Source organism: Bacillus sp. PK5-006, from assembly GCF_054161415.1.
The window spans coordinates 1,324,964-1,553,616 of record NZ_CP096414.1 but is presented as its reverse complement, the minus strand read 5'-3'; the positions used below and the strand labels follow the sequence as shown (position 1 = coordinate 1,553,616).

At 41.6% G+C, this 228,653-nt stretch carries 253 protein-coding genes, 1 tRNA gene, 1 pseudogene, 2 riboswitches and 1 other annotated feature (1 of these 258 cut by a window edge); of the genes and pseudogenes, 52 read left to right on the top strand and 203 right to left on the bottom strand.

From position 1 onward, the window contains the following. Positions 1-76: the 5' portion of a GNAT family N-acetyltransferase gene (locus tag M1D84_RS08060; RefSeq protein WP_024428048.1), read on the bottom strand. It extends 404 nt beyond the left edge of the window; only the first 76 of its 480 coding nucleotides appear in the window; it begins with the start codon at positions 74-76; its stop codon lies off the left edge, out of view. 279 nt (positions 77-355) lie between these two features. Here M1D84_RS08060 and M1D84_RS08055 point away from each other — a divergent pair, with 279 nt between their 5' ends. From M1D84_RS08055 to M1D84_RS08040, 4 genes are all read left to right on the top strand, one after another. Then, a complete protein-coding gene (locus M1D84_RS08055; RefSeq protein WP_024422888.1) occupies positions 356-805 on the top strand; it encodes a YfmQ family protein in 450 nt (149 codons plus the stop codon). 152 nt (positions 806-957) lie between these two features. Beyond that, a complete protein-coding gene (locus M1D84_RS08050; RefSeq protein WP_171464494.1) occupies positions 958-2,190 on the top strand; it encodes a DNA polymerase IV in 1,233 nt (410 codons plus the stop codon). Positions 2,191-2,205: 15 nt separating this feature from the next. After that, positions 2,206-2,550: a YolD-like family protein gene (locus tag M1D84_RS08045; protein WP_041117889.1), complete on the top strand. Its 345-nt coding sequence runs from the start codon at positions 2,206-2,208 to the stop codon at positions 2,548-2,550. A 199-nt stretch (positions 2,551-2,749) separates the two neighbouring features. Next, on the top strand, positions 2,750-3,985 hold the full coding sequence (locus tag M1D84_RS08040; RefSeq protein ID WP_073206209.1) for an MDR family MFS transporter: 1,236 nt from the start codon (positions 2,750-2,752) through the stop codon (positions 3,983-3,985). A 33-nt stretch (positions 3,986-4,018) separates the two neighbouring features. Here the strand turns inward: M1D84_RS08040 and coaA are convergent, their stop codons facing one another. After that, complete coding sequence (coaA, locus tag M1D84_RS08035) at positions 4,019-4,978, bottom strand: type I pantothenate kinase (protein WP_024428044.1); 960 nt, start codon at positions 4,976-4,978, stop codon at positions 4,019-4,021. A 188-nt stretch (positions 4,979-5,166) separates the two neighbouring features. On the opposite strand from coaA, the gene M1D84_RS08030 reads away from it, so the two are divergent. After that, positions 5,167-6,495 carry a CoA-disulfide reductase gene (locus M1D84_RS08030; protein WP_458106433.1) on the top strand — a complete coding sequence of 443 codons (1,329 nt, stop codon included), beginning with the start codon at positions 5,167-5,169 and terminating at the stop codon, positions 6,493-6,495. A 63-nt stretch (positions 6,496-6,558) separates the two neighbouring features. On the opposite strand, the gene M1D84_RS08025 is transcribed toward M1D84_RS08030, so the two are convergent. Both M1D84_RS08025 and M1D84_RS08020 read right to left on the bottom strand, forming a co-directional pair. Beyond that, on the bottom strand, positions 6,559-7,335 hold the full coding sequence (locus M1D84_RS08025) for an SDR family NAD(P)-dependent oxidoreductase (protein WP_213404658.1): 777 nt from the start codon (positions 7,333-7,335) through the stop codon (positions 6,559-6,561). 12 nt (positions 7,336-7,347) lie between these two features. Beyond that, positions 7,348-8,298 carry an MBL fold metallo-hydrolase gene (locus M1D84_RS08020; RefSeq protein ID WP_073206215.1) on the bottom strand — a complete coding sequence of 317 codons (951 nt, stop codon included), beginning with the start codon at positions 8,296-8,298 and terminating at the stop codon, positions 7,348-7,350. Between the two features lie 169 nt (positions 8,299-8,467). Then, positions 8,468-8,679, top strand: a binding site (T-box leader). 41 nt (positions 8,680-8,720) lie between these two features. Here M1D84_RS08020 and proC point away from each other — a divergent pair. Further along, on the top strand, positions 8,721-9,548 hold the full coding sequence (gene proC / locus M1D84_RS08015) for a pyrroline-5-carboxylate reductase (protein ID WP_024428040.1): 828 nt from the start codon (positions 8,721-8,723) through the stop codon (positions 9,546-9,548). A 35-nt stretch (positions 9,549-9,583) separates the two neighbouring features. Here the strand turns inward: proC and M1D84_RS08010 are convergent, their stop codons facing one another. After that, positions 9,584-10,063, bottom strand: coding sequence for a DinB family protein (locus M1D84_RS08010; protein ID WP_073206218.1), 480 nt, complete (start codon positions 10,061-10,063; stop codon positions 9,584-9,586). Between the two features lie 107 nt (positions 10,064-10,170). Further along, positions 10,171-11,784, bottom strand: a complete 1,614-nt coding sequence (locus M1D84_RS08005; protein WP_073206220.1) for a M20/M25/M40 family metallo-hydrolase — start codon at positions 11,782-11,784, stop codon at positions 10,171-10,173. 140 nt (positions 11,785-11,924) lie between these two features. On the opposite strand from M1D84_RS08005, the gene namA reads away from it, so the two are divergent. After that, positions 11,925-12,941: an NADPH dehydrogenase NamA gene (gene namA / locus M1D84_RS08000; protein ID WP_080780811.1), complete on the top strand. Its 1,017-nt coding sequence runs from the start codon at positions 11,925-11,927 to the stop codon at positions 12,939-12,941. A 120-nt stretch (positions 12,942-13,061) separates the two neighbouring features. Further along, complete coding sequence (locus tag M1D84_RS07995) at positions 13,062-13,826, top strand: alpha/beta fold hydrolase (protein WP_024422899.1); 765 nt, start codon at positions 13,062-13,064, stop codon at positions 13,824-13,826. A 46-nt stretch (positions 13,827-13,872) separates the two neighbouring features. On the opposite strand, the gene M1D84_RS07990 is transcribed toward M1D84_RS07995, so the two are convergent. Continuing rightward, entirely contained in the window at positions 13,873-15,180 is a 1,308-nt protein-coding gene (locus M1D84_RS07990; protein WP_044332755.1) for an aminotransferase class I/II-fold pyridoxal phosphate-dependent enzyme, read from the bottom strand. 138 nt (positions 15,181-15,318) lie between these two features. After that, positions 15,319-16,248, bottom strand: a complete 930-nt coding sequence (gene rnz, locus M1D84_RS07985) for a ribonuclease Z (protein WP_332284167.1) — start codon at positions 16,246-16,248, stop codon at positions 15,319-15,321. 221 nt (positions 16,249-16,469) lie between these two features. Here rnz and zwf point away from each other — a divergent pair, with 221 nt between their 5' ends. Continuing rightward, a complete protein-coding gene (gene zwf / locus M1D84_RS07980) occupies positions 16,470-17,945 on the top strand; it encodes a glucose-6-phosphate dehydrogenase (RefSeq protein WP_024422901.1) in 1,476 nt (491 codons plus the stop codon). Positions 17,946-17,992: 47 nt separating this feature from the next. Here zwf and M1D84_RS07975 read toward each other — a convergent pair whose 3' ends face one another. The 10 genes from M1D84_RS07975 to M1D84_RS07930 form a co-directional block, all read right to left on the bottom strand. Continuing rightward, on the bottom strand, positions 17,993-18,715 hold the full coding sequence (locus M1D84_RS07975; RefSeq protein WP_024422902.1) for a GntR family transcriptional regulator: 723 nt from the start codon (positions 18,713-18,715) through the stop codon (positions 17,993-17,995). Between the two features lie 189 nt (positions 18,716-18,904). Next, positions 18,905-20,311, bottom strand: a complete 1,407-nt coding sequence (locus tag M1D84_RS07970; protein WP_458106432.1) for a glycoside hydrolase family 1 protein — start codon at positions 20,309-20,311, stop codon at positions 18,905-18,907. Further along, positions 20,295-21,641, bottom strand: a complete 1,347-nt coding sequence (gene celB, locus M1D84_RS07965; RefSeq protein WP_034622356.1) for a PTS cellobiose transporter subunit IIC — start codon at positions 21,639-21,641, stop codon at positions 20,295-20,297. The genes M1D84_RS07970 and celB overlap by 17 nt, the downstream gene beginning before the upstream one ends. A 25-nt stretch (positions 21,642-21,666) precedes the next feature. Next, complete coding sequence (locus M1D84_RS07960; RefSeq protein WP_024422904.1) at positions 21,667-21,999, bottom strand: PTS lactose/cellobiose transporter subunit IIA; 333 nt, start codon at positions 21,997-21,999, stop codon at positions 21,667-21,669. A 3-nt stretch (positions 22,000-22,002) separates the two neighbouring features. Next, on the bottom strand, positions 22,003-22,314 hold the full coding sequence (locus M1D84_RS07955; protein ID WP_024422905.1) for a PTS sugar transporter subunit IIB: 312 nt from the start codon (positions 22,312-22,314) through the stop codon (positions 22,003-22,005). Between the two features lie 286 nt (positions 22,315-22,600). Next, positions 22,601-23,386 (bottom strand): SDR family oxidoreductase, encoded by a 786-nt coding sequence (locus M1D84_RS07950; protein ID WP_262090202.1) that lies wholly within the window; start codon positions 23,384-23,386, stop codon positions 22,601-22,603. 12 nt (positions 23,387-23,398) lie between these two features. Next, positions 23,399-24,247 carry a GRP family sugar transporter gene (locus M1D84_RS07945; protein ID WP_025093008.1) on the bottom strand — a complete coding sequence of 283 codons (849 nt, stop codon included), beginning with the start codon at positions 24,245-24,247 and terminating at the stop codon, positions 23,399-23,401. Between the two features lie 116 nt (positions 24,248-24,363). Next, positions 24,364-25,773: an NADP-dependent phosphogluconate dehydrogenase gene (gene gndA / locus M1D84_RS07940; RefSeq protein ID WP_024428028.1), complete on the bottom strand. Its 1,410-nt coding sequence runs from the start codon at positions 25,771-25,773 to the stop codon at positions 24,364-24,366. A 98-nt stretch (positions 25,774-25,871) separates the two neighbouring features. After that, the gene (locus M1D84_RS07935) at positions 25,872-27,116 is read right to left on the bottom strand and encodes a DNA polymerase IV (RefSeq protein ID WP_024422908.1); all 1,245 of its coding nucleotides are present in this window, start codon (positions 27,114-27,116) and stop codon (positions 25,872-25,874) included. Positions 27,117-27,411: 295 nt separating this feature from the next. Continuing rightward, the gene (locus tag M1D84_RS07930) at positions 27,412-28,404 is read right to left on the bottom strand and encodes a carbon-nitrogen hydrolase family protein (RefSeq protein ID WP_277721866.1); all 993 of its coding nucleotides are present in this window, start codon (positions 28,402-28,404) and stop codon (positions 27,412-27,414) included. A 179-nt stretch (positions 28,405-28,583) separates the two neighbouring features. Here M1D84_RS07930 and M1D84_RS07925 point away from each other — a divergent pair, with 179 nt between their 5' ends. Together M1D84_RS07925 and M1D84_RS07920 are read left to right on the top strand one after the other, a co-directional pair. Continuing rightward, positions 28,584-28,865 (top strand): hypothetical protein, encoded by a 282-nt coding sequence (locus tag M1D84_RS07925; protein ID WP_024422910.1) that lies wholly within the window; start codon positions 28,584-28,586, stop codon positions 28,863-28,865. 28 nt (positions 28,866-28,893) lie between these two features. Continuing rightward, positions 28,894-29,712 carry a membrane protein insertase YidC gene (locus M1D84_RS07920; RefSeq protein ID WP_025093006.1) on the top strand — a complete coding sequence of 273 codons (819 nt, stop codon included), beginning with the start codon at positions 28,894-28,896 and terminating at the stop codon, positions 29,710-29,712. A gap of 36 nt (positions 29,713-29,748) precedes the next feature. Here the strand turns inward: M1D84_RS07920 and M1D84_RS07915 are convergent, their stop codons facing one another. Genes M1D84_RS07915 through mce form a run of 4 tightly spaced genes read right to left on the bottom strand, consistent with a single transcriptional unit; the run spans position 29,749 to position 33,244 of the window. After that, positions 29,749-30,213, bottom strand: coding sequence for a chemotaxis protein CheW (locus M1D84_RS07915; RefSeq protein ID WP_024422912.1), 465 nt, complete (start codon positions 30,211-30,213; stop codon positions 29,749-29,751). Positions 30,214-30,227: 14 nt separating this feature from the next. Beyond that, positions 30,228-31,349, bottom strand: coding sequence for a tripeptidase T (locus M1D84_RS07910; RefSeq protein WP_025093005.1), 1,122 nt, complete (start codon positions 31,347-31,349; stop codon positions 30,228-30,230). 16 nt (positions 31,350-31,365) lie between these two features. After that, positions 31,366-32,829, bottom strand: coding sequence for an acyl-CoA carboxylase subunit beta (locus tag M1D84_RS07905; protein ID WP_103131966.1), 1,464 nt, complete (start codon positions 32,827-32,829; stop codon positions 31,366-31,368). After that, complete coding sequence (gene mce / locus M1D84_RS07900; protein WP_044332745.1) at positions 32,822-33,244, bottom strand: methylmalonyl-CoA epimerase; 423 nt, start codon at positions 33,242-33,244, stop codon at positions 32,822-32,824. Before mce ends, M1D84_RS07905 begins: the two co-directional genes overlap by 8 nt. 101 nt (positions 33,245-33,345) lie before the next feature. Here mce and prli42 point away from each other — a divergent pair, with 101 nt between their 5' ends. Next, positions 33,346-33,438: a stressosome-associated protein Prli42 gene (prli42, locus tag M1D84_RS07895; RefSeq protein WP_149126490.1), complete on the top strand. Its 93-nt coding sequence runs from the start codon at positions 33,346-33,348 to the stop codon at positions 33,436-33,438. A 38-nt stretch (positions 33,439-33,476) separates the two neighbouring features. Here the strand turns inward: prli42 and M1D84_RS07890 are convergent, their stop codons facing one another. The 6 genes from M1D84_RS07890 to M1D84_RS07865 form a co-directional block, all read right to left on the bottom strand. Further along, positions 33,477-33,986, bottom strand: a complete 510-nt coding sequence (locus tag M1D84_RS07890) for a L,D-transpeptidase (RefSeq protein WP_044332743.1) — start codon at positions 33,984-33,986, stop codon at positions 33,477-33,479. A gap of 52 nt (positions 33,987-34,038) precedes the next feature. Next, on the bottom strand, positions 34,039-34,992 hold the full coding sequence (locus tag M1D84_RS07885) for an aromatic acid exporter family protein (RefSeq protein WP_024422917.1): 954 nt from the start codon (positions 34,990-34,992) through the stop codon (positions 34,039-34,041). A 120-nt stretch (positions 34,993-35,112) separates the two neighbouring features. Then, complete coding sequence (locus M1D84_RS07880) at positions 35,113-35,835, bottom strand: amino acid ABC transporter ATP-binding protein (protein WP_024422918.1); 723 nt, start codon at positions 35,833-35,835, stop codon at positions 35,113-35,115. After that, positions 35,828-36,484 carry an amino acid ABC transporter permease gene (locus M1D84_RS07875; protein ID WP_024422919.1) on the bottom strand — a complete coding sequence of 219 codons (657 nt, stop codon included), beginning with the start codon at positions 36,482-36,484 and terminating at the stop codon, positions 35,828-35,830. Before M1D84_RS07875 ends, M1D84_RS07880 begins: the two co-directional genes overlap by 8 nt. A gap of 114 nt (positions 36,485-36,598) precedes the next feature. Beyond that, entirely contained in the window at positions 36,599-37,363 is a 765-nt protein-coding gene (locus M1D84_RS07870; RefSeq protein WP_024422920.1) for a transporter substrate-binding domain-containing protein, read from the bottom strand. A gap of 195 nt (positions 37,364-37,558) precedes the next feature. Beyond that, positions 37,559-37,996, bottom strand: a complete 438-nt coding sequence (locus M1D84_RS07865; RefSeq protein WP_024428021.1) for a BrxA/BrxB family bacilliredoxin — start codon at positions 37,994-37,996, stop codon at positions 37,559-37,561. 170 nt (positions 37,997-38,166) lie between these two features. Between M1D84_RS07865 and M1D84_RS07860 the strand changes: the two genes are divergently transcribed. Beyond that, entirely contained in the window at positions 38,167-39,060 is an 894-nt protein-coding gene (locus M1D84_RS07860) for a YegS/Rv2252/BmrU family lipid kinase (protein ID WP_332284161.1), read from the top strand. 13 nt (positions 39,061-39,073) lie between these two features. Here the strand turns inward: M1D84_RS07860 and M1D84_RS07855 are convergent, their stop codons facing one another. The 9 genes from M1D84_RS07855 to M1D84_RS07815 form a co-directional block, all read right to left on the bottom strand. Then, a complete protein-coding gene (locus tag M1D84_RS07855; protein WP_024428019.1) occupies positions 39,074-39,367 on the bottom strand; it encodes a YesK family protein in 294 nt (97 codons plus the stop codon). A 66-nt stretch (positions 39,368-39,433) separates the two neighbouring features. After that, positions 39,434-40,690, bottom strand: a complete 1,257-nt coding sequence (locus M1D84_RS07850) for a dihydrolipoamide acetyltransferase family protein (protein WP_122631083.1) — start codon at positions 40,688-40,690, stop codon at positions 39,434-39,436. Between the two features lie 19 nt (positions 40,691-40,709). Continuing rightward, a complete protein-coding gene (locus M1D84_RS07845; RefSeq protein ID WP_024422925.1) occupies positions 40,710-41,693 on the bottom strand; it encodes an alpha-ketoacid dehydrogenase subunit beta in 984 nt (327 codons plus the stop codon). 12 nt (positions 41,694-41,705) lie between these two features. After that, positions 41,706-42,698, bottom strand: a complete 993-nt coding sequence (locus M1D84_RS07840; RefSeq protein ID WP_056767291.1) for a thiamine pyrophosphate-dependent dehydrogenase E1 component subunit alpha — start codon at positions 42,696-42,698, stop codon at positions 41,706-41,708. Positions 42,699-42,715: 17 nt separating this feature from the next. Then, positions 42,716-44,140, bottom strand: coding sequence for a dihydrolipoyl dehydrogenase (gene lpdA / locus M1D84_RS07835; RefSeq protein ID WP_332284160.1), 1,425 nt, complete (start codon positions 44,138-44,140; stop codon positions 42,716-42,718). Then, positions 44,130-45,251: a butyrate kinase gene (buk, locus tag M1D84_RS07830; RefSeq protein WP_034622326.1), complete on the bottom strand. Its 1,122-nt coding sequence runs from the start codon at positions 45,249-45,251 to the stop codon at positions 44,130-44,132. The genes lpdA and buk overlap by 11 nt, the downstream gene beginning before the upstream one ends. A gap of 33 nt (positions 45,252-45,284) precedes the next feature. Further along, complete coding sequence (bcd, locus tag M1D84_RS07825; RefSeq protein WP_003215658.1) at positions 45,285-46,379, bottom strand: branched-chain amino acid dehydrogenase; 1,095 nt, start codon at positions 46,377-46,379, stop codon at positions 45,285-45,287. A 26-nt stretch (positions 46,380-46,405) separates the two neighbouring features. Continuing rightward, positions 46,406-47,299, bottom strand: coding sequence for a phosphate butyryltransferase (yqiS, locus tag M1D84_RS07820; protein ID WP_024422929.1), 894 nt, complete (start codon positions 47,297-47,299; stop codon positions 46,406-46,408). Positions 47,300-47,423: 124 nt separating this feature from the next. Next, complete coding sequence (locus tag M1D84_RS07815) at positions 47,424-49,496, bottom strand: sigma-54 interaction domain-containing protein (protein WP_024428014.1); 2,073 nt, start codon at positions 49,494-49,496, stop codon at positions 47,424-47,426. Positions 49,497-49,645: 149 nt separating this feature from the next. Here M1D84_RS07815 and M1D84_RS07810 point away from each other — a divergent pair, with 149 nt between their 5' ends. Further along, complete coding sequence (locus tag M1D84_RS07810) at positions 49,646-49,882, top strand: DUF2627 domain-containing protein (protein ID WP_024422931.1); 237 nt, start codon at positions 49,646-49,648, stop codon at positions 49,880-49,882. A gap of 36 nt (positions 49,883-49,918) precedes the next feature. On the opposite strand, the gene M1D84_RS07805 is transcribed toward M1D84_RS07810, so the two are convergent. The 29 genes from M1D84_RS07805 to M1D84_RS07665 form a co-directional block, all read right to left on the bottom strand. Further along, positions 49,919-50,656: a glycerophosphodiester phosphodiesterase gene (locus tag M1D84_RS07805; protein ID WP_024422932.1), complete on the bottom strand. Its 738-nt coding sequence runs from the start codon at positions 50,654-50,656 to the stop codon at positions 49,919-49,921. A gap of 228 nt (positions 50,657-50,884) precedes the next feature. Continuing rightward, positions 50,885-51,985, bottom strand: a complete 1,101-nt coding sequence (locus M1D84_RS07800; protein WP_332284156.1) for a Rap family tetratricopeptide repeat protein — start codon at positions 51,983-51,985, stop codon at positions 50,885-50,887. Positions 51,986-52,441: 456 nt separating this feature from the next. Beyond that, on the bottom strand, positions 52,442-53,245 hold the full coding sequence (gene spo0A / locus M1D84_RS07795) for a sporulation transcription factor Spo0A (protein ID WP_024422935.1): 804 nt from the start codon (positions 53,243-53,245) through the stop codon (positions 52,442-52,444). Positions 53,246-53,530: 285 nt separating this feature from the next. Beyond that, positions 53,531-54,808, bottom strand: a complete 1,278-nt coding sequence (gene spoIVB / locus M1D84_RS07790) for a SpoIVB peptidase (protein ID WP_103131961.1) — start codon at positions 54,806-54,808, stop codon at positions 53,531-53,533. A gap of 200 nt (positions 54,809-55,008) precedes the next feature. Next, entirely contained in the window at positions 55,009-56,742 is a 1,734-nt protein-coding gene (gene recN / locus M1D84_RS07785) for a DNA repair protein RecN (RefSeq protein ID WP_103131960.1), read from the bottom strand. A gap of 33 nt (positions 56,743-56,775) precedes the next feature. Beyond that, the gene (ahrC, locus tag M1D84_RS07780; protein ID WP_024422938.1) at positions 56,776-57,225 is read right to left on the bottom strand and encodes a transcriptional regulator AhrC/ArgR; all 450 of its coding nucleotides are present in this window, start codon (positions 57,223-57,225) and stop codon (positions 56,776-56,778) included. Between the two features lie 163 nt (positions 57,226-57,388). Further along, positions 57,389-58,243 (bottom strand): TlyA family RNA methyltransferase, encoded by an 855-nt coding sequence (locus tag M1D84_RS07775; RefSeq protein WP_025092991.1) that lies wholly within the window; start codon positions 58,241-58,243, stop codon positions 57,389-57,391. Further along, complete coding sequence (dxs, locus tag M1D84_RS07770; protein WP_034621623.1) at positions 58,240-60,141, bottom strand: 1-deoxy-D-xylulose-5-phosphate synthase; 1,902 nt, start codon at positions 60,139-60,141, stop codon at positions 58,240-58,242. The genes M1D84_RS07775 and dxs overlap by 4 nt, the downstream gene beginning before the upstream one ends. 150 nt (positions 60,142-60,291) lie before the next feature. Then, entirely contained in the window at positions 60,292-61,188 is an 897-nt protein-coding gene (locus M1D84_RS07765; protein ID WP_411263509.1) for a polyprenyl synthetase family protein, read from the bottom strand. Further along, entirely contained in the window at positions 61,172-61,432 is a 261-nt protein-coding gene (locus tag M1D84_RS07760) for an exodeoxyribonuclease VII small subunit (RefSeq protein ID WP_003215880.1), read from the bottom strand. Before M1D84_RS07760 ends, M1D84_RS07765 begins: the two co-directional genes overlap by 17 nt. Beyond that, complete coding sequence (xseA, locus tag M1D84_RS07755) at positions 61,429-62,775, bottom strand: exodeoxyribonuclease VII large subunit (RefSeq protein ID WP_056767306.1); 1,347 nt, start codon at positions 62,773-62,775, stop codon at positions 61,429-61,431. The genes M1D84_RS07760 and xseA overlap by 4 nt, the downstream gene beginning before the upstream one ends. Positions 62,776-62,845: 70 nt before the next feature. Continuing rightward, complete coding sequence (gene folD / locus M1D84_RS07750; RefSeq protein ID WP_024422943.1) at positions 62,846-63,697, bottom strand: bifunctional methylenetetrahydrofolate dehydrogenase/methenyltetrahydrofolate cyclohydrolase FolD; 852 nt, start codon at positions 63,695-63,697, stop codon at positions 62,846-62,848. 11 nt (positions 63,698-63,708) lie between these two features. Next, on the bottom strand, positions 63,709-64,104 hold the full coding sequence (gene nusB, locus M1D84_RS07745; RefSeq protein WP_012010530.1) for a transcription antitermination factor NusB: 396 nt from the start codon (positions 64,102-64,104) through the stop codon (positions 63,709-63,711). Positions 64,105-64,314: 210 nt separating this feature from the next. Then, positions 64,315-64,722, bottom strand: a complete 408-nt coding sequence (locus tag M1D84_RS07740; RefSeq protein WP_024422944.1) for an Asp23/Gls24 family envelope stress response protein — start codon at positions 64,720-64,722, stop codon at positions 64,315-64,317. A gap of 25 nt (positions 64,723-64,747) precedes the next feature. Further along, positions 64,748-66,097, bottom strand: coding sequence for an acetyl-CoA carboxylase biotin carboxylase subunit (gene accC / locus M1D84_RS07735; RefSeq protein ID WP_024422945.1), 1,350 nt, complete (start codon positions 66,095-66,097; stop codon positions 64,748-64,750). 11 nt (positions 66,098-66,108) lie between these two features. Then, on the bottom strand, positions 66,109-66,591 hold the full coding sequence (accB, locus tag M1D84_RS07730; RefSeq protein ID WP_025092986.1) for an acetyl-CoA carboxylase biotin carboxyl carrier protein: 483 nt from the start codon (positions 66,589-66,591) through the stop codon (positions 66,109-66,111). Positions 66,592-66,785: 194 nt separating this feature from the next. Beyond that, positions 66,786-67,418 (bottom strand): SpoIIIAH-like family protein, encoded by a 633-nt coding sequence (locus M1D84_RS07725; protein ID WP_458106465.1) that lies wholly within the window; start codon positions 67,416-67,418, stop codon positions 66,786-66,788. Next, the gene (spoIIIAG, locus tag M1D84_RS07720) at positions 67,418-68,089 is read right to left on the bottom strand and encodes a stage III sporulation protein AG (RefSeq protein WP_024428005.1); all 672 of its coding nucleotides are present in this window, start codon (positions 68,087-68,089) and stop codon (positions 67,418-67,420) included. The genes M1D84_RS07725 and spoIIIAG overlap by 1 nt, the downstream gene beginning before the upstream one ends. After that, positions 68,082-68,714: a stage III sporulation protein AF gene (spoIIIAF, locus tag M1D84_RS07715; RefSeq protein ID WP_024422949.1), complete on the bottom strand. Its 633-nt coding sequence runs from the start codon at positions 68,712-68,714 to the stop codon at positions 68,082-68,084. The genes spoIIIAG and spoIIIAF overlap by 8 nt, the downstream gene beginning before the upstream one ends. Before the next feature lie 14 nt (positions 68,715-68,728). After that, positions 68,729-69,922, bottom strand: coding sequence for a stage III sporulation protein AE (gene spoIIIAE, locus M1D84_RS07710; RefSeq protein ID WP_151862665.1), 1,194 nt, complete (start codon positions 69,920-69,922; stop codon positions 68,729-68,731). Positions 69,923-69,941: 19 nt separating this feature from the next. Beyond that, on the bottom strand, positions 69,942-70,355 hold the full coding sequence (gene spoIIIAD, locus M1D84_RS07705; protein WP_087978339.1) for a stage III sporulation protein AD: 414 nt from the start codon (positions 70,353-70,355) through the stop codon (positions 69,942-69,944). After that, a complete protein-coding gene (gene spoIIIAC, locus M1D84_RS07700; RefSeq protein ID WP_003153142.1) occupies positions 70,352-70,558 on the bottom strand; it encodes a stage III sporulation protein AC in 207 nt (68 codons plus the stop codon). Before spoIIIAC ends, spoIIIAD begins: the two co-directional genes overlap by 4 nt. Positions 70,559-70,577: 19 nt before the next feature. Next, positions 70,578-71,093, bottom strand: coding sequence for a stage III sporulation protein SpoIIIAB (spoIIIAB, locus tag M1D84_RS07695; protein ID WP_024428003.1), 516 nt, complete (start codon positions 71,091-71,093; stop codon positions 70,578-70,580). Beyond that, on the bottom strand, positions 71,087-72,010 hold the full coding sequence (spoIIIAA, locus tag M1D84_RS07690) for a stage III sporulation protein AA (protein WP_025092985.1): 924 nt from the start codon (positions 72,008-72,010) through the stop codon (positions 71,087-71,089). The genes spoIIIAB and spoIIIAA overlap by 7 nt, the downstream gene beginning before the upstream one ends. Before the next feature lie 66 nt (positions 72,011-72,076). After that, positions 72,077-72,358: a YqhV family protein gene (locus tag M1D84_RS07685; RefSeq protein WP_024422953.1), complete on the bottom strand. Its 282-nt coding sequence runs from the start codon at positions 72,356-72,358 to the stop codon at positions 72,077-72,079. A 170-nt stretch (positions 72,359-72,528) separates the two neighbouring features. After that, positions 72,529-73,086 (bottom strand): elongation factor P, encoded by a 558-nt coding sequence (efp, locus tag M1D84_RS07680; RefSeq protein WP_024422954.1) that lies wholly within the window; start codon positions 73,084-73,086, stop codon positions 72,529-72,531. 25 nt (positions 73,087-73,111) lie between these two features. Then, complete coding sequence (locus M1D84_RS07675) at positions 73,112-74,173, bottom strand: M24 family metallopeptidase (RefSeq protein ID WP_103131955.1); 1,062 nt, start codon at positions 74,171-74,173, stop codon at positions 73,112-73,114. Continuing rightward, positions 74,170-74,613, bottom strand: a complete 444-nt coding sequence (gene aroQ, locus M1D84_RS07670) for a type II 3-dehydroquinate dehydratase (RefSeq protein ID WP_332284150.1) — start codon at positions 74,611-74,613, stop codon at positions 74,170-74,172. Before aroQ ends, M1D84_RS07675 begins: the two co-directional genes overlap by 4 nt. A gap of 108 nt (positions 74,614-74,721) precedes the next feature. Next, on the bottom strand, positions 74,722-75,249 hold the full coding sequence (locus M1D84_RS07665; protein WP_034621617.1) for a YqhR family membrane protein: 528 nt from the start codon (positions 75,247-75,249) through the stop codon (positions 74,722-74,724). A gap of 223 nt (positions 75,250-75,472) precedes the next feature. On the opposite strand from M1D84_RS07665, the gene M1D84_RS07660 reads away from it, so the two are divergent. Continuing rightward, entirely contained in the window at positions 75,473-76,429 is a 957-nt protein-coding gene (locus tag M1D84_RS07660; RefSeq protein ID WP_151862662.1) for a DUF1385 domain-containing protein, read from the top strand. Positions 76,430-76,467: 38 nt separating this feature from the next. Further along, positions 76,468-76,863 (top strand): SA1362 family protein, encoded by a 396-nt coding sequence (locus tag M1D84_RS07655; RefSeq protein ID WP_024422959.1) that lies wholly within the window; start codon positions 76,468-76,470, stop codon positions 76,861-76,863. Here the strand turns inward: M1D84_RS07655 and M1D84_RS07650 are convergent. From M1D84_RS07650 to M1D84_RS07640, 3 genes are all read right to left on the bottom strand, one after another. After that, a complete protein-coding gene (locus M1D84_RS07650) occupies positions 76,860-77,735 on the bottom strand; it encodes a patatin-like phospholipase family protein (protein WP_024422960.1) in 876 nt (291 codons plus the stop codon). The two genes, M1D84_RS07655 and M1D84_RS07650, sit on opposite strands and share 4 nt — an antisense overlap. Before the next feature lie 104 nt (positions 77,736-77,839). Beyond that, complete coding sequence (mntR, locus tag M1D84_RS07645; RefSeq protein ID WP_024422961.1) at positions 77,840-78,274, bottom strand: transcriptional regulator MntR; 435 nt, start codon at positions 78,272-78,274, stop codon at positions 77,840-77,842. 85 nt (positions 78,275-78,359) lie between these two features. Continuing rightward, on the bottom strand, positions 78,360-79,196 hold the full coding sequence (locus M1D84_RS07640) for a lipoate--protein ligase family protein (RefSeq protein WP_024422962.1): 837 nt from the start codon (positions 79,194-79,196) through the stop codon (positions 78,360-78,362). 219 nt (positions 79,197-79,415) lie between these two features. Here M1D84_RS07640 and M1D84_RS07635 point away from each other — a divergent pair, with 219 nt between their 5' ends. Then, positions 79,416-79,796, top strand: a complete 381-nt coding sequence (locus M1D84_RS07635) for a rhodanese-like domain-containing protein (RefSeq protein WP_087978357.1) — start codon at positions 79,416-79,418, stop codon at positions 79,794-79,796. Positions 79,797-79,840: 44 nt separating this feature from the next. Here M1D84_RS07635 and gcvPB read toward each other — a convergent pair whose 3' ends face one another. From gcvPB to gcvT, 3 genes are read right to left on the bottom strand one after another with little or no spacing between them, the layout of a single operon-like run. Next, a complete protein-coding gene (gene gcvPB, locus M1D84_RS07630) occupies positions 79,841-81,301 on the bottom strand; it encodes an aminomethyl-transferring glycine dehydrogenase subunit GcvPB (RefSeq protein ID WP_212048528.1) in 1,461 nt (486 codons plus the stop codon). Then, positions 81,294-82,640: an aminomethyl-transferring glycine dehydrogenase subunit GcvPA gene (gene gcvPA, locus M1D84_RS07625; protein WP_024427996.1), complete on the bottom strand. Its 1,347-nt coding sequence runs from the start codon at positions 82,638-82,640 to the stop codon at positions 81,294-81,296. The genes gcvPB and gcvPA overlap by 8 nt, the downstream gene beginning before the upstream one ends. 16 nt (positions 82,641-82,656) lie before the next feature. Then, positions 82,657-83,754: a glycine cleavage system aminomethyltransferase GcvT gene (gene gcvT / locus M1D84_RS07620; protein WP_041117963.1), complete on the bottom strand. Its 1,098-nt coding sequence runs from the start codon at positions 83,752-83,754 to the stop codon at positions 82,657-82,659. Positions 83,755-83,857: 103 nt separating this feature from the next. Continuing rightward, a riboswitch (glycine riboswitch) is annotated at positions 83,858-83,952 on the bottom strand. A 3-nt stretch (positions 83,953-83,955) separates the two neighbouring features. After that, positions 83,956-84,062, bottom strand: a riboswitch (glycine riboswitch). Positions 84,063-84,315: 253 nt separating this feature from the next. Here gcvT and M1D84_RS07615 point away from each other — a divergent pair. The 4 genes from M1D84_RS07615 (at position 84,316) to sinR (ending at position 87,513) form a co-directional block, all read left to right on the top strand. Continuing rightward, positions 84,316-85,986: a DEAD/DEAH box helicase gene (locus M1D84_RS07615; RefSeq protein ID WP_024422967.1), complete on the top strand. Its 1,671-nt coding sequence runs from the start codon at positions 84,316-84,318 to the stop codon at positions 85,984-85,986. Between the two features lie 14 nt (positions 85,987-86,000). Beyond that, the gene (locus M1D84_RS07610) at positions 86,001-86,798 is read left to right on the top strand and encodes a YqhG family protein (protein WP_024422968.1); all 798 of its coding nucleotides are present in this window, start codon (positions 86,001-86,003) and stop codon (positions 86,796-86,798) included. A 181-nt stretch (positions 86,799-86,979) separates the two neighbouring features. Further along, positions 86,980-87,144: an anti-repressor SinI family protein gene (locus M1D84_RS07605; protein ID WP_073206269.1), complete on the top strand. Its 165-nt coding sequence runs from the start codon at positions 86,980-86,982 to the stop codon at positions 87,142-87,144. A gap of 33 nt (positions 87,145-87,177) precedes the next feature. Then, positions 87,178-87,513, top strand: a complete 336-nt coding sequence (gene sinR / locus M1D84_RS07600; protein WP_024422969.1) for a transcriptional regulator SinR — start codon at positions 87,178-87,180, stop codon at positions 87,511-87,513. A gap of 67 nt (positions 87,514-87,580) precedes the next feature. Here sinR and tasA read toward each other — a convergent pair whose 3' ends face one another. Genes tasA through tapA form a run of 3 tightly spaced genes read right to left on the bottom strand, consistent with a single transcriptional unit; the run spans position 87,581 to position 89,588 of the window. Beyond that, the gene (gene tasA / locus M1D84_RS07595) at positions 87,581-88,381 is read right to left on the bottom strand and encodes a biofilm matrix protein TasA (RefSeq protein ID WP_024422970.1); all 801 of its coding nucleotides are present in this window, start codon (positions 88,379-88,381) and stop codon (positions 87,581-87,583) included. A 54-nt stretch (positions 88,382-88,435) separates the two neighbouring features. After that, positions 88,436-89,008, bottom strand: coding sequence for a signal peptidase I SipW (gene sipW / locus M1D84_RS07590; protein WP_024422971.1), 573 nt, complete (start codon positions 89,006-89,008; stop codon positions 88,436-88,438). 52 nt (positions 89,009-89,060) lie between these two features. Beyond that, on the bottom strand, positions 89,061-89,588 hold the full coding sequence (tapA, locus tag M1D84_RS07585) for an amyloid fiber anchoring/assembly protein TapA (RefSeq protein WP_024422972.1): 528 nt from the start codon (positions 89,586-89,588) through the stop codon (positions 89,061-89,063). Positions 89,589-89,887: 299 nt separating this feature from the next. On the opposite strand from tapA, the gene M1D84_RS07580 reads away from it, so the two are divergent. After that, positions 89,888-90,166 carry a DUF3889 domain-containing protein gene (locus M1D84_RS07580; protein ID WP_171464609.1) on the top strand — a complete coding sequence of 93 codons (279 nt, stop codon included), beginning with the start codon at positions 89,888-89,890 and terminating at the stop codon, positions 90,164-90,166. A 34-nt stretch (positions 90,167-90,200) separates the two neighbouring features. On the opposite strand, the gene M1D84_RS07575 is transcribed toward M1D84_RS07580, so the two are convergent. The 9 genes from M1D84_RS07575 to M1D84_RS07535 form a co-directional block, all read right to left on the bottom strand. Next, complete coding sequence (locus M1D84_RS07575) at positions 90,201-90,395, bottom strand: YqzE family protein (RefSeq protein WP_024422974.1); 195 nt, start codon at positions 90,393-90,395, stop codon at positions 90,201-90,203. A gap of 66 nt (positions 90,396-90,461) precedes the next feature. Then, complete coding sequence (locus M1D84_RS07570) at positions 90,462-90,845, bottom strand: competence type IV pilus minor pilin ComGG (RefSeq protein ID WP_151862661.1); 384 nt, start codon at positions 90,843-90,845, stop codon at positions 90,462-90,464. Next, positions 90,842-91,294 (bottom strand): competence type IV pilus minor pilin ComGF, encoded by a 453-nt coding sequence (comGF, locus tag M1D84_RS07565; RefSeq protein WP_024422975.1) that lies wholly within the window; start codon positions 91,292-91,294, stop codon positions 90,842-90,844. The genes M1D84_RS07570 and comGF overlap by 4 nt, the downstream gene beginning before the upstream one ends. Continuing rightward, positions 91,281-91,595: a competence type IV pilus minor pilin ComGE gene (comGE, locus tag M1D84_RS07560; protein WP_283859498.1), complete on the bottom strand. Its 315-nt coding sequence runs from the start codon at positions 91,593-91,595 to the stop codon at positions 91,281-91,283. Before comGE ends, comGF begins: the two co-directional genes overlap by 14 nt. Continuing rightward, the gene (comGD, locus tag M1D84_RS07555; RefSeq protein WP_024422976.1) at positions 91,579-92,025 is read right to left on the bottom strand and encodes a competence type IV pilus minor pilin ComGD; all 447 of its coding nucleotides are present in this window, start codon (positions 92,023-92,025) and stop codon (positions 91,579-91,581) included. Before comGD ends, comGE begins: the two co-directional genes overlap by 17 nt. Continuing rightward, on the bottom strand, positions 92,018-92,311 hold the full coding sequence (gene comGC, locus M1D84_RS07550) for a competence type IV pilus major pilin ComGC (RefSeq protein WP_024422977.1): 294 nt from the start codon (positions 92,309-92,311) through the stop codon (positions 92,018-92,020). The genes comGD and comGC overlap by 8 nt, the downstream gene beginning before the upstream one ends. 16 nt (positions 92,312-92,327) lie before the next feature. Beyond that, positions 92,328-93,368 carry a competence type IV pilus assembly protein ComGB gene (comGB, locus tag M1D84_RS07545; RefSeq protein ID WP_213404647.1) on the bottom strand — a complete coding sequence of 347 codons (1,041 nt, stop codon included), beginning with the start codon at positions 93,366-93,368 and terminating at the stop codon, positions 92,328-92,330. Further along, positions 93,349-94,419, bottom strand: coding sequence for a competence type IV pilus ATPase ComGA (comGA, locus tag M1D84_RS07540; protein ID WP_025092972.1), 1,071 nt, complete (start codon positions 94,417-94,419; stop codon positions 93,349-93,351). Before comGA ends, comGB begins: the two co-directional genes overlap by 20 nt. Positions 94,420-94,596: 177 nt before the next feature. Continuing rightward, positions 94,597-95,472 (bottom strand): STAS domain-containing protein, encoded by an 876-nt coding sequence (locus tag M1D84_RS07535; protein WP_024422979.1) that lies wholly within the window; start codon positions 95,470-95,472, stop codon positions 94,597-94,599. 97 nt (positions 95,473-95,569) lie between these two features. Between M1D84_RS07535 and M1D84_RS07530 the strand changes: the two genes are divergently transcribed. Beyond that, positions 95,570-95,640: transfer RNA gene (locus M1D84_RS07530), tRNA-Gln, on the top strand. Positions 95,641-95,695: 55 nt separating this feature from the next. On the opposite strand, the gene M1D84_RS07525 is transcribed toward M1D84_RS07530, so the two are convergent. Beyond that, positions 95,696-96,076, bottom strand: a complete 381-nt coding sequence (locus M1D84_RS07525) for a Spx/MgsR family RNA polymerase-binding regulatory protein (protein WP_007501232.1) — start codon at positions 96,074-96,076, stop codon at positions 95,696-95,698. Between the two features lie 212 nt (positions 96,077-96,288). On the opposite strand from M1D84_RS07525, the gene M1D84_RS07520 reads away from it, so the two are divergent. Further along, the gene (locus M1D84_RS07520; RefSeq protein ID WP_003217440.1) at positions 96,289-96,531 is read left to right on the top strand and encodes a DUF2626 domain-containing protein; all 243 of its coding nucleotides are present in this window, start codon (positions 96,289-96,291) and stop codon (positions 96,529-96,531) included. 47 nt (positions 96,532-96,578) lie between these two features. On the opposite strand, the gene M1D84_RS07515 is transcribed toward M1D84_RS07520, so the two are convergent. Continuing rightward, a complete protein-coding gene (locus tag M1D84_RS07515) occupies positions 96,579-97,217 on the bottom strand; it encodes an MBL fold metallo-hydrolase (protein ID WP_024422981.1) in 639 nt (212 codons plus the stop codon). Positions 97,218-97,374: 157 nt separating this feature from the next. Between M1D84_RS07515 and M1D84_RS07510 the strand changes: the two genes are divergently transcribed. Then, a complete protein-coding gene (locus tag M1D84_RS07510) occupies positions 97,375-97,548 on the top strand; it encodes a DUF2759 domain-containing protein (RefSeq protein ID WP_003217333.1) in 174 nt (57 codons plus the stop codon). 24 nt (positions 97,549-97,572) lie between these two features. Here the strand turns inward: M1D84_RS07510 and M1D84_RS07505 are convergent, their stop codons facing one another. The 11 genes from M1D84_RS07505 to rpmG form a co-directional block, all read right to left on the bottom strand. Then, positions 97,573-97,887, bottom strand: a complete 315-nt coding sequence (locus M1D84_RS07505; RefSeq protein ID WP_024422982.1) for an MTH1187 family thiamine-binding protein — start codon at positions 97,885-97,887, stop codon at positions 97,573-97,575. Positions 97,888-97,963: 76 nt separating this feature from the next. Next, positions 97,964-99,217, bottom strand: a complete 1,254-nt coding sequence (locus M1D84_RS07500) for an MFS transporter (protein WP_024422983.1) — start codon at positions 99,215-99,217, stop codon at positions 97,964-97,966. 154 nt (positions 99,218-99,371) lie between these two features. Next, the gene (locus M1D84_RS07495; RefSeq protein WP_024422984.1) at positions 99,372-100,496 is read right to left on the bottom strand and encodes a M14 family metallopeptidase; all 1,125 of its coding nucleotides are present in this window, start codon (positions 100,494-100,496) and stop codon (positions 99,372-99,374) included. A gap of 85 nt (positions 100,497-100,581) precedes the next feature. Then, complete coding sequence (locus tag M1D84_RS07490; RefSeq protein WP_024427981.1) at positions 100,582-102,501, bottom strand: LTA synthase family protein; 1,920 nt, start codon at positions 102,499-102,501, stop codon at positions 100,582-100,584. 213 nt (positions 102,502-102,714) lie between these two features. Continuing rightward, the gene (locus tag M1D84_RS07485; RefSeq protein WP_024422986.1) at positions 102,715-103,668 is read right to left on the bottom strand and encodes an ROK family glucokinase; all 954 of its coding nucleotides are present in this window, start codon (positions 103,666-103,668) and stop codon (positions 102,715-102,717) included. 13 nt (positions 103,669-103,681) lie between these two features. Then, a complete protein-coding gene (locus tag M1D84_RS07480) occupies positions 103,682-103,885 on the bottom strand; it encodes a YqgQ family protein (RefSeq protein ID WP_008342322.1) in 204 nt (67 codons plus the stop codon). A gap of 70 nt (positions 103,886-103,955) precedes the next feature. Next, complete coding sequence (locus M1D84_RS07475; RefSeq protein WP_024422987.1) at positions 103,956-105,494, bottom strand: rhomboid family intramembrane serine protease; 1,539 nt, start codon at positions 105,492-105,494, stop codon at positions 103,956-103,958. An 86-nt stretch (positions 105,495-105,580) separates the two neighbouring features. Then, positions 105,581-105,754 carry a hypothetical protein gene (locus M1D84_RS07470; protein WP_193743926.1) on the bottom strand — a complete coding sequence of 58 codons (174 nt, stop codon included), beginning with the start codon at positions 105,752-105,754 and terminating at the stop codon, positions 105,581-105,583. Between the two features lie 419 nt (positions 105,755-106,173). Then, on the bottom strand, positions 106,174-106,386 hold the full coding sequence (locus M1D84_RS07465; RefSeq protein WP_332284135.1) for a hypothetical protein: 213 nt from the start codon (positions 106,384-106,386) through the stop codon (positions 106,174-106,176). 56 nt (positions 106,387-106,442) lie between these two features. Beyond that, positions 106,443-107,003: a 5-formyltetrahydrofolate cyclo-ligase gene (locus M1D84_RS07460; protein WP_024422988.1), complete on the bottom strand. Its 561-nt coding sequence runs from the start codon at positions 107,001-107,003 to the stop codon at positions 106,443-106,445. A 48-nt stretch (positions 107,004-107,051) separates the two neighbouring features. Continuing rightward, positions 107,052-107,201, bottom strand: coding sequence for a 50S ribosomal protein L33 (gene rpmG / locus M1D84_RS07455; protein ID WP_008360061.1), 150 nt, complete (start codon positions 107,199-107,201; stop codon positions 107,052-107,054). Between the two features lie 413 nt (positions 107,202-107,614). On the opposite strand from rpmG, the gene M1D84_RS07450 reads away from it, so the two are divergent. Together M1D84_RS07450 and M1D84_RS07445 are read left to right on the top strand one after the other, a co-directional pair. Then, entirely contained in the window at positions 107,615-107,962 is a 348-nt protein-coding gene (locus M1D84_RS07450) for a hypothetical protein (RefSeq protein ID WP_024422989.1), read from the top strand. Continuing rightward, entirely contained in the window at positions 107,959-108,459 is a 501-nt protein-coding gene (locus M1D84_RS07445; protein WP_024422990.1) for an endolytic transglycosylase MltG, read from the top strand. Before M1D84_RS07450 ends, M1D84_RS07445 begins: the two co-directional genes overlap by 4 nt. 41 nt (positions 108,460-108,500) lie before the next feature. Here M1D84_RS07445 and pstB (M1D84_RS07440) read toward each other — a convergent pair whose 3' ends face one another. The 9 genes from pstB (M1D84_RS07440) to M1D84_RS07400 all read right to left on the bottom strand — a co-directional run bounded on the left by pstB (M1D84_RS07440) (position 108,501) and on the right by M1D84_RS07400 (position 118,098). Continuing rightward, positions 108,501-109,283 (bottom strand): phosphate ABC transporter ATP-binding protein PstB, encoded by a 783-nt coding sequence (gene pstB, locus M1D84_RS07440; protein WP_024422991.1) that lies wholly within the window; start codon positions 109,281-109,283, stop codon positions 108,501-108,503. A 15-nt stretch (positions 109,284-109,298) separates the two neighbouring features. Continuing rightward, a complete protein-coding gene (gene pstB / locus M1D84_RS07435; RefSeq protein ID WP_024422992.1) occupies positions 109,299-110,111 on the bottom strand; it encodes a phosphate ABC transporter ATP-binding protein PstB in 813 nt (270 codons plus the stop codon). Positions 110,112-110,134: 23 nt separating this feature from the next. After that, complete coding sequence (gene pstA / locus M1D84_RS07430) at positions 110,135-111,019, bottom strand: phosphate ABC transporter permease PstA (RefSeq protein WP_024422993.1); 885 nt, start codon at positions 111,017-111,019, stop codon at positions 110,135-110,137. After that, complete coding sequence (pstC, locus tag M1D84_RS07425; RefSeq protein ID WP_024422994.1) at positions 111,019-111,945, bottom strand: phosphate ABC transporter permease subunit PstC; 927 nt, start codon at positions 111,943-111,945, stop codon at positions 111,019-111,021. Before pstC ends, pstA begins: the two co-directional genes overlap by 1 nt. Before the next feature lie 79 nt (positions 111,946-112,024). After that, on the bottom strand, positions 112,025-112,942 hold the full coding sequence (locus M1D84_RS07420) for a phosphate ABC transporter substrate-binding protein (protein ID WP_024422995.1): 918 nt from the start codon (positions 112,940-112,942) through the stop codon (positions 112,025-112,027). A 214-nt stretch (positions 112,943-113,156) separates the two neighbouring features. After that, on the bottom strand, positions 113,157-115,292 hold the full coding sequence (locus tag M1D84_RS07415) for a peptidoglycan D,D-transpeptidase FtsI family protein (protein WP_041106887.1): 2,136 nt from the start codon (positions 115,290-115,292) through the stop codon (positions 113,157-113,159). Between the two features lie 122 nt (positions 115,293-115,414). Beyond that, the gene (locus M1D84_RS07410) at positions 115,415-116,701 is read right to left on the bottom strand and encodes an MFS transporter (protein ID WP_024422996.1); all 1,287 of its coding nucleotides are present in this window, start codon (positions 116,699-116,701) and stop codon (positions 115,415-115,417) included. A gap of 121 nt (positions 116,702-116,822) precedes the next feature. Then, positions 116,823-117,431, bottom strand: a complete 609-nt coding sequence (gene sodA / locus M1D84_RS07405) for a superoxide dismutase SodA (protein WP_007501264.1) — start codon at positions 117,429-117,431, stop codon at positions 116,823-116,825. A gap of 181 nt (positions 117,432-117,612) precedes the next feature. Further along, on the bottom strand, positions 117,613-118,098 hold the full coding sequence (locus M1D84_RS07400) for a DUF456 domain-containing protein (protein ID WP_024422998.1): 486 nt from the start codon (positions 118,096-118,098) through the stop codon (positions 117,613-117,615). A 145-nt stretch (positions 118,099-118,243) separates the two neighbouring features. Between M1D84_RS07400 and M1D84_RS07395 the strand changes: the two genes are divergently transcribed. Next, positions 118,244-119,002, top strand: coding sequence for a DUF1189 domain-containing protein (locus M1D84_RS07395; protein WP_024422999.1), 759 nt, complete (start codon positions 118,244-118,246; stop codon positions 119,000-119,002). A 67-nt stretch (positions 119,003-119,069) separates the two neighbouring features. On the opposite strand, the pseudogene M1D84_RS07390 reads toward M1D84_RS07395, so the two are convergent. Further along, a pseudogene (locus M1D84_RS07390) lies at positions 119,070-119,604 on the bottom strand (GNAT family N-acetyltransferase). Between the two features lie 197 nt (positions 119,605-119,801). Between M1D84_RS07390 and M1D84_RS07385 the strand changes: the two are divergent. Both M1D84_RS07385 and ispG read left to right on the top strand, forming a co-directional pair. After that, entirely contained in the window at positions 119,802-120,104 is a 303-nt protein-coding gene (locus M1D84_RS07385; RefSeq protein ID WP_024423000.1) for a hypothetical protein, read from the top strand. A gap of 105 nt (positions 120,105-120,209) precedes the next feature. Continuing rightward, positions 120,210-121,325, top strand: coding sequence for a flavodoxin-dependent (E)-4-hydroxy-3-methylbut-2-enyl-diphosphate synthase (gene ispG, locus M1D84_RS07380; RefSeq protein WP_024423001.1), 1,116 nt, complete (start codon positions 120,210-120,212; stop codon positions 121,323-121,325). 43 nt (positions 121,326-121,368) lie between these two features. Here the strand turns inward: ispG and M1D84_RS07375 are convergent, their stop codons facing one another. Further along, positions 121,369-121,731, bottom strand: a complete 363-nt coding sequence (locus tag M1D84_RS07375) for a DUF308 domain-containing protein (protein WP_024423002.1) — start codon at positions 121,729-121,731, stop codon at positions 121,369-121,371. A gap of 139 nt (positions 121,732-121,870) precedes the next feature. Between M1D84_RS07375 and M1D84_RS07370 the strand changes: the two genes are divergently transcribed. Next, complete coding sequence (locus tag M1D84_RS07370; protein ID WP_208946428.1) at positions 121,871-122,449, top strand: 5' nucleotidase, NT5C type; 579 nt, start codon at positions 121,871-121,873, stop codon at positions 122,447-122,449. Positions 122,450-122,515: 66 nt separating this feature from the next. On the opposite strand, the gene M1D84_RS07365 is transcribed toward M1D84_RS07370, so the two are convergent. The 5 genes from M1D84_RS07365 to M1D84_RS07345 all read right to left on the bottom strand — a co-directional run bounded on the left by M1D84_RS07365 (position 122,516) and on the right by M1D84_RS07345 (position 126,612). After that, positions 122,516-123,433, bottom strand: a complete 918-nt coding sequence (locus M1D84_RS07365) for an ROK family protein (protein ID WP_257802623.1) — start codon at positions 123,431-123,433, stop codon at positions 122,516-122,518. A gap of 119 nt (positions 123,434-123,552) precedes the next feature. Beyond that, positions 123,553-123,981: a Fur family transcriptional regulator gene (locus M1D84_RS07360; RefSeq protein WP_003217433.1), complete on the bottom strand. Its 429-nt coding sequence runs from the start codon at positions 123,979-123,981 to the stop codon at positions 123,553-123,555. Continuing rightward, positions 123,959-124,819 carry a metal ABC transporter permease gene (locus M1D84_RS07355; RefSeq protein WP_024423005.1) on the bottom strand — a complete coding sequence of 287 codons (861 nt, stop codon included), beginning with the start codon at positions 124,817-124,819 and terminating at the stop codon, positions 123,959-123,961. The genes M1D84_RS07360 and M1D84_RS07355 overlap by 23 nt, the downstream gene beginning before the upstream one ends. Further along, positions 124,819-125,595 carry a metal ABC transporter ATP-binding protein gene (locus M1D84_RS07350; protein ID WP_024423006.1) on the bottom strand — a complete coding sequence of 259 codons (777 nt, stop codon included), beginning with the start codon at positions 125,593-125,595 and terminating at the stop codon, positions 124,819-124,821. Before M1D84_RS07350 ends, M1D84_RS07355 begins: the two co-directional genes overlap by 1 nt. A 135-nt stretch (positions 125,596-125,730) precedes the next feature. Further along, complete coding sequence (locus M1D84_RS07345; protein ID WP_024423007.1) at positions 125,731-126,612, bottom strand: YitT family protein; 882 nt, start codon at positions 126,610-126,612, stop codon at positions 125,731-125,733. 140 nt (positions 126,613-126,752) lie between these two features. On the opposite strand from M1D84_RS07345, the gene M1D84_RS07340 reads away from it, so the two are divergent. Further along, complete coding sequence (locus tag M1D84_RS07340) at positions 126,753-127,007, top strand: DUF2624 domain-containing protein (RefSeq protein ID WP_024423008.1); 255 nt, start codon at positions 126,753-126,755, stop codon at positions 127,005-127,007. A 48-nt stretch (positions 127,008-127,055) separates the two neighbouring features. Here the strand turns inward: M1D84_RS07340 and M1D84_RS07335 are convergent, their stop codons facing one another. Together M1D84_RS07335 and M1D84_RS07330 are read right to left on the bottom strand one after the other, a co-directional pair. Beyond that, complete coding sequence (locus M1D84_RS07335; protein ID WP_024427965.1) at positions 127,056-127,949, bottom strand: deoxyribonuclease IV; 894 nt, start codon at positions 127,947-127,949, stop codon at positions 127,056-127,058. A gap of 9 nt (positions 127,950-127,958) precedes the next feature. Beyond that, positions 127,959-129,278, bottom strand: coding sequence for a DEAD/DEAH box helicase (locus M1D84_RS07330; RefSeq protein WP_024423009.1), 1,320 nt, complete (start codon positions 129,276-129,278; stop codon positions 127,959-127,961). A 155-nt stretch (positions 129,279-129,433) separates the two neighbouring features. Between M1D84_RS07330 and vrrA the strand changes: the two genes are divergently transcribed. Further along, complete coding sequence (gene vrrA, locus M1D84_RS07325) at positions 129,434-130,138, top strand: VrrA/YqfQ family protein (protein ID WP_024423010.1); 705 nt, start codon at positions 129,434-129,436, stop codon at positions 130,136-130,138. Between the two features lie 157 nt (positions 130,139-130,295). Continuing rightward, positions 130,296-131,240 (top strand): 4-hydroxy-3-methylbut-2-enyl diphosphate reductase, encoded by a 945-nt coding sequence (locus tag M1D84_RS07320; RefSeq protein WP_024423011.1) that lies wholly within the window; start codon positions 130,296-130,298, stop codon positions 131,238-131,240. A 37-nt stretch (positions 131,241-131,277) separates the two neighbouring features. On the opposite strand, the gene M1D84_RS07315 is transcribed toward M1D84_RS07320, so the two are convergent. From M1D84_RS07315 to rpsU, 25 genes are all read right to left on the bottom strand, one after another. Continuing rightward, complete coding sequence (locus M1D84_RS07315) at positions 131,278-132,399, bottom strand: Nif3-like dinuclear metal center hexameric protein (protein ID WP_125586593.1); 1,122 nt, start codon at positions 132,397-132,399, stop codon at positions 131,278-131,280. Continuing rightward, a complete protein-coding gene (locus M1D84_RS07310; RefSeq protein ID WP_025092952.1) occupies positions 132,392-133,108 on the bottom strand; it encodes a tRNA (adenine(22)-N(1))-methyltransferase in 717 nt (238 codons plus the stop codon). The genes M1D84_RS07315 and M1D84_RS07310 overlap by 8 nt, the downstream gene beginning before the upstream one ends. Before the next feature lie 120 nt (positions 133,109-133,228). After that, positions 133,229-133,588, bottom strand: coding sequence for a cytochrome c550 (cccA, locus tag M1D84_RS07305; RefSeq protein ID WP_024423014.1), 360 nt, complete (start codon positions 133,586-133,588; stop codon positions 133,229-133,231). Positions 133,589-133,889: 301 nt separating this feature from the next. Next, positions 133,890-135,011, bottom strand: coding sequence for an RNA polymerase sigma factor RpoD (gene rpoD / locus M1D84_RS07300; protein WP_008342392.1), 1,122 nt, complete (start codon positions 135,009-135,011; stop codon positions 133,890-133,892). 206 nt (positions 135,012-135,217) lie between these two features. Then, the gene (dnaG, locus tag M1D84_RS07295) at positions 135,218-137,047 is read right to left on the bottom strand and encodes a DNA primase (protein ID WP_024423015.1); all 1,830 of its coding nucleotides are present in this window, start codon (positions 137,045-137,047) and stop codon (positions 135,218-135,220) included. A gap of 33 nt (positions 137,048-137,080) precedes the next feature. After that, the gene (locus M1D84_RS07290; protein ID WP_024423016.1) at positions 137,081-137,581 is read right to left on the bottom strand and encodes a YaiI/YqxD family protein; all 501 of its coding nucleotides are present in this window, start codon (positions 137,579-137,581) and stop codon (positions 137,081-137,083) included. Between the two features lie 261 nt (positions 137,582-137,842). Next, on the bottom strand, positions 137,843-138,664 hold the full coding sequence (locus tag M1D84_RS07285; RefSeq protein ID WP_008342399.1) for a pyruvate, water dikinase regulatory protein: 822 nt from the start codon (positions 138,662-138,664) through the stop codon (positions 137,843-137,845). A gap of 25 nt (positions 138,665-138,689) precedes the next feature. Next, positions 138,690-139,328 (bottom strand): helix-turn-helix transcriptional regulator, encoded by a 639-nt coding sequence (locus tag M1D84_RS07280; protein ID WP_024423017.1) that lies wholly within the window; start codon positions 139,326-139,328, stop codon positions 138,690-138,692. 167 nt (positions 139,329-139,495) lie between these two features. Next, on the bottom strand, positions 139,496-141,541 hold the full coding sequence (glyS, locus tag M1D84_RS07275) for a glycine--tRNA ligase subunit beta (protein WP_024423018.1): 2,046 nt from the start codon (positions 141,539-141,541) through the stop codon (positions 139,496-139,498). Further along, positions 141,534-142,421: a glycine--tRNA ligase subunit alpha gene (gene glyQ / locus M1D84_RS07270; RefSeq protein WP_012010611.1), complete on the bottom strand. Its 888-nt coding sequence runs from the start codon at positions 142,419-142,421 to the stop codon at positions 141,534-141,536. Before glyQ ends, glyS begins: the two co-directional genes overlap by 8 nt. 329 nt (positions 142,422-142,750) lie before the next feature. Further along, positions 142,751-143,521 (bottom strand): DNA repair protein RecO, encoded by a 771-nt coding sequence (gene recO / locus M1D84_RS07265; protein ID WP_332284127.1) that lies wholly within the window; start codon positions 143,519-143,521, stop codon positions 142,751-142,753. 35 nt (positions 143,522-143,556) lie between these two features. Continuing rightward, the gene (locus M1D84_RS07260; protein ID WP_003217288.1) at positions 143,557-143,700 is read right to left on the bottom strand and encodes a YqzL family protein; all 144 of its coding nucleotides are present in this window, start codon (positions 143,698-143,700) and stop codon (positions 143,557-143,559) included. Between the two features lie 148 nt (positions 143,701-143,848). Continuing rightward, on the bottom strand, positions 143,849-144,754 hold the full coding sequence (era, locus tag M1D84_RS07255) for a GTPase Era (protein ID WP_007501305.1): 906 nt from the start codon (positions 144,752-144,754) through the stop codon (positions 143,849-143,851). Beyond that, positions 144,747-145,145: a cytidine deaminase gene (locus tag M1D84_RS07250; protein WP_008356263.1), complete on the bottom strand. Its 399-nt coding sequence runs from the start codon at positions 145,143-145,145 to the stop codon at positions 144,747-144,749. Before M1D84_RS07250 ends, era begins: the two co-directional genes overlap by 8 nt. 113 nt (positions 145,146-145,258) lie before the next feature. Further along, a complete protein-coding gene (locus M1D84_RS07245) occupies positions 145,259-145,645 on the bottom strand; it encodes a diacylglycerol kinase family protein (protein ID WP_024423020.1) in 387 nt (128 codons plus the stop codon). Then, positions 145,623-146,102, bottom strand: a complete 480-nt coding sequence (gene ybeY, locus M1D84_RS07240) for an rRNA maturation RNase YbeY (protein WP_024423021.1) — start codon at positions 146,100-146,102, stop codon at positions 145,623-145,625. The genes M1D84_RS07245 and ybeY overlap by 23 nt, the downstream gene beginning before the upstream one ends. Beyond that, positions 146,103-148,214, bottom strand: a complete 2,112-nt coding sequence (locus tag M1D84_RS07235) for an HD family phosphohydrolase (RefSeq protein WP_370880885.1) — start codon at positions 148,212-148,214, stop codon at positions 146,103-146,105. A gap of 114 nt (positions 148,215-148,328) precedes the next feature. Beyond that, complete coding sequence (locus M1D84_RS07230) at positions 148,329-149,288, bottom strand: PhoH family protein (protein ID WP_024423023.1); 960 nt, start codon at positions 149,286-149,288, stop codon at positions 148,329-148,331. A 3-nt stretch (positions 149,289-149,291) separates the two neighbouring features. Further along, entirely contained in the window at positions 149,292-150,482 is a 1,191-nt protein-coding gene (gene yqfD / locus M1D84_RS07225) for a sporulation protein YqfD (protein WP_024427959.1), read from the bottom strand. Between the two features lie 18 nt (positions 150,483-150,500). Next, positions 150,501-150,782 carry a sporulation protein YqfC gene (yqfC, locus tag M1D84_RS07220; protein ID WP_012010618.1) on the bottom strand — a complete coding sequence of 94 codons (282 nt, stop codon included), beginning with the start codon at positions 150,780-150,782 and terminating at the stop codon, positions 150,501-150,503. 205 nt (positions 150,783-150,987) lie between these two features. Further along, positions 150,988-151,476: a hypothetical protein gene (locus M1D84_RS07215; protein WP_122631104.1), complete on the bottom strand. Its 489-nt coding sequence runs from the start codon at positions 151,474-151,476 to the stop codon at positions 150,988-150,990. 31 nt (positions 151,477-151,507) lie between these two features. After that, positions 151,508-152,500 carry a flotillin-like protein FloA gene (gene floA, locus M1D84_RS07210; protein ID WP_024423026.1) on the bottom strand — a complete coding sequence of 331 codons (993 nt, stop codon included), beginning with the start codon at positions 152,498-152,500 and terminating at the stop codon, positions 151,508-151,510. Between the two features lie 27 nt (positions 152,501-152,527). Beyond that, positions 152,528-153,841, bottom strand: coding sequence for an NfeD family protein (locus M1D84_RS07205; protein ID WP_039180060.1), 1,314 nt, complete (start codon positions 153,839-153,841; stop codon positions 152,528-152,530). A gap of 141 nt (positions 153,842-153,982) precedes the next feature. Continuing rightward, positions 153,983-154,432 (bottom strand): GatB/YqeY domain-containing protein, encoded by a 450-nt coding sequence (locus M1D84_RS07200; RefSeq protein WP_024423028.1) that lies wholly within the window; start codon positions 154,430-154,432, stop codon positions 153,983-153,985. A 14-nt stretch (positions 154,433-154,446) separates the two neighbouring features. Next, positions 154,447-154,620, bottom strand: coding sequence for a 30S ribosomal protein S21 (gene rpsU, locus M1D84_RS07195; RefSeq protein WP_003152957.1), 174 nt, complete (start codon positions 154,618-154,620; stop codon positions 154,447-154,449). Positions 154,621-154,802: 182 nt separating this feature from the next. Between rpsU and M1D84_RS07190 the strand changes: the two genes are divergently transcribed. Beyond that, the gene (locus M1D84_RS07190; RefSeq protein WP_076840451.1) at positions 154,803-155,732 is read left to right on the top strand and encodes a Na/Pi symporter; all 930 of its coding nucleotides are present in this window, start codon (positions 154,803-154,805) and stop codon (positions 155,730-155,732) included. A 41-nt stretch (positions 155,733-155,773) separates the two neighbouring features. On the opposite strand, the gene mtaB is transcribed toward M1D84_RS07190, so the two are convergent. The 12 genes from mtaB to gpr form a co-directional block, all read right to left on the bottom strand. Continuing rightward, positions 155,774-157,132, bottom strand: a complete 1,359-nt coding sequence (gene mtaB, locus M1D84_RS07185; protein WP_024423030.1) for a tRNA (N(6)-L-threonylcarbamoyladenosine(37)-C(2))-methylthiotransferase MtaB — start codon at positions 157,130-157,132, stop codon at positions 155,774-155,776. Continuing rightward, complete coding sequence (locus tag M1D84_RS07180) at positions 157,132-157,902, bottom strand: 16S rRNA (uracil(1498)-N(3))-methyltransferase (RefSeq protein WP_280149429.1); 771 nt, start codon at positions 157,900-157,902, stop codon at positions 157,132-157,134. Before M1D84_RS07180 ends, mtaB begins: the two co-directional genes overlap by 1 nt. Before the next feature lie 23 nt (positions 157,903-157,925). Then, entirely contained in the window at positions 157,926-158,861 is a 936-nt protein-coding gene (gene prmA, locus M1D84_RS07175) for a 50S ribosomal protein L11 methyltransferase (protein ID WP_247721558.1), read from the bottom strand. Between the two features lie 22 nt (positions 158,862-158,883). Next, on the bottom strand, positions 158,884-160,017 hold the full coding sequence (gene dnaJ, locus M1D84_RS07170) for a molecular chaperone DnaJ (RefSeq protein ID WP_024423033.1): 1,134 nt from the start codon (positions 160,015-160,017) through the stop codon (positions 158,884-158,886). Between the two features lie 165 nt (positions 160,018-160,182). Next, positions 160,183-162,021 carry a molecular chaperone DnaK gene (gene dnaK, locus M1D84_RS07165; RefSeq protein WP_024423034.1) on the bottom strand — a complete coding sequence of 613 codons (1,839 nt, stop codon included), beginning with the start codon at positions 162,019-162,021 and terminating at the stop codon, positions 160,183-160,185. 24 nt (positions 162,022-162,045) lie between these two features. Continuing rightward, positions 162,046-162,603, bottom strand: a complete 558-nt coding sequence (gene grpE, locus M1D84_RS07160; protein WP_024423035.1) for a nucleotide exchange factor GrpE — start codon at positions 162,601-162,603, stop codon at positions 162,046-162,048. Between the two features lie 63 nt (positions 162,604-162,666). After that, positions 162,667-163,698: a heat-inducible transcriptional repressor HrcA gene (hrcA, locus tag M1D84_RS07155; RefSeq protein WP_003217350.1), complete on the bottom strand. Its 1,032-nt coding sequence runs from the start codon at positions 163,696-163,698 to the stop codon at positions 162,667-162,669. A gap of 81 nt (positions 163,699-163,779) precedes the next feature. Then, complete coding sequence (gene hemW, locus M1D84_RS07150; protein WP_024423037.1) at positions 163,780-164,919, bottom strand: radical SAM family heme chaperone HemW; 1,140 nt, start codon at positions 164,917-164,919, stop codon at positions 163,780-163,782. A 114-nt stretch (positions 164,920-165,033) separates the two neighbouring features. Continuing rightward, positions 165,034-166,872 (bottom strand): translation elongation factor 4, encoded by a 1,839-nt coding sequence (gene lepA, locus M1D84_RS07145; RefSeq protein WP_024423038.1) that lies wholly within the window; start codon positions 166,870-166,872, stop codon positions 165,034-165,036. A 141-nt stretch (positions 166,873-167,013) separates the two neighbouring features. Continuing rightward, positions 167,014-167,346, bottom strand: coding sequence for a YqxA family protein (locus M1D84_RS07140; RefSeq protein ID WP_332284123.1), 333 nt, complete (start codon positions 167,344-167,346; stop codon positions 167,014-167,016). 13 nt (positions 167,347-167,359) lie between these two features. Continuing rightward, a complete protein-coding gene (locus M1D84_RS07135; protein WP_024427950.1) occupies positions 167,360-168,568 on the bottom strand; it encodes a stage II sporulation protein P in 1,209 nt (402 codons plus the stop codon). A gap of 66 nt (positions 168,569-168,634) precedes the next feature. After that, the gene (gene gpr, locus M1D84_RS07130) at positions 168,635-169,750 is read right to left on the bottom strand and encodes a GPR endopeptidase (protein ID WP_326483973.1); all 1,116 of its coding nucleotides are present in this window, start codon (positions 169,748-169,750) and stop codon (positions 168,635-168,637) included. A 198-nt stretch (positions 169,751-169,948) separates the two neighbouring features. Between gpr and rpsT the strand changes: the two genes are divergently transcribed. After that, complete coding sequence (rpsT, locus tag M1D84_RS07125; protein ID WP_024423042.1) at positions 169,949-170,215, top strand: 30S ribosomal protein S20; 267 nt, start codon at positions 169,949-169,951, stop codon at positions 170,213-170,215. 134 nt (positions 170,216-170,349) lie between these two features. On the opposite strand, the gene holA is transcribed toward rpsT, so the two are convergent. Beyond that, on the bottom strand, positions 170,350-171,369 hold the full coding sequence (gene holA, locus M1D84_RS07120; RefSeq protein ID WP_024423043.1) for a DNA polymerase III subunit delta: 1,020 nt from the start codon (positions 171,367-171,369) through the stop codon (positions 170,350-170,352). 236 nt (positions 171,370-171,605) lie between these two features. Here holA and M1D84_RS07115 point away from each other — a divergent pair, with 236 nt between their 5' ends. Further along, complete coding sequence (locus M1D84_RS07115) at positions 171,606-171,740, top strand: YqzM family protein (protein WP_012010638.1); 135 nt, start codon at positions 171,606-171,608, stop codon at positions 171,738-171,740. 39 nt (positions 171,741-171,779) lie between these two features. Here the strand turns inward: M1D84_RS07115 and M1D84_RS07110 are convergent, their stop codons facing one another. The 3 genes from M1D84_RS07110 to M1D84_RS07100 form a co-directional block, all read right to left on the bottom strand. Next, on the bottom strand, positions 171,780-174,107 hold the full coding sequence (locus M1D84_RS07110; protein ID WP_332284717.1) for a DNA internalization-related competence protein ComEC/Rec2: 2,328 nt from the start codon (positions 174,105-174,107) through the stop codon (positions 171,780-171,782). Then, complete coding sequence (locus tag M1D84_RS07105; protein WP_024423045.1) at positions 174,100-174,669, bottom strand: ComE operon protein 2; 570 nt, start codon at positions 174,667-174,669, stop codon at positions 174,100-174,102. Before M1D84_RS07105 ends, M1D84_RS07110 begins: the two co-directional genes overlap by 8 nt. A gap of 65 nt (positions 174,670-174,734) precedes the next feature. Next, positions 174,735-175,364 (bottom strand): helix-hairpin-helix domain-containing protein, encoded by a 630-nt coding sequence (locus M1D84_RS07100; protein WP_025092941.1) that lies wholly within the window; start codon positions 175,362-175,364, stop codon positions 174,735-174,737. Positions 175,365-175,454: 90 nt separating this feature from the next. Between M1D84_RS07100 and comER the strand changes: the two genes are divergently transcribed. Further along, positions 175,455-176,303 carry a late competence protein ComER gene (gene comER, locus M1D84_RS07095; protein ID WP_024423047.1) on the top strand — a complete coding sequence of 283 codons (849 nt, stop codon included), beginning with the start codon at positions 175,455-175,457 and terminating at the stop codon, positions 176,301-176,303. Between the two features lie 48 nt (positions 176,304-176,351). On the opposite strand, the gene M1D84_RS07090 is transcribed toward comER, so the two are convergent. Genes M1D84_RS07090 through M1D84_RS07055 form a run of 8 tightly spaced genes read right to left on the bottom strand, consistent with a single transcriptional unit; the run spans position 176,352 to position 181,370 of the window. Further along, the gene (locus tag M1D84_RS07090; protein ID WP_234107234.1) at positions 176,352-177,095 is read right to left on the bottom strand and encodes a class I SAM-dependent DNA methyltransferase; all 744 of its coding nucleotides are present in this window, start codon (positions 177,093-177,095) and stop codon (positions 176,352-176,354) included. Continuing rightward, positions 177,092-177,448: a ribosome silencing factor gene (rsfS, locus tag M1D84_RS07085; RefSeq protein ID WP_003217467.1), complete on the bottom strand. Its 357-nt coding sequence runs from the start codon at positions 177,446-177,448 to the stop codon at positions 177,092-177,094. Before rsfS ends, M1D84_RS07090 begins: the two co-directional genes overlap by 4 nt. A gap of 13 nt (positions 177,449-177,461) precedes the next feature. Further along, positions 177,462-178,025 (bottom strand): bis(5'-nucleosyl)-tetraphosphatase (symmetrical) YqeK, encoded by a 564-nt coding sequence (gene yqeK / locus M1D84_RS07080; protein WP_087975784.1) that lies wholly within the window; start codon positions 178,023-178,025, stop codon positions 177,462-177,464. Then, positions 178,015-178,584, bottom strand: a complete 570-nt coding sequence (locus M1D84_RS07075; RefSeq protein WP_213404634.1) for a nicotinate-nucleotide adenylyltransferase — start codon at positions 178,582-178,584, stop codon at positions 178,015-178,017. The genes yqeK and M1D84_RS07075 overlap by 11 nt, the downstream gene beginning before the upstream one ends. Before the next feature lie 13 nt (positions 178,585-178,597). Continuing rightward, entirely contained in the window at positions 178,598-178,888 is a 291-nt protein-coding gene (gene yhbY / locus M1D84_RS07070; RefSeq protein ID WP_008342507.1) for a ribosome assembly RNA-binding protein YhbY, read from the bottom strand. Beyond that, positions 178,882-179,724, bottom strand: a complete 843-nt coding sequence (gene aroE, locus M1D84_RS07065; protein ID WP_206534439.1) for a shikimate dehydrogenase — start codon at positions 179,722-179,724, stop codon at positions 178,882-178,884. The genes yhbY and aroE overlap by 7 nt, the downstream gene beginning before the upstream one ends. A gap of 21 nt (positions 179,725-179,745) precedes the next feature. Continuing rightward, complete coding sequence (yqeH, locus tag M1D84_RS07060) at positions 179,746-180,846, bottom strand: ribosome biogenesis GTPase YqeH (RefSeq protein ID WP_034661381.1); 1,101 nt, start codon at positions 180,844-180,846, stop codon at positions 179,746-179,748. A 2-nt stretch (positions 180,847-180,848) separates the two neighbouring features. Next, a complete protein-coding gene (locus M1D84_RS07055; RefSeq protein ID WP_008356191.1) occupies positions 180,849-181,370 on the bottom strand; it encodes a YqeG family HAD IIIA-type phosphatase in 522 nt (173 codons plus the stop codon). Positions 181,371-181,731: 361 nt separating this feature from the next. Here M1D84_RS07055 and M1D84_RS07050 point away from each other — a divergent pair, with 361 nt between their 5' ends. After that, positions 181,732-181,872, top strand: coding sequence for a sporulation histidine kinase inhibitor Sda (locus tag M1D84_RS07050; RefSeq protein ID WP_003217327.1), 141 nt, complete (start codon positions 181,732-181,734; stop codon positions 181,870-181,872). A gap of 135 nt (positions 181,873-182,007) precedes the next feature. On the opposite strand, the gene M1D84_RS07045 is transcribed toward M1D84_RS07050, so the two are convergent. The 4 genes from M1D84_RS07045 to M1D84_RS07030 all read right to left on the bottom strand — a co-directional run bounded on the left by M1D84_RS07045 (position 182,008) and on the right by M1D84_RS07030 (position 185,079). Continuing rightward, a complete protein-coding gene (locus M1D84_RS07045) occupies positions 182,008-182,157 on the bottom strand; it encodes a hypothetical protein (RefSeq protein ID WP_162842499.1) in 150 nt (49 codons plus the stop codon). 78 nt (positions 182,158-182,235) lie between these two features. After that, the gene (locus M1D84_RS07040; RefSeq protein ID WP_024423053.1) at positions 182,236-182,964 is read right to left on the bottom strand and encodes an SGNH/GDSL hydrolase family protein; all 729 of its coding nucleotides are present in this window, start codon (positions 182,962-182,964) and stop codon (positions 182,236-182,238) included. Between the two features lie 84 nt (positions 182,965-183,048). Beyond that, positions 183,049-183,789, bottom strand: a complete 741-nt coding sequence (locus M1D84_RS07035; RefSeq protein WP_024423054.1) for a polysaccharide deacetylase family protein — start codon at positions 183,787-183,789, stop codon at positions 183,049-183,051. A 168-nt stretch (positions 183,790-183,957) separates the two neighbouring features. Then, on the bottom strand, positions 183,958-185,079 hold the full coding sequence (locus tag M1D84_RS07030; protein WP_024427938.1) for a response regulator aspartate phosphatase: 1,122 nt from the start codon (positions 185,077-185,079) through the stop codon (positions 183,958-183,960). A 218-nt stretch (positions 185,080-185,297) separates the two neighbouring features. On the opposite strand from M1D84_RS07030, the gene sigK reads away from it, so the two are divergent. Next, positions 185,298-186,026: an RNA polymerase sporulation sigma factor SigK gene (gene sigK / locus M1D84_RS07025; RefSeq protein ID WP_034738387.1), complete on the top strand. Its 729-nt coding sequence runs from the start codon at positions 185,298-185,300 to the stop codon at positions 186,024-186,026. Positions 186,027-186,160: 134 nt separating this feature from the next. Next, positions 186,161-186,862, top strand: a complete 702-nt coding sequence (locus M1D84_RS07020; RefSeq protein ID WP_024423055.1) for a FadR/GntR family transcriptional regulator — start codon at positions 186,161-186,163, stop codon at positions 186,860-186,862. Between the two features lie 100 nt (positions 186,863-186,962). On the opposite strand, the gene M1D84_RS07015 is transcribed toward M1D84_RS07020, so the two are convergent. The 12 genes from M1D84_RS07015 to M1D84_RS06960 all read right to left on the bottom strand — a co-directional run bounded on the left by M1D84_RS07015 (position 186,963) and on the right by M1D84_RS06960 (position 195,840). Further along, positions 186,963-187,103, bottom strand: a complete 141-nt coding sequence (locus M1D84_RS07015; RefSeq protein WP_117590472.1) for a GapA-binding peptide SR1P — start codon at positions 187,101-187,103, stop codon at positions 186,963-186,965. Between the two features lie 38 nt (positions 187,104-187,141). Further along, positions 187,142-188,509 carry an MFS transporter gene (locus tag M1D84_RS07010; RefSeq protein ID WP_024423056.1) on the bottom strand — a complete coding sequence of 456 codons (1,368 nt, stop codon included), beginning with the start codon at positions 188,507-188,509 and terminating at the stop codon, positions 187,142-187,144. Positions 188,510-188,636: 127 nt separating this feature from the next. Next, the gene (locus tag M1D84_RS07005) at positions 188,637-189,395 is read right to left on the bottom strand and encodes an SDR family NAD(P)-dependent oxidoreductase (RefSeq protein ID WP_044332162.1); all 759 of its coding nucleotides are present in this window, start codon (positions 189,393-189,395) and stop codon (positions 188,637-188,639) included. Positions 189,396-189,404: 9 nt separating this feature from the next. Continuing rightward, complete coding sequence (locus M1D84_RS07000; RefSeq protein ID WP_024423057.1) at positions 189,405-190,370, bottom strand: transketolase family protein; 966 nt, start codon at positions 190,368-190,370, stop codon at positions 189,405-189,407. Beyond that, positions 190,367-191,203: a transketolase gene (locus M1D84_RS06995; RefSeq protein WP_024423058.1), complete on the bottom strand. Its 837-nt coding sequence runs from the start codon at positions 191,201-191,203 to the stop codon at positions 190,367-190,369. Before M1D84_RS06995 ends, M1D84_RS07000 begins: the two co-directional genes overlap by 4 nt. Positions 191,204-191,419: 216 nt before the next feature. Further along, on the bottom strand, positions 191,420-191,713 hold the full coding sequence (locus tag M1D84_RS06990) for a DUF3986 family protein (protein WP_238549978.1): 294 nt from the start codon (positions 191,711-191,713) through the stop codon (positions 191,420-191,422). Positions 191,714-191,727: 14 nt separating this feature from the next. Next, the gene (locus M1D84_RS06985) at positions 191,728-192,144 is read right to left on the bottom strand and encodes a hypothetical protein (protein ID WP_024423060.1); all 417 of its coding nucleotides are present in this window, start codon (positions 192,142-192,144) and stop codon (positions 191,728-191,730) included. A 35-nt stretch (positions 192,145-192,179) separates the two neighbouring features. Further along, complete coding sequence (locus M1D84_RS06980) at positions 192,180-192,605, bottom strand: NUDIX hydrolase (protein WP_024423061.1); 426 nt, start codon at positions 192,603-192,605, stop codon at positions 192,180-192,182. 244 nt (positions 192,606-192,849) lie between these two features. Continuing rightward, positions 192,850-193,032, bottom strand: coding sequence for a hypothetical protein (locus tag M1D84_RS06975; protein WP_073206386.1), 183 nt, complete (start codon positions 193,030-193,032; stop codon positions 192,850-192,852). 107 nt (positions 193,033-193,139) lie between these two features. Next, complete coding sequence (locus M1D84_RS06970) at positions 193,140-194,543, bottom strand: polysaccharide deacetylase family protein (protein ID WP_024423063.1); 1,404 nt, start codon at positions 194,541-194,543, stop codon at positions 193,140-193,142. Between the two features lie 159 nt (positions 194,544-194,702). Further along, positions 194,703-195,257, bottom strand: a complete 555-nt coding sequence (locus tag M1D84_RS06965; RefSeq protein WP_024423064.1) for a hypothetical protein — start codon at positions 195,255-195,257, stop codon at positions 194,703-194,705. Positions 195,258-195,273: 16 nt separating this feature from the next. After that, a complete protein-coding gene (locus M1D84_RS06960) occupies positions 195,274-195,840 on the bottom strand; it encodes a GNAT family N-acetyltransferase (protein WP_332284117.1) in 567 nt (188 codons plus the stop codon). Positions 195,841-196,101: 261 nt separating this feature from the next. Here M1D84_RS06960 and M1D84_RS06955 point away from each other — a divergent pair, with 261 nt between their 5' ends. The 5 genes from M1D84_RS06955 to M1D84_RS06935 all read left to right on the top strand — a co-directional run bounded on the left by M1D84_RS06955 (position 196,102) and on the right by M1D84_RS06935 (position 199,997). Continuing rightward, complete coding sequence (locus M1D84_RS06955) at positions 196,102-196,428, top strand: uberolysin/carnocyclin family circular bacteriocin (protein WP_024423066.1); 327 nt, start codon at positions 196,102-196,104, stop codon at positions 196,426-196,428. 918 nt (positions 196,429-197,346) lie between these two features. Next, positions 197,347-198,267 (top strand): hypothetical protein, encoded by a 921-nt coding sequence (locus M1D84_RS06950; RefSeq protein ID WP_247721560.1) that lies wholly within the window; start codon positions 197,347-197,349, stop codon positions 198,265-198,267. After that, positions 198,230-198,769 (top strand): stage II sporulation protein M, encoded by a 540-nt coding sequence (locus tag M1D84_RS06945; protein WP_226014623.1) that lies wholly within the window; start codon positions 198,230-198,232, stop codon positions 198,767-198,769. Before M1D84_RS06950 ends, M1D84_RS06945 begins: the two co-directional genes overlap by 38 nt. Before the next feature lie 21 nt (positions 198,770-198,790). Then, the gene (locus M1D84_RS06940; protein ID WP_024423069.1) at positions 198,791-199,336 is read left to right on the top strand and encodes a hypothetical protein; all 546 of its coding nucleotides are present in this window, start codon (positions 198,791-198,793) and stop codon (positions 199,334-199,336) included. After that, entirely contained in the window at positions 199,329-199,997 is a 669-nt protein-coding gene (locus M1D84_RS06935; protein ID WP_024423070.1) for an ATP-binding cassette domain-containing protein, read from the top strand. The genes M1D84_RS06940 and M1D84_RS06935 overlap by 8 nt, the downstream gene beginning before the upstream one ends. 38 nt (positions 199,998-200,035) lie before the next feature. On the opposite strand, the gene M1D84_RS06930 is transcribed toward M1D84_RS06935, so the two are convergent. Then, positions 200,036-200,329, bottom strand: coding sequence for a spore coat protein (locus M1D84_RS06930; RefSeq protein WP_024423071.1), 294 nt, complete (start codon positions 200,327-200,329; stop codon positions 200,036-200,038). Between the two features lie 251 nt (positions 200,330-200,580). Between M1D84_RS06930 and M1D84_RS06925 the strand changes: the two genes are divergently transcribed. Beyond that, the gene (locus tag M1D84_RS06925) at positions 200,581-200,793 is read left to right on the top strand and encodes a hypothetical protein (RefSeq protein WP_024423072.1); all 213 of its coding nucleotides are present in this window, start codon (positions 200,581-200,583) and stop codon (positions 200,791-200,793) included. 39 nt (positions 200,794-200,832) lie between these two features. Here the strand turns inward: M1D84_RS06925 and M1D84_RS06920 are convergent, their stop codons facing one another. The 4 genes from M1D84_RS06920 to M1D84_RS06905 all read right to left on the bottom strand — a co-directional run bounded on the left by M1D84_RS06920 (position 200,833) and on the right by M1D84_RS06905 (position 206,017). After that, the gene (locus tag M1D84_RS06920; RefSeq protein WP_024423073.1) at positions 200,833-202,173 is read right to left on the bottom strand and encodes a sugar porter family MFS transporter; all 1,341 of its coding nucleotides are present in this window, start codon (positions 202,171-202,173) and stop codon (positions 200,833-200,835) included. Between the two features lie 81 nt (positions 202,174-202,254). Next, complete coding sequence (araA, locus tag M1D84_RS06915; RefSeq protein ID WP_024423074.1) at positions 202,255-203,676, bottom strand: L-arabinose isomerase; 1,422 nt, start codon at positions 203,674-203,676, stop codon at positions 202,255-202,257. A gap of 17 nt (positions 203,677-203,693) precedes the next feature. Further along, positions 203,694-204,398, bottom strand: coding sequence for an L-ribulose-5-phosphate 4-epimerase (locus tag M1D84_RS06910; protein ID WP_024423075.1), 705 nt, complete (start codon positions 204,396-204,398; stop codon positions 203,694-203,696). Beyond that, entirely contained in the window at positions 204,392-206,017 is a 1,626-nt protein-coding gene (locus M1D84_RS06905; RefSeq protein ID WP_024423076.1) for a xylulokinase, read from the bottom strand. Before M1D84_RS06905 ends, M1D84_RS06910 begins: the two co-directional genes overlap by 7 nt. 273 nt (positions 206,018-206,290) lie before the next feature. On the opposite strand from M1D84_RS06905, the gene M1D84_RS06900 reads away from it, so the two are divergent. Then, on the top strand, positions 206,291-207,379 hold the full coding sequence (locus tag M1D84_RS06900) for a GntR family transcriptional regulator (RefSeq protein ID WP_024423077.1): 1,089 nt from the start codon (positions 206,291-206,293) through the stop codon (positions 207,377-207,379). A gap of 144 nt (positions 207,380-207,523) precedes the next feature. On the opposite strand, the gene M1D84_RS06895 is transcribed toward M1D84_RS06900, so the two are convergent. The 9 genes from M1D84_RS06895 to M1D84_RS06855 form a co-directional block, all read right to left on the bottom strand. Then, positions 207,524-208,249 (bottom strand): DsbA family oxidoreductase, encoded by a 726-nt coding sequence (locus M1D84_RS06895; protein WP_024423078.1) that lies wholly within the window; start codon positions 208,247-208,249, stop codon positions 207,524-207,526. 138 nt (positions 208,250-208,387) lie between these two features. Next, positions 208,388-208,945 (bottom strand): 6-phospho-3-hexuloisomerase, encoded by a 558-nt coding sequence (hxlB, locus tag M1D84_RS06890; protein ID WP_024423079.1) that lies wholly within the window; start codon positions 208,943-208,945, stop codon positions 208,388-208,390. Beyond that, positions 208,942-209,574, bottom strand: coding sequence for a 3-hexulose-6-phosphate synthase (gene hxlA, locus M1D84_RS06885; RefSeq protein ID WP_024423080.1), 633 nt, complete (start codon positions 209,572-209,574; stop codon positions 208,942-208,944). Before hxlA ends, hxlB begins: the two co-directional genes overlap by 4 nt. A 239-nt stretch (positions 209,575-209,813) precedes the next feature. Further along, on the bottom strand, positions 209,814-210,170 hold the full coding sequence (locus M1D84_RS06880) for a winged helix-turn-helix transcriptional regulator (RefSeq protein WP_029706158.1): 357 nt from the start codon (positions 210,168-210,170) through the stop codon (positions 209,814-209,816). A 72-nt stretch (positions 210,171-210,242) separates the two neighbouring features. Then, a complete protein-coding gene (locus M1D84_RS06875) occupies positions 210,243-211,112 on the bottom strand; it encodes an alpha/beta hydrolase (protein WP_029706160.1) in 870 nt (289 codons plus the stop codon). Positions 211,113-211,358: 246 nt separating this feature from the next. Next, positions 211,359-211,706: a YxiJ family protein gene (locus M1D84_RS06870; protein ID WP_024423083.1), complete on the bottom strand. Its 348-nt coding sequence runs from the start codon at positions 211,704-211,706 to the stop codon at positions 211,359-211,361. Between the two features lie 175 nt (positions 211,707-211,881). Further along, positions 211,882-212,415: a hypothetical protein gene (locus tag M1D84_RS06865; protein WP_238549980.1), complete on the bottom strand. Its 534-nt coding sequence runs from the start codon at positions 212,413-212,415 to the stop codon at positions 211,882-211,884. 112 nt (positions 212,416-212,527) lie between these two features. Then, on the bottom strand, positions 212,528-213,271 hold the full coding sequence (blaBPU, locus tag M1D84_RS06860; RefSeq protein WP_458106464.1) for a BPU family class D beta-lactamase: 744 nt from the start codon (positions 213,269-213,271) through the stop codon (positions 212,528-212,530). Positions 213,272-213,441: 170 nt separating this feature from the next. Then, entirely contained in the window at positions 213,442-214,605 is a 1,164-nt protein-coding gene (locus tag M1D84_RS06855) for an acyl-CoA dehydrogenase family protein (RefSeq protein WP_024423085.1), read from the bottom strand. 144 nt (positions 214,606-214,749) lie between these two features. Between M1D84_RS06855 and M1D84_RS06850 the strand changes: the two genes are divergently transcribed. From M1D84_RS06850 to M1D84_RS06835, 4 genes are read left to right on the top strand one after another with little or no spacing between them, the layout of a single operon-like run. Next, complete coding sequence (locus M1D84_RS06850) at positions 214,750-215,514, top strand: amino acid ABC transporter ATP-binding protein (protein ID WP_024423086.1); 765 nt, start codon at positions 214,750-214,752, stop codon at positions 215,512-215,514. After that, a complete protein-coding gene (locus tag M1D84_RS06845; protein WP_122631832.1) occupies positions 215,511-216,371 on the top strand; it encodes an amino acid ABC transporter substrate-binding protein in 861 nt (286 codons plus the stop codon). The genes M1D84_RS06850 and M1D84_RS06845 overlap by 4 nt, the downstream gene beginning before the upstream one ends. Continuing rightward, the gene (locus M1D84_RS06840; protein WP_122631831.1) at positions 216,368-217,066 is read left to right on the top strand and encodes an amino acid ABC transporter permease; all 699 of its coding nucleotides are present in this window, start codon (positions 216,368-216,370) and stop codon (positions 217,064-217,066) included. The genes M1D84_RS06845 and M1D84_RS06840 overlap by 4 nt, the downstream gene beginning before the upstream one ends. A 12-nt stretch (positions 217,067-217,078) precedes the next feature. Beyond that, complete coding sequence (locus tag M1D84_RS06835) at positions 217,079-217,792, top strand: amino acid ABC transporter permease (RefSeq protein ID WP_122631830.1); 714 nt, start codon at positions 217,079-217,081, stop codon at positions 217,790-217,792. A 35-nt stretch (positions 217,793-217,827) separates the two neighbouring features. Here M1D84_RS06835 and M1D84_RS06830 read toward each other — a convergent pair whose 3' ends face one another. From M1D84_RS06830 to M1D84_RS06790, 9 genes are all read right to left on the bottom strand, one after another. Further along, a complete protein-coding gene (locus tag M1D84_RS06830) occupies positions 217,828-218,658 on the bottom strand; it encodes a manganese catalase (protein ID WP_122631829.1) in 831 nt (276 codons plus the stop codon). 125 nt (positions 218,659-218,783) lie between these two features. Continuing rightward, entirely contained in the window at positions 218,784-219,824 is a 1,041-nt protein-coding gene (locus M1D84_RS06825) for a 2,3-butanediol dehydrogenase (protein WP_025092841.1), read from the bottom strand. A gap of 70 nt (positions 219,825-219,894) precedes the next feature. Then, on the bottom strand, positions 219,895-221,115 hold the full coding sequence (locus tag M1D84_RS06820; RefSeq protein ID WP_122631828.1) for an MFS transporter: 1,221 nt from the start codon (positions 221,113-221,115) through the stop codon (positions 219,895-219,897). 371 nt (positions 221,116-221,486) lie between these two features. Then, positions 221,487-222,236, bottom strand: a complete 750-nt coding sequence (locus tag M1D84_RS06815; RefSeq protein ID WP_332284110.1) for an SDR family oxidoreductase — start codon at positions 222,234-222,236, stop codon at positions 221,487-221,489. A gap of 316 nt (positions 222,237-222,552) precedes the next feature. Further along, entirely contained in the window at positions 222,553-224,271 is a 1,719-nt protein-coding gene (locus M1D84_RS06810) for an ABC transporter ATP-binding protein (RefSeq protein ID WP_197172647.1), read from the bottom strand. Then, positions 224,271-224,834: a GNAT family N-acetyltransferase gene (locus M1D84_RS06805; protein ID WP_332284107.1), complete on the bottom strand. Its 564-nt coding sequence runs from the start codon at positions 224,832-224,834 to the stop codon at positions 224,271-224,273. The genes M1D84_RS06810 and M1D84_RS06805 overlap by 1 nt, the downstream gene beginning before the upstream one ends. Positions 224,835-225,558: 724 nt before the next feature. Further along, a complete protein-coding gene (locus tag M1D84_RS06800) occupies positions 225,559-226,332 on the bottom strand; it encodes a class I SAM-dependent methyltransferase (RefSeq protein WP_458106431.1) in 774 nt (257 codons plus the stop codon). 98 nt (positions 226,333-226,430) lie between these two features. After that, the gene (fdhA, locus tag M1D84_RS06795) at positions 226,431-227,645 is read right to left on the bottom strand and encodes a formaldehyde dehydrogenase, glutathione-independent (RefSeq protein ID WP_024423097.1); all 1,215 of its coding nucleotides are present in this window, start codon (positions 227,643-227,645) and stop codon (positions 226,431-226,433) included. A gap of 401 nt (positions 227,646-228,046) precedes the next feature. Next, a complete protein-coding gene (locus M1D84_RS06790) occupies positions 228,047-228,649 on the bottom strand; it encodes a class I SAM-dependent methyltransferase (protein ID WP_216100496.1) in 603 nt (200 codons plus the stop codon). Positions 228,650-228,653: the final 4 nt, after the last annotated feature.

Here is a 228,653-nt window from a genome sequence, read left to right as displayed (position 1 = left end):
AATCTCTGCCTCCCCACCAGCTTTGAATGACGGATGTGACCGCATAAAAATCTGACGGCTTCACTTGACGTATCATGATGGCCTCGCCCCTTTTCATTTTTAGCTGTACCGCTCTTTTTTCACAAAAAATCAACTGTTTCAATAGTCTACCTGTCTGATCAATTGTTTGTAAAGGTGATGTATCAGCCTTTTTTCCTTTCAGCTTTGTTGGTTCTTCGTTCTTTTGCTATCATCTCCTTTTAAATCTTCACACTTATTTCAAAAAGTTCACTTTTTATGCGAAAGATCCATTCTTTTGTTATGTTAAGATGGTTCATATAGGAAATGGAACAAACGTTTATTGGAGATGATGATATTGGTTTGGATTGTTACTTCACTTGTTGTGTTTAGTCTTTTAAAGCTGCTTGTCACTTCGCTGCCTTCGGGTGTTGTTGAACGCCTTTTTAGTCGTTATGCGGTGCATGCAAAAGTAACAAGTGATCAAACAACGATGACGTTTCAAGGACGTCCACTCGATGATCAGCAAACATCCGAAATTATTCAACATTTTAATGATGCGATCTTTATTGAACGCTATTATATTTATCCTGGTGACGAAGAGCGTTTTCTTCATCCGCAGGAAGGGCCGGCGCCGCTTACCATGCAAACAAAGCTTGGCAAGCATGATGTAACCCTTTATCTGTATCATTACGATGACCATGTGGATGTGGTGCGGCAGTTTACCCATAAGCCTAAGAAAAAACTAACGGCCTATCGTTTGCGTTCTGAGCCGCTCCAAACATCAAATAACTTAGCACATGCTTAAAATGACTCATTTTACCCAGATGAGACGAAGTGGAGACACTTCGTCTTTTTTGTATGGATTTACACTCTTCTCTTTGAATGATTTACCAGTATCAATTTCACCTTCTGGCGGTTAAAATGTATACAGAACATACGTTCTAAGAGGTGAAAATCATGAATGAACGAGCCATTCTGCTTGTGGATATGCAGTCGTTTTATGCGTCAGTCGAAAAAGTGGAGGCTCCCCATTTGAAGGATGTGCCGCTCATCGTCTCAGGAGATCCCGAGCGGCGGAGCGGGGTCGTACTTGCGGCCTGCCCGCTCGCTAAAAAACGGGGCGTACAAAATGCATCAAGATTATGGGAAGCAAAGGAGAAATGCCCTGAAGCCGTCGTCGTACGTCCACGTATGCAGCGCTACCTTGATGTCTCTGTCATGATGACAGAACTGCTTGAACAATACACAGATCTTGTCGAACCCTATTCAATTGATGAACAGTTTCTCGATATTACGGGAAGTGTGACACTACTCGGTTCGCCGCGCGAGATCGCTCAAAATATACAAACGACCATTATGAACCAGACAGGCATTTACGCACGTGTTGGCATTGGCCCTAATAAAGTGCTCGCTAAAATGGCCTGTGACCATTTTGCTAAAAAAAACAAATCTGGCATCTATGAACTTCGTGCAGACCGGGTTGCGGCTGATTTATGGCCGCTTCCGATTGGAAAATTATTTGGCGTCGGCAAACGGATGGAGCACCATTTAAAACGAATGGGCATCAGTACCATCGGGACGCTTGCTGCTTATCCGTTAGACCGGCTAAAAAAACGCTGGGGAATCAACGGGGAGCTTCTGCAGCGAACTGCTTTAGGACACGACCCTTCCCCGGTCACTCTTCACACACATGATCAGCAAAAAGCGGTTGGGCATCATATGACCCTTCCCCATGATTATGCGTCCTTTGAGGACATCAAAGTCGCCCTTCTTGAATTGAGTGAAGAAGTGGCAAGACGTGCGCGCTTTAAGCATTATGTTGGGCAAACGGTGTCTGTTGGCGTAAGAGGCGCTGATTTTTCTCATCCGACTGGATTTCATAGACAAATCAAGCTCCATTCACCCACACAATACGGAACAGATATTGCAGAAGCAGCTATTCAGCTATGTCAGCAGCACTGGGACGGCCAGCCCATTCGCAGTGTAGGTATTACTCTCTCGCAGCTGCAGCCTGACAGCCAATATCAGCTGAGTTTATTTGATCACCATTTCAAAAAAGACAGACTCAGCAAAGTATTTGATGCGATCCATATGAAGTATGGACCTGCTGCACTCTTGCACGCTTCGTCACTAACAAGCGCAGGGCAGGCGTATCACCGCGCCGAAAAAATTGGTGGACATTACAAATAACGGAGGCGAACAGCCATGAATCCCAATAAATTAACACCTGGATACAACATCATGTGGGAATCAAGCCGAATGATGCTCCCAGAGCACCGTGAACAGCTGCTTGCTCAAAAACGGAAAAAAAAAGAATACACACCTCCTTCGCTGAGTACTGATCAGCTAGAGGAAATGAATTTTTTGATCACACAGTCGATTACAGAGGACCAAGCGATTTGCGTGACATATGCTGCAGCAGGTATGAAACAGCAGTTTTGGGGCTGGGTGAAAACCATTCATTATGAAACGCAGCGCATAAAAATCGTCAATGATGAAGATGTTCTCCACCTGTCCTTGCAGCAAATTGTCGCGATTGATCTTGATTAAATTGTCTTTAAGTGATCGTACGAATCAGCATACTAAAAGACATAGAAGCACCGGGAGAAAAAAACAAGACTTCGAATTTGCGGGGCCATTAAAGGCTCCTCTGCCATATGACGGATGTCTCCTCCATCAAATTGTGTATTTAATTTGCACAATTTTTCATGTATGATTGGAACATCTTAACACTCAGGGGAGAAACAGCATGAAAAATAACTTACGTACTTTACATCCACTTAGTTGGACAATCATCATCGGTACCATATTCGGCCGAATGGCGACGTCTATGAGCATTCCTTTTTTAGCCGTTTATTTGACACAAGTCAAAGGGGCCTCAGCTTCTTCAGCTGGGTTAATCATTGCCGTCAGCTCCCTTATTGGGATCGTGGCGAGTTTTTACGGCGGCTATGTTTCTGACCGAATCGGCAGAAAAAAAGTCATGCTTCTATCCATCTTCGGCTGGTCATTTGTCTTTGTTGGCTTTGCGTTTGCAGATGCCATTTGGGTCTTCTTTCTCATGAACGCTTTAAACGGACTGTGCCGGGCACTGTTTGAACCAACGTCTAAGGCGCTCTTATCTGATGTCACCCCATCAAGTATTCGGTTGTTTGTTTTTAATTTACGGTATACGGCCATTAACATCGGTGTAATCTTCGGCCCGCTGCTTGGCTTATATCTTGGATCATCGAAAACAACATTTCCATTTCTTGTCGCTGCCTTCATTTATTTGTTATACGGATTAACGCTGGCTTGGCAATTTCAGAAGCATCCAGTTGCTGCTCCAGAAAACACGAAACAAATCAGCGTCAAAAAAGCCCTTTCCATTATCCAAAAAGATACAGTCTTTAGCATCATCCTCATCGGCGTTACCTTATGTTCGTTCGGGTATTCGCATTTAAGCTCAACGCTGCCTCAATACTTATCAGCGTCACCTATGATTGAGGATGGTCCTAAACTGTTTGGATATCTTTTATCTTTAAATGCAGTGGTTGTCATTGTCATACAATACCCGCTCATCATGATTGCAAAGCGCTACTCCACCATTTTGTCGCTGACCACCGGGAATATTCTTCTTGCCGGCAGTTTGTTTGCCATTGCTTTTTCACAAAGTCTCGGCATGCTTGCTTTCATCATTGTCGTGTTTACAATTGGGGAGGTTCTGCTGTTTGCGATGATGGATCTTTTTGTAGACAATATTGCAAAGCCTGAAGTGAAGGGATCGTACTTTGGGGCGATGGGATTTTCTCAGCTCGGCAGTGTCATCGGACCATTTGTCGGCGGACTGTGCATTGACTATTTTGGCGCAGCCCATCCCCTCTCCATTTTTACGGTCTTGTCAATGATCACCATCGCAGGCGTTCCATTCTTACTCATTGGATATTACCGTCTAAAAAAGCGATCGGCAGCAGCCATAGCTGTTAAAGTAAGTGGAGATCATTAAAAAAACCGCTCTCTCGTTTGAGCGGTTTTTTCTTTATACCCGGCGGATGGCGATCTCTTCCACCTTATGCTGATCCCCTTTTTTCAAAATGAGATCAGCCCGATATTTTGTCGGTAAAATATTTTGATATAAATTAGGGCGGTTCACGGTATTCCAAATGGTGCTTGCCATTTGATCTGCCTCTTCATCCGTCAAATCTTTATATTGATGAAAGAAGGATTCAGGGTCTTGGAAGGCTGTTTCTCTTAGCAAACGAAATCGTTCTTTATACCATGACTGAATTTGCGTTTCAGCGGCGTCTACATAAATCGAAAAATCAAAGAAATCGGATACAAACACACGCGGTTCATCCTTCAGATCATCCAGCGCTGGTGATTGGAGCACATTGATTCCTTCAATGATGACAATATCCGCATCCTCTACTGTTTCATACACCCCTTCTAGCCGGTCATAGGTCAGATGCGAATATACCGGGGCATGCACAGTTTGTTTACCTGATTTTAATTCATTCAAAAAAGACAGCAGGGCTTTGACATCATAGCTTTCCGGGAAGCCTTTCTTTTCCATCAGCCCTCGATCCTTTAATTCTTTTTGAGGATATAAAAAGCCATCTGTTGTCACAAGACTCACCTTCAGCCCATCTCCAAGCCTAGATAAAAGCGTTTCAATGATACGAGCCGTTGTGCTTTTCCCGACAGCTACACTTCCAGCAATCCCAATTAAAAAGGGAATTTTGGCATGATGCGGGTAGTTTAAAAAGGCATTCACATGCTGGTTTTTTTGTTTTTCTGCAAAGACATGTAATGTCAGAAAACGAATAAGCGGTATGTAAATATCTCGAACTTCTTCAAGCGATAAATAGTCATTTAACCCTTGCAGCGCTCTTGCTTCCTCTTCTGAAACAGATACCGGCATATATTCTCCAAGAGCTGCCCAGGCCTCTCTCGTATGGCGCGTGTATAGCGTATTAAAATCTAGTCGCGTGTCACTCAAAGTCTTTCCCACCAATCTTCACTAAACTCGTAACCCAAAAAGACGATAATCCGATTGTAGCTTAAAATGAAGGCGCTGTCTTTATTTTTCAACGAAAGTTTGTTTGTTTTGCGAAAAAAAGCATTAAAAAAAGGAATATGAGGGTAAATAAGAGTATTCAGTACGATAGATAGAAGGGAGCACACTAAATGAAATATGTGATGATTGGCGGAGATGCGGCTGGAATGAGCTGCGCTATGCAAATATATAGAGAGGATCCAAATGCATACATTGTTGCTTTTGAAAAAGGAGAGATTTTCTCATATGGACAGTGCGGACTCCCCTACTTGATCGGCGGACTCATTGATGATCACAGAAAGCTGATCGCACGCAGTGCTGAAACCTTTCGTGAGAAATATGGAATTGACGCCAGATGCTTACACGAAGTGACCTCCATTGACCCAGAGCAAAAAACAGTGGCGGGTCATCATACGAAAACAAAAGAACCCTTTACAGAAAGCTACGACCGCCTCTTAATTGCGACAGGAGCAAGCCCTGTCACACTGGATTTAGACAGCCAGCCATTAGAAGGCGTACACGTATTAAAAACCATCCCGCATGCGCTGTCCATTTTAGAACATTTAGAAAAGGATATCACACATGTCACGATCATTGGCGGTGGATATATCGGCCTTGAAATGGCTGAAAATTTAAAAGCGCTCGGAAAAAACGTACATATCATTCAGCGGGGAGCAGCACTCGGCCCGGGCTTTGACTCCGATATGGCAAAATATCTTAAAGAAGAGGCTGACGCCAAGGGCATTCACGTATCGCTTGGAGAAACGGTACAGCAATTAGAAGGCAAGTCACATGTCACAGCTGTTATCACAGACAAACAAACCATACAAACAGATATGGTCATCATGGCCATCGGTGTCACTCCGCAAACCTCCTTTTTACATCATACCGGAATCAAGCGTCTTCAAAATGGCGCTATTGCAGTAAATCAATACATGCAAACCAATATAAAAGACATTTATGCTGCCGGTGATTGCGCGGCAACCTATCACCGCATCAAAAAATCACTGGATTATATTCCGCTCGGCACAACTGCGAATAAACAAGGGAGAATCGCAGGATTTCATATGACAGGGACAAACCGGGCGTTTCAAGGCGTGACTGGAACAGCCGTCATGAAATTTATGGACGTGACAGCGGGACGAACAGGCTTATCAGAAAAAGAAGCAAAAGAGGCGGATATTCCTTTCTCCGTCATCACCATTGATAGTACAGATCACGCGAAGTATTACCCAGAACCGCAGAAAATGAAAGTGAAACTGATTTACAGAAGCGATGACCATACTTTGCTTGGTGCCCAAATCATCGGCAGAAACGGTGTAGATAAACGGATCGATATCGTGGCGGCTGCCCTTTACCAAGAGCTGACCATAACAGATCTTGAAGATTTAGATATTAGCTATGCACCGCCGTTTAACAGTGTATGGGACCCGCTTCAGCAAGCGGCAAGACGGATATAGAAAGTGTCACAATGAAGCCATACTTCAAAAAAAGAAACCAGTTCAAAACCGGTTTCTTTTTTATTATTTTTTCATCATCGCTTTGCGTGCTGCTTTTTCAAATAAAAATGGGAATAACTGATACAATTTGCTGCCAGCGTTCATCCAGCCGGGCAGATTAATCTCTCTCTTTTTCGTCATCATGGCAGATACGACCTTCCCTGCCACCTTGTCCGCACTCAGCATCATAAAATCAACGTTCTTCACATATTCACCGCTGCGGTCAGCGATGGTAAAGAAGTCTGTGGCAATTGGTCCTGGGTTGACCGTCGTCACGTGAATGCCTGAGTCTGCCAGCTCCATTCTGAGGCTGTTTGAAAATCCAAGAACGGCATGCTTTGATGCGGAATAAATAGCTGATTTGGGAGTCGCAATCTTTCCTGCCTGGGATGCGATATTGATAATATGTCCCTGCCCTCTTTGTTTCATCTCAGGGATGACCTTTTTCGTGCAGGCGATTAAGCCAAACACATTCACCTCAAACATCGACACCATTTCCTCTATGGAGGCATCTTCGACGAGATCGAATACGCCAAAGCCGGCATTGTTGACCAAAATATCGACCGGCCCCACTTCTTCATACGCGCGATCAATGTCCTCAAGCTGGCTGACATCAAGCTGAGTGATGTGACACACCCCGCCAGCACTCATAATTTTTTCTTTCACACTAGTAAGCTTTTCCACTCGTCTTGCTGAAATAATGATCTCTGCGCCTTCTTCTGCTGCCAAGTACGCCATTTTTTCACCAATGCCCCCAGATGCGCCAGTAATCCAAATCCTTTTTCCTGTCAATCGCCCCATGTGTCTCACTCCTTAGTTTGCTCTGTAATAGACGATTCCGTCTTTTTGCATTTCTTCAATTCGCCCAGCCTCTAAGAGCACATCCAGCTGCCCGACTGTCTCAGACATCGTTAAAAACAAGGCCTCTTCATACATCACAGGAAATAGCTTGCGGCAAAGATGAAAGGCCGTCATTTCTTTTTGTTTAAGCAGCTGATACATCGTATTTGCTCGTTTCTCTTGTTTCTTAAATCTTTCTTCAATCAATTCATGGTGGGACGTGATGAGCTGACCGTGTCCTGGATAAATCGTCTTGATTGGCAGACGCAATAACCGATTGAGTGATGCTTTATATTGAAGCAGTGATTTTTGACGTTCCTCGCCCTCATCCGGTGCTTCCATTAACGGATTTGAAGAAATGGTCGTCAAAAGCAGGTCGCCGCCAATAAAATTCCCCGTTCTTTCATCTAAAAAGGAAAGATGAGACTGTGCGTGTCCGGGTGTTTCCATCACAAAGAAGTGTTCATGCCCGCTTAAACGATCACCTTCTTTTATGATCTCATCTACATGTGAAGTACAAGAATATGTATAAGATTGCTTCACCATTTTTTCACACTCATTTTGCCGAAGCGGGACACCTAACTGCTGAAAAAAAGGAATCATAAAGTCCACTTGGCGCTGCTTAAACACTGGATCCTGACTAATATACGGCTCATTTAGCTGGTGTCCGATCACACGGACATGAGGTTTCATCAGATTTAACAGACCGACATGATCTGCATGATGATGGGTCAGCACCACCTGATCAATATCGTCTATCGATAAACGATGTTCCTTTAATTGCGTGACAAAAGCATGCTCTGCCTCTTCTGTCATCGGCCCGCAATCAACTAAGGTTACGGCCTCTCCTTTTAATACATATGCATACACATCCCCAACAGCAAACGGCGTCGGGATGGATAATTGAATGATCTCTTCTTTCACTTTTATACGTCATCTCCTGCTTTTTGACTCATGATTGTGGGTACTTAAGCCTTCTTACTTCATTGTATCTTGCAAAAGGCAGACTGTCATGCGGTTTAGACGGGCAATTTTTTTAACTGCCCCTATTGACATAAACTTGTCCATCGTTGCATAATGAACAACAAATATATGATGCGCGATGACAAGGATTAGTAAGCAAAATAATGATGCAAGAGAGTGAGGTCCGCCGGCTGAAAGACTTCACCATCCTCTTATTTGCTGAACCTGCCCTTTGAGCTGTTAGGCAAACCTAAACGTTTCCCGCGTTAAGGGACTAGAGCTGAGTATGCATGTTTGCATGCTAATTGAGGGTGGTACCGCGAAAAACCTTTCGTCCTTTTCAGGCGAGAGGTTTTTTTATTTTCTACAAGGAGGAGCAGCTCATGAGTAAAATTGGATTTATCGGTGCAGGCTCAATGGCAGAGTCTATGATCAAAGGTTTATTAAAAAGCGGCATGATGTCGAATGAAGATATCATTGTGACAAACAAAACGAATGAAAAACGATTAGAGGAATTACAGGCGCGTTATGGGGTCAAAACGGATTTCGCTCGGTCCTTTATTTATGAAGAAGCGGATATTCTCGTTTTTGCCTTAAAACCGAAGGATGCAGAAAGCGGAATTTCTGAAGTCCGTCCTCATTTACATGGACAGCTGATCATTTCTATTTTAGCGGGTATTTCTATTGAAACGATTCAACACTATGCTGGCGGAAAGAGTGCAGTCGTTCGTGCGATGCCAAATACATCAGCGGCGATTCAGCAGTCAGCAACTGGTATTGCCGTAAGTCATGAAGTGACAGAGGAGCAAAAGAAAAAGGCCGTCGAGCTGTTTGAAACGATCGGGCATGTCACAGTATTAGATGAATCGCAGCTAAATGCTGTGACAGCCATCGCAGGCAGCGGCCCTGCCTTCATTTATCATTTGATTGAAGGAATGGAGCGAGGTGCTTCAGAACTTGGAATGGACCAAGCAACTGCGAAATTACTCATTTGCCAAATGATTGCGGGCGCCGCTAATATGCTTCAAGACAGCGGAAAAGAGCCGGCCGAACTGCGCAAAGAAATCACAAGTGAAGGCGGAACAACAGAAGCCGGCCTGAACACACTGGCTGCCTATCAATTTGAAGAGGCCGTTGTCGATTGTGTCAAAACAGCCACTAAACGCGCAGCAGAATTAAATGAAATGTTTTCAGCAAGTACGTATAAATGAAATTGAAAAGCACCTGTTTTGATGACAGGTGCTTTTCACTGCCTCATTGACATGATGGCTTTGATTTGATCCAGATGATGTTGTTCATGTAAAGCGATGGTTTCAGCTAATACTTGGACGGTCATCACTCCTTCTTCCGGATGCAGACCGGATTGTTCCCATATATCTTTTTCTAATAGCCGAAGCGTGTTGTTTCTTCTCTCTTTCATCCGTTTGATCAATGCTTTGATCTCCTCTGCGTTATACCATTCATACGCTCTTTCTTTCACATACATTTCAGGATCATATGATTGAAAAGGCGTGTGATGATCTGATATCGCCTGCTCTATCCGCTCTGACCAGACTTCTTCTGTGTCATACAAATGCCCGGTGAGCTGCTTAATTGACCATTTATCCTCCCCTAAAGATCGATCCAGTGTATAATCATCACAAGCCTCCACTAGCTTCTCTAGTTCACTCATACTTTCCTGAAGCGATGTGATGATGTCTGTTTTTGTTAATTTCCCAGTTTCCATTTAATTTTCTTCCCCCCCTTCAAATAAATGTAAGTCTTCTTTAATATCATCTTCTATTTATTAAATAGAAGCCCTATCATCAAGATAGAGCTCTTCATTACATCTACTTATTTTTTCTCTAATAAAGCATGAATCGTTGATTCTAGCAATTCTGGCAAAATGCCAAAAGAGAACGAGACGTGCAGCCGCTCTGTCCATTTGTGCGGGTCCTTTCCTAGTGGACCTACGTTGATGACTGGAACGTAAAGGGCTTCCTTTTCTCCTTGCGGTAAAGAATAGCCTTTTTGGTAAAGCGGCATATTGGTTGTATAATGACCTACTTCCTGCTTTTCGAGCTGTAAGTAACTTAAATCAGACAATCCCGGGAAATATTTCACTTCCTCTACTTCAAGTCCATATACCTCTTTTGCCTCTTTTTGAATCTTCTTGAATGTCTTCTGAATATGCGGATCTTCTGTTGAGGACACCGAAGGGTAAAATGGCGGACTATAAAATAGAACAATCAGCGGTCCTTCTTCCTTACATAGCGTCGTCAGCTCCGAGACAATTTTCGTTGAAAAATCACGATCTCCAAGTTCACCTCGGTTGGCGAATGCATAGTTGACAATGCGCTCGACTTCCTGTTCACCAGAGCGTTCTGCGGCTTTTTGATACAGCTCGTGATACGTAAGAACCGTCACCTGAGTGTCAATTGGAGTAAAGTGTTTAAAGCGCTGAAAGTCCGCTGTTTTTTGCTGAAGATTGGCCTCGATTTGGTCTGCTGCTTGTTTCGCAGTTTCATAGAGAAGTCCGTGCAGTTCTTCACTTGAACGTTTCATCATGAGCACATTAAATAAAGATACGGCTGTGTGAGGTGTTTGAACGGAATAGGCTTCTTTCAAGTCCTTTTGCATTAAGTTCGTTGGAGGCGGTGTTACTTCACCATCTACTTCCTCACAATAATCACTATTGAGCTCTAACAGCCTGTTTAGTTCAGATACCATAAAATTCGCATTTAAGCCTGAGAAAGGCTCTCCTACATGTGTTTCAATCCCTTTACAGAAAAATCCAGCTAATACCTTTCCTATGCTGCCTGTATACATATAATGATGTTCATCCCCTGGATACTTTTCAAACATCGGCTCACTGTTTAAACACGCGGTATAGTCAAGATCATGTTTTTCTTTAAGCTCTTTTAATTTCGGCACAGCCTCAAGCATTCCTTGTGAATTCACTTCTTCATCAGGAACTGTGACGAGCAGGATATTTCCATCAAATGTTCCTGTCATCGCCCTTTCCAGCATAGAAAGCTGTACGGTGAGACCTGCTTTCATATCCATGGCCCCTCTTCCAAACAGCCAGTCGCCTGAAGCAAGGTCCTCTCTTGCCCTCTTTGGAAGAAGCTCACTTTTTTGCGAAAAGGAAGCCATTAACTCTTCAGGCTTGCATGCCATGTTTTGAAATTCGCCGTAATCTTCTGTATCGACTACATCAAAGTGACTAAGAAGCAGCACGGTACGCCGCAGCGTACTGCGCTTCACAAGTGCCGTTAAATAATACCGGCCATCTTTCATCGGATGCAAAGCCAAATGATCAGGGTTCTGCTCAAAATAAGGCCGCTCCCTTAACAAATAATATAAATATTCCGCTAACGCGACTTCTCCTGTTGTACCTGATATGCTTTCATACTGCATAAGAGCTGTCAGGAGCTCCCTTAGTTCACTCTCTGTTTGCCATTTCATCCGTTCTCCCCCTTTGATGTCTCTATCTCTCCATTATACAAAAACGTGTATAAAAGCTATATTCTTTGAGCACCTTTTATGACGAAAGTTTGAATGGCTGTTATAATCGGCTATACAATTCCATGAGGAGGCGAAGGTATTTGGAAACAAAACTCTTTTCACCTTGGACATTAAAAGGTGTTACACTGAAAAACCGCATCGTGATGTCCCCGATGTGTATGTATTCATCCTATGACCGTGATGGGAAATTACAGCCTTTCCACTTCACACATTATATTTCCCGTGCACAAGGTCAGGCTGGTCTCATCATGGTGGAAGCAAGTGCTGTATCTCCTGAGGGAAGAATTAGTGATCAAGACCTCGGTATTTGGAGCGATGAGCACATTGAAGGATTCGCTTCATTAAACGAACAAATCAAAGCATACGGAACGAAGACAGCCATCCAGCTAGCCCATGCAGGACGTAAAGCTGAACTTGATGGAGACATTCTTGCACCATCAAGCATCCCATTTGATGAAACATCTAAAACCCCTGTCGAGATGTCTGTTGATCAAATCAAAGATACCATTCAGGCGTTTCAGGATGCAGCTGTACGGGCAAAAAAAGCGGGTTTTGACATCATTGAAATTCATGGTGCACATGGCTATTTGATCAATGAATTTCTTTCACCGCTGGCGAACCACCGAACAGACGACTATGGCGGTTCACCAGAGAACCGTTATCGTTTCTTAAGAGAAGTCGTAGACGCAGTCAACGCCGTATGGGACGGACCTTTATTTGTCCGTGTGTCGGCTTCTGATTACACGACAAAAGGACTTGATATTGCAGATTATATTGGGATTGCCACTTGGCTCAAAGAGCAAGGTGTCGACTTAATTGATGTCAGCTCAGGTGCTGTCGTGCAGGCGAAAATCAACACATTCCCCGGTTACCAAGTAACATTCGCAGAGAAAATAAAAGAAGGAGCCGGCATTCAAACAGCAGCTGTCGGTCTGATTACATCTGGTATACAGGCAGAGGAGATTTTACAAAATCATCGTGCGGATTTGATCTTTATTGGCAGAGAATTTTTACGGGATCCATACTTCCCGAAAACAGCTGCTCAAGAGCTCCGTACATCCATCGAAAGCCCGCGTCAATATGATCGCGCTTGGTAAAAGCTCTTAGGAAAAAAGGTGTCTATTTTTCGAAATAGGCATCTTTTTTGTTTTTAAGAGAAACATATCTGCCTTTTGTGCCGTCTTTTAGCTAAAGAACCACTTAGAGGAGATGGAAGAATGAATTCGGCAATGATTGAAAAAATGTATCATATAGATGGACACCACTTTTATACAAAACATCGTCAAGGCAAAAGGCAAGCCACGATTATCTTTGAAGCAGGCTATGGCATTTCTAGTGATACGTGGTCGAATATGGCACGTGATATTGACCCAGAGCTTGGGGTTTTCTTATACGACCGTTTAGGAAATGGAAAGAGCAGTGAGAGCGGTGAAGGAAGAACCTTGCATGACCTCGCTGATGATTTAGATGCACTGCTGAAAGAAGCCAATATTCAGCCGCCATTTCTTATTGTCGCTCACTCATTTGGCTCTCTTGTCAGCCGGTTATGGGCAAGCCGCAGAGGAGATGATGTCATTGGTATGGTGCTGTTAGACCCGGCAAGTGAGGAGCAAGAGCAGGTGATCCTGCCGCTTTTATCAAAGGAAGAACGCACTTCATATATGGCGCAGTTTACAGCAGAATGTACGCATGAGGACTTTCAGCAAATGCTAAGCACGATCAAAGAGGAGCAAACCCATTATGGAATGATGCCGCTTCTTGTCATTTCATCAGGTAAGAGCCGATTGTTTCATCCAGCTCATGAAGCTTGGCTCAGACTTCATAAACGTATGCTGTCTTTGTCATCCCAAAGCGGATGGATTCAGGCGCAAAACAGCTCGCACTATATTCATCATGATGAACCGCATATTGTACAGCTTGCTATCTATGATGTATGGTGCGCAGCCAAGCAACCTGTCTCCTATTATCAAACGGCTAATTAAAATAAAAAACTCCTTGACCCGTTATGAGTCGAGGAGTTTCTTTTATTTATACCGTTGGAGCAGATTGACTTTTTTTAGAAAGCAGCTTTTCAATGCTGACAAGCTGAACACATAATGTAAAGATGTCAATCGCTTGCTCTAGTTCTTCAAGAGCCGGGAATGTTGGTGCAATGCGAATGTTACGATCAAGCGGATCTTTTCCATATGGGTATGTTGCACCTGCACCTGTCATTGTGACACCTGCTTCTTTTGCTTTTTGTACAACAGCTTTTGCACAATGATCAAGTGTATTTAAACTAATGAAATATCCACCATTTGGCTTGTGCCATTCAGCAATGTCTTTCCCTCCAAGTTTTTCGTCAAGAATGGAAAGAACGAGATCAAATTTTGGCTTAATGATCGCTGCATGCTTTTTCATATGTTCCTTCAAACCTTCTGGATTTTGGAAGAAACGAAGATGTCTTAGTTGATTAATTTTGTCTGGTCCGATCGTTTGAATCGATAATTGCTTTTGAGTGAAGCTTACATTGTCAGGGCTAGACGCCATCAGTGCAACACCTGAGCCTGGGAATGTAATTTTAGACGTAGACGCAAACATAAACACACGGTTCGGGTATCCTGCCTTTTCAATTGCTTGAAAAATATCTTTTAACGTATCAGGTGTATCCGTTAGATGGTGGACTGCATATGCATCATCCCAAAAAATGCGGAAGTCGTCTGCTTTTGTTTTCATTGAAGCTAGGCGGTCAACGACTTCATCTGAATACGTAATACCGTCTGGATTGCTATATTTAGGTACACACCAAATGCCTTTAATCGCTTCATCTTCTGCGACCAATTTTTCTACCTGATCCATATCAGGTCCATCAGCCTTCATATCGACCGTGATCATCTCTATGTTAAATAGCTCACAAATGGCAAAATGACGATCATACCCTGGGCTTGGTGCAAGGAATTTTACCTTTGGCAGCTCTCCCCAAGGTGTTTTGCTGTCACATACGCCGTGAGTCATCGCACGTGCAATGGTATCATGCATCATATTCAGGCTTGAATTACCGCCGATGATGATTTGTTCTGGCTTTAAATTGAGTACATCTGCAAAAAATTTCTTCGTTTCAGGAAGGCCTGTCAAGCCGCCATAGTTTCGCACATCTGTGCCATCTTCAGCTGTCATTGCATCCTTTGATGTCACAACATCGAGCATACCCATAGACAAATCGAGCTGTTTTGGTGAAGGCTTCCCTCTAGACATGTCTAAGTGCAAGTTTTTACTTTTGTAAGTTTCATACTCATTTTGTAGTGCCACATATAGGTCATTCAATTCTGCTTCACTTAATGCTGTAAAACCGCTCATCTTTGATTGTGCCTCCCGTATTCTTCATAGTTTAATTCGTCATTTGTTTTTCTTCACCATTTTACCACTACCTGAAAAAGAGCGTCATCATAAATATCAAAAAAATCACACAACTTTTTTTGACGATTCATCCAATTTTTACAGGGTGCGTTCAATGGGGAAAGAAAAGAAATCATGTGCAGCTTCTGTCAGCGGGAATATATCGCGGGCTTCTTTCAACAGTTGTTTCAGTGCCTCTTCTCCTTGGTACCGTGCACTTATATGGGTCAAAATGAGCCTTTTTGCGCCTGCTTCCTGTGCTGTTTTCGCTGCTTGTTCTGTTGTACTGTGATAATAATTGTAGGCTAAATCTGCATCTTCTTTACCGAATGTTGCTTCATGGACTAACACATCCGCATTTTTGGCAAGCCTTGTTATATTCTCGCACAAACGGGTATCTCCTGAAAATGCAACGATTCTCCCTTTTTTAGGGGGTTCCAAATAATCGGTTCCATCAATGGTTCTTCCATCTTCGAGTGTCACGGTTTCCCCATTTTTCAACTTCTGATACAAAGGTCCAGGTTTTACACCGATTTCTTTTAGGTCTTCGGCTTTTAATGAACCAGGCATATCTTTTTCCACAACCCGGTAGCCGTAAGCTGGAATTCCGTGAGAGACTCTTCTTGCTTCTACTTGAAAGGTATCGTCTTCAAACACGACCCCTTCATCTATTTCTATGATATGCAGCGGATATGTCAAATGCGTTTGAGTAGCTGAAAGTGCTGCGTTCACAAAGGCCTTAATGCCCTTTGGTCCATAGATCGTCAATTCATCCTCCCCGCCTTGAAAGGATCTGCTGCCAAGGAGTCCTGGTAGGCCATATACATGATCACCGTGCATATGTGTGATAAATATTTTCTCGATCTTTCTCGGTTTAATCGTTGTATGTAAGATTTGGTGCTGCGTTGCTTCTCCGCAATCAAAAAGCCACACTGCATTTCTTTCTTCTAAAAGCTTTAGCGCTGTGCAAGTGACGTTTCTTGTTTTTGCAGGAATGCCTGCACCTGTTCCTAAAAAGAGCAGTTCCATTACTTTTCCTCCTAAAGCCGATATACAATATCTTCATTCATATAGAATACATGAAGACAAGGTAAATGTGAATTCAGCGGAATTTTTGAAAAAAGTGAAACGAGAGCAGAAAAAGTCGAATCAAATGTTTGCTTTACGAACAATGAAGCTTTAAAATAAAGAAAATGTACATACATTCTCGGTTTTTACAACAATGCTACGAATAAAGTGAGGTACTTCTCGTGAATACAGAAACTAACAACCCTAAAGCAGTCATTGTCATTTTTGGCGCAACAGGAGACCTTGCCAAACGCAAGCTCTACCCTTCTATACATAGACTTTATCATAGCGGTAAGCTAGGTGATCAATTCGCTGTTGTCGGAGTTGGACGCCGCCCATGGTCTCATGAGGACCTCAGAGCTGTGGTAAAGGAATCTGTTTCTTCTGATGATGCAGAAGCGAAAACAGAGGAATTTATTTCACATTTCTATTATCATGATTTTGACGTATCAAGCCCTGCTTCCTATCAAGCGCTTAACACGCTTCTAACAGGTCTTGAAGATACGTACAGTATTCCAAATAACCGCATGTTCTATTTAGCTATGGCACCGGAATTCTTCGGAACGATTGCGAAGTTCCTAAAGAGTGAGGGCGTATCAGAAACAACCGGCTGGTCACGACTTGTCATTGAAAAGCCATTTGGGCATGATCTGCCAAGTGCCAAAACATTAAATGAAGAAATTCGTGATGCATTCACAGAAGATCAAATTTATCGTATTGACCACTACCTTGGTAAACAAATGGTTCAAAACATTGAGGTCATCCGCTTTGCGAATGCTATCTTTGAACCGCTTTGGACAAACCGCTATATCTCAAACATTCAAATTACATCCAGTGAATCCTTAGGGGTTGAAGACCGGGCTCGATATTATGAAAATTCTGGTGCACTAAGAGATATGGTCCAAAACCATATGCTTCAAATGGTTGCCCTTTTAGCAATGGAGCCGCCAATTAAACTCAATACAGAGGAAATCCGCAGCGAAAAACGGAAAGTATTGCGCGCTCTTCGTCCTTTTTCTAAAGATGAGGTCGATCAATTCTTTGTCCGCGGACAGTATGATACTGGTACGATTGATGGCAGCGAGGTTCCTTCTTATCTGAAAGAGCAAAATGTTGACCCGAACTCAAACACAGAAACGTTTGTGGCAGGGAAACTGCTGATTGATAACTTTAGATGGGCCGGGGTGCCATTTTACATTCGGACAGGAAAACGGTTAGAAAAGAAATCTACTCAAATCGTAGTTCAATTTAAAGACATTCCAATGAACCTGTACTATGGAAACGGAAATGCCATGCATCCAAACTTACTTGTCATTCACATTCAGCCAGATGAAGGCATCACCCTTCACCTGAATGCCCGCAAGCTGGATGGCGGCACGTATGCGAAACCGATTAAGCTTGACTACCAAACAAACTATAACGACATCATGAATACACCAGAAGCATATGAAAAGCTGATTCATGACTGCTTGCTAGGCGATGCAACTAACTTTGCTCACTGGGACGAGGTGGCACTTTCTTGGAACTTCGTTGATCCGATTTCTGAGAAATGGGCAGAAAGCAAAACATTAAAACCAAACTATCCTGCTGGTTCTATGGGGCCGAAAGAAGCTGATGAGCTTCTAGAAAAAGATGGATACCATTGGTGGAATATATAAAATCATATGAAAAAAGAGCAGTCTCCCTTGGGGGTTCTGCTCTTTTTTTAACGTCCTGTTTTCGTGATTTCAACCGTTGAAAAGTCAAATTTATCATAGCGATGATGGCTAAATGAATATTCAAACGGCTGCCCTGCGTTTAAATAAGCAACCTGCTCGACTTCAAGCACAGGATCTGTTGGGTCACACCCTAAATACTGCTGATCCAGCTGATCTGATTTAGCCGCTCTAATTTTCTTGTGCGCACCTGCTATTTTTAAATGAAGCTGATTTGAAATGTAGCCATAGATAGAACCCAGTAGAACTTCTTCATCTATGCCCTTAATGAGATTGACAGGCATAAACGTTTTTTCTAATACGTAAGGCTCTTCATCCACAAGACGGAGCCGGATGATATCATAAACAGGTGTGGTTGAGTCAATAGATAGATGGGCTGCCACCTCTTCGCTTGGAAAATGGACATCAAAATGAATGATTTGAGTCGTGACGTTTTTATCCGCCATGACTTTTGTGAACCCTTTATTTTCATGGCCCGATACATTGATTGCCCCTTGATTGAGCGCTGCCTTTACAATAAATGTACCATGGCCTCTTTTTCTAAAGAGCAGACCTTCTGCAACGAGAAGATCAAGCGCACGTTTCATTGTCATTCTGCTGCATTGAAATTCGGCGGCAAGCGAGTTTTCATCTGGAATGGGTTGATCTTCTGGATAATAGGCTGTTCCTATTCGTTTTCTGATTTCTTCTGAAATGAGTTCGTACTTCTTCATCTCACACCACCAACTGACTTGTTTTTTCATAGCGCTTTATTCTAGAAGGAAATATGGCGTTTTTTAGCCTTCCTCTCATTTTACACTAAGGGATGTGAGCTTAAAAGGTGCCAGCCATTTTTGTTTCATCCACTTACCGTCACATAAGAAAAATACTTGCTCTTTTCAAGGAAAGAGCAAGTATTTTGATTAAAAACCGTTATTCTTTGAAACGGATTGAAACCAGTATCCGCTTTTCTTAATCGTTCGTTTCCCGTCTTTTTGAAGATCAACTGAGACAAATCCATAACGATTTTTATATGCATTCGACCAGGACCAGTTGTCCATAAAGGTCCATAGATGATAGCCTTTCACATTGCTTCCTTCTTGAATGGCTTGATGCACCCATTTGAGATGCTCAGAAATAAAGTCAATGCGGTAATCGTCATGAATCATTCCTTCTTCATCCTTAAACCGCTCTTCTCCTTCGACGCCCATTCCATTTTCAGAAATAAAGCATTCAATATTATCATAGTCTGTTTGGACTTTTTTCAATATGTCGTAAATGCCCTTTTCATAGATTTCCCAGCCTCGGTACACATTCATTTTTCTTCCCGGCATCTCAAAAGAATCAAAATAATGGTTCGGCATAAATGGTGCTTGAGGATGCGGCATATGCTCTTTCGCTTTCACTCTTCTTGGCTGATAATAGTTGATGCCTAGAAGATCAATCGTATTCTCTCGAATGAGCTCAAGGTCCCCTTCTTCCATACTTGGCATAAAGCCTTCTTTCTTTAAGACTTCTACTAGCTTTTCCGGGAAATGCCCCTTCACCGCAGGATCTAAGAAGGAACGGTTAAAGAAAGCATCGGCCATCTCTGCTGCTTCTACATCGCGCGGATGCTGGCTTCGCGGGTACGAAGGAGTCAGGTTTAGGATGATGCCAATCTTACCGCCTTGCTGCAGCTTTTTATAAGCCGCAATCGCCTTCGCATTTGATAAAAGTTCATGAAAACCGACCTGTACAGCCTTTTGGAAATCGACTTCGTTTGGATAATGAAAGCTATACATATATCCGCCTTCTACAGGAACAATCGGTTCGTTATGGGTAAACCATTTTTTCACCCGGTCGCCAAATAATTGGAAGCATAATGTTGCATAGCTCACATAATCATCGACCACCTGTCTGTTCACCCAGCCGCCTTTCTCCTGCAGTGCCATTGGCATATCGAAATGGTACAGGTTCACAAATGGCTCGATATCATGTGCAATCAGTTCATTGATCACATCATTATAAAAAGACACCGCTTCTTCATTCACAGCACCTGTTCCTTCTGGTAAAAGGCGTGACCATGAAATCGACAGCCGAAATGAATTGTGGCCAATTTCTTTCATGAGACGGATATCCTCTTTATATTTTCGATAAAATTGAGATGTCACGTCCGGTCCTACGCCATCAAAAAAACGAGTCGGCTCTTGTTCAAACAAATGATCCCAAATGTTCGGTCCCTTTCCATCGCCGGGGACGCTCCCTTCTGTTTGCGTCGCAGAAGCAGATGATCCCCACCAGAAACCTTCTGGAAATGTATATGATTGCTTGTTAGTTTCCATCGACATGTATTGAGTCTCCTTCACCTTTGATGTTTGCTGCCTTCGTTTTTTCTGTTGTCGTTATTTTTTCATTTTTCACATTCATACGGTCAATAAATTTCAGGAACGGGAACCAAATGACAAACACAATCATCAGGTTAAACAACTGAAGCAGACCGCCCGCTAGTGAATTTGTTGCCATCATTCCGCTAATAAAGATCGGCACTGTCCATGGGATATTCACGCCTGTCGGCGGCGGTACAATCCCTGATGCCATCGCAAAATAAGTAATACATGTAATGACCATTGGCGCCAAAATCCACGGAATGAGAATAAGCGGATTCATGACAATCGGTAAACCAAAGATAATCGGTTCATTGACGTTAAATAATCCTGGTCCTAAGCCAAGCTTGGCTACTTGTTTTAATTGCTTACTTTTCAGGAAAATTAAAATCGTAAACACAACAGCAAGCGTCATACCGGTTCCACCCATTCCAACCGTATAGATTTCAATAAACTGCTTGCTGATGATATTAGGAACCTCACCTGTTTTTGTGTAGCTCTCTAGGTTTTGAATGGACAATGTATTCCAAATCGGATCCATGACAGAGTTGATAATAATTTGGCCATGAAGCCCAAAGAACCAAAGAATTTGTATAAAGAAAACAGCGATCAACGTCGGAATAATACCGCTTCCAAGACCGACAAGCGGCGCCTGAATGGCATGATAAATCAAATCATGCATATTTGTTTTGAAGCCTTGTGTAATGATGATATTAATGAGCAAAAAGGTTGTAAGTGTCAAAGTAGCCGGGATCAGTGCAGCAAAAGACTTGGAAACAGCTGGCGGAACCCCTTGCGGCATATTGATCACAAATTTCTTTTGGACAAAATAACGATAAATTTCAGCAGACAAAAAGCCTGTGATCATTCCTAGGAACATCCCCTTTGCACCTAAACGATCAACTGGGATAACGCCTGCAATCGTTGCACCGCCTTCTTGTTCTAGTAAAAACGGAGTTAGAAGCAAGAAAGAGGCTAAAGCAATCACGCCGCCAAAGACAGCTTCTACATCATAGCTTTTTGATAAATAGTAGCCAATCCCAAATACAACAAACACACTCATAATGCTGATGGTCGCACTTGGTGCGATATTCAGTGCAGACTGGACGCCCTCCAGTACGGTTTTACTCATGATTTTATCTAAAAATGGCAAATTCATCAGCACAACCATAATGGAACCAAAGATGGTGAGCGGGAACGCAAGCATAAAGGCATCACGTAATACGCCTAAATATCGGTTGTTGTTCAATCTCCCAGCAATCGGAACCAAAATGGCACTTATTTTATCAAACATTGGTTTCCCCCCTTGTTTACACCCTTTATTGTTTAAGCGATTGGAATATCGGCAGAAGCTCTCCCACAAGCTCCTTGATGGTAATGGTCGACATTAAATGATCTTCAGCGTGCATGAGCAATAAGGAAAAGGATGTTGTTTCTCCTCCTGCCTCTTTCTGCACGAGTTGAAAATGGATGTCATGTGCAAGCCGTAAATCTTCTTCCGCTTCTTTCATATGACTAAAAGCTTCTTCTTCTAGACCTTCTCGATATTGTTTCAGAGCCTGAAGCAATTTGCTGCGTGCATTCCCGCTGTGTAAGATCAATTGAAAGCTCACTTGTTCCTCCGTGAGCCCTTCGAGTGTTTTCTTTTCCATCCTTTAAGATTCCCCCATCAATGTAAGTGCCTGTTCATACGCTTTTTGTCCATCGGCAAGCCCGTATGCCTGCATATCAATGACCTCTACCTCAATCCCGTATTTTGTTGCTTCTTTTTGGAGGTCTCCTTTTAAAAAGCTCATTTGCGGTCCGATTAACACAACATCTGCATTCGCCATTTCTTTTTTTGCTTGATCTTGACCAACTGCCCAAATTTCTGCTTCGTCCCCAATTGAATCGGCATGTGCTTTCATCTTTGTCACTAGTAAACTCGTAGACATTCCCGAACTGCATGCTAATAAAATACGTTTCATTTCTCTCACCCCATTGTTGTAATAAAAGCGCTTCCAATTAATATTATATATTTTTATTTTTAAATGTCTAGACATTTAATTTCATTTGTATGTATTTAATATAAAAAAAGAGCGTATTTTACGCTCGTTCAAATTGTTGACAAAGGGCTAAAATGCTTGATTTTAACCCTTTGTCTTCTTTTCAGCCTGATAGAAAACCTTTGCAGTCTAGGAAGGACGAGCACCGGAGCGCAAACCTGACACCGAATGCGAGGGTTTGTCTACACGCTGATTTGTCTTCATTGTCTTATCCTTTTCCTGCCTGGAACCCAGGATACTTTGTCATGCCGCCGTCTACATATAACGTCAGGCCTGTGACATAGCTCGCCTCTTTTGATGCCAGCCAGACAGCGCATGCTGCCACTTCTTCTGGCTTTCCAATATAGCCGATTGGAATCAGCTCAATCACGCCTTTTTTCAATGCTGGATCATTGAATTTCTCCGCATTAATCGGGGTATCAATAGCGCCTGGTGCAATGCTGTTTACACGGATTTTTTTAGGGGCATATTCAAGCGCCAATGTTTCTGTCAAAAGCTTTGCGCCTCCTTTACTAGCTGCATAATGCACGAAATGAGGCCAAGGAATTTGCTGATGAACCGACGACATATTAATGATCGAGCCTTCTATTCCATGATCCGTCATATACTTCAGTGCATCACGGCACCCTAGAAACATGCCTGTTAAATTGGTAGACATTACTTTGTTCCAATTATCCAGCGTCATTTCTGTAGAGGGTACTTCATTTTCAATGCCTGCGTTATTGATCATTACATCAAGACTGCCGAATGTATCAACGGCTTTATCAATCATCGCCTGCATATCCTCTTCCTTTGATACGTCTCCCTTGATTTTCACAGCCTGTCCGCCATGTTTTTGAATTTCTGCAATGGTATCATCCGGATTTTCTTTATCAGAGAAGTAATTAATCACCACATTGGCTTTTTCTTGTCCAAATCGGCGGGCCATCGCTTGACCAATCCCTGTACCTGCACCTGTAATCAGAACTGTTTTTCCTTCTAAATCTGGATACATTCGTGTAACCTCCTATTTTGTAAAGCCTAGCAGCACACCGCCTGCAATAATCATCAAGCAGCCTGCAATGACAAAGCTTGTTCTAGATGCTTTCTCTTTTAATAAGTAAATGCCGCCTAGTGTTGAGATGACAATCCCTGTTTGTGACATCGAAAAGCTGACGGCTACGCCGATTAATGGAATGGCCAAAAGCAGACCAAGATTTCCTGTTGACCAAACAAGACCGGCAATGATATTTCTAAACGTATATTTACTAAATGGGTCCTGCTTTAAACTAATCGCTAAGGATGAAAGCAGCATGCCGACGGATTGCGGGACAAGTGCAGACCAGCCATCAATATCAAACCATCTTAAAATGACGACATATCCGACGTAGCCAACGGTTGAGATGAGCAGAATAATGATCCCTTTTTTAAAATTGCCTCTGCCATTCCCGCCGCCATTCTTTTTTTGGCCGAGCGATGTCATCACAACACCTGCAATGATCAGTAAAATGGCGCAAGAACCAATGAGTATGACCGTCATCGTCTGCCATTCTTTGAAGACCATGACGCCAAATAGCGTTGTGCTCACAAGCTGCATGCCTGTTGATAAAGGAACCGCTTTAGACACACCGAGAAAAGCAACACTTGAAAGCTGATTCATTTGTCCAATACTCCAGAAGATGCCTGAAATGACGGAAACTGCAAAAATAAGCGGTGTCAGCTCTGGCATTTTGATGAAAAAGGCAGCAATCGAAAATAAAAACGCGCCGAGCGTAATGCCAAGGGTTTGCTGATACGCATTCCCGCCTAGTTTGACACTGATGAGAACAATACTTCCCCAAAATATCGCTGGGAGAAGTGCATATAAGATGCCCACTTCTATCCCTACTTTCTTGTCTTTTATACATAGCATCCCTCTTTTTCACATTTTTAGCCGAAAAGATGCAAACAAAAAAACCTTACCAAAGGTAAGGTTTTTCAGTCGTTCTCTATTTATTTCATCCATTCAGTATGGAATACGCCTTCTTTATCTGTACGCTCATACGTATGTGCACCGAAATAGTCACGCTGTGCTTGAATTAAATTCGCTGGAAGGACAGCTGTGCGATAGCTATCAAAGTAAGCAAGTGCACTTGAGAATGAAGGAACAGGAACTCCTTGTTCCACTGCAAGTGAAATGACTTTACGAAGTGATGATTGATAGTTTTGAGCAATATCCTTAAAGTATGGATCAAGCAATAGGTTTTTCAGTTCAGGATTACGGTCATACGCTTCTTTAATTTGTTGTAAGAAGGCTGCACGAATGATACATCCACCGCGGAAGATCATCGCAATTTCACCGTATTTCAAATCCCAGTTATATTCATCAGACGCTGCTTTCATTTGCGCAAAGCCTTGTGCGTAAGAGCAGATTTTACTCATGAATAGGGCTTTTCTAACTGCTTCGATCAGCTCTTGTTTATTCTCAGCTGATTGCGCTGGCTCTGGACCTTCGATCAATTGACTTGCTTCCACACGCTCATCTTTCATTGCTGAAATGTAGCGCGCAAAAACAGACTCAGTAATGATTGGAAGCGGGACACCTAGATCAAGTGAGCTTTTGCTTGTCCATTTTCCAGTTCCTTTTTGACCAGCTTTATCTAAGATCACATCCACAAGCGGCTGGTTTGTTTCCTCATCCACTTTTGTGAAAATGTCAGCTGTAATTTCGATTAAATAGCTGTCAAGCTCGCCTTTATTCCACTCTGAGAATACTTCATGAAGCTCCCCTGCTGACAATCCAGCAACATGCTTCAAGATAAAGTATGATTCAGAGATCAATTGCATATCTCCGTACTCGATACCGTTATGAACCATTTTGACATAATGTCCTGCTCCATCTGGGCCGATATACGTTGTACAAGGCTCGCCATCTACTTTCGCAGAGATCGCTTCTAAAATTGGTTTCACTAGCTCATGCGCTTCTTTTTGACCGCCTGGCATGATGGAAGGACCTTTTAGCGCGCCTTCTTCACCGCCGGAAACACCTGTACCAATGAAGTGAATACCACTTTCTGCAAGCTCTTGGTTACGTCTTTGTGTATCCTTGTAATATGTATTTCCACCATCAATTAAAATGTCACCTTTCTCTAGGTGAGGAAGTAATGATTGAATGGTTGCATCTGTTGCTGCACCAGCTTTTACCATTAAAAGAATTTTACGCGGTGTTTCAAGCGACTGAACAAATTCTTCGATGCTGTATGTGCCAACAACGTTTTTTCCTTCTGCTTCTTGAAGAAACTCTTCTGTTTTGCTGCTAGATCTGTTATAAACGGATACGGAGAAACCGCGGCTTTCAATATTGAGGGCAAGGTTTTTCCCCATAACGGCTAGTCCAACCACACCGATTTGTTGTTTTGACATAATTCTGACGTCCCTTCTAACACACTATATTGATTACTGCTGAAATGATGTACCCTTTGAAATTACCACAACATCACCTCTTTTATCAAGTTTTCAGGCTAGTCATTTCCTCTTTCGTCCTGAAAAAAATCTTTATTAAAACTTGTCCCGCTTGTTTTGCTCTCTTTTTCCTTAATGGTGATCCCTCTTTGCACCAATGATTTTCCATATTTTTCCTTCAGTCCATCTAAAATGGTTTGGAGAGGCTCTTCTTTTGCATCTTCTGTATATGAAAATAAATCAAGCTGTTTAACAGCTGCTTTTCGTTCGACAAGGTCTGTCCCCGTCACACCTAAGAGCCTCACTGGCTGGTCATTCCAATGTTTAAGGAATAACTGCTTTGCCGCTTCAAATATGTCTTCTTTTCGATCCGTTGGATTTGTGAGCATGACACTTCGCGTGATATTTTTCCAGCTTGCATACCGAATCATGATGAGCAGCCGGTTCGCCATCACTTCTTTTCTCCTTAACCTTGCACTCACAGATTGTGACAGCTTATCAATTAACGTGACAAGTTCATCTGAATCATCAGAATCATGAGGCAGAGTAGATGAATTGCCGACGGATTTAAATTCGTATATTCTTTCTGGGTCTACGATGCCGTCATGTTCACCATTCGCCTTTTGCTTTAATCTCGGTCCATTAATGCCAAGCAATTCTTTTAGCGTATACTCATTCGCTTTCGCTAAGTCTTCAATGGTATGAATTCCGATTTTTTTTAATTTCTCTGCCGTTTTTTGTCCAACCCCGTGCATATCACCAGCAGGGAGCGGCCAGAGCATGTTCGGAACATCTCGTTTACGCAATATGGTGATGCCCATCGGCTTTTTCCAATTTGACGCCATTTTCGCTAAAAATTTATTCGGTGCAATGCCGATACTTGAAGGAAGCATCAGTTCCTCTACAAGCCTTGTTTGAATATCATGAGCCGTTTTTACCGCATGCTCGGCATATGGCGTATGCGTTAAATCAATATAGCCCTCATCAATCGATACAGGTTCGACTAAATCACTGTATTCTCTTAGTATTGTAAACATCTCTTGTGAGGAGCTGCGGTACCGGTCAAAGTTCGGTGTGCGGACAATGAGTCCCGGACATAGCCGCTTCGCCTCCCACAAAGGCATCGGGGGCTTCACGCCTAGTGCTCTTGCCTCGTAGCTGCACGTCACAACAATCCCTTTACGCTCTTTTGCATTTCCGCTGATGGCTAAAGGTTTCCCTCGCAAAGAAGGATCATACGCCATTTCTACATTGGCATAAAAAGCATTCATGTCTATATGAAAAATAATATTTGACATTGGCATAACCCCATTTTCTTGTCTACCTGTATTTTGATCAGCTGTTTCCTAATATATCAAACATGATTGCTCTCTTTTATGTTCAATTATACATTGATTTATTTCATCTTTCCTTAAAAAAACCTTCTCTAAAAAAGAGAAGGCCAGACTGTTAACAAAGGGCTAAAATGATCTTGATTTTAGCCTTAGTCTTCTTTTCAGCGTGATCAAAAACCTATGCAGCCCTAGGAAGGACGAGCACCGGAGCGCAGGACTGACACCGAATGCGAGGGTTTGTCTGCGCGCTGGGTTTCACGTTCATTTACACTTTTTCTTCAAGTATACCATGTTGATATTGAATGTCCTCATATGTGAATACTTCATTTTTTTGATGATGTAAATGTTTTACCACCGGATTGGGCTGTTGATGAAAATTCATACTCAAACTTTGATTGGAGTAGTGTCCAGCCGGATCAATATAATACTTGTAATCAATGACTCTTTCTACATCAATTTCAGCGTAAGCAATTCCTTCCGTTTCAGCAGGAACCATATCACTGATCGGTTCCCCGTCCGGCCCGTAAATGCACGTATGCCCGCTCTTAAATGTTTCAAAGTAATCTCTTTGCTCCTGCGTTAAACAAATCATTTCTTTCATTTCTTCCGTATATATAGATGATGTCATCAGCACAAATGTCTGTGTTGCGATGGCATAATATCTGCTTGAAATTTCATCGTCAAAATAACCTGGCCAAGAGGCTACATGTACCTGCTCATTTTGAGCATTCATCGCCATAAGATCAAGCGGGACTTGATGCTCCCAGCACATCAATCCGCCAAGGTTTCCAATGTCAGTTTGAAAGACTGGCATCATACTTCCACTTCCATCCCCCCAAATGAGTCTTTCTGCTACAGAAGCTCTCATTTTCCGGTGTTTTCCTATTAAATCCCCATTTGGATTAAACCAAAGCTGAGCTAAATAGAGAGAGCCGCCATCTTTTTCACTGCATGATATACAAACGTACGTTTCATTTCTTTTTGCTGCCTCACTTATTTTTTGAATGGCTAAGCTAGGGATTTCAACGGCATTTTTATATAATTCATGATAGAACTTTCTCGTATATTCTGGATGACCAATAAAAGCAAACCAAGGATAACCAGGTAAAAATGCTTCTGGGAATGCCACAAGCTTTGCACCATTTGAAGCTGCCTCGTCGATCAGTTCACATGATTTCTCAACGCTTGCTTCCAAATTTAAGTAGACAGGTGCTGCTTGCACGGCAGCTGCTCGAAACTTTGGGTAAATACTTGTCATATTCAAAACCTCCATTTCTTTTATCCCCCTCATTATAGGATAGGAAATATGAAGTTTGGATGAAATTTACCATTTTATACAAAATAAGGAATTTTATTTAATAGAGAAAACACGTGGTTGTGTTAGACATTTAACCATGTGTATAGTACACTGTGAGTAATGAAATGGATGTGATAATCATGATTATTGATACATTCAATGAAGTCTTTTTCCTTGTTGAATTCTTTACGATTATTCTTCCAGCGCTGACGGCCATCGGCATTGCGTTTTTACTAAAAGACTGCCGTATGAACGAACACCTTGGTGGACATCGTTTGGAAGAGTTGGACGCATCTTGCTTGAATCGAACAGACTTTCTGTTTATCATATACGATCGCATTACAACTTGGATTAGTAAAGTCATTCGAATGAAAAGATCATCAAATGATGATGAAGACCATTCGCTTCCTCTCACTAATTAAATTTTTTTAATCATGAGGAGGAAACGAATTGAAACGTTTATTGACTGTTTTTACGACTTTATGTTTGATGATGATTGCGTCACCTGCATTTGCAGCGAGTGCGCAAACGAATACGAGCTCTGATGGGTTTTTCCATCATTATTTTGTTCAGCCTTTTTCTGAGCTGATCATTTGGCTTGCGAACTTTTTCCATGATGATTATGGTTTATCCATTATGTTCGTCACCTTGATTGTCCGCCTGCTGATTTTCCCGCTTTTTGCGAACCAATTTAAGAAGCAACGAGTCATGCAGGAAAAAATGGCACTGGTGAAACCTCAGATTGACCAAATACAAAGCAAACTGAAGAAAACAAAAGATCCTGAAAAACAAAAAGAACTGCAAATGGAAATGATGAAAGTATATAAAGAGAACAATGTGAACCCGCTGGCAATGGGCTGTCTGCCTATGCTGATTCAAATTCCAATTGTTCTTGGCTTTTACTCAGCGATCCGCTCAACACCTGAGATCGCAACTCATACGTTCTTATGGTTTAACTTGGGACAAACCGATTTATTGGTGGCAGTCTTTGCAGGGGCTATGTATTTCTTGCAATTTTATGTCACACAAAAATATGCGAAGCAATCAGGCACTCAGACAGAGGCTGCGCTGAAGCAAGCGAAAGTAATGGGCATGATTTTCCCAATCATGATGCTGTTTCTTTCAATCAATGCACCCGCTGCTCTTCCTTTATACTGGATGACAAGCGGACTATTACTCACGATTCAAACGATTATTTTAAATGTCATGTACCAAAAATCAAAAACGAAAGCTGCGGCTAACGAACAAGCCAAACCAGCTGCTGAATAAAAATAAACCCCTTATCTTTAGATAAGGGGCTTTTCATTATGCCAATTCTTCTTTCAACCGGTCTGGCAATTGATCAAGGTCCTCAATTTTCCCAAGGAACTTATTTGGGTCCACTTGTAAAATCATTTTGTTTTCTCTCTCCACAACGCCGAAGAAATATTCAGAGGCCTTCGTGTTCATATGAAATGGCTTGATCTCACTTTGCTCGATATCGATGATATCTTTTGCATCTGAGACAAGACAGCCAATCATTTGATCGTTTACTTCAAATAGCAGCACCTTGGACTGCTCGTTCACATCAAGAGGCTTTCCGTGAAGCATCACGCCTGTATCACTGACAGGAATGACCTCTCCTCTTAATGACATCAGCCCTTTAATTTCTTTTGGTAGGTTCGATACTTCTTGTAAGTAAGGGACCTTCTCAATCGAACGAATATGCTCTACACTGATGCCAAACTCCTCTTGCCCCACCTGAAAAATAATAATCTTTTGCGTGCTCACAGAGTCTCCTGCCTTTACGATGGATTTGTCGTTTCTTCGATAATGGCGAGAACCATTTCAGCTGTTTTGACTAATTCTTCAATCGGCATTTTCTCATTTTTCGTATGAATATCTTCATATCCAACAGCTAGGTTGACAGTTGGAACGCCGTTGCCTGCAATGACGTTTGCATCACTGCCTCCGCCGCTCGTCTGCAGTTCTGAAGGACGGCCAATTTTTGCTGCCGCTTTTTTCGCCACTTCTACGACTTGATCGCCGTGTGAGAATTTGAAGCCTGGATACATGATGTCAATTTGTACATCGGCACTTCCGCCCATTTCTTTAGCGGTTTTTTCAAAGGCTTCTTTCATCTTCGCTACTTGAGCTTCCATTTTTGCTGGTTCTAAAGAGCGTGCTTCCGCCAAAATATCGACTTGATCGCACACAATATTCGTTTGTGTTCCGCCTTCAAAACGGCCGATATTCGCCGTTGTTTCTTCATCAATCCGGCCAAGCGGCATGCTGGCAATTGCTTTTGATGCAATGGTAATCGCAGACACACCTTTTTCTGGCGCGACACCTGCGTGAGCGGTTTTTCCGTAAATCGTTGCGCGTACTTTTGCCTGTGTTGGTGCAGCTACAATAATCGTGCCAACCTTGCCATCTGAATCAAGGGCATAGCCGTATTTCGCTGTCATCAAATTCGGATCTAACGCTTTTGCTCCAACAAGTCCTGATTCCTCGCCTGCTGTGATCACAAATTCAATTGTTCCATGCGGTAAATTTTTCTCTTTCAGCACGCGGATCGCCTCAAACATAGCAGCAAGTCCTGTTTTATCGTCAGCACCAAGAATCGTTGTTCCATCTGTTTTCACATAGCCGTCCTCAATGACTGGTTTTACGCCATTCCCTGGTACAACTGTATCCATATGAGAAGTGAAATAAATTGTATCTGCCTCTTGATTTCCTTCTAATGTGCAGACAAGGTTGCCTGCGCCGTGGCCTGTTACCGCTTTTGAATCGTCTTCAATCACTTTTAGACCAAGCTGCGAGAATTTTTCTTTTAATACTTCAACAATTTTCTCTTCGTGTTTTGTTTCTGAATCAATCTGAACTAATTCTAAAAATTCGTCTAGTAAGCGTTTTTCATTGATCATGATGATGCTCCTCCTCTTATAGCGGCATGTTGCCATGCTTTTTTAACGGTCTATCTTCTTCCTTACTGCGAAGCACATCAAATGAGCGGATCAATCGCTCTCTCGTTTCAGCTGGCATAAAAATATCGTCTATCAGACCTGCCTGAGCCGCTTTCCATACACTTGGTTTGTTTTCAGACTTGCGCGAAGCAGGATGAACGATTTCGTCTGCGAACGTTTTCCCCATGACATCAATTTCGGCTTCTGGCCATGCATAAACAAAGTCAGCGCCTAAGCCCTTGCTATTCATCGCGACATATGCACCGCCAAACGCCTTTCTTAAAATGACAGTGATTTTTGGAACAGTTGCTTCAGCGTACGCATATAAAAGCTTTGCCCCATGGCGGATAATTCCCGCATGCTCGGCTTTTTCTCCTGGTAAAAAACCAGGAACGTCCACAAGGGTTAAGATCGGAATATGAAACGCATCGCAAAATCGAATAAACCTGGCCGCTTTATCGGCAGCGTCAAGATCAAGGCTGCCTGCCAGCACCTTTGGCTGATTGGCAACAACACCAATGGAGGCTCCTTGTAATCTGGCAAAACCTGTGACAATATTTTTTGAGAAACAAGGCTGCGTTTCAAAGAATGAGTCTGGATCGGTTATCGCTGTCACCACTTGTTTGACATCATAAGTTCGTGATGGATCCTTTGGCAAGATGCTGCCTGGATCGGCGGTATCATGTTTTCGCGTCCCAGCGCGTGTGACAGCCTGCTGTTTCGTTTGTATGTACGTTAAAAGAGTTCGAACCGCTTCTAACACGTCCTTCTCATCTTTCCCAGTATAGTGCACATTCCCGCTCGTCTGATGCTGAACACTTGCACCGCCAAGACGGTCAGGACAGACCGTTTCTCCTGTTGCCTTTTCTATTACTTTCGGACCAGTTAAAAACATATGAGCTGTTTGCTCTGTCATAAAGACAAAATCAGTCAATGCAGGAGAATAAACTGCACCTCCAGCACATGAACCTAAAATAACTGATATTTGCGGGATTCGACCAGAGTACAGCACATTCCGTTTAAAAATCTGTCCGTATCCTTCTAATGATACCACACCCTCTTGAATTCTCGCACCACCTGAGTCTTTTAGACCGATGACCGGCATCTGATTTTTAGCTGCCAGATCCATCAAAGAGGCAATTTTTTTCGCATGCATTTCGCCTAATGAGCCCCCATATACAGTTGCATCTTGTGCATAAACACAGACAGGCTTACCGTGAATGAGTCCCGTTCCAATGACGACGCCGTCACCAACATGCTCTGACAGACCGCCTGTTGCAAATGACTGAATTTCCATCAAGCTGCCCTCGTCAAGAAGTTCATGCAGCCGCTCTCGAACCGTCAGCTTTCCTTTGTTTCTGTGAGCCGCTGCTCGTTTTTCGCCGCCGCCCATTAACGCTTTATTCCGCCATTCAGACAAGTCATTGAACGATTCATTCATCGCAATATTTCTCTCCTTTCAAGGACCCGCACAATTCAAATAACACACCTGACGTTTCTTTAGGTGAAATAAAGGCAATCTGCTTTCCGCTGGCGCCCATCTGTGCTTTTTTTTGGAGAAGCTGCACGCCAAGGTGATCGAGACGGCTAAGATCAGCCTGAATGTCATCTGACTTTAACGCTATATGATGAAGGCCCTCTCCTCTTTTTGTTAAAAAGGTATGTAGTTTACTGCGGGCTGAGATGGGCTCAATTAATTCAATGTGCAGATCATCAAGTGAAGCGAAGGACGCTTTAATCTCCTGCTCAGGAATCTCTTGTATGTCTGAAAAATGCCAGTTAAATAGCTGATGAAGCGTTTGAGATGTTTCTTTAATAGAATAGACGGCAATGGCAATATGATCGATTTGGTTCATCCGTTCACTTCCTTTGCTGATCACTTGTCGCATATGAAAAAACCAGATAAAATAAAGACAAGTGCGCTTGTCGCAAAAATCTTCGGTTATAGGGGTGCGATATGTCTCAAAAATTCATGAAATTTATGGTATTGCTTATGATTAGCCTGCTGTTAGTTTCTTCACTTTTAGCAGGAGCAGCAGCCTTTTTATAAGGTTTTAATAAAGGCAGACAAGCAGGTGATTCGCGATATCAACGAATGGCCTGTTTGTCTTTGGCAAGCTTTTCAAAGGAAGCACTTGTTTTTGTAATCCATACCTTGGTGCCAATTGGAAGCTGATCAAACAAAAGCTCTACATCTTGATTATGAAGCCTTACACAGCCTGCTGTGATAAATTTCCCAATCGATGTTTCGTCACTCGTTCCGTGAATTCCGTAGGTTCTGCCATCTGTTCCTCGTGCATCAAATCCAATCCATCTTCGCCCAAGAGGGTTATTCTTTGCACCCCCTTCAATATTCTTTCTTCTGTAATAGGGATCTTTCGCTTTGATCATAATCGTAAATTCACCTTCTGGCGTTAAATCCGCTGTTTTTCCTGTTGAAGCAGGATATACTTTTTGGATTTTCCCTTGATCAATGAAGGCAAGTTCATTCGTTTGTTTATTAATGATGACAAACGGGTCACCTGGAAGCGGGTTTTGTCCAAGCGGCCAGATAGGTGAAAGGGACATGGTCAGTACGGTATAAAATAAAAGACGCATAGGCTCCTCCTTTTTCATTAGATTGACCAATGAAGGAGGAACTCATGCGTCTCTATTCTTTCATCCCTTTAAAATAGCTTTTCAGTACTAAATATTGTTCCATTTCACCGAGGAAATGAAAGAGTGCCGCTCTTGCCTCAAATTCTTCTCTTGTTTGCGGGAGCGGAAGTGCATCGAACTCTTCTTTCATATCAATGAGACGTCTTAAAAACTTATGCGCTGTGTTCCCCGGGTGAATATGTTCGCGTAAGTCTCTAATGTATTCTGCAATGATTTGTCCATGCTCCGTTGTGACAGAGATCGAAGTAATTTTGGGCAGCACACGCTCAATGATTTCAAATTGCTTTTGTCTCATGTTGAAATAATGGTAATACAGGTTTTCATGTCTTAATACATGGTTTTCAACATCACGATATGCAAGAGCTTTCGCTTCTTTGATCAATTGATGTGTCTCTGGTATTTCTTTTCCTGTCCAGTCTTGTTTCCCTGTCATTAAGTATTGCTCGATTTCCTCAAAGATTTTAGCAAAGTTGGCTTCAATCTGTTCGCTGTAGCGTTTAAGTTTTTTATCAACACTTGGCATATAGAGGTTCATAATCAGCGCTACCCCAACACCAATGGTAATCAGCAGCAGCTCGTTCCAGATGAGGTGCAGGGTAATCCCGCCAGACATGTATAAATGGAGAATGATGACTGAACTTGTGACAATCCCTTCTTTAATTCGAAGCAAAACCGTTGTCGGAATAAAGACAAGCAGCATCAAACCGATCACAAAAGGATGATACCCAATCAGATCGAAAAATAAATAAGAAAATAAAATAGCAAGACTGCATGCTGCAAAGCGAGCTCCCGATGCTAAGAGGGATCTTTTCTTTGTCACCTGAATACACAGGATCGTAATAATCCCGGCAGCTGAATAATTTTGCAAGCCAAGCAATTGTGCAATATAAATAGCGATCGCTGTTCCTAATGCTGTTTTCAGCGTTCGGTAGCCGATTTTAAACATGATGTGATTCACTCTTTTCTGTCTTGTTTCCATTCACTTTTGTGAAATGATGAACTTTTTTTACTTTCCCCATTATAATCAAAAAAAGAAGGAGATGTTAAGTCTCCTTCTCTTATTTCTTTATAATATTTTTTGTAAAAAGTCTTTTGCGCGCTGTGAAGACGGTGATTCAAAAAATTGCACAGGGTTTGCATCCTCTACAATTTTCCCATCATCCATAAAGATCACGCGGTCAGCCACTTCTTTTGCAAAGCCCATTTCATGTGTGACGATAACGAGTGTCATTCCAGATTGAGCCAGCTCTTTCATGACCTCTAATACTTCCTTGACCATTTCTGGATCTAGAGCAGACGTTGGTTCGTCAAACAGCATAATGTCTGGTGTCATCGCAAGCGCACGCGCAATCGCTACACGCTGCTTTTGACCGCCTGACAGACGGTTCGGGAAATCATCTTTTTTCTCTAAAAGCCCTACCTTTTTGAGCAGGTCTTCAGCTTGCTTGATGCTGTCTTCCTTCGATTGATTCTTCACATTCATTGGCGCATACGTGATATTTTCCAGCACCGTTTTATGCGGGAACAGATGGAAATGCTGAAACACCATTCCGATGTTCTCACGCACTTTTAGTGCATTCGTTTTTGGATTGGTGATTTCGGTGTCCTTAATCGTAATGACACCAGAAGTCGGCTTTTCAAGTAAATTCATGCAGCGGAGGAACGTCGATTTTCCTGAACCAGATGGTCCAATAACCGCAACAACTTCCCCTTCTTTAATGGTGGTGTCGATCCCCTTTAAAACTTCGTTTTTACCAAAAGATTTTGTGAGTTTCTCTATTTTAATCATTTGATTTTAACTTCCTTTCCACCGATTTGCCGACAAAGGTGAGAACAAGCACGATGACATAATAGATAAGACCCGCAAAAATAAGCGGTTCAAGATAATTATACGTGACGGCCCCTGCTTGATAGGCTCGTCTCATGACATCACCCAGTCCGATGACTGTTACAATCGCTGATTCTTTTGTCAGTGTAATCGTCTCATTCACAAGTGCAGGTGAAATATTTTTAAACGCCTGCGGAAGCAATAGGTCCTTCATCATTTTAGCATAAGGGATGCCTAAAGCAACGGCTGCTTCTTTTTGACCTTTATCAATGGCATTAATACCCGCACGAATAATTTCAGATACGTATGCCGCCGAGTTGAGTGAAAATGCCGCTACAGCAGCCCAGTATTGGTCGATTTGAAACCCAAGAAGCTGAGGCAGACCAAAATAAATAATGAGCAATTGAAGCACAAGCGGTGTGCCTCGGAAAATTGACGTATAAAAATCTGCAAGCCAAATGAGCGGTTTAAACACACTAATTTTACAAAGCGTTAATAAAATTCCTAAGATAAATCCAAGTAAAAGGGATACCACTACTATAGAAAGCGTGACCTTAAGTCCTTCTAGAATAAAGGGCATCTGAGGTATTACATCTTTAAAATCAAACATGACATTCTCCTTTTTTCTGCCTTTATACAAAACAGGAAAAAAGTTCAACATGAGTTGAACTTTTCAGCGCTTTTCTACTTGATTTTCTGGAATGACGCTGATCCTTTTCCTGACTTACTTTTCATCAGCAAACCATTTTTTAATTAATTTATCAAGTTCGCCATTATCTTTCATTTCTTTTAATGATTTATTAAATTTCGCTGTTAAGTCGCTGTTTTTCTTGAATGCAATGGCTGAACCTTCGTTTGAGCTGTTCAATCCAAATGCTTGGAAGTCTTTTTCCTTTTTCAAGTAACCAGCAGCTACTTTATCTTCAATAATTGCTGCATCAAAACGGCCTGCTTTAATCTCTTGAATGATATCAGAAATTTTATTACGGTCTTCAACTGTTAGGTTATATTTCTTTTGCAGTCCATTTGCTTCATCCTGTTGAATGGAACCTAATTGAACGCCGACTGTTTTGTCTTTTAAATCTTTCTCTGCCTTAATACCGCTAGATTTCTTTGATACAACCAAGTTTTTAGCATTGTAATAAACATCAGAGAAATCAACTTGCTTTTTACGTTTTTCTGTAGGTGTCATTCCTGCAAGGACAATATCAGCTTTGTTTGTTTTGAGGGCTGATACAAGGCTAGCAAAGTCCATATCTTGAATTTCTAGCTTGTAGCCGTTCTTTTTCGCTAGTGCTGTTGCAAGATCTACATCAAAACCGACAATTTTATCTCCGTCTTTTGATTCAAATGGCGGATAATCTGCTGATGTCGCCATAACGAGTGTCTTGTCATCTCCTGATGCGTTTGAATTATTAGAAGAAGTTCCGCATGCTGCGAGTGCAGCTGCAAGACCAGCTGTCATAAGTAATAATAACCACTTTTTCATATGATGATGCCTCCCAGTATTTAAAATCATGTATTGATTTGAATATTTATTCACTATAATGTATTTTAAACACTTTCTTTTTAAGATGCAATAGTATTTTGCTAAAATTATTTTGATTCTATTGTCTTATAAAACAAAAAGCAGACCGATCTAAAGACCGGACTGCTTTATATTTATTCATTCAAACGTCACATGTTAGATTTCTTCGCAATGCTCATCGAAAGCGGCTTGTAGTTTTGACACGACTTCCATTGGCTCATGCCCTTCAATTTCATGACGCTCGACCATTTTGATGATTTTTCCATCTTTTAATAAGGCAAAAGATGGTGAAGATGGCGGGAAGCCTTCAAAGTATTCACGGGCTCTTGCTGTTGCCTCTTTGTCCTGCCCAGCAAACACTGTCAGCAATTGATCTGGACGCTTATCGTAATGAACAGAATAGCCGGCAGCTGGTCTTGCAATACCACCTGCACAACCGCATACTGAATTCACCATGACAAGTGCCGTTCCTTTTTTAGTCAGTGCTTCGTCCACTTCTTCAGCTGACGTGAGCTCAGTGTAGCCTGCCTGCTTAATTTCTTCTCTCGCTTGTTTCACAATATCATTCATAAATAAATTAAAATCAATATTCATGTCCGTCCACTCCTTTTGCGTACCATAACCATTTTAACTCCATCATATCAAGGAAAACGCCTGCGGGCAAATGTGTTGTCTTTTCCTCCCGCCTCTTTTTCCGAACATCGTTTATGAGCTGTCAAATTGGGGAAAAGTGATGATAAAGAGATGAAAGGGAGAACTGCGTGATGGCACAATTCAAAAAAGCGATGCTCATTTATAATGGAAATGCTGGACAAAAAAACATGGAAAAAACACTCGGTCAAACAGTGCCTCTTCTTTCTATACATATTGATGAACTCATTTTGAAACCAACAAAGCAGCCAAATGATGCTTATAATTTCTGCCGTCAAATTGATGAGACGGTGGAATTGCTCATTATATTAGGCGGAGATGGTACCGTGCATGAATGCATGAACGGCATTGGCGGTTTAGAAAAAAGGCCCACTGTAGCGATATTACCAGGCGGGACATGCAATGATTTTTCTAGAACACTAGGTATTCCTCAACAAATGCAGAAAGCCGCTCAAATGATTGTAGACGGCAAAGAGAAAAAGGTCGACTTAATCAAAGCAGAAGATCGATACGTGTTAAACTTTTGGGGAATTGGGCTGATCGCAGATACGTCCAACAATATTAACGACAAGGAAAAAGCCGTACTCGGCAAAATCAGCTACTTCACAAGTGCGCTGCGCACCTTGCAGCAAACAGATCCTTTTCACGTACGTATTGAGACAGAAGAGGAAAGCTGGGAAGAGGAAGCCGTCATCGTTCTTGTCATGAATGGACATTTTATCGGTACAAATAAAATTGATTTGCCTCATTCAGCCATTGATGATGGAAAAGCAGAAATCTTAATTTGCAGAAATACGAGTTTCTCTGCTTTAAAAGAAATCTTCTCAATGAACCGGGAGGAGCTGGAGGATTTCACCGGCGATCTGTCTCTCATTCAAGCGTCCAGTATTCATATCCACACAAAAGAGGAAATGGATGCTGATACAGATGGTGAAGTTTATATGACGGCCCCCTCTTCTTTAGAAGTGTTAAAACAACATTTGACCTTTATTGTTCCAGCAGAATAAAAAATGCCCGACATCATTTTGATTCGGGCGTTTTTTTGATATAGCGTCTGTATAAATATTCAAGTGCATATCCGAGAAGCGTCCCGGCGAGAAGTGATATTCCTAAAAAGCTATTGGCTGCTCCTTTAAACCCGCCGACAATCAGCAGACAGTACACGATTTGAATGATTGAAACGATCGATATGATAAGCAGTAATCGTTCAGGATGATTGCGTGATTTAGAAATGTACCGCAGAAAAGCGAAGGCAATCGCTGTGATAAACATGAGACCAATCGTGAGAAAAGCAAAAAAATCTAGTCCAGACATATCATCGCTCCTTTCTCCTAGATGTGGAAATCCCCCTCTCATACCGGGAGGGGGGAAAATATTGTTTTAATAAACAGATGTCTGCTCGTCGATGCCTTCAAGGATTTGTTTAATTCGCTGAAGGAATCTGCCGCATACAAGACCATCTAGTACTCTGTGATCTAATGAAAGACAAAGATTGACCATGTCTCTTGCCGCAATCATTCCGTTTACAATCATTGGACGCTTCACGATCGATTCTACTTGTAAAATCGCCGCTTGCGGATAATTAATGATTCCCATTGATTGTACCGAACCAAATGATCCCGTGTTGTTGACAGTGAAGGTACCGCCTTCCATATCACTTTGCTTAAGCGTCCCTTGTCTCACCTTAGACGCCAGCTCATGAATTTCTTTGGCAATGCCCTTAATGGTCTTTTCATCCGCATCCTTAATGACTGGAACAAAAAGCGCGTCATCTGTAGCGACAGCAATCGAAACATTGATTGCTTTCTTTTGCACAATTTTATCTCCGGCCCACATGCTGTTCATTTCAGGGAATTCCTTTAAGGCCTGAGCCACTGCTTTGACAAAGAACGCAAAGAACGTCAAGTTAAAGCCTTCTTTTGCTTTAAACTGATCCTTCAGCTGATTTCTTCTTGTCACTAGATTTGTCACATCGACTTCCATCATCGTCCAAGCATGCGGAATTTCATGTTTGCTTCTCAGCATATTGGCCGCAATTGCCTGACGGATCGGCGTGACTGGCAGCTCAACATCACCAGGCATAGAAGGGACGGCAGGTGCTGCTTTTGCTTGAGAAGACTGCGCAGGCTCCGGTTGAACGGCACGTTCATTGACAGGTGCTGTCTTCTCTTTGACGCCGCCGTTTTCAATGAGCTGCAGCAAATCTTTTCTAGTGATTCGGCCGCCTGCTCCCGTACCTTGAACAGCCGCTAAATCAATGCCATGCTCATCTGCTAAACGAAGAACGGCTGGAGAATAACGTTTCTTTTGACTTTGATTCTCATTTGTTTGATCTGCTTCAGGCGCTTCGCTTTGCTCAGGTGCTGCTTCTTCTTTCTCGCTCTGCTGCTCGCTTCCTTCAACTTCAATTTCACAGAACACTTCTCCTACTTGCAGCGTTTCGCCTTCCTCAGCCGATAGCTTTGTAATCGTTCCTGTAAAAGATGACGGAACTTCTGCGTTCACTTTATCTGTCATGACTTCCGCAATCGGATCGTATTTATTCACATGATCGCCAGGTGAAACGAGCCATTTGCTAATGGTTCCTTCTGTTACACTTTCACCTAGCTGAGGCATTTTCATTTGTTCAATTGCCACTTTGAAACCCTCCTCTTTCTTAAAACGCCGCCAGCTCTCTCATTTCAGCTTCTACCTTATCCGGGTTGACCATGAAGAATTTCTCCATTGTCGGCGCATAAGGCATTGCCGGAATATCTGGTCCTGCCAGGCGTTTGATTGGTGCGTCTAAATCAAATAAGCAATGCTCCGAAATGATCGCCGCAACCTCACTCATGATGCTGCCTTCTTTTGTATCTTCTGTTAACAGAAGCACTTTACCTGTTTTAGAAGCCGCTTCTATAATCGCTTCCTGATCAAGCGGGTACACTGTTCTCAAATCGAGAATATGAGCGGAAATGCCGTCTTTTGCAAGGCGGTCTGCTGCTTGCAGCGCAAAATGGACACAAAGGCCATATGTAATGACCGTGATATCATCGCCTTCACGCTTCACATCTGCTTTTCCAATCGGAAGAGTGTAATCCTCTTCAGGCACTTCTCCTTTAATCAGACGGTATGCACGTTTATGTTCAAAGAACAATACAGGATCTGGATCACGCACTGCAGCCTTTAAAAGACCTTTGACATCATAAGGTGTAGAAGGCATCACAATCTTCAAACCAGGCTGGTTAGCAAAAATAGCTTCGACCGATTGTGAATGATAAAGTGCCCCGTGTACTCCACCCCCGTAAGGTGCGCGGATGACCATTGGACAGCTCCAATCATTATTTGAACGGTATCTAATTTTTGCAGCCTCTGAAATGATTTGGTTGATTGCAGGCATAATGAAATCCGCAAATTGCATTTCTGCAATTGGGCGCATTCCATACATCGCTGCCCCAATACCTACACCCGCAATGGCTGATTCTGCAAGAGGTGTATCCATGACGCGCGCTTCTCCGAATTGCTCGTAAAGACCCGCTGTCGCTTTAAATACGCCGCCTTTTTTCCCGACATCCTCTCCGAGCACAAACACTTTCGGATCTCGCTCCATTTCTTCTTTCATCGCCAGTGTAATAGCGTCTATATATGACATAACAGGCATTTTTCTTCCCCCTTACTCCGCATACACGTAACGAAGTGCGCTTTCTGCATCAGCATAAGCCGCGTTTTCCGCTTCATCAGTAGCTTCGTTTACGATTTGCATGATTTCTTTTGTCATCTCTTCTTTCATTTCAGAAGTCATGACGTTTCCTTCGATTAAATACGTTTCATATTGGATGAGCGGATCTTTCTTTCTTGCTTCAAGCACTTCTTCTTTTTCTCGATAGCTTGAATCATCGTCATCACTTGAATGCGCAGTTAAACGGTAAGAGATTGTTTCAATCAATGTCGGGCCTTCACCTCTAGCCGCACGGTCTCTTGCTTCTTTGACAGCGGCATATACTTCAAGCGGATCATTTCCATCTACAGTGACACCAGGCATCCCATATCCAACCGCACGATCTGAAATGCGTTCACAGGCTACTTGTTTGTCATATGGCACGGAAATCGCATACTTATTGTTTTCACACATGAAAATAACAGGCAGTTTATGAACAGCAGCAAAGTTTGCGCCTTCGTGGAAATCACCTTGGTTTGATGAGCCTTCACCGAACGTGACAAAGCTGACAAAGTTTTTCTGCTCTAATCGTCCAGCAAGGGCAATTCCTACCGCGTGAGGAACCTGCGTTGTTACAGGTGACGACCCAGTCACAATTCGATTTGCTCTTTGCCCAAAATGCCCCGGCATTTGTCTTCCGCCTGAGTTTGGATCGTCTTGTTTTGCGAAACCAGACATCATTAAATCTTTTGCTGTCATCCCAAAAGCAAGGACAACCCCCATATCACGATAGTAAGGTAAGACGTAATCTTCTTCTCTATTAAGAGCAAATGCAGCGCCGACTTGCTGCGCTTCCTGCCCTTGACAAGAAATAACGAATGGAATTTTCCCGGAACGGTTTAAAAGCCACATCCGTTCATCGATTTTTCTTGCTAGAAGCATTGTTCTGTATATCTCAATTGCTTGTTCATCTGATAATCCTAATTCCTGATGACGCATGTTACTCATCATGTTTCCCTCCTTGATTAAAAATGGATCGCCTTCCCGTCAACAGCAAGGGCTGCCTCGCCAATCGCCTCTGATAAGGTCGGATGCGGGTGTATCGTCTGCCCCACTTCCCACGGGGTTGCATCAAGTACTTTGGCTAATCCAGCTTCAGATATCATATCTGTTACATGAGGACCAATCATATGAATTCCTAAAATATCATCTGTCTTTTGATCGGCAATGATTTTGACGAATCCATCAGACTCACCGTACACAAGTGCTTTTCCAATCGCCATAAATGGTAATTTCCCTATTTTGACTTCAAAGCCCTGCTCTTTTGCCGCCTGTTCAGTGAGTCCAACACTAGCGGTTTCTGGGTGAGAGTAAACACATTTAGATACGAGCGTTTCATCGAGCGGCTTTGGATCTTTCCCAGCCATATGTTCTACAGCAATCATCCCTTCGTGAGAAGCGACATGTGCCAGCTGAAGCCCGCCGATGACATCTCCTATTGCGTAAATATGCGATTCTTTCGTTTGATAATGTTCATTCACGACAATGCCTTGTTTTTCGGTTTGGATGTCCGTGTTTTCAAGACCTATGCCTTCGATATTAGGTACTCTGCCCACTGAAAGAAGGAGTTTTTCCGCTTCAAACGTCTGAATGTCTCCATCCTTTTCCGCTTGAATTGTCACGAGATTTTCCTGCTTTTCTACGCTATCTGGCAGTACCTTCGCATTAGTCACAAAAGTGATGCCTTTTTTAGATAATAGCTTTTCCATTTCTTTAGAAATGTCATGATCCTCTGTTGGCAAAATGCGGTCTGCAAACTCAAGCACAGTGACGTTCACACCAAAATCATTAAGCATGGAAGCCCACTCGATTCCGATCACTCCGCCCCCCACAATCAGCATTGACTGCGGAAGCTCTGGCAGTTCAAGTGCATCATCTGAAGTGAGGATGTGTGTTCCATCTGCTTCAAGCCCTGGCAGCACACGCGGTCTTGATCCTGTCGCGATGATGACCTGCTTTGGAATGAGCATTTCATTTTCCTCTCCATTTGCCATTTCTACGGAGATCGTTCCTGGCATTGGCGAAAAGATAGATGGACCAAGAATACGGCCGATCCCTTCATATACATCAATTCTTCCTTGTTTCATTAAATGTTTGACGCCGCCTGCTAGTTTTTCGACGATCTCTGTTTTTCTTTTCTGCACATTGGCAAATTGCAAGGCAACGCCTCCTGCCTCAACACCAAAATCAGCTGCGCGTTTGACGGTTTGATAAACTTCTGCACTTCTGAGCAGCGCTTTAGACGGGATGCAGCCTTTATGAAGACATGTTCCGCCGAGCTTTTCTTTTTCTACAACTGCTGTTTTCAATCCAAGCTGTGAGGCACGGATGGCCGCTACATAGCCGCCTGTGCCTCCACCAAGAATGACGAGGTCATATTCAGTTGCCATGACTTGTCACTCCTTTCTTTTCCTGTTGATCATTTGGGTATTCTTTCGGTGATTCTTCTTCTTTTAAAATACGAAGCGCACCTTCTGCTAACGATTGCAGCTCATTTTCACCTGGAAACACAACAACATCTGAAATCCAGTCAATATAGCCGCGAATACTTGACGTAATTTGTTTGCTGTATGCAAGTCCGCCTGTTAATACAATGACGTCAACTGCTCCTTTTAAGACAGCGCTAGCCGCACCAATTTCCTTGGCAATCTGATAGCACATCGCTTCATAAATGAGCGCCGCCCGCTCATCACCCGCTTCAATCATGCGTTCCACTTTCACAGCGTCTGTCGTGCCAAGATAGCCCGCAAGCCCGCCTTCACCAATAATGCGTTTGAGCATTTCTTCTTGGGTATACTCCCCCGAAAAACAAAGATTCACAAGATCACCTGTCGGCAGGGTTCCCGCACGCTCTGGGCTGAAAGGACCTTCGCCATGCAGACCGTTATTCACATCGATGACTTTTCCTTTTTCATGAACACCAATGGTAATACCGCCGCCCATATGAGTAATAATCATGTTCAAATCTTCATAACTTTTTCCAAAAGAAGCCGCTGTTTTTCTTGCGACCGCTTTTTGATTTAATGCATGAAAAATGCTTTTTCTTTCGATCGTTGGCAGCCCTGAAATACGAGCAATTGGTTTTAGTTCATCCACTACAACTGGATCGACAATAAAAGCTGGGATATTCAGGCCAAGTGCAATTTCTCTCGCGATGATTCCACCGAGATTGGATGCGTGCTGGCCGGCATATCCTTCTTTTAGGTCTTTCACCATTTGCTCATTGACTTCATATGTGCCTCCTTCAATCGGACGAAGGAGACCGCCGCGTGCGCAAACTGCATCAAACTTTGAGATGTTCATCCCCTGTTCATGCAGTGTTTTCAATATGGTTTCTTTACGGAATGAAAATTGATCAATGATATGAGGAAACTGCTTTAATTCCTCATCTGTATGTCTAAGTGTCGTTTCAAAAATAGACCGTTCATTATGAAACACACCGATTTTTGTTGAAGTAGAGCCAGGATTAATCGTGAGAATACGCCATTCTTTTGTCAGCAAAAACAAAACCTCCGTTTCAACTCATTCTTCAAATTAGCGACGGCTTAAAATATGTTGACCATTTTGCAAGAATTGACTTCTTGATTTGCGCATTCTTTCAATTCGCTCTTCAGCCAATCGGTCTGCCGCTTTATAAGTTGGAATGGCATCACGGTTTGAAATTTCAATTACACGTTCAATATTTTGATAAATGCCTTCGACTTTTTTCATCGCACGATCTGCATTATAGCCATAAAGCTCATCAGCCACGTTAATCACACCGCCTGCATTGATCACATAGTCAGGAGCATATACAATTCCCATCTCATGGATAAGGTCTCCGTGATGCGTTTCTCTTAGCTGGTTATTTGCAGCACCTGCAATCACCTTTGCTTTTAACTTAGGAATGGTCACATCGTTAATGGTTGCACCAAGTGCGCACGGTGCATAAATATCACATGCTTGATCGTAAATATCGTCAGGGTCGACTGCTTTTGCGCCAAAGTCTTCAACAGCACGTTTGACAGAGTCTTTGTTGATATCTGTGACAATGAGCTGCGCGCCTTCTTCATGCAGATGTTTACACAAGTTGTAAGCGACATTTCCTACGCCTTGGACGGCAATTGTTTTTCCTTCTAATGAATCGGTTCCAAATGCAGCTTTGGCAGCGGCTTTCATCCCTTTGTATACACCGTAAGCTGTGACGGGAGACGGATTTCCAGAAGAACCAAATGCAGGAGAGATCCCTGTGACAAAATCGGTTTCTTCATGAATGAGATCCATGTCTTCTACCGTTGTACCGACATCTTCTGCTGTAATATAGCGGCCATTCAGCCCTTGAATATAACGTCCAAATGCACGGAACATTTCTTCATTTTTGTCTTTTCTCGGATCACCGATGATGACCGTTTTTCCGCCGCCAAGATTAAGTCCTGCTGCCGCGTTTTTATAAGTCATTCCTCTAGCTAGACGCAGTGCATCCTCAATGGCTGCTTCTTCGTTTTCATACGTCCACATTCTCGTTCCGCCTAGTGCCGGCCCAAGTGTTGTATCATGAATCGCAATAATGGCTTTTAAGCCAGACTGCTCATCCTGACAAAATACAAGCTGTTCATAATCGTATCGTTCCATATATTTAAAAAGTTCCATCGTGTTATTCCTCCTATTACTTCCGCTTAATTTGATGTACAGATGGCAAGCGCAATTGAATAAAGCTTACTTTCGGCTGAATCAGACCGGCTTGTTAAAGCAATCGGCGCCTTCGCTCCTGCCACCACAGCTCCCACCTTCGCATGTGCAAAGTAGATGAGAGATTTATAAAGAATGTTTCCTGCCTCAATTGTTGGCACAAGCAAAATATCTGCATGGCCGGCTACATCACTTGTAATATTTTTATGAGAAGCTGCCGTTTGAGAAATGGCATTATCTAAAGCAAGTGGCCCATCAATCAGGCAGCCAGAAATTTGCCCGCGCCGATTCATTTGCGCAAGACTTGCAGCAGTCAAAGTTGAATCCATTGCCGGATTCACGACCTCCACCGCAGAGAGCACTGCAACCTTCGGCATGTCGTTTCCGACAGCTTGCGCTACTTGAACAGAGTTGATCGTAATCTCTTTCAGCATATTTAAATCGGGCGCGATGTTCATCGCAGAATCCGTGACATAAATAAAGCGGTCAAAGCCCGGTACTTCAAATGCCGCAACATGTGATAGGACACTGGTCGTCCTGAGCCCATATTCTTTATTCAATACCGCTTTTAAAAGAACGGCTGTCGGGACATGCCCCTTCATCAAAATATCTGCATGCTTCTCGCTCACTGCCTGAACGGCAATTTTGGCAGATTCTTCGGGAGAATCTGAATGAATAATATCGATCCAGTCCTCATTGATTTCATGCTGCTTCACTAGCTCCTTCAGGTTGCGTTTGTTCCCAACCAGGAGAAAGCGAGCGACCTTTCGCTTAATTGCCATCTTGATGGCATGAAGCACTTCTTCGTCTTCTGCATGAGCCACAGCCGCCGTTTTGTTCTGCAGCTGGGCGGCTTTCATAATCAGATCGTCAAGCTTCATATATGCCCACCTTTCCTTGTGCTCGGTTCATGTTTTATATGCAAGTTCCGTGCCAGTTTGAAATGCAGTGAATATGAGGCAATTCGCATGACATTCGTGCAATCTTTTGCAGGTTACATGCATTTTATTGCATGCTATCTTTTGCAAGTTGATATTTGTCCATTTTATAGTAAAGGTTCCGAATGCTGATCCCTAACGTTTTCGCTGTTTTCGTGCGATTGAATTGATGCTTTTCAAGGGTTTGTTTAATCAGCTGCGCTTCAAATGCCTCAACAGCATCCGAAAGCGTCTCTCCCTCAAATTGACTGACAGTCAGTTCCTGCTGCTCTTTTTCTTCCTGATCTTCTGACTCCATGAAAGAAATATGCCCTTCATCAATCCATTCTTCTTGCGGGTTCAAAAAGATCATGGCTCGTCCAAGTACATTTTCAAGCTCTCTTACGTTTCCTGGCCACTTATATGATCGCAGTCTATTAAGTGCCTGTTCCGTTAACCCGCTCACGTTCCGTCCATAGTCTAAATTGATCTTTTGGATGAGACGTTTGCTTAACGAGTCAATATCCTCAAGGCGCTGCCTTAGCGGCGGGATGGAGATCGGGTATCTGTTCATTCGATAATATAAATCTTCTCTGAACTTTCCTTCCGCCATCGCTTTTTCAATATTGACATTTGTCGCCGTGATCACACGAACATCGACCGGTATAGCCTTTGTTCCGCCTACCCTTACTATTTCTTTCTCCTGCATCACACGAAGCAGCTTCGCCTGTGTACTTGGCGTCATTTCGCCAATTTCATCTAAAAAAATGCTGCCTTGATTCGCCTCTTCAAACAGCCCTTTTTTCCCGCCTCGCCTTGCACCAGAAAATGCTCCTTCTTCATAGCCAAAAAGCTCTGACTCTAAAAGGGTCTCAGATAAGGCTGCACAGTTGACCCGTACAAAGCGATTATATTTTCGGTCACTTTCATTATGAATGGCGTGCGCAAACAGCTCTTTTCCAGTACCTGATTCTCCCCGGAGTAAAATGGTGGCTGGCGTTTTCGCGCCTAGCTTCGCCTGCTCTAGCGCCACAAGCATTTGCTCACTCTCTCCAATGATGTCTTCAAATGTGTACTTTGCTTCAAGTGTACGGATGAGCTGCCTTGCTTTATTTAATTCATTTGTGAGTGATTGAATTTCTGATACGTCATGAATGACCCCGACACTGCCTTTTAAAATGCCATCAACAATGACTGGCGCTACGTTGACAATCACATCTTTTTTATTCGGTCCGACTTTCATTCTGACGCCTCGAACGGGTCTTCTTGTTTCAAGTACCTTCAAATGCATGCTTTCTCCTTCAGAAATATCTGCACCTGCTGGTTTCCCCACAACTTCTTTATCTGTTAATCCAGTCATTTTCGTATAAGCCCGGTTGATTAAGATCCCTTTTCCCTGCTCATCAACAACTGATATGGCTTCATCCGACGATTGAATGATCGCCTCCAGCATCGTTCGCACTTCTTTAAGATTGGTTACTTCCTCCGCAAGCTCAACGGCATCTGTAATATCTTTAAAGATGGATAAAGCACCTAGCATTCTCCCCGCGTCATCAATAATCGGCAAACGCGTTGTAACAATTTGTATTTGCTGATTCAAAAATTGTTTTTGATTAAATTCTGGCTCTCTCGATCTTAAAATGTCGGGAAGCTTTGTATTTGGGATCACTTCTCGTATATGACGGCCAATCGCATCTTTTTGCGAACATCCAACCATTTTGGCCGCTGATCGATTAAACAGGACGACTTCTTCATTCATGTTTATAAAAATCATCCCGTCGTTCGTTGCATTAAAAATGCGGTCATGCTTATAGGTTTGTTCCTTTAATATTTGGATCAGCTGCTGTTTTTCTGACATTAATTCTGATATCACGTAAGCCATTGAACTTGGAACAATGACTGCGTGCTCTGGCTTTTTTTCAATTAGTTCTTTCAGCACTGCTGAACTGCCTGTTGTTTCAATGATGATATCAATGTCATCTTTTATGTATTCTTTCCAATCCGTTGTCGTATCAATTCCATTCTTTTTCGCTTCTACCATCCCCGGTGCCTCAAGATCAAGGTCGGCGATCGCAATGATTTGAATCATATTTGTTTTCAGCAATGTTTCAAGCAATGCTGATCCACCCTGTCCTGCACCGACAATCAAGACTCTCTGCATCCCGTTACCCCTTTATATGAAAAAATTTGCACACCATATTTTTCCGTTGCAAAAAATTGCACAACTCTTATATTACCACGTTTTCCTTTCTTGACAAAATATTTTTTGAATTAGACAATGGAAGTAAATGACGTTTAAGGGGACATTTGATGGGGAGAATACTTGCACTAGTGATTATTTTAATACCTGGCGCGCTTGCAGCACTTGGGATTAAGCTGCTGCGTGACACTGTTTTCGGCATCATCATTGCACCATTTCCATATTTATGGCTGCAAGGAATTGCAGGGTTGTTATTTTTAGGGGGAGGTCTTTATGTAGTGGCTGGCTTTATTTTATATAGAGACCGTAAACGAAATAAAGTGACTGCCCGCTTTAAGCAGAGATAAAACGTGAAAAAAGACCCGCTGATTTAGAGCAGGTCTTTATTTCATTTCTTCTCTTATTTTCACGGCTCGGTCAGGAAAATCAGTAAAAATGCCATCGACACCTAAGGAAAACATGTTTTTCATTTGCTTTTCACTATTTACTGTAAACGGCCTGATCACTTGCTGAGATGCATGGAGAGCTGCCACAACCTCTTTGGTCACGCCGGCACCCTTGATATTTGGATGGTAGCCCCTTGCTGGTACTGTTTTTATATACATCTCCGGCTGATGAATCACATCCATTGTGAGAACCGCAAGTTCAACATGCGGCATCAGTTTGTGAAAAAGAGCTAAACTGCCGTGATGAAACGATGAAACAAGTACACGGTCTTCTATTTGAAAATGCTCGATTTGTTTTTTTACTTTCTCTTCGATACCCGGATATCGATAAATGGAGTTTTTTAGTTCAATATTGATGATCAATGATGATTGCTGCGTCACTAGCTCTAATACTTCCTCCAAAAGAGGAATGGATACAGCACCGGTTTCTTCGTAGAAAGAATGACTCGCATCTCCCGCTTTTAATTCTTCATATGTATGGTCTTTTACTAAACCTTTCATGTTCGTTGTTCTGTTCAGTTTCTCATCGTGAATGACAGCAAGTCTACCGTCTTTCGTCAGCTGAACATCCAGCTCAATTCCGTCAGCTCCCGAATGGAGTGCATGCTCGAAGGCTATCATGGTGTTTTCAGGATAAATGCCTTTAAAGCCTCTGTGTGCAAAAATTTTCGTCATAGGTCACCTCTAAATATGATGCTTCCTTACATTATGACGTGTCTTTTTTCGTTTTTCCAGTTTTGAGCGCATAAAAAAAACCTCTTCTGATTCATACGAAGAGGTTGACAGATAAATTCGATCACGTAATCGCTCTGATGGCTTGCTCTGTCGTCTCTGCGTCAAGAGCAAAAAGGGAAGAAACAACTGCGACTGCTGTAACAACGGTTACACCTAACAACAACTTTTTCATAAGATAACCTCCACTTTCTTTTGAAGTATTTGTGCATCGAATTTCTTTTCAAGAAAACGAATGGCATTTTGATAATCATTTCGTTCCTTGAAGTATTTCGATATTTGTTCAGACAAATCCTCAAGCTCCACATATAATCTATTTTTTTCTATGTAGTCTAATTTTTCTGAGAATACGTCTGCTGCCCCACTATTCTCGCACATCAAATCCAAAATTTCAAATTTTACTATATATTCATTATTTTGGATATCGCGACTATACAAAATACCCTCTTTAATATATTCCCTCGCCTCTTGATCTCCTAAATGAACCAAGGCATTGGCCAGAACATATAAAGATTGGATGTAATAATGGCTATTGTCACGATGAATTTGAATGCCCATTCCTTTTTTGGCATAATGTGCGCTTTTTTCATAATCATGCTTTGCATAATAAAGAACCGCTAAATTGTGATAGCATTTCCCAATCAGCACTTCATTGTTAATGCGCTTACTTTTCTCAAGAGCTTCTTTATACTTTTTCTCTGCTTCATCGAATTGGAACAAATCAATGCAATTACTTGCATGTAAAATTAAGCTGTCAATCGCCTGCGCTGTGTACTCTTCATGCGCTTTGAATGTATCGATGGCTTTTTTAATATGATTAATGGATATGAAATTTTGTTTCAGTTCGTAATAGATCGAAGCAACCTTATGGTGAAAAGTTCCTACTTCCAGGTCTTCATTCACACGTTTTAGCCGCTGTTCTGCAATTTTATAAAAGCTAATGGCTTCATCATACTTTTTCACATATGCAGCATATTGGCCTTTGTAAAAGTAAAAATAAAAATTAATAATGTCATCTGCCTTCTCATCGAGCGTTCCGACACTTTTCATAATTTGATTGGCTTTTTCGATATTTCCAAGTAACATTTCATGTCTGCCGTCAACAAGCTGATAATAAAGGAGAACTTCACGGTCTTCATCTGTATTTTTTAGCAAATTCTGAATTTTCTCTTTATAGACAGCAGATTTTTCTAAGTCATTCTGAGAAATGACCCTCGTCCACTTGCTAATTTCGTTCGCAACCTCAGCAGAGTGGATTTTCAGCTTTCCCATAACCTCACCCTCTTCTTTTCATTATTATAGCATAGTAAAAGAATGTGAAAATTATTAAATTCGACAATGGGAATATTCAGTTCAAATGGCACAATCTCTAAGAAGCCAGTGACTTTAAAACGCCAACCAATCAGGTCAATAGAAATAGAACTTTCGATCTCGTTTACTTTAATTACCAAATCCATGAGACCTTTTCCTCTCATCCTTTTTCTTACGAATGAGCGTTTTCTTCTTCTATTTTGAAGAATTCATGATCGATTGGCGCAGCTGATTACCACTACTTTATGTCTTTTTTATTTTTTTCATGCTTTATTTTTCATTTTATTCTGAAAATAAAGCAGCCCGTTTGTCCAATTTAAACATTAAGATGATTTTATCAACCTAACCAATTTTTGACAACATGTTTCAAAATAAAAAAACGTCTCAATGAAGAAACGTTTTTTCATGAAAAAGATACTAGCTTGCTCTATGCTCTAAACGCAGACGATCAGCTACCATGGCAATAAATTCTGAATTGGTTGGTTTCGCTTTTGACATGCTGACAGTATAACCAAAGAGTGAGGAAATGGAATCAATGTTTCCTCTGCTCCAAGCGACTTCAATGGCATGACGAATCGCTCGTTCTACCCTGCTGGCAGTCGTGTTAAATTTCTTTGCAATGTCTGGGTACAACACTTTAGTGATGCTTCCGAGAAGCTCAATGTCATTGTACACCATAGAAATGGCTTCTCTTAAGTATAAATAGCCTTTAATATGAGCGGGCACGCCAATTTCATGAATAATGGTCGTAATGCTCGCATCTAAGTTTTTACGTTTCGGTTCAGGTTTGTTACGAAGAACACTGTTTTGGATTGATGAAGAGCGATGGGTAACTTGTGTGCCGTTTCCACTGACTTGACGAATATGACCTACTAGGTTTTCCATATCAAATGGCTTTAAAATGAAATAGGATGCGCCCAAATCAACTGCTTTTTTCGTGACATCTTCTTGTCCAAATGCCGTTAGCATAATCACACTTGGCTGTTTTGTCATTTCATTGTTTTCACGGAGGCGTTCTAGTACAGCAAGACCGTCTAAATGAGGCATAATAATGTCTAAGAGGAGAACGTCGGGCTCTTTATCTTTAAATAATGTCAGGCATTCCTGACCATTATACGCCACGCCAAGTACTTCCATATCTTCCTGTCCCTCAATATACTCTGTCAAAAGGCCAACAAGCTCTCGATTGTCATCAGCTACACACACTTTAATTTTCTCCACGTTCTTTCCTCCCCAATGTCGATTCCTTTAGTCTTTTGCATTTCTCTTCTGAGTGTTCAATTCGACAAAACCATGCTATCCCCTTTAAAAAACTTTAATTTTCCGAATAATAGAGCATTATCTAGCTTTTTCTACGTTTTTCTTAACGAATCGACGATTATTGCAATTTGACAACATGCTTTTTTCCATTTTGTCGAAAAATCTCTTTTTCCTTATTTTATAACATGATGGAAGAGAAAGAAAGGGTAGAAAAAAACTGCCGGAAGATTCACGGCAGTTTGATGATCAGCTTGCTTTTTTGTTTTTTTGATAAAGGTCGATTCCTGCTTCTGACAGCATCCATTCAATGTGTACGCCGTACCCGCTAGTCGGATCATTGACGAATACGTGTGTGACAGCTCCAATGACTTTGCCATTTTGGATGATGGGGCTTCCGCTCATTCCTTGGACGATTCCGCCCGTTTTGCTTAAGAGCCGCTCATCTGTTACCTTCAATACCATTCCTTTAGTTGCTGGGAATTTCTGCGGTGTTGTGCTGACGATTTTAATATCAAACTTCTCCACTTTATCATGATCCACAACGGTTAAAATTTCTGCTGGGCCTTCTTTTACTTCATTTGATAAAGCGACTGGAAGTGGTTTATCTGCTACATGATTTTCAAGCTTTTCGGTTAACGTACCAAAGATACCAAAAGGGCTGTTGCGGGAGATATCTCCTATTGTTTTTCTTTCGGAAGAGAATCTCGCCAATTTTTCTCCAGGATTGCCTCCTGTACCTTTTTCAATCGATGTCACGGTTGATCTAACAATTTCACCATTGTCGACAACAATTGGTTTTTTTGTATCCATGTCAGAAATCACATGCCCAAGGGCACCATATTTTTTAGATGAAGGTTCGAAAAAGGTCATCGTGCCGATTCCTGCTGCAGAATCACGAATGTAAAGACCAATTCGATAGATGCCTTCACTTGCATCTTTTGCGGGTGTTAATGTTGTTTGAAAGGTTTTATGATCTCTCTTTATGAGCAAACGAAGCGTTTCACCCGTTTTCCCTGCTTTCTGAATAAATGGGGTGAGGTCATTCATTTTCTCCATTTTTTGACCATTGATTTCAATGATCATATCCCCTGATTGAATGCCTGCGGCTTCACCTGGTGATTTTTTGCCGTCTGCTGTTGTGATTTGATGAAAACCTACAACGAGAACTCCTACAGAGTGGAGCTTGACGCCAATGGATTGACCTCCAGGAATGACTTTTAATTCAGGGAGAACGTCAACTTTTGTTTTCTTAATAGGAAATCCTTTAAAATCATAAACAATTTCGGCTTTTCCCGCCTTTTGTCCTGTAATATCCAGCTGATTCTTTTTCTCTGAAAGGCTAAAGGCTGGTGAAGAAGCATTGGCTGACGCTTCAATCGATGTGTCAATTGAGTGCTTCTGTTTTTCAAATACAGCAATATTTGTTGGAATGCTGATGTATTCCTTCACTATGCTCATAAACCCTGTACTTATTAAAGAAACAAGGAGAATCACACCAATGGCTTTTCTCATCTTTTCGGGCATTCATTTTTCACTCTCCTCGCTCCTTACCCACACCAGAACACTCATGTTTTGGCTACATCTTTACTTTTGCCTTCTTCGAGAGGATTTATAACCGGCAGCTTTAGAAAATGATTGGATAAATTGATAAAAGAAAAAGACGATTTTATGGGTATATACGCCGGCTTTTACACAACATATAAAAAAGGCAGCTGATGATTCAGCTACCCTGTTGTTTTGACATCATTTGCTTGGTGCAATAGTTCTTTTGCATGCTGTTTTGTCAGCTCAGTCACTTCCACACCGGCAATCATCCGGCCAATTTCACTCACTTTTTCTTCATGACTTAATGGTTTGACACTCGTCAGTGTTCTGCCCGCTTTCGAGCGTTTCGAAATGAAGAGATGTGTGTCAGCCATTGCGGCTACTTGAGGCAGATGTGTAATACAGAGCACTTGTGATCCAGAAGCAACTTTGTAAATTTTCTCAGCAATGGCTTGTGCCACTCTGCCGCTGACGCCTGTATCAACTTCATCGAAAATAATGGATGTGACGTCTTGTTTAGCTGAGAAAATACTCTTCACAGCGAGCATGACACGTGAAATTTCTCCACCTGAGGCTACTTTCGATAAAGATTTCATCGGTTCGCCTGTATTTGTAGAAATGACAAATTGGGCTTGGTCGATTCCATTTTTCCCGAGCTGCACAGGTTTTCCGTCTAATAGCGGACAATCGGTGCTGCCAAATGGCGCATATCGAACAGAAAAAGCTGTGTCAAATGATGACTTCTCCATATACAAATCCTTGAGCTCTGTTTGAATTTGCTTCGCTAGCTTTTTGGCCCATTTTTTACGCAGCTCCGAAACGTTAAGTGCTTCGAGCAGGGCATCACGGCTCATCGCATCTAATTTATTTTTGAGCGTCTGCAGATGGCTGTCTCGATTTTGGATTTGATCTATTTCTTCTTCAATCTTCGCCGCATACTCCAAAATTTCCTCAACGGTTGTGCCGTATTTTCGTTTTAGCTGCTTCATTTCATTCAGCCTGGATTCAATAAAATCAAGACGAGCCGGGTCGAATTCTAATTGATCCAGCATGCTTCGCATTTGGAAGGTTGAATCCTCTAATAAGTAGTAGGAGTTCGACACTTGTTCAGATAGCTTTTTCAAATCATCGTTGATCTCAGACACCTGATCAAGCTCGCTTGAGGACATACCAACCCAATCTAGTCCTCCTTGCTCATTACGCAAGGCGTTATACGCGTTTTGGAGTGAGGAATAGATTTTTTCGTAGTTGCTGATTTGATGACGCTCTTCCTGAAGCTTCTCATCTTCTCCCGGCTCTAATTGTGCCGCCTCAATCTCCTCTAGCTGAAATTGCAGTAAATCTAAGCGGTGCACCATTTCCTGCTCATTCTCAGACAGCTGCCTTAGCTTTTGAGCCGTCTTCATATATTGATCATATGCTTCTTGATACTGCAAGAGAGCCGGTGCAATGTCTTCTGCTCCAAATTGATCGAGCAAATGCAGATGATTTTCATCTTCCATGAGCAGCTGGTTATCGTGCTGTCCATGTATATCAAGCAAAAGCCGTCCTACTTCCCGTAAAAGTGAGATGGTGACAAGCTTTCCATTAATCCGGCAAATGCTTTTCCCGCTGCTATTAATATCACGGCGGAGGATCATCATTTCATCTGATGCGTCAATTCCCTGCTCTTCGCATAGAGCAAATACAGGGTGATCGGCTGGTACAAGAAAAAGCCCTTCCAGCTCTGCCTTTTTTTCACCGTAGCGGACAAATTCAGAGGATCCTCTTCCTCCCACGAGAAGTGAGACAGCGTCAATCATGATGGATTTTCCGGCACCTGTTTCCCCCGTTAGAACTGTGAGTCCTTTTTCAAATGAAACCGTTAACTCTTCAATGATTGCAAAGTTTTTAATGGTTAGTTCTGCTAACACTCATTTGACACCTCTTTTAGTAAACCTGATTCTTTATAGAAGCTCTAAAATTTTGCTCGAAACTGTCTCTGTATCATCTGGGGTGCGGCAAATGATTAAAATCGTATCATCCCCGCATATCGTTCCCATAATTTCTTCCCAATCTAAATTATCCATTAAAGCACCAATCGCCTGAGCATTACCCGGCATTGTTTTCAGAACAATTAAATGACTGGCAGCATCCATTTTAATAAATGCATCCATTAGAGACCGCTTCAGCTTTGACAGCGGATTAAACCGCTGATCTGCAGGAAGACTGTATTTATATGTTCCATTGTTCGTCGGAACTTTCACTAAATGTAATTCTTTAATATCCCTAGAAACGGTCGCTTGTGTGATGTTATATCCATCGGCTTTCAAAATATCGACCAATTCATCTTGTGTTTCAATTTCTTGGCTTGCAATGATTTCTCTTATTTTAATATGCCTTTGACCTTTATTCATATTTGACCCCCCTAGGCGTTTCATTCTCAGTTTGTCTTTACGTTCTATGTTATATGATGCACACTTCAAAAAACAAGCATTACGTGAGATACGGCCAATTCTTGTCTTTTGACCATGTAAAAAGGAATAATAGCGAGCTATTATTCCTTTAGTATCAATGATTTCATGTGTCAGCCGGCTCAGGGCTGTTTTTCTTTTCTTTCAATACGGAATGGGCTTCCTTGACGACCTTCTCAAGTTCTGAAGCAGGGAGTGCCGCATTTTCTTCTTGATCAGGATGAAGCACTAAATGAAGCAGAAATTCAATATTTCCATCTCCACCAGTGATAGGCGAAAATGATACATCCTTTACATCATAGCCTTCTTTTGCAGCAAATTGATTCATCTCTTCTAGTACACCAAGGTGGACAGACGGCTCACGCACGATGCCTTTTTTCCCAACAAGCTCTCTGCCTGCTTCAAATTGAGGCTTGACGAGCGCAATACAGTCACCACCCGGTACAAGAATATGCTTTAAAGCCGGCAGAATGAGTTTGAGTGAGATAAAAGATACATCAATCGATGCCACTTCTGGCAATCCTTCAGTAAAATCAGCTGGAACGGAATGGCGGAAATTGGTGCGCTCCATGACGATAACCCTGTCATCCTGCCTTAATTTCCACGCAAGCTGATTGTAGCCAACGTCTACAGCATATGATTTGACTGCTCCATTTTGAAGAGCACAATCTGTAAATCCGCCTGTTGATGAGCCAATATCAATCAGCAATTTCCCTTCAACTGTCAGATCAAATTCTTTAAGCGCTTTTTCAAGCTTTAACCCGCCGCGGCTTACGTATTTGAGAGGGTTCCCCTTCACTGTAAGCGGCGTATCACGAGCAATTTTCTCGCCTGGTTTATCCAAACGGGTTTCATTTGAGTAAACGATCCCTGCCATGATGGCACGCTTTGCTTTCTCTCTTGTTTCCATTAGTCCTTGTTCGACTAATAAAACGTCAAGTCGTTCTTTCTTTGATGTCATGATCCAATTCCTTTTCTTGGTGCTGCTGGAAGCAGGTCACGTAAAGTCTCAGCAACCTGTGCTTTCGTCAGTCCAATTTCTTCAAGCAGGGCATCAACACTTCCATGCTCAATAAATTGATCTGGGATACCCATACGTTCTACTTTGATATGTGATGCTTTCTTGTCGTGTAAATATTCTAATACGCTACTGCCAAACCCGCCTTGAAGCACAGCTTCTTCAATCGTTAAAATCGGAATCCCTTCAGAAAGAATGTCATGTAGCATCGCTTCATCAAGCGGCTTAATAAACCGAGCGTTGACGACACGAATTGATTTCCCTTCTTTTTGAAGCTCCTCAGCTGCTTGCAGCGCCATTTTAATCGTCGTACCGAATGTTAAAATGACGGCATCCTTCCCTGGACGAAGAACCTCCCAGGACCCAATCGGAATGGTTTTCAGCTGTTCATCCATTTTCACGCCAAGACCATTTCCGCGTGGGAAACGCATGGCAATAGGACCGTCATCATACTGAATGGCTGTATTGACCATGTGCTGGCCTTCATTTTCATCCTTCGGCATCATGAGCACCATATTCGGCATATGACGCATGAAGGCAATATCAAACACACCTTGATGCGTTTCTCCATCTGCACCGACAAGACCCGCACGGTCAATTCCGATAAATACATTGAGGTTTTGGCGGCAAATATCATGCAGCACTTGATCATAAGCTCTTTGCAGGAATGTTGAATAGATCGCTAAAAATGGCTTCATATCCTGCGTCGCAAGCCCAGCTGCCATTGTGGCTGCATGCTGCTCAGCAATTCCTACATCAAACATTCGCTCTGGAAATTCCTTTGCAAAGCCTTCAAGTTTTGAGCCAACAGGCATCGCAGGCGTGATGGCCACAATTCGCTCATCTTTCCGCGCAAGCTTTCTGACTGTTTCACTGACAAGACCACTCCATGACGGTGCAGCAGCTGCTGGTTTTACAAAATCACCTGTATCAATTTTGTATGGACCTGTGCCGTGCCAAGTCCCGATTTTATCGGATTCTGCCGGCTGATAGCCTTTTCCTTTTTTCGTGATGACATGCAGCAGGACAGGACCTTTTGTTTTCTTTGCATATTCAAGGTTTTCAAAAAGATCTTCATAAGAATGTCCATCAACAGGACCTAAGTAAGTGAATCCCATTTCCTCAAAGAACATGCCAGACACTAGTAAATACTTGAGGCTGTCTTTAATACGCTCTGCTGTGGCAGCAAGCTTTCCGCCTACAGCTGGGATCCGCTTAAATAAATACTCGAGCTCGTCCTTTACCCATTGGTACTTGCCTGCTGTGCGCAGTCTGCCAAGCATGGTGTGAATTGCACCGACGTTTGGTGCAATACTCATTTCATTATCGTTTAAGATAACGATCATGTCTTTCTTTTCATCACCGATATGATTCAGAGCTTCAAGCGCCATACCTCCGGTTAATGCACCATCTCCGATAATCGGCAGGATATATTCATCTGTCCCTTTAATATCCCGCGCCGCCGCCATACCCATCGCGCCAGATAATGACGTTGAGCTGTGGCCTGTTTCCCAAACATCATGCTCACTTTCATTTCGTTTAGGAAAACCGCAAAGTCCTTTATATTGACGAAGTGTATCAAACTCCGCCCCTCTTCCAGTTAACAGCTTGTGAACATAAGACTGATGTCCAACATCCCAAAGGAATTTGTCTTTCGGGCTGTCAAATACTTTATGAAGGGCAACCGTGAGTTCAACGACACCCAGGTTTGGACCGATATGCCCGCCAGAGTTAGCCAAGGACTCAATTAAAAACATGCGAATGTCAGCACTAAGCTCCTCTAATTCTGCAATTGACATTCCTTTTAGAAACGTTGGATTTTTTATTGATAAAAGATCCAATCAGGATCAACTCGCTTTCAACAAAATTTCTATCTACATATATAATGCCTTATTCCGATGAAAACCAAGCGGGAATAAGAGTTGTCTCATCATGATAAACTGTTTACAGTTTACCACAATTGCTCGAAGACCCTCAAATCTAGGCTGTTTTTAATGATCTCTTGAGGCGATCAGATCACATAACTCATGCAGCAATTGCTGCTCTAATTCAAGATTTGAGACAATTTCTTTTGCACGTGTGATGTGCTCGTGCAGCTTTTCTTTTGCTCCTGTAAGCGTTAATAAAGAAGGATATGTCGACTTTTCATTCGCTGTATCAGAGCCGACTCGTTTTCCTATTTTTTCTTCGCTTCCTTCGAGGTCTAAAATGTCATCACGGATTTGAAAAGCAATGCCAATATGATAGCTGAATTCTCTTAGTTTTTCGATATCCTCATCTGATGCTCCTGCCAGCATTGCACCTGCTGTGACGCTGAATGTGAGAAGCTTTCCTGTTTTCCGGGCATGAATGGATTCTAGTTCAGCAAGCGGGACTTGTTTTTGCTCTGCTTCCATGTCATCAAATTGACCGCCAACCATTCCTAGTGCACCTGCTGACCGCACAAGCTCATCTACGATTCTAAGCTTTTGGTCAGAAGAGACTCTGCTAGATAGCTGCGATGTAATGAGGCGGAAGCTTTCCGTTAAAAGTGCATCACCAGCGAGAACCGCTGTTGCTTCCCCGTATACTTTATGGTTAGTCGGCTTTCCTCTGCGAAGGTCATCATCGTCCATGCAAGGAAGGTCGTCATGTATCAATGAATACGTATGAATCATTTCTACAGCACAGCCAACCGGTATGCCATCTTCTTCGTTTTTTCCGTAAGCATGTAATAAAGCAAGAACGAGAACAGGGCGAAGTCTTTTCCCTCCAGCTTCAAGAGAGTAAAGCATCGAAGATTTTAGTTCTTCTGGAATTTTCAATTCCTGAACATATGTAAATAAATAATCTTCAATGGCCTGTTTTCGTGTTGTTAAAAAATCCTGCAAATTACTTGTCACCAGCATCTGCCTCCTTCACCGAGAAAGGAGCCAGTTCACCGTCCTCTTTTAAAATGAAATCCATCTGCTTTTCAACGTGCTGTAATTTTTCATGACAAAGCTTTGAAAGTGTCATGCCTTCTTGGAAATAATGAATGGCTTGCTCAAGTGGTACATCTCCTTCTTCGAGCTTCCCAACGATCTCCTCAAGACCTTTCATCGCTTCTTCAAATGTCATTTGTTCTTCTTTTTGTTTATTTGATTCTGTCATGATGATTGCCCCTCCTTCTCAATAACCTCACAAATCAGACGTCCATCCTTCATGGTGATAGCCAATTGATCCTTCGTATCGACTTGGTTCACACTTTTAATCAGTTCATTGTCTTTATAGGCTAAACTGTAGCCTCTTTCCATCACTTGAAGTGGATTTAATGCATTTAGTTTACCAAGAACAGATTGGAACTGCGAATGAATTGTTTTCATTTGCACATTCATGCTGCGGATGAGCTGTTCTGTTTCATTGGTGTGGCGTTTTTTCGCCTGAAGCAGCTGCTCTTTTGGATGAAGCGGCTTCAGCCTGTATGTCTGGCGGTCTAGTTGACTGCGTTTTTGTTCAATTTGTCTCGTCAGCTGTTTTTGAAAACGGTCAAATACCAAATCGAATTGCTGCTCTTTTTGCTCCTGCAATCGTTTTGGAAAACGGAAGGCATAAGAGGATTGCAGCGCCACAAGACGGTCTTTCGCTTGTGATGTTCGGTTCTTCACGGCCCTTGTAAGCCGAATGTCGATGGATTTGATTCGTTCTATTAAATCGGCTGTGCTTGGAACAGCGAGCTCGGCTGCTCCTGTTGGTGTGGGTGCTCTCATGTCTGCAGTGAAATCACTGATCGTAAAGTCCGTTTCATGCCCCACTGCAGAAATGATTGGAATGTCTGATGCGAAGATTGCTCTTGCGACAGCTTCTTCATTAAAGGCCCAAAGTTCTTCGATCGAACCGCCTCCTCTTCCGACAATCAAGACATCACAGATCTGTTTTTCATTTGCTTCTTTGATCCGCTCTACGATTGAACGGACGGCATTTTCACCTTGGACAAGCGCCGGAAGCACAATGATTTTCGCCTGCTGATAACGCCGGTTAATCGTTGTGATGACATCTCGAACAGCCGCTCCTGTTGGGGATGTAATGACACCAACAACCTCTGGATATTCAGGAATTGGTTTTTTATAGCGCGCATCAAATAAGCCTTCACTTGCCAGCTTTTTCTTCAGCTCTTCATAAGCTAGATGAAGAGCACCAACACCATCAGGCTGCATTTCTTTTGCATATAATTGATAGTTGCCGCTTGGTTCATATACTTGAATCCCGCCGCGTACAAACACTTTCATTCCGCTTTTTGGTGAAAAAGGCAGCTTTGCTGCGGAACGCTGGAACATGACGGCTTGCATGCGTGCGTTTTCGTCTTTTAAGGTGAAGTACACATGACCTCTTGAATGAATCTTTACATTGGATAACTCACCTTTGATCCAAATATCTTCTAAATGCGGATCAACATCAAATTTTCTTTTTATGTATTTTGTAAGGGCTGTGACCGTCACAAAGGCTTTTTCACTCATGACGTATTCCTCCTCTTCAAAAACGCACATTCATCCACCGGCAGCATGCAGGTGGATGAATGGATAAAGCTTATGCTAATGTACGTTTTGCTGATTTAACCGTATTGTGTGCAAGCATCGTAATCGTCATTGGACCGACTCCGCCAGGGACTGGTGTGATGTAAGAAGCTTTTTCTTTCGCTTCTTCAAAATCAACATCCCCAACAAGCTTCCCAGTATCCAAACGATTGACTCCTACATCGATGACAATTGCGCCTTCTTTGATTTGGTCAGCTTTTATAAAGTTTGCTCGACCGACGGCAACAACTAAAATGTCCGCTTTTAACGTATGTTCTGAAATATTCGCCGTTCTTGAATGGCAGTAAGTAACCGTTGCATTTTCGTTTAACAGCAATTGTCCCACTGGTTTGCCGACAATATTGCTGCGCCCTACAACAACCACTTCTTTTCCAGAAAGACTGACACCCGTTTTGTTCAGTAATTCAACAATGCCTGCTGGTGTACAAGGTAGGAATGTATCTTCTCCAAGCAGCATTTTCCCGATATTTAATGGATGGAAACCATCTACATCTTTCTCAGGTGAAATACGTTCAATAACGGCTTTTTCAGAAATATGTTTTGGCAGTGGAAGTTGAACAAGAATCCCGTGGAATTGATCGTTCGCATTGTACTGATCAATCAGCTGAAGCAATTCTTCTTCTGTTAAAGAAGCATCTAAATGATCAAGCTGAAAGTGCATGCCCATTGCTTCTGCTGCTTTTTTCTTCCCGCGTACGTAAGAAAGTGAAGCCGGATCATCACCGATTAGAATAACGGCAAGACCAGGTGTGACTCCTTTTTGTTTTAGCTCTTCTACTTCTTTTGCTAATTGTTCACGTTTTTCTTTTGCTGTTTCTTTCCCATCGATGATTGTTGCTGTCATGTCGAATCCTCCTATTGCTGCTTTAGGTCGTTTTTAATGTTCGAAAGTACACCATTTACAAATTTCGGTGCTTTATCATCGCCGAATAATTTGGCGAGTTCAATCGCTTCATTCATTGAGACACTAACTGGGATGTCTTCTTGATACACCATCTCGTACACAGACAGCCTTAAAATGGCTCTGTCTACGTTTGCAATACGATCGAGTTTCCAATTCACTAGATGCTGTGAGATCATGTCATCAAGCTTGTCCTTTTGTTCAAGCACACCGAAAACCAGTTCCTCGAAAAAAGGATCTGATTCTTGTTCATCCAGCGCATGTGTAATGGCCTCTTTCGGATCAATATTGCTCACATCAATTTGAAATAATGTTTGTAGCGCCTTTTCTCTTGCAGTTCTTCTTTTCATTATTTACTCCTTTAACCACTTTATCCGCTTGTCGTTAAGCCATACAGAGATCATAACATATTTTGACCGTGGTCGCACCAAGATCCATGCGAGCTGTGACGAAAAACGAATCAATCCACGCGTCACGTTATCAATATTCGGAAATTACTCAAAAATGGGCTTTAAAAAACCAAAGAGGCAATGCCTCCTTGGTTTCACTTGAACCCTATTTTACATTTCTTGATCTACTTCAGCCTCAGGTGCTTTTGTTTCAAATTGAATGCCAACGACATGAATGTTAATTTCATTAATCGTTAAGGCAGTCATGTTCAAAAGGGTTTGACGGATATTTTCTTGTACAGCAGTGGATACCTTTGGAATGGATAGGCCAAATTCAACCACACAATACACATCGATTGTGATGCCTTCATCAGAGACATCTACTTTTACACCTTTACGGTGATTTTTCTTACCAAAGCGTTCTGCTACATCAGCAGCGAAATTGCCGCGCATTTCGGCAATGCCTTCGACTTCTGAAGCGGCGATCCCAGCAATGACTTCAATCACTTCTGGTGCAATTTGCACTTTTCCCAATTGATCCTCATCAAGGTTCATTTCAAGCAAATTGTTTTCTGACACGATCATTCACCTCCGAAAGCTGTGATTATTTCATGATTTGGTATGTTTCTAAAAACTTCGTATTAAAGTTACCGCTCACAAATGTTTCATGCTCGAGCAATCTAAGGTGGAATGGAATCGTTGTGTAGACTCCTTCAATGACGAATTCTTGAAGCGCACGTTTCATTTTCGCAATCGCTTCTTCTCTCGTCTTACCATATGTGATCACTTTTGCAATCATGCTGTCATAATATGGCGGAATCACATAGCCCGGATAAGCGGCAGAATCAACACGTACACCTAAACCGCCTGGCGGAAGATACATTTTAATTTCACCAGCTGAAGGCATGAAGTTTTTCTCTGGGTTCTCTGCATTGATGCGGCATTCGATCGCCCAGCCTTCATATACGACATCCTCTTGTGTAAGAGAAAGCTTCTCACCTGATGCAACCTTGATCTGTTCTTTGATCAAGTCTACACCTGTGACCATTTCTGTCACAGGATGCTCTACTTGAATACGAGTATTCATTTCCATGAAGTAGAACTTCTCTTCATTATAATCATAAATGAATTCGACTGTTCCAGCACCTGTGTATTCAACAGCTTCTGCTGCTTTTACAGCTGCTTCACCCATTTGCTCACGGATGTCTGCATTTAGTGCTGGTGATGGCGTTTCTTCAAGAAGCTTTTGCATTCTTCTTTGGATCGAGCAATCACGCTCTCCTAAATGAATCGTATTGCCATGCTGATCTGCAAGCACTTGGATTTCCACATGTCTAAAGTCTTCAATGAACTTTTCTAAATAGACACCAGGGTTCCCAAAGTTTTGCGCCGCTTCCTGCTGCGTGATGGTGACTCCGTTAATAAGCTCTTCTTCTGTACGAGCCACACGGATCCCTTTACCGCCTCCGCCTGCAGTTGCTTTAATAATCACAGGATACCCAATACTAGCTGCTGTTGAAACAGCATCATCAAGATCTTTTACAATTCCTTGAGAACCAGGGACGATCGGAACGCCTGCATTCTTCATTGTTTCTCGCGCGACATCTTTCGTTCCCATTTTGGAAATCGCTGACGCAGTTGGTCCAACAAAGATCACATTACATTCCTCGCAAAGCTCTGCAAAGTCTGCATTTTCTGCTAAAAAGCCGTATCCTGGATGGATGGCATCTGTCCCTGTTAATTTTGCCACGCTGACAATATTCGTGACATTTAAATAACTATCTTTAGAAGCAGTCGGTCCGATGCAATATGCTTCATCAGCCATTTGTACATGCAGCGCATCGCGATCCGCTTCAGAAAATACCGCAACAGTTTCAATTCCAAGCTCTTTACAAGCGCGGATAATTCTAACTGCGATTTCTCCTCTGTTTGCAATTAATAGCTTTTTAATCATGATCGTACTCCTTACTCTGCTTTCACTAGAAAGAGGGGTTGTCCGAATTCTACAAGCTGACCGTTTTCAGCTAATACTTCGACGATTTCACCTTTTACTTCTGCTTCGATTTCATTAAACAGTTTCATCGCTTCCACGATACACACAACAGTGTTTTCCTTGACCTTGGAACCTGTTGTCACGTATGGATCTGCTTCTGGTGAAGAGGAAGCATAAAATGTGCCAACCATTGGGGATGTGATTTTATGCAGATTTTCAGACGCAGCTGCCTCTTGTGCAGGGGCTTCGGTCTGAGCTGGAGCTTGTGCTTTAGGAGCTTGTTGAGCTGGAGCTGCTTGGACAGGAGCCACTGGTGCTTGTGCCGCAACTTGCTGAACGACTTCTTGATTTTTCTTCAGTTTGATTTTTGCACCTTCGTTTTCGTACGTAAACTCATCGATAGTAGAGTCATCAATTAATTTAATCAGTTCATGAATTTCTTCGATTTTTAACATGGATTTGCACCCCTATGTATGGATTTATCTTTTTATTATAGGCTAGTACTAAAAGTACATACTATAACCATCTTACAGGAGGATTTCGATGAATTCAACTACTATTGTGGTGAAGCGCCTCGCATAAGCACCTTGGAGAGGGCGTCAAGCCGCATCAAAAAACGCCCTTTTCCGCAAAGGGCGCCAGTTCATTTTTATTGATTAGTGGGCTCAAAAGTGACAGCTACGTTATCAAGACCTCTCATTTCTTTTGTGACTATATCAATAATATCGGCCGCTTGAGATTTTGATTTTTTATCAGAACGAACCGTGATGCTCACTTTATCCCCTTCAGCACTTACGAGCGCATCTTTATAGCCTTTTGTTTTGATCAATGTCTCAAGCTGACGCTCAGTTCCTTCTGCTTCACTGAGCGCTGTCATTTGATCGTATGCTTCACTTTTTTCTTGTGCTGTTGCATCGTCACTGGAGACAATTTCGTTGTATTCTTCGCGCTGCTTGCTTCGTTTATCTTCAAGCTCTAGTCTGTATGTTGTAAAAAGCTCATCGTCTGTTTGCTCTGACACAGCCTTTCCTTCTTCACCGCTTGTTTCGATATCCTCTTGCTTGCCGTTTGTTTCTTTGTCAGTGGATTTCTTATCAGCGCCTTTTTCCATGCCTTTGTCCGTCCCTTTTTCTGTTTCAACTTTTTTCTCTTCAGTGCCTTTTGATTTCGTATCTTCTACTGTCACTGCATTTTCACCCTGTGGAGACATGATATAGTACACACTTAATACGACAACTAAACTTAGCATCGTTAATAGCCAAACCGTTTGTTTTTTTAACATCATTCCGAATCCTCCTTGATTTTTTTAGGGGCAACAGCCACTCTATGGCTCGGTACATCAAGCACTCGTGTAACCGCTTCAATGATGGTTTTCTTTATTTGAACGTTGTCTACTCCTTGAGCAACAACGAGGACACCTCGGATTTCTGGTTTTTTCGTTTGAACAACGACTGGTGTTTCTTCATTGCCATTTTTGATGATGACGACTTCTTCTTCTTTTGTTTGATCGGTGACACTTCGTACGCCGCCTTCTTTATCTGTTTCCTCGGTCGTTGTACTTTTATTGGATTTGTTTTTTTCAAACACTTTTAAAGACGTTGCATCTACATTGACCACAATGGATACATCCTCAACGCCGATGATGGTCTCTAAAATTTCTTTCAGCTGATTTTCGTATTCTTGCTCCACATCCTCAATTGAATTTTTTGGTTTACCTGAGGATGCCGGTTTGAATACCTCCTGCTCTTCTGAGGATGTTTTTTTAGAAGCAGGAACAGCAGCTTGTTGTTTGCTTGATGGCGGTGACAAGATCTGACTGACTAACATGAAAGATACGCCGATAATGAATACAAGCAGCAAGTAATGGTGCTTCGTTAATTTGGGTTTCCCTTCACCTTTTTCAGGCGGCTGGAAGAATGATTTCAGCTTTTGTTTCCAGTCCTTGTTATTCATGATCTGCTGCGTCACCTCCCTCAATGTTCAGCGCGATGTGCTCAGGACTCGTATTCCAAACATCAGCAAGTGTCTCTTTCACCCTCGTGATCTCTTTGCTAGAAGATCCAGCGCTTTCCTCCTTTTGCTTGGAGAGATCAATGTCCACCTTTGCCACCGTTTCTACAGCATCACCTGTGAGCGGGGAAAGAACTGCTTTGATGCGAAATTGATCCGCCTCCATATTCTGATCCAGATGCTCCTCATCAGCCAGCACTTCTACGTGTTTCATTACATAGCTCTCCTTCTCCAGTGGCTCCTTTGCGCTTTTTTCTAGTTGGACAGCCATTTGCTTTAAAATATATGCACGCTGAGAGGCTTGTATTTCTTTTTTTTCTAAATTCATCTGATTTTTTATTTCTTCTGACTGCGCTTCTTCCTTCCCTTTCATCAATTCTGAAAAAATTTGATCAGGATCTGCTCGAAATAAAGCAAAAATCGGATTGAGCATCACCACGATGAGCAGCAGGCTGACGACCATTTTTGCATACTTTTGCATGCTCGAATTGGGAAGCAGAAGATCAATAACAATCGCAAATAAGATAAAAAGAATAATACTTGTGATCCATTCCGTGAGAAAACTCAAAAGGTGTCCCCTCCTTACTTCATCATCATGGTCAGGTTACCCGCAGTGATGATGACGGTAATGCTTAAAAAGAACATGAGCGACACTACAGCAAGTGCGGCAAATATATACAGCACACTTTTTGAAATGACATCAAGACAGCTGATGATGGGTCCGCCCCCTAACGGCTGAAGGATGGCAGCAGCAAGCTTATAGATAAGGGCTAACGAAAGCACTTTAATCGCCGGGAAAGCGGCAATTGAAATCAAAATGGCGACCCCAACTAGTCCGACTGTATTTTTGAGTAAAACAGAGGCGCTGATCACGGTATCGGTCGCATCTGTAAACATTCTGCCTAGGACAGGGATGAAGTTTCCGGTAATGAATTTGGCTGTACGAAGAGCGATTCCATCCGTAACGGCCGCAGATGCACCCTGAACGGAAATGACGCCGAGAAACACGGTTAAAAAAACGGCAAGCCCGCCAATTGCCACATTTCTTAACAGCTGGGCAAGCTGGGTGACCTTGTATTGTTCGGTCAGCGTACTGATAATGCTCAATATTGCAGATAAAAAGATGAGCGGGAGAACGACATACTGAATGAAAACACCGCTCGTGTTCATTAAAAATATAATAACGGGATGAAAGAATCCGGCTGAGACAAGCCCGCCTGATGAAGCAATAAGCGCTAGTAAAAGAGGAATAAGAGCAAGAATAAAACTGGTCATCGTTTGAATGGCTTCTGTGGCATAGGAAATCGCCACATGAAAGCTGTTAAGTGCAATAATAATCAGCACCATATAAACAAGAGCATATGCGACTTTGCTGACGGTACTTTGTTCAAAGGCATTTTGTAAAAGCTGCAAAAGCGAACAAAAGATGGTGAGTAAAATCAGAGTACCTAGAAGCTTTCCGTTTGCAATGACCTCGTGAAACAGATAATGTACAAAGGCTTTCAGCCATGTTTGGGGAGACAGCTCTTTATCGCCGTCAATCATTTCCTTCACTGTGCCCTTTTGGCTTTCTGGCAAAAAGCCGCCATACTCGTCCAAAATGGTTTCCCAAAAGTCACTGATGGAATGAAGCTCAAGTGCATCAGCCTGTCCATTCGCCACTTCCTGTGCTGCTGGCTGTTCACTAGATAAAGGTTCTTTTTCTTCTGCCCCTGCATGCGGAGCAATCAGCCAAAAGAAAAGCATCAATCCCATTACAGCGGTCACCCGTTTCATTGTCATCACCTCTTTTCATTTACGTCATGGACGGGATCATTCCTAAGATCGTCTCAATGATGACTGTTAAAATTGGGACTGCCATCACCAAGATGAGAATCTTGCCGCCTAGCTCTATTTTGGATGCAATAGCGCCTTGTCCAGCATCCTTCGTCAGCTGAGCGCCAAATTCCGCAATATAGGCAATGCCAATAATCTTCAATATGGTTTCAACATACTTCATATTGACGCCGGCACTTGCTGCAATTTTTTCAATCATCGAGATAATGGCATAGATTTGATCAATTAAATAAAGAAAAATGACACATCCGGTAAAAACAACAAGCATAAAGGCGAAGGTTGGCTTTTGTTCTTTGACGATTAATGCTAAAAAAGTAGCGATTAAACCAAGTCCAACAATTTGTATGATTTCGATTTGTAAGCCCTCCCCTATCCTTGAAATAGAAATACGGCTTTAATCTTTTTAAACAAATCGTCTACAATGGTTGCCACCATAAACAAAATGTAGATAAACCCAAGCAGCGTCACCCACTGAGCGTACTCTTTCTTCCCCATTTGGTCTAAAATCGTATGGAGAAAGGCCACGACGATGCCTACTCCGGCAATTTGAAAAATGACGTTTACATCAACGCCCATGCTCTCGACTCCCTTCCTCTCACATCAATAAAAGAATCAGTAATAATCCGCTTAAAAACCCAAGGCTTCTGACCATTTTTTCATTTTTTGCTTGGGCGATTTCAGCTTCTTTCTCCTCTGATTCCAAATGGCCTAAAGCAAGCTTGATATACTTTTGCTGAGAAGTGACATCATGCTGGCCAAGTGTTTCTCCAAAGTGCTTCAACGCCTCATATTCGCCTTTTTTCAATACGGTTTTTTTCCAAACATCTTCAAGACTTTCGTTCCATGCATGGCGTGCAGAAAAGGTCCCCACTTTCAGCTTTTCTGCAAATTGTTCAAACAGCTGATTTACAGGTGGACCTACCTGCGCTGCAATTTGCTCTGCCGCCCGTGCTAAAGGGGTTTGACCATACATAATTTCAGCTTCAAGAGACTGGAGAGCAAACCGCAGCTGCCGAATTTGTTTAGGTCTGTCGCTATATCGTTTGGCAAACTCGAATCCTCCCCAAGTCGTGGCCGCGACAATGAAAATAGCGCCAATGAGCTTTAACATACGTCCACTCCCCGCCTCCATTTCATCTCTTGGCCGTCCCCGCCGTACATCCGCCCGATCGTGCCAGGCCCATTGTTTCGATTTAATTCAACATATCGTTCAAACACACGAAGCTCCCATAACGGTTTAAAAGAAGGTCGTTTATATACATCTTCAAGTGAATATCCATGAGCTGAGACGATGATGTTGACTCCGGCATGAATCGCTTCTAAAAGTGCCTCGACATCCTCACTTTTTCCGATTTCATCGACAATCATGACCTCTGGGCTCATAGACCGAATCATCATCATCAATCCTTCAGCCTTTGGACACGCATCGAGTACATCAATCCGGTGGCCAAAATGGTGCTGCGGCACCCCTCTGATACATCCGGCGATTTCAGAACGCTCATCAATAATGCCTGTTTTTCTAGGAGGGATAGTCTTTGTGCCTGTACTAGCAAGACGTGCTATATCTCGGAGCAATGTGGTTTTTCCCGTTTGCGGGGGGCCGATGATGAGTGTATTGTGCCAGTGCTCTTCATATAAATAAGGAAGAAAAGGAAGCGCAATCCCGATTTTTTCTTTGGCAATGCGGATATTAAATGAAGAGATATCTCTTAACCCTTTGACAAATCCGTTTTCAACGATCACCTTTCCAGCAAGTCCTACCCGGTGTCCGCCAGATATCGTGATATAGCCCTGTTTTAGCTCTTCCTCAAGTGTGTACATGCTGTAATTGCTCAGTCTGCCTAATAGCTGAGACGCATCTTCCCAGGTGGTGCGATAAGAAAGGAAACGTGGTTTTCCTCCCTGCATTAATTCAATAGGACGATCCGTGCGAATGCGGATTTCTTCTATTTGCGCCCATTCTGCCTCTTTCAGCAGCCTGAGTTCTTGTCCAATCGAGTGCGGGAGAATATCCAACAAACTCCGCAACGAATTCCCCTCCTTTTTTTCTTCTCTAAAATGTATGATGTGAGCCGTTAATTATGCCAAGCCGTTTCACTTATAGATCCCAACAAGAATAAACACGACACCAATGAAAATGAACACGAGCTTTGCATAGGATAGCTGCCCGGCAATTTGATAGATTCCAATCGTCATCGTGATAATAAAAATGAGCGGTCCAATGATCGCCAATATACTATTGATGACTACCGCTTTCCGTACATCATTTGTAATTAAAATAAGGATGGCTGCCGTCAGTTCAATGGCGGCAGATAAGAACCTCATGCCTGCCATTGCAGCGACTGACGGGTGTAGACCTGGGAGAAATTGTTTCATATAGAACCTCCAGCTTTTTTTACACTATATGCTTGACCAGCTGGAAGTAGTCTTGTTTTTCAAGAAGAAAGAGAGATGAATGAGAGAATTGAGAGAAGGCCTGCCTTGAGGAGTCATTTTTCCAATAAAAAAAGACTGTAAACACGAGGTTTACAGTCTTTTTTCGTTCATTACGCTCTTGAAACGTATGAGCCGTCAGATGTATTAATCACTAGTTTATCTCCTTGGTTCACAAAGAAAGGAACGTTGACGATTAAACCAGTTTCAGTTTTTGCAGGTTTTGAGCCGCCTGATGTTGTGTCACCTTTAATACCAGGCTCTGTTTCTACTACTTCTAGTTCTACTGTGTTTGGAAGTTCTACTCCAAGAGTTTCAGCACCGTACATCACGATTTGAACAGACATATTTTCAAGCAAATATTTCAGTTCATCTTTAATTTGTGCTTCACTTAGTTCAAGCTGCTCATAAGAACTTGTATCCATGAAGACATGCTGATCGCCATTTGCATACAAGTATTGCATTGTTTTTGTTTCGATTTGTGCTTTCGCTACTTTTTCGCCTGCGCGGAATGTTTTTTCTTGAATGGCACCTGTACGCAGGTTACGCAGTTTCGAACGAACAAACGCTGCGCCTTTCCCTGGTTTTACGTGCTGGAAATCTACTACTCGCCAAATACCGCCGTCCACTTCAATTGTCAGGCCAGTACGAAAATCGTTTACTGAAATCATTTTGTCATCCTCCTACATTTCACCATCATAATATGATAAGTTCTTTCGGTGAGTGGGTCAATCGTTTATTGCCGTCAGCTGTCAGGACAAGATCATCCTCAATTCTCACGCCGCCGACATCTGGCAAGTAAATCCCCGGCTCAACTGTGACGACCATTCCCTCTTCTAAAACGACCTCTGATCGTAAGGAAAGGCCTGGCGCTTCATGTACTTCCATACCTAGCCCGTGCCCGGTTGAATGCCCAAAGTATTGACCATAGCCATACTTTTCAATGATGTCTCGTGTGATGCGATCAGCTTCTTTTCCTGTTAAGCCTGGCTTGATTCTATCCACACCAGCGTTCTCTGCTTCTAATACGATATGATAAATTTCCTTTAGCTTGTCGCTTGGTGTTCCGACAGCAATCGTTCTTGTCATATCAGAACAATAGCCTTTATAGTAAGCACCGAAATCGAGTGTCACTAAATCTCCAGATTCGATCACCTTTTCACTCGCTCTTCCGTGCGGCAGGCTTGAACGAACACCTGAGGCAATAATCGTATCGAATGAAGATCCTTCAGCCCCTTCTTTTCTCATGAAAAATTCAAGCTCGTTCATGACAGCAATTTCCGTCAGGCCCGGCTTGATGTAAGTGAGAATATGATCAAAGGCGTGATCTGCAATCTTCGCAGCTTCCTCTAATATCTTAATCTCTTCACTAGACTTAATCAAGCGCAACTTTTCAACTGATTCAGAGACTGGAACAAGCTCTATACCGTCTGCTTTGGCTGCGTATTGCTGATACGTGGCAAATGTCATATGGTTTTGTTCGAACCCAAGGCGTTTCACTCCAAATTCCTTTGCCGTTTGAGCAGCCGTTTCCACAATGTTTCCTTTATGTTCAATGATGTCATAGCCTTTGACTTGATCCTTCGCTTGCTCTGTATAGCGGAAGTCCGTGATAAAAGCTGCCCGGTCCTTTGAAACGACAGCAAGACCGGCTGATCCGGTAAAGCTGGTCATATACTGTAAATTAAAACTGCTCGTAATGACAAGGCCATCGATCTCTAATTCACTTAAAAGTGCTCTTAGTTTTTCAAGTTTCATGATACTGCTCCCCCTTCACTGACTAAATAACGAATCGCCAATTTATACCCTTCTAAGCCAAGCCCAACGATTTGTCCTTGGCATACTGGAGCAAGTACAGAATGATGGCGGAATTCCTCTCTCTTATGAACATTTGTGATATGTACTTCAATGACTGATAAAGAAATACTTGCAATGGCATCTCTCAGCGCATAGCTGCAGTGGGTAAATGCACCCGGGTTAAATACGACACCATCGTATTGATCTTCTGCTTCATGGAGCGCATCAATCAAATCCCCTTCGTGATTTGATTGAAAGAACGTTAATTGGATGTTTGCTCGTTCTGCGAACTGGAACAAATCCGTCTCTAAATCTGTCAGCGTCTTACTTCCATAAACAGCAGGCTCTCTTTTGCCAAGCCTATTTAAATTGGGTCCATTCAGTACAAGAAAATGAGGCATATGACCACTCCTTCACCCTAATTCAATCTATATCGAGATCTGTTTCTTTTTCCTTAGAAACCTTTCGTTTCCAAAAATATTTTATCATATGAATAGGCGATTTACACTTTATTCTGTCTTTTTCCCGAGTGCCCTCGCAAGCTTTTGACTCGTCAATTCATTATATTCAAACGAAATGCTGTACCCGACAAACATGCCATATAAAATATATAGGCAAAATGTCGTGACAACGGTGCTTTGCTGCAACTCTTGTACTTGCTTTACATCTGGGAAAATGGGATTAAATACGTAAAAAACGAGCAGCCATAAAAGCCCGCCATATACTAAACCCATCCAAAAGCCTTTGATCCTTTTTAAAAGCCCAAAATAAATAAAGGCGGCTCCAATCGATAAAACTCCTAACAGCACAATACTGATAAAAGTACCAAGTCCTCCCTTTTTCCATTCTCCAAGCACAAATGGCTGAAGCAGCATATTGGGACTCACCTCTGAAAAATGAAACACATGGGTCAGAAACCCGATAAAGCCCCAAAAAACACCGCCGACAAAGCCTGTAGCAGCCGCTCTTGCCACAAGTGATGTCGTTTGCACGGACTGATTTTTTTCTTCTTGGTTTTTCTTTTCATCACGTTTCATTTGTGAACACCTCCAGCAAGTAGTATGTCCAAAATGTCATGAAAAAAAAGGATTTCCATGCGTGAGTGTAAAATTTTTAAAACAGGGTATACTGGCTAAAAAGAGGTAGATAGAATTCTAATAGATAATCGACCTGTGAGCTAGTGATTTCCCCTCATTTCCTGTACAATAAAGGTATAAGGAAATGCATGTAAATTACAGGAAACAGGCAGGTTGATGAAATATGTCCAATCAAACAAAACCTCCAGCTTATGGAGGGCAGGCAGTTGTCGAAGGTGTCATGTTCGGAGGTAAGAAGAACTATGTGACAGCGATTCGGCGAAAGGACCAGTCCATTGAGTTTTTGAAGCTTCCCCGGACCTCCAATAAACGAACCGCCTTTCTCAAGAAAATCCCCTTTGTCAGGGGTGTTGCTGCACTTGTTGAAGCAAGCGCAAACGGCAGTAAGCACTTAAACTTCTCCAGTGAGCGATATGACTTAGATCCTTCTGAAGATCATACTCTTGAAAAAGAACAAAAAAGCTCGAAATTATCCATGATCTTCGGCATTGCTGTGATCGGAGTTCTCTCTCTACTCTTTAGTAAATTTGTCTTTACCCTGGTACCTGTCTTTTTAGCAGAGCTTGTGCGTCCCATCTTTTCAGGGAATTTCGCACAAATCGCAGTGGAAACATTCTTCAAATTAATCCTTTTATTAGGCTATATTTACTTTATTTCCATGACCCCTTTAATTAAAAGAGTATTTCAATATCATGGGGCAGAACATAAAGTCATAAACTGCTATGAACAGAACCTTGACATCACAGTGGAAAATGTCCAAAAGCAATCCCGTCTGCATTATCGATGCGGCAGCAGCTTTATTTTATTCACTGTCATTGTCGGGATGTTCGTCTATTTACTCGTACCGACAGATCCTTTATGGGTGAGAGTTCTGAACCGCTTGGCACTTATTCCGGTTGTTCTGGGCATTTCATTTGAAGTGCTTCAATTCACGAACAAACTCCGAGAAGTGCCTGTGCTTAAAGCGCTTGGCTATCCTGGCCTTTGGCTGCAATTGCTCACAACAAAAGAACCTTCTGACGATCAAGTCGAGGTAGCCATTGCAAGTTTTAATGAACTTCTTCGTTTAGAGGAAGTATCTCTGAAACAAGCGTCAGATTCTGCTCATCAAGTGATCTAACTTATAAATCCGGTAAATTCCTTCGGAGGTGGACAGTTATGAATCGCCGAGTACATCCTGCTTTTACCATTATTTTCGCTTTAGGTGTTTTGGGATTTGTGTACTTACTCACAACGAACCCAGGCAGACTTTTTACCATGCTGCTGTCTGTTGTGATCATTGGAGCGGTTTTGTTTTTCCTATTTAGATGGCTGATGAATCGAAGAACTGGAACAGAGGGCAATCTTTATCGTAAAGCAGTCAAACAATCAAAACGTCGCTACCAGCAGCCTAAACCAAAAACGAAAAGCCAGATGAAAAATCGGGTCACTCATTTGCGAAGCGTGCCGACTGACCACAAGTCTAAGCCCGTCCTTCTCAAAAAGAAAAGCCAAACACATTTGACTGTGATTGAAGGCAAGAAAAACAAAAAGAAGAATCGCGCCTTATTTTAAAATGTCCAGCTTTTTAAAAATTGCTCGGCCTTCTGTCTGCCTAGATCGACGAGCGCCTTTTTCTTTTCTGTCATGAGTTGAAAATCAGTGGCAATGACGTGTTCTACAGGAATAAAAATAATATGACGTTCGTGTTTTGTGGCGATATGTCTTTCGTCATGAGCACCACGCATCGTTTCAAAAAGAGCGCCAAACAGTTCAAACGCATTGCGGATGGAGTGTTGAGGGCGTTCTTTTTCGTTTGGCGTTAATGTGACACCGACGAACGGTCTTTTTTTCTCTTCAGCAAACAGCCAAATTGGAAAATTGCTCAGCACTCCTCCATCTACAATGGTACAAATGCCTTTTGATGACTTCAGTTTGACAGGTTCGAAAAAATACGGCAGGCTGCAGCTCATTCGAATAGCCCTCGCCACGGAAAACCGCTCTGGATTTAAGCCATATGAAGGAAGGTCGTCTGGCAGCACAAGGATTTTTCCATTCGTTAAATCGGACGCAACGATTTTCAGTGAATCTTTTTTGAGGTCTCCAAACACGGTGACCCCCTTTCGTTTTAGCACATCGGTCAGCCATTTTTCCAGCCGGTCTCCTTTATAAAGACCGAGACGCCAGTAAATGGATACCCACCTGAGCATTTTAAAGGGGATGAATTGACATCTCCTATCAAGCAATTGATGCTCATCCATTTCATCTAAAAGCGTGCGAATTTCCTGGCTTGTAAAACCTGCTGCGATGAGTGAAGCAATGATTGCTCCAGCACTTGTACCAGCAAGACGGACAAATTGAAATCCTCTCGCTTCAAGCGCTTCATAGGCACCTGCAAGCGCTGCCCCCTTAATGCCTCCACCTGAGAACACACCATCTATCTTCATCAAGGAGCCCCCTTTGATTTCACGCTAATAATAGTGTAGGAGCTTTTGCTTTCAATTAGAACTTTAATCAAAAAGGACACCCATGCTGAGGGTGTCCTTTTTGATTAAGATTCTTGATTTGTTTGTTCGTTTTTCTTTTGAATCGCTTTCAGCTGAACAGATCGCTCATCGTTTTCTTCAAAAAATTGAACGAGATCGCCGATGCGGTCAATACTGTTCCAGCTGAGATGATGTTCAATGCCTTCTACATCATCATAAATTTTCTCTTCATCTACACCAATGATTCTTAAAAATTGCTCTAGCAGTTCATGTCTGTATACGAGACGTTTTCCAATTTTTTTGCCTTTCGGGGTTAAAATTAGACCACGATACTTCTCATAAATGAGGTATTCATCTTTATCTAGCTTCTGAACCATTTTTGTTACAGAGGAGGGATGGACAGCGAGTGCTTCTGCAATATCAGAGACTCTGGCATATCCTTTATCTTCTATCAGCATATAAATTTGTTCAATGTAATCTTCCATACTAGGTGTAGTCATAAAACCCCTCCATAATGCACCTTTACTTAATAATCAACCCAATTCTACACCATCGTTCATTAAAAAACAAGGAGTGTCCTTCGGCTTAACGCTTGTAATTCCAATCATCTGAGGCATATTTCGTTTTTGCGAGATGATGGACAAACGCTAATTCTTCATCTGTCAGCTCATAAGGTTCAAGCTCAATATTTAATCCTTTTTCAAACCCTCTTTTAAACGCAGCACGCGCATCGTCTATTGTACATGTTCGGTCTGAGATTTCATTGATGGCAACCGCTTTGTTTTTAAAGCTTCGCTGCATCCGCTCTCTCACCCGGTCGTTTGGATAAAGGAACAAATCGAACAATTTGTCCTCATCAAGGTCAATTAAAATAGATCCATGCTGGAGAATGACACCTTTTTGTCTCGTCTGAGCACTGCCCGCTACCTTTCTGCCTTCTACAACAAGCTCGTACCAAGAAGGGGCATCAAAGCATACAGATGATCTTGGGTTCTTTAAGCTTTCCTTTTCTTTATCTGTTCGAGGAATGGCAAAATACGCATCGAGTCCCAGCTCTTTAAAGCCCTCTAAAATGCCTTCTGAAATAACGCGGTACGCCTCTGTCACCGTCGCTGGCATTTCTGGATGTTCCTCTGACACAATCACGCTGTAGGTCAGCTCCTGGTCATGAAGTACTCCCCGTCCTCCGGTTGGTCTGCGGACAAATCCAAGACCATATCGCTTGACGGCTTCTAGGTTGATTTCTTTTTCAACGTTCTGAAAATACCCAACAGATAATGTCGCCGGATTCCATCCATAAAAGCGGATAACAGGCGGAATGAGCTTCTCGCTATGCCAATAAAGCAAGGCTTCGTCCATTGCCATGTTAAAGGCAGGGTCTTGGTTTCCTGAATCAATGAAACACCATTTCTCTTTTTGCATATAAAATCCCTTCTCTTTTACGTAGTCAATGTTAGATGATGGTGGTGACCACCGGTTTTCTCTCTTCATCAGTCTATCAAATAGGGACGGAATTGAAAATAATTCTTACCATTTATGATGACAAGTTTCTTATGCTTTACTATAATAGTATTTGTCTAAAACGTACCATCAGACAGGCTACTGTGCTGATGCTCAAGAAGGAGTCGAGTTGTATTGTCAATATTCAACTATATCGTCCTCGCACTTTGTGGACTTTTCGTTCTTTATTCCATCGGCAGCTACATTTATCAGCAGCGCATTATGAAAACGCTGACGGAAGAAGAATTTATTAAAGGTTACCGCAAAGCCCAGCTCATTGATGTGAGAGAGCCAAATGAGTTTGAAGGCGGACATATTTTAGGGGCAAGAAATATCCCCCTTTCCCAACTAAAGCAGCGCAAAAATGAAATACGTCCTGACAAGCCTGTTTATCTCTATTGTCAAAATAATTTTAGAAGCGGAAAAGCAGCCCAAACTTTACGTAAAAACGGCTGCCGTGAGATTTATAATTTAAAAGGCGGCTTTAAAAAATGGGGCGGCCGCATTAAAACGAAGAACTAACTAAAAAGACTCTGGGAGCATGATTCCCCCTGAGTCTTTTTTCTTTATTTTCTTTCAAAAACGAGAACTGGATTCCGTGCGGCCTTTGTTTCATCCATACGTTTCACGACCGTTGTATGCGGCGCTTCCTGCACCACTTCAGGATTCTCTTCTGCTTCTTTCGCAATTTGAATCATTGCTTCGATGAATGCATCAAGTGTTTCTTTTGATTCTGTTTCAGTCGGTTCAATCATAATACATTCCTCTACATTGAGCGGGAAGTAGATCGTTGGCGGATGGTAGCCGAAATCAAGTAATCGTTTGGCAATATCCAGTGTCCGCACACCTAATTTTTTCTGACGTTTACCTGATAGCACAAATTCATGCTTACAGTGACGATCAAACGGCAAATCATAATGAGCACTTAAGCGGCGCATCATATAGTTCGCATTTAACACGGCATTATCGGTTACAGCCTTTAAGCCGTCTGGCCCCATAGAGCGGATGTACGCATAAGCTCTGACGTTAATGCCAAAGTTGCCATAGAATGGCTTCACGCGCCCAATTGATTCTGGACGGTCATGATCAAAGTAAAAACGGCCTTCCTTCTTCACAAGCAACGGCTTTGGCAAATAAGGAATTAATTCCTTTTTAACGCCAACAGGACCTGAGCCAGGACCTCCGCCTCCGTGCGGGCCTGTAAAGGTTTTGTGAAGATTTAAGTGGACAACGTCAAATCCCATATCTCCTGGTCTTGCTCTGCTTAAAACAGCGTTCAAGTTGGCTCCGTCATAATAAAGCTTACCGCCCGCTCCGTGAACGATTTCAGCCATTTCTAAAATATTTTCTTCAAAGAGGCCTAGTGTATTCGGGTTTGTAAGCATTAAAGCAGCTGTTTCTTCATTAACAACGCGGCGTAAATCTTCTAAATCAACAAGCCCATTTTCGTCAGATGCGACGGTAATGGTTTCAAATCCAGCGACTGTCGCAGATGCCGGGTTCGTTCCATGGGCAGAATCAGGCACAATGACTTTTGTACGCTGATGATCTCCCCTTGCTTCATGATACGCACGGATCATCATGAGTCCCGTCCACTCGCCGTGTGCTCCTGCCGCAGGCTGTAATGTCACAGCGTCCATTCCCGTAATTTCTTCAAGATGTTCACCTAGATCGTATAGTAATTCTAATGCACCTTGCACAGTGTCTGCCTCTTGTAGCGGATGAACCTGCGAGAACCCCGCAAGGCGTGCAACCTTTTCATTAATCTTTGGATTATATTTCATCGTGCATGAGCCAAGAGGATAAAATCCGGAATCAACCCCATGATTGCGTCTTGATAATGCTGTATAATGACGCATAATATCAAGCTCAGATACTTCAGGAAGCTCAGCATCCTCATCACGGATGTACGTCTCATCAAATAAAGACGGGATCTCCTGTTCAGGTACATCTAAATCAGGCAGGCTGTACCCTATTCTTCCTTCTTTAGATAATTCAAAAATAAGCGGCTGATCTTGTTTATTCATGGCGATCCCCCAATTCCTTGATAAACGTATCAATTTCTTCTTTTGTTCTTAGCTCTGTCACGGCTACAAGCATGTGCTGCTGAAGCTCTGGGTAGTCTAGCCCCAAGTCGTAGCCGCCGATGATTCCTTTTTCAAGCAATCGTTTATTGGCTTCTTTCACAGGCTCCTGTAACTTGATCACAAATTCATTAAAATGAGCCCCTTCTACATCCGCCTGCAGTCCATATTTTTCTGCCTGCGTCTTGGCATAATGGGCTTTTTGCACGTTTTGATAGGCGATATCTTTTATGCCTGTTTTCCCTAGTGCCGTCATGGCAACAGAAGCAGCTAATGCATTTAATGCTTGGTTTGAGCAAATATTTGACGTCGCTTTATCTCTTCGAATGTGCTGCTCACGCGCTTGAAGGGTCAGAACAAATCCACGAACACCATTTTCATCTTCTGTCTGCCCGACTAAACGACCTGGCACTTTTCTCATCAACTTTTTCGTCACAGCAAAATATCCGCAGTGAGGTCCGCCAAATGCAGCCGGGATGCCGAACGGCTGCGCATCACCAACGACAATATCTGCCCCGAGTTTTCCAGGCGGCGTCAATAGTCCGAGTGCGAGGGGATTGCTAGAGACAATGAATAGGCTTTTTCCTTTATGTGCAATGGGTTCAATGTCTTTTAACGGCTCGACTACACCAAAAAAGTTTGGATATTGCACGAGAACTGCTGCTGTATCATCGCAGACCGCTTTTTCCAATGCAGCTAGATCTGTCTGCCCTTTTTTCGCAGGCACTTCAACAACTTCAATGTTTTGTCCTTTGGCGTATGTTTTCAGCACCGCTCTTGATTCAGGGTGAACCGTTTCAGAAACAACCACTTTTTTCTTCTTTGTGTGTCCCGCAGCGAGCATTGCCGCTTCAGCCAGTGCCGTCCCGCCATCATACATCGAGGAGTTGGCAAGATCCATACCAGTCAGCTCAGCAATCATTGTTTGAAATTCAAAGATCGCTTGCAATTCACCTTGCGAAATCTCCGGCTGATAAGGTGTATACGCTGTATAAAATTCAGAGCGTGAGATCACATGATCGACAATGACAGGCTGGTAATGATCATATACACCTGCACCAAGAAACGATGCATAGGAAACTGTATCCTTATTCTTTGCAGCTAGTCGGGATAATTCCCTGACAAGCGCTGTTTCAGATGCGGCTTCTTTGATGTTGTATGCTCCTTTGAATCTAACTTTCTCTGGGATATCTGAAAAAAGCTCATCAATCGACTGAACGCCGATGACATCCAGCATTTCTTTTTGATCTTGCTCTGTTTGCGGCAAATACCTGTGCTTCATCCTCTATTCCCCCTCGTTATTTGGCTCTTTTATAAAATGGTGTTGCGACGATTTTGGCTTTTAGACGTTTTTTGCGAACTTGTACTTCCACCTCTGATCCAAGCTCCGCCTCTGAGGTTTCGATCAAAGCAAGCCCGACATTTTTCTTTAATGTTGGGGATTGAGTGCCCGTTGTGACAATCCCAACCTGCTTTTCTCCTGAAAAGACTGGATAATCTGTACGCGGAATCCCTTTATCAATCATTTCAATGCCGACAAGCTTTCGCTTCAGTCCCTCTTCTTTTTGTTTTTTAAGTGCTGCTTTTCCGATAAAATCAGCTTCTTTATCCGTTTTGACAGCAAAACCAATTCCGCCTTCTAATGGAGAGATATCCTTTGTCAGCTCCTGGCCATAAAGCGGAAGTCTTGCTTCAAATCTTAAGGTGTCACGTGCACCGAGTCCGCATGGAATGAGTCCTTTCGGCTGCCCCGCTTCTAATAAAGCTGACCAAAGGTGGACCGCATCTTCTGACTGGCAGTAGATTTCAAAGCCATCTTCCCCTGTGTAGCCTGTTCTGGAAACGAGCACTTCTTTATTTGCGACCTCAGCTTTTGATAAAAACGTAAATGGCTTAAGCGATGTCACCTCTTCACCCGCCACCTCTTTGATGATGTCAGCTGCAAGAGGTCCTTGAAGCGCTAGCAAGGCGATTTGATCAGACATATTTTTGATCAATACATCATCCTTCTCTTGGTGCTTCAAAAGCCAATCCACGTCTTTATCGATATTTGATGCATTGATGACAAGCAAATAGTGATTCTTTTCTTTTTGGTAGACGAGCAGGTCATCTACCGTTCCGCCATCTTCATAACACATGGCTGTATATAGTGCCTTACCGTCTGTCAGCTTAGACACATCATTGGTTAATAACCTTTGTAAAAATGGAAGGGCATCTTGACCTTTGACGTCCACCTCACCCATGTGAGACACATCAAAAAGCCCTGCTTTTGTTCGAACAGCTTCATGTTCTTCTTTAATGGAAGAAAATTGGACAGGCAATTCCCAGCCCCCGAAGTCAATGGTTTTTGCGCCAAACGTTTCATACGCATGAAAAAGCGGTGTTCGTTTCAACATCAATCGTTTCCCCCTTTTTTCTCACAGTGCAAATGCAAGCTGAATTTTCAGAAAAAAATCACAGCAAAAAAGGACAGAGCGCTCCCTTTTATCAAAAAGAAGTCTCTGTCCTTGCACCTGAAAGTTTACAGCACAATATCATTGTGCGTTTTCCCCTTTGGTGGTTTGCTAAAACCCTTAAGCAAACACTCTCCAGAGTTGCGTCCGGTAAGAGTACTTTTGCCTGAGAGATTCACTGAATCATTCAGCTTGCTCCTTCGGCGCCTGCCAGTGCAAAATAACCGCCAAGTCTCTCCCCATACCATCATCCGCTCATATTTTTCACATTTATTGGACATACTATCAAAATGGGTGACTTATTTTCTAGATCACTTATCAACATCCTACCATTAGAAATGGATGAAGAGCAACAGAAAAATCATTAACATTTTTAAAATAACCCTTCGATATCGTTCGCTTTTATTCATATATCTAGTCTTTTAGAGACCTCCAAAAAAATGAAGCGTTTAAAAACAGAACAATTTTATCAGATCCTACTAGAAAGAAAGGCAGGCGACCACATTGAATATTCAAACGATTTTTGATCAGGAATGGGCAAATGAATTTCAGCAGCGGCTTTCAGCAGACGGCCCTTGGGCAAACTGGGATATGTATCGTTTAGCGACGCAGGTTCAAAAAGTCACAGCCATTGATTCATTCGAGGGACTGCAAGCTCCCGCGCACCTGCCTGCATTCACACCTTTAAAGCACCAGCTCGAAGTAGCCAGAAGAGTCGTAGAAGAAATGAATGGGAAAGCCATTCTAGCAGATGAAGTGGGACTTGGAAAAACCGTAGAAGCAGGACTCATTATCAAAGAATACATGATTCGTGGACTTGCCAAAAAGATTCTCATTCTCGTCCCCGCCTCCCTTGTGTCTCAGTGGGTACAGGAGCTGCGGACGAAATTTTATATTGATGCTGTTGAACAAAAAAAGAGCTATGTGTGGGAACAGTGTGACGTTGTCGTTTCCTCTATTGACACAGCCAAAAGACAGCCGCATCGAGACACGATTTTATCGATTGCCTACGATATGGTCATTATCGATGAAGCACACAAACTGAAAAACAATAAAACGAAAAACTATGAATTTGTGAGAAACCTGAATAAGAAGTTCTGCCTGCTGCTGACAGCCACACCTATTCAAAACCGGATCGGAGAAATATTTAATCTTGTTTCCCTTCTGAAGCCAGGCCACCTAGGAAATGAACATCAATTTAAAGATATCTTTGCCAAAAAGGACTTGCAGCTTGAAGACCATGACCGATTAAAACAGCTCGTCAATAAAGTGATGATTCGAAACCGAAGACAAGACACAGGCATCGAGTGGACAAAACGGCATGTCAAAACGATTTCCATTGATTTCTCTCCGACAGAACAAGCATTGTATGATGAAATCTGCAAGCTGAAAGAGAATCCGTCTTATACAAAGCATATGTTTTCCATTATGACCTTGGAACGAGAATGCTGTTCAAGCCGTGAAGCAGTTTATATGACGATTAAAAAAATGCAGGAAGAAGAAAAGCATATTCTCGGATCTTCTGCTATAACGCAAATCATGGAGAAAATCAATCAAGTGAAGCAAAACTCAAAGGCGCTTGAAGTGGTCAAACTCATTCAGCAATTAAATGAGAAGGTCATTATTTTCACCGAATACCGCGCCACACAAATTTATTTACAATGGTTTCTACAGCAAAATGGCATCAGCTCCGTGCCATTTCGGGGCGGCTTTAAGCGGGGCAAAAAAGATTGGATGAAAGATTTATTCAGAGAACGGGCGCAAGTGTTAATTGCGACAGAAGCTGGCGGCGAAGGGATCAACCTTCAGTTTTGTAACCAAATCATTAACTACGACCTCCCGTGGAACCCGATGCGTTTAGAACAGAGAATTGGACGTATCCACCGCCTTGGCCAAGAGCGAGATGTCCACATTTACAATATGGCAACGAGCGGAACAGTTGAAGAGCATATTTTAAAGCTTCTATATGAAAAAATTCAGCTGTTTGAAAACGTCATAGGCGATTTAGATGATATTTTAACAAGAATTGATATTAAAGATGTCGAAACAGAATTGCATCAAATCCTCTTCCAGCATGAACCAGGCGGAGACATGAAAAAGAAATTAACCCAGTTTGCTTCTTATTTAACTGAAGCACAAACACCACTTTTAGAAAAAAGACAGCAAGGCTCATAAAGGAGAGTTGATCAATGGAGCAGCATGACATTCACACCTTTCTTCTCCGTTTTTTCAAGGCGAATCAATGCAGCATATTAGAAGAAAGTGCAGGACATATGACCGTACAGCTGACAATTGAAATGGATAAATTGATTATGAACCGTCCTTTTTATTGGCACTGGCTTGAAAAAACTGGCGGTGTACCTGAACCGCGGCAATTGACTTTCATCACAGATCAAAAAAAAGCGGGTGATACGATCAGTGGTGAATTTATCCATTTCGGCTCCCCTCGGTTATTTCAAATATTTGAAGCGGTCAAAGAGCAGGGCCGTTTTATCCGGCTTTATGAACGAGTCAGCCCGCTCACGAACAACCAGATCGCCCTTGAGCCATGGCTTGGTCTCAATGTAAAAATTTCTTACCTTGCAGACCGGAAGAAGGATAAGCTTTTATCATTAGGCCTTCATCTCATTCGCGGAGAAGTCATTGAACAATTTCAAGAGAAGCTGGAAGCTCGTGAGCTGTCGTCTCAAATTCCCGATTATTGCTTTACGATGAGCACAATGATTAAGCCAGAGAGCGGAATCAAACGGCTCTACAGCCTTATGGAGCATTATGCCCATGAGGAGCCGGACGACTGGGCAGTGCGCGCCGTTCAAAAATGGAAGGAAGACTTCGAACTTTTAAACCAATTTTATGAAGGGACTTCAGACACATCTGTAGAATATGAAATAGAAAGACAAGCACTCAAAACTTTATACGAACCAAAAATCAGTCTTACGATTGAAAATGGCGGACTTTTTTACTTACAGCAAAAAAGAGGAGGTTGACTCATGGTCCCCTCCCTTTTATGTGACATACAATTTTCGATCAGTCTAAAGCTAAGTTTGTCTGTTTGTATTGGGCGGAAACATGACGCAAGCAAACTATGAGGTCTTACCACCTATGTCTTTCCATTTCATGCGTTAAGTGCCTGAAATACATGATTCAGTATTTTAGGAGGGTATTTGTATGGAAAAGAAAACGAACAAATTAGACAGTGAATGGGTTCAATTATTACGCGAAGCTCGCAAGGCAGGACTAACAGTTGAAGAAGTCCGTCATTTCCTCAAATCAAATGAAAAGTCCTCTGAGTCTCCCCCTCTGGTAAGAAGTCATTCTATCAAACCTTTCTGAATGTGCTATAATATCGAAAGGAAGGTGATGACATTGATTGGCCAGCGTATTAAACAATACCGCAATGAAAAAGGCTACTCACTATCAGAACTGGCCGAAAAGGCTGGGGTAGCGAAGTCTTATTTAAGCTCAATAGAAAGAAACTTGCAAACAAACCCCTCCATTCAATTTCTTGAAAAAGTCTCCGCTGTTCTGGACGTCTCGGTTCATACACTTTTAAACGAAAAAGATGAAACCGAATACGATGGTCAATTAGATAGTGAATGGGAAAAACTAGTTCGAGATGCAATGACATCAGGGGTTTCGAAAAAGCAATTTCGTGAATTTTTAGATTATCAAATCTGGAGAAAAAAGCAAGAAGAGGAGTAAAGCGCACGTTTTAGCGCATACTCCTCCAATTGCTATGCAGACCTTGATATCAGCCTAAAGACTGGCTTTATTTTTTATCTTCGCTGTGTGCTTTTTCGTTTTCTTTCACGTAGCCTTTTTCATCCGTATGCTTTTTTGGATTGATCGTTAAACCATTCCACTGAGTCGCTTCGAAGGAAAGATCAATTTGAATCGCATCGCCTTGGTATTTATTTTGGATATAGTGACCAGCTTTATCCTTCGTCTGGTCATTGATAAATTCAATGATCATTTCCATTTTATCGTAATCAAACGGATTCTTTGGAATGCCGTCATACTCTGGAGCCACTGTTCCATCAACAGTTGCTACATTAATTTTCCCACTTTCATGTAAAAACTTCTCATCGACGGCATGACGAAGCTTTTCAAATGCGGTCTGATCCTGTTTTGACGTTAATTGATGCAAGTCAAGCAGGTTTGCATGGTCTAAAATAATATTTTTCGGATAACCATTTCCACCTTCGGCTCCAACCGTAAGAACACTCACCTGAAACTGGCTGAGAAATTCTTCAGCTGTATTTTTACCGCCATTCTTCGCGGAAGATCCATCTGTAAACTGGCTGTAATCAAGACTCATCAGCACTTGGTTTATCGCTAGTGATCCCTTATTATCAAAATGAAATTCTTTCTTGATCCGATCACCAGGTTTTAAGTTCGAAAGGTTGATGGCGCCGGAGTTCTCTTTAGCAGATAAATCCAGCTCTCCTGTCGAGTAGACCGCGTTTGCCTTTTCAATATCATTAAACGCCGCCCATGTTCCCCCGCCAATTAATGCAAGACCTAAAGCCCCTGATAATACACCTAAACGAATTGATTTCTTCATTGCCATGAATAAACCCCCTAATATATTGTTTTATTGAAACCTGATTAGGTTACAAACGATTTAAGCTTGTTCCTCTGAGATATGTACATCAGCCGTGTGTCTACGATGTTTTGCTGCGCCCACAAAATGAATGGTTGAATAAACGAGCAGCATGACACCTGGTATAATAAGGAGCAAAGCAGTTCCAGCTGATGTCCCTGCATACGAAAGAAGCTTTCCTGCATAAGGAATGTTCACTCCCATATACTGCGCAGTTACCTGATCCGCTTTTACCAGCGTACCGTCCTGATACATATTATTGTCACCCTTCGTCTCAAACGCTTTATTTGCACCCTTTCCCTTCACCCCAACAATTCGGTGGGTCACAAAGGACTGATCCTGCTTTGTTTGAAACGTAATAATATCTCCTTTTTTGAGCGTCTCAGGTGAGGCGACCTGTTTTACAACAATCAGTGACCCAGCTGAAAATTCTGGTTCCATCGAACCTGATAATACTTGCTTCAATTGATAACCGAAAATCTGAGGTTCTCCTCCTGTTGTTCTTGATGACAACACGACAATAATAGAGGCTATCATCACCGTGAACACCATCACATAAAGAATACTCCCAGACATTTTCATCCATTTTTTCATAACCCCTTCTCCCCTTCGCCTATCATTTTTTCACTTTAAAAGACAGCTCCATTTAGGACGCCTTTTCTTGACACTTTGAGAGCACCATCGGTTTAGACCAAAAGTACGCCTGATCAGATGCGCCAAACCCTTTAGGATAATAGATTTTAAATGCATAGCTTCCATTTGTTTTTGCTTTATCTGTCGTGACAGTCGCTGTTTCTTGCGACAACAGGGACTTTATGGAGCCCTTTTCAAGAATATGACCATCTTGTAATGGCTTCTGACCATTTCCTATTTTATGTAATTCCCACTTCCATTCAGAGTACGCAATAGGCTGTCCACTATTTTTTAGTGTCATGCTCAGCTTTTGAGGTGCGCAGACTGTTCCTTCGATCATCGTTTGATCGATAAGCTCCAATTGACTTTCATCCCATTTTTTAGGCTGACAATGCTGATCTGTCTGTTCAAAATTTTCACATGTTTTCATGACAAAGTTTTTGTGCTCAACATCGTTAAAAGAAGCATTCGTTGGTGTCATGAGGGAAGACGTCAAAATCAAACAAATGGCACAAAAGAGTACAAAGAGCGACTGTTTCATTCATTCCTTCAACTCCTTGAACAACTGTTCTTTAAAAAGAACGATTATATACAGTATAAGGAAATACCTATAAAACCCAAAACGTCAAATTAGTCCATTTTGTTCTTAAACAAGAACCATTACGAGAAAATTCTCCCATTTTCTCATTTTTTCACCATATTCAATATTTTTTTGTGTGACATTTGTACTTCTTAAAACTTACATAAAAATGTAGGATTTGGTCAGGATATGAAGAGGTGAGGTGATGTTAAGTGAAATATGGAAAAATCATAATCATGCTCAGTTTACTGCTGAGTTTTATGATTCTAGAGGTCAAACCCGTTGATGCGAGAGGTTTGACTGCCGCCGCAGATCAATGGGAAACGCGGGCAGTCAAAGAAGCAAAAAAAAGATACCCGCTAACGCAAGTATTATTTAAACAAAAAGTATGGGACCGCCACCGCGATAAGGAATCTGTGAAACAGTATCATATTACGTTAAAAGACCATACAAAGGAATTTGGGGTATTCGTCACCATTTCCTATAATCCTTACTCAAATAAGGTGAATAAAGTGATTGTTGTGGAGGAATACAGCTAAAGTGGCATAGAAAAACCGCCTGCTGGGCGGCTTTTTACTTTCGTCGATGGCGCTGGCGTTTTTTAAGCATCATGGATAAGCCAAACGGCAGAACCCCAAATAAACGCTGTGAAAACGGCGGTTTCGTTTCTATTTTTTCTTGTTTGTGTTCCTTCCGTTCGTCACGTGGTGTATTCATATATTTAATGATTTCCTGCGTCATATATTTTACATAGTCATTTGTTTTCAAGCACATTCACCTCTTCTTCCTTCAAGTCTTTCCAGGAAGAGGATGATTTTATACACTGGCTAATAACTAATCAGGATTTGCCCATCTCATGATTTCACCGGTCTTCCAATCCAGCATCAGTTCACGCTCATCGGATAAACCATCTTTTGTTTTCACCTTCACCAAAACAAGGACAAGTTTTTTCTTAAGATCGCATTTCATCCGCTTCAGTGTCACACGGCCTTCTTTAGTATCAATATGGGTTTTCTGTTTCGCACAAATACGTTCTACTGTGCTGGCAGCTTCACTCACACCCACCCTAAAAAGCTGCTGTTTTTTATAAAAGGAAACCGTCAGCTCTGCACTTTTCAGTTCTTTTTGAAACCCCATCGTTATCGCCCCTAGGATCAAGAGAAAAAATAAAATCGCCGCAAGTACATGCGGATAGATAAACCCTTCCTCTCTTTTCACGATTTACGAACCACTCCTTTATATGTGAAAAAAACGGCTTCATACACTTTACCAGATCCATCTGTGACTTTTAGAATCGCTCTATGCTGACTCGTTCTCACGTGAAATTGTTTCACCTTATGCAATAAAGGAAGATGCCCAGCTTGATCCGTTCGTTTTCGAAGCATCTCTTGATATGGCTCAATTGTTACCACTCGCCCTTGATCAGAAATATACTCTAACGCTTTTCCATCTTTCACTGATTTCACAGCATCGGCACGACTTAATTCCTCATCTAATTGCAGAACAGTCTGTTTCCACTCCATTTGGGAAAATCCGTTGATGTCTTCAAATGGATGAGCTTTCTCCGCTGCTGAAAAGATCAGTCCACAGCCAAAAGAAAGAAATAGAAAGAGCTGCAACTGCCACAAAGCTTGTAAAAGGGTAAAAGCTTTGTCATCGCTCCACATGCTGAAAGCATATGGTCTCTTTTTTTTGTACTTTGTATGAAACACATCCCTTCTGTTTACGCCAATTGAAAACATACGTGATCTCGCCTCTCTTCTTTTTGATGGAAGATGTTGTCCCATTTATGAACGCTTCATTCATCTGTTCATGTAAAACCTGATAAGCTTCAAGATTGGCTCTCACTTCCTTTTTCCCCATCATGAGTTTTTCATAGGCTGGAATGAGCACTAGAGCAGCAAATAGAAAGAGATGACAGGCAAACAGTGTCTCAAACGTACTAAATCCTCTATTGTTTTTGAACATGGATTCGCCCGCTTCCTAAATAAATCGTGAGTTTATACGATTGACTGCCAAATTCGACAATGAGAGATCCACCGCTGCTTGGATGTCCCTTTGCATTAAAATAGATACCTTGCGAGAATGTAGAAGTTTTGATGCTGCCCTTTTTATGTTGATATGAAGCAATGACTTCGTTACTCTTTTGATCTATTACCTGATAAGATACATGCGGCGGATGGATCCCAACATGTACACGTGTTTTTTTGATAAATGCAGTATATGATGCCAATTGAAGATCTTGTTTCATGATGTTTACTTGTCTTTTGGCTTCAGCGTTTTCTATTATTTTTGGGATTTTCCCTCCCATGATCGACAATACAATCGATAAAACAAGTAAGATCATCAGCTGTTCAATCAGGGTAAAACCCTTCTCATGTAAAAATAATTTATTCATGCTTCACGTTGCCGTTTTGAATGACAATCGCTTTTCCATTAGGACAAGTTAATCCCTTTTTGACATAACCTTCTTTTTCTAATTCAGCTAAAGATGGCGTCTTCCCATCATGCTCCAATTCATATGCCATCACTTGTGTGCTGACCATTGATTTAAGCCCTTCACAGCCCTTTGCCTGAATCGCTTGGTGATGACGTGTGATATTCGGTATGGTAATGAGTAAAAGAATGGATATTACGAGCATGACTATTAACATTTCTAACAGGGTAAATCCTTTATCATTCATGTCTCTGTCCTCCTTCTTACACTTGCTCCATTAGTTGATACATTGGTAAAAGAATAGATAAATACACGATGAGTATAAGAAGTGCTGTTACCCCATAAATAACTGGCTGCAGCCAAGACATCCATTTTTCAATTTTTAGCTCTGCATTCTCTAATAGAAATTGGCTGTACGTGTACATTTCTCTCGCAAGCATTCCGCTGGCTTCACCATGCTTGATAATGGCTGCAAAATGTTTTTCGAAAAAAGGAGACACGCTTACTTGATGGGCCATGCTTTCTCCTTTTCTTAACTCTTCCATCATTTGTTCACCTATTTCTTGAAGAAAAGGCAGGTAGCTTTGCTGTTTAAAAGCTTGCAAACCTTCGTACATCGATAATCCAGCTTGAAGCAGTCCGCTGAGCTGAAGAGAAAAAAGGTACGTATGCATCAGCTGCATCCCTTTATATAAAAAAGGCAGCTTACTCATCACCCTCAATTTCTCAAGGGTCGACTTTTTCCTAAAAAAAACAGCATAATATCCAATAAGACAGATACACAGACAACTAGTGATGAGCAGAAAAGCATGAAGGAATTGAAATAGTCCAAACATCCCTTGAATCAGCCAAGACATGCGGGTATCCATCGATGAGTACAAAACAGAAAATTGAGGAATGATCATTTGCTGAACGAGTACCAGCACGACCAAAACCGTGAAGATGAGGAAAAGCGGGTAACGTAACATACGTTTAAACGTGTCTAACTGTTTGATTTTTTTCTCTAAAAAACGGGCGCTTTGTTCTAAAGCACGGGCTAGACTGCCATGCTTCTCAGAAAAACATAGTATAGCGATGACTTCCCGCTGAAAATGGATTCTCTCCAGCACTACATAAAAAGGCTCGCCTTCGTGAAGCCACTGAATACCTAGTTTTAATTGCTGCCGCTGTTGTTTTGATAACTGGATATTCACCATCACTAATGCCTCAATCAATGTATATCCAGCCTGAATTAATTGAGCCAGTTTTGATAGGCATTCAGCTTGATCCTTTTTAGACCATACTTTAGAGGCTCGCTTCTTCATAAACCCAGCGATGGTAAGTGTTTTTTGATAAATAGCCGAGTGCCACTCCTTTACGAATTAATCTTTGCAGTGTTTCATATGACGAGTGAGCATATTCTCCTTTAGCCTCCTTGATACACTCACCAAGCTCTTTTCCAAACAGCAGTTCAAATACATTTGTTCGTCTGATCGGTCGATTTAATTTACAGTAAAGCTGACATCTTTCTCCGCAAAAAGGACAGGTGAGCTCGATTAATCGCTGGGCAGCAATCGCAACCATCGTTTGCTCAAGTTCATTCATCGTGACACCAAATTCAAGCATGCGGTAAAGGGCTCCTTTTGCATTTTTTGCATGGAGCGTACTCAATACTAAATGGCCTGTCAGTGCTGCTCTAATCGCCGTTCTGGCCGTTTCAGCATCTCTTATTTCTCCTAGCACAATCACATCTGGATCATGTCTTAATATAGCGCGTAATCCAGCGGCATACGTGATGCCGGCTTTTTCATTTACTTGAACCTGTAATACTTCTTCATTTCTTGTTTCGACAGGATCTTCAAGTGTAATAATATTTCGGTTGAAATTCTTTTTTGCAAACTGGATCAGTGAATAGAGGGTTGTTGTTTTCCCCGAATTGGTTGGCCCAGTAAATAAAATGAGTCCATGCGAGTGGTTTAAAAAGGATAATAATCTGGCTGAGGCTTTCGGAAATAATGATAGATGTTTTATTTTCGGAACATGATCCTGCGGTAAAATTCTAATCACTAAGCTCTCATCATTCACTGTCGGCAAGGTAGACATCCGAATAAATACTTGACCTTTTCTTAGCATCACAGCTAGTGAGCCATTTTGCGGCCTCCTTTTTTCCCCTATATCCATAGAAGATAAAAACTTAAAATGTGCAATAAGCCGCTCTCCGCTTTTTTTATCAATGGTTCGCTGCTGGATTAAATCTGAATCAACACGAAATGACACCGAAGCTTCCTTTTCTTTTGGCACAATATGCACATCAGAAGCCCTCATGCGGCATGCTTCTTCTAGCAGCTCTTGTCTTAAATATTCAATCCCATACAAGTGGATCACTCCTTTCTCTGATCACATTGTAGAATGGCGGAACGTGAATGACAAAAGAGCAATTTATGATTTTCATGACTAATAAATGATGAAAACCCTCAACTCACGATGCATTACATCATTTTTTAGAAAAGAGCATATAAAAAAACCTGACTTTTACAAGTACAGGTTTTTTGGTCATGATGTGGCTTCTTGCGGCTGCTCTTCAAAGATACGAAATCCTCTTTTTTCTAACGCTTTTGCAAGGCTGTGTTCAGTATTTACTTTTGAGAAATCAATGCCGAGTTTCACTACAGTTTGAGCGATCTCTGGGCGGATGCCTGAAATAATCGTCTCAATTCCTAGCAGCTTCGCACTATCGACCACTTTAAACAGCTGATAGGCCACCATCGTATCAACAACGGGAACACCAGAAATATCAATAAATAAATGCGTTAGACGCAGTCTTGAAGCCTGTTCTAGTACGGATTCCAGAATGATTTTGGCCCGGTACGTATCGATCTCTCCAATCAGCGGCAAAATCCCGATTTCTTTTGATACTGGAATAACTGGGGCACTTAGTTCTTGAATCATCTCTCTTTGTGCATTCAGCTGACTAAGTGTCACGCGGTCATATTCTTCTGATAAACGCTCAATCATGTCATCAAATGTGGCGTGAAAGTGCTGATTCCACTGACATACATCTTGCAGCGTCACTTCAAGCTCTGTTTCTTGGGTGAATGTCTCAATTCTCGAACAGAAAATGTGGCGGAAAATCTTAAACTGTCCAATGATTTCATATAGCGGCACCTCGTGCACTGCTCGATCACGTGCAATATCAACAGACCACTTTTTCAAATGGTTTTCTACTTTGTCTGACAGCGTCACAAGCGTGGCTGCAATGGTTTGAATAAATGCTGTGTTCTGTTCCTTCAGCTTCTTTTCCGTTTCCTCTGAAGCATGTTTAGAATATAATGAGCCTTCTTCTGTTCTTGTTTTTAGCCATTCTTCGGTCATGACAGGGGCTTCTTTTAGGATAAATTCATATAATTGCTTAGATTTTTCATTTTTCATTTACTTCTTTCGCTCCTTTTTCACTAAAACTCGTGACATACAACTTTTATGTATAAATGACCGCAGATGGTGAACAATATCATTACACGTTTGATATTGGGCTATAGCCAAGTGGTAAGGCAATGGACTTTGACTCCGTGATCGTTGGTTCGAACCCAGCTAGCCCAGTTCAGCACAAAAACGAAGACGGCTGAAGCATGTTTCAGCTGATCTTCGTTTTTTATTAGGAAACTGATTGATGAATCGCTTTCTTTTTTGATATTTTCATGAGTTCTCCTGGATTATAACCTACTACCAGTTTATTTCCATCAATAATGATTGGTCTCCGTAGCAGCTTTGGTTTTTCAATGAGAAGCTGTAAGACCTCGTTTACTTTTAAGTCATTAATATTTAAATTTAAGCTTTTAAAAGCCTGACTTCGTGTGGCTAAAATTTCATCCATTCCTTCAGTTGTTAAAGAAAGAATCTTTTTTAATTCATCTAGTGTTGGCGTTTCTCTGAAAAGGTGACGCTCTTTAAAATCAATTTGATTCGCCTTTAACCAATGTTTTGTTTTGCGGCAAGACGTGCAGCTCGGGTATGAATAAAAAGTAATGTCACTCATTAGTCTTCCTCCTTAGGTCGTTAACCTTTTCTCTTATGGAGTAAGTACCCTCATGTTTTTCAGCATAAACACTTTTTCATCATTTTTTCAAAAAAATTTTTTCTACATTCAAAATAAATTGTTCACATGATGTCAAAAATGTAAATGTTTACATAACAAGTGATGATCAGCTATAATATGAATCAAAGGGGTTTTTAAGGGGAGGGAAAGAAATGAATCGCATGTTCCGCGTGCTTGGCTTTTGGACGGGTATTTTTGCTGTCATGTTCTATTTAGGACATATGAAAGATGCATCGCTGCTGTTCTTCGGTCAAACCGTTCTTTTTGTATTTTTATCCTACTTGAATTTATCCGAAAGAATGTATATTTACATTTTCGGAGCGTACTTGACGATTTTCTTTGCCGGATTTACATATTATTCGATTTTCATCATGGTTCCCGGTACCGGACATTAATTGAAAAAAGCATCTCTTTTAAAGAGATGCTTTTTTCATGCCTGCAATTAAAGAGAAAAACCATTAATAAACGGATTTTGCTCCTGCTCCGTCAGCACAGTCGTTTCCCCGCCATGTCCGCTTAAAACAAGAGTTGATTCTGGCAATGACAATAATTTTTGATGGATTGATTGTAGCAGCACTTCCTGACTGCCGCCTACTAAATCTGTTCTCCCGATGCCGCCTTCAAATAGCGTGTCACCAGAAATAACAAAGCCCTCTTCCGCCGAATAGTAAGACACACTGCCTGGTGAATGCCCTGGTGTATGGAACATTTCTAATGTAAACGATCCAATTTGAAGCGTTCCTTCTGACGTAATCAATTTTTCAGCTTCTTTGACCGTAATTCCATTCCCAATCAATCGAGCTGAACCGTTTAATTCAGCGTTCGTGAGCCATTCTTTTTCATTTTCGTGTACATACAGCGGCACTCCCCACTCTTCGCGCACCTCATCTGCCGCGCCAATATGATCAAAGTGAGCATGTGTCAATAAGACAGCAAGTGGTGTAAGCTGTTTTTCTTTTACATAGGAAATCAGCTTTTGCGCTTCACCGCCTGGATCAAAAATTAAGCATTCTCCCTGCTCATTTTTCCAAATATATGCGTTCGCTTGTACATAGCCTAGTGGCATTCTTCTCCAATTCATTTTCATCACCTACTTTATTCATTCTTTTTTATTATGAAGGCTATTCAATAAAAATTCAAACAATCGTCAACTGGAATCTACTCGACAAGCTTTATGAAAACGGTTAAAATGAAAAGAAAGGAAATCAAGGGGATTGATGACAAAGGGGGACTTTCACATGATGCTCGTCATTATTTTTGGTCTAGTCACGATTTTAGCTGCGCTCGGTATCTATCGCTCACTAAAAAAAGTGAACGTACTTGCCATCGCTTTTGCAGGCGCTACATTTTTGGTTTTTGGATGGTTCACTGTCATGACCATCATCTATAGCGGTTATCCAACTGCACATTAAAAGCCTGCATTTAGCAGGCTTTTTTTATTGATTTAAATGCTTATTCACGCTTTCTAATTTGCTTGTAAGTGTTGTGGTTTGATCCCGTCTGTCATCGATGCGAATATTGGTCGCTACTCGGTGCAATCCCTTTTCAAAAGGGGCTTCATGAATGCGCTGAATGACCTCAAATAAAACGGATAATTCGCCTTCAATTAACGTATTCATCGGTGTTAATTGATATTTGATTTTCCCTTCTTGTTGAAAGCCTTCTAAAATTATTTGTACATCTGCTACATAAGCACTGACACTTGGTGTTTCAGTGCCTATCGGAATGATGGTGACGTCTGCTATAGCCATCGTTTTTCCCCTTTCCATTAAATTCTCATGTTTTCTCGTCCTCATTGTAACCTATCCTCATTCAATCATGCCATGCTTACGTTGCGTTTACAGCAGGTTTGTCTCGTTTTATCGTCAAATCTGCTCTCTCTACCTTCCCGATCTTTGTAAACAGAAGCAGACATATACCTGAAACAGCTTCAATGATGCCGCCAGCCGCAATGACATACCCAGATCCAAACAGGGTTGCCATATAACCGCCAATGAGGGCGCCTAACGGAATCATCAAGTAGGAAATCATGTTAATGATCGCATACACTTGCGGCTGATCCTCTGCCTTAACTGACAATTGAATCATCGTATGTTCGGGTACGTTAACTGCACTAATGGCTGCTCCTAAAGCAAAAGCTGATATAAACACAAGTGGTAACAATGCGTTCATACCTGTGATAAAGAAGGCAATTCCATCAACAATCCCAGCACCTATAAACAGCAATCCATACCGATTCACTTTTATCTTTGTCAAAACAAATCCCATCAAAAATGCCCCTAGTGCGGTTGTGACTTTGATGAATGAATAGACGACCGGTCCACTATGTAGGTCTTCCGTTAAATAAATAACAGACAATGCTTCCCATGGTGCCGCAGCAAAGTTTGAGCAGACACAAAAAATCGCTAATGGAAACAAAATATGATGGCTTCTCACAAGTGAAAAACCTCGAATTAATCTTTTGCCGTAAGATAACCCTTTTTTGGCTTTATCGATGATGACTTCTGTTTGATATGAAATCATGAACACCAATAAAGCGGACAAAAGGTAAAGAGGAATGATCACAAGCATTGTATAACCTACGCCTACAAACGCAATCATGACACCACAAATCGTGACCGTCACAAGTCTTACTACATGACTTGCTGATTGGATCGTTGCATTCGCTTTTTGTATGAGGTCCTCATGAACAAGCTTTGGGATAATCGATACAGATGCCGGTTCATAGGAGCCTCCTGTCGCCGAATGCAGCAGCATACAGCCAATGATGAGGACTAATGGTGTGAAACCATAAAAGTAACTAACCACGATCACAAGGATAATCGCTCCTCGTGTTAAATCAGCAAAACACATCCAAAATTTCAATTGATGCGGCTTCATCATAGGCGTAATAAATGGTCCAACAATCGCTTGAGGAACAAAGCTGACTGCAATAAAAAAAGCTGTCCCTATGGCCCCTTTCCCTCCTAGTACTAAAAGCCACAAGATGCTGTTGAAAGATAAACTATCAGCCGTAATTTTGCACATTTTAGAAACAAATAAATAAGTAAAATTTCTTTTCCACAGGCTTTGAGCACTCAATAGTCGACATCTCCCTAAATCATATCCTTTTTTTTACATCCATATCTTTCACAATAGCTTACTAGGAGGCCTTCGTCAATTGCTTCAACATTGTTTTTATTGACCATAAGCAATTGATTTTCTCAAAATATGAAAAAGCACCAGACAGGTGCTTTTAACATTTACACGCTTCCCACAAAAGTCGCTTTGTTTTTTCATAGATCGAATCAAATTGATCCATGGAAAGAGGATTTTTCCCTAGACCAAGCTCGACTGTATAGCCCTCACTATGAAATTGATAAATAAACCAATCGCGATAGCCTGCATAGCTGTCGAGATATTGGACCGGTTTGTAGCCGCTCACTCGTTCGAATCGTTTGACCGTTTCTTTTGAGATGGCTGGCTCATGGCCAAGAAACCCCCAATAGATCTCTTCTCCTTGTGTATGAAGGGCGATCAGCCGGTCAAATCGTTTTCGCAACGCAAGATTGGCCATCGCTTTCGCTTCTGGTTCTGTTAATGGCTCGCGCCCAGGATAATCCCGGTAGGACGGTGCCTTCGACTGATGACGATAGTACTCGATCTCCCAATAAGCAGGGAATTGATTGTTTAAATCCACCCCTCGAATATTTGCTTTCCATTCCCGGTAATCGGAATATCCCTCGTTTAGCAGTGTGAATTCTTCACGATGAAGACCTAGTGACTCCGGTCCATTACGAACCAAATCCACTCCATCTGGATTGACCATTGGCACGATGGATAAAGCGGTGGTCTGCAGGATATGAACCGCTTCATAATGTCTTGCCTGTACCGGATCTGACGCTGCTAAACAAAGCGATTTCAACCATTTTAATAAAACAGACGTTGTGATCCATTCATTTGCATGAAATGAGGCATTGAGATGAATAGAATGTAAATGCTGAACAGGCTCTGTTCGGATCTCATAAATAGGTGTATCAAGCACTGAATGGCCAATGACGCTGATATGAAGAAAAGGAAATACGGCTTTCAAGCGGCTCAGCTCTTCTTCTAATCGAGCGCTATCATATTCAAATGTTCCATTAATCCAATCATCGGATTGCTGCAGTCTGTAAGGTGCAATAAATCTCTGCACATCACCTATCGAATCAAATACATGGACTCCTTCTGGAAGTCTATATCCCGGTAAAAGAAGGTTATCAGTGCTTGATTGATTAGATAAATGAAAAGCAGCTTTACCAATACCAAGCTGCTTTGCCATAGCATCCCTCCCTGCTTCATCCAGCTGCCATTCAATTTTTCCAAACGACGTTGTCTTCATTTACATCCCTCCTCTCATACTATATGAGCCGTCAGACAAAAAAAGAAAACCTCTGCTTCTAAAATAGCAGAGGTTTTTTCATCTATTAGGACGCCTTTTTCAGCTCCGTTTCACCTTCTTTTTTGGATGGTGAATGGTCCGGGCTGTTTCGATCATAAAATCTAAGGAGATCTCCGTAGATGATTTGATCAGAGAATTGAAGCTCCTGCTTCGCTTTCTCTTCATAAGACTGACACACATTTTTATCATCTGCTGGCTCGCCTGTCTCTTTATTGTAGCAAACACCATCTGTAAAAATGCTGTCCTTCGTAATAAAGCTTCCATCACGGAGTACTGTAAAGTCATTCGTATCTTTTGATAAAAGGTCATGACCAAATTGAATTTGTTTACTTGTATCAATCCCTAGAAGATTGAGTACAGTTGGACGGATATCGACCTGACCGCCTACCGTATCAATTTCTTTTGGATGTTGATCCGTTACCCCTGGAATGTGTACAACAAACGGGACTTTTTGAAGCTGCACTTCTTCAAATGGCGTAATCTCTTTATTTAAGAATTGTCCCATGGCTTCGTTATGGTTTTCAGAAATTCCGTAGTGATCCCCATACAAAACAAAAATGGAGTTATCGTATAACCCAGCTTCCTTCATCTTCTTAAAGAAAAGCTTAAGGGCTTCATCTTGATAACGCACTGTAGGGAAGTACTTGTTCAGTGTTTTGCTCTTTGAATCATATTCATCAATGAGCTTATCTTCTTCATCTAAATCAAAAGGGAAATGGTTCGTTAATGTAATCAATCTCGTATAGAAAGGCTGCGGGATCGATTTCATTAATTCAGCGGACTGCTCAAAGAACGGACCATCTTTCAGTCCCCAGCCAACTGAGTTTTCTTCATTCACATCAAATGATTTAATATCAAAGAACTTATCGTAGCCAAAGCTATCGTAGATGAGGTCACGGTTCCAGAAGCTTTTGTTATTCGCATGAATAACAGAAGAGTGGTAGCCCTCATCCTTTAACAGCTCAGGTGTAGCTGTAAACTCATTACTTGGATTTGTGAAGAACACAGCCCCTCTTCCAAGTGGATAAAGAGAATTATCTACAATAAACTCTGAATCAGATGTTTTCCCTTGACCTGTTTGGTGATAAAAATTAGTAAAGTTATAGCTCTTCTTGATCAATTTGTTTAAAAACGGAGTAATTTCTTTCCCGTTTAATTTTTCATTGATCACGAAACTCTGTGTAGATTCAAGTGATACAAGAATGACATTTCGTCCTTTTGCTTGACCAAATGTCTTTTCATTACGGTCCGTTTGATTTGCGCTTACATAGTTTTCAATTTCAGTTAAGCTATTGCTGTCAGCAAGGGCTCGTTGGGCGGACTGCTTCGATTGCAATACCCCATCATAAATATGGAAGTTATATAAGCTGATATTTTTCACCAGCATCTCACGGTCAAATGAGCGAGTAAGCAGTTCTGGTCTTTCTGTTTCAGCTAAACCAAGGTTAAAGAAAAATGTAGCTGCCACAAATAAGTAATATGCTGCTCGTTCTTTTCGTGAAACGGTGACATCTGTTCTAAAGGAAGGCTGTTTTTTATAGAGCCAAATTAAAATGATGATATCAACAAACATCAGTAAATCGACTGGTTCAATTAAAGAGGTAATACTGGAACCGAGGTCACCCATATTGTTTGTTTGAAATAGGACGGGGATGGTTAGAAAATCACTATAGAATCGATAAAACACTATGTTGGCTAACAAAACGAATGTTAGGATAAAGCTTGTCACGATGATATATCGATTGCGATTTTTTTCTTTGAAAAATAAACCGATACCGAAGATAAACAAGAGAAAGCTAAGCGGATTTATAAACAGGATAAACTCCTGCATGAAATTTTCAATTTTAATATTGAAGCTAGATTTATAGATAACATAGGTTTTGACCCACATCAGCAATGTCGCAATCAGTAAAAATGAAATCGCCTTTAATCTATTCTTTCGCATTGTAACCTCCTTATGCTAAGCGCGCACCCAGGCTCTAGATATACCCTAATTATTGGTGCTTCTAGAAAAATAACTAAAGTATATCTTATCCTGTATATGATGGAAAATCAATGTCTTTTTCCTCATGACAAACTTATGAATATGCTAAACATCCAATTTCATGCCTATCTATCGCTTTTTTTAATAAAAATGACATCATTATGACTTTTTTGTTCAAGACAGCCATTTGTTTTTTGCCATCCATGCACCGCCGATAACACCCGCATCGTTTCCGAGTGATGCAATTACCACTTCAACATCGTCAGCGCAAGGCGGGAAAGCATGTTGTTTCACAATGCGCTCTACTTTACTGCGAAGAAGCTCACCTGCTTTTGAAACACCGCCGCCAATTACAATTTTTGTTGGGTTTAAAGCACTAGCAAGATTCGCTAGGACAAGTCCAAGATGTGTCGTCACTTCTTCTACGACACGCATTGCAAGATCATCTCCATTTTCTGCCGCTTCAAATACATTCTTTGCCGATAGCGAAGCGAGCTTGCCAAGTGAAGATGTATGCTGCTCGGTTTCTAATTTATCCTTTGCAATCCGGACGATGCCAGTTGCAGATGCAATCGTTTCAATACAGCCTGTTCTTCCGCAGTTACACGGTGCTCCTTGAAATGGAACGGCACAAATATGGCCAATTTCTCCGCCAGCACCTGTCTCCCCTTGAACAACTTCACCGTTGACGATGATGCCGCCGCCAACCCCTGTTCCAAGTGTGACCATCAGGATATTTTTTGCGCCATCGCCTGCACCCTTCCACATTTCACCGAGTGCAGCAATATTCGCATCATTTTCAATGACAGATGGAAGTCCCGTCTCTGCCTCTAGGTGATCTTTCAAGGGGTAGTTTGTCCAGCCCAGATTCGTTGTTTTATAGACAATGCCAGATACTTTATCTACAGGTCCAGGTGCACCCATTCCGATCCCAATAAGTGCTGATTTCGGCATACTGATCTCAACCAGTTTATGGTCAATTGATTTGGCAATATCGACTGTGATCGTCTGCCCGGATTTATCCGTAGGAATCTCCCACTTATGCTGAATTTCACCATATAGATTAATGAACGCAAGCTTAATTGTCGTACCGCCAAGATCAATACCTACAAACCAATCCCCTGTCATATGCCCTCCACCTTCACATTGTTTTTCGATTTAATTTGGCTAGCTCCATTTGAAGAATCGTCATTGCGTTTGACCATTCGGTCCGGTCAATGATGCCCGATGTATACATTTCCTTCAATTCGTCTGCCATAAATTCTAATTCTACTTCACGATCTCCGAAATACACATAATTTCCAAATCTCATGAGCAGCTGCTGTACATCATATAACGTTTTCATTGTTTCCACCATTTCTTTTCATCAACAGATAGGATAAGCGTATTCATAAATGCGCTTTCAGTCAAGTCATTCAACGTGTTTGACTATTTTCGATATATTGTTTCAGCTTTAAAAATTGATCATTTTGAGGATCTTGTTTTAACGCTTTCGCTAATAGATCCTCTGCTTTCGCTGTCTCTCCTTTTTCTACGTATAAAAGCGATAAATGATACAGTTTATTTGGATCATCTGGATCTTTTTCAAGCGACTTTTGTAAAAATTGAATAGCCTTATTAAGTTGGCCCTGCTGTGCTTCCGATAGTGCATAGATATGAAGTGCCTCAGCTGATGCATCTTTATCGTGCACATATTCCTCTAGTCGTTCACTTGCTTCGCTATACTTTTTCTCATCAAATAAACTTGCTGCCTCACTTGTTGCCGCTGCTTGCTTTTGATCGTCAGAATGAAACCCTGTATACAATCCAAAACCGCCAATAAAGAGCAAAGCAGCACTCGCAAGAAGCATTTTGACAGGCTGGATCTGTTTAGGCAGACGGACAGCTAATGCGGTGAAAAAACCGCCAACCAGGCCGCCAAGATGCCCTGCGTTATCAATACCTGATACAGTGAAGCCTATTCCTAGGTTGATGAGGATAATGACAATAATATTTGTCCCCATCGTCCGAAAGAAAAGCTTTCGGTTTGAGATGGCTAAATATAACAGTGCGCCTAAGCAGCCAAAGATCGCGCCAGATGCGCCGGCTGCAATTGCCATATTAAACACAAAGCTCGCTATAGAGCCAAAAATGCCGGAAATCAAATAGATGAGCAAAAATCTTCCCGACCCATAAATTCTCTCAACAGCCGCTCCAACGGACCAAAGAGCAAAAGTATTAAAGAGTAAGTGCGTCAAGCCAATATGTAAAAACATTGGTGTCATCAGGCGCCACCATTCACCCTCTAAAATCAGCACATTATTTTTAGCACCAAATGCTGTTAAAGTTGCGGTATTGGTACTTCCGCCTGACAGCTCAAGTAAAAGAAACATCACCACTTGGACAGCGATCAGCAAGTAGGTAAAAATGGGTCTGCCATTTTGAAACACGGCCCGTTCTCGTTCTCGCTGCTTTTCCTGATCATCAAATGCCTGAAGCACGTTCCTTTTCAGCTGCATCGCATCCTCAGCTGTATCTTTCTTCGCTTCTTCTACATCTACTGCAAGCGATGTATTCAGCCATTTTTGCAGTTCGTTTACATCGTTTTGAAGCGTGTCTGCATTGAGTAATACAGGAGTAACTGTCACCTTATTCTCTTTTTGCGGCTGACCGTTTAGGTCTTCCCAATCATCTACTGGAACATCAGTTGTAAATTGCAGCTGCAGGAGATGAAGAGATCGTTTACGCATAGCTTCTCTCAGCTGATTGATCCGATATGTTTGCTCCTCGATATCTCGAACGATCTCCTGCCTGAAATTCACATCTTTTCTATATAGACGGATGAGATCATAACCTGAGTTTCGTGGTGCTTCAAAAAATATTTCATCTTCTGGGTACGGACTTTGAATCATCTCGTATCCTTTTTGTCTAAGTTCATCAACAACTCGCCAAAATAAACTATCTATGACATTCATACATTCGCGCTCCATTTTTTACATTATTATAGCAAGAATCGTTCTTATCCGCATTTCTAAACAAAAAAATCCCGGCTTTTGCGGGATTAGAATGCTTGGCGAATAAATTTCGTCCGAAAATATGGGTTTTTCATCAGCCATTTAATCAAAAAGTGCCGGACTTGATTTTGCCCTAAAACCAAATTCATGAGCCGATAACGATTTTGCACGAGAACGAATGCAAACAGTGTGAACACAATGCTCCAAATCATTTTATTCATCATATTCCCTCCTATGTTCGTATCGTGGCTTAAATAGGATTTGTTTATGCATGAACCATCGTTTTTATCGCTTAAAAGGTTCCTTTCATAAGCAGGCCTTCACAATCTAATCCCTTGTTCTTTTGATTGAATATAATAGACCTCTCCGCACTCTGATTGATCATAAGAAACGTCAAATTGAGAAGGTCGATTAAATCCTTGAAAGTATGAGGCAGCTTACAATTCCGCTCTAACTCCTCCACCTTGTGCGGGAAGTAACTGTCGTATGGATTTGGTGTATGAACATATACAGCGTCTAAACCAAGGTCATGTTCGTGAATACAAATCCAAGTTTGGTATGGACTTTTCAAAGCTTTCAAGCTGTTTTAGCCGCCTATGATATAAAGCGATATGAGCTTTGATATGCTCCCTTCTTATTTTTAAGCTATTTTCCCCGACTCCAAAAAAATCAAGGTGCGTATGCCAAAAATCAAACCATGAATCACGATCAAGTCACAAGTATTCACTTCCTCCCGAATATTACGGAAGTACCTTTTCTTTTCACGAAATTTTTTCAAAACATATCCCCTGTCAGCTAAAATGCCTTTTAATGAAGAATGTTGATCGCTATCGTGCATGTGACTTTTGATCATAAGCAAGCACCTTCGCTCAACACAAAAAGCCCGTTCATATGTATAAGCAGCGGACTTTATTTTAGATATATGGTACCTTTCTCACTGACCATGATTGAGACCGGGATGTCGTGCGTTTCAGCCGGAATATGCTCGGTTTGCTGTACTGTCAAACAAAGGGCAAGCGTTTCGCCGTGATAGTCAGCTAAGTAGCGGTCATAATAGCCGCCCCCATATCCGATACGGTAGCCTTGTCGATCGAAGCACACACCAGGCACAATGATCAAATCGATTGATTCTTTAGATGCAGTGGCCGACGTCAGAGGATCTGGCTCCAATAGCCCAAAGTAGCGGGAGATCATTTTCGTTTCTGGTGTATATTCATAAAACGTCATCTCTTTTGTTTCCGGAAAACAGGTGGGTACACATACTGTTTTCCCCTCCCGCCATGCTTTTTCAATGAGAGGCATTGTCGGTACCTCTTTTCCTCTAGACATGGTAAGTGCAACCGTATTCGCTTGTTTCCATGCTGGCAGTTGAAACAAGCGCTCATGAAGTAAAGCGGTGCTTCGCTTGAATTCTTCGGCACTCATCTGGTCCAGCTTGGCTAATGTTTGAAGGCGAAGTTCCTTTTTCACAAAGATCATCTCCCATCATAAAAAAACAGCAGGAAAATTCCCTGCTGCTTACTTTGTTTCACGATGTAAAGTTTGTTTTTTATCACGTGAGCAATACTTTTTGAATTCAACGCGATCTGGATTGTTTCGCTTATTCTTTTTAGTAATATAGTTACGCTCACCGCATTCAGTGCAAGCTAGAGTAATATTTACGCGCATGTTTTTCCCTCCAAACTAAAATCAATTCACATTCAGACCTAACTATAATACCACTTCTAGCTTAGGAATGCTAGAATGTTTTTTCACCAATTTGATTTTCAGTGCAATCCATCCGCGTTCTGATCCATATCGTATGGTCATTTCATGAAAAATAGCCTGCTCCCCTATAAAACCTCAATCTTTGTCGTACTGTATACATGAGAAACCCTCTTTTATTTTGACAGCGAGCAAGATTTTCATACTCGTTTTTCATATAAAAAGAAAAAAGATGAAAAAAAGGTGATTTTTTCAGCAATTCCTTTTGAAACTAGCTTTTTTATGGTATAAAAAAGAAGGGTCGAAAACTGTCTGAAACAATCATGAAAGCCTTTTATGGCTTTCAGCATTAAAATATGAATAAAAGGTGATGAAACATGGAAATTGCAATTATCGGATTGCTTGTTGTCAGTATCGTACTGATCGCATTCTCATATTTTCAAAGAGAGCCGATTAAAGAAGTCGAGCAGGAACTTGAAACACTTCAACTATCTGCAATGCAAGAAATCTATAAACTGAAAAAGAAAATGAAGGTTCTTGAAGAAGAATTGCTTGAAACAAACATTGTCGTCCGCAAACATTCAGAAATTGATCCATCTATCGCAAGACAAATCATTTCAAAGCATCAAAATGGCATGTCTCCTGAGGCCATTGCGCGCGCTGAGCATGTATCTGTAGATGAGGTCAACATGATCATTAAAGACAATGAGAAGGTGCTTGTATGACGAAAAAAAGCATCCAAACGTTTGCGGCAGGTATGATTCTTGCAACTGGTGTTCTGGCGATCGTTTTTTTCCTCACTGGAAAAGATGAAGCGGCGGCTGATACAACCACAAAAGAAACGCTCGCAGCGAAAGTAACAGACACCGATGTGAAAAACTATTTAGACTCTAAAAAAGAAGTCTCTGTCAGCCGTGAAACATATCAGCAGCTTCTTGATTATAAAGAAAAAGCACTGAAAGCAAATGAAGACGGCGATTCTAAAAATGATAAAGAAACATCGGACAAGCCTAAAGGCAAATCGGTCAAATTTGTTATTAAAAACGGGATGAGCACAAGTGACGTTTCAGACATGCTTGAAAAAGACGGAATTATCAACTCGTCTAAAGATTTTAATGATTACGTGATTGACGCCGGCTACCATAAAGAAATTCGTGCAGGCAAGTTCAATTTAAAAACAGGGATGACGTTCAAACAAATCGTCAAAGCCTTAACAAAATAACAACAATACCCCCTGGCGGCGCTGACCTCCAGGGGGTTTTATTATCCAAATCGACCAGATATATAATCATTTGTTCTTTGATCATTTGGCTCTGAGAACATCACATTCGTATCATTGACCTCAACAAGCTCTCCCATTAAAAAGAAGGCTGTTCTATCTGATACCCTCGCCGCTTGCTGCATGTTATGCGTCACAATGGCAATCGTGTATTTCTCTTTTAATTTCATAATTAATTCTTCAATCTTTAATGTTGAGACAGGATCAAGCGCTGATGTTGGTTCATCCATTAGTAAAATGTCTGGGCTTGTAGCAATAGCTCTTGCGATACAAAGACGCTGCTGCTGACCGCCGGAAAGACCTAATGCTGGTGCATTTAATCGATCTTTCACTTCATCCCAAAGGGCAACATCACGAAGCGCTTTTTCAGCGATTTCTTTCAATTGCTGCTTGCTCTTCACGCCATGAATTCTTGGTCCGTAGACGACATTATCAAAGATAGACTGAGGGAATGGGTTTCCTTTTTGAAAGACCATCCCGACGTTTTTACGCAGTTCCACTAGATCAACGCGGCCTTTTAAAATATTGTCGCCGTTATACATCATATCTCCGGTGATTTTCACACCTGGCACTGTTTTGACCATAAGATTTAAGGTCTTGATAAACGTTGACTTTCCGCAGCCTGACGGACCGATAATTGCTGTGACTTCATGCTCTTTAATGTCTAAATCAATATGCTTCAGTGCGTGATGTTGTCCGTACCAAAGGTTCATATCATTCACACGAAACACTTCTTTTTTTGCTGTTTCAGTTGCTACTGCATTCATCAAAATCCACCCGCCTTATCCAAATCGACCATTGATATAGTCTTCTGTTTTTTGCTGCGCAGGACGTGTAAAGATACGTTCAGTGGCATCATATTCTACTAGATCACCGTTCAGGAAAAAGGCCGTATGATCAGATACACGTAACGCTTGCTGCATGTTGTGTGTCACAATGACGATCGAATAATCATTTTTCAAATCTGATAATAGCTCTTCAATTTTTGCATTTGAGATCGGGTCTAGGGCAGAAGCGGGTTCATCTAACAAAAGAACGCTGGGCTTCATCGCAAGTGTACGCGCAATACAAAGGCGCTGCTGCTGACCGCCGGATAATGACAAAGCCGAGCGGTGCAGACGATCTTTGACTTCATCCCACAGCGCCGCTTTTGTTAAGCTTTCCTCTACCGCATCATCAAGCACTGATTTTCTTTTTTCACCCGCATACTTTAATGCATGGGTAATGTTATTGTAGATCGATTTAGGAAATGGGTTTGGTTTTTGGAAAACCATGCCGATTTCTCTTCTTAAATTCACCACATTAATGCGGTCATCCAAAATATTGAGTCCTTCGTACATGATCGCCCCTTCACTTCTCGCACCTGGGATCAAGTCGTTCATGCGGTTAATGCTGCGTAAAAAGGTTGATTTCCCGCAGCCAGATGGGCCGATTAATGCGGTAATTGCGTTCTTCTCAATTTCAAATGAAATGTGATTGACCGCTCTTTTTTCACCATAATAAATGCTTAAATCCTGCACCTGTAAAATCTGTTCCGCTTGAAGTGGAGCCTTTTTTGCTGCAATCTCTTTTTTTTCTGCTAGCATTTGAACCATATCCCCTTCACACCTCTCTCACATTATTTTGACGTAAGCTTTTTATGAATAAATGAACCAAGCCATCTAGCTGCTAAGTTAAATACTAAAACTGAAAGCACAAGTACGGCTGATGCACCATTTGCAATGGCCTCTGCATCTGGAATGATTCCTTGTGTATTGACGTTCCATATATGAACGGCTAATGTTTCTGCCGGTCTAAAAATATTCAGCGGTGACGTATCAGAAAATGGACTCCAGTTTGTAAAATCAAGACGCGGTGTGGTGAGACCTGCTGTGAAAAGAAGCGCTGCTGCCTCCCCAAAGACTCTTCCTGATGCTAAAATCGCACCGGTAATAATAGAAGGAATCGCACCTGGAATCAGGACTGTCTTCACTGTATGCCATTTCGTCACACCGAGCGCAAGTGATGCTTCCTTTTGGTCCTTTGGTACAGAGCGAAGCGCGTCTTCTGTCACCCTGACCATCACTGGCAAGTTAAACACCGTGAGCGCAAGAGCTCCTCCGATGATCGTATAGCCCCAGCCTGTTAAATTGACAAACATGAGTAAACCAAACATACCAATGACAATAGAAGGAAGTGAAGACAACACTTCAATACATGTGCGAATAAAATCAGTGACTTTGTTTTGAGGCGCATATTCAGCCATGTACACTCCACCGCCGACACCAAGTGGTACTGTGATCAACATTGTTATAAACAAAATGTAAAACGAGTTAAACAGCTGATCCCTAATACCGCCGCCAGAGCCAATTGCACTTGAGCGGGTTGTCAAAAAGTCAAAATTTAATTCTTTTGCACCGTTGAAGATGATATAAGAAAACAAACCAATTAGGATCGCCGTAATAATGGCGGCACATAATCCAAAAACAAACGTGGCAAAACGATCGGTCATTTTGCTATTCATTAAATCTTCCTCCTAGACGACAAGTATCTGATAATGAGTATGAACATAAACGATACAACTAGAAGGACAAGACCCATTGACCAAAGTGTATTGTTTTCAACACTTCCATACGTTGTGTGACCCATGTTTAACGTAATAATGGTTGTTAATGTACCAGCTGTATCCATAATGCTCTCTGGTAAATTACGCGTGTTTCCAATGACCATCTGAACGGCAAGGGCTTCACCAAATGCTCTTGCCATTCCAAGAACGACTGCTGTCATTAATGTTGGAAGAGCTGCCGGTACAAGCACACGTCTAATCGTTTGCCATCTTGTAGCGCCAAGTGCATAGGATCCCTCACGTAAGCTTTTTGGAAGGGAAGCCATTGCATCAGTTGCAATAGATGTAACGGTTGGCAGAATCATAATAGACAGGACAATCGTTCCTGCTAACACGCTGTGCCCTGAGCCGCTTGACTTGAAATGTCCGATAAACGGCACCAATACTGTAAGACCTATGAATCCGTAAACAACGGATGGAATCCCTACAAGCAATTCAATGACTGGCTGGAGAATTTTCCGGCCCCATGCAGGTGCAATTTCTGTCATAAAGATCGCTCCTGCTATGCCTAGCGGCGCTGCAATAAGTGCCGATAGAAGCGTGACGGCGATCGATCCAAAGATAAAAGGAAATGCGCCGTACTCCGGGTTTTCTGCTGTTGGGTTCCAATTGATACTGGTTAAGAACTCAATTGGGCTTACACCATTTACGATGAAAGATTGTAAACCCTTAATGCCAAGGAATATTGTGATGGCGATGGATACTGCAATCATTAAGAATGCGCAGAATTTCACCAAAATACTTCCTCTTACTTCATCCATTTGCCTATTTTTCTTCGAGCTGATCAGCCGATCGCTCGCTTCTGTATGTTCTATCTGCTTCATCTTTTTCTACACTCCTATGAATGTCATAAAAGGAAAAGTGAAATGCTCCACTTTTCCTTCATCAGCAATTCAAGACCTCTTACTTATCCGATTGTTTGCCTGTTGCGTCTCTTTCTACTTTCATATTAGAGACTGAGATGTAGCCTTGGTCTTTGACGATTTCTTTTTGTACTTCATCACTCATAAGGTAATCTAAGAATTGTTTTGCTAGACCTTCCGGCTCACCTTTTGTATAAGAGTGCTCGTATGCCCAAATTGTATATTTACCGCTTTCTACATTGCTTTCTTCTGGTTTCACACCATCAATGCTAAGCGGTGTAATTTTGTCATCTGTTAAATAAGAGAATGCTAGGTATCCAATCGCACCTGGTGTTTCTGCAATCAGCTTTTTCACTGTGTTTGAAGAATCTTCTGTGATTCCTTCTGCAGGTGTTGCACCATCAAGTGCATATTTCACAAATGTTGCACGTGTTCCTGAAGAATCAGGTCTGTTAACAAGCGTGATTTTTTGGTCTTTCCCGCCAAGCTCTTTCCAGTTTTTGATTTTACCAGTGAAGATTTTTTTCAATTCGTCCTTTGTGATGTCTTTGACACCCACTTCAGGGTTTACAGCTGCGGCCATTCCAACAACTGCTACTTTGTGGTCTTTTAAAGCTTTTGCGTCGACTCCGTCTTTCTCTTCAGCGAATACATCTGAGTTACCAATTTGTACAGATCCTTCTGAAACTTGAGAAAGTCCTGTTCCTGAACCGCCGGCTTGTACTTGAATATCGGCTTTTGGATGTTTATCCATGAATTTTTCTGCTGCCGCAAGAACTAAAGGCTGCATCGCAGATGATCCTGAGATGGTAATGGAACCTGATGCCTCATCTTTGTTTGAAGCATTTCCTTTACTGTCTTTTGAATCTCCGCTTGAGCTGCTGTTTCCGCATGCTGTGACGAATGCTAACAATGCGATAGTAAGGAAAGTAAGCAGCCATAATTTGTTCTTTTTCATTTCAAGAATACCCCCTGAATAATTTGTCCTACGAGTAATACATTAAAGGTTCTTTATTAATTTCGTTTAAATGGAATGTTAAGGTTTTGTAAATGTCGAAATTTTGTAGAGAAATTGCGGCGTTTTTTATGAATTTTGTCAATTTATATCGGAATTTTTGAAGAAAACGTAAAAAAACGCCCACAAAAAGTGAGCGTTTTTACCTATGAAAGGTCTAGTTATTTGTTTCTGCTTCATTTTCAATTTTGTTTTTGTTTTTCGCCTGTGTATCATTGCTTTCCTGTTTTGATTTCAGTTCAAAATACTTATCTAATACTTGTTCACCAATATCATTTGTAATTGGATAGCGCTGGTTGTAGTCTTGATACACCCATGGCACGACAACGGAAATAGCCACTTCTGGATTATCAGCTGGCGCATACGCAACAAGAGTTGTGTTATACGTCGATGTACCGCGCTTGCTTTTAATTGGACCGTCATAGAATGATTGAGCGGTTCCTGTTTTGCCGGCTGGATTATACTTTTTGTTGCCAAAGTTTGAATAGGCTGTCCCTCTTGGGTTCTGCATGACAAGCTTGAAGCCTTGCTGAACGCGTTTGATCTCATCACTTGTCATGTCTAGCTTATTCAATACATCCGGTTTGACGGATTCCGTCACAGCTCCAATGCCTCGCTGCGGGTCTGACTCTCTCACTTCTTTGACAAGCTGCGGACGTAAACGATACCCGCCATTTGCAATGGTTGAAACGTATTGCGCCATTTGCAGCGGTGTAAACGTATCATACTGTCCAATCGCATAGTCAAGTAAGAGACCCGATTGTGTAGACGTTCCTCTGTAGCCCGTTGCTTCGTTTGGCAGGTCAATACCGGTTTTGACGCCAAGGCCAAATTTACTGAAATTGTAGCGGAACGTATCAAATGCTTTCGGATCAATTGGGAGCGGCTGCTTTTTACGATATTCGCTTTTCCCAATGGCGATCGCGGTTTTGAACATATATACGTTTGATGAACGCTCTAGTGCTGTTAAATCATTAATAAGTCCCATATTTTGATAGGATTTCTTCGGCGGTGAATTGGCGATATAAAGAGGTTCATCGTATTGGGTACTTCCAATATGAATAGCGCCTGTTTTATATCCAGTCAGTACCGTTGCCCCTTTTACGGCTGATCCCATCGCATATGAGGAGGTCATCGTTCCTAATGCGTAGTCATCGAATTTGTATTTTCCGTTTTTGTTTGAAATCTGCTTACCCGCAACAGAGAGAACCTCTCCATTTCTCGGGTCCATCATGACAACAAATGCGCGGTCAAGAAGCTCAGTTCCCCCTCTTTGTTTCGCACTTTTCAAGTTCTTTTCAATAATTTTTTCAACCGCTTTTTGCAGCTGAATATCAATTGTAAGCACAAGGTCTTTCCCGCTCTTACCTTCTGTTAACACTTTAGAGCTTGTGACATTGCCCTGTTTATCAGTTGTGCTCTGTTCTTTTTCCTTTTGGCCCTGCAGGACATCTTCATATTGATATTCGAGATAGCTTTTTCCTACACGGTCATTTCGGCTGTAGCCGAGTGATAGATAATGCTCAAGAAGTGACTGCGGAAGACCTTCATCACTCGAAGAAACACTGCCGAGCATACTGCGGAGCAGTCCTTTATACGGATAGCTGCGTGACCAGTCTGTCGTCACATCAACACCTGGCAGCTCGTCCAAATGCTCAGAGACGTAAGCAATTTCGCTTGGCTTTACATCTTCATTTTTAATAAATTGAGGCGTAAGTGCATAGCCTCCATCCATCTGCCTTTTAATGGCAAGCACTTGTAAATCTTTTTTCGTCAGTTGATTTAATTCCTTGTCTGTGATGCGTTTTAGCTGAAGCTCATATAGTTTATCATCAGAGACCTTATCGTCACCCTTTAATTCTGATTCCTTTTGAACAAGCTTTTTCGCTTCATTTGGATGCGTTAAGATCCAGAAATCTTTTTTGTCACGATCTGTGATTTTTTTCGTACTCACATGAATCATATCCGCTAATTTTGATGCCACTTTGAGCCGCTCTTCTTGTGAAGTCGTCGAGGTTCTCGTATATGTAATGGCATTTAGCGCTTTATTGCTGACAATCGTATTGTAGTTTCGATCATAAATTTTTCCGCGCGGAGCAGATGAGCTGACATTCACATCCTCTTGTTTTTCTGCCTGCTTTTTATAATCTTCTCCATTGACAATTTGCACAAATCCGAGTCTAACGACAACGCCGGTAAAAATAATAAAGGCAGCTAAAAATAATAAATTCAGCCGGATCGGAAGTGTTTTGCGCCCTTCCTTCGCGTCTTTTTTGTTTTTCTTGTTTCTCATCACATCACCTTTTCTATCAAGAAAGAAATGGCACCCCTTTTTGTGTATAAAAGGTGCCATCATCATTTTAGCGGTTTTTCTATCATTTATCTAGAAATTTGATGTTCCATAGGTAAGAAATTTTACCTTTCTCCCTTAATAAGGTTCGTTTGAGAAACTGGCTTTTGACCGTCAGCCTCTTTCATATCAGCTGTTTTTTCTTTCAAATGAATATCTTTTACAAAGTAATAAATGAGGGTGTGTCCTGCTCCGAGCACAACAAGTGATGCAGGGATTCCGAGCTCATCACCTAGTAAGGTGACAGACAGCAGGAACAAAACAATCGAACAAATACGGCCGGCATTTAAAAATAGCTCTCTGACCACAATATATTCAATTCGGGCCTTTCTGGCGTACCTTGCATGACCAATGACATCATATGTTAAGGATACATAAGGAACAAGCAGGAGCGGATATCCTATTGCAATGGCTACCGCATACATCAGAAGTGATACATAGGACAAGTGGAAAACGATTAAAAACAAGGCGCCGTATAAAATCAGCCCGCCAAGCATGATGGCCTTCTTCCGCCACTTTTTCTTAATCAAACGTGTAGCGAAGAAATAAGCAAAAAAGGCAACACCTGAATTCACTAAACCAAACGTCCCGAGAGCAAGCTCACTGTTTGTTGCAATAAACACAAAGACACTGATTAAGAAGACAAAGACCCCTTCACGAAGCCCTTGAAAAAAGTGAGCTGTTGTAATCCTACGCCAATTCTCGTCTGCATGACGTTCTTTCCAAATTTGTTTGATCATAAATTTGCCTTTAGACTGCCTTCTTTTGAGGAAAAAGCTCATCACAACCGCTAGTGAAAACAAAAAAAGCGATAATGTGAAAATGACTGTGTAGCCTGTATCATCCGTTAACTGAGAAATGACAATCCCCGCAATGAGAGGACCGATCATGCCGGCAGTTGAGGAAAGCACACCGAGAAATCCATTAAAGAAGTCTCTTGTTTCAGGCTCGGTGATCTCAAAGGTGAGTACGTTAAAAGCAAGCCAGTAAAAACCATAGCCGATCCCAAGGACACTTCCCAATAAAACTAGCCGTGCGGCCGCTTGTTCTCCTGCCATTAAGACAATTAAATAAAAAGCGGCTAAAAAGATGACACCGAAACGAAGGACAAACGCCCGGTCTATTTTTTTTGCAAGCCGGCCAGCGAATAAAAACGTAATGGGCTGAAGCACCACAATGGCCAAGTTATAAATCGCAAGATCCGTGAATTTCCCAGACTGTTTCCATAAGTACACATTTACAAACGTATTCGAAAGCGCAATGGCAAGTGCGTATAACCCGCCAATCGTGAGGAGGAGCAATAAGTCTTTAGTAACATCCATGTCCCCGAACATTTTCTTTAATCTGCTCATACCATTCATTCTCCTTTTCTACACAATAGTCTGTCTCATCAAAAGGCAGATATGTAAAAAAAGGAGGGAAAATATAAAAAGACCTGCTTCTTTTGAAAGCAGGTCTTTTCAAATCAAATCATTATTTTGCTTCGCTGTAAAGGCGAGCTACTTCATCCCAGTTCACAACATTCCAGAATGCTGAAATGTAATCAGGACGACGGTTTTGGTAGTTTAGGTAGTAAGCATGCTCCCAAACGTCTAGTCCTAGAATTGGCGTTTTTCCTTCAGTTAAAGGAGAATCTTGGTTTGGCGTGCTTGTGATTTCAAGCTTTCCATTGTTCACAACAAGCCATGCCCAACCAGAACCAAAGCGTCCTGCAGCTGCTGCAGCGAAATCAGATTTGAATTTTTCAAATCCACCTAGTTCTTTTTCGATCGCATCTGCAAGTTCACCAGTTGGTGCGCCGCCACCGTTTGGTGAAAGAAGCGTCCAGAATAATGAGTGGTTCGCATGTCCTCCGCCATTGTTACGTACAGCAGTACGAATGTTTTCAGGCACTGAGTTTAAGTTAGCCACTAGCTCTTCAATTGATTGATCTTCAAGAGCTGATACACCTTCGATTGCTTTGTTTAAGTTTGTTACATATGTGTTGTGGTGTTTTGTGTGGTGAATCGTCATTGTTTCCTTGTCGATATGTGGTTCTAATGCATCGTAAGCATATGGTAATTCTGGAAGTTTAAAAGCCATGGTTAAATTCCTCCTTAAAATGTATGTACTGAAATGCTTCCTCTGTAAGTCAGCAATTCACCCTACTCAAAGAGTATCAAAAGAAACAGCTTGTTTCAACGTTATTGCTCATGTTCTGAAACATTTCAGTGTTTATTTTGTATTTAGCCCTTTTGAAAAAGTTTTAAACACCCTTTTTCACTTAGCGAAGGACATAAAATAAAAAGATCCCTAGCATCAGCGCTTGAATCAATCCTTTTGCAAAAACACCTGATACAAATCCAATTAATGAGCCTAATCCGACTTTCACACTCGTCTTCAGATCTTTTTGATGAACAAGGAGCTCTGCAATGACACTCCCAAGAAATGGACCAATAATAATTCCTGCAATGGGTATCACAAAAGGACCAGCTAATAACCCAATGGTGCTTCCCCAAATAGCTGCCTTGCTGCCGCCAAAGCGCTTTACCCCAATAAGGTTTGAGACATAATCTGCCGCAAATAAGACGGCAGTAAACATGGCTTGAATGAGCCAGAACGTCAGGGTAAGCGGCGCGAAGCTAAAGAAGAAGCCATATAGAATAAATCCGAGAACCATAAAGACCACACTCGGGATAATTGGATAAACCAGTCCAACAAACGCAATGATAAATGCACAGCCAATCAGTATCCAATACAGAATGTCCAAGACCGTGCCGCCTCCTTTTTATATGCTGTATACATTATGCCTCATTCCCTCTATCTTAACCAGTGATGAAGGCCATACTTGTACTTGATGGATAGACATTGATACAATATGAGAAATAGAAAAGAATGTAGGAAGTGAATGGGTATTGAACGTATTTAATCTATTGTTAAAAGGAATTTATTCACCAAAAGATATTGCTAAAGCACGGTTTACAGGGATCGGTAAAGCGATTTTATTCATTTTTCTCCTCTCAATTATCGCAGCAGTTCCTCAGGGGTATCATATGAGCCAAGAGATCTCGAATGCGATGTCAGGATTTCAGCATGTGCTCAAAAAAGATTTACCCGACTTTTCAATCGAAAAAGGAAAGCTTCAAGCGGATCAAAGTGAACCAATAGAAAAAGAAGAAAACGGCATCACGATTATCTTTGATCCTGCTGAAAAAATAAAAGCAAGTGAGCTTGAATCAAAGCAAACGGCCATCGCTTTATTAAAGGAAAAAGCAGTGATTGCCATTGATGGACAAATGACAGATATTCCATACCAGCTCCTTGGTGGAACGCTGACAAAAGATGAACTCGCCCGCGTCACAAATCAGAACCAAGCGATTATCATCCCTGTCATCTGTGTACTGCTATATCTATCAACTGCGGCTCTCATGTTTATCAGCGCAACATTCCTTGCGATGCTTGGTACTTTTATTAAACGAATGCAGCAAAAAGAGCTGTCCTTCCAAATGCTGTGGAAGCTCTCCGCTTATTCACTCACATTAACAACGGTCTTTTTCGCCATTATGAGTGCATTAAACACGCCTGTTGCAAACTCATTTTTATTAAATTGGGTCATTAACTTTATCTTTTTATATCTTGTTGTGAAAGAAATTCCTGCCAAAAAAAGCAAATGATCCATCGAACATGGATTTGTCTACACAATTTTTTAAAGCTCCCCCGGCTCGGAGGAGCTTTTTATGTCTATTCATGATAGGACTCATCTGGATGGATGATCGCAAACAAATAGTGATCCTCCCACACTCCATTAATCTTTACTTTTTTACGATTTAGTCCCTCATTTTCAAAACCTGTCTTTTCAAGTACACGAATGGAACCCTTATTACTCGGCTTTACTCCAGCCTCAATACGATGGAGATTCAACTCAAAAAAGGCATAGTCAATGATTAAACGAATATCCGCCCTGCCTTTGATCGAGTACATACCCGAGCCAAGTACCTTCTATCGGACCTCTTACGACAGAACTTAATGAGATCGTCCCAATTAAAGCACCTGTTTCATTTAAGAAAATACCATGCATGTAAGATTCATCTTGTGCAATTCTTTGCCTACTCCGCTGAATTCGTTCAATTTGACGAGGTAACGTGAAGAAATCATCTTTGACCAAAGGTGTAAATTCCTGAAAATATGAGCGATTCTCAAGCTCTAATGTTAACAGTGATTCTGCATCATTTTCTGTTAGTGTTCTCACATATATATGCTGACTAACTTTCTTCATTTAATCTCCCCTTTTCTTATTTTATCATAATCGTCATATGAGCTTGCCCTCCTATTTACACCAACGACCCAAGCAGTTTTATTACAAGACATACTAGTACGAACTAGAACCACCCTTTCCAGCTTTTCTTCTCTTTTTGGTTCTATCATTTCAGGACATGCATAGACTGGAGTAAACTCTTAAAAGCGGTGAGTAAAATGCGGCGAATTCTTTTTTTACTAATCAGTTTGTTTGTCCTCTTTATTATCTTTTTTGATTTGAAAAATGGAACCATCCCTGTTGAGGAAAACCAAGCTGTCCCAGCAAGTGCGCTTCAAACAGCTGAGAAAAAGACTTATAAGAATGTCACTGTTAAACAAGGTGAAACGGTCCTCTCCATCGTACATACAAGCAAGCCACTTGATGATGTCATTAAAGATTTCGAGGAGCTGAATCAAGGTGTTAAGGCGAACGAAATCAGGGCAGGCAGCACATATAAGTTTCCTGTATATAAGAGATAAAACGTTAATTCCTTGTCATTCATACAAAGAGACTGTTACAATATGAACTGTAAAACACGACGTACACGGCAAAGGATTGCTTGTACACTAAGGAGCGATTGACAAGTGAGTGAAGTCACACATCGTACTAAAACGCGTCCCGTCAAAGTGGGACCTTTAACTATAGGTGGAAATAATGAGGTTGTCATTCAAAGTATGGCAACAACCAAAACACATGATGTCGAAGCGACAGTCGCTGAAATTAAACGTTTAGAAGAGGCAGGCTGTCAAATCGTGCGTGTCGCATGTCCAGATGAGCGTGCAGCAAATGCAATTGCGGACATTAAAAAACAAATTAACATCCCGCTTGTTGTGGATATTCATTTTGACTACAAGCTTGCACTGAAAGCGATCGAAGCAGGCGCAGACAAAATCCGAATCAATCCAGGAAACATCGGAAGAAGAGAAAAAGTCGAAGCGGTTGTCAAAGCAGCAAAAGAAAAAGGCATTCCAATCCGTATTGGCGTAAACGCTGGTTCATTAGAGAAAAAGATTCTTGATAAATACGGCTATCCAACAGCAGATGGTATGGTCGAAAGTGCACTGCATCACATTAAAATTCTAGAAGACCTAGACTTTCATGACATCATCGTCAGTATGAAAGCATCTGATGTAAACCTTGCAATTGAAGCATACGAAAAAGCGGCTAAAGCCTTTGATTATCCTCTTCACCTTGGGATTACAGAATCAGGTACGCTATTTGCAGGTACAGTCAAAAGTGCAGCTGGACTTGGCGCTATTTTGAATATGGGGATTGGGAACACCCTCCGTATTTCATTAAGTGCTGACCCAGTTGAGGAAGTAAAAGTAGCACGTGAATTGTTGAAATCATTTGGTCTTGCATCAAATGCAGCAACACTGATCTCCTGCCCAACTTGTGGACGAATTGAAATTGACCTCATCAGCATTGCAAATGAAGTCGAAGAATATATTTCTAAAATCAAAGCACCGATTAAAGTAGCTGTTCTCGGGTGTGCTGTTAACGGTCCAGGTGAAGCACGTGAAGCGGATATCGGTATCGCAGGCGCAAGAGGCGAAGGCTTATTGTTCCGTAAAGGTGAAATTGTTCGTAAAGTACCGGAAGAAACAATGGTCGAAGAACTGAAAAAAGAAATCGATAAAATTGCTGAAGAACATTATGCGAAAATGGAAGCTGAAAAAGAAAAACAAGCGAATGCCTAACAAAAAACGCCTGACGTCATAGTCAGGCGTTTTTCTGTTCTTGTTAAAAGAACGGGGTGATAAATATGCCTAGGATGACGGAAACAATTCCGATCCCAATTGACCACGCGCCAAGCGCATGTGCTCCTTTTCTTCTTGCAATATAACCAACGACGATTGCCGCTACCCCTAATAGCACCGGCAAGACAAATAATGAGATAATCGCAATCGCGAGTGCTGTATAGCCTATCCCTTTACTGCCTGAATCGTCACCTGCTTGGTCACGTCCTCGTCTATCTTCTCGATCTCTTGAAGCTTGATATGGCTCTGCAATTTCAGCAGCTGTTTCCTCTAAATAGCCATCATCATTACTAAAGTGTGTGTCGATTTCACGATCATTTCTTCTGAAATCCTCGTCTCTTTCCATGATCAATTCCCCCTTTTGGTTAATAGAAAGGAGCTTTTTTAGTATGAGCAAATATGTCTGTTTCATGATTGCTAAAACTTGCTGGAATTGTGAATTGATTATGTTACACTTTAAGAGTATAAAAATGAGGAGTGTGGGCATGTTACGTTTAGGAATTGATATTGATGGTACAGTGACGGCACAGGACACCTTTGTCCCCTACTTAAATGAGTCGTTCCAATGTGCCATGACACTAGATGATATGACAGAGTATGATTTGACGAAGCTATTAAAGATTTCTCAAGAAGAATTTTGGGGCTGGATGGATCAGCACGAGCCTCTTATTTATAAACAGGCAATGCCTGCTGAGGGTGCAAAAGAGATCCTCGACGAAATGAAGCTGCAGCACAGACTGATTTATATTACAGCAAGAAGGCAGCAGCATTCGGATATCACCTACAAGTGGTTTCAAGAACATGATGTGCACTATGATGCTATTGAGCTGGTTGGCGGTCATCATAAGCTGGAAGCCGTTCAAAAGCACAAAATTGATGTATTTTTTGAAGACCATCATGGCAATGCCACAATGATTGCAAAAGAGGCTGACATCCCGGTTATACTTTTCAACTCCCCTTATAACCAGATGCCAATTGACGACAGAATTATACGCGTAAACAACTGGCAGGAAGCATCTAAGTGGATCAAACAATACGAGCAGCGTCTGCAAACTGCTTATTAATGTAACTGAACGAGCACCAAAGCGGAACAAACACGAGGATTTGTCTACACGCTGAAGCCGATACATTTAATGTATCGGCTTTTGTGATGGAGCAAGCTGCCCTTCTTTCATGAGAAAATGGTACAGTGCCCCCTTCATGCCTGCCTGATTTAAGTAGTAGCAAGTTTCCAGCTTCACCTGAATGTTCTTCCACGCATGCAGTGTATGTAAATGTTTTTCAATGTTTTGTAATAAATCTGCTCTTGCACTTACGCCTCCGCCAATGAGGATTTTTTCTGGGTTAAGAACAGTTGCTACATTGTAAACGCCTATGGCTATTCGCTTGTACCATTGATCCATCAGCTTCTCAATGGCCGGATCATGCTTCGCCTTTTCAAAAATTTCTTGACCGTCTATTTGAGCACTTTGCGGAATTCCTTGCTTTTCTTTATAGCTCCGAATTAATCCAGCCGTTGAAGCGCTGCTGTTAAGAGTTGTAAACTGGCCATTTTCCGTCTCTGTCAGCATCATGCCAAATTCACCACCGCGGAAGGATGCACCGCGCACAAGCTGACCATTAGCAAAAATACCCCCGCCGACACCCGTGCCAATTGTCATACAAATAAAGCTATCACAATCTTTCGCATGACCGCTGTATTTTTCTGCGAGAGCTGCACAGTTCGCATCATTTTCCACTTCTACACGAAGAGACGTTTTCTCTTCTAAAAGTGTTTTTACATTTTGACCATTTAAGGCGATGATGGCGCCTGCAAATTCTGTATAACCTGATTCACTGTCCACAAAACCTGGAAGACTGATGGCGATACCGCTGACATCCTGCATCCTTTGATATTGCCTGACCACATCCGCCATGGCTTCTAAAAACGGTTCAAGCTGCCGGCAGTTCGTTTCATAGTCACCACTTGTGACAAGCTCCCCATCCTGATCCATTAATCCATGTTTTGTTCTCGTCCCGCCTACATCAAACACGACGTAATAGGCCACTTTTACCCCTCCTTTTACTTTAAAAAGTAGTACCTTAATCTCATTTTAATGAAACAGCCTCTCTTTGTAAAACGTTTTCAAAAGACAAAACAAAAAAGTCAGCTCCATGGCTGGCTTTTTCATGAGTGAACTTCCTTCGGTTCGCAAGAAGGACATGTTCCATATATTTCAAATTTATGTCCACTAATATGATAATCCTCTAAATCAGCGTCGAGCTTGTCCATAGGGCAGGCATCGATCTCTTTTGTTTTCCCGCATGTAAGACAAATAAAGTGATGGTGATGATGGGAAAATGAACATTTAAAACGGAAAAGTTTCTCCCCTGACAATTCCGTTGTTTCTAATATTCCAAGGTCTTCATATAGTGACAAGTTTCGATAAATTGTATCAAAGCTGAGACCCGGGTAGTCTTCACTTAGTGCCGTCAGCACATTTTTAGCGGTCAAGTATTTATCAGAATCAGAAAACAATTGAAGCATGTCTTCACGTTTGCTTGTATATTTGTAGCCTTTTTCCTTTAATAAATCAAGCGCTTCTTGTACGTTCATGTTGATTCCCCCTTCTGAATTTCCCAATACTAATACACCCGATTAAAATCAAGATCGACAGCATCACAATGGTTCCGCCTGGCGCTAAATCAAGATAATAGCTTAAAATCAATCCGGCCAATACAGACAATTCACCAAACAAGATCGAAAGGAAAATCGCCTGTTTGAATCCTTTGGCAATGCGGATACTTGCCGCAACAGGAAGCGTCATGAGCGCCGACACAAGCAGTGTACCGACGATACGCATCGATGCCGCAATGACAAGTGCAACAACTAAGATAAAAATAAAATGAATCCATTTTGCTGAAATACCAGAAGCCTTTGCATGCTCTTCATCAAAAGAAAGCAGAAACAATTCTTTATATAAAAGCACAACAACTAACACAACAACGAGTGAGATCCCTACAATAATCCAAAGATCAAGTCTTGAAACCGCACTGACACTTCCGAATAAATAACTAAACAAATCTGTATTAAAGCCATTCGCCAGTGAAATGAAGATGACGGAAATCCCAATACCACCTGATAAGATGATGGGAATGGCAAGCTCCTGATAATGCTTATACACGGAGCGCAAGCGTTCAATAAACAATGAACCTGCAACAGAAAAAGCCATCCCTAAGTAGAGCGGGCTTACCCCTGTCAAAAGGCCAAACTTTTTATCAAGAAATAAACTTGCGGCAATACCGGCAAGTGATACGTGACTGAGGGCATCTGCAATAAGCGAAAGCCTTCTTACGACAATAAATACACCAAGTAAGGGTGCAATAAAACCAATCAGTAACCCTGCGATAAACGCATTTTGTAAAAATTCATAATGAAAAAATGGAAATAGCATTATTCATGTCCCCCATGATGGTGATGATCGTGATGAATCACTTGAATGTCATGCCCGTAAAATTGGGATAGCGCCTGATCATCCATTGAATCAAACGCTTCTGCATCCCCGTGAAAATGCAGTGTCTGATTTAAACAAGCCACATGGGTGACTTTATCAGAAACGGTGCCAACGTCGTGTGTGACGAGAATTAAAGACATTCCTTTTTCTTTGTTCAATGTTTCGAGCAGCTGATAAAAGCCTTCTACTGTCCGCTGGTCTACTCCAACCGTGGGCTCATCCAAAATGAGCAGCTTCGGCTGACTGACAAGCGCACGGGCAATAAATGCACGCTGCTGCTGCCCGCCAGAAAGCTCACCGATGTTTTGATGCTTTAAATCCTGTATGCCAACTGAGCGAATGGCATCTTCCACTTGCCATTTATCCTGTTTGCTCATTCGTTTAAACAAACCAATTTTTGCGGTCAGTCCGCTTGCGACGACCTCATATACAGAAGCAGGGAAACCTGTATTAAAGCTATTCGCCTTTTGAGAAACAAATCCAATTTGATCCCAGTCTCTAAATTTTGAGACAGGCGTGCCAAATAGCTTTAATTCACCCTGCTGCGGTTTAATGAGCCCAAGCAGGCATTTTAATAAGGTTGTTTTACCAGAACCATTCGGTCCAACAAGTGCTAGAAAGTTTCCTTCCTCTACTGTTAAATGAATGTGATCAATGACATTTCGCTGTCCATACGAGTACGAAATGTCCTTCATTTCAATAATTGGCTTTGCCATGAATCTTTCCACCTTTAATCAATATAAAAAGAATGATTACGATTTATACAACAAAAAGAAAATGGCTTTTGCCATTTTCTCTGTCCATACATACATTTCATTATATAAAAGAAAGATAAAAAAGTAAAATAAAAGCTAATGAATGGCTGTTTTGAACTTACCGCCTTTTGTTTCATGCGTATCCATAATCGTGATAAATGCTTGGTCATCAATTTCAAATACAATAGATTTCAGCTTTGTAATTTCAAGCCTTGTGACAACGGCGTAGATGACATCTTTTTCTTCATCTGTATAGCCGCCTTTTCCTCTCAGCTTTGTCGTTCCCCTGCCGAGTCGATGCAGAATCGCATCTGAAATTTCATCATAATAGTCTGATACGATAATGACAGCTTTTGTTTCATCAAGCCCTTGAATGACAGCATCAATTGTTTTCATTGCCAAATAATATGTCATGACAGAATACATAGCCTGCTCTGGTCCAAAAACAAAGCCCGCCCAAATAAAAATGAACACATTGACGATCATGACAAACTCACCGACGGAAAAAGGAATTTTTTTCGTCAGAAGAATTCCCAAGATCTCTGTTCCATCCATTGAACCTCCATTACGGATGACAAGTCCAACACCAAATCCAAGTAATAGTCCGCCAAATACAGTGGCTAAGATCGGCTGTGTTGTAAATGCCTCCACATGATGAAGTGAAGATTCAATCACGGCTAAGCTGACAATCCCAATCACAGTGGAAATCAGAAAGGTTTTCCCAATATGCTTGTATCCTGATATCATAAATGGAATATTTAAAATGACAACAATCGTCGCAAAATTAATAAACGGGTTATCTGTAAAGAGATAATCCAAAATAAGCGAAATGCCGATGATGCCCCCATCAATAATATTGTTTGGCACTAAAAATAATTCAATGCTGACTGCTGCACATGCAGCTCCTACTAGAATCAGAAAAATTCTCAAAATAAAATGAGGCACTGATTCCTTTTTATGCTGTTTACTATTTGCCATACGTTCTCCCTTCTACACATGTTAAATTTTCAATGAACATTTTATCCGCTTTACTATTTTATCATTTCACAGAATAAAATAAAATTTTTTGCACATTTTCCGTTTTCGCCCATACATTGTTACAGAGGGGAGGAATGGAATTGATTTTAATTCAAAAAATTGTCCTGCAGCGGCTCAATCAGATCACAGCAAATGATCTGTTAAGGTATGCGAAACAGTATGGCGTCAGTTTAACGTCTCATCAAGCTGCTGAGGTGGCCAAACTCATGAACGGGAAAAACATCAATATTTTTAATGACTCAGAGCGTAACCGGCTTCTTAAGCAAGTGGAAGCGATTACTTCTAAACAGACAGCACAGACTGTGAATGATTTATTTAACCAGTTTACAAGTTAAGCAAAAAAGGGCCGCATTTAGCGGCACCTCAACATGTTGCATCCTTTTTTACTGACCCGTAATTTTATCTAGTAAGCCTTCATCAAATTGCTTTTCTTTCAGCATGGCAATTTCGAATTTGTAAGGTGGTTTTTTGTTCTTTTTATCTTCACCTACATAAGGCGTTTCTAGAATTTTCGGCACATCTTGAAGCTGCGGATGATGCACAATATAGCTCAGTGCATCGAAACCAATTTCACCAAAACCGATATTTTCATGTCGGTCTTTTCTTGCGCCTTGCACGTTTTTACTGTCATTAATGTGAAGAACTTTGATTCGGTCAATACCAACAATTCGATCAAATTCTTCTAACACACCATCAAAGTCACTCACAATCGGATAACCAGCATCGTGCGTGTGACACGTATCAAAGCAGACAGAAAGAGCTTCGTTATGTGTCACTCCGTCGATAATTTGGGCAAGCTCTTCAAAGCTTCTTCCGCACTCTGATCCTTTTCCCGCCATTGTTTCAAGTGCAATTTGAACCTCTTGACCTTTCACAATGACTTCGTTTAAACCTTCAATGATTTTTTGAATCCCTGCCTCTGCTCCTGCTCCGACATGCGCACCCGGGTGGAGAACAATTTGTCTTGCTCCCAGCGCTTCCGTACGCTCAATCTCAGAGCGAAGGAAGTCTACACCAAGCTCAAATGTCGCTGGATTCACTGTATTTCCAATATTGATAATATACGGAGCATGCACGACGATATCCGTCATGCCATGCTCTTTCATATGCGCTTGTCCAGCTTCAATATTGAGGTCTTCAATTTTTTTACGGCGCGTATTTTGCGGTGCACCTGTATAAATCATAAACGTATTCGAACCATAAGAGGCAGCTTCCTCACTCGCTGCAAGAAGCATATGTTTTCCGCTCATGGATACATGTGAACCAATCTTTAACAATGTTTCCCCCTACTTTCCATTACGCTTTGACTTTCTACGTTCCTGTCTTTTGATTTTATCCATCTCACGTGTCATTTTCTTTTTATATCCAGGTTTGACGGCTTTCGGTTTTCTCACAAGACGTTTTGCTTTTTCTTCAATTTCATTTGGGGCTTTTTTACGTCTTTGACGCTTCAGACGGTCATCTGCATCTCGCCATTCGCCATGAACAATGGTTTTGTTTTCAAACACAACGCCCATTTTCTCAATTTGAATGAGTGCATCCTCATCAGCCAGCTCATAAATGGTCATGGCAATTCCAGATGAACCCGCACGAGCTGTTCTTCCAACGCGGTGCACATAAAAATCAAGATCAGATGGAAGTTCATAGTTAATCACGTGGCTGACGCCTTTAATGTCAATCCCGCGAGCTGCAAGATCAGATGCCACAATATAAGTGAACTCCAAATCTTCAATTTGTTTCATGACTTTTTTACGTTCGCGCGGCGTCAATCCGCCATGGAGCACACCGATTTTCATTCCTTTTTCTTGTAGGAACGATGCGATTTCATCAACAGTTGTTTTTGTATTGGCAAAAATGATCCCTAAATATGGCTGTACATTCGTCACCATTTCATGGAGCAATTTTAATTTATCACGCTGTTTAGACGGAACTAAAATATGCTGAATGTTTTCAGCTGTAATCCGTCTTGGTTCAACATGTGCATACTTTGGATTGTCCATATATTTTTTCAGGAAAGGCTTTAGTTTTTCTGGGATGGTTGCAGAGAACACAAGCATTTGCAGCTGTTCTGGCATTTGTGCACCGATACGGTCCACATCTTCTAAAAATCCCATATCCAGCATTAAATCAGCCTCATCAATAACAAGAGAGGTCGCTTTGTAAACATTCAGCGCCTGCTCATGAATGAGGTCAGCAATACGTCCAGGTGTACCGACAACCAAATGCGGCTGGTTTTTTAGCTTTTGAATTGATTTCTGCTTGTCCGTTCCGCCAATGTAAAGCTTTGCTTTGATCTCTTCTTCTGGAGAAGCATTCTTTAAAATCGTTTGAGCTTCTTTGAAAATTTGATTGGCTAATTCTCTTGTAGGTGCAGTAATCACCACTTGTACCTGTTCTTTGCTTGGATCAATTGAATGAATCAGCGGCAGTAAGTAGGCATGAGTTTTTCCTGTTCCGGTTTGTGACTGGCCAATCACGCTTTCTCCTTTTAAAACAGCAGGGATGATTCTTTTTTGAATATCAGTCGGCTCATAAAAGCCTAGTTCATGAATAGCATCTATAATAAAAGGCTTTAATTCATATGTCGTAAATTTCGTTTCTTTCATGTTTTCACTCCTTAAGGCAATGCCTTTTTGCTCATCTCCTCATTATAGCTGATTTTCAGTAAAAAAACCATGTCCGCTTTTCCTACAGGAAACCAATTGGTGCTTCCTTGCATAACCTATGAAGAGAAAGAGAATGCAGTAAGGGAGGTACAAGTATGTTAGGGCAAAGGCCTATGGGCGATTTTCAGCCGCGCCGTCCCTCACGCCGGCACCTTGGAAATGGCGGACAGCCCAGAATGTTTCAAAGAGGGCAGCAGCCTCCTATCCAGCAGCCTTTTCAAGGGCAAGGCAATCCATTTCAGCAAATGATGCCTCGCTCCCCATCTGTACAGGGAGGCGGTTTACCCGGGATGGGCGGAATTCCAGGAGGTGAGAGCCGTGCACTAGGCGGCGGCGCAGGAATTAAAGGCATGCTCTCTAAATTTCTTCCTGGCGCAGGAGGAGCTGGAGTCTCTGGAGGTGGTGCGGGATTACAAGGAATCCAGAGCTTCACAAATCCTGCGACCCTCTCAAGCATGTTAGGAAATGTTCAAAAAGTGCTCGGGATGGCGCAGCAATTTACGCCAATGATTCAGCAATACGGTCCTTTAGTGAGAAATTTGCCGGCGATGATTAAACTGTACAGCCAGCTTGGCAGTGCGGATGATGATGAAGAAAGTGCAAATGATGCTGATGCAGAATCAACGGAGACTAGCGCGGAAACAGAAGTGCACGAGGAAGAAGCACAAACTGACGAAATAGAAAAAAATAAAGAACCAGAAGACATCCTCGTCAAAAAAACAGCACCTCACACATCACCTGCTCCTGAAGCAAAACCGAAAAAAAGATCTGGCAGCTCTGTTCCAAAACTATATGTCTAGTGATCTTTTAACGGCGAAGTGTTCACTGCGTATAACAATCTTTGATATATACGCTTACTTTGGCTATAATGGAAGCAAGAGAATGATAAAAAGCCGTTTTTTACGGCTTTTTATATTGTTCTTCTCTAGCAGCACTTCCCTACAGGAGGACGAATAAATGAATGTAATTAAAATATCGCCGCGTGGCTATTGCTATGGCGTTGTAGATGCAATGGTCATTGCTAAAAATGCCGCACTTGATAAGAACTTGCCACGCCCAATTTATATATTAGGTATGATTGTGCACAACAAACATGTCACTGATGCCTTCGAAGAAGATGGTATTTATACACTGGACGGACCAAACCGCTTAGACATTTTAAAGCAGGTTGAAAGTGGAACAGTCATTTTCACAGCTCATGGCGTTTCTCCTGAGGTCCGTCAAATCGCAGAAGAAAAAGGCCTTGTCGCCATTGATGCGACCTGTCCCGATGTAACGAAAACACACGAACTCATTTCAGAGAAAACAGCCGATGGCTATGACATTATTTATATTGGGAAAAAGGGTCATCCTGAGCCAGAAGGAGCTGTCGGAGTAGCCCCTGACAAGGTACATCTTGTCGAAACAGAAGCTGACATTGAGGCACTCGATTTAACATCAGAAAAACTGCTCATCACGAACCAAACGACGATGTCTCAATGGGATGTCCACGACCTGATGGAGCTGATTAAAGAGAAATACCCTCACGTCGAGTATCATCAAGAAATTTGCCTTGCGACACAGGTGCGTCAGGAAGCTGTATCGCAGCAAGCTGGCCAAGCCGATTTAACCATTGTTGTCGGCGATCCAAAAAGTAATAACTCTAACCGTCTCGCACAAGTGTCAATGGAGATTGCCGGAACGCAGGCTTACCGTATTGGCGACTTAAGTGAACTCAAGCTGGAATGGCTGCAGGGCGTCAAAACCGTTGCCGTTACTGCTGGTGCTTCAACACCAACACCTATTACAAAGGAAGTCATTCGTTTCTTAGAAAACTATGAACCAGATGATGAAACAACTTGGAAGATTGAACGAACCGTCCCTCTTTCTAAAATTTTACCTCGCGTCAAAACAAAGAAATAAGAAAACGTCAGAGCGGATATGCTCTGACGTTTTTTGTTTACATAAATTGAAATGGGTTTGTGTTTGATTCAGAAACAAAGAGCTGTACGTCATATTTTTTATCCGCACATAGCGATTGAAGCTTCGCCTTTACGCCCTCTTTCATAATCTTTTCAGCATAATGTCCTGGGTCCACAACGTTCAGCCCTAGCATCATGGCATCGTGCGCCACATGGAAATAAAGGTCTCCTGTCACATACACATCTGCACCCATTCTTTTCGCTTGATGGATATATTTATTTCCGTCTCCGCCAAGCACCGCCACTTTTTTCACAACAGCGTTTTGGTCTCCTACAAAACGAGCACCATTCACATCTAGCTTCGTTTTCACAAATTGCGTGAAATCTCTTAGTGTCATTGGCTCATTTAGCTCTCCAATACGGCCAAGACCTTTTTGAATAGGAGGAAGGTCTGTCGTGTGTACACTATAGGCGACTTCTTCATAAGGATGTGCTTTGATCATTTCGCGAATCACTTGTTTTTCTATACTTGCTGGGAAAATGGTTTCAATCCGCACTTCTTTCACAAATTCTAATTGACCCGACTCACCAATAAACGGCTCAGCTTCTTCTGATGGCAGAAAGCTGCCTGTCCCTTCATTTGAAAACGCACAATGGCTGTAGTTGCCGATATGGCCGGCGCCCGCATTTCCTAAAGCTGTCCGGATGGCCTCTTCAAATTCCTCTGGGACATACAGAGCAAGCTGTTTGATCGGATCTTCATATGTCGGCACTAACACTCTTGTTTCTTCGAGCTCTAAGGCCTCAGCAAGCAGGTCGTTGACTCCGCCATCAGCTACGTCTAAATTCGTATGTGCCACATATACCGCAATATCATGTTTGATGCATTTTTCAATGATCCGTCCAGCCGGCTGATCCGTCGCTACATGTTTTAATGGTCGAAAAATCGGCGGATGGTGAGCAATAATAAGATCCACTTTTCGCTCGATCGCCTCATCTACTACATTCTCTAATACATCCAAGGTGATCATCACATTGGTTACTTTTTTATTTAAAGTCCCAATCTGAAGACCAATTTTATCCCCTTCCATGGCGTATACCTTTGGTGAAAATTGTTCAAACAATTGGATGATTTCATGCCCGTTTACTGTTTTAGCCAACAGTCAAAACCTCCTTTAGCATCTTTATTTTCGCATTCAGCTCTTCAAGGCGTTCTTTATTTTCTTCTGTCCGCGCTGCCTGCTGAATTTGACTTTCTATCTTCTCCATATGCTGAAGCTCTTGCATCCACTTGCGCTGGAAAACGTCATTTTGCTCTTTCGCAAGAAACGGACCAACCAGCATGCCTGCTTCAAGTGACATTCCTTTATAGGCTTTATCTTTATCGCCTTTTTCAGCGATGATGATTTCGTATATTTTGCCGTCCTCTTCTAAAATGACTTCATCTATCAATTCATACCCCTCTTGATAAAGCCATAAACGAATATGGTGGGCATGGATATTCGGCTGAAGAATGAGCCGCTCATGGCCGGCGAGCTTATGTCTTCCTTCATTTAGAATGCTTGCGATGAGTGCCCCACCCATACCTGCAATCGTCACTGCATTCACTTCGCCTTTTTCAATGACTTCAAGGCCATTTCCTTTTCTGACCGATATCTGTTCATCTAATTCAAGTCTATGTACTTGCTGCTGCGCCGATTGAAGCGGTCCATCAGTAATTTCACCAGCAATGGCTTTCACTGCTTTTTGATGCAAAATCGCATAGCATGGCAAATAGGCATGGTCTGAGCCGATATCAGCGAAGACTGCCTCATCTGGTAAAAAGTCCGCGACTTTTTTTAATCGTTTCGATAAATTCATTTCATTCATACGTATCACTACTTTTCTTTAATGTTCATACTTGTCTATCTTATATAAATTATGGACTTTTTAAAAGTCGTTTTCAAATGAAAAAAGCTCTTCTTTTGAAAAAGAGCTTTTTGTATAAGATTATTTAATTTTAGACACCCATTCCGCCATTTCATCGAGCTTTTCATTTGGAATCAACCCGCCTGGCATCCCGTTGCCGCCTTCTTGAATTTTCTTCTTGATGTCAGCTACTTCAAGCTTGTCTCCAACACCTTTTAATGCAGGACCTGCGCCGCCTTCATAGTTTTCCCCGTGACAGCTTATGCAGTTCTGCTTATACAATTCTTCCGGCGTTGCATTTGCTGTCTCTTCTTGCTTTTGCTCTTTGCCCCCAGAGGCAATTTTTTCTTCATCTTTCAGCCCCTTCATTGATAAGAAAAAAGTGAGTCCAATACCTAAAATGGCAATCAATAAAAATGGTATAAGTGGATTCCGTTTCATTTCTTTCATCCTCCCCTTTGTGAAAACCCCTTTGAGACTATGCAAACAATTCTAATTCTACTTTAATTTTACAAAAAGTAAACGAATTATGATACAAAACTTTGGTCAAGTTCACAGATTAGACAAAAATGATTCTAGATGAGAAATGAAGTCTTCAGCATATTTAGATGTATTTTTTATACATCTTTTTTCTAAGAACGTTGCAAATTCATTTGTTATTCAGTAAAATATAATCAGATTGAAAAAAGCGTTTTCATTTTTGATAAGAAAGAACGGATCTCTTTCAAGATCCGTCCGGTTTCTACTCTAAGAAGTCTTTTAATCGTTTACTTCTGCTTGGGTGTCTTAATTTACGAAGAGCTTTCGCTTCAATTTGTCTGATACGCTCTCTTGTTACGCCGAACACCTTTCCAACCTCTTCTAACGTGCGAGTTCTTCCGTCGTCTAGTCCGAAACGTAGTCTTAGCACATTTTCTTCACGGTCCGTCAGCGTGTCTAATACATCTTCAAGCTGCTCTTTTAAGAGTTCGTACGCAGCGTGGTCAGATGGAGATGTCGCCTCTTGGTCTTCGATAAAATCACCAAGATGCGAGTCATCTTCTTCACCAATAGGTGTTTCTAAAGATACAGGCTCTTGCGCAATTTTAAGAATCTCTCTTACCTTTTCTGGAGTTAAATCCATGTCTTCAGCAATTTCCTCAGGCGTTGGTTCTCTGCCTAGGTCTTGCAGAAGCTGTCTTTGAACACGGATCAATTTATTAATCGTTTCCACCATATGAACCGGGATCCGGATTGTTCTCGCCTGATCGGCAATCGCACGTGTGATCGCCTGTCTAATCCACCAAGTCGCATATGTTGAGAATTTATATCCTTTGCGGTAATCAAACTTCTCAACCGCCTTCATCAGACCCATGTTTCCTTCTTGAATCAAGTCAAGGAACAGCATACCACGACCGACATAGCGTTTCGCAATGCTGACAACGAGACGAAGGTTCGCTTCCGCTAATCTTCTTTTTGATTCCTCATCGCCCTCTTCGATCTTTTGAGCATACGTAATTTCTTCTTTAGCAGATAACAAATTGACGCGTCCGATTTCTTTTAAGTACATACGAACAGGATCATTGATTTTGACACCTGGTGGTACGCTTAAATCATTCAGGTCAAATTCTTCTTCTGCTTTAGCCAGCTGCTGAACATTTGGGTCTTCTGTCTCTTCGTTTTCACTAATGAGCTCTACACCTTGTTCGCCTAAGTATTCATAGTATTCATCCATTTGGTCTGATTCAATTTCAAAGCTAGACATACGCTCTGCAATTTCTTCGTATGTTAAAACGCCCCGTTTTTTACCCGTTTCAGTGAGCTTATCTCTCACCTGTTCAAAGGTTAATTCAGTTTCGGTTTCGTGGGCTTGTTTATCAGCCATTATGGATCCCTCCTTCCAAAGCTTGCAACGAATTCTAAAGTAACTTGCGATTTACTTCCGTCCTGCTTTTCTCTCTCTATCAAACAGCTGACGAAGCAAATAGGAAATAAAATAAATAATGATGAAGGCAAGATGCTTGCGGTCTTATGCTCCTCCCGTAAAGGATTCATTGCCAGCCGTAAGTCCTGTCATTAATAATAGACGTATTACTTCAGCGAACGGTTCAACTGAATAATTTCTTTTGCAAGTGTTGCCGCTTTGAAGAAATCTTTTTGCCTCTCCGCTTCTGCACGTTCTAGTTCTTTTTCCTTTATCATTGACAAATTCCGATGATTCAACACTTTTTTTACATAATCACTTAATTCAGCTTCACTGAGTTCGTCTCCGACTTGAATCATCAATATATCCGTCAACAGCTGATTCATGACATCATCTTCTATCCGGTTCATCAGGTGCTGCGGCGTTGGTTCTTTGCCTTCTTCATACAAGGCATAAATGTACGTTGCCAGCGCCCTGTGCGAATCTATATTAAATTCAATCCCGATTCTGTCAAGTACTTTGCGGATCACGTCATCGCTTTTTAACATATGAGCAAGCAGCATTCGCTCTGCATTTTCATATGCCGGCCGCAGACGCTTTCTTCTCACTTGTGTTGACAGATGTGCACGCCGTTTTTCAAGCCCGTTTTCTTCCTGCGTGCTTTTGGTTTCTTGCCGCTGCTGTTTTTCAAACAGCTCCAGTTGTTCTTTTAATGAATCAAGTGAGATCGAAAACTCCCCAGCAAGCTGTTTCATGTAAATCTCTTGCTCCAAAGAGCCGTTTAACCGGCTGATTTCTCGGAGAACCTGCTTCATATAAGTAAGACGGTCTCCTTCGTCTGATAAGTTTTTTCCTCTTCGGAAAAAATTCATCTTAAACGTCATTAATGTCACACTTGCATCTATGATGTCATTCCTAAATTTCTCGCCGCCATATTTACGAATGTAATCATCTGGATCAAGTCCATCTGGTATCATGGCAACGCGAACTTTACATCCTCTTTTTCCAAGCAAATCTGATGCTTTCATGGTCGCTTCGTATCCGGCCGTATCAGAGTCATAGCAAAGGATGATCTCTTCTACGTTCCGCCTGAGAAGCTTTACGTGCTCTTCTGTAAGAGACGTACCCATTGTTGCAACACTTTCACCGACACCTGATGTAACAGCTGAGATGACGTCTGCAAATCCTTCAAAAAGAACCGCCCGTTCGCGTTTGCGAATATGCATACGTGCGTCATGAAAGTGATAAAGCAGCTTACTTTTATGAAAAAGCGGCGTTTCAGGACTATTCATATATTTAGGCTGCTGATCACCAAGCGATCTTCCGGAAAAAGCGATGACCGTTCCATGATGATCATGAATAGGAAACATGACACGATCTCTAAAGCGGTCAAAAAAGCCTGTGCCGTTTTCACGTTGAATCAAAAGACCAGCCTTCTCCATCATCACAGGATCAAATCCTCGTTTTTCTAAAAACTTGGTCACGAAATCCCAAGAATCAAGAGCATACCCGATCTCAAACTTGGCAATTGTTTCATCCGTAAAGCCTCTGGACCGTAAATAATCGAGTGCGTTTTGACCTTCCTTTGTATTTACCAGCAAATGGTGGTAAAATTTCTTAAGAAGCTCATGGGCCTCAATCATTTTATGATCTGCAGTGTCCTCTTGCTGAGAGGAACTCATCTGAGCATTCGCCACCTGATCAGGCAGATCAATATGGTACTTATCAGCCACATGTGAAACGGCTTCAATAAATGAGTAGCCTTCCATTTGTCTGAGGAACGAAAACACATTGCCTCCTGCACCACAGCCAAAACAATGGAAGATTTGCTTATCTGCTGAAACAGAGAATGAAGGAGTATTTTCACCATGGAATGGACAAAGACCGAAGTAATTTCGACCTTGCTTTCTAAGCTGTACGTATTCTCCAATCACTTCGACAATGTCTGCGTTTTTTTGGATCTGCTCCAAAAGTTCATCTGGTATACGTTTGCTCATCCTAATAACACTCCGTCGTACATTATTCGCCTTTTAATTTAAAAATCCTTCATGATTCGACAGGATTTTTTGTAGTTGCGCCATAAATCGCTTCTTATCCTCTTCTAAAAGCTTTTTGGGACCTTTTCCGTATACACCTTTTCTTCGCTGTTTGCTGGAAACATGCCTGCGTTCCAAATCAAAATCAATTGTTTCGTTTGTGTACATTCGTCCTCTTTCAGACAGAACAATGACCTGTCTCGGAAGCAGTAAGGAGGCAAGACCAATATCTTGGGTGACGACAATATCATGTGCGGCAGCTGAGTTTGCAATGACTAAATCCGCTGCTTCCTTATGTGTATCTACAAACCGCCAATCTTCAAGTGGAGATCTTTTGGTTTGAAAATGCTCATATGAAGCAATGAACGTCACTGGTACTTGAAATTGAGATGCGACAGAAAGGATTTCGTCTTTTACAGGACAAGCATCTGCATCGACATAAATCGTCCTCTCTTTTTTACGTTCATTCAGGTGACTAATTCTCCATCCCTCCACCTTATTCCTGCTTTAGAGAAGCAAAAAGACCATACTTTTCCCCTATAAAGCAATCAACAGTAAAACTCATTTTGTCGAAAAGTTATGTTCAGAATCACTTGACTTCTGCCAATATTAGTTTATTCGTTCTTGACTTAACTTAAACCTAAAATCAATCATTTTATCACAATTTTTTATTATAATACAAATGCAGCAAATATGCCATTGTTTTTGTTTACCCGTTTCCCGCCATAGGAAAAACCCAGGAGGAGCATCCTGAGTTTATTCGGAACCTCTTTTGGTCAGCATTTGATGAATGACATTTGCCGTTTCCTCAACTGCTTTATTCGATACATCAACGACTTGACAGTTAATGCGGTCAACCACTTTTTCAAAATACTCTAGTTCCTCTTTAATCCGCTCAATGTTCGCATAAATAGCGCGATCATTTAAACCAAGAGATTTTAAACGCTCTTTGCGAATATGATTTAGTTTGTCTGGACTAATTTTCAAACCGATACATTTCTTCGGATCAACTGAAAATAACTCTTCTGGCGGATCAACTTCAGGTACAATTGGAACGTTCGCTACCTTCAGCCGTTTATGTGCCAAATATTGAGATAATGGTGTCTTAGACGTGCGTGATACACCAATGAGTACAATATCAGCCTTTAGAATACCTCTAGGGTCTCTGCCGTCATCGTATTTCACAGCGAACTCAATGGCTTCTACCTTTTTAAAATAGTCCTCATCTAATTGACGTACACGACCCGGCTCATGTTTCGCTTCATTTCCATATGCCGTCTCCATTTTATCAATGAGCGGACCGATGATGTCATAATAAACGACACCGTTTGCTTCTGCTTCCTCGATTAAGAATTGGCGCATTTCTGGCACAACAAGAGTAAAGCAGACGATCCCATTATCTGCTTTCGCCAGTGAAATGACTTCTTTAATCGTACCAACATCCTCTACATACGGGATTCTTCTAATATTTGAATGGTCTGATGAGCCGCCATCAAATTGGCTAAGTGCCGCTTTGACCACGAGCTCTGCCGTTTCTCCAACTGAATCTGATACCACAAAAATTACGCGATTACTCATAACATCCCCTCGCAGTCTTCTGTCATTAGATTATTTCGTTCTCCGATAAGCTGACAAGTATTTTCGTCATGTTTGTTTTCGTAATTCTTCCGACCACTTCAAAACCTTTATCCGTATCTTTTATCACAGGAAGTGCATCTATTTGCTTTTCAATCAAGTGCTTCGCCACATCCATAATGAAATCTTCCTTACGGCAAACGGTGATGTTCGGCATTCTTGTCATAATAATATGGACAGGGATAGATGGAAGCTCCTGTTTCCCTATACTTGCACGAAGGAGGTCTTTTCTTGATAACACGCCTGTTAAAATAGAGTGATCGTCCACAACGAATAATGTGCCCACATCCTCTAAAAACATCGTACAAATCGCATCATAAACCGAAACATTCTCATGTATCACCACTGGAATGGATTGAAAGTCTTTCACTTGAAGTTTTTTCAGCTTATCTGCGAGAAGCTGCGTGCCTGTTTTTCCTGTGAAAAAGTAGCCGACCCTTGGTCTTGCTTCTAAAAAGCCTGACATTGTTAAAATGGCTAAATCCGGTCTGAGGGTCGCCCTTGTTAAGTTCAGCCGATCGGCGATATGCTCTCCAGTGATCGGACCATTCTCTTTGACAATCTGTAAAATCTGCTCTTGCCGTTTATTTAACTCGATTGTACTCACCACCTTTAAATAGAGAGAGCGAAATCTTTATTTTATGTATATCATTTTCATAACTCATCATATTATAGCGCATCTTTGTCCGAATGAAACAAAAATCCACTCAAAAACCGTGAATTAAATGAGTAAAAAACGATTGCCCTTCGGAAAAGGCAACCGTTCTTAGGTATTTATTTTACAATTAAATTGTTCATATTCGCAAATGATTGAATGACTTTGGCTAGTTTGACCATTTGTGCCAAACGATTTCGCTTCAGTTTTTCATCATCCGCATGAACCATTGTATGATCGAAATAATGAACAATCGGTGTTTTTAACGTATCAAGCGCCTCAAGTGCCAAGCTGTATTGCCCTGCTGCTACATGTTCCTTTACAGCTTTCTCTACTTGCTGATACGCCTCAAACAGCTTTTGCTCATGTTCATTTTCAAACAGTTCAGGCTGAATCTCTGCGTCTTCCCCTTTTTTACTGATTGAAATGACGCGACCCAATGCTTCAGCCGTTTCTTTGAAGCTTTCTTGTTTCACACTCTCTTCAAGAACAGCTGCTTTTTTGACGACTGCATATGGCTCAATATTTTCAACATCCAGCACTGCATCAACAACATCATGGCGGATATGCTCTGCTTGAAGAACATATTTTAAACGATGCGTTAAAAATTCAATCAGAGCAGCTTCATGTTCTGCCTTTACTTGAGCAAGTGCTAACAGCTCTTTAAATGAAATATTCCAATGACGGTCGAGCAGGATTTGAACGATACCGCTCGCTTGTCTTCTAAGACCATAAGGGTCTTGAGAACCCGTTGGGATCACATCAATTGAGAAGAATGAACAAATAGAATCAAGCTTATCTGCTACTGCCACAATCGCACCAATCAAAGTGGATGGCGCCTCGTCACCAGCAAAGCGCGGCATATAGTGCTCGTTGATGCTTCTTGCTACTTCTTCATGTTCACCAAGAGCTCTTGCATATTTCTCACCCATGATTCCTTGTAATTCTGGGAATTCATAGACCATTTGAGTCACAAGGTCAAACTTCGAAATACTTGCTGCTCTCGCCACACGTTTAGTGGTTTCGTCATCTGCTCCGACATGCGCCGCTAGACGAGTTGCAATGTCTGTCACTCTCTTCAGCTTGTCGCCGATTGTTCCAAGTTTCTCATGGAATACCACTTTATCAAGCTTTTTAATATTGTCTTCAATCACTAGTTTTTCGTCTTCTTTATAGAAGAATGCAGCATCTGATAAACGCGCACGAAGTACTTTTTCATTCCCTCTTGCGACATTTTCCAGCGCCTCACTGTTTCCATTTCTGACTGTAATAAAGTGCGGTAATAATTCCCCTTGCTCATTTTTCACAGGGAAGTAGCGCTGATGCTCTTTCATTGTCGTCACCAATACTTCTTCCGGCAATGCAAGAAACTCTTCTTCAAAGGAACCAGACAGCACAGTTGGATATTCTACAAGATCGTTCACTTCTTCTAAAAGTTCAGGATCAACAGGAATGACCCAGCCTTTTTCTGTAGATAGCGCATCTAGCTGTTCAGTAATGAATTGTTTTCTTTTCTCTGAGTCTGCAATCACAAATTGATCGCGCAATGTTTGTTCATAGGAAGCAGGTGTGTCAATGCTGGCTGTCGTTCCAAGGAAACGGTGTCCTCTAGTCTCACGGCCGCTTTTCACCCCAGCAATTTCAACAGGTACAATCTCTTTTCCAAATAAACAAACAATCCATTTAATCGGACGGATATAGCGTAAATCCTCGCTTCCCCATCTCATGTTCTTTGGAAAGCTTAATGAAGCAGCGATTTCACCTAACGCTGGCAGAAGGTCTTTGACTTGCTTTCCTTCTTGAAATTTTTGGACATGGACATAATCCACTCCTTTGATCTCTTTGAAATAGAGATCATCTGTTGAAGCACCTTGTCCTCTGGCAAAGCCTTCAGCTGCTTTTGTCCAATTGCCTTCAGCATCTTGGGCAATTTTTTTAGCCGGACCTTTTGCTTCTTCTTTGATGTCTTCTTGTTTTTCTGCGACACCTTTCACAAGTACAGCAAGACGTCTTGGTGAGTTGAATAAAGCAGTCTCTTCAAATGAAATATTTTGCGTTTCAAACCATGCTTTTACTTTCTCACCCAGCTGTTTTGTACTCTCTGGCATGAAACGAGCCGGCATCTCTTCTAAGCCGATTTCAAGTAATACATCTTGTTTATTCATGAGAAGCCGCCTCCTCTTTTAGCATAGGGAATCCCAGTTTTTCGCGTTCTTCATAATAGGTTTTGGCTACTTTTCTTGCTAACTGACGCACTCTTCCGATATAGCCAGTTCGCTCAGTCACAGAAATAGCGCCCTTTGCATCGAGCAGGTTAAACGTATGAGAGCATTTGAGGACATAATCATATGCCGGGTGAACAAGCCCTTTGTCCATTTGGCTATGTGCTTCTTTCTCATAGGTTGTAAATAGCTCGAACAGCATGTCAGTATTAGATGTTTCAAATGTATAAACAGAGTGCTCGTATTCAGCCATTAAGAATAAATCTCTGACCGTAAATCCGTCTGTCCATTCAAGATCGAAGACATTTTCTTTGTCCTGAATGTAAGAAGCAAGACGTTCAATACCGTATGTGATTTCAACAGAAACGGGCTTACATTCTAAGCCGCCGACTTGTTGGAAATACGTGAACTGCGTAATTTCCATCCCATCAAGCCATACTTCCCAGCCAAGTCCTGCACAGCCAAGAGATGGATTTTCCCAGTTGTCTTCCACAAAACGAATATCATGTTTCAGCGGGTCAATGCCAAGTGCCTTCAATGATTCAAGATATAGCTCTTGAATATTGTCAGGTGATGGCTTAATGATCACTTGAAATTGGTGATGCTGATACAATCTATTTGGGTTTTCTCCATATCTGCCATCAGCCGGGCGTCTTGAAGGCTCTACATATGCTACCTTCCACGGCTCTGGGCCGATGCTTCTGAGGAACGTGTATGGACTCATCGTTCCGGCACCTTTTTCTGTGTCATACGCCTGCATTAATACGCACCCTTCATTTGACCAATGCTTTTGCAGCGTCAAAATCATGTCTTGAATATTCAATGATCGCACCTCCATCTTTTCTAGACCAACCGCTATGTATGGCGGGTGGGATTAGAACCTTGTAAGAGAACACAAAAACTCCCGTCTCTATGCTCGCAAGGTTCTTGCAAACATAGGGACGAGAGTTTTTTCCCGCGGTTCCACCCTATTTGCTGGTGTCGTAGCACCCAGCCGCTTTGTTTTACGTTGCTCAAGAATGCCTTTCGTTACGCCTCCATCCTTAGCTCACACCGCCCTAAGGTCGCTTTTATGGATTTTACGTAAGTACTTCTTTCTGTCAATGCAACATATTTTATCTTAGATGATCTTACAAAAAGTCATGGGAGATGTCAACTTTTGTTTTCGTCACCCATTAGCTTTTTCATGGATTCCATCTGATTCATGAATTTTTTTGATTTTAAATAGAGGCCGGAATATTCGTCATAGTAGTGATCAAGCACTTGACGAATTTCTTGTTTCGTCTGCTGTTTCACATCAACCTGACCAAGCCTTGATAAATCAAAATAATGAAACAAACGGAGCAGCCTTGCAGCTGCGGGGGATAAGGGCAGTTTATATGGATCTTTCGAAAAACAATTTTGGCAAATGAAGCCGTTATCTCTTATCGAGAAATGGAACTGCCCTTCTTTTTGACCACAGTGGACACATTGATCAAGTTCAGGCTTCATCCCCATCACTGATAACATTTTGACCTCTACGATAAATAAAATAATATCAGCATCTGTGCCTTCGTTGAGATGACGCAGAGATTGAAGCAGAAGCTCAAACAAATAAGGGTTTGGCTTTTTTTCTTCTGTCCCTTTATCCATTAATTCCGTCATATATGCGGCATATGCGGTCAGAAATAAGTCTTCCCGAATGGCCCGCATACTTTCAATCATTTCGCCTTGCTGGAGCGTTCCAAGTCCTGTTGATGATTGGATGAGAAAGGTGCCGTATAAAAACGGCTGGCTTATGGCTGACAGGCGGCTGTTTGATTTTTTAGCGCCTCTGGCCATCAAACCAATTTTTCCATGTTCTCTAGTGAGCAGCGTGACAATTTTGTTTGTTTCGCCATAATCTGTTGTTCTAAGGACGATTCCTTCACTTTTAATGAGCATTTGTCTACACTCCGAGCGCTGGAGGGGGTCAAGAATTATAAGATTGGAAAATCAAATCGTGCTATTTCTTCTTCAAGTACATCGGGTCTTTCCAGGTTCTCCTTTTCTAACTCTTTGAAAAGCAGATACGTGTCAACGCTTCCTGTTTGTGAAAATACGTTCCATGTAAAATTCAACATAAAAACCCCACCTTTCTTTATTAGAAGCAGCAACGCTACATCCAACATATTAATTTTATCTTGACCAGGCTACCTCCATTTCATGATAAACAATTTTTACTAATCGAACCGCACCATTGTCAGATTTGCTGACAAATGCAGCGATTTTTTAATATTCGTCTTCTCTAAATCCGAAGTCACGCAGGTGAGTGGATTTATTACGCCAGTCCTTCTGAACTTTGACCCAAAGTTCTAAATACACTTTTGAGCCTAGAAGTGCTTCAATATCTCTGCGCGCTTTTTGTCCCACTTCTTTTAACAAGCTGCCTCGTTTACCAATGACGATCCCTTTTTGCGAATCACGTTCTACGACAATGGTCGCCGCGACATGGATCTTGCCATTTTCATCTGGCTTAATCGATTCAATCGCAACCGCAATACTGTGCGGAATCTCTTCTCTCGTTAAATGCAGCACTTTTTCACGAATTAATTCAGAAATAATAAACCGTTCTGGATGATCTGTTACTTGATCTGCCGGATAAAATTGAGGGCCCTCTGGAAGATAACCTTCAATCTGCTGAAGAAGCGTGTCGATATTGTTTCCTTCAAGAGCTGAAATGGGCACAATTTCCTTGAATGGATAACGTGTGCGGTATTCATCAATTAAAAGGAACAGTTCATCTGGATGAATTTGGTCAATTTTATTGACGACTAGGAACACCGGTGTAGATGTTTGCTTTAGTCGTTCAATGATGAATTCATCACCTTTGCCATAGCCTTCCTGTGCGTTGATCATAAACAAGATCAGGTCGACTTCCTTCAGTGTATTTTGAGCCACCCTCATCATAAAATCACCAAGCTTATGCTTAGGTTTATGAATCCCCGGTGTATCGATAAAGATCGTTTGTGATGTGTTTGTTGTCAGAACACCTTGCACTTTGTTTCGCGTCGTTTGGGGCTTATCGCTCATGATGGCGATCTTTTGTCCAATGACACGATTAAGAAAAGTTGATTTCCCTACATTTGGTCTTCCAATAATTGATACAAATCCTGATTTGAAGCTTTCGTTAGTCATTTAAATCCTCCGGTGAAAATGCGCCTGGCAATAGTTCGTTTACTGTTGTTTCGTATATATGTCCTTTTAAGTTCGTTAGAATCACTGGCATATCAGGTGCACATAGCTCTGAAATGACCTGTCTGCATGCGCCGCACGGCGAAACAGGCCGGTCTGTATCAGCCACCACTGCTAACATTTGAAAAGATGTAATGCCTTCTGAATAGGCTTTAAAAAGTGCTGTTCTTTCCGCACAATTACACATACCATATGCTGCATTTTCAATGTTGCAGCCGCCATACACTTTTCCATCATTCGACAGTAATGCTGCACCGACTTTGAATTTAGAATAGGGTACATATGCAAAATCTCTTGCTTTGATTGCTTCTGAAATCAACTCTTGTTTGTTCATTCCTAGTTCCCACTTTCAGAAGAAATGGTACCACTGTCACATTTATATTTTACATAATTCACGTGACATTTTCACGCCCATTTCTAAAAATGTTAATAAATAGTAATATTGTTCTATTGCATGATCTTCGGTAAGAAGATGATCAACCCAATCATAACCGAAATTGCGGCGTAAACGCAAACAGCGCCTGCCGCAGCGTCCTTCGCTCTCTCTGCAAGCGGGTGTCTTTCTTCTGTCATCAGATCCACTGTATGTTCAATGGCTGTATTGACAAGTTCAAGCGCAAACATCCCCCCGCAAAGAAGAAGAACGATCAGCCATTCAAATGGGTCAATGCGGAACCAAAAGCCGCAGATCACCACGATGATGGCTGCGACTGTGTGAAATCGAAAATTCCGTTCATTCAAGAAAGTTCGCCATATTCCTCTAAATGCATAGTAAAAACTCCGAAAAAAACGGGCGAGCGGCCTTCTTTTCTTACGATGATCTCGAAAGGCCATAATCATCCAAAATTTTTGTCTGTTTGGCGAACATTTCTTTTTCATCTTCCTCTGTCATATGATCGTACCCGAGCAAATGGAGGAAGCCATGAATCGTTAAGAATCCAAGCTCTCTCATAAAGGAATGTCCATATTCCTCTGCCTGCTCTTTCGTTCGATCCACACTAATGATAATGTCACCAAGTACAGGCGGGATATCATCCGCTCCTATGATTTCAATCTCCCCTTCTCCTTCTTCCTCAAGTGCAAAGGAGATCACATCCGTTGGTGCGTCTTTTCCGCGGTATTCTTTATTGATTTGATGAATCTCTTCATTCGAAACGATCGTCACTGACACTTCCGCTTGATCCTTGACCTCAAGTTCGTCTGCAGCAAACTGAAGAAGCTTTTCCACTTCTTCAAGCTGCTCTTTTGATACTTGTCCTGTTTCATCTATTAAATCGATTAACAATGTCATTTACTTCACCTTCTGCTTCGGGGCATCTGGATATTCAATCCGAGAATGGAAAATCCCCTTTAATGTTGTACAAATCGTTTGGCTGATAATATTTAATTCTTTAAATGTGAGGTCACATTCACTAAATTGCCCGTCCTGCATTTTATCTGAAATAATGCCTTTGACAAGCTTTTCAATCCGCTCTGGATTTGGATTGTGCATGGAACGAACCGCCGCTTCAACGCTGTCAGCCACAGAAATAATCGCTGCTTCTTTTGACTGCGGCTTTGGACCAGGGTAACGGAATTCTTCTTCTGTCACCTGATCATCACGCTCTTTCGCCTTATAGTAAAAGAACTTTAAAAGAGACTTCCCGTGATGCTGTTCGGCAATGTCGACAAGTTCTTCAGGAAACTTCTTTTCTCTCAGCATATCAGCGCCATCTGTCGTATGGGCAATAATAATATTTTTACTCAGCTGAGGAGAAAGCTTGTCATGCGGATTATCAATGTTCATTTGGTTTTCGATAAAGTATTGCGGTCTTTTCGTTTTCCCAATGTCATGATAATAAGCGCCGACCCTTGCTAAAAGACCATTTGCGCCGACTGCTTCACATGCGGCATCCGCTAAATTCGCCACCATGACACTATGATGATATGTACCTGGTGTCTCGGTTAAAATCTTTTTGAGCAGCGGATGATTTGGATTGGATAATTCAATCAGTTTCATTGTGGAAAGAATACCAAACATGCTCTCAAAAACAGGCATTAACCCAATGACCAAGATAGATGATGCAAACCCTGACACAATCGCCATCATGAGGTTCACACCGATTTCAAGCCCTGATGGTGAAGAGTTTTGGATCAGTGTAATAGATAAAACCACAAGTACATTCACCAAAGCCACCAAAAGCCCGGCCTGCAATATTTTTGATCTTGCATTATGTTTTCTTAAAAATAAAATACCAGCCATCCCGCTCACAAGATAATAAGCGCAGATCACATAGTTAAAGACGCCGGTTACTCCTTGATTAAACATCATACTGCCGCAAAGAGCAAATACAAGACCGGAGAAGATCGCTAACCGCTCATTAATGAGCAGCTTGATCAGCATCGTGCCAAGTGCCACTGGCACGACATAGCCTATCGTCGTATACTTCGTTTCCTGGAAGAGGCTGAACACTTCCATGATAATTAATATAATCGTGAAAATAAGCGAGTAAAGCAGTAATGACTTATTCTTATGGACAAGCGATTTTTTCCTCGATTCAAGGGAATGAATAATCGCTGCTAAGAAAAGTCCAATTAATATGAGAAGACCACTTACAGGCTTAAATAAATTTGAGCTGTTTAACAGACCCGTCAGTTCTAATTTGCGATAAACTTCCCGGTCGATGAGCTCTCCTTCTTCAACTAAGATTTGCCCCTGCTTAATTTGCACAGGCTGAATATTGTCAGCCGCTTCCTGTCTTTTCTTTTCTGTTGCCACTGGGTCAAATACATAGTTTGGAATGATCGCAAATTCACCGATTTCTGTCGCTGCATTTAAGTATTTTGATGGAATTGAATTGTTTTTAAGCTCTGTTTTGACTTGTTTTTTCTCATCTTGTAATTTCGCTGCTGTGATTTCTTTACTCATCAGTGAATTCACCACTGTGATGATGGAATCCTTAGTAAATGAGAGATTTTCATCACTTGCCTGGAGCAGTGCTTTGATGGATTGATCCGAAACAGCCTCCTGCATATCTGTTGTGAGCTTTTCTTTGACACGCTTGACCATTTCTTGATCTGATGGCGCGTTCTCTTTATCATCAGCTGCTTTCTTCTCTTCTTTAATGGCTTCAAAGAGGGATGAGATGAGGTCTACGCGATTATCAGAATACGCTTTTTTGAGCGTATATTGATCTTCTACCTGATCTGTTGCTTCTTGTTTCTTTTCTTCTGTCGCTTCTTGATCATCAACGGTTGACGGAGAATAGATGGTCTGTTCGCTCACTGAAAATAAATCTAAGTCGAGCGATTCAGGCTTTACATGGAAGAAGAGCACCACGAATAAAATGGCTGCTAAACCAGCGTACAGCAAAACATTTAAATAACGTGAGCGCTCCATTTTCTGAGGTTCTTTTTTAGACAGCAGTCTTTTGCGCTTACTGCCTTTTTGATTCTTTCTCAAGGAAAGTACCTCCTTTTTTACTTTAAACCACGATCGAAACAAAATGACCCGATGAAGACGATCGGGTCACTCAGTTCATTTTTGCTTTTCGTATGCGCCAATGATCTTCGCCACAAGCGGGTGTCTGACCACATCTGTCTGGTCTAATTCAATAAATGAGATGCCCTTGATCTCTGCAAGCATGTCCTTTGCAGCCGCAAGACCTGACTGCATGCCCTTTGGCAGATCGATCTGTGTAATATCTCCTGTAATGACCATTTTAGAGCCAAACCCAAGTCTCGTCAAAAACATTTTCATTTGGGCAGGTGTTGTATTCTGCGCTTCATCTAAAATCACAAATGCATCATCAAGCGTCCGGCCTCTCATATAGGCAAGGGGCGCTATTTCAATCACGCCGCGCTCGATTAAACGTTCCGTATGATCACTGCCAAGCACATCATGCAGGGCATCATATAGTGGTCTTAAATAAGGATCTACTTTTTCCTTTAGATCACCTGGTAAAAAACCAAGACTCTCTCCTGCTTCAACAGCTGGTCTTGTCAGGATAATCCGTTTTACATGTCCATTTTTCAGTGAATGGACCGCATTGACAACTGCCAAATACGTCTTCCCTGTACCAGCGGGTCCAATTCCAAAGACCAGGTCATCTTTTTTCATCGCCGCAGCATATTCCCGCTGGCCGATTGTTTTCACCCTGATCGATTTTCCTTTGGCATTTTTCGTAATTTCATCTTCATACATATTTTCAAAATAATTCAGCTTGTTTTTTTGCGCCATTTTAATGGCATAAACGACATCCCGTTCAGATATCTCGATTCCTTTACGGATGAGATGTAAAAGAGATGTGATCAAACGGCTTACTGTATCTCTTGATGCTTCCTCACCAGAAACATACACTTTTTCTCCACGCGTAATAATGGAGACGTTCAGCTCGTTTTCCATTAGTTTCAGATAAGCATCTTGATTGCCAAATAAAGCAATCGCTTCGTTTGGGCTATCCAATTTTTGTTGAATCTCAAGTAAATGTTCTGTCATTCTCTAGTCTCCCTGAACAATAGGTGTTGGTTGAACAATATCTTCTATTACTTGGTAAAGGATGATTAACTTAACTTTACCATTCCCTGTTGTCTCGTGCAAAACTTTTTCACTTTTCACCTCTCCTGTTTGACCTAGCTTCTCTTCTAATTCTTTTTTACCCATTTTAATCCCTGCTTGAACCGCTTCTTTATTTGTGTATTCTCGATTTATTTTCTCACTTTCGCGTGTGATTTCCTTTTCATAAGAGAACGGGAGCTGCATGTTTAAGAAATGAAGCGGATGAACTTCTGTTTCTGTTTTTGGCTGCTTAAAATCATCCTTTTTAAAAGAAAAGCCCCAAAATGGCAGTGAGCCTCCAAATGCGGAGAGCTTGTGCTTTGTCTTCATTTTACCCGTAAAGACGTCAAAAGATGTTCGAAGAGGGACAGAAACTTCAGACCGATACCACGTTTCACCATAGATTTTCGCTTTGGCTCCTACCGTTTTTTGCTGATCTTCGCTGCCAATAAGTCCAGAGACAAGCATCTGTCCTTTCTTTACATGTTCATCAACCGCGGCGAGCGGCTCTCCTTTTTCTACATACATTCTCGTGATGACAGCCTTTTTCTTGGCAACGATATGCTGAGGACTCGTGTATTTTTCTTTTTCGGGTTCATTTTTTTCCACAACTTTCATTTGAAAGGTTGTGCCGTTTAGTTCTACACCGACCCATGTGATGCTTGGAATATTGGTTGTCAGGGATTTTTGAATTTTTTCAGGTGTTCCCATTAGAAACTGAAAACGTCCTTTTTGCACCCCGATGTCGTCTAAATGCTTTCTCATTTGATGTTCAGTTTCTGGATTGGCTCCTTTAATATCAATTTTCCATACCATGTTTGAAAGCGCCAATATCGTCACTAGAAAGCATACAATCCCAAGGGTAAATCCGATATTCTTCCTTGACCATAGAAGTAGAAATGGAAAGCCCTTTTTTTGATGAAATGAACATGTCACGTCATGATGTCTACGTACCTTTCTGAAGGCATGTACATCTGATAAGCGAATAAATAAGCGCACGCTGTCTTGACGGCGGCTCACTTGAAACATTGTGATCCCCTGCCTCGTGCACTCATTAATAAGCCGCTCAATGCCATTTCCTTTGATCTCCACTTCCACTCTGCCAATAAAATAGGCGAACCATTTATTCTTCACGCTTCTCCCCTCCGTCAGTTAAGAATCAATATAACGGACCTCATCGATTTTCCCTTCCAATAAAATCTCTTCTGGCAAAATCGTTTTAATCACAAAATCTTTCCCTGAAATAATGCATTGTCCCTGTTTGAGCATCAGCCTTACCTCTTGATCACTGAAAAGCAAAAGCCCTTTATGGTTCTCTATGTAAATGTGGAGTCTGCCAACCATCGTAATACGGGGAAGATCCATCATCACGTCTGGAGGGATTTCAAGTGTTCTTGTCAGCCATGCTTTAAGTCGATTTTTTCTTTTTCCCATTCAATAAGAACCCCTTCCCACCTCATGTGTATGAGATCAAACTGAAAGATGGTGAGACTGATGAGAAAGCCTCTGTATCATCCTATTCCTCAGGGGTTCATATCATGCTAATGAATCCCGTAAAATAGCCTTTTAAGGATTTTCCTTAAGTAAAATCGTCCTCAGGCAAAAAAAGCCCCCTTTATGAAAAAGGGGGCTTTCTTCTTTATCTTTTATATGGCCGTTTCATCGTTCTGTGCGGCTTTTTCGCGCGCGGCTCTCCAAATACTTCTCCAAGGATCATTCCTTGAACAATTGTATCTTGGTTCACCTTCTCAATGAATTTTGGCCTCATTTCAGCAGATGCAGCCTTTGGCCTTGTCAGCTCTCTTTCAAGCGATTGGAACTCTTTGTTCAGCTCGTTTTTTCTTTCTTCCATTTCGGCAAGTGTAGCCGTATAGCGATCTTGTAAGGACTGAGAAATTTTTTTCTTCATCCCGCCATGATCATGTACATCGCCGAAATCGTCCAGCTGATCAGTCACGACTGGATCTGGACTTGTTTGCTTTTGGGGCACCTGCTTACGCTGAGGAGCGGGCTTCTTTTGCTGATTCTGCTCTTCGTTCTCCTCTTGTTTACCGATCTTCCCAAAGACGGCAGAGATGATACCGATGATAATCGCAATTAGTAGCGGATTTTCAAATAGAATGTCCAATGGGCTCCCTCCTTAAAGCGTGAGAGGATGCTTATTTGTTTTCATTATCAGATGGACCTTTTGTCATTTTGCCAAATGAATCTCTCATATCCGTATCAGCATCGATATTCTTAATGTTCATGTAGTCCATGACACCAATATTGCCTTCACGTAATGCTTCAGCCATTGCAAGTGGTACTTCAGCCTCTGCTTCTACGACTTTCGCGCGCATTTCTTCAACTTTCGCACGCATCTCTTGTTCTTGTGCAACAGCCATTGCGCGGCGTTCTTCTGCTTTCGCCTGTGCAATGTTTTTGTCTGCTTCTGCTTGGTCTGTTTGCAGAATTGCCCCGATGTTCTTACCGATATCAACATCTGCGATATCAATCGAGAGAATTTCAAATGCAGTACCTGAATCTAATCCTTTACCAAGAACCGTTTGAGAAATCATATCAGGATTCTCAAGAACCTTTTTATGATTATCTGATGAACCGATTGTAGAGACAATCCCTTCACCTACACGGGCAATAATTGTTTCTTCCCCTGCACCACCGACAAGTCGGTCGATGTTTGCACGAACGGTAATACGTGCTTTTGCTTTGACTTCAATCCCGTCCATCGCAACACCAGAGATAAATGGTGTTTCAATGACTTTAGGATTTACACTCATTTGAACTGCTTCTAGTACGTCACGGCCTGCTAGGTCGATGGCTGCACAGCGGGCAAAGTTCAATTCGATATTCGCGCGTTGAGCTGCAATTAATGCGTTCACAACTCGGTCCACGTTACCACCTGCAAGATAGTGGCTCTCCAGCTGGTTAATCGTCACATCAAGACCTGCTTTATGTGCTTTGATGAGCGGGTTGACCACTCGGTTTGGAATCACTCGGCGCAGTCTCATTCCGACAAGTGTAAAAATGCTCACTTTTACGCCAGCCGCTAGGGCAGAAATCCACAGCATCACCGGTACAAAGGTGAAAAAGATCGATAGAACAATCAAACCTGCTGCGATAATCACAAATAATAGTAAAGTAGATGGATCCATTTTATTCCTCCTCTAAAATCAGTATATCTATACTTTCCTCACGACAATGCGTGAGCCTTCCGCTTTCACAATTTTTACTTGTTCATCTTTATCGATAAAGGCACCTTCTGACACCACATCAATGCGCTCATCTCCGAGTACGATCGTACCAGATGGACGAAGTGCAGTAGCTGTCACTGCGATTTGTCCAACAAGATCCTCTCTTGTTTCATTTGAGACATAACCGCTTTCCTTATTGGTTGAATCGGTTAAAATGAACTTTTTAAAGAATTTCATACGTTTCCCCAACACCTTTGTCAATAAAATAACTGCTATGATTGAAACAGCAGTGGCAATCAAGATGGAAATCGCCATTTCTGTAAAGCTTCCAGCTGCTAAAAATAAGCTGACAACGACACAGATCAGTCCAATGACACCTACGATTCCCCCTGGCAAAAACAATTCCAGAATGATGAGTGCAATCCCTGCTAAAAACAGGAACAACGTCTCATATCCTGCAAAACCTGCCACGAGATGACCATAAAAGAATAGAAGAAGCGCTGTCACTCCCATGGTGCCCGGGACCCCAAAGCCAGGAGAATAGAGCTCAACAACTAACCCTAAACTTGCAATGGATAAAAGGATTGGAATGACAATTGGGTGCGTAAGAAAACGCGCAACCTTTTCAGCAAAGCTCACTTCATCGTATTGAACAGAAGCATCTTTTAATTTCAGCTTCTGAAGCAAGTCATCCATATTTTTTGCTTCTCCTTCTGCATAACCGAATTTAAGCGCCCGGTCTGTGTTGAAGGTGAGCAATTCTCCTTTTGGTGCACCGGCTTCTTTTGCGTCTATATCTATATCCGCCATGGCAAGAGCATACTTTGGATCACGCCCCTGCTTTTCGGCAGCATCACTCATTTCAGCAAGCCATAGAGATTCAGATTTTTGATCGGCAGCATTGCCTTCTCCATCGATGATCGCAGCAGCCCCCATCTTTCCATTCGGGGTCATATAAATTTGATCGGCATTTAGCGCGATGAAGGCCCCGGCTGAAAGCGCTCTATGATTGACAAACGCTGTCACTGGGATATCGGAAGCACGAATCGTATCTGCGATCTCAAGCGCTGCATCGACTGCACCACCTGGTGTATTGATGTCGAGAATAATATGCTTCGCCCGCTCCGACTTTGCCTGCTCAAACGATCGTTCAATGAATTTAGAAAGTCCTTTTTCTACTGTATCTTCAATTGGGATAACATGAACTTTCTGATCTGCTGATTTCGCGGTCAATTGAACCCCTAATAACAAGCATATTATAAAACAACTGAAGAGAGCAATAGAAATTTTTATTTTTTTCATCTATTTGGTGATCCCTCCTCTCTTTCTTCCATTTTACTGTTCCTTTACATACGTTACAAATGTATCATAGGTTTCATTTTTATATGACAGAATCACGAGGGCATAAAAAAAGTACCCTTCTAACAATAGAAGGATACTTTTTTATTGAGACAGCTGCTCGCTGACAAGTCTGTTAATGACAGCTCCATCAGCTTTACCTTTTACTTTTGGCATAATAGCGCTCATGACTTTACCCATATCAGCCTTCGAGGAAGCACCTGTTTCAGTAATCGTTTCTTTCACGATCGTTTGCAGTTCTTCTTCAGAAAGCTGTTCAGGTAAATAAACGTCTAATATGTCAATCTCTTTTTGAACTTTATCTACTAAATCTAAGCGATTAGCTTTCGAAAATTCATGGAGGGAGTCTTTACGTTGCTTAATCTCGCGGGAAAGGACGGTTAGTTCCTCATCGCCGGTCAAACTGTCTTTCTTAAGCTTAATTGCTTCATTTTGCAGCGAAGCCTTTACCATACGAATGACAACAAGCTTGTCTTTCTCACGGTTTTTCATCATAAGCTTCATATCAGAATTTAATTGCTCAAGAAGACTCATAAAATCCACCCTCTTTAGAATTTACGTTTTCTAGCAGCTTCAGACTTTTTCTTGCGCTTTACGCTAGGCTTTTCATAAAATTCACGCTTTCTTGCTTCTTGCAATGTTCCAGTTTTGGATACACTGCGTTTAAAGCGACGAAGAGCATCTTCAAGCGATTCGTTTTTTCTAACGACCGTTTTTGACATTCTCTTTCCCTCCCTCCGAATACACCAATCGACTGCATTAAAAAAAGATATACATGCAAAACATGTACCTAGACATTATAATATAAGCCCAGTGTGAGGTCAACTAAGTGATTTGGAAATATATTTTCGTCATGAGCAGGTAGACAAGTCCATATATTCATTGGTAAGAGGAGGACTTTTCTATGATGGCGATCATTTATTTTTGTGCACTTATTTTCATTTTTTTATGGTCAATGGGCTTGCTGAGAAAAGGATTAATGGCGCTTGCTTCGTCTCGTATTGAGAAATCACTTCTTCTCTTTACAGATCACCCGGTCAAAGCATTCTTGGTCAGCATTGTGTTTACAGGGGTTCTACAAAGCAGTTCGGCGTTTATGGTTATCGTCATTGGCTTTGTCAGTACTGGCATTCTCTCTTTTAAAAAATCGATCCCAATGATTCTTGGAACCAATATCGGCTCCACGTTTACGACAGAATTTATCGCCATTAAAATGGACGTGTTCATGTGGGTTTTGATCATAGCCGGTCTTGTATTTATTCTTTTTGGCAGGACATCTTTTAGACATGCAGGTAAAAGTTTATTTGGGCTCGGGATGATCTTTTTTTGCATACAAGGCTTTTCGAAAATTGCAGGGATGATGACAAGCCAGCCTGAGACATTGCGTTTTCTTGAAATGATGCAGCATTCAGACTGGACAGCGCTGCTTTCGGGTACCATTTTCACAGCAATTGTTCATTCGAGCTCAGTCTGTATCGGTATTTTAATGGGATTTATGAATGAGGGAACTGTGGCACTTCAGGAAGGTATCAGCTTTGTGTTGGGGTCCAATATTGGGACATGTATTACGGCTGTGATGGCTGCGATATCCGGCGGCTACGCAGCACGTCAAACGGCTTATGCACACGTCGTGTTTAATGTGCTTGGGGTTCTTTTATGCCTGCCGTTTCTCGCCCTGATCACAGAGGTTGTCGCCCTTCTCGCAAGCTCTCCTGCCCAGCAGATTGCGCATTTCAGCCTGCTGTTTAATGTGGCAAGCTCTCTCCTCTTCTTTCCGTTCATTCGACCTTTTCACGCATTGATCTTGTGTCTCATGCCGAATCAGTCAAAATAAAAGAAACCGGCTTGCCCTTTTGGCTGCCGGTTTTTTATCTATTATGAGGTCATTCTCACTTTGTCTGGCTGCACATCATCGCTGATGCGAACGAATTGTCCTTCGTTATAAGGATAGCCCGCTTTCGTAATTTTCACTTTGACCAGACGGCCGATCATGTCCTCTGTCCCTTCAAAAACAACTTTCATGTAGTTATCGGTATAACCAACATAAAGATTGTGGTTTCCTTCTTGTTCTTTGAAGGATTCTTCCGGAATAATCTCTAGCACATCACCTTCGTATGCTGATGCATACTCTTTCGCAAGCTGGTCAGAAAGAGCGATCAAACGGTGGACACGTTCGTTTTTCACATTTTCATCCACTTGATCTTCCATTCTTGCAGCCGGGGTACCTGTACGTTTGCTGTAAGGGAATACATGCAGCTCAGAGAATTGATGGTCTTTGACAAAATTGTACGTTTCCAAGAACTCTTCTTCTGTTTCCCCAGGGAATCCAACGATTACATCAGAGGTGACAGCAAGTCCTGGCAATGCTTTTTTCAGCTTTGTTAAACGCTCTGCAAAGAATTCCATCGTATATTTACGGCGCATTCTTTTCAGCACAGTATTTGAGCCAGATTGAAGCGGGATGTGTAAGTGTCTGACAATTTTATCTGACTGATCAAGCACTTCAATCACTTCATCTGTAATTTGACTTGCTTCAATAGATGAAATACGGATTCGTTTCAAGCCAATAACACGTTCATCTAATTCTCTCAGAAGCTTTGCAAAGTTATAATCCTTTAAGTCTTCTCCGTATCCGCCTGTGTGAATACCTGTAAGCACAATTTCTTTATAGCCCGCATCAACAAGCTGCTGCGCTTGATTGATGACCTCTTCTGGATCACGAGAACGAAGAAGGCCGCGCGCCCAAGGAATAATGCAGAATGTACAGAAATTGTTACAGCCTTCTTGGATTTTTAATGAAGCGCGCGTTCTGTCTGTGAAGGCAGGAACATCAAGTTCTTCAAACACACGTGCTTTCATGATATTGCCAACCCCGTTGATCGGCTGTCTTTCTCTGCGGTATTCTTCAATATAGCCTAGTAATTTATGTCGGTCCTGTGTTCCAACCACAATATCAACACCAGGAATCGCCATGATTTCTGCTGGTGATGTTTGCGCATAGCAGCCTGTTACACAAATGACACCATCCGGGTTATGACGAATGGCTCTTCTAATGACTTGGCGGCTTTTCTTATCGCCTGTATTCGTGACCGTACATGTATTAATGACATATACGTCTGCTTTTGATTCATACTCTTTTCTTTCATAGCCAGCTTCTTTAAACAGCTGCCAGATCGCCTCTGTTTCATAGTGGTTGACCTTACAGCCAAGTGTATGGAACGCTACTGTTCCCATCATGATTCACCTCTTAATAACTCTGTTTGATAAGATATAGCAGAAAGCGCATATAAAGGAGCAGTTTCTGTTCTTAAAATGCGTGGTCCAAGCCCGCAAATGACTGCACCAAGCGTTTCAAGCTCTTCAATCTCCTTTTCTGCCAAACCGCCTTCAGGGCCAAAAACCACTAGCAAGGTTTGTCCGCCTTTCATCTGTTGAAGCACAGTTTGAAAACGGCTTTGCTCTCCTTCTTTCGATGATTCTTCGTATGCAACGACACATTTATCGAATTCACCAGCTAATTGCGTCAGCTCTTTAAACGTTGATACTGAATAAACACGGGGAATGATATTCCGGTAGGACTGCTCGGCTGCTTCTTTCGCAATTTTCTCCCAGCGCTCTCGTTTTTTATGTGACTTTTTTTGGTCAAGCTTTGTAATAGAACGAGCCGCTTGAAACGGGATAAAAGCACTTGCGCCAAGCTCTGTGCCTTTTTGGATAATGAGCTCAAGCTTATCTCCTTTTGGAAGACCGCTTGCAATCGTCACCCTAATCGGAAGTTCTCTGTCCTGATTTGTCCAGCTTTCAAGGTGGCAAATCACTTCTTCCTTTGTTATTGTATCAATTTTACTGAGCGCTTCAAAGCCGTCTGTCGTTAAACAAAGGATTACCTGCCCTGCTTTCATCCGCATGACATTGGAAAGATGATGTACATCTTCACCTTTTATAACGATGGCTCCCTTTAACGTCACTTCTTCTTTCGTGAGGTCGATAAAATATCGTTGCATACGTGTCCTGACACCTACTCGCTTTATTTTTTCGCTATAATGCTGACCCAATCTTCCATTGACAGCACTTCAACAATGTCAAAACCTGCTTCTTCTAATGCTGTTTTGACCTGTAATTTCTTTTGTCCAATGATGCCTGATGTAATGAAATAGCCATCTTTCTTCAATAGGTCATAGGCTTGATCTGTAAAGCGCAAAATCACTTCTGCCAGAATGTTGGCGACAATCACATCACGCTCACCTGAAATTCCATCAAGCAAATTGTTTTGTTTGACCGTCACTTGGTCACTTACACCATTTAGTTTGATGTTTTGCTTCGCACTTTCTACCGCAACGGTGTCGAGATCAAAGGCTTGAATGTCCTTTGCACCAAGCATCGCTGCTGCCACACTTAAAATTCCAGAGCCTGTTCCAACATCAATCACCGTATCGTTTTCCTTCACGTAGCGCTCAAGCGCCTGAATGCAAAGGACGGTTGTTGGATGCGTACCTGTTCCAAATGCCATTCCAGGATCCATTTCAATAATCAGTTCATCAGAATGAACCGGTGTATATTCTTCCCACGTTGGAACGATGGTGAATTTTTCAGAGATTTTCACAGGATGATAGTATTTCTTCCAGGCGGTGGCCCATTCTTCTTCATTTACTTCACAAATTGACAGTGTATTGCGTCCAAGGTCAATATCGTATAGAAGAAGATTGTTGATGGCTTCTTTGATCTCATCTACCGTTTCCATCAAAAAGCTGTTCATTGGAAGATAGGCTTTCACAATGACACCTTCATCCGGATAGTCATTCGGATCGAGCTGGTAGATCTCACCGTATACATTTTCACGTTCCTTGATTAAATCAAGCGGGTCCTCAATCACGACACCACTTGCACCTGCTTCATGCAAAATATTGGTGATCGGTTCCACCGCTTCATTTGTTGTATGGACGCTAATTTCTGACCACTTCAATACTACCAACTCCTTATCCGTCTTACTCGCCTTTAAATGCGCGTTTTACCTTATCGAAGAAGCTCATTTCTTGTTCGTCTGGTTTATTTCCGCTCACTTCAGCAAATTTTCTAATGATATCTTTTTGATTGTCTGTTAAATTTGTCGGTGTGACAACACGTACAACGATATGCTGATCGCCTTGGCCGTAGCCGCGTACATTTTTCACACCTTTTCCTTTGAGTCTAAACTTCGTGCCAGTTTGAGTGCCAGCAGGAACTTTTAATTTTACTTTTCCGTGTAATGTCGGCACTTCAATTTCGTCACCTAGTGCAGCTTGGGCAAAGGTGAGCGGCATCTCGCAGTAAATGTCATCTCCATCACGTTCGAAGAATTCATGCGCACGCACATGGAACACAACAAATAGATCGCCTGGAGGTCCGCCATTTACACCTGGTTCACCTTGGCCAGACACTCTAAGCTGCTGGCCATCATCAACGCCTGCAGGAATCGTCACGTTAATTTTCTTACGCTTACGCACTTTGCCAGAGCCGCCGCATGTTGAACATTTATGGTCGATTTGTTTCCCTGTTCCGCTGCAGTAGTTACATACTCTGCGGTTGACCACTTTACCAAACGGAGTGGATTGCTCAACATTTAATTGACCAGAACCGCCGCAATGTGAACAGGTTTTTGCCTGCGTACCAGGCTTTGCACCTGATCCATGACATGTTTCACAAGTTTCTTCACGAGGGATTTCAATGGTTGCTTCTTTTCCAAATGCCGCTTCTTCAAACGAAAGCGTCATTGTATATTGCAGGTCCGCTCCTTGGCGCGGTGCATTTGGATCTCTTCTTCTGGCTCCGCCGCCAAAAATACTAGAGAAGATGTCATCAAAGCCGCCGAAGCCGCCAAAGTCTCCTCCTCCGCCAAAACCGCCGCCGCCAAAGCCTTGGTTTGGATCGGTATGACCGAACTGGTCATAATGCGAACGTTTTTGATCATCAGAAAGGGTTTCATAGGCTTCTTTTACTTCTTTGAATTTCTCATCTGAGCCAGCTTCTTTATTAATATCAGGGTGATACTTTTTTGAAAGCTTGCGGTATGCCTTTTTGATTTCGTCCTTTGAGGCGCTCTTACTTACGCCAAGCACTTCATAGTAATCACGCTTACTCATCTCTTCACACTCCCGATTTTCTCACATAAATACGATTGTATCATTTTGATTTAACCTTTTTCAATTCCTTTCATCGTTGAAAAGAAAAAAAGTCAAAGCCAAGAGATCCTGACTTTGACTTTCTGACGAGTACGTTTCAGCAGTCTTTTTCAAAAGTAAAGGTGATTATTTTTTCTCTTGATCGTCGTTTACTTCTTCGTATTCTGCATCCACTACATTGTCATCTGCTTTTTGAGCACCTTCAGCGCCTTCTTGCTGAGCTTGTGCTTGTTTTGCAGCTTCTTCATAGAGCTTTGTCGTTAATTCTTGAACGATTGTTTGCAGCTCATCTTTTTTCGCTTTGATGTCTTCAAACTCGCCTTTTTCGATCGCAGCTTTTAGCGCATCTTTCGCGTCATTTGCTTTTTTCACTTGCTCTTCATCGATTTTGCCTTCTAGATCTTTTAATGTTTTTTCAGTTGTAAACACTAATTGATCTGCTTCGTTGCGCACTTCGATTTCTTCTTTTTTCTTCGCATCTGCTTCAGCATTTTCTTCTGCTTCTTTGACCATTTTTTCGATCTCATCATCAGAAAGACCTGAAGAAGATTTGATTGTGATGTTTTGCTCTTTGCCTGTACCCATATCTTTCGCACGTACGTTGACAATACCGTTTTTATCGATATCAAAAGATACTTCGATTTGCGGTACGCCGCGTGGTGCTGGCGGGATATCAGTCAATTGGAAGCGGCCTAATGTTTTGTTATCTGCAGCCATTGGGCGCTCACCTTGCAGGACATGGATATCTACAGCTGTTTGGTTGTCAGCAGCTGTTGAGAATACTTGAGATTTACTTGTTGGAATTGTTGTATTGCGTTCAATCAGCTTCGTGAATACGCCGCCCATTGTTTCAATTCCTAAAGAAAGTGGTGTTACGTCAAGAAGAACAACGTCTTTGACATCCCCTGTGATCACTCCACCTTGGATCGCTGCACCAAGTGCAACTACTTCATCAGGGTTTACACCTTTATGAGGCTCTTTGCCTGTTTCTTTTTTGATTGCTTCTTGTACTGCAGGAATACGAGTTGAGCCACCTACAAGGATGACTTTATCAATCTCGCTAGCAGATAAACCAGCATCTTTCAGTGCTTGACGTACAGGTGTCATTGTACGCTCTACAAGATCTGCAGAAAGCTCTTCGAATTTAGCACGTGTTAACGTTAATTCAAGGTGAAGAGGTCCTGCTTCTCCAGCTGTGATAAATGGCAGTGAGATTTGTGTAGAAGATACACCAGAAAGATCTTTTTTCGCTTTTTCAGCAGCATCTTTTAAACGCTGAAGCGCCATTTTATCTTTAGAAAGATCAATGCCATTTTCTTTTTTGAATTCAGCCACTAGGTGATCAATGATGACTTGGTCAAAATCGTCTCCACCTAGACGGTTGTCCCCAGCAGTTGAGCGCACTTCAAAGACGCCGTCTCCAAGCTCAAGGATCGATACGTCAAATGTACCGCCGCCAAGGTCGTATACAAGAATCGTTTGATCTTCTTCTGTTTTATCTAAACCATACGCAAGTGCAGCTGCTGTTGGTTCGTTGATGATACGTTCTACTTCAAGACCAGCAATTTTACCAGCATCTTTCGTTGCTTGACGTTCTGCATCGTTGAAGTAAGCAGGAACTGTGATAACAGCTTTTGTTACTTCTTCGCCAAGATAGCCTTCAGCGTAAGATTTAAGGTGCTGAAGAATAATCGCAGAGATTTCCTGCGGTGTATAGTTCTTGCCTTCAACTTCTACTTTATAATCAGTACCCATATGTCTTTTAACAGACATGATCGTGTTCGGGTTTGTAATTGATTGACGTTTTGCTACTTCACCCACTTGGCGCTCTCCGTTTTTAAAAGCGACAACAGATGGTGTTGTACGTGCTCCTTCAGCGTTAGCAATGACTTTTGGCTCGCCGCCTTCAAGTACTGCAACACATGAGTTTGTTGTTCCTAAGTCAATCCCAATGATTTTACTCATATTCGATGACCTCCCATTATGTAGTTATTGATTTACTTTTACCATTGATGGACGAATAACTCGGTCTTTGAGTTTATAGCCCTTTTGCAATTCTTCTACAACGATATTTGAATCGTAGTTTTCATCTTCAACTTGCATGACGGCTTGATGAAGGTTTGGATCGAACTCTTTGCCGACAGCTTCAATTGGTTCAACGCCTTCATTTTTCAACGCTTCTACCAGCTGGCGGTAAACCATTTGCATTCCTTCTAACAAACTTTTCGTCTGCTCATTGTCTGGATCAATTCCAAGCGCTCTTTCAAAGTTATCAAGAGCTGGGAGAAGATCACTGACAACATGTTGAGAACGATATTTTTGCACGGTCTCCACTTCAGTTCGAGCACGGCGTTTATAGTTTTCAAAATCCGCTTGAACACGCAGAATTTTGTTTTCTTTTTCATCTAGAAGCTGCTGCAATTCATCGATTTTTTCTTGGAAGGCAGACTGTTCATCATTTGTTACTTCCTCAGTATCTGCTTGAACTGCTTCTTCTTGTGCTTCAACCTCTGCTTCTTGCTCAGGTGTCTGTTTTTCTTCTGACATTGTGTTCACCTCCCTCAAAAGATTCAAAAATACGAAGGGGCTGTGCCCCTATCTTTTATCACCCTACTCATCATACAAATTGGAAAGTGCGTTTGACAAGTCTTTTGATACATGATGCAAGAGACTGACAACCCTGCCATAATCCATACGGGTTGGACCAATGACGGCAATGGAGCCGAGTGATTTTTGATCAATCGAATAAGTAGCTGTGATTAAACTGCAGTTCTCCATCGCTTCCAAATTGTTTTCTGAACCGATTTTAATGGTGATTCCTTGCTGATTTGGATGAAACAGCTGCATGACATCATTCTTTTGCTCAATAAGCATCATGAGTGAACGGATGCGGTCAATGTCATGAAACTCCGGCTGATTCAACATATTAATCTTCCCGCCAAAGAAAAGTTTTGATTCATTTTGAGTCGATGTAAATGTATTGCCGAGCGCATCTAAAATATGATCATAATCTTTTAAATGCGTACGAAGAAGCATCACAACTTCTTTATACATTCTGTCCTTCAGCTGATCCATCGGGACTCCGGCTAGGCGGCTGTTTAAAATATTCATCAGCTTCTCAATATCGGAGACATCGAGATGCTCAGAGAAGGTAATGGTTTTGTTTTCAACATGTCCGCTGTCTGTAATCATGATCGCCACTGCTTTGTTTGGCTGAACAGGGACAAGCTGAATTTGCTTTAATCGATTTTCACTTAGCTTCGGACCAAGCACAATCGATGTATAGTTTGTGAGATCTGATAAAATTTCCGCCGATTTTTGAACTGTCTTTTCCAGCTCAAAAATTTTCTCCTGAAAGGCCGACTGGATGAGCACAAGCTCTTTAGACGACAGTTTTCGCGGAGAGAGCAAATGATCTACATAATAACGATATCCTTTTTCGGAAGGAATTCTTCCTGATGAAGAATGGGTCTTTTCAATAAAACCAAGTTCCTCCAAATCAGCCATTTCGTTTCTAATCGTCGCAGAGCTGAATGTAATGTCTTCTTTTTTAGAAAGAGTCCTTGATCCAACTGGCTGCGCCGAACGAATAAAGTCATTAATGATGACTTGCAGAATCAAAAGCTGACGATTTGTTAACATCATCATCACCCCTGTTAGCACTCTCTTTCAACGAGTGCTAATTGTATAAACAAAATTACCAAACTCAAATTAAAATGTCAATTATAACTCACCGAGAAACGCTTGAAATACTTCATTGCCTAACAATTTTCCTTTTCTTGTTAAACGTATCCCCTTGTCATCTTTTACAATGAGGCCTTTTTCTTCTAAATCTTCAAGAACAGTGGAAAAAAGTGCTTCTGGTGCAGCACCATATTTTGCTTGGAAATCAGCGCTTTTCACCCCTTCGATTTTTCGAAGACCTAAAAACATTTCTTCTTCTATTTGCTCTGCTTTTGTGACCTGATGTGTTTCCTTATACGGGAAACCTGTTTGGTCAATCAGCTCCAAATAATGTTTCACCGGCCCTGCGTTCACATTTCGGATGCCATCTACATACCCGTGTGCGCCTGCACCAAAACCGAAGTAATCTTCATTGCTCCAATAGGTCAGGTTATGCTGGCTTTCAAAGCCAGGTTTGGCGTAATTGCTAATTTCGTACTGCTTTAACCCATGGCGCTCCATTTCATCCATCACAAGCTCATACATTTCAGCCTCACGTTCTTGCGGCGGTAAATGAAGTTTTCCTTTTTGCATTAAGTTGTAAAAAACGGTTTTCGGCTCGACGATGAGTGAGTAAACCGAATAATGCTCTGCCCCCAGCGAGAAAGCCGTCTCAAGTGAATTCATCACATGATGCTTTTCTTGATGCGGCAAGCCAAACATGAGATCGAGGCTAATATTGTCAAATCCAACCGCTCTAGCTCGCTCAAAGGAGGTAAGGACATCCTTCTTTTGATGAACTCGTCCAATTTTCTTGAGCAAATCGTCTTCAAAGGTTTGAACGCCAAAGCTCAGCCGATTCACGCCGGCTGCTTTAAGCACATGCAACTTCTCGAGTGATAATTCATCTGGGTTTGCTTCTACTGCAAATTCAATCAGATTTTTTGTCGGCTTTAATACGCTGTGAATGCTGTTCATGAGCTTGTCTAGCTGACTGACAGTCAGTGATGTCGGGGTTCCCCCGCCAATAAAAATTGTCTTTAGTTCCTGCTCGCCTTTTTGCTCGATCGTGTGCTGCATCTCTTTCTCAAGAGCCGCTAAGTATTCGTCGACTGGCTGCGTTTTGATGAAAAATTTATTGAAATCACAATAGTGGCAAATATGCTCACAAAATGGAATGTGAATGTATGCTGCTTTCATTTGATGACACCTTCTTTACAGGTAAAGAGCCGCAGTTTATCGCTGCGGCGTCTTTGTTTGTTATCGACTATAAACGTCAAGGCAGACATTGTAAAGCAGGTAGCCTTGAGGATGTTATTTTTTTGGTGTGCTGTCGTCCATCTTCAGCACAGCCATAAATGCTTCTTGCGGGACTTCAACAGAGCCCACTTGCTTCATTCGCTTTTTCCCTTCTTTTTGCTTCTCAAGAAGCTTTCTTTTCCGGGAAATGTCTCCACCATAACATTTAGCAAGTACGTTTTTACGCATCGCTTTAATGGTGGAACGAGCAACGATTTTTTGACCGATCGCTGCTTGAACCGGCACTTCAAAGTGCTGGCGTGGAATCAATTCTTTTAGCTTTTCTACGATGATCTTGCCTCGTTCATATGCATAATCGCGGTGAACAATAAAGGAAAGAGCATCGATTTTTTCGCCATTCAGCATGATATCCATCTTCACCAGCGTCGAAGGACGATAGCCAATCAGCTCATAATCAAAGGACGCATAGCCTTTTGTGTTGGATTTTAGCTGATCAAAGAATTCGTATACGATCTCTGCCAAAGGAATTTCGTACACAATGCTCACGCGGTTCGCATCAAGATACTGCATATCAATGAAATTCCCGCGCTTTCCTTGGCAAAGCTCCATCACAGAGCCTACATAGTCATTCGGCACCATCATTGTTGCTTTTACATACGGTTCTTCAATTCGCTCAATCTTTTGCGGATCAGGCAGATTGGATGGGTTATCTACGACGATTTTTTCTCCATCTGTCATATATACATCATAAATAACACTTGGCGCTGTCGTAATCAGATCAATTTTAAATTCACGTTCAATCCGTTCTTGGATGATTTCCATATGAAGCATTCCAAGGAAGCCGCAGCGGAAACCGAAGCCAAGTGCTTGGGATGTCTCTGCCTCATATTGAAGTGAAGAATCATTTAATTCAAGCTTTTCTAACGCTTCACGTAAGTCGTTGTATTTCGCAGTATCAATTGGATAAAGTCCGCAGTATACCATTGGGTTTAGCTTTCTGTATCCTGGAAGTGCTTCTTTCGCAGGGTTTTCCGCGCTTGTGATCGTATCCCCTACACGTGTATCACCGACATTTTTAATCGCAGCGGTTAAGTAGCCAACATCTCCAACGGTGAGTTCGTCTGTTGGCATGGCTTTTGGTGTGAAAACGCCAACTTCAAGTACTTCAAATTCTTTCCCCGTCGCCATCATTTTAATTTTCTGACCAGGTCTGACGGTTCCTTCGACAATTCGTATGTACGCAATAACGCCGCGATACGCATCGTAAAGAGAATCAAAAATAAGGGCTTGAAGTGGTGCTTCTGGATCTCCAGCGGGAGCCGGCACCTTTTCAACGATTTGTTCTAAAATATCCTCGATTCCAATACCCGCCTTAGCAGAGGTGAGAACAGCTTCAGACGCATCCAACCCGATGACATCTTCAATTTCTTCTCTTACACGCTCAGGCTCTGCACTTGGCAGATCAATTTTGTTGATAATCGGAAGAATTTCTAAGTTGTTATCAAGAGCTAAATAAACGTTCGCAAGTGTCTGTGCTTCAATTCCTTGTGCTGCATCTACTACAAGAATCGCACCCTCACAGGCAGCTAGGCTTCGAGATACCTCATAGGTGAAGTCGACATGCCCTGGTGTATCAATCAGGTGCATGATATATTCTTCCCCATCCTTCGCCTTATACTTCAGCTGGACAGAGTTTAATTTAATCGTTATGCCGCGTTCACGCTCTAAATCCATGGAATCAAGCAATTGTTCTTTCATTTCCCGTTGAGTAATCGCCGCTGTTTTTTCCAAAATACGGTCTGCCAATGTGGATTTCCCATGGTCAATATGGGCGATAATGGAGAAATTTCGAATTCTTGATTGCCGCTCTAATCGTTTTTCTTTATCTGTCACAATCTATCACTCCTACTATAAAACGCGGGTTGCGCTAGGTTAGATTATATCAATAGGGCTGTAAAGATTCAATCGAAATCAAGAAAAGCCGCTTATCGGTCAGCGGCTTTGATCAAAAGGGTGATATCTCATGAAATTCGTTTATTTCCCATTCACCCAATTATAAAGAAAACGGGCTGCATGTGTCATGCCATCAGACAGGGCTTTTCCTGCCTTGGAAAAGGCATTAAAGCCCTCTATTTCCTCCAGCTGTTTTTGTTTTTCGGCAAGATCCTTTTCTGTAACAGCCGTTCCTAAGATAGAAGCTTCCTTCTCTTCATTGTCGTTCATTTGAATGGAGAAAGCTCCTTTTAATTGCGGATCATGGTAGCCCTTCATTTGCAGCATGCCATTATTCGCTTGCTGCATTCCTAAAAAGACACCAAACAGCAAGACCAATCCTAAAATAATGGTTTTTCCAATAAATGAGCCCATCCCCGTCACCACCTTAAGAGCGTTTTTTCTCATCCTTTGCTTTGCCGTCCACCTTTTCCGCGTCCCAGAAAATGTCGCTGAATACATCAGCTGCCGCATTGGATGCATTTCTTAATTCTTCCATATTATTATCTACTCCGCCAAATTCTAAAAGAAGGGCTTTGTCGGATAAATCTTGATTATAGATTCCATTATCGCCAATTTCTCCTTTGGCAAACACACCGACACTAAGACCTTTATATTTTTTCTCCATCAAATGGTGGAACTCTGTCGCAAGCTTTAAGTTTTTCTCATAGCTTTGATTCTTCTTCCCAACAACAAACGCAATTCTCGCATATTTTTTCCCTTTGATTTCGACAGTCGTATCTTTCTTTCTTCTTGAGTCCCGGTGAATATCAATTAAATAATCGAGGTCATCATTTTTCGCTAAGGCTTCTTTCACGACCAATCTTGATTCATTATAAGACTGCGGATATTTTAATCCTTTTTTCACCAGTCTTTTTTCAATTTCCGTTTTGTCGACTGTATTGCCGATTCCTTGCTGATCAAGCGCCTTTCCAAACATGTCGCCGACAAGGGTGACATTCACTTTTGAGTGCCGTGCATTATTTGGATTCGTTTCTCCTTTTAAAAATGGTAAATATGATTCCGTATTATGTGTGTGGTAAATGTACACAGCTTTTCGTTTTCCTGTTGACCGGTCCGGTTCTTTGGCAGGCTTTTTCGGCGCATCATCATCGAGCTTGTCCAGCTCCGCCAAATTTGCTTCTTTTTCATCTTGGATCACTTCACTAGGCGGCGGCGATTCCATCGGCATATTGGTATAGTCTGTTCCTTCACCCGCTAAGATGATTTTTGTATCAAAATGTTCAAAGCCTGGGAGCTCTCTTCCTAGGAAACTGCGCGGGTCTTCTAAATTAATACTGGTTGCAAGCTTCAATGACAGCCCAGAGAAATGAAATCCTTTTTGATCTTCTGGAACTGCTGAGGCGAAATATTGGTTTTCCATGCCCATTAATGTGGCAAAAAATGCGCCAGAGAGCTCATCTGCTACACCATATAACGAGGCTTGCGGCCTCAGCTCGGGTTTTAAAGAGGTCAAAGCCCCTGACATCACAAACACCACAACAAGAGAGGCAATAAATAAGAAGATGCTTTTTACTACTTTCGTTCCATTAATCGCAACGACCAACTGTCGAGGACGGCGGGGTCTTTTTTTCATGATTTACTCCCTCCAGCACGCTTTCTAGTAATTACACTATGAGCGAGCTAGAGAAAGTAGAACCGATTAATGATTATATGAACCCTTATTATCTTGAGTGATTTTTTGATGAAGCGCTGTGTTTAATCCGTTGGCAAGTACGTTTGCCATATCATCAATGAATGTATCGACTTCCTTAGGCGTGACCATTAAATTTTGCCCCAGGGGCGCAAGCACTTCGTGGATCAGCTGCCTTTTTTCTTCTTCAGGAAGGGTTCCTACGATGCCTAAGAATGACTGACGCGTTTCTTCATCTGGCAAGTCTTCTTCGTTAAGTACTTTTTTCTTCCCGAATGTTAAACCAGCCGGCACAAGAGAGCGGGATGGTCTATCATCTTTTAGTTCTCTACCAAAATGCTTTAAGACATAATCAATTGTGTCACTAGCAATCGTTACTGCATCCACCACTGTCGGAACGCCAATCGCAATCACTGGAATGCCCAATGTTTCTTTGCTTAATTCTTTTCGCTTATTCCCTACACCAGAACCGGGATGGATACCTGTATCGGAAATTTGAATGGTTGTATTCACTCGTTCTACCGCTCGAGCAGCAAGGGCATCGACCGCAATGACAAAATCAGGCTTAGACCGCTCAATCACGCCTTGAATAATGTCACTTGTTTCAATACCGGTCAGTCCCATCACACCAGGTGACAAAGAGGAAACCGGGCGATAGCCTTCCTGAACATTTTCCGGCTGTAATTCAAAGAGATGGCGGGTTACAAGCAGGTTTTCAACTGTGAGAGGACCTAGTGCATCTGGCGTAACATTCCAGTTTCCCAGACCTACTACAAGGCAGCTCGCATCAGCCTGAATGCCTCGGTCTTTTAAAAACTGAGCAAAATGATGGGCAAAGACTTCGACAACTTTTTCTTGCATCTCAGAGTCTTTCTCCCGAATGCCTTGTGCCTCAAACGTCAAGTATGTCCCTGCCTTTTTGCCGGTCAGCTCCTCCCCTTCTTTCGTGATTTCCACAGTACGTATGCGGATGCCTTGCTCTTCTTTTTCCTTTTCGACAATCCCTTGGATCCCGTCCTTTTTGACGACATTCGGATCGTTCTCTTGTTCTAGTATCTCTTTTGTTTCAACAGCGAGGTCTGTCCGGATTTGATAAACGCTTAAATCGAGTTTCTGTTTCTCCATAAAAAGACTCCTTCCACCAAGTAATTAACAGTAGTCTTTCCATCTCTTGAAAGAAACATTCGAGCACGTCATCAATGAAAAATACTTTACATTTATATTGCATTCTAAAGGTGTGTTTGATAGAATACAATTTGTTCTATTGTGAAGATTTAACCTTAAGACAATTGTGTTTAGGTTGTATCTTAGGAGGTGAAACACATGCCAAATATTAAATCAGCGATCAAACGTACAAAAACGAATAACGAACGCCGTGCACATAACGTAACAATCAAGTCTGCGATGCGTACTGCGATTAAACAAGTTGAAGTTTCTGTAGCTAACAACGATGCTGAGCAAGCAAAAGCTGCTCTTGCTTCTGCTGCAAAACGCATTGACAAAGCCGTTAAAACTGGTCTTGTACACAAAAACGCAGCTGCGCGTTACAAATCAAGACTTGCTAAACAAGTAAACGGACTTTCTGCATAATGCTTGCAACGCCTCAGTGATGGGGCACCTGTTTAACTGTACGTCCGTCCTGACCGGCCGAGCCTTAAGGACAGACTGGCAATTATACATCTAAACAAAAACGACCCTCTTTTTAGAAGGTCGTTTTTTTATATTCATGCGCCTAACAAACGAAGCAGGAACAATTCTAACAGCAGCTGCTTGTCCTTTTTACCCGTTTTCATTTCGTAATCAATCGTTGAAAGCTCTTTGACGATCTGCTTGAGCTCTTCTTCAGAAAACAGTCTTGCCTGATCCATCGCAAGTTTGACCCGGAATGGGTGGACTTTTAGATTTGAAGCAATTTGTTTTTGTCCATAGCCTTGCTGAGCGAAGTACTTCGTCTGCAAAATCAATCGAAATTGAGTTGAAATGAGTGCTAATATTTTAATGGGTTCCTCATTTTGCTTCAGCAGGTCATAAAACATCTGCATGGCCTCAGAGCGGCGTCTGTTTACAATTTGATTAATCAGCTCGAAAATATTTTGCTCTAAGCTTCTTGCAACGAGCTGATTGACATCCGCTAACTCAATTTCCTCCCGCTCTCCAATATATGTACTTAGCTTCCGAACCTCTTGGAATAGAGAGGAGAGACTCCCGCCGCATAGCATCACAAGCTGCTCAGCCGCTTCAGATGTAATCGCCTTTCCTTCTGTCTTCACCAGTGTGATGGTGAAATCAGTTGTTTCTTTTGGGTTTAACTCTTTCGCCTCAACGACAGCAGCTTTCTTTTTTAGCAATTTGGTGATTTTTTTACGCTCATCCAGCTTTTCATATGGTGCCAATAACACGAGAATGGTATAGGGCGCTGGCTTTTCTAAATAAGCTTCTAATACAGAAAGCTCATGCTCAATCTTTTCCTTTTTCTTTTCAGCTGTAAGAAAATAAGGATTCTTGATCACGACGAGACGTCTTTCTCCCATAAACGGAAATGTTTCTGCATCCGTTACAGCCTGTTCAAGCGGCACTTCTTCCATATCGAAGACGGAGTAATTAAAATCCTTCGTTTCTTCGTCTACTACAGCTTGTCTCAATTTAGCAGCGGTTTCTTGCAGTAAATATGTTTCTTTCCCATATAAGCAATAAACGGGATGGATATCCCCTCGTTTTAAATTGTTCCATACATCAAAGACCATCAATTGAATCCCTCTCTTTCACTTCCTCCTCTATCCTAAAGTGTGTGAAGACATTAGTAAAGAGGAAGCTGAAAGTGCCGCCTCCTCATTTATAGTAAACGTCCGGCGCAAGCTCCCGGGTCAGCCTGCTGTCAGACGATATTCATAAAATGATCATAAAATGGAAAACGGTTACTTTACCTTCTAGCAATTCCAAATGAGTTCAAGTATACTAAAATTAGCCAGGAGGGATGAAAATGAATGAATTTGAAAAAAATGTTCAAAGCAAGCGGAATGATGTGACCGACTCAGCCGTTGGTTTTATCGTCACATTCGGATTTTTCGCCTCAATGTTTATTTTGGCAACCATTATACACCTCGTTGGATCTTAACTTCATGAAGGTTACATGACTGCCGTTTTGGCAGTTTTTTTATTGAGTTTGTAAGATATCATATGGAGGGTGTGTGTAAAACGTTCCTTCCTCATTGAGAAATTCATATGTCACGCTCCCGTTGATATCTGTACGATACACCTTCATTTGCTGGTCCTTTAATTTCTTCAAAACTTCCTGATGTGGATGCTGATAACGATTGCGTTCACCTGCTGAAATGAGTGCATGTGAGGGCTTGAGATGTTGAAGCCATTCTTCGCTTGTTGACCCTTTACTCCCGTGATGTCCAACCTTTAAGATATCTGCCCGCAGATGAGGAAAGGCTTCTATAATGTCTCGCTCCCCTTCTTGTTCAAGGTCTCCAGTGAGCATAAACCGCTTCCCGCCTAGAGTAAATGTCAAAACGAGTGAATCATTATTCTTACTTGTCACTTGATCACGCGATGGATGAAGAACTTCAAATATTTGCTCTCCAATCTGAAGCTGATCTCCTCTCTCTAATTCATCAATCATGATCCCTTGATCAGCTGCTTCTTTTAACAGCTCCGCATCCTCTGGACTCCGTGCAAAGCCTTTCGGAATAGCCAGCCGCTTTACTTTATTTCGTTTGATTAAACGAGCTGCTTCTCCCATATGATCTTGATCCGCATGTGTAAGAATAAGAACATCAAGTTTTGCTATACCTTTAGAATGCAGAAACGGGATCAGCGTTTGATCACCGATCGAAGACACTTTACGCCTTTTTTTCCACGGTTCTTCTTCAAAAGAAAGTCTGCCTCCTGTATCCACAAGCAGGTGCCCCTTTCGATAGGGCAGCTGAATAAACAAACTATCCCCCTGTCCTACATCCAGCATCGTCACTTCCCCTTTTTCGAAAAAATTCGGGGTGAAATAGTGTGCACTCAAGACACCAATAAGAAAAAGGATCGGCAGTGCATAGGATTTCACAGAAGTTTTGCACTCCATCACAAATAACAGAACAATTAAGGCGCTTACCTCAAGAAGAATATGCCACCAAGCAGACTTCATAAAAATCAAGTTGAATTCATCAAAAACAGCCATATAGGCTGACAATTGATGACTAAGCTGAATCACCGAATCAAGCAGCTGAAACAATGTTTGTCCAAGCGGAAGATAAATGGTAGTGAGAATAAAAAAGAGTAAGGATAGCGGCATAACGACCGTCGTATATAAAGGAACAAATATCATGTTCAAAGGTACGCTCAGTAAAGAGAATTGGTGAAAATGATATAAAAGAACAGGAAGTGAAGCAAGCTGTGCAATAAAGGAAATCAGGAATAATTGCATGACTGAACTTTTTGCTTTTGATAAAATCCTAGTCGATAACAAAATAAAAAACGTGACCGCGAATGAAAGCTGAAATCCGATATCAAATAAATAAAGAGGATGAATTGCTAATAAGAGTAAAAACGTTGCACTTAATACTACAGCAGAAGGCTGTTTCATTTCTTTTGGCAGACTAGTCATCACTAAATAGATTCCTGCCATGAGGCAAGCTCTTAAAACAGATGGTGCAGCACCTGTCAAACAAGCATAAATTGGAAGAAAGCATAATAGAAGAATACGTGCTGTCTCTCTTGTCACGCCCGCACGAAGGAGACACCAAAATAAACATGCAAGAAGCGTTTGTACATGCAATCCTGAGATCGCTAGTAAATGAATAATGCCAAGCATTTGATAATCTCTTAATGTGTCAGGGTCTATCAACTCACGATCGCCAAAAATAAGTGCCTGTACAATGCCAACAGAGTGTTTAGGCACATGATCTTCTAAAAATTTCAACCCCTTTTGCCTTATCACTTGAAGATAATAGGAAGAACTATCTTTTTTTGTACAGTTTTTGATCGACTGTGGCAGAAAAATGGCGTCAATGCCTTTTGATTTTAAAAATTGATCGTATTGAAACCCGTTAGGAATGGTTGCGTGCTTTGCTGGACGAACATCACCTGTCATGTGACAGCTCATACCAGGTTCTACCTCTTTTAATGCCTCTTTTTCACGCTCTGTTTGAATTGTATAAAAAGTGGCTAGTTGTTCATGGTCTGTTGAAACAGTCGCTGAAAAACGATTGCCATCTGTTTTCGGAATACTTTCAATCACAACGGAACCAGATAGGAATTTTTCTAGCACGGGTTGATCCGTTTCAAGAGACTCATGAATCATAAAAATGAGTATATAGACAGCACCGCATAGGCTGACCATTAAAAAGAGCTGAGGCATTTTTTTCAGTAGGCTGATAAGTAATATGATGAGAAGAAAGGGAAGGAAATACATATGAAGATGATATGCAGCCAGAGCAATTCCAACAGCTGCTGAAATTGCCCCAAACGGCAAATATTTAAACATAGGAAGTAAATAATTGATTCGCCTTCTCATGCATATCGCGAATTTCTGTTTCGCTAAGTCCTGATTCACTCAGCTTCCCAATTAAATCTGCAACAAAGGCCAATTTTTCTTGATTTTTTAAGTCGATGATCATTTCATCTAATTCAACTTGCTCTGTTTGAACACCCGCCTGCTCGAATAAATCAATCGCATATGGATGATTTTTATAATCCTTTGCATAGTACACTGTTCGTATGCCCGCTTGAATGATGGCTTTACAGCACTGTAAACAAGGAAAATGTGTGACATATATTTCAGCATCAGCTGTAGGTGCACCAAATTTGGCACATTGTAAAATAGCATTCATTTCCGCATGGATGGTGCGAACACAGTGATGATCAATGACATAGCACCCTACATCCGCACAATGAACATCACCGGCAATGGAGCCATTATACCCCCCTGCAATGATGCGCTTGTCCCTTACGATGGTCGCCCCAACAGCTAACCGCTCACAGGTGCTTCGTAAAGCAAGCAAATGGCTTTGTGCCATAAAATATTGATTCCATGAAATTCTTTCCACGAGCTGATCCCTCCAGAATGATGGTTGATATTAAGTGTACATGCCTTTCTTCTCTACCGTCAATTCTACTTCACGGTCAATTGACTTTTCAGCCGTTCAATCGTCTTTTCCCCAAAACCTGAAATATTCCGCAAGTCTTCAATTTGTTGAAATTCTCCGTGTTCCTCTCTATACGTAATGATAGCTTCGGCTTTAGCTGGTCCTATGCCGTTAATGGTTTGCAATTCGGCTGCATCGGCCTGATTGACATTCACACCCTCACTCTTTTCAACGCCCGTTGATGCGTCAGCTGATGCTGTTTGCGTTTCTCTTTCCGCTTCCCCCTGCTTCCGAACATAAATCATCATACTATCCTCTAATTTAGCTGCTTGGTTAATTTCAATCGAGTCTGCTTTGCTGGTAAAGCCTCCTGCCCTTTGAATCGCTTCCTCTACCCGAGCATCAGATTGAAACGTATAAACACCTGGCTTCCTTACAGCTCCTTTGACCTCTACAAAAATCGTCGATGGCTCTTTTTCTGTCTTTTCTTGTTTGTCTTCTAATGTGACTTGTATGTCTTTATTTTCCTTCAATACACTTGGCTCTCTGCTGCCCTCTCCTTTTCCAGTGAAAAAGAAGAAACTGAAGATGATCACGACTATGAGTCCAGCGGCGATATAAAGACTGTATTTTTTTAATGAAATGAGTCGTTTCACTTACTCACGCTACTTTCAATCATATTTTTCTACTGCTCAACATACTGTTTAGAAGATAACAGATCCTATGCGTCTAAGGAGGGAGAACGTTTGAATATAGGGTTAATCGGTACAGGAAACATGGGTACCATACTTACTGAGGCATTTATTGAATCAAAGGCAGTCAATCCCTCATCGATCACCATTACAAACCGAACCATTGAAAAAGCGTTCAATATAAAAAAGAACCATCCAGAGCTTGAAGTAACGAAACAGCTTTCAGGGGCTGTCACGAATAAAGATTTCATTTTTGTTTGTGTCAAACCACTTGATATTTATCCACTTTTAAAAGAGCTGAGCCCTCTTTTAACGGAGCAGCAAACCATTGTCATCATTACCAGTCCGGTTCATCCTGAACAGCTTCAGGATATCGTTCCTTGTCAAACAGCCAGGTTGATTCCAAGCATTACAAACCGCGCTTTATCAGGCGCATCACTTTTAACTTTTGGTTCATCATGCAATGCCGCGACGAAAACTGCGTTAAGACAGTTAGCTTCGTGCATTTCAACACCTATCGAGATCCATCATTCAATTACTAGAGCGGCTTCCGATATTGTCAGCTGCGGACCTGCTTTTATCAGTTTTCTCGTTCAGAAAATGATTGAAGCAGCCGTAGAAGAAACGGATATTTCTAAAGAAGAAGCCACCACCTTATCAGAGGATATGCTTGTTGGTCTTGGCCGTTTGATTGAAAAAAGAGTCTATACCCTTCCGACACTGCAAGACAAAGTATGTGTGAAAGGCGGCGTCACTGGTGAAGGCATTAAAGCACTTGAAGCAGGTGTGCAAGATATGTTTCACCGTCTCTTTCAAAACACCCATGAAAAATTCGATGAAGATCTAGAAGCAGTTGCGCATCAATATCCGCCAAGTGTGTTCACTGATGATCGCAGAAATTAATCATCTTTGCAACAAGCGAAAAAAGGGTTTTAAAAAACCATCGTTCTATTAAACGATGGTTTTTGGTTTCTTAGCTGAGATGAAATATCTTTCGGCGAATTCACCGGGGGCTTCATTTGTAAAATCAGCAGTCACTTCTATTTGTTCAAAGCCAGCGGACTCAAGGAACGCTGCATATGTTTCAAATGGAAATGTGCGCTGTTCATGTGTCTCATCATAACGCTGATACATGTCTCCGTCTTTTACAAAAAAGCTTAAATCATGTATGACCGAATACATGTCATCCCCTTTATCACTCTGCCAAATATAGCTGATCTCTTCATCTTGATCTGCATAAGTCGAACCTGGGAATACCTCTTCCATTTTATAAGGCGTATGAACATCAAAAAGTAAAACCCCATCTGCCTCTAAAAGCTGAAACATGTTTTTAAAGGTTTTTTTGACGTCATTTTCGTTTTTTAAGTAATTCAAGGAATCACAGCAAATAACGGCTGCCTGGAAGGCTTGCTCAAAGCCCGTAACCTCTCTCATATCTTGATGTAAAAATTGAATCGACTGCTTTTTCGCCTGCGCTTTTTGCTGCGCAAAGGCCAGCATTTCTTCACTGATGTCAATTCCTGTGACCTTGTGTCCCTTTTCAGCTAACCGAAGAGAAATCTCTCCAGTTCCACAGCCTACATCGATGATGGCAGCATTCGGCTTCATATACTGCTGGATCCACTGAACCCATTCATCATAAGGTGCATGTGTCATGAGCTCGTCATACACACCTGCAAACCCTTGATAAATCATGAGTTAATGCCAAGTGAAAGCGTTTCTCTCGGCGCATCTCCCCATAGCTTTTCTAGATTGTAGTATCCTCTTTCTTCTTTGTGGAACACATGGGCAATGACATCACCTAGGTCAATCAATACCCATCTTGCTTCATCAAAGCCTTCCATCTTCTTCACTTCGATTCCGCTTTCCTCTGCAAGATGTTTTACTTCTCTTGCAATGGCTTGCACTTGTTTATCAGAATTCCCGTGACAAATGAGAAAATAATCCGCAACAAGTGAGATTCCTTGCATATTAAGGGCAATAATATCCTCAGCCCGTTTATCATCGCATGCTCCAGCTGCGACGTTTAAAATTGATGATGAATCCATCCAAAATTCCTCCTTAGTTGTTCTTATGCACAAGCGAATTGTAAGTAGCAAGCGTATCTGGAAAGACTGGCTGATTCTTTTTCATTAGAAAACTGATGGTGTTTTTTAATGATTGGATCAGTGCACGATCTAGATCATTTTCTGCTAATTCCCTTACTTCTTCGACACCAGGGAAATGACGTCCTGGTTCAATATAATCTGCGACATAAATGACTTTTTCAAGTAAGGTCATGTCTGGTCTGCCGGAAGTATGAAATTCAATAGCTGTTAACACATCTTGATCGTCAATTCCAGCTTCTTTTTTGACCAAATAGGCACCAACCGGGGCGTGCCAAAGCTCGGGCGAATATTCAAGCAATAAAGGGTTCATCTGTTCTTTTTGGATAATCCCCTTCATTTCTTCTTTTGGCCTAAATTTCGCATAATCATGAAAAATAGCGGCGATCTCTGCTTTTTTCACATCTGCACCGAACCGTTCCGCTAATGAAATGGCTGTCTCCATGACTCCGAGTGTATGTGTATATCTATGCTCTGTTAACTGCTCTTTGACACAGTTCAATGCTTCTTCACGATTCATATAAATGATGCTCCTTTATATAACGCTCAACAGCTTTCGGAATCAAATAATCGACAGGGTTCCCCTGCTCTATTCGCTGCCTAATCAATGTCGATGATACATCAAAAGCTGGAACATCTGCAAATAAAAGAGGATATGCCGTACTTCCAACGTAACCCGGCCTTTTCATCCCAATAAAGGTGATCATTTGAAGCAAATCATCGATCCGATGCCATTTTGGCAAATACTCGACCATGTCCGCTCCTATCATAAAAAAGAACTGATCTTCTGGATGACGCTTCTTTAACAGATCGACTGTATCTACCGTATAAGACGGACCCTCCCGCTCCATTTCAATAAGCTCGAGCCGAAAATATGGATTTGCTTGAATCGCCGCCTCCACCATTTTTATGCGGTGATGACTATCTGCTCGTTTCCGTCCTGTTTTATGAGGAGGCATATGGTTTGGGATAAACCAAATTTCATCAAGCCCCACTTGAATCCGCACCTCACTTGCCATCAGCAAATGCCCATTATGCGGAGGATCAAACGTACCGCCGAACAACCCTATTTTTTTCATATCGCATCCACCTTTACGGCAGCTTAATTTGTTTATTTTCCTTAGATTCTTTGTAAAGGACAATCACATTTCCGATCGTTTGAACGAGCTCAGCCTTTGCACCTTTTACAAGTGCTTTCGCAACTTCTGTTTTGTCCTCGTCACAATTTTGCAATACGCTGACCTTTAATAGTTCTCTTGCTTCAAGCGCCTCGGAAATTTGCTTGACCATATTGTCATTTACCCCGCCTTTTCCAACTTGAAAAATAGGTGATAAATGATGTGCCTGTGCACGTAAAAAACGTTTTTGCTTACCTTTTAACATGGTGTTCCTCCTAATTTCTCTATGACAATTGACTTCATTTTTCCGGCGTCAGGTGTAATGCCTGTCCACAGTTCAAAGGCTCTTACTGCTTGTCCGACAAACATGCCAACCCCATCCACTGTTTTCAAGCCTAAACCTGCTGCTTCCCTAAGCAGTTTTGTTTCTATTGGATTATACACAATATCACAAACGACCGCTGTTTTTTTTGCGTTCACTAAAGAAATCGGGGTTTCTTCAACATTCGGATACATGCCGATCGAGGTCGTATGGATGATGACATCATATTCCCCAAGCCGCTCTTCTGCTGCATTTAATGTGATTGCTTGAGATGTGATTTTTCCCTCTGCACTTTCAATTAAAGCTTCAGCTTTTTCAATGGTGCGGTTCGTAATATCAAAGCTCTTCGGTGCATACTGAGCAATTGTCGTATAAATCGCTCTTGCCGCTCCGCCAGCACCAATCAAGAGAAATGACAGCTCTGATAACGGCTGATCCAAGGCTTCAAGCAATGAATGAAGAAAACCTTCTCCATCTGTATTGTACCCAACGAGCTGATCCCCTTCGCGCCGCACCGTATTGACGGCACCGAGCCGTTCAGCTGTCACATCAATTTTGTCAAGGTACTTCATGATTTCTACCTTGTGAGGAACAGTGACGTTTATGCCGCTTATTCCTAACGCCTTCATGCCGCTAATCGCATCTTTCAGGTCATCATTTTCTACTTGAAAGCCATGATAATGTCCATCAATTCCAGCGTCCTTTAGTGCTGCATTATGAATATCCGGAGACATTGAGTGGCCAACAGGGTTACCGATTACTCCGTATAAAGGTTTCAAGGTCTCTCCCCCTTTGAACATTTAAATTAACGAACGTCTCATAAACACATGAACGCCTTTTGGCGCATAAACTTTGATTTGCTTGCCCGCATCATTTGCAGTAACCCAGCCTAAACCTGAAAAGACGATGTCCATTTTTGGCTGATCAATGGTAAAGGTATGCGGAACGAGCGGCGGGAAATCTTCCATTCCCTCTTTTGATGGCGGTGACAGCAGTTCCCCTGCATGTTTTTCATATAAATCATCTGCGTTCTCGAGCTTTGTCCGGTGAATGTTCAGCTCATTTGGCATATAGCAGACAAATGATGTTCTGCCGCCTTTTACATAATCAAATCGAGCCAGTCCGCCAAAATAAAGCGTTTGTGCTTCATTTAATTGGAACGTTCTCGGTTTCAATTCTTTTTTCGGCGTTAAAATCTTCAGGTCATTTTTGCTGACATAGTGCGCCATTTGATGGCGGTTGATGATGCCCGGCGTATCGAATAAAGCGGACCCGTCATCAAGCGGGATTTCAATCGCATCAAGTGTAGTACCTGGATATTGGGATGTAGTAATGACGTTCTCTTCGCCAGATACTTCTTTGATGATTCGATTGATAAATGTTGATTTTCCAACATTCGTACAGCCGACGACATAGACATTTCTTCCCTCGCGGTAATGATCGATCGCTTCCATCACCTCAGGCACACCCTGGCCTCTGCTTGCACTGATCAAGAAAACATCGATAGGGTTTAATCCGTTTTCCTTTGCTTCCCGTTTCATCCAATGAATTAGACGATCTTTTTTCACGGATTTCGGTAAAATATCCACTTTGTTGCCGACAAGTAAAATCGGATTACCGCCGACGATACGGCTCAGCCCGTTGATCCAGCTTCCGTTAAAGTCAAAAATATCAACGACCTTCACAATGAGAGAATCTGTCTCTCCAATGCTGTGCAATATATTTAAAAAGTCGTCTTCTGTTAAAGAAACATCTTGAATCTCATTGTAGTTCTTTAACCTAAAACAGCGCTGACAGATCACATCTTCTTTCAATAGAGATGCTGCCGGCGCATATCCTAATTGATCTTTATCTTCCGTCTGAATGGCTACACCGCAGCCAATACAAACAACCTTTTCCATTATTACTCTTCCTCCCACTGAATGTGGCCCTTACGCTTTAAGGCTCCTAAAATTCTGCGTTCAATCTGCCTGTTAAACTTTGTGAAAAATCCGTCCGAGGCAGCAACAGGAACGACCAAAATCGTATGGAAGCCATGACGATTCCCGCCAAGAACATCTGTCATGAGCTGATCCCCAATGACAACCACATCTTCTTTTTTCAACTGCATATCAGCGACTGCCTTATTAAAGGCTCTTCCCATAGGCTTTCGCGCTTTATAAATAAACGGGATATGAACCGGTTCAGAAAAAAGCTTGACCCTTTTTTCATTATTGTTTGATACAATCGTCACTTGTATCCCGTGATCTTTCATTTCTTGAAACCATTCAATTAAGCGCGGTGTCGCACTTGGACGGTCCCATTCTACTAGTGTGTTATCTAGATCGGTAATAATTCCTTTTACATTTCGTTCTTTTAATTTTTGCGGTGAAATGTGGAAAATACTTTTCACAAATTCATCCGGTAAGAAATACTTCTTTAGCACAATTTGCACCCTTTCTTCCATTTGTTTTCAGCGATTGTGTCGAATCAAATCACAATTTGTCTGTCTATCGAATACAATGAAAAAGTTTTCGACATATGATGAGGACCTTCAACAGGTGTGGATAATTTTACACACATTATCCACCTATATTCCATCATGCTTTCATTCAATTATAAACACTCTACCCACAAGTTATCCACTTAACCATGTGGATAACAGAACGATTGTTCTTGTTTCCCATTCATGGTAGATTAAAGGTACTTCAAAGACAGTCGATCAACCTATGATGATATGTCTTTTCCTCAAATTTTATGCCAACTTTTTCAGGGGAGGTGTTTTTCCCATCATATGGGTTTCTAGTATGAAAAAGCTGTCAGATGATTTACTTATAGAATCGTATTATAAAGCAAATGAAATGAACTTAAATCGCGACTTCATTGAATTAATTGAGACAGAAATGAAAAGACGTTCGCTCGGGCATATGCTCTCTGTTTCCTCTTAATTCCATATCACAGGAACCATGCCTCCCGAGCACTCTCCTTTTTTAAACTCAGGTGACTGATATTATATCACTTGCGCTATAGGCTTACTACTATTTTCCGTAAAAAACACCCCTTCTGATGAAAGAAGAGGTGTCTTAATTGCAAGGCTGTTCATTCCAAAACCATAACCCTCCGCCTACGACTAAAATGACCACAAGGAACACAACAAGAAAAGCGTAACCGATTCCTGCTCCTTGTGCTGGATAAGGCGAACACGCAGGGTAAGGATAAGGACATCCCCACATATCAGTTACCTCCTTCTAGGAAGATATACTGTTAGACTATGCTGGATGGATGGTCTTGTTTAGGCAGATGGCCATCATTTAAAAATGTTTGATGACATCACGCTCTTTGATTTCGTTATAAATAATTCTCGCCCCTTTTGGTGTCATATGATTGCCAGAAGGGTCGATCAAGCCTGACTGAATCAGGGCATGATCACTATCTTCTCCAGCTTCTCGGATGAAAGCTTTCCAGTTGTCGACAAGCGGTACCTGCTCATCCTTCGCTACTTCTCTTGTGATGTCATTATAAGAGTTTTGCCAAGCTCTTGCCCCGCCTCTCCCGGCAAAATAAGATGACTTATACCTGGAGTAATAATACAAGCCCTTTTTCCCGCCTTCTACAACAGGCACACAGGTCATGAGAATCGGGGTAATGCCTTCTTTTCTACTTTCAGAAATGAAGTAGGTTAAATTTTCTTTAAACCGTTTTTTCGTCACTCGGGGATGTTTCCCGTCTAAAATCGCCGCATCATTCGTACCGAACATGATGAGGACGTAAGTTGGTTTCTGTTTTAAAATATCCTGCTCAAAGCGCAGTTTCGCGTCTTCAGTCGTCTGCCCGCCAATGCCTGCATTCTTCACTTGAATTTGGCCGCGCTCGACGTTTTTCATGAGATTCACCCATTTTTCAGATGTTGGATAATCTCGAAAGTCCCAGTTTGATCCTCTTGTATTGCTGTCACCAAATGCAATGACGCTTTCTTGTACTGGCTTAGAGCACCCAGCAGCAACACATAATAGGATGAAAAGGAAAACATATTTCTTCACAACATTCACCTCCAAAAGCCCTCTTCATATAGTAAACGACAAGACTTTTGGTTTCAATGAATGAATGTTTTTGACGAATGCTGCCTATTGAATCTGAACAGGCATATATGCTTTGTCGTGGTGCAGCAGTTCACTTACTTTTACAAATTCATAGCCCCTCTTCTTCAACTCAGGAATCACTTGTTTCAATGCTTCTACCGTTTGCTTGCGATTTCCCCCGCCATCATGTAAAAGGATAATATCGCCGCCTTGAATATGATCAATAATTCGGCTTGCAATTTTAAATGCGCCTGGTCTTGACCAGTCCTTCGGATCTTGCGTAAAGGACCACATGACCACATCGTACCCTTGCTTTGACAGAATGCGGAATGATTTCATTGTTAAGCGTCCACCAGGAGGGCGAAATAATAAGGGACCACCAGGCTGGAGTGAAGCGATATGAGCCGCTGATTCTTTTAATTCCCGCTTGATCTCCTTTGACGACAAAAGGTCAAAATACGTATGATTCATCGTATGATTGCCGAGTTCATTCCCTTCGTCCACAATCCGTTCTGCGATCATTGGATAAGCATGGATTCTGCTCCCTATCACAAAAAAGCTTGCATTCACTTGATGCTCCTTCAGCACATCTAATATTTGATTTGTATACACTGGATGAGGTCCATCATCAAAGGTGATCGCAATCTTTTTCCGTTCCGCTCTCATGTCCCAAAAGGCACGTCCCGTTTTTTCAAGATCGACTCGTTTTAATGTATGTGCCTCTACTTCATTAGGAACAAAAGCACCTAGCAGCCATATACACATCAAGATATGCAGCCCTCTCATTCGACCGCCTCCTCCACCGAACATCATTACCGATAAATTGCCCGCTTTCGCATCAATTCATGCAAGCTTCATGGTGATATCTGCTTCTTTTTCAAATAAAAAAAGCCGGCCATATTGGCCCGCTCTTTGTTTCACGTTTGGTTTCTCTCTTCAACTGTCGAACGTTGCTTAGAATTCATACAGACACTCTCCTTCTTGGATTTGATTTTGAGCCCATAATAATTTCTGATAATACTGGTTGGACTTTTTGTATTGTTGAGAGGCTTCTAAGGCTGTCGCAATTTCTAGTGAGATATCCTCTATATAAGAGTATAGGCTAAGTTTTTCCAAATAATCAATGGTTTTTTGCAGTTGGTCTTCATTGATTTCCTGAACATATAAAGCATCCAGATACTCAAACATATGACAGAACAGCTGGTCTTCATGCTTCTTTGCAGCCAATTTCCCATCTTCTAATATGCGCAGGGCATCCGCCTGTTCATTCTGTCTAAAAAGCAGCTTCGCCAGCGTATAAAGCGTATGCGGAAGCGTTGGGAGCAGCTCTTTGCGGGCAAGATCAGCGGATTCCGTTAAATATCGTTCCGCTTCCTCTCTATAGCCAAGCTCGCCATAACATTTTCCTAAATTATAGAGCGCTGAACTGTATATGCGCGGGTGATCAATTTGAGATGCGAGCTGTTTTGCCTTTTTTAAATGAGGCAGCGCCCGGTCTTTTCGTTTTAAATCTTGATAATTTCCTGAGATGACAAAGAGACATTGAATGATGCGAATCGTATACGCATCATGCTGATCGTATATTTCCAGCGCCTTTAAAATATGGTGCATGGAGACATGTGTTTGTTTCATTATATAGTAGGCTTCTGCCACTTTAAAATGAAACTCTGCCTGCTCAATATCATCAAATACCATGGACAGCTGCTTTTCTGCGACTCGATAATATTTGACGGCTTCTAAATATTCTTTTTGACTAAATTCATGCATGCCACGAAAAAATGCATGGTAATAATGCAGCATATCAGATAACTCATGATTGGAGTTTTCGATTTTATCGACTAGATTAGATACTGAGAAAGGTTGATATTTTGAAGGGTGTATATAGTCAAGCATGATTTGGTGCCGAAAACACATGAGCTGATAATAAATCAGTAAATGCTGGTCCTCTTCCATCTGTTCAATTTCCGCTTCAACTTCCGCTTTCAAGATTTCCGCATCTGGAACACTGAACTGCCGTATCATTCGATACCATTCATTAATTTTCATACCTACATGTGAAGATAGAACCTTCCCCATGTTCCGAAATTACCCCTTCCTTTTCGGTCTAATATTACATATTTTAGCACGCTTCTTGACCGCCAAGCACCGCAAAGAAACCGCAAACATAAAAAAGAGACGAACTGAAGCACGATTTTTTTGAAAAAGATGATTTTTTCATCGTACAGACACAGACAATCCCTCCTTCACATACATTTGAGGATATAGGCAGCGGCCTAAACATGGTGGAGGTGAAAATCGTGGCAGGAGTATTTACAGCGATGGGATTGATGGTCAAAGAATTGGTGTTTTTAGTGTCCTATGTCAAAAACAATGCCTTTCCACAGCCCCTTTCTGGAGATGATGAAAAAAAATACTTAGCCCTCATGGCACAGGGCGATGAACACGCAAGAAACATGCTGATTGAACATAACCTTCGGCTCGTCGCCCATATTGTAAAGAAATTTGAAAATACCGGGGAAGACGCTGAAGACCTCATCTCCATCGGGACGATCGGACTCATTAAAGCCATCGAAAGCTATTCCTCTGGAAAAGGAACAAAGCTGGCAACGTATGCGGCGCGGTGTATTGAAAATGAAATTCTCATGCACTTACGCGCGCTCAAAAAAACAAAAAAGGACGTCTCCTTGCATGACCCCATCGGTCAGGATAAAGAAGGCAACGAAATTTCATTAATTGATGTCTTAAAATCCGAAAATGAAGATGTGATCGATACCATTCAGCTCAACATGGAGCTTGAAAAAGTAAAGGAGTATATCGACATTCTCGACGGCCGAGAAAAAGAAGTGATCGTCGGCCGGTTCGGCCTTGATTTAAAGAAAGAAAAAACGCAGCGGGAAATAGCCAAAGAGCTTGGGATATCGCGGAGCTATGTGTCACGTATTGAGAAGCGCGCGCTGATGAAGATGTTTCATGAGTTTTACCGGGCGGAGAAGGAGAAACGGAAGCGGGAGAAAGGGAAGTGAGCGGAAAACTTCATAGAGGACTACTTTTCAATAAAAACAGGCCCTCATAAGGTCTGTTTTTATTTTGCCCTTCAAATCTGAAAAGTATATAATTAATATACTTGTATGACAAATAACAATACCTATTGAAAGGAGTGATTTTTATGAAATTCAATCCTGTTTCTAATAAAAAATTATATATACAGATTTATAATCAAATCCTTTCAGAAATACAGTTAGGCTCTTTTAAAGTAGGAGATAAACTTCCTTCTGAAAGAGAACTATGTGAACAATTTGGCGTCAGCCGTGCACCCGTCAGGCAAGCTCTCAGTGCATTAGAAATGAATGGTGTCATTTACTCCCGTCAAGGAGAAGGTGTGTTCGTTAAAAATACGACCATCACCACTGAAGGGACTCTTTCTATGAAATCAGCATCTCCTGAAGATATTGTGGAAGCCCGAATGCACATTGAGCCTTTAATTATCCATTTTGCGGCTTTGAGAGCGACCGATCAAGAGATTGAGGAGCTTAAACAGACGATAAAAAAAATGGAAGAAGAAACACGGTCGGGTGTATATGTTCCTGAAACCGACGAACAACTACATATGGGCATTGCAAGAGCGTCACATAACGATTTATTTGTTACCTTTATGTCTTCTATTACGAATGCTATGAAACAACAGGAAATGTGGAGATTTATTCGTGATCGGACTGTTACTCGTTCAGATTATCGAGAGATCAACTTTCAAGAGCACAAAATGATTATAAAAGCACTAGAAGAGCGGAACGCATCAGAAGCCGTAACGCGGATGACTGACCATATGCAAAATTTATATGATCGCTACTGGAAAAGCTAATCTCTCCGCTTATACACATTTTAAAAAAAGTTCTTTTAAAACAAATAAAGGCGTCTAACCGCAAGTCGAACTTGTGAGTTATGCGCCTTTGTTTTTCATTTCAACGTTTTTTTGATTCTAAGCATTTTTCGCATATTCCGTATAAAACCTTAACACCTTCACATCCATGAGCTGTATCAATCATTTCCTCACATTCTTTGCACACAATCGTGTTTTGCGGCACATTTGATTTCTTTTCCATCCTCATATCAGCTCCTTCGTTTTGATATTGTTTTTCGCTTAAACACTTTTACCATTGTTCTTTGTGAATGAAATGGACTCTTCGATGCTGGATTTGTTGTTTGCTTTGACGACCAGTGCTTTTCCTGACTGTTTCACTAAGAGTACAATAATAAGAGAAGCAAATATCATGCTGATACCTAAGAAAATCATACTTATGTGAAAAGAACCTGTTACATCTTTAATATATCCGACTATATAAGGTCCAAAAAATCCACCAAGATTTCCAATACTATTAATCAATGCGATGGCCCCACCCGCTGCTGCGCCTGTTAAAAAAGATGGGGGGATTGCCCAAAATGGAGAATAAGCGCCAAAAGCTCCACACAATGCGATTGTTAAAAATACAAATGACAAGATCACACTTGTGCTAGCCATAAAACTACTTATGATCATAGCAATCGCACTAACAGTTAAACAGGCAGATACATGCCAGCGTCTTTCATTTTTCTTGTCAGAATGATTCCCAACTAGCACCATGACCAAAATGGCAAAGGTGTACATAAGACCCAAAAGCCACCCCATCCCTTGAGTACTCAAAGAAATTGTGTCAGATAACCCCTTTGAGATCGTCGGTAAGAACATGTTAATACCGTAGAACCCAACCATCCAGCAGAAATAGCCTGCCGATAAAATGAGTACATCTCGATCTTTTAAAGCTTGAACGAAGGTATACCGCTTGACTTGTTCTTTTTCAAGTCTTTCTTTTGTTGTGACATGAATAAGCCACTCTTTCTCATCATTATTCAACCACTTTACTTCTTCAATTTTGTCATCTAGATAAAAAAAGGCAATGACACCAAGAATAAGAGCTGGGATGGCTTCTAAAATAAATAACCACTGCCAGCCGGACATATCCAGCCAATTCACCCCTAAGAGAAAGGTTGAGAGCGGAGCGCCAACTGCATTTGCCCCTGGGATTGCCAGCATAAATCCAGCGATGGCTTTGGCGTGGTGTTTTGTTTGATAGAAACCGCTCAAATAAAACACCATACATGGATAAAAACTGGCTTCTGCTGCGCCTAATAAGAAACGCGCCGTGTAGAACTGCCATGGTTCTTGTACAAAAGCCATTAAAATCGCAATAATAGCCCAAGTCACCATAATTCTGCTGATCCATTTTCTAGCACCTATCTTCGACATAATCGCACTGCCCGGAACCTCTAGTAAAAAATAACCTAAAAAGAAAATTCCCGCCCCGAGCCCAAATACAGCATTTGAAAATCCTAAATCTTCATTCATTTGCAGAGCAGCAAATCCGATGTTCACACGATCTAAAATGGCGATAACAAAACATAATGACAAAAACGGGATTAGTCGAAGTGTAACCTTACGAGTCGTAGATCTCTCCAATGCTTGTTGATTCAAGCTGATTCCCCCTTAACTTAGCTTTTGTCTGACTATACTTGTGAGCTCTCACATTATAAAGCGCTTACAAATGTACAACTGATAGAAAAGAGTGAGGCATAGTCTATGCCCAACTCCATTCATATCACTAGTCCATATGCGAACCACCATTAATATCTATCTCTTCCCCTGTGATATAGGAGGCTTCTTTCGCCGCTAGGAACGCAATAGCAGCCGCAATTTCTTTCGTTTCACCTGGGCGGCCAATCGGTATACTGTCAATCACCTTTTTTGCTTCGCCATTAGAAAGCGACTTCCAGATATCAGTATTCACTAGACCTGGAGCTACACAATTGACAGTGATTCCATCCTTTCCTACTTCACGGGCAAGGTTTTTGGAAAAGCCTAGGACGGCGGCTTTGGAAGCAGAGTAATGCGCACCGCCAAATACACCGCCTCCTCTTTTGGCTGATACAGAAGACAGGTTGATAATACGGCCATATCTTTGTTTTTTCATCGTTTCTAGAACTGCTTGTGTACACAAGAACAAGCCGAACATATTCACACTGAATATTCTTGTCATATCCTCTAGTGTCATGTCCTGAACTGTTACTTTTTGAGAAATACCTGCGTTATTCACTAATATGTCAATTCTGCCGAATGACACAAGTGTTTCTTTCACCATCTGGTCAATCGATTCTTTATTTGTGACATTTACTTCTATACCGATTGCTTTACCACCGGCATTTTTAATCGCTTCTACAGTACACTGAATTCCCTCTTGATTGATATCTGCTACAACGACTGAAGCGCCCTGCTCGGCTAGAGTGAATGCTATGGTTCTCCCAATTCCCTTTTCAGAACCGCTGCCTGTTACGATCGCAACTTGATTTTTTAGGGTAAACATGGCTAATTCCTACTTTCCTATGAAATTGTTCAGCATTTCTTTAGCTGTTTTGATTATATTTTCGATGGTAATGCCATTGATCTCCAAAAGCTTTTCATAAGGTGCGGATTCTCCAAAACGATCTTGCACACCGATTCGTTTGACTCTCCCCCGGCCTTCCTCTGCCACTATCTCACATACAGCACTGCCTAATCCGTTTAGAATATTGTGATCCTCTATAGTAATAATAGGTCCAATATTCAGACACTCCATGACAGCTTCTCGATCTAAAGGCTTGATCGTATGCATATCTAAGAGGGTTGCATAAATACCTTGTTTTTCTAATTCCTTGACTGCTTCTAAGGCAAGATGTACTGTATCTCCATTCGCTATAATCGCGATATCTTTACCAGACTTTACTTTCTTTGCTTTGCCGATGATAAATTCTTCATTTTCATCATATATCATCGGCACAGCATCTCGGGTGAAACGCAAATACATTGGACCATATGTTTCTGCTGCCTGTTTGATCAATTTTCTTGTTGAGTAGTAGTCAGCTCCCATGATCACTGTCATATTGGGAAATGATCTTAAAACGCCCATATCTTCTATCGCTTGATGACTCCCTCCATCATTTCCTGGTGTTAATCCACCGTGGGAGCAGGCGATCTTTACATTCAAATTGGGGTAACATACTTCTTGCCGAATTTGTTCTGCCATACGCAACGAGCCGAAAACTGCATAGGTGCTGATAAATGGGATTTTTCCAGTTGTTGCAAGACCAGCTGCCAGGCCGGCACCATTTTGTTCAGCAATTCCGACGTTCACATGCTGATTAGGAAGCTGCTTTATAAATTCTCCTGTTTTGCATGACTTTCCGATATCAATATCTATGACATAAATTTGTTGATTCTCTTTTCCTAATGTAACTATTTCATCACCGAAAGCTTCACGTGTCGCTTTTTTCTTAGTTACTGCTTTTTCAGTTTGACTCATGATTTTAAACCTCCTGCTAGTTCCTCTAATGCCTGCTCATATTCTTCTTCATTTGGCGCAACACCGTGCCATGAACAGATATCTTCCATATAGGAAACACCTTTGCCCTTAATGGTATCGGCAACAATACATTTTGGCTTTCCATTTTTCGTTTTTGTTACTTCATTCAGTGTTTCTACAATGTCTTCCATTGAGTGTCCGTCAATTCGTTTTGTTTCAAATCCGAATACTTCAAACTTCTTTTCGATGTCTTGAAGCGGCATAATTTCTTCGCAGAAGCCATCAATTTGCAGGCGGTTATTGTCTACAAACACAATTAAGTTATCCAAGTGATATTTTACTGCGGTTTGGACGGCTTCCCATATTTGCCCTTCCTGACATTCTCCATCTCCCACCATGACAAATACCCGGTAATCTTTTTCATCCCTTTTGCCTGCAAGTGCCATACCAACGCCGCAAGAAAGTCCTTGACCTAATGAGCCTGTGGAGATATCAATTCCCGGACATTTCTTCATATCAGGGTGACCTTGAAAAGGTGAACCGTACTGCCGTAATTTGTATACGTTTTCAAAAGAGACATAACCTTTTATAGCTAGAGCTGCATATTGAATAGGTGCCACATGTCCTTTCGATAAAACAAAGCGATCTCGATCTTCCCAATTTGGTTTTTGGGGATTGATATTCATTTCTTTAAAATAAAGGGCGGTAATGATATCAGCAGCTGATAAGGAACCTCCTGGATGACCCGATTGCGCTTCGTAAATCATCGTTATCGCCGTTTTTCTAAGCTCGATGGCTTTTGCTTTGAGTTCTGCCACACTTCTGTCTTTCATTCCGATCACCTCGATTATTTTTTAAGTTACAACTTGAATTCTTAGTTACTTGTCCACTTGTATGACAAGTGGTTTATGAGATCACTATACAATTCTTGAAAGCGTTTGTCTATCTATTTTTTGAATTTTTAAATAAAATATTGCTTTTCTCGATACTTAGATTCAGCACTCTATTTTAAATGAAATAAAAACACCACCCTATCATCTGGTGATGTTTTACATTTCAACTATGCTATTCTCTTTTAGAAAACGCTCAAAAAGCTTATGGCCTTCCTCTTCAATCAGTTCATCTTCAATCAAATATTCTCCAATCAATAACCCAAGATCCTTCCACTTCTCATATTCTTTTAAAAGCGTTATCCCGTAACTTTTCTGATCAAAAAACAATAACCATCTTCCTGTTTCTAAACTCTTAAAAAACACGCCTTCATAATCACAACCATGTTCATCATATCCTACATGTAAATGCATACTCTCATCTAAACTATGTATCCTTTCATCTGTACACACTTCACCTTACTCCCCTACCTTTTCACATCATGCTGAAAATGAATATTCCTCAACTCGACCCATTCAACAAGATCGGATACCTTTTTTGTCGTCACAAAATGTTGAACGATTTCATAAGCCTGATTACGATCAACATAGCTGCATGATGGCACATACAATGGTGATCCAGCAATCAAATGCTCGATCGTTTCGATCTTTTCTACCTTTTGAAAAGGGACTAAAAAATCTGGATATCTGATGATAAAGAATCCATACGGTTCAGTATAAAAGAAAACTAGACTTTCACTTTCTCCATCTTCCTCTATCTCAATGGAAGATTCCCCGTTACCTTGTTTCCAATACTCTTCACCCTCCTGAAAGAAGATTCTTTTCATGAATTCTTCTCCAGGTTTTTCTATCGGAGCTCCTGTAGGCCCGTAGTATAAAAACATCAATATCGCTCCTTCATGCCTATATCAATTTGGATTTAACCAATTGTTCTATTCCCCTCAAAATCATAAAAGGCTTGTGTTTGTTGGTTTAATTTTAGCATGTGATATAGCTTTGGGTTTAGCTTTTGAAAGGTTTGAGTGCTGACCCATTTTACTTCTTCAATATCCTGATCCGGATCTAGAATGTTCATCTCTCCCCCGATCATTTCCGCAAAGAACGTAATGATCAGCGCATGATGTTTTTTATCTTGAAAGAACGCTTCTCGAACCGAATGAAGTTCATTTACTTTGACAACATACCCTGTCTCTTCTTTCACTTCGCGGATGACAGCCTGCTGCAGGTGTTCACCTTTTTCCACAGCACCGCCTGGAAGTTCCCAATATCCCTTTACATTCTTGACCGTTAAAAGATTTTCTTCCTCGTCATAAATAATAGCTGAAACTACGTCTACTCGTTTCAAATAAATCCCCCTCAACATTCTCCATTCACATCAATTGCCCGATATATGACACGAACTGTTCATTTTATCATTCTTATTATACTGGTTGTGCTCGTGGGATTTACAGGAAATATCGTTTCTCTTTTGAGACAAATCAAAGCGTCCAACGAGAAAATCATCCAACTGTTAGAACAGCAAAAACCGAAAAAATAAAACCTCACGCATCTAGCAGGAGGTTTTTGCCATAGGAGAAATCTTCCCCTTACTAATCAAATAACATATTTCTGATTCGCCGAATATAATGAAGCGCAATATGAGCAAGACATAAAATGAGCCCAATCATCGCAAGAATATAGATGGGCAGCATCAAACCAGGTACATAGTTTACGACAAATCCCAAACTAAACGCTGTCAGCATATATATGCTGATCAACCTCATCAACACCATTCGAAGCCCTCCCTTTCTACAATCACTTTAACATATTTTCCCTTCATTCTCATAATTGGATTTAAAAAAGATGCGAATCCTTTAAGACTCGCATCTTTTTTACGTATTCAATTCACCTTTTTCGCCCGTGCTTCCTTCCACTGCTCAAGCTCCGATACTGTTAGTAACTGATATCCTTGTTTGGTCAATTCCTTGATGATCGTGACAGCCGCGTTGGCAGAGGTGTCATAGATGTCGTGCATTAAGACGGTTTCTCCGCTAGACGCATGTGTAAGAATGTAGTTGGCAACGTATTGGCTGTTGCGATATTTCCAATCTTCGGGATCTACATCCCAAAGCGTAACTTTCATGTTGACAGCCTCATTGATCTGCCCGTTTGTTCCCCCATATGGCGGTCTAAAGTGAGTCGGTGTGAATCCGCCTGCTTTTTCAATGATTTGCTGCGTATCTTCTACTTGTTTGATGGCTTGTTTTAATGGCAGTCTTGTGAGTAAAGGGTGGTTATAGGAATGATTTCCGATTTCATTTCCACCTTTTCTGATTTCACCTAGCATATCGGGATAATATTGAACCCTGCTTCCTAACACAAAAAATGTTGCATGTCCTTTGTTTTCTTTTAAAGCTGTTAAGATTTTTGAGGTCGTTGATGGATTTGGTCCATCATCAAATGTAAGGGCAATGGCTTTTTGATTTGGGTTGAATACTCCCTGTTTTGGCAGTTTTACAATCTTTCTTTTTGCGATCGGTTCTTTTTTCTCGTTTTTGTTCTTTTCTTTATTGATGTATTCTGGCTTTAACATTCCTTTAAGCAATGTTTTCTTAATCGCCAGCACTTGAGGACCTTTCTTGTCTGGTGCAATTTGCCCTGCTGGGAAGTAGAATTCAATAAAACGATCTTTGATGGCAAAATACTGATAATGCTCTTCCTCAGGAGATGTTCCTTGTTTAAGCAAATGCTCGTTTTCCGCAAGAGAGCGATCTTTTTTTAACTCCTCAAATGTCATTTGAGACAGTTTTTGCAGACTTTTTTTCTTTGATAAAAATAGATCATCTATTGATAAAAACTGCTGTTTCTTGAAATCAAAATTGAATATCTTCGTTTCATGTGCGCCTTTTACTCCGCCTTTCCATTCATATATATTGAATTTGATCGCAGCAGTTTGTTTGGCATAATGAGTAATCTCATAATCTATGTTTAATTCGTATCGATGATCTTCATCGACATCACTTGCTTCACTAAACGATGTTTTGAATTTGTCCAGCGCTGTTTCTGCAAATCTTTTCATCTCTTGATCTAGCTTTTTTTGATGAAACACAGGATAGTTCACAGCATATCTCAAGTATCTCCCGTCATTCACGAGGGTCACAATTTCAACTTCTTTATAGCTCGCATCTGGTTCTACCTTCTTCTTCTCTGTCCCGCTTGCCTGCTGATTATGATAAAACGCAGCGATTCCGATGATCATCGCAAGTCCGCATAGGACGAGACTGACTTTCCATTTAATTGACACAATGATTCTCCTCTCGTGATGCCGTCATGCCTGAATGACGTGTGTTTGTAGGATAGACTTTGCATGCCCTCTTTTTAGTTTGCAAATCACACAATTGTCACATTTTCGACACATTTTTGGAGAGGAATAAAAAAAGGACTTGATTTCTCAGTCCTTTAATTACTTTTGCATATATAGTTGAAATAATTTCGTTTCTTCATCAATGGAACGCGCTCGATCAAATGCCGCTCTGACTGTCTTTGTATTGTTAATAAGCTCGTACAGCATGGTCAGTACAAAGATAAATGCTGCATTCCCATCGATGTAATCGTCCGGTGCCGAATAAGATGCAGCCCCTGCCTCTAAGAAAGCATCTGCTAGATTTTTCTCTCCTAGTGTGCAGCCTGTAGAGATGACATGAACTCCTTCTAATGAGGCATACCGCTTGATTTCTTCCGCTCCAAAGGCAGTATCTCTAGGCTCCTCATCTTCGTAAACATCTTCCCCTAATTCAGGCATGATAAATGCTCCTTCTTCACCATGAAACGATAAAAGAAGGTAATCTATTTCCCCTCTAACTCTATCAGATAACACATGAATCAGATCATTCGGTCTTCCAATCCAATGCATATCGACTTTCACGCCGAAGTTTTCAAGTGCTGCACGCAGGGCAAAAGATTCCAGCTCACTATTGGGTCCTGCTGCTAATATGATACGCATGGCCTGTTGATCCACTTCTATCTCCTCCAGACTATGATAAAAATAAAACCATTTTTTCCTCATCCGCATATGTATCAGTCCATTTTAGCGCTTTTTCTTCGACAGCGTACGACTCAAATCCAGCGGAGCGATAGAGGCGCTTGGCTGAGTGATTAGTTGTCACCACTGATAAATACATTTGCTCGATATCCTGCCGTTCTCGCGCAAAGGAAAGAACTTTTGTCATCAAGGCCTGGCCAGCTCCTTCTCCGCGGGCACTAGGTGTTACATACATCGCTGTCAGATTCGCTCGGTGTTTTAACTTCTGCAAGGTTTCTTGGATGAGCGTGACTGCCCCCACAAGCTGCCCTTGATGAAAAGCGCCAAAAGTCCACATAGATTTCGCCGTAGCAAAACGCGCTTTATATTTATCCTTTGTATTGATTTGCTCTTCCTCATAGCTCATCGCAAAGCCCTCTGGATTTAATCGCAGTGCTTCTAGTCTGAGTGCTGCATATTCTTCAGCATCATCTGGTGTTAACAATCGAATATTCAGAAAATCGCCTCCAAAAGAATGATGGATACTTCTAATTTTATCTTGAAAGGAGATTTTGATCAAAGGATATTGGCCCCTCTGCACATATCTCTTTACCTATATGCAAATTAGACTCGCTTTCCCACCTGTAAAAACAAGGTATTTCCGATCATGTTTACGTGTATTATTCTAGCAAAAACGATTCTTTTCTCACTTATCTTTTCACTTTATTTATATTAATCTATAACTAATTCATGAAAAATATGAAAAAAAAGGATTGCGATGAACTAAAAGATATCTTAAGATATAATAGTAATAAAAATACAAAAAAGGGAGGAATTTGATATGACAGAAACAAAAAACGAAATCAAACTACATGTTCTTTTTGGTGCTTTAGCAGTAGGATTCCTTATGCTAGCTCTTTTTTCCTTCTCGCTACAAATGCTGCCCGTTGCTGATCTAGCAAAAGAATTTGGTATTCCAGGCAGTGTTGCTGCTGTTGTTCTGAACGTGGTTGAAGCGGGCGGGGCTGTTACAACAATTGTCTCCATTTTAACTGCTGTAGGATCAGGTGGTCTTTCTCTCATTGCAGCGGCTGGTAAAGAGACAATTCGCCAGTACCTTAAAAACGAAATTAAGAAAAAAGGCCGTAAAGCTGTTATTGCTTGGTAATTCAATTTTATGACCCAATAGAAGGAGACTTTGTTCTCCTTCTATTTAAATTTTTATGCAGGTGAGAAGATGTTATATCCATTATTATCACTACTTTTATCAATTAGAATGAAACAACAATATTCAAATCTAGCTCAGTTTATAATACGCAGGGTTCCATTTTTCAAATCGTTTTCTTCTAAACAATACATATTATTTTCTTGCATCCTTGATATTTTATTCGGATGCCTGATTGTATTCGTTATTTCTTCATATCTTTACTCCCCGGTCTATCAAATAGAATGGGAAAGTGCTTTTGTGATATTTTTGTTCCTTTTCTCTATTGTCAAAGGAATTGAATCTTATAGAAGAACACATATTCTTCCTTTTGAAGAGTTGATACAGCTTGCACCTATATCCGCGAGACACCTTTTTCAAACGCTTTTGTTTTCTGAGTTGGTATGGCTTCTATTTACGAGCTTGAGTACTTATTTGATCTATTTTCTCTTTCAATATTTCATTGCTCAAACACATGACTGGATATTCTGGTTGAAGCATCTCAATGTTATATTGACAGGCTTCTTACTTTTTATCGTCAGCAATAAGATATTTGGTGCTTACATCTATAACATTGTCGTAAAAAAAATTGGGATCATCCGTGTTCTTTTTTTCACAAGCATCTCTTTACTTTTTTTCTTATGTGGAAGAGTTCTAATATCGAACATTGTTTTCCCTTTTTATTACACTTTCCGACAACTTTTTCAATCAATTTCTTCGCTTGCAGAAGATGCGTTTTGGATTACACTTTCAAACAACTTGATGTCTTTATATCAGAATAATCTTCAACAAATCCATCATGCTTTATTTTCACAGGATTCGGTATTTCTACAATTTCTAGCGCTTTTTACTTCACCTGTCACATTTCTCGTGGTGATATTAGTGGCAACACTCGTCATGAAGACCCCTGTTCGCTGGATTCCGACTGGAAAAGAGCATGATCAAAGCTCAAAACATTTTAGAGATTTATTTTATTGGTACTTTCAAGCACTTGATAAAATTCAGAGCTCGCTGTTTCAAAAGAATATGCTGATTCAAAAAGACCTTAAGGTGCTAAAAGAAAAAAGGTGGCTGCTGTCTAAAGAGTTTTTTAATTATATGTTCATGTCGTATGAAGCCTTCTTCTATGTCGGGGTTATGACCGGCTTGATCTCGCTTATTGATCATCAAGCCTTGCAAATTCAGCTATTATTCACATTAAATGTGATGATTTTAGCTAATCAAACATATGAAATGAGAATGCTGACCCCTTCTATATTTTCTTTGAGTGCTGAAAAAAAGAATATTTGGCTCTATGAGCTTTCTCAAACATCTCTTATGCAATTTTTCTTATCAAAAATCCAGTTATTTTATTGTTTATTTTCCATACCGTCACTCTTTCTACTGTTCATTAATCTATCAATCATAAGTGTATATCACCTTTTTGATGTTCAGATACTCATTCAATTGGTGGCATTGGGGATTGGCTTTTTCATTTTTCCATTGATTCAGTTGTATTTGTTTCCATTCACAACGAAATTCAATTTTATTCACGAGCATGAAATAGGGACAACCAATGAAGAAATAGAAGTTATCGATAAAGGACAAGCCTTTGCAAGGAATTTTCTCGTGTTGCCTTTCATGTACTATATGATCTTGACCTCTTTTCTACCTATTTTGCAGCATTCTACAAGTCTCATAAGCGTTCTGTTTGCTTTATATTTTGTGATCGTTTCAGTAATTTGCTGGGTGTTATGCCGAAAGACCATCTATAAAGGGATTGAATATGTTGAAAAAAATAAGATGTTTTATATCGGAGAATAGACTGATTCTACGCCTCGGTTACCTCTACGCTGCTATCTTTATTGCAGCTGTGCTAATCGGAAGCCTTCTTCCTTATGATCAGATTCCTTATCTTAAAAAGGATGAAGAGATGTTTTTTCTATCTATTTTCTTAAACAATTTACAAGTTGGAATGGCAATATTAGGCATTGGAGCTTTTACAGGCGGCATCATGTCTGCAGGCATTCTTTTTTACAACGGCTACATTATCGGCAAACTCGTTCAGTATTTGATTGTCAATCACGAAGCGCAGCAGCTATTTACAGGATTACTGCCTCATGCTTTTGTAGAAGTTCTTGGATTAATTCTGTTCTCAATCGTCAGCTCTTATCCTTTTATTTATCTTTATCGATTTATAAAAGGAGAAACGATTGAATTAAAAAAACTGACCCTAACTGTGCTTCAATTGATTTTTGCAGCAGCCGTTCTTTTATTCATAGCATCTCTTTTAGAGCAATACGTTAGCCATGTACATCTACCTTAGAAGAAAGGAGAATGTGGTTCCATGGAGCTACTTCTACGACCTAAGCAATTTTTCAATCAAAATCAATCGATTAAAACCATTGTAGGCCTCGTCTTACTATCATTATTTGTGTCGACTGTCTTTTTAACATTTTTTATTATTGATTTGTTAGTAGATAAACCTTTATCCACTGGGAAACAACTTGCCAGCATTATTTTTATCTTTTTGCTGACAATCCCGCTTTATTTCATTTTAAATTTTCTCAGTACTGTTCTAACTTCTATTTATATGTATTTTTTTCATAAAGCTTTTATTTTACGCAAAATGTATCTTGTTATTTTGGTTTATAATGCATTTCTTTTATTAGTGAATAGTGCAGCGATCTATTGTGTGATGGTGTTACAATTAGATCACTATTTTCTCTTGATTCAAATAGTTTCCTTCTTATTCAACTTATATCTTTTACGCATCCTTTATGATGGAATTATTTACTATGCTGAAGGATCAAAAAAAGCTGCCTTAGCAACTGTGATCTTGTATATGCTTGTGACGACTGCATTTGTTATTGGAGGATTCATCAATGGCTAAACTTCAAGTGTCTCAGCTATCTTTTCGCTATGAAACAACAGAAGAGACTTCTCCCCTTCTCGATCATGTGTCATTTGATCTGAAAGAAAGTGATCGAGCTTGTATTATTGGAAAGAACGGCAGCGGTAAATCGACACTTTTAAAGATCATCGCAGGTCTGCTTCCTTCAGCATCAGAAACGATTTTACTTAACGAGCAGCATCACCCTGGAATGGCTCAATATAAAAATCTAGTAGCGTACATTCCAGATAAACCTTTAGTTTATGATGCGCTCACTGGTTTCGAGCATATGGAGCTTATCCAGTCTTTATGGAAAATGAAAAAGTCGGAAAAGGTTTTATACAAAGAGACCTTTGTATCGCTTTGTGATGCATTTGATTTAACTCATGCCCTAAAGATGCCTGTCAAACAGTATTCTTTGGGCATGAGATATAAACTTTTTTTAAATTGTATGCTGGCAAGATCTCCAGAGCTGATTATTCTTGATGAGCCTTTTACCTCTCTTGATGAAGCCTCTCAAATACAATCGATTTCTTTATTAAAAAAAGAATTCTCACATCGATGTGTTTTATTTACAAGCCATCAGCGCTACCTTTATTCAGAATTAGGAAATCGTTTCTTTCAGCTGGATCAAGGACAATTAAATGAAATGGAGCATTAGACATACAAAAGGCATCCTTTAAAAGGATGCCCCCTTCATTACCACTTACAGCGCTTCACCGGACGGCAGCAAGGGTTTTTGATATCACTGCCGCAATCGTATTCTTCTACAATGTACTCGTTGTGAGTCGATTCAGTGACCGGATAGTAGTTTTCGATTCTTTTGATGTTTTTATTGACGTTTGTGATATGCGTTGGGTGAATTTTTCTGATCGTTTGTTCATTCGTTCTTGTGTTGACAATTTGACGTGTGGGGAAAACAACCGTTTCGTCTCCTCCTTGGTTTCCTCTGCGAGGTCCAAAGAAGAAATCATCTAATCGATTTCGGCTCATCTTAACACCCCTTCAAGTTGTCTTTCACTTACACTCTATCGTATGTCAGAGTTACCTTTCGTGATTAGATGCATGTCTATTTTAAAAAAAATCCACTTTCTATCTATTTTTCTCTTTCTTTACAAAAGGACAATTTTAACATATTATACAAATGATATCTTACGAAGACAGGTCATCCATGAAAATTAAAACATCAGCTCTTTTTATTCAATGCATTTTTTCCACTCATTATCAAATAAGAGGTGAACGATATGATCAACACGACACAGCCATTCGAACGAAACAAGCTAGACATTGCACTTGAACTAACTCAATTACATCTGAATCAATATCAAACAAACCATCCTGATCAGCTGAGTGAAATCTATGCGAAATATTACGCGCTGCTTGAAGTGCTGGATTTGTCTTCCTATGATCAATTGATTGATTTACTGCCAGATGAGCTTAAACAGACACTTGAGTAAAAAACCATCTACCCACATGGGATAGATGGTTTTCTTTATTTATACACGAGCTGCCATATCGGTTTCGATTTGCTCTAAGCTTCTTCCCTTTGTCTCGACTAGCACAAATCGGGTGAATAACAGCCCGATTAAGCAGATGACTCCGAATGAGGAGAAAATGACCCCAAAGCTGAATTGATCAGCCAAAATAGGGAAAACGAGTCCAACTGCTAACGATCCGGTCCAGTTAAAGGCAGAAGAGATACCTGCTCCGATACCTCTGACAGAAAGCGGGAAGATTTCGCCGATGATGATCCAAGTGATCGGTGCCCACGAGAAGGCATAGCACAAAATAAAACAGCAAAGCGAAATCAATGTTACCCAGTTTAAAATTCCTTCACTGACGCCAAGTGCCCCTAATGCGGCGGGAGCAAAGAAAGAAAGAGCCATGCCCGATCCTCCTACGGTGAGAATCGTTCGGCGGTCGAAGCGGTCAACAAATTGTAAAAAGATCACGGTCGTGACGACAAAAATGACACCGACAATGACTGTAAAACCTGCGGCAACCTGAGGTGCAAGCCCTACATTCCGAGCGATACTCGTTGCATAATAGACAATGGAGTTCGCGCCTTGAATTTGCTGAAGGGTTGCCATTCCAACCCCAATGAAAAGAGCCATTCTGAATTTCTTTTGAAACAATTGACGAATCCCCGAGCGTTCTTCTTTGGCGACTTCTAAAATTTCCTGCATTTCTGATTCGATTTCTTCACGGGAAGAACGCAGTGATCCTAATACTTCCCGTGCTTTATGAGCCATTCCGTGTTTAATCAAATATCTCGGAGATTCAGGAAGCTTCAGCATGCCAATATAAAGCACGATCGCAAATAAAGCGGCACTTCCCAGCATCCAGCGCCAGCTGTCTGGGATGGGTTCAAACACAAACGCGACAATATAGCTGAGCAAGAGTCCAGTTACAATCATGAGCTGATTGAGTCCAGATAATTTCCCGCGGATTTTAGCAGGAGCGATTTCAGACATGTAAGCCGGAACCAATGATGAGGCTGTTCCTACTGCTGTCCCTAAAAAGATTCGAGCGATGGTGAGTGAAATCTCTTCTGGTGCGACAGCTGATCCGATCGCCCCGACAAAAAAGATCACGGATGAGACCAAAATGAGTTTTCTGCGGCCAAATTTATCCCCTAAGAGACCGCTTAAGATGGAGCCAATGATGGCCCCGCCCATTAATGAAGAGACAACGATTCCAAGCCATAATGGGCTGAGCTGAAATTCTTCCTGAATATGTCCTTCCGCCCCTGCAATAATACCAATATCATATCCAAATAAGATGCCTGCAAAGGACCCGAAAAAGAAGATAAATTTGCTTGACACTTTTTTCTCCAAGTGGATGACCCCCTCACTTAATTAACCGCTTTCATTTCACCCAGTGCTTCTACTGTAACCAGTAGAAGACCTTTCCCCCTTCTATAAAACCACATATTCTGCATTGACTAGCTTTGCAAAATGAACAATTTGATCAACCGTTAAATTGAGAGACACGACTGTATGGTGGCCTCCGCCTTCTTTAATCCATGCTTTGACGCCATCCTGAAAATTCGGTTTGATTTTCCACAATACACGCGCAACTGGTAAATGAGGTGCTGCTTCCTCTGGCTCAAAGGCTTCGACTTCTTGTATGAGCCATTTAAAATGTGTTCCAAAATCAGCAATGGAAACAACGACACCATCGCCTGCTTTTCCATCAAACACAAGACGTGCTGGATCTTCCCGGTTTCCGATCCCAAGTGGAGACACGACAATGACAGGTTTTGTATGAGCGAGCGCTGGATCTACTTCCAGCATATGAGATTGCAGCACTGCTTCCTCTCCAGACGTCATTTCATATGTGTAGTCCTCCATAAATCCAGTGGATTGATGATGACTCATCACCTTTAATAAGCGGTCCAGTGCGGCCGTTTTCCAATCACCTTCCCCCGCAAAGCCGTATCCCTTTGCCATCAGCCTTTGTACCGCAAGTCCAGGCAGCTGCTTCATCCCATGTAAGTCTTCAAAGTTTGTTGTAAAGGCATTATAGCCGCCTTCATCTAAGAAACGTTTGATGGCGATCTCATATCGCGCCTGCACCTTGACACTTTTTTCCCACTCTTCAACTGAATACGCCCCATAATTCACATCATATTGCGTTAAATACTCAGCAAATAATGCATCTACCTCTTCGTCTTCTACTGCATTTACATATTCGACGAGATCGCCTATTCCAAAGTAGTCAACGGTCCATCCTAATTGAATCTGCGCTTCGATTTTATCGCCTTCTGTCACAGCCACATGCCGCATGTTGTCACCAAACCGGGCTACTTTGATGTGAAAGCTCTCATGATAGGCTGCCGCAACGTCCATCCAATCAGCAATTTGCTGCTGCACTTCCGGCTTAGACCAATGACCGGTCACAATTTGGTTTTGTTTATTTAAACGTGCATTGATATAGCCATATTCTCTGTCTCCATGTGCGGATTGATGGAGATTCATATAGTCCATGTCGATCGTGTCCCACGGAATCTTTTCATAATATTGTGTAACAAGATGCAAAAGAGGCTTTTGCAAAAGACTAGTGCCGCGTATCCACATTTTTGCTGGAGAAAATGTATGCATCCACGTCATCACACCGACAACTTCATCGCGATAATTGACCTCTTTCATAAGCTTTGTGATTTGATCGGCACTGACAGCCAGTTCCTGCAAGATCACTGGATAAGGAAGTAAACCGCTCTCATTTAAAGCATCCGTCATCTTTTGTGCATCTGCTTTTACTTTTTGCAGTGCTTGATCACCATATAAATGCTGTGACCCAACAATAAACCAAAACTCTTTTTTCAGGCTTGTTAACATAGATATCCCTCGTTTCTTTATGTTGAAGGTTTTTGTCCGTAATACGCATGATTTCCATGTTTTCTTAAGTAATGTTTATCTAAAATTCGCTGCGGCAATGGCTCAGCAAATTCGTTCAATTGCTTGGCAAAAAGATTCATCTTGGCGACTTCATCTAAAATCACACTGTTTGTGACCGCACTTTTAGCATCCTTCCCCCATGTAAATGGACCATGCCCTTGAAGCAATACACCCGGCACCGCCATCACATCTAGGTTTCTTTTCTCAAACGTTTCGATGATCAGCTTGCCCGTTTCTACCTCATAACCCCGATTGACTTCTTCTTCTGTTAGAAAACGAGCGCACGGAACGGCGCCGTAAAATGTATCGGCATGTGTTGTGCCCATTGCTGGTAAATCAAGTCCTGCCTGCGCCCAAACGGTTGCCCACATGGAATGGCTATGTGAAATACCTCCAATTTCCTCAAAGTGTTTATAAAGAACTGCATGTGTGGCTGTATCTGACGAAGGACTGAATTCCCCTTCCACCACTTCACCATCAAAGTTCACCACGACCATATCTTTTGCTGATAGTTGGTCATACGCTATGCCGCTCGGCTTAATTACAAACAAACCACTGTCACGATCACATGCACTGACATTACCCCATGTAAATTTCACAAGTCCGTATTTTGGCAAATCTAAATTTGCTTGATACACTTCTTCTTTTAAGCGATCTAGCATACCGTCGTCACTCCTTTCGTTGGCATGAGATGTGCTACCGCCGCTTCTTCAATCGCAAGCCCATTTTGATAGCGCTTTAAAAATTCGTTAAAGCCTTTGACATCGAGTGGATCGGGCTCTATGAGCTCTTCTGATGTATGGGCAAATACGCGATGGGTGAGAAATTCAGCCAATGTTTGCTGATGATGATGGACCATATATGAAGCAAGGACAGCCATCCCAAACGCACCGCCTTCTCCAGCTGTTGAAACAACTGATACAGGTGTATTCAGCGCTGCGGCAACCATTTTTTGTCCAACGAGTGGTGTTTTAAATAATCCCCCATGCCCTAGTAAGCGGTCAATCACTACATGTTCCTGTTCCTTTAACCGGTCCATGCCTATTTTCATTGCACCAAAAGCGGAGAACAAATGGGTTCGCATGAAATTAGCGAGGTTAAAGCGGCTTTCAGGAGACCTGACAAAAAGAGGTCTTCCTTCTGGCAGTCTCGTAATATTTTCACCAGAGTAATAGCCATAGCTTAAGAGTCCGCCGCCATCTCGATCTGCTTCTAAAGCTTGCTGCAATAAGGATTCGTATAACCTTTCTGACTCCACTTGAAGGCCAAGTGCTTCAAATGTCTCTCTGAATATATTCATCCAAGCGTTTAGGTCACTTGTACAGTTATTTGCATGAACCATGGCAACTGGCAGTCCATCCGGCGTCGTGACCATATCCACTTCTGGATACACACCTTTTAGATCCTGCTCCAGCACAATCATGGCAAAAACCGACGTCCCAACAGAAATATTCCCGGTCCGTCTTTCTACACTGTTTGTCGCCACCATTCCCGTTCCAGCGTCACCTTCCGGCGGGCAAAATGGAATGCCTGGCTGCAAATGTTTTCCTTGATCCAAAATGGCTGCCCCTGCTGCCGTTAACACGCCAGCTTCTTCGCCTGCTAAATAGACACGCGGCAGAAGGTGGCGAAGCTTCCACGGATAGCCTTTTTCTGCAATCAATGCTTCAAATTGCTGGAGCATTTCTTCATTGTAGTCCTTCGTTTGTTCATCAATCGGAAACATCCCTGACGCATCGCCAATACCAATGGCCTGCTTTCCGGTTAACAGCCAGTGAATATATCCTGACAAAGTGGTCATATATTCTAATCGGGATAGATGTTTTTCATCTTCTAATACCGCTTGATACAAATGGGCAATGCTCCATCTTTCTGGAATATGAAATTGAAATACGTCTGTCAGCTTTTGACTCGCCTCGATGGTCGTTGCATTCCGCCATGTTCGGAACGGAACGAGAACCTCTCCTGTATGATCACATGCCACATAGCCATGCATCATCGCTGATACCCCGATTGAGCCAATGATTTGAATGGTCACACCATACTTTTGCTCGGCCTGTTCTTTCATCTCTCGATACGCCACTTGCAGACCTGTAATGATATCAATTAAGTTATACGTCCATATTCCATCCTGGAGAAAACTTTCCCATTCATATGCACCTTGTGCAATTGGCTGAAATTCCTCATCTATTAAAATTGCTTTAATTCGTGTTGAACCAAATTCAATGCCTAAAGATGTCCGTCCTTCTTTCAAGGCTTTGGCCGTCTCTTTGTGATCCACTCTACGTTCACCCCCATTTTTGATAGCGGTTTCATTTTTCTTTTTCTAGATTCATTGATTCTCTGGTACAATCACAATATAATATTTGTACGTACATATGTCAATAATAAATATAGTTGTACATACATAATACGACAAAAACTTTCATTTTTTCTGAAGGGGTCATAACAGAAAAGGGAAGCGCCTGTTTTTGATCCGACAACCATGTTAAAATATGTCCATACAATTTCTTCTCAATCCGAGTAGATGATCAACTGAGAAAGAAGTGAAACGATGAAAAAGAAGTACCAGATCATTATTGATGATATAAAAAGCAAAATACTCACAGGGGATTATCGGATCGGGGAGCGTATTCCAACCGAATCAAGCCTGCAAGACATGTATCAAGTAAGCAGACATACAGTTCGAAAAGCCATCTTGGAATTGTCCAGCGAAGGATTTTTGCGCAGCGAAAAAGGTTCAGGCACATTTGTAACCAATCAATATCAAACAAAACCTGCGGGACATGCACATATGAAAACGATTGGGGTCATTACAACATACATATCCGATTACATTTTCCCTTCTATCATTCGAGGCATTGAAAGCCGATTAAACGAAGAGAACTATTCCTTGTTACTGGCAAGTACAAATAACGATGTTGAGCAGGAGAAAAAAGCGCTGGAAATGATGCTGTCCTTTGGGGTGGACGGACTTATTGTCGAGCCGACGAAAAGCAATTTATATAATCCAAACATTTCGTACTATTTATCCTTTAAAGAACAGGATGTACCGCTCATTATGATCAATGCCTATTATGAGCAGCTAGAGGTTCCTTTTCTCTGTTTAGATGATGTAAAATCCAGCTATTTAGCCACAAAAGAGCTGATCACCTCGGGTCATCAACAAATTGGACTTATTTCAAAAACAGATGATTTACAGGGAAAATATCGGATGAAGGGCTATATTCAAGCGTTAGGTGAAGCTAAGCTTAATTTCCTGCCTGAGCATGTGCTCTTTTTCGATACAGAATCGAAGCAGCATTTGGGGGAGCAAATTCACACATTCCTGATGGCGCACCAGCATGAGCTGACTGCCCTTGTTTGCTATAACGATGAGGTGGGTTTAGAAGTCGCCAATGTATGCAGCGAAATCGGGCTGTCCATTCCAGATGATCTCTCGATTATTGGACAGGATAATTCGTATATCGCCCAGAAAAATGCCCATGTGAAGCTGACAACACTGACCCATCCTCAGGAGCAAATGGGCCGTGATGCAGCAGACTGGATGATTAAAAAAGTACAAGGAAAAAAGAATCTCCCTGATCAAACGTTTTACGAGCCTGAATTGGTTCCAGGTGAAACGATCAAACGAATAAAATGAGCCCCTACTCCAAGTGGCTCATTTTATTTTAGATTCCAGCATAAGGCGTGAATGGGTCGGATCGCTGAAATGAAAGACATGGGTTTCCCCTCATCCTTAAACAATAAAAATCCCCATCTTATAAAAAGATAGGGGACATATCTATTACGCCTCTTCTTTAGGGGAAGGCACCGCACATACGCCATCTGCACATGCCGCTTCAAACGCATTGTCAGGAGCTTTCTCTGCTTGAGCTGCTTCCTCTTTCCAAGCTGTTTCAAGTGCACGCAGGAACGTATCGGCTGGCTGCGCACCTGCAACTGAATACTTGTCATTGATCAAGAAAAACGGAACAGCATTGATCCCAAACTGTCTCGCTTCTTGTTCATCTTTTCGGACATGATCGGCAAATGCTTCGCCGTCCAAAACTTGCTGCACTTCCTTCACATCAAGACCTGCTTTTTCTGCAATCTCTAAAAGGGTTTGACGATCACCAACATGCTTTCCATCTGTAAAATACGCTTGAAACAGCTCTCCCATAACGAAATCGCCTTTCCCCATTTGACCAGCATATTGTGCCAATCGATGAGCATCAAAGGTGTTTGTCAACACGAGCGGATCAAATTGAAAATCGATTCCTTTCTCTTTGCCGGCCTGCTTCACCTGCTCATTCATCGCCATGGCCTGGCTGCGGCTCATGCCATATTTTTTGACGAGCATATCATGAACGTCATGATCGACATCAACAGGTGCGTGGGGATCAAGCTCAAAGCTTTTAAACTCTATCTCTACCTGATCCTTCTCTGGGAATTGTTCTAGCGCTGTTTCCAACTGTTTTTTTCCTATATAACAAAAAGGACAGGCGATATCTGACCAAATTTGTACTTTCATTTTCATCTTCCTTCCGTGCTTGCACTTTTTCTTTAACGATGTAACAATTATAGTTACATCAAATAGATGATGTCAAGATTCTGTTCTTGATAAATGAAAAAACCTCTCCTTCTAAGAAAGGAAAGGCTTTGAAAATATCTACTCTAAATTTGCATGGTGACCGTACATTGTATGTGTGTCGAGCTCTTTTATTTCCATTAACCTTAAAATGACCGCATCGTATGTCAGAAGAAGCGACTGCTCAAATAGTGAACCCATTGGCTGAATGGTATGATGGTTTCCATCCTGTTGATCCTTCGGTGCACCTGACAATAAGATGACTTCATCCGATAGATCAGCTAAAGGTGACTCAGCAGAAAGCGTGAACGCTGCCACTTTTCCGCCAATTGCTTTTGCCTTTTTTGCAAGGACAAGCAAAGACTCTGTACGGCCAGATCCGCTCCCGACAATCAAAAGATCCTCTTCTGTAAAGGAAGGCGTATTCGTTTCACCAATCACATAAGCCTTGACGCCAATATGCGTAAGTCTCATCGCAAACGATTTTCCCATCAAGCCAGATCTGCCTGCACCTGTCACAAAGACTTTTTGTGCAGATAAAATACTTGTGACCAGGCGCTCTGCTTGTTCGTCTTGAATGGCAGACGAATGATCAGAAAGCTCATTTAAAATGGCTTTCACATAGTCGCTGGTTTTCATGATTGTGCGATCAGCTGCTTCATTTGTGCAGCCACTTCTGCTTTATTGTCCTGGCTTGCGATACCGCCGCCTACAATGATTAAATCAGGGTTTAATTTCACGACTTCAGGTAACGTATCAAGCTTAATTCCACCTGCAATCGCTGTTTTTGCCTGCTTGACAACTTGTTTAATCGTCATAAGATCAGCAAATGAGTTTTGACCAACCGCTTGCAGATCATAGCCTGTATGCACACAAATGTAATCGACTCCAAGCGCATCCAGCTCTTTTGCACGGCCTGCGATATCTTTGATGCCAATCATATCAACTAGAATTTGTTTTCCTCTTGCTTTCGCTTCTTTCACCGCTCCTTGAATGGACATATCTTCTGCCGCTGCAAGAATGGTGACGATATCTGCTCCAGCTTCGGAGGCCTGCTGCACTTCATAGCCGGCAGCATCCATAATTTTCAGATCAGCGAGTACACGTAAATTCGGAAAAGCCTGCTTGACTTCTTTTACAGCACGAAGCCCTTCGTTAATCACAACAGGTGTCCCAATTTCGACCACATCAATGGATGCTTCTACTTCTTTGATCAGCTCAATCGCCTCTGGTATATTCACTAAATCTAATGCTAATTGTAATTTCATCAACTTTCACTCCCGTTTTTCATCTCATCTTCAAGAGCTCCACGGATGATGCATCTTGAACGATGAAATGAGTATAACAACAGGAATGACGCAATGTAAGTACGCACTTTTTTTTTACATACTATACTTTTCCGCATATGGTTACAAAAAAGATACTGTCTTTTGGGCAGTATCTCAGAGTAAAGACAAAGGGCTAAAATAAAGTAATTTTAGCCCTTTGTCTACAATCGGTCATCTTTCTATTTATCATCTTTTAAGAAATTGCTGCCCAGATATTGCTTTCCCCAATCATACATCGCCTCTAAAATCGGCATTAAGCTTTCTCCTAATTCTGTGAGAGAATACTCAACCTTTGGCGGGACGACAGGATAAACCTCCCGATGAACAATGTGATCTTCCTCTAATTCTCTTAGCTGATTGACAAGCATTCTTTGCGTAATCCCAGGCATTAACGACTTTAACTCACCAAAACGTTTTGTTCCTTCTCTGCCAAGGTGCCATAAAATCAGCATTTTCCACTTACCGCCGATAATATTCAGCGTCAGCTCTTTTTCGCAATTGAACACTTTATTTTCCATTCGTGATGACAACAACATACACTCCTTTAATTTCAAACCACTTTATCATTATACTGCGGCAAAAAGAATTGCCCGAGCATACGGTCTTTATTATTGATTTTGTTTTTTGACAAAAGCCATCACAGCCTCTGTCATTTTTTGTGCTTCTTTTGGCGCTCTGTCTGATCCAAACCATTTGTTCAGGTCACTGTGGCTTAGCGTATGAACACGAAAAACAAATCGAGAGCCTTTGTCATGATTCAGTTTTTCAGCAAATCGGTACACCTCAGGATTTTCCCAGCCCGTCACCAAATAGACAGGCGGTACATTCTTTTGATTCATATAAGTGACAGGTGATGCCTTTGTCCAGTTCTCCTTTTGTTTGCCAAAGACTTTTTTGTACGATGGGATGGCTTGTATAAATTGATTGAGGTTTAACGGCCCATCTAAAATCACGATGGAATTGATCGCTTTTGGCGACAGCCCCACACGTTTTAAGTAGGTCGAATCTGTGGCAACCAGCGCCGTCAAATGACCGCCCGCTGAGTGACCCATGACATTGATTTTTGATGAATCAATTTGATATTCATCCGCATGATCCTTCACCCATTTAATGGCGTTTGCTGTATCATCTGCCATCTGCTCGTAATTAGCATCAGGGTGAAGCCTGTAATTCATCGAAACAAACACATACCCTTGACCTGTAAAATAATCAGCCTTTGAAGCGACTCTATTCTTATCGCCGCCTGTCCAGCCTCCGCCATGGAGATAGATCATCACAGGATGCTTCTTCTTTTTGTCTTCATCTTTGCCCTTTGGCATATACATATCGAGTGTTTGCTGTTTATTTTGTGTGTCTGCATAATGGATATTGGTTGTCGGCTTAGGCTGGTTGAAACGGAACACAAAGAATGCGCATACCAATAAACCAGCGATGACCGCCGCAAATAAGAGCCATTTCATGATTCGATTCAATGTCATTGCACCTTTCTATGTTGGGATGGGGAAGCATGAGTAGCAGATATGTAGAGAAACTAGCACGATTCATTTGATACTAGATTCGTATGTGATGTGCAAGAGCAAAACAATTGGTCAAGTCGTAATATTTATTATACTCCTTAAAGTGGTGAAATTCATTGATTTGCTCTAGAGGGTTGACATCGAAAACAGGAATTAGATTCTGGATTTTTCATCTAAAAACCAATGTCATAGCTTATCTCCAAGAGGTTATTTTATCAATGCAATGATTCGTTTTCTTGTTTCTTCATGGTACTGGATATAGGAATGTAATAAAGGATACGATTCAAGGACGTGTTGAAATGATTTGATTTGAGGGTATTGCTCTTCAAATGACTGACGCAGCACGTTTAACTGTTTTTTGGGAATTCGTTTATGATCGATCACATAACTTAAGCTGCCTGTCACAAGAGTGAAAAATTCATAAAAATCATCGGACCACAGACCAGTTTCCTCCTCAAAAGATAGGATCTCTTCAGGGTAATCTGAATGAAAACAATATTGATAGCGCTGCTTCAAATCATTGATTAATGCTGTTTTATCTTGGCTGATGTTCATGGCCTTATGCTCCTTTTATATATAGACATTACTGATAATCATTTCTTTGTCTATCATTAGTAATTGATACTTCCCAATTTAAACCATAAGTAACATTACGAATAATTTGATAAGAATTGACTGAAATATTCATTGAATGTTTTTTGAACCTTCAATAACAGTTCTAACCAATTTGCTAAAACGGAATGATCCTGGGTTTCCATCCTTTTTCTAATAAAATATTTTGGGGACAATCTTTTTTTGATACCATACCTATTACACAAATTTCCAAATTTCTATCTGCTAGAATCGCCCACTGCAAAGAACGGGATAACCAAACCACTATGTTTGAGTTCGTAATTATATTATCCGCTATAGAACCTTTTGGGTGCGTCCATAGTGCATTTACATAATCCTCACCGGAAATGTTCACACTCGCTTTCAGCCAATTGTAATAACCAAACTCCTTAAAATAATAATCAACTGGATCTGGCTTAAGGACTGCGGTCAAAAATTCTCTATCACTTGTTGAATTTAATAAATCCTTGATTGTAGGTAAAATATCATCACTTAATGCCCACTCAAACTCTTGAAACAAAAAACAATCAAAATTTTTACGGAAGACTTGTTGCGGCAGCCTTTTATTTTGTTCAAATACATGATCCACTAAATTCTGATAGAACTTGAATTCTTTTTCTGAACGAATAAATAAGTGCTCAGGCTGGTTCAAGCAAAAGCATCCTTTCTACAACACTCAAGTGATTTCACTATTATTTTCCTAAAACTAAACCATATATCATCATCTTATCAAAATATCACCTTTTATATATAAAAAAAGCATCCTAAACGGATGCTTCAATCAAATGATATTTTTTCAAAATACGATAGGTAATTTCTTTTGCTTCTAGCCCGGTGCCTTCGATATTTGTGGCGAAGATATAGGTTTTGTTTTCATGTTTGATGAAACCTACGTACCAGCCAATGCCTGAGCCGGAGCCTGTTTTTCCGTATAGGGTGGCATGTTTCTCTTCTTCTTGTATCATCATTCGTTTGACGGTTCTCATGACAGATAGGTCAAATGGGAGACTTTCTTCATATAGCTGTTTGAGGAAATGGACTTGTTCTACTGGAGAAATGCGCAGCGAACTGCTTAACCAAAATTGATCGATTCCGCCAGATATGTCTTCGTTCCCATAATGAATGGCTTTCACCCAATGACTCATGCGTTCTTCTCCGATGTCACGCGCCATGGCTTGATAGTACCAGACGACTGAATCTCTCATGCCAGAGCCCAGTGTATGATCCTTATTCCAGTTATCAATCTCTCTTTTTACTCCGTCCCAATATTTGATGTCATATTCATCTCTCACTGCGCCTGTTTGGAGTCCGATGAGGGCATTTGCCACTTTAAATGTTGATTGTGGGGCAAAGCGCTTGTTCGCTCTTTTTTTGTTATACGCCCATGGCGATTTTTCTTTTACTTCTTGGATGACAAATGTGCCTTCCCGGTCTTTCATGAATTCATCTACTGACCACGCTGGTGATGTTCCCTCACTTGATGAAGGCTGGCCGATACAAAGTGCCATCAACATGAAGCCTGAAAACAGCCATTTCATATGCTTTTTCTTCAAAAAAACCGCTCCTTTTCCTATGATTTGTATCGATTGTAGCATGCCTGAGTGATGAGACATAAGGTACGCTTGTCCTCTTTTCTGCCAAATAAAAAAAGCCGGTTTCATCCGGCTTTCTGATCATATTAGCTTTCTTTTTTCTCTTCTATGGCCTGCCTCGCGATTTTTGAAATGGTCATATCATCCATTGGCGGGTTATGGAGCCCAGCACGAATATCTCGATAGTAACGCTGCAGCGGACAGTCTAGGCTCAAGCTTTTTGCACCGACTAAACGCATGGCTTTATCAACCACTTGCAGACTATGATTTACGACTGTATGCTTCACAGCACCGAATTCATTGATTAACAGCTCTCTTTTCTCAGGCTTTTCATACAATGTTGTCGTTGAATAGATGACGTGGCGTGCTTGCTTTAATAGTAAATCAATTTCGCCTATCAGTGTTTGGACATTTGGCAGGTCACTAATCGTTCCGCTGATACTGTTCGGCGAATGTGTGATGGCATACTGAACTGCATAATCTCTTGCCGCTTGCGCAATCCCCAAATAACAGGAAGGGATATGTGCGATCCAAGGGTTTAACGTACCGCCCCGAGGTCCTTTTTGCACTTCAACAAGCATGTCATCTGAAACCACAACTTGATCTAAGATTAAATCATGACTTTCTGTTCCTCTCATGCCAACAACATCCCATGTTTCTTCTATAGAAACACCTTCTGTATCACGGTGAATTAAGAAGAAGCCCATCGCCTCTTTTTCTTCAATCCATACGCCGACTAAAAAGTATGTGAGAGCTGGTGACATCGTAGTGAAAATTTTACGTCCGTTGATCACCCAGCGATCACCTGATTTCATCGCTGTTGTCCCAGGCTTGCCGCCTCTTGTTGGACTGCCTGTCTGCGCCTCACTTACAGCGCGGTTGACAAGGGCGCCCTTCTTCACTTCTTCCGCAAAGAATTGCAGCTGCTTCTCATTCCATAGTTTCTTTTCATAAATTTCACCAACAACTCCTTGGTGCCAGCCAATCGATAAGGCAGTTGCTCCGTCCATGCTGCCTAGGGTTTCTTGAAATAGAACCATATCCGTTACAGATTGACCCCCGCCTCCATATTCAGCGGGAAGAGACAGGGCTGTATATCCCATGTTTACTAATGATTCGATATTCTGTTTAGGAAAATAAGCGCCTTCATCATGTTTTTTTGCGTTTTGTTCGATCGTTTCACGAAGAGATTCCAGCTGATTAAGCCATGTTTTTTGAAAATCGGTATCGACAAATAATGCTTTAGACAAAACGTATCCAACTCCTCTGTTTCTTACAATCTATGATATCTCATTTTTCCAATTGGAATGAATAAAACACACTTTACTTATAGGATTTAATGTGTTAAATTTTATCAATATTAAGTACATCTGTCAAAGGAACGTGATGCTTTTATGATCTCAGCTACTAATCTACATAAATCTTATGGGCAGACCCATGTGTTAAAAGGCATTGATTTCACCGTACAAGAAGGTGAAGTGGTCGCAATTATTGGACCGAGCGGATCAGGAAAAACAACACTTCTCCGCAGTTTAAACAGCCTCGATATTCCAGACAAAGGAGAGCTGACTGTTGGAGAAGCCACGATTCAATTTGAACGATATCATAAAAAAGATCTTTTAAAACTAAGGCAGCAATCTTCCATGGTATTTCAGCATTATCACTTGTTTCAAAATAAACGCGCACTTGAAAATATTACAGAGGGATTGATTGTGTCCCAAAACATGTCTAAAAAAGAAGCAGAAAAGGTTGGAGAGCAATTTTTAGAGCGGATTGGACTGCTTCATAAAAAGGATGCATTTCCAAGTGAATTATCTGGCGGTCAGCAGCAGCGGATTGGAATTGCCCGCGCTCTTGCGATGAATCCTGCGGTGCTTTTGTTTGATGAACCAACGTCCGCATTGGACCCAGAGATGGTCGGAGAAATCCTTGAAATGATCAAAGATATTGCGAGCCAAGGGATGACGATGGTCATTGTGACGCATGAAATTTCGTTTGCAAAGGACGTAGCGGATACGGTGATCTTTATGGCAGATGGGGAAATCGTTGAAAAAGGCTCACCAGAAGACGTCCTCATGAAGCCTCAGCATGAACGAACAAAACAATTTTTATCCAGGATTCATCGCGGAATGTGGCAAGGATCGGAGGAAGACATATGAAGCAAAAGACAGCATTCATGACAGCTGGTGTCCTTCTGATTCTCCTCTCTCTGATTGGCTGCAGCAGTGTGAAAACAACAACAGATGATGGAAAACAAATTGTAAAAGTCGCACTGAGTGCAGAGGTCAATCCACCCTTTTTAGCCACAAATGACCGAAACGAACCGATTGGCTATAACATTGATTATTTAAATGAAGTGGAAAAAAGACTTCCGCACATACATTTTGAATACATCTTTGGCGAAGAAGAATCCAACCTTATTGGTGTTGGCGCTGGGAAATTTGAAATGGCAGCTAATTGGTTTTTCAGTAACCCTGAACGTGAAAAACGGTTTCTTTACCCTAAAGTTCCGTATGGCTATTCGATGACAGGATTAATTGTGAATGAATCAAACCGGGATATTCAATCGCTTGACGATATGACATCTAAAAAGCTGGCTCCTGTCAGTCCTAGCGGTGGATTACGTTCCATTTTAAATCAATATAATGAAGAACATGATCCAGATATTCCGCTGACAACCATTGAAAGCCCTTCAAATGAACTCAACTTAAAGCGCGTTGAAAGCGGACGTTCCGATGCGGCCTTTATGAATATTTCGACCTTTGATACCATTCAAAAGCATCTGAACCTGAAGGTCAAAGTGGGCGGGATTGTGTCAAAGGAGCCGATCTATCTTGTCTTACAGCCAAGTCAAAAACAGCTTGCAGCAGATTTGGACCGGGTTACAAAAGAGATGATTGATGATGGAACATTGCCTAAGCTTGCCAAAAAGTGGTTTGGGGTTGATTTCTTTCAAGATATTGACTACATCTCAGAGCAAGGCTATCAATATGAAGAAAGGAAGGAAGCATCATGACGTTTACAGCTGGAGATTGGCTGCGAATCTTTTTACAGGTGCTTGAACGCCTGCCACTCACTTTTCTCATTATTGCAGTGTCTTTGTTTTTCGCCATCATAATAGGGCTCTTATTTGCATGCATTCGTATTAAACAAATCCCAGTGCTGAAGCAATTGGCTATTATTTATTTATCTTTTACACGAAGTACGCCATTAATTGTTCAGTTGTTCTTGATTTATTTTGGCCTGCCCCAGCTTTTACTTGTGGCAGGGATTCAAATCAATCATTGGGATCGTGTGTTATTTGTGATGATGACGTTCTCTTTACATACGGGGGCTTATTTATCTGAAGTTTTTCGCAGTGCGTATTCGTCTGTTGGGAAGGATCAGCTGGAAGCCGCCTACATTGTTGGGATGACAGATACACAGGCCTTGATCAGGATCATTATCCCGCAGGCCTTTCTCATTGCCCTGCCAAACCTCGGAAATTACACCATTGATCTTGTGAAAGACACGGCGATTGCCTTTACGATCGGACTCATCGATATGATGGGACAGGTGAAGATCATCTTAGGAAATAACTATGGAATCGGCATGTTTGAAGTGTATGTGATCATTGCGATTGTGTACTGGCTCATTTGTATGAGCATTGAACTAGTCACCATGCTGCTTGAAAAGAAATTTGTAAAAGGCCGCACCAGCCTGTCACGTTAAGGAGGCGATTTGATGCAAACCATTGATATTCCATTTGCGATTGACCAAGTACCACATATTCTAAAAGGTGTTCCTTTCACCTTATTAATTGCACTAGTTTCCATGGCTGTGAGTCTTGTGATCGGATCTGTTTTTGCTTTCATTCGTCTCTTTCGCATCCCTGTACTCAGACAGCTCGTTACGCTCTACGTCTCCTTTTTTAGAGGTACGCCGCTTATTGTTCAACTGTTCGCTTTCTTTTATGGGCTTCCTTTTGTTCTAAGTAACATGAGCGGCACATTTGGGCTGACCTTTCACCCGGATATGGTCTCCCCATTAGCCGTTGCTCTTATTACCTTCAGCCTGCATTCAGCCGCTCATTTAACAGAGGTGGTCCGAAGTGCACTTCTGGCAGTAGACAAAGGGCAGCTTGAAGCGGCAAAAATTGTAGGCATGACCACACGTCAGGCGATGATACGCATTATTTTACCGCAGGCATTTGTTGTGGCCTTACCAAACCTAGGCAATCAGCTCGTTCAGCTATTAAAAGCGACATCTCTTGCGTTTACAATTGGGGTGCTCGAAATCATGGGTATTTCCCGGATCATTGCAAATGACGGCTATCAGTTTTTAGAAACTTATCTCGTCTCTGCTTTGATCTATTGGATGCTGAGCATTGTCTTTGAATTAGCCTTTGCATTATTAGAGAAACGTGTCAGCGTATACGGAAGAACTCTCGGACGTTAAAAAGTCGATCAGGCACAAAAACCTGATCGACTTTTTTATTCACCCTTTTTTGGTGTGTTAAACAGTTCTTTTGGTGCGGGTTTGAGCTTTGGTGCAGAGCCGAAAACGACAGGTGCAGAAATATATCTGAACTCTCCTTTTCCATCCATACTGCGACCATGTGCCCATCTGCCTTGCTTACTTTCTTCCCCTCTTGAGAAGTTAAACAAGTCATAGGATACTTGCTGTTTTTCTAATGAACGAGGGAAGGTGGTTGGTACGACGACATCCCCTTCTCGCTCTTCTAATTCTTTAATTGCCGCAAGCCACATATTTTGATGATATGTATCACGAGCAATGAGGAAGGAGAGCATATCTTTGACGCCGCGGTCATCTGTCATTTCGTAAAGTCTTGTCACCTGAAGACGGCCCTGTGATTCTGCATTTAAATTGGCCCTGAAATCAGCCATTAAATTTCCGCTTGCAATGATATACTTGGCATTCCAAGGATACCCTTGACTATCCGCTGCCATCGCCCCTAAACCGGCAACAATTGCATGCTGCGGATTCATTCCGCCCATAACAGCTGCAAGTGCTGGATCACTTTGATACGCCTGTTCCTGTTCTTTTACCGGTGCTTTATCAAGTAGACGTGCGATCATTGTCGCCAGCATTTCGACATGACCAATTTCCTCTGTCCCAACATCAAATAATAAATCCCTATATTTTTGGTCTGCCCGGCAATTAAACCCTTGAAATAAATATTGCATCATCACACTGATTTCACCATATTGACCGCCTAATACTTCTTGCAGCTTTTTCGCGTAAAGCGGATCAGGTTTTGAGGGCTTTGCTTCATATTGCAATTCTTTGATGTGATAAAACATGATGTCATCTCCCTTATCAAAAACATCTTTTCACTTATCACTATTCAACCGCAGCTCTCATTATGAAAATGACCTGATCACATAAAAAAAGAGAATGGCTTATGCCATCCTCTTTGTTATCTTACTTATTCAGCACTGACTAAAATTTTCACTTGATCTTTTTCATTGATTAATGCATGGAAGCCATCCTCAATCACATCGTCCAGCTTGATTTTTTTCGTGACGAGTGTGTCTGCAGAGAAATAGCCTTTTCTCATTAAGTTTAATACAGATGGGAATACGTCTCTGTAGCCGATAATTCCTTTTACTGTACGTTCTTTAATGACAATGTCATTCGGCATAATTTCAGCGCCTTTTTCCCAAATGCTTACAATGACTGTTTCGCCTGAAATTCTAGTTGATTGGATTGCTTGCTTCAATACAACAGGTACACCTGTCACTTCAAAAGAAACATCGACGCCACCGTTTGTGCGGCTAGCAATTTCTTGAACAACATCTTCATACTGAGAAGGATCTACAATGATCGCTCCAAGCTCTTTTGCTTTCTCTTGACGTTCTTTTGATAATTCAACTGCATAAATATCAGTAGCACCAGCTGCTTTTAATGCTTCAATGACAAGTAAACCAATTGGTCCGCAGCCAAACACAGCCGCTGTATCCCCAGCTTGTACTTTACTAGAACGAACCGCATATAAAGCAACCGCAGAAGGCTCGACAAGCGCGCCTTGCTCATATGAGATTTCGTCTGGTAATAAATGAAGTAATTCTTCATCGACTGATACATATTCAGAGAATCCACCGCCGCCTCCGGCAAGCCCTAAAAAGCCCATGTTTTCATCTAAGTTATAAGCACCTTGATGGCCGTGAGTTGCAAAAATAGGTTCAACAACCACTCGATCGCCTACTTTATAATTGCTCACGCCTTCTCCTACTTCAACAACTTCACCAGAGAACTCGTGTCCCAGTGTAATTGGTGCTTTTTCTTTTGTAAGTGGATGAGGTTCATTCACAGGAATGAAGATCGGTCCGCCTAAATATTCATGTAAATCACTACCGCAAATGCCACACCATTTTACTTTCAGTTTCACTTTTCCTGGAGCAACTGTTGGTTCATCAATTTCCTCTAGTCGAATGTCCTTTTGATCGTGCCAGCGTAGTGCTTTCATTTGTAAGACTCCTTTTCTCATCAATTTAATTAACTTACTTAAATAATGATAACATAATTTTTTTAATTTTCTAAGTAGGATGCACTATTTTTTTGACAGTCAATGGACGAAAGATGACAAAACATAACAATAGACAGATTAGAAGCATACATATACACCCAATGATGACGGAGATTCTGATCGATAAAATATGAGCGAGTCCGCCAAATATTCCTGTCATGGCCATCGTCAGAATGGCTTCAACCAAAGCATAAAAGCTGGCTACCCTCCCCATCACCTCTACAGGAATATTCGTTTGATAGAACGTCATAAAGCCTGTGTTCGCAAATGCTAAAAAGAAGGCTAATATAAAAAATCCACCGGCGGCTGCAACTAGACTGCTGGAAAATGCATAAATAAGATAGCCAAACGCCACAAACAAACTGCCGATTCCAAGCATCAGCGAAACTGACAGCCTTTCGACAATGACCGAATTAAGACTTGCCCCTGCGATAATACCCGCTCCAGCTATACTGACAAGAAGGCCATATTGTGTATCAGTCAGCATCAATACTTCTTTTGCAAAGGCTGTTTCAAGTGAGTCTATGGCCGTAGGAAGGACCGTTATCGCCGCACTAAATAATAAATATACCGTCATGATCTGGCGTGACGTCAGACTAAAACGCAGAACAAGCTTTGCATCCTCTTTTAACATTGAAAGGGAAAACCGCTTTTGGGCAGCATCTGTTTTGAGCAAATTCGGTAAACACATCGTTAACAGTGCAGATATCAACAGGCAGATGGCATTTACATAAATTGAAAGAACAGGCGTCCCGATGAGAAAGAGCAGACCTGCTGCTGCGGGCCCAAGTAAAAATCCACCGGATTGTAATAAAGAGCGAATGGCATTAAACCGTTTTCGGTTATCCGCCGGGATGAGTCCTGTCATATACACCATCGACGCTGGATGAAACATCGCTTGTGCCATCTGTATGAAAAACACCATGACATACAGAATGAGCAGATGTCCTGAAAATAAGGCAAAAGGGATGCATGCAATGAGCAGAGCACGGGTAATATCTAAACTGATCATCACTTTCCGCTGATTCAGCCTGTCAATCAAACTGCCGGACCAGCTATTGGTCAAAAGAGCAGCAGCCGGTCTTAGCAAATAAACTGCTGTTACAGCAAGTACAGAGCCCGTTTCTTGAAAAATAAGCAGATGGAGGGCAATCATATAAATCCATTCTCCTATGTTCGCGATCCCGATGGCTCCAAGTAAAATACTCATATCCCGCCAATGTTTTTTCATCATTGTCCCCCCTATTTGTCATAAAAAAATCCCGCCCCCAAGACATGTCTGTCTTGAGGACGGGATTTACTCCGCGTTGCCACCTCAGTTCATTCATCTGTTGCCAGATGAACCTTAGCGGGTGATCATTCACCCTTCTCTGTAACGGGAGAAGTTCGCTGCACCACCATCCGAGGGAATCCGGTGCAGAGCTAAGAGGCTTGGTTCCATCATGCTTCCCAGCTCCTTCTCAGCTTCACGGAGTTCTCTGTGTGGGGCAGCTATGATGTACTCTTCTCTATTTGCGCTTTGTCTTTTTTTCATCACGATCTTCAGCTGAATTGTTACATATTGTACTGCGCCTCGATCAAAGCGTCAATGTTTTTTTCATGTTAATCCGCATAAATCATTTTCCTAGTCATGCCGCCATCAACAACCAAATCTGTGCCGTTCACAAATTGATTGTCTTCATCTGTTAAATAAAAACAGGCTTTCACAATATCCTTTGGCGTGCCGACTCGATTGGAAAGATGCTGCTGATGGTCAATTTCTCGAAGACTTTTCTCATCTTTCGTTTCAATCCATCCAGGGGAAATGCTATTTACCGTAATGTGATCCTGACTAAAAGAAACTGCCAAGGCATGAGTAAGCGCGGAAATGCCGCCTTTTGATGCAGCATATGCTTCTGTATAGGGCTCTGTCATGGCCGCACGGGTAGATGAAATGTTCACAATGGAACCGCCGTTTGGATTCTCTTTGATGTAACGTGCTGCTTCTCTAGCGCATAAAAAAGTCCCTCTTACATTTGTATGCAGCACATGATCCCACTCATCGACCGTTAACTCATAAGGCGATGCTGTGCACATGACGCCGGCATTATTAATAAGAATATCAATTGTTTTGCAGTGCTCCACCGCAAACGACATTAAGCGCTGAATATCCTTCTCCTGTTTCACATCTGTTTTAATGAAATAAACTTCAAAGGACTCTTTTCTCAGCTGCTCCTCCAAACGCTTCCCCTTCTCTTCATCTATATCCGCAAGCACCACACGCGCCCCTTCTTTTGCATAACCGCAGGCGATCGCTTCACCAATACCATTGGCTGCGCCTGTGATGATGACGGTTTTATGTTGAAAATTCATCATTCATCCAATCCTTTCTCCATGAGATGTTGTCGTCTATCATATCATTTTGAGGAATCTCGGCACAAAACTGAATTTGTATGACTAGATCAACTGGTCAAAGAGGTCACCTGCTTCGTAAAATTGAGCAGTAATTGATTTCTCATTTATCGTAGATAAGAAAAAAGCGTATTATAGCGAAATCAAAGGTCGTCCATCTCTTGATTTGTTGTTATTTAGAATCTAATTGAATATATAAAATGATTAAGATTTAGGAAGTAGGATGTTGTTCTGTCCCAAAGAATACACGAAAGCAACTGACTCGAAACATTTTCGTTTAATCTTCAGTTAAACGACCATTTTGCCAAAGCTGTTGATAATACGGATGTGTTTTTTGTAATTCTTCATGTGTGCCTTGACCTGACAAGCGTCCATCTTCAAAGACAAGGATTTGGTCTGCACTTGTAATCGTGGATAACCGATGGGCGATGATGATCGTCATCCGGTTTTTCGTTAACGCTTGAAGAGCAAGCTGCACTTCACGCTCTGATTCGTTATCTAAGTTCGATGTCGCCTCATCAAGTAATAAGATTCTCGGATTTCGTAAAATCGCACGAGCAATCGCAATACGCTGTTTTTGACCACCTGAAAGCTTAATACCTCCTTCACCAACCTCTGTATCGAGGCGTTTATCCAGCTGCATGACAAAATCATAGGCATAGGCTGCTTTTAATGCGGCAAGTACCTCTTGTTCACTTGCTCCATTCGTCCCGTACATGACGTTGTCACGAATCGTTCCGTTTAATAATGGTGCATTTTGACTTACATAGCCAAACAGCCCACGCCACTCTGTTAAATTAAATTGCTCAATGTTTTCTTTGCCATACAATATCGCACCTGATGACACGTCATAAAAACGTTCAATAAGGGAGAACATGGTCGTTTTCCCGCCACCACTTCGGCTGACAAAGGCCGTTGTTTCATTTGGCTTTAACGTAAACGTCATATCTTTTAACACGTACTTTTCGTTGTACTTAAACGACACATTTTCAAAATGAATCGGCTGTGACGCCGCAGTTACCGGTTTACCGTCTTGGACTTCACGCTTCTCATCTAAAGCCTCGACAATACGCTCTGTTGCGCCAAGTGTTTTTTGTAAATCAGTAAAGAATGTCGCCATTTGTGTAAATGGCATAATAATTTGTACTAAATAAATCATGATTGCCACAAGCTCGCCAGAACTAATGGCACCTGAAGCAACCTGTGAACCGCCATACCCAAAAATCGCAATGATCACAACCATCATGAGAAGCGTCATAAGTGGTGAAAGAATCGCAACAATTTTTGCTTCTTTTAATCCATACTTGTACAGCTGCTGAATTTGCTTTTCTCCGCCTGCTAGCTCTTGCTGCTCTGTTTGTGAAGCTTTCACAAGGCGAATGTTTGTTAAAATTCTCCCTAATCGTCCGCCAAATCCTGCCAACTCATCTTGATTGGCTTTCGAAATCGCGTACATTTTTTCCCCTAGCGGATACGTCACAAAAATTGTGAGTGGTACGGCGATCAGTAGCAGCAGCGTCATTTTCCAGTCAATCCACAATAAAACAACGATTGCACCAAGTATCGCAAAAAGCCCTGATACAAACGATACGAGCTTTTCCGTTACAAACTCCTTTACGACGTTTGTATCCTGCGTAATTCGACTCATCGTTTCGCCAGATTCATGTGCATCGTAATATGTTAATCGTAAATGCAGCATATGCTCCCATACTTCTGTTCGTAAATTCGCGACAACTCCTTCACCTAAACGACGCATCATATAAAATGTAACGGCACTAAGCATCGCCTGTATAATTAAAACAACAATGACTGGTAAGAGTGATGTTAATGCAAAACCAGTATCTGAAATTTGGTTAATAAGCTTCATTGTGAGTAGTGGCACAGCAAGTCCAGCTGCCACCTCTACGATACTTATAAAAAATAAAAGAACTAATTGACTATTCGCCATTTGACTGCGCTTCATCAAAATCCAAAGCTGTGAGATTTTCCCTTGCATTATGATTCACTGCTCACTTTCGTCATGACCTTTTCAAAACGGAAAAACTCATACTCTTCATCCGATTCCGGCTCCTTGCCTTCAACATTAGGTCCTGGGTTGCCTTGGTGATAAAACTCAACAATTTTAAAGCCGCATTTATTCACGTAAAAATGAATATTACGCTTTTCAAAATATGGTGTGTGCAGCTCCCAAACCTTCGTCTCTGGGAACGCTGCTTCTATCGCTTGCCACATTTTAGTGCCAAGACCTTTGCCATGTGCATTTGCCCTTGTATACAGGAAATCCACTTCGTTTCGCTGGGTTTCGTTATTCATTTTCAATACGACACCACCAATTCTTTCGGCGTTTAGTAAAAGTTGACGTACAACCGATTCTTTAGCAGTAAGTGAATGATTGAAATCTTCCTCAGACGGGATTGGTCCCATTTCTGCCGGATCTTCCGCATCTGTAAAACGATCTTGTAACCCCTTCATAAATGCCTCTTGTAATTCTGCCTTAAATGCTGCTAGCTCGTCCTGCGGTACAGGTGCTAATGTCATTTGTTGATTTAGTTTTGTCATTTCTAAAAAACCCTTTCTTTTAAACTGATTAAAATATTCGACCGACTGTTAAAAATAGCTGACTATAATGGGCTAGACTCCGTATTTTCGAATCCAACCTTCCGCCTTATTACTCCATTTCATTGAGAAACCCAACCATTTACCAAGCCAAGTTAGTAGAGATCGAATGTTAGGTCATGTTAAGTTCACAAGAAATAGTGTAAAGTATGGAGTAACCCTAGAGTAAAGAAAGAAATGAAAAATATATTCGAAGAAATCATTATCAGCTAAACCTCTTATGTAAAGCGACGAGAAAATAGGTTGGTCGGTACAACGGAGAAACTTTACGAGCAATCTACGCCATTTTTTTAAAAAACTTGGGATTAAAATACGGTATTGTGTATGCAAAAAGAGATGACTTAAATGAGGAGTCTGGAGATGTGAGCTGCCTATTTGTCGCCTATATGACCGTCAGCAAGAATGAAACCAGCTGGGTTCTATGAGATTATTTATCATCAAGGATCTTATGAAGAAACCTTAGAAAGTATCTCTTTCGTTGATATGTATTGTATATTCAATGTGAATTCCACAATAAAGAGCCGTCCCATTTATGGAGCGGCTCTTTATTGTTAAACATTTATCGAGAAACCAATACCATTGGCTGCGCCTATGATGATGACGGTTTTCCCTTTAAAATGTAGCATATGATTAATTCCTTTCAATGACTCGTATGAATGATTTACTTTTACCCTTTCCTGAAAAGAGCAATCCAGTCATCCACCTCTATTGATTCTATTTGATCTTCTGTCATGTTCAATCTATAATATTGCTTTATTTTCTCGTTAGCATCTAACATGTATTTTGTAACGATCTCTTCTTCCTTTAAAGTTTTCGTTGTTCGCTTGACCCATTCTTGAAAAGGGTAACGTTTTTTTCGTTCCATTGATCTTACTTCTTTTATTCCCTCTTTATAAAACAATTCCCGCCATTGTTCTGTAGATAGACAGGACACATGACTTGGGTCTCTCAATCGTTCCAGCTCATTGATAAATAGTGCAAGCTCTTCATCACTTGGCGAAACATTATCAATAAAGAAAAACAGACCATTTGACTTTAATACGCGAGATGCCTCTTTGGCAAACTGTTCAGGGTGCGGGAAATGGTGTGCTGCAATTCGGCATGTAACCATATCAAATGTGCCATCTAAAAAAGGAAGGCTTTCTGCATCCGCTACTACATAAAAAATTTGTGGATACGCTTTTAAATGAAGTGATGTATGCGAAAGCATCTCTTTCGTTAAATCCGTCGCAAATACTTGATTCACATATGGAGCCAATGCTTTTGCGGTATGCCCGCCACCAGTTGCTATATCGAGGACGATCCAGCTTTCTTTTGGAGCTGTCCATTCAACGATTAGATCCAGGTCTGCTCCCTTTGCATGAGTTTGACTCGTCACATACTTTTCTGCATTTCTCCCAAATTGTTCTACAACCCTTCTTTTGGCTTGATCTGAATTCATCTAATTCCTCCCCCTTGAAATGGATTTGTATATTCTATGTGATTTTCCACAATAAAGAGCCGTCCCATTTTATTGAGCGGCTCCTTTCATGTTAAAAATTATCGAGAAAGCATCCCGTGCGGGTCAATGACAAATTTCTTCGCCACACCCGAATCAAAGTCACTATATCCTTTAGGGGCTTGATCAAGGTCAATGACGGTCGCATTGACGGCTTTAGCGATCTGTGCTCTGCCGCTTAAAATGGATTTCATTAGACTGCGATGATATTGCATAACAGGGGTTTGACCTGTCACAAAGGTATGAGCTTTCGCCCAGCCAAGTCCAATTCGCACTTTCAGAGAGCCGACTTTTGCATCGGCATCCACTGCTCCTGGATCTTCTGTGACATAAAGCCCTGGAATTCCAAGCTTGCCGCCAACTTTAGTAATATCCATAATCGTATTTAAAACAGTTGCTGGTGCTTCTCCCTGGTCTCCATGACCCGAAGCTTCAAAGCCGACACAATCGACGGCACAATCAACTTCTGGCTCCCCTAAAATATTCGTAATTTGTTCGCCGATTCGATCATGTTTTCGTAGATTGATCGTCTCACAGCCGAAGCTTCTTGCCTGTTCCAGTCTTTGCTCATTCAGATCTCCAACAATCACAGCAGATGCGCCAAGAAGCTGAGCCGAATGTGCTGCTGCAAGACCTACTGGCCCAGCACCTGCAATATATACGGTCGAACCAGGCTTTACTCCAGCCGTATAAGCACCATGAAAACCTGTCGGGAAAATATCGGAAAGCATCGTGAGATCAAGTATTTTTTCCATCGCTTGATCTTTGTCTGGAAATTTGAGCAGTTGAAAATCTGCATATGGAACCATGACATACTCGGATTGGCCGCCAACCCATCCGCCCATATCTACATATCCATAGGCAGAGCCTGGGCGGTCCGGGTTTACATTTAAGCACACATGGGTTTTTTGTTCCTTACACATGACGCAGCGTCCGCATGCAATATTAAACGGAACGGACACGAGATCTCCTTTTTGAATAAACTCCACATCTCGCCCAACTTCCACGACTTCACCTGTAATTTCATGACCAAGGACAAGTCCTTCAGGTGCAGTCGTACGCCCTCTCACCATGTGCTGATCACTTCCGCAAATATTCGTCGTCACTACTTTTAAAATGACGCCATGCTCACATTTGCGCCCCACATTGGCTTTAGGTACACCCGGGCCGTCTTTTAAGACCAAATCAGGGTATCCAATATCCTCAACTGCTACTTTTCCTGCTCCTTTATAAACGACACCTTTGTTTCCCGACATGATTTCATTCCTCCCTTTTGTTTAAAAATGAAGTCTCTACAATTTTCTCTATTTCTTAAGCAATTTCCTTCTTCAAACAGCACATTATGTGAAAAAGAGGGAGGCACATGTCTATGTGAGAAAGAAAAATGTGTCTTTCAGCGAAATAAAAAAGAAAATATTGAAAAAAAAGCTAAACTTTTGCAGAACGGTGTCGATATAAGAAATAAGCCAGACAGGTATCCTTAATCGACAAACAAATTCCTTATATATACTATCATTCCTTACACACCTGGCTGGCGCCTATATCACATACAAAAGGCTCTTCTGATGAAGAACCTTTTTTTATTGCAGGCAAAGAGGCTCCTCTGACGAAGAGCCTCTTTTTTGAGTGCTTGTTCATTACCTGGGAAATATTTTCATCATTTTAAGGCTTTGATACAGATGTATGTATCATAGTGATAAACCGAGACTTCTCTAAAGTGATATGCTGAAAACAGACGGCTGATCTCTTCTTCACTGTACGATGAAAAAGATGTTGACCGTTTTTGTTCGTTGATCAGCTCCTGCTTTTGGAAAGATAAAAATACTTCTCCATCCACTTGAAGGACGCGGTACACTTCCTTCATGACTTGCTCAATATCCTTCAAATAATAGATCGTCTGTACCGTAAATAATTTATTGAATGATCTGTCTTCAAAAGGTAATTGCTCAGCCTTACCAAGCGTAATGACGGCTTTGTCCTGTTCCGCAAGCTTCTTATGTTTTCTTTTTGCATATTTAATCATATGGTGAGAGGCATCCACTCCATATACTTTTCCGCGGTCAAGTTTTTCAGCTACCTTTGATAAGGTGATGCCTCTTCCAGTCCCAATTTCTAAAATTCGGTCATTTTCTTGTATATTTAAGAGTTGAATCGTCCATTCATTGATATTATGATGATTTTTTTCCATATAGCGGGCAACCCATTTTGAGAACAAGCCTTTTGGTTCCCTCATTTGTTTTCCAATCCAGCTTTGAATCAATGTT

What these genes read in the sequence shown, in the direction of transcription:
- sipW (WP_024422971.1), bottom strand. Translation starts at nt 89,008, where the DNA reads ATGAAAAAATGGATGAAAATGTCTGGGAGTATTCTTTATGTGATGGTG.
- M1D84_RS07230 (WP_024423023.1), bottom strand. Translation starts at nt 149,288, where the DNA reads ATGACAGAACATTTACTTGAGATTCAACAAAAATTGGATAGCCCAAAC.
- M1D84_RS06985 (WP_024423060.1), bottom strand. Translation starts at nt 192,144, where the DNA reads ATGTTTTTATACTACGGGCCTACAGGAGCTCCGATAGAAAAACCTGGA.
- M1D84_RS07350 (WP_024423006.1), bottom strand. Translation starts at nt 125,595, where the DNA reads ATGGCAAAGCCAATTATTGAAATGAAGGACATTTCGTACTCGTATGGA.
- comGF (WP_024422975.1), bottom strand. Translation starts at nt 91,294, where the DNA reads ATGTGGAGCGATGACAAAGCTTTTACCCTTTTACAAGCTTTGTGGCAG.
- lpdA (WP_332284160.1), bottom strand. Translation starts at nt 44,140, where the DNA reads ATGGCAACTGAATATGACCTCGTCATTCTTGGTGGAGGCACAGGCGGC.
- rpmG (WP_008360061.1), bottom strand. Translation starts at nt 107,201, where the DNA reads ATGCGCGTAAATATTACTCTAGCTTGCACTGAATGCGGTGAGCGTAAC.
- M1D84_RS06880 (WP_029706158.1), bottom strand. Translation starts at nt 210,170, where the DNA reads ATGTTGTTGTCATCACGAATGGAAAATAAAGTGTTCAATTGCGAAAAA.
- M1D84_RS07520 (WP_003217440.1), top strand. Translation starts at nt 96,289, where the DNA reads ATGAATCGCATGTTCCGCGTGCTTGGCTTTTGGACGGGTATTTTTGCT.
- spoIVB (WP_103131961.1), bottom strand. Translation starts at nt 54,808, where the DNA reads ATGCCCGAAAAGATGAGAAAAGCCATTGGTGTGATTCTCCTTGTTTCT.
- M1D84_RS07650 (WP_024422960.1), bottom strand. Translation starts at nt 77,735, where the DNA reads ATGAAGATAGATGGTGTGTTCTCAGGTGGAGGCATTAAGGGGGCAGCG.
- M1D84_RS07955 (WP_024422905.1), bottom strand. Translation starts at nt 22,314, where the DNA reads ATGAAACGTATTTTATTAGCATGCAGTTCGGGAATGTCTACGAGTTTA.
- M1D84_RS06820 (WP_122631828.1), bottom strand. Translation starts at nt 221,115, where the DNA reads ATGAAAAAACATTGGCGGGATATGAGTATTTTACTTGGAGCCATCGGG.
- era (WP_007501305.1), bottom strand. Translation starts at nt 144,754, where the DNA reads ATGACTAACGAAAGCTTCAAATCAGGATTTGTATCAATTATTGGAAGA.
- rpoD (WP_008342392.1), bottom strand. Translation starts at nt 135,011, where the DNA reads ATGGCTGATAAACAAGCCCACGAAACCGAAACTGAATTAACCTTTGAA.
- M1D84_RS07140 (WP_332284123.1), bottom strand. Translation starts at nt 167,346, where the DNA reads ATGGGCTCATTTATTGGAAAAACCATTATTTTAGGATTGGTCTTGCTG.
- M1D84_RS06830 (WP_122631829.1), bottom strand. Translation starts at nt 218,658, where the DNA reads ATGTTTTATCACATCAAAGAATTGCAATATGAAGCAAAGCCCTCAAAA.
- M1D84_RS07815 (WP_024428014.1), bottom strand. Translation starts at nt 49,496, where the DNA reads ATGCAGAGAGTCTTGATTGTCGGTGCAGGACAGGGTGGATCAGCATTG.
- M1D84_RS06835 (WP_122631830.1), top strand. Translation starts at nt 217,079, where the DNA reads ATGCAAACCATTGATATTCCATTTGCGATTGACCAAGTACCACATATT.
- tapA (WP_024422972.1), bottom strand. Translation starts at nt 89,588, where the DNA reads ATGAAACAGTCGCTCTTTGTACTCTTTTGTGCCATTTGTTTGATTTTG.
- M1D84_RS07470 (WP_193743926.1), bottom strand. Translation starts at nt 105,754, where the DNA reads ATGAATAAAATGATTTGGAGCATTGTGTTCACACTGTTTGCATTCGTT.
- gndA (WP_024428028.1), bottom strand. Translation starts at nt 25,773, where the DNA reads ATGTCAAAACAACAAATCGGTGTGGTTGGACTAGCCGTTATGGGGAAA.
- M1D84_RS07245 (WP_024423020.1), bottom strand. Translation starts at nt 145,645, where the DNA reads ATGGCCTTTCGAGATCATCGTAAGAAAAGAAGGCCGCTCGCCCGTTTT.
- M1D84_RS06945 (WP_226014623.1), top strand. Translation starts at nt 198,230, where the DNA reads ATGTTGAAAAAAATAAGATGTTTTATATCGGAGAATAGACTGATTCTA.
- M1D84_RS07605 (WP_073206269.1), top strand. Translation starts at nt 86,980, where the DNA reads ATGGAAAAGAAAACGAACAAATTAGACAGTGAATGGGTTCAATTATTA.
- M1D84_RS07950 (WP_262090202.1), bottom strand. Translation starts at nt 23,386, where the DNA reads ATGTATCCAGATTTAGAAGGAAAAACAGTTCTGATTACAGGTGCAGGT.
- M1D84_RS07905 (WP_103131966.1), bottom strand. Translation starts at nt 32,829, where the DNA reads ATGAATGAATCGTTCAATGACTTGTCTGAATGGCGGAATAAAGCGTTA.
- M1D84_RS08045 (WP_041117889.1), top strand. Translation starts at nt 2,206, where the DNA reads ATGAATCCCAATAAATTAACACCTGGATACAACATCATGTGGGAATCA.
- dnaJ (WP_024423033.1), bottom strand. Translation starts at nt 160,017, where the DNA reads ATGAGTAAGCGTGATTACTATGAAGTGCTTGGCGTAAGTAAGAGCGCC.
- M1D84_RS07660 (WP_151862662.1), top strand. Translation starts at nt 75,473, where the DNA reads ATGTCCAATCAAACAAAACCTCCAGCTTATGGAGGGCAGGCAGTTGTC.
- M1D84_RS07930 (WP_277721866.1), bottom strand. Translation starts at nt 28,404, where the DNA reads ATGACAAGTATTTACCCAAAGTTTCGAGCAGCTGCCGTGCAAGCAGCA.
- gcvPA (WP_024427996.1), bottom strand. Translation starts at nt 82,640, where the DNA reads ATGAAGCACAGGTATTTGCCGCAAACAGAGCAAGATCAAAAAGAAATG.
- M1D84_RS07450 (WP_024422989.1), top strand. Translation starts at nt 107,615, where the DNA reads ATGGAAATTGCAATTATCGGATTGCTTGTTGTCAGTATCGTACTGATC.
- recO (WP_332284127.1), bottom strand. Translation starts at nt 143,521, where the DNA reads ATGCTCATTAAAAGTGAAGGAATCGTCCTTAGAACAACAGATTATGGC.
- M1D84_RS07375 (WP_024423002.1), bottom strand. Translation starts at nt 121,731, where the DNA reads ATGGAAAGAGACGAGGATTTCAGAAGAAATGATCGTGAAATCGACACA.
- pstC (WP_024422994.1), bottom strand. Translation starts at nt 111,945, where the DNA reads ATGAAGCAGATAGAACATACAGAAGCGAGCGATCGGCTGATCAGCTCG.
- efp (WP_024422954.1), bottom strand. Translation starts at nt 73,086, where the DNA reads ATGATTTCAGTAAACGATTTTCGTACTGGCCTGACAATTGAAGTGGAC.
- M1D84_RS07050 (WP_003217327.1), top strand. Translation starts at nt 181,732, where the DNA reads ATGAAAAAGCTGTCAGATGATTTACTTATAGAATCGTATTATAAAGCA.
- M1D84_RS07875 (WP_024422919.1), bottom strand. Translation starts at nt 36,484, where the DNA reads ATGTTTGATTTTAAAGATGTAATACCTCAGATGCCCTTTATTCTAGAA.
- hrcA (WP_003217350.1), bottom strand. Translation starts at nt 163,698, where the DNA reads ATGTTAACAAATCGTCAGCTTTTGATTCTGCAAGTCATCATTAATGAC.
- M1D84_RS07385 (WP_024423000.1), top strand. Translation starts at nt 119,802, where the DNA reads ATGCGGCGAATTCTTTTTTTACTAATCAGTTTGTTTGTCCTCTTTATT.
- araA (WP_024423074.1), bottom strand. Translation starts at nt 203,676, where the DNA reads ATGTTAACAAGCCTGAAAAAAGAGTTTTGGTTTATTGTTGGGTCACAG.
- bcd (WP_003215658.1), bottom strand. Translation starts at nt 46,379, where the DNA reads ATGGAACTTTTTAAATATATGGAACGATACGATTATGAACAGCTTGTA.
- M1D84_RS06875 (WP_029706160.1), bottom strand. Translation starts at nt 211,112, where the DNA reads ATGACATTGAATCGAATCATGAAATGGCTCTTATTTGCGGCGGTCATC.
- M1D84_RS06940 (WP_024423069.1), top strand. Translation starts at nt 198,791, where the DNA reads ATGGAGCTACTTCTACGACCTAAGCAATTTTTCAATCAAAATCAATCG.
- M1D84_RS06910 (WP_024423075.1), bottom strand. Translation starts at nt 204,398, where the DNA reads ATGCTAGATCGCTTAAAAGAAGAAGTGTATCAAGCAAATTTAGATTTG.
- M1D84_RS07935 (WP_024422908.1), bottom strand. Translation starts at nt 27,116, where the DNA reads ATGCCAATGTCAAATATTATTTTTCATATAGACATGAATGCTTTTTAT.
- vrrA (WP_024423010.1), top strand. Translation starts at nt 129,434, where the DNA reads ATGTTAGGGCAAAGGCCTATGGGCGATTTTCAGCCGCGCCGTCCCTCA.
- M1D84_RS07410 (WP_024422996.1), bottom strand. Translation starts at nt 116,701, where the DNA reads ATGAGCAGATTAAAGAAAATGTTCGGGGACATGGATGTTACTAAAGAC.
- spoIIIAG (WP_024428005.1), bottom strand. Translation starts at nt 68,089, where the DNA reads ATGAATAACAAGGACTGGAAACAAAAGCTGAAATCATTCTTCCAGCCG.
- cccA (WP_024423014.1), bottom strand. Translation starts at nt 133,588, where the DNA reads ATGAAACGGAATCCACTTATACCATTTTTATTGATTGCCATTTTAGGT.
- M1D84_RS06815 (WP_332284110.1), bottom strand. Translation starts at nt 222,236, where the DNA reads ATGAATTTTCAACATAAAACCGTCATCATCACAGGCGCAGCCAATGGT.
- comGE (WP_283859498.1), bottom strand. Translation starts at nt 91,595, where the DNA reads ATGTTCAAAAACAATAGAGGATTTAGTACGTTTGAGACACTGTTTGCC.
- M1D84_RS06800 (WP_458106431.1), bottom strand. Translation starts at nt 226,332, where the DNA reads ATGAATTCAGATCAAGCCAAAAGAAGGGTTGTAGAACAATTTGGGAGA.
- M1D84_RS07960 (WP_024422904.1), bottom strand. Translation starts at nt 21,999, where the DNA reads ATGGAAAAGAAAACACTCGAAGGGCTCACGGAGGAACAAGTGAGCTTT.
- M1D84_RS07495 (WP_024422984.1), bottom strand. Translation starts at nt 100,496, where the DNA reads ATGAAGACAACGTCGTTTGGAAAAATTGAATGGCAGCTGGATGAAGCA.
- M1D84_RS06810 (WP_197172647.1), bottom strand. Translation starts at nt 224,271, where the DNA reads ATGCAAGGGAAAATCTCACAGCTTTGGATTTTGATGAAGCGCAGTCAA.
- M1D84_RS06870 (WP_024423083.1), bottom strand. Translation starts at nt 211,706, where the DNA reads ATGAACATCAGCCAAGATAAAACAGCATTAATCAATGATTTGAAGCAG.
- M1D84_RS07445 (WP_024422990.1), top strand. Translation starts at nt 107,959, where the DNA reads ATGACGAAAAAAAGCATCCAAACGTTTGCGGCAGGTATGATTCTTGCA.
- M1D84_RS06840 (WP_122631831.1), top strand. Translation starts at nt 216,368, where the DNA reads ATGACGTTTACAGCTGGAGATTGGCTGCGAATCTTTTTACAGGTGCTT.
- floA (WP_024423026.1), bottom strand. Translation starts at nt 152,500, where the DNA reads ATGGATCCATCTACTTTACTATTATTTGTGATTATCGCAGCAGGTTTG.
- M1D84_RS06825 (WP_025092841.1), bottom strand. Translation starts at nt 219,824, where the DNA reads ATGAAAGCACTACGCTGGCACGATCAAAAGGACATTCGACTAGAGGAA.
- M1D84_RS07505 (WP_024422982.1), bottom strand. Translation starts at nt 97,887, where the DNA reads ATGGCTATAGCAGACGTCACCATCATTCCGATAGGCACTGAAACACCA.
- xseA (WP_056767306.1), bottom strand. Translation starts at nt 62,775, where the DNA reads ATGAGTGAAAAAGCCTTTGTGACGGTCACAGCCCTTACAAAATACATA.
- M1D84_RS06975 (WP_073206386.1), bottom strand. Translation starts at nt 193,032, where the DNA reads ATGGTGTTGATGAGGTTGATCAGCATATATATGCTGACAGCGTTTAGT.
- M1D84_RS07370 (WP_208946428.1), top strand. Translation starts at nt 121,871, where the DNA reads ATGTTACGTTTAGGAATTGATATTGATGGTACAGTGACGGCACAGGAC.
- M1D84_RS07865 (WP_024428021.1), bottom strand. Translation starts at nt 37,996, where the DNA reads ATGAATATTGATTTTAATTTATTTATGAATGATATTGTGAAACAAGCG.
- M1D84_RS07110 (WP_332284717.1), bottom strand. Translation starts at nt 174,107, where the DNA reads ATGTTTAAATATTTGCCGTTTGGGGCAATTTCAGCAGCTGTTGGAATT.
- M1D84_RS07465 (WP_332284135.1), bottom strand. Translation starts at nt 106,386, where the DNA reads ATGATCAAAAGTCACATGCACGATAGCGATCAACATTCTTCATTAAAA.
- M1D84_RS07925 (WP_024422910.1), top strand. Translation starts at nt 28,584, where the DNA reads ATGATTATTGATACATTCAATGAAGTCTTTTTCCTTGTTGAATTCTTT.
- M1D84_RS07415 (WP_041106887.1), bottom strand. Translation starts at nt 115,292, where the DNA reads ATGAGAAACAAGAAAAACAAAAAAGACGCGAAGGAAGGGCGCAAAACA.
- M1D84_RS07260 (WP_003217288.1), bottom strand. Translation starts at nt 143,700, where the DNA reads ATGTTGAATTTTACATGGAACGTATTTTCACAAACAGGAAGCGTTGAC.
- pstA (WP_024422993.1), bottom strand. Translation starts at nt 111,019, where the DNA reads ATGAATAGCAAAATGACCGATCGTTTTGCCACGTTTGTTTTTGGATTA.
- M1D84_RS07845 (WP_024422925.1), bottom strand. Translation starts at nt 41,693, where the DNA reads ATGCCTGTTATGTCATATATAGACGCTATTACACTGGCGATGAAAGAA.
- M1D84_RS06935 (WP_024423070.1), top strand. Translation starts at nt 199,329, where the DNA reads ATGGCTAAACTTCAAGTGTCTCAGCTATCTTTTCGCTATGAAACAACA.
- M1D84_RS07015 (WP_117590472.1), bottom strand. Translation starts at nt 187,103, where the DNA reads ATGGAAAAGAAATCAAATGTGCCGCAAAACACGATTGTGTGCAAAGAA.
- M1D84_RS07135 (WP_024427950.1), bottom strand. Translation starts at nt 168,568, where the DNA reads ATGAAAAAAAGACCCCGCCGTCCTCGACAGTTGGTCGTTGCGATTAAT.
- M1D84_RS07045 (WP_162842499.1), bottom strand. Translation starts at nt 182,157, where the DNA reads ATGTGGGGATGTCCTTATCCTTACCCTGCGTGTTCGCCTTATCCAGCA.
- M1D84_RS07885 (WP_024422917.1), bottom strand. Translation starts at nt 34,992, where the DNA reads ATGTTTAAAATCGGCTACCGAACGCTGAAAACAGCATTAGGAACAGCG.
- spoIIIAC (WP_003153142.1), bottom strand. Translation starts at nt 70,558, where the DNA reads ATGGGCGTTGATGTAAACGTCATTTTTCAAATTGCCGGAGTAGGCATC.
- M1D84_RS07975 (WP_024422902.1), bottom strand. Translation starts at nt 18,715, where the DNA reads ATGAAGAAGTACGAACTCATTTCAGAAGAAATCAGAAAACGAATAGGA.
- M1D84_RS07760 (WP_003215880.1), bottom strand. Translation starts at nt 61,432, where the DNA reads ATGACAGAATCAAATAAACAAAAAGAAGAACAAATGACATTTGAAGAA.
- M1D84_RS06895 (WP_024423078.1), bottom strand. Translation starts at nt 208,249, where the DNA reads ATGAAAGTACAAATTTGGTCAGATATCGCCTGTCCTTTTTGTTATATA.
- gpr (WP_326483973.1), bottom strand. Translation starts at nt 169,750, where the DNA reads ATGGAGAAACAGAAACTCGATTTAAGCGTTTATCAAATCCGGACAGAC.
- M1D84_RS07640 (WP_024422962.1), bottom strand. Translation starts at nt 79,196, where the DNA reads ATGCAAAAAGAGAAATGGTGTTTCATTGATTCAGGAAACCAAGACCCT.
- M1D84_RS07765 (WP_411263509.1), bottom strand. Translation starts at nt 61,188, where the DNA reads ATGCTGGTGACAAGTAATTTGCAGGATTTTTTAACAACACGAAAACAG.
- dnaK (WP_024423034.1), bottom strand. Translation starts at nt 162,021, where the DNA reads ATGAGTAAAATCATTGGGATTGACTTAGGAACAACAAACTCATGTGTT.
- holA (WP_024423043.1), bottom strand. Translation starts at nt 171,369, where the DNA reads ATGGTCTTTGATGTATGGAACAATTTAAAACGAGGGGATATCCATCCC.
- M1D84_RS07525 (WP_007501232.1), bottom strand. Translation starts at nt 96,076, where the DNA reads ATGAGTGACATTACTTTTTATTCATACCCGAGCTGCACGTCTTGCCGC.
- rpsT (WP_024423042.1), top strand. Translation starts at nt 169,949, where the DNA reads ATGCCAAATATTAAATCAGCGATCAAACGTACAAAAACGAATAACGAA.
- M1D84_RS06900 (WP_024423077.1), top strand. Translation starts at nt 206,291, where the DNA reads ATGAAAAAGAAGTACCAGATCATTATTGATGATATAAAAAGCAAAATA.
- rnz (WP_332284167.1), bottom strand. Translation starts at nt 16,248, where the DNA reads ATGGAACTGCTCTTTTTAGGAACAGGTGCAGGCATTCCTGCAAAAACA.
- comGB (WP_213404647.1), bottom strand. Translation starts at nt 93,368, where the DNA reads ATGAAGAAGCGAGCCTCTAAAGTATGGTCTAAAAAGGATCAAGCTGAA.
- glyS (WP_024423018.1), bottom strand. Translation starts at nt 141,541, where the DNA reads ATGAATAAACAAGATGTATTACTTGAAATCGGCTTAGAAGAGATGCCG.
- M1D84_RS07910 (WP_025093005.1), bottom strand. Translation starts at nt 31,349, where the DNA reads ATGATCAATGAAAAACGCTTACTAGACGAATTTTTAGAATTAGTTCAG.
- M1D84_RS08005 (WP_073206220.1), bottom strand. Translation starts at nt 11,784, where the DNA reads ATGAAATGGCAAACAGAGAGTGAACTAAGGGAGCTCCTGACAGCTCTT.
- M1D84_RS07725 (WP_458106465.1), bottom strand. Translation starts at nt 67,418, where the DNA reads ATGTTAAAAAAACAAACGGTTTGGCTATTAACGATGCTAAGTTTAGTT.
- M1D84_RS07580 (WP_171464609.1), top strand. Translation starts at nt 89,888, where the DNA reads ATGATTCTAGAGGTCAAACCCGTTGATGCGAGAGGTTTGACTGCCGCC.
- M1D84_RS06850 (WP_024423086.1), top strand. Translation starts at nt 214,750, where the DNA reads ATGATCTCAGCTACTAATCTACATAAATCTTATGGGCAGACCCATGTG.
- blaBPU (WP_458106464.1), bottom strand. Translation starts at nt 213,271, where the DNA reads ATGGCACTTTGTATCGGCCAGCCTTCATCAAGTGAGGGAACATCACCA.
- comGC (WP_024422977.1), bottom strand. Translation starts at nt 92,311, where the DNA reads ATGAATGATAAAGGATTTACCCTGTTAGAAATGTTAATAGTCATGCTC.
- M1D84_RS07685 (WP_024422953.1), bottom strand. Translation starts at nt 72,358, where the DNA reads ATGAAACAATTTCTCCCAGGTCTACACCCGTCAGTCGCTGCAATGGCA.
- M1D84_RS06930 (WP_024423071.1), bottom strand. Translation starts at nt 200,329, where the DNA reads ATGAGCCGAAATCGATTAGATGATTTCTTCTTTGGACCTCGCAGAGGA.
- M1D84_RS07360 (WP_003217433.1), bottom strand. Translation starts at nt 123,981, where the DNA reads ATGAACGTACAAGAAGCGCTTGATTTATTAAAGGAAAAAGGCTACAAA.
- M1D84_RS07420 (WP_024422995.1), bottom strand. Translation starts at nt 112,942, where the DNA reads ATGAAAAAGAACAAATTATGGCTGCTTACTTTCCTTACTATCGCATTG.
- M1D84_RS08030 (WP_458106433.1), top strand. Translation starts at nt 5,167, where the DNA reads ATGAAATATGTGATGATTGGCGGAGATGCGGCTGGAATGAGCTGCGCT.
- M1D84_RS07005 (WP_044332162.1), bottom strand. Translation starts at nt 189,395, where the DNA reads ATGTTTACCCTAAAAAATCAAGTTGCGATCGTAACAGGCAGCGGTTCT.
- sodA (WP_007501264.1), bottom strand. Translation starts at nt 117,431, where the DNA reads ATGGCTTTTAAACTTCCAGAATTACCATATGCTTACGATGCATTAGAA.
- nusB (WP_012010530.1), bottom strand. Translation starts at nt 64,104, where the DNA reads ATGAAAAGAAGAACTGCAAGAGAAAAGGCGCTACAAACATTATTTCAA.
- M1D84_RS07800 (WP_332284156.1), bottom strand. Translation starts at nt 51,985, where the DNA reads ATGGGAAAGCTGAAAATCCACTCTGCTGAGGTTGCGAACGAAATTAGC.
- hemW (WP_024423037.1), bottom strand. Translation starts at nt 164,919, where the DNA reads ATGAAAGCAGCATACATTCACATTCCATTTTGTGAGCATATTTGCCAC.
- yqfC (WP_012010618.1), bottom strand. Translation starts at nt 150,782, where the DNA reads ATGGGAAAAAGAAAAAATCGACTTAAAGCATGGCTGACAAGAACACTT.
- M1D84_RS07485 (WP_024422986.1), bottom strand. Translation starts at nt 103,668, where the DNA reads ATGACAGGGGATTGGTTTGTAGGTATTGATCTTGGCGGTACGACAATT.
- M1D84_RS07475 (WP_024422987.1), bottom strand. Translation starts at nt 105,494, where the DNA reads ATGAATGTCATAGATAGTTTATTTTGGCGAGTTGTTGATGAACTTAGA.
- dnaG (WP_024423015.1), bottom strand. Translation starts at nt 137,047, where the DNA reads ATGAGCAAACGTATACCAGATGAACTTTTGGAGCAGATCCAAAAAAAC.
- M1D84_RS07775 (WP_025092991.1), bottom strand. Translation starts at nt 58,243, where the DNA reads ATGACATCAAAGAAAGAACGACTTGACGTTTTATTAGTCGAACAAGGA.
- M1D84_RS07480 (WP_008342322.1), bottom strand. Translation starts at nt 103,885, where the DNA reads ATGAAAACGTTATATGATGTACAGCAGCTGCTCATGAGATTTGGAAAT.
- pstB (WP_024422991.1), bottom strand. Translation starts at nt 109,283, where the DNA reads ATGAATGCAGTAGCAACTGAAACAGCAAAAAAAGAAGTGTTTCGTGTG.
- M1D84_RS07675 (WP_103131955.1), bottom strand. Translation starts at nt 74,173, where the DNA reads ATGAAACTTGAAAAACTAAGAGCACTTTTAAGTGAATTAGAGATCGAT.
- M1D84_RS07115 (WP_012010638.1), top strand. Translation starts at nt 171,606, where the DNA reads ATGAATGAATTTGAAAAAAATGTTCAAAGCAAGCGGAATGATGTGACC.
- aroQ (WP_332284150.1), bottom strand. Translation starts at nt 74,613, where the DNA reads ATGCCTCATTTTCTTGTACTGAATGGACCCAATTTAAATAGGCTTGGC.
- ybeY (WP_024423021.1), bottom strand. Translation starts at nt 146,102, where the DNA reads ATGACATTGTTAATCGATTTAATAGATGAAACAGGACAAGTATCAAAA.
- M1D84_RS07870 (WP_024422920.1), bottom strand. Translation starts at nt 37,363, where the DNA reads ATGAAAAAGTGGTTATTATTACTTATGACAGCTGGTCTTGCAGCTGCA.
- M1D84_RS07355 (WP_024423005.1), bottom strand. Translation starts at nt 124,819, where the DNA reads ATGCTATTTCCATTTTTTCATTATGAATTTTTACAAAATGCGTTTATC.
- celB (WP_034622356.1), bottom strand. Translation starts at nt 21,641, where the DNA reads ATGTTTGATAAAATAAGTGCCATTTTGGTTCCGATTGCTGGGAGATTG.
- M1D84_RS07535 (WP_024422979.1), bottom strand. Translation starts at nt 95,472, where the DNA reads ATGAAAAATGAAAAATCTAAGCAATTATATGAATTTATCCTAAAAGAA.
- M1D84_RS06955 (WP_024423066.1), top strand. Translation starts at nt 196,102, where the DNA reads ATGACAGAAACAAAAAACGAAATCAAACTACATGTTCTTTTTGGTGCT.
- gcvT (WP_041117963.1), bottom strand. Translation starts at nt 83,754, where the DNA reads ATGTTGAAACGAACACCGCTTTTTCATGCGTATGAAACGTTTGGCGCA.
- fdhA (WP_024423097.1), bottom strand. Translation starts at nt 227,645, where the DNA reads ATGTCGGGAAACAAAGGTGTCGTTTATAAAGGAGCAGGAAAAGTAGCA.
- mntR (WP_024422961.1), bottom strand. Translation starts at nt 78,274, where the DNA reads ATGACTACACCTAGTATGGAAGATTACATTGAACAAATTTATATGCTG.
- M1D84_RS06805 (WP_332284107.1), bottom strand. Translation starts at nt 224,834, where the DNA reads ATGACAAAACTAAATCAACAAATGACATTAGCACCTGTACCGCAGGAC.
- M1D84_RS07345 (WP_024423007.1), bottom strand. Translation starts at nt 126,612, where the DNA reads ATGGCAAATAGTAAACAGCATAAAAAGGAATCAGTGCCTCATTTTATT.
- rsfS (WP_003217467.1), bottom strand. Translation starts at nt 177,448, where the DNA reads ATGGATTCATCATCAATTTTAAACGTCGCAGCTGGAGCATGCGATGAT.
- M1D84_RS07970 (WP_458106432.1), bottom strand. Translation starts at nt 20,311, where the DNA reads ATGTCGATGGAAACTAACAAGCAATCATATACATTTCCAGAAGGTTTC.
- M1D84_RS07515 (WP_024422981.1), bottom strand. Translation starts at nt 97,217, where the DNA reads ATGAATTGGAGAAGAATGCCACTAGGCTATGTACAAGCGAACGCATAT.
- M1D84_RS07490 (WP_024427981.1), bottom strand. Translation starts at nt 102,501, where the DNA reads ATGCGAAAGAATAGATTAAAGGCGATTTCATTTTTACTGATTGCGACA.
- M1D84_RS07880 (WP_024422918.1), bottom strand. Translation starts at nt 35,835, where the DNA reads ATGATTAAAATAGAGAAACTCACAAAATCTTTTGGTAAAAACGAAGTT.
- M1D84_RS06845 (WP_122631832.1), top strand. Translation starts at nt 215,511, where the DNA reads ATGAAGCAAAAGACAGCATTCATGACAGCTGGTGTCCTTCTGATTCTC.
- M1D84_RS07035 (WP_024423054.1), bottom strand. Translation starts at nt 183,789, where the DNA reads ATGAGAGGGCTGCATATCTTGATGTGTATATGGCTGCTAGGTGCTTTT.
- M1D84_RS06925 (WP_024423072.1), top strand. Translation starts at nt 200,581, where the DNA reads ATGATCAACACGACACAGCCATTCGAACGAAACAAGCTAGACATTGCA.
- M1D84_RS07860 (WP_332284161.1), top strand. Translation starts at nt 38,167, where the DNA reads ATGGCACAATTCAAAAAAGCGATGCTCATTTATAATGGAAATGCTGGA.
- mce (WP_044332745.1), bottom strand. Translation starts at nt 33,244, where the DNA reads ATGAACCAAATCGATCATATTGCCATTGCCGTCTATTCTATTAAAGAA.
- M1D84_RS08025 (WP_213404658.1), bottom strand. Translation starts at nt 7,335, where the DNA reads ATGGGGCGATTGACAGGAAAAAGGATTTGGATTACTGGCGCATCTGGG.
- ahrC (WP_024422938.1), bottom strand. Translation starts at nt 57,225, where the DNA reads ATGAATAAAGGTCAAAGGCATATTAAAATAAGAGAAATCATTGCAAGC.
- M1D84_RS07200 (WP_024423028.1), bottom strand. Translation starts at nt 154,432, where the DNA reads ATGAGTCTTCTTGAGCAATTAAATTCTGATATGAAGCTTATGATGAAA.
- comGD (WP_024422976.1), bottom strand. Translation starts at nt 92,025, where the DNA reads ATGAATAAATTATTTTTACATGAGAAGGGTTTTACCCTGATTGAACAG.
- M1D84_RS07090 (WP_234107234.1), bottom strand. Translation starts at nt 177,095, where the DNA reads ATGATTTATCAAGGGTTTGCAGGTGTGTATGACGAGCTCATGACACAT.
- spoIIIAE (WP_151862665.1), bottom strand. Translation starts at nt 69,922, where the DNA reads ATGAAACGGGTGACCGCTGTAATGGGATTGATGCTTTTCTTTTGGCTG.
- M1D84_RS08010 (WP_073206218.1), bottom strand. Translation starts at nt 10,063, where the DNA reads ATGGAAACTGGGAAATTAACAAAAACAGACATCATCACATCGCTTCAG.
- accC (WP_024422945.1), bottom strand. Translation starts at nt 66,097, where the DNA reads ATGATTAAAAAGCTATTAATTGCAAACAGAGGAGAAATCGCAGTTAGA.
- hxlB (WP_024423079.1), bottom strand. Translation starts at nt 208,945, where the DNA reads ATGAAAACCAGCGACTATGTGAAAGCCATTTTAAATGAGCTTTCTGAT.
- spoIIIAB (WP_024428003.1), bottom strand. Translation starts at nt 71,093, where the DNA reads ATGTTAAAGCTCATTGGCGCTATTTTCATTGTCGCGGCCACGACTTGG.
- M1D84_RS06995 (WP_024423058.1), bottom strand. Translation starts at nt 191,203, where the DNA reads ATGAAAGACAGAAGTGTGGCAGAACTCAAAGCAAAAGCCATCGAGCTT.
- yqiS (WP_024422929.1), bottom strand. Translation starts at nt 47,299, where the DNA reads ATGAAGCTTGACGATCTGATTATGAAAGCCGCCCAGCTGCAGAACAAA.
- pstB (WP_024422992.1), bottom strand. Translation starts at nt 110,111, where the DNA reads ATGGTTCAAATGCTAGCAGAAAAAAAAGAGATTGCAGCAAAAAAGGCT.
- M1D84_RS07655 (WP_024422959.1), top strand. Translation starts at nt 76,468, where the DNA reads ATGAATCGCCGAGTACATCCTGCTTTTACCATTATTTTCGCTTTAGGT.
- M1D84_RS07330 (WP_024423009.1), bottom strand. Translation starts at nt 129,278, where the DNA reads ATGAAAGAAACGAAATTTACGACATATGAATTAAAGCCTTTTATTATA.
- mtaB (WP_024423030.1), bottom strand. Translation starts at nt 157,132, where the DNA reads ATGGGAACAGTAGCGTTCCATACACTTGGCTGTAAGGTCAACCACTAT.
- yqeK (WP_087975784.1), bottom strand. Translation starts at nt 178,025, where the DNA reads ATGAATCGTGAAGAAGCATTGAACTGTGTCAAAGAGCAGTTAACAGAG.
- folD (WP_024422943.1), bottom strand. Translation starts at nt 63,697, where the DNA reads ATGACAGCAACAATCATCGATGGGAAAGAAACAGCAAAAGAAAAACGT.
- tasA (WP_024422970.1), bottom strand. Translation starts at nt 88,381, where the DNA reads ATGGCAATGAAGAAATCAATTCGTTTAGGTGTATTATCAGGGGCTTTA.
- M1D84_RS07000 (WP_024423057.1), bottom strand. Translation starts at nt 190,370, where the DNA reads ATGAGTCAAACTGAAAAAGCAGTAACTAAGAAAAAAGCGACACGTGAA.
- M1D84_RS07250 (WP_008356263.1), bottom strand. Translation starts at nt 145,145, where the DNA reads ATGAACAAACAAGAGTTGATTTCAGAAGCAATCAAAGCAAGAGATTTT.
- M1D84_RS07890 (WP_044332743.1), bottom strand. Translation starts at nt 33,986, where the DNA reads ATGCGTCTTTTATTTTATACCGTACTGACCATGTCCCTTTCACCTATC.
- M1D84_RS07840 (WP_056767291.1), bottom strand. Translation starts at nt 42,698, where the DNA reads ATGAGTAACATGCGTCATCAGGAATTAGGATTATCAGATGAACAAGCA.
- M1D84_RS07285 (WP_008342399.1), bottom strand. Translation starts at nt 138,664, where the DNA reads ATGAGTAATCGCGTAATTTTTGTGGTATCAGATTCAGTTGGAGAAACG.
- rpsU (WP_003152957.1), bottom strand. Translation starts at nt 154,620, where the DNA reads ATGTCAAAAACGGTCGTTAGAAAAAACGAATCGCTTGAAGATGCTCTT.
- proC (WP_024428040.1), top strand. Translation starts at nt 8,721, where the DNA reads ATGAGTAAAATTGGATTTATCGGTGCAGGCTCAATGGCAGAGTCTATG.
- M1D84_RS07510 (WP_003217333.1), top strand. Translation starts at nt 97,375, where the DNA reads ATGATGCTCGTCATTATTTTTGGTCTAGTCACGATTTTAGCTGCGCTC.
- gcvPB (WP_212048528.1), bottom strand. Translation starts at nt 81,301, where the DNA reads ATGAATAAACAAGATCAGCCGCTTATTTTTGAATTATCTAAAGAAGGA.
- grpE (WP_024423035.1), bottom strand. Translation starts at nt 162,603, where the DNA reads ATGTCAGAAGAAAAACAGACACCTGAGCAAGAAGCAGAGGTTGAAGCA.
- M1D84_RS07190 (WP_076840451.1), top strand. Translation starts at nt 154,803, where the DNA reads ATGATGGCGATCATTTATTTTTGTGCACTTATTTTCATTTTTTTATGG.
- M1D84_RS07665 (WP_034621617.1), bottom strand. Translation starts at nt 75,249, where the DNA reads ATGAAACGTGATGAAAAGAAAAACCAAGAAGAAAAAAATCAGTCCGTG.
- yqeH (WP_034661381.1), bottom strand. Translation starts at nt 180,846, where the DNA reads ATGGAAAAGGTTGTTTGTATTGGCTGCGGTGTAGCCATTCAGACGGAA.
- M1D84_RS07205 (WP_039180060.1), bottom strand. Translation starts at nt 153,841, where the DNA reads ATGAAAAAAATAAAAATTTCTATTGCTCTCTTCAGTTGTTTTATAATA.
- M1D84_RS07320 (WP_024423011.1), top strand. Translation starts at nt 130,296, where the DNA reads ATGAATGTAATTAAAATATCGCCGCGTGGCTATTGCTATGGCGTTGTA.
- M1D84_RS07610 (WP_024422968.1), top strand. Translation starts at nt 86,001, where the DNA reads ATGGAGCAGCATGACATTCACACCTTTCTTCTCCGTTTTTTCAAGGCG.
- M1D84_RS07310 (WP_025092952.1), bottom strand. Translation starts at nt 133,108, where the DNA reads ATGAATGAAATGAATTTATCGAAACGATTAAAAAAAGTCGCGGACTTT.
- M1D84_RS07180 (WP_280149429.1), bottom strand. Translation starts at nt 157,902, where the DNA reads ATGCAACGATATTTTATCGACCTCACGAAAGAAGAAGTGACGTTAAAG.
- M1D84_RS07995 (WP_024422899.1), top strand. Translation starts at nt 13,062, where the DNA reads ATGAATTCGGCAATGATTGAAAAAATGTATCATATAGATGGACACCAC.
- M1D84_RS07855 (WP_024428019.1), bottom strand. Translation starts at nt 39,367, where the DNA reads ATGTCTGGACTAGATTTTTTTGCTTTTCTCACGATTGGTCTCATGTTT.
- hxlA (WP_024423080.1), bottom strand. Translation starts at nt 209,574, where the DNA reads ATGAAATTACAATTAGCATTAGATTTAGTGAATATACCAGAGGCGATT.
- accB (WP_025092986.1), bottom strand. Translation starts at nt 66,591, where the DNA reads ATGTTAAAAATCGAAGAAATTCATGAACTGATTAAATTAATTGATGAC.
- M1D84_RS07075 (WP_213404634.1), bottom strand. Translation starts at nt 178,584, where the DNA reads ATGAAAAAAATAGGGTTGTTCGGCGGTACGTTTGATCCTCCGCATAAT.
- M1D84_RS07030 (WP_024427938.1), bottom strand. Translation starts at nt 185,079, where the DNA reads ATGGGGAAGGTTCTATCTTCACATGTAGGTATGAAAATTAATGAATGG.
- prli42 (WP_149126490.1), top strand. Translation starts at nt 33,346, where the DNA reads ATGTCTCAAAAATTCATGAAATTTATGGTATTGCTTATGATTAGCCTG.
- yhbY (WP_008342507.1), bottom strand. Translation starts at nt 178,888, where the DNA reads ATGTTAAAAGGTAAGCAAAAACGTTTTTTACGTGCACAGGCACATCAT.
- M1D84_RS08040 (WP_073206209.1), top strand. Translation starts at nt 2,750, where the DNA reads ATGAAAAATAACTTACGTACTTTACATCCACTTAGTTGGACAATCATC.
- M1D84_RS07805 (WP_024422932.1), bottom strand. Translation starts at nt 50,656, where the DNA reads ATGACGAAAATTTTTGCACACAGAGGCTTTAAAGGCATTTATCCTGAA.
- M1D84_RS07990 (WP_044332755.1), bottom strand. Translation starts at nt 15,180, where the DNA reads ATGAGCGGTTTTACAGCATTAAGTGAAGCAGAATTGAATGACCTATAT.
- M1D84_RS07810 (WP_024422931.1), top strand. Translation starts at nt 49,646, where the DNA reads ATGGGGAGAATACTTGCACTAGTGATTATTTTAATACCTGGCGCGCTT.
- M1D84_RS08050 (WP_171464494.1), top strand. Translation starts at nt 958, where the DNA reads ATGAATGAACGAGCCATTCTGCTTGTGGATATGCAGTCGTTTTATGCG.